Below are 225,136 nucleotides of genomic sequence, written 5' to 3' on the forward strand. Positions count from 1 at the left end.
CTGCCGTTCGGCACCAAGCTGCGCGTCACTCATGGCGGCCAGAGCGTCATCGTCACTGTCAACGACCGTGGCCCATTCATCCGCGGCCGTGTGCTCGACCTTTCGACGGGCGCCGCCCGCGCCATCGGCCTGACCCGCGCCGGCGTCGGCCGCGTCACGGCCGAGGTGGTGTCGTAAGTCACCCATCTATCCGCGCGTCATTGCGAGCGCAGCGAAGCAATCCAGGGCTCCTTTGGGACTCTGGATTGCTTCGTCGCTTCGCTCCTCGCAATGACGGCGGTGATGGCGTGCCTTGTGCTACAAGAAGCTCTGCGGGTCGACGTCGACCTCGAGCTTGAGATTGCCCCTGGGCTTCTCCGCATGCGCCAGCCAGTGGCGCAGATAATCCGACAGATCGAAATTGCGCGCCGACTTGAGCAGCAGCCGGAAGCGGTAGCGGCCCTTGATGACGGCGAGCGGCGCCTCGGCCGGTCCGAGCAGCAGCACGCCCTCCTCTGAAGGCGCTGACGCCGCCAGCCGGCGCGCGAAGCCCTCCGCGGTCGGCCTGTCCCCTGCCGAAATGATCAGGCTCGCCAGCCGGCCGAACGGCGGGTAACCCGTGCGCTCGCGAACGTCGATTTCGCTGGTGTAGAAGGCCTCGCGGTCGCAGGCGATCAGCGCCTTCATGACGGGATGCTCGGGCTGGTGCGTCTGCAGATAGCCCCTCCCCCTGCCCTGCTCGCGGCCGGCACGGCCGATCACCTGGTTGAGGAGCTGCCAGGTGCGCTCGGCGGCGCGCGGATCGCCGTTGCCGAGACCGAGATCGGCGTCGACCACGCCGACCAGATTGAGCCGAGGGAAGTTGTGGCCCTTGGCCACGAGCTGGGTGCCGATGATGAGGTCGACGCGGCCTTCCGCGATCTCCGTGAGTTCGGCGCGCATGGTCTCGATCGAGGTGATCAGGTCGCTCGACAGCACCATGCTGCGCGCGTCGGGAAACAGCGCGGCCGCCTCCTCCTGCAGCCGCTCGACGCCCGGGCCGACCGCGACCAGCGATTCCTCGGCGGCGCAATGCGGACAGGCCGGCGGCCGGGCCATCGAGAACCCGCAATGGTGGCAGACCAAGCGCTGGCGAAAACGATGGTCGACCAGCCAAGCGTCGCAGATGGTGCAAGCAAAACGGTGGCCGCAGGCGCGGCACAGGGTCAGCGGCGCATAGCCGCGGCGATTGAGAAACAGCAGCGCCTGCTCGCCGCGCTCGATCGCGGTGCGGATCTCGCCCGCGAGCCGCGGCGAGATGTAGCGGCCGCGCGGCGGCGGCTCGCGCCTGAGATCGATCGCCTCGATGTGCGGCATGTGCTGGCCGCCGAAGCGCGACGGCAGCGCGACGCGCTGGTAGCGGCCCTTGCGCGCATTGACCTCGGTCTCGACCGAGGGCGTCGCTGACGCCAGCACCACCGGGAATTTGGCGATGTGGCCGCGCACCACCGCCATGTCGCGGGCGTGGTAGTGCGCGCCCTCGTCCTGCTTGTAGGCCTGGTCGTGCTCCTCATCGACGACGATCAGGCCGAGATCGGCGTAGGGCAGAAACAGCGCCGAGCGCGCGCCGACCACGACCGGCGCCTCGCCGGCGGCGATGGCCGCCCAGTTGCGCTGGCGCGTGCGCGGCGTCAGCTCGGAATGCCATTCCAGCGGGCGCACACCGAAACGGCGCGAGAAGCGGTCGAGGAACTGCCCGGTCAGCGCGATCTCCGGCATCAGGATCAGCGACTGCCGGCCGCGGCGGACGGTCTCGGCCACCGCCTCGAAATACACCTCGGTCTTGCCGGAGCCGGTGACGCCATCGAGCAGCGCGACCTGAAAGCCGGCATTGGCAGCCAGCGCCCGCATCGCCTCGACGCCGGCCAACTGTGCATCGAAGAACTCGGGCTGGGCGAAGGAGGGGTCCGGCGTCGGCGGCGGCAAGGCCCGCGGCATCGCCTCGACCGTCAGCGTCCCCTCGTCGACCAGGCCGTCGATCACGCTGCCGGAGACGCCGATCTCGCGGACGAGGTCGGACTTTCCGTGCAGCAGGCCATCCGACACCGCCTCGATCACCCGCCGCCGCGCTGGCGTCAGCCGCTTTGGCGGCTCGCCGACCAGCCGGACGCCGAGGCGAACGCGCTCCGGCCCGAGATGCTCGCCCATGCGAAGGCACATCCGCAGCACCATGCCGCGCGGCGACAGCGTGTAATTGGCGACCCAGTCGACCAGCGACCGCAGCTCCGGCTTGAGCGGCGGCACGTCGAGCTTCTCGCTGACGTCCTTCAGCCTGTTGTGCAGTCGCGGATCGGGATTGGCGTTCTCCGCCCACACCACCGCCAGCACCTCGCGCGGCCCCAGCGGCACGCCGACGACATCGCCGGGCTTCAGCGCCATGCCGCGCGGCACGCGGTAGGAATACGTGTGGTCGAGCGCGACCGGAACCAGCACGTCGACCACGCCGGCCGTGCTGACTGCACCTGGAAAGAGATCGGTCGGGCGGTCCATGAGGGCGGAGATAGCCTTGCTCGGGCTGAAGCGAAAGCCGCCCGGCAAAGTTAGCGAACGGTAAAGGACGAGGATGCGATATATATAGATGAACCGACGGGTTGAGACCGAGCTTCTCGCCGCGAGCGCCGCTGCGCTCCCTCGCCCCGCTCTTGCGGGGAGAGGGCTGGGATGAGGGGCAGACGCACGGGACGTGTTCGCCGTGAGACCTGTACCCCCTCACCCGGATTGCATCTGACGATGCAATCCGACCTCCCCCCCGCAGGCGGGGAGAGGCGCAGACCGCATTCGCGGCGGCCGACAAGCTCGCAGGACCTCGTCTCATCGCTGGGCACGCACGCATGGCAAAGCAGACGCGACCACCTGAAACGGATGCCGACGATGCGCCGGAGCTCTCCGACCTGATCGGCGCCGATGACGGCGTGGTGCGCGCGATGATGCAGTGGCTGGCGCATCTGCGCAGCGAGCGCCGGCTGTCCCCGAAGACGGTCGAGGCCTATGCCCGCGACCTGCGGCAATGCCTGCAATTCCTCTGCACCCATTGGGGTGAGCCGGTGACATTGGCGCGCTTTGCGGTGCTGGAAGCCGCCGACATCCGGGCCTTCATGGCGATGCGGCGCGCCGACGACATCGCCGGACGCTCCCTGATGCGGACGCTGGCAGGCTTGCGCTCGTTCGATCGTTTCCTGGAGCGCGAGGGCAAAGGCAAGGTCGGCGCCCTCTCGGGAATCCGCGCGCCAAAGATCGCCAAGAGCCTGCCGAAGCCGCTGCCGATGGACGCCGCCAAGCGCCTCGCCGATGCCGACGAGCGTGCCGGCGAGACCCGCGAGACCTGGGTGCTGGCGCGCGACGCCGCGGTCATGGCGCTGCTGTATGGCTCCGGCCTGCGCATCTCCGAGGCGCTCGGATTGAAACGCCGCGAGGTGCCGCGGCCGGGCGAAGGCGACGTGCTGGTCGTGACCGGCAAGGGCAACAAGACGCGCATGGTGCCGGTGCTGCAGAACGTGCTGCAGCTGATCGACGAGTACGCCAGGCTCTGCCCCTACCCGCTTCCGGGAGCTGGGCCGATGTTCGTCGGCGCCAAGGGCGGTCCGTTGAGCCCGCGCATCATTCAGCTCGCGATGGAGCGGCTGCGCGGCGCGCTCGGCCTGCCCGACAGCGCCACGCCGCACGCGCTGCGCCACTCCTTCGCCACGCACCTGCTGTCGCGCGGCGGCGATCTGCGCGCGATCCAGGAGCTGCTCGGCCACGCCTCGTTGTCGACCACGCAGATCTATACCGGCATCGATTCTGAACGGCTGCTGCAGGTCTACGCGTCGGCGCATCCGCGGCGCTGACACCGTTCCGTCACATCGTTTCCCTTGCGCGACCACCGTGGTTCCGGCAATCGTCTCCCTCGCTTGATCCGGAGGGGAACAGATGAGCGCACATGAGAGCATGGAGCATGCGGAGCACGCCGAGCATGCGTCCGGCGAGAACAAGAAGATCGCGCTGCTGATCGCCGTCATCGCGCTGTTCCTGGCGCTGTCGGAAACGCTCGGCAAGGGCGCGCAGACCGAATCGATCAGCAAGAACGTCGAGGCATCCAACCTCTGGGCCTTCTTCCAGGCCAAGACCGTGCGCCGCACCGTGGTGCAGACCGCGGCCGAGCAGGGCAAGCTGAACCTGCCGGCGCTGCCGGACGAGGCGGCCAAGGCGGCGTTGCAGAAGCAGATCGATGACTGGCAGAAGAATGCCGCGCGCTATCGTTCGGAGCCGGAGACCGGCGAAGGCAGCGAACAATTGGCCGAACGCGCCAAGCATGCCGAGCACGAGCGCGACGAGGCGACGGCGAAATATCACCACTACGAATTGGCGTCAGCCGCTTTCCAGATCGGCATCGTGCTGGCGTCGGCGACGATCATCACGGGAATGATCGTTCTGGCCTGGGCCTCCGGTGGGCTCGCGCTGATCGGGATCGCCATGACGCTGCTCGGCCTGTTTCAGCCGCATCTCTTGCATCTGCATTAGCCACGAAAGCCGTCATTCCGGGGCAAGGCCACAGGCCTTGAACCCGGAATCTCGAGCTTGGCTTGCGTTCATTCTCAACAATCTCGAGATTCCGGGCTCAATCGCCCGCGCGCTGACGCGCACTGACGACTGCCCCGGAATGACGACGGATGTGACGAAGCAAACCACGTGGCAGGATGACGTTCCAGATCAGCGCGCCTGCACGCTGCGGCGGAAGCGCAGGATCTGGCGAACCACGCGGGCCGACCAGCCGCGGGTATTGCCCCGAAGCAACTCGCCGACGACCTCACGGACACGCTGCTTGATCGGCTCGACGAGGGCCGAGGCTTTGCTGCGCAGCGTGAGCACGGCCTCATACAGCCAGGCGAACCAGCCCATCTGCAGCAGCTTGCTGCGCGTGACGTCGAAGATGAATGCGGTGACACCGACACCGACGATCTTGCCGGACACGATCGTGGCCAGCGCGAGCTTCCACTGATGGTGCATCAGCAGCCACATGCCAAGCAGCTTGAGCGGAAACAACAGCACGACCGGCACGACGAAGACGATCAAGGTCAGCGCCGGAGACAGCGTTTCGATCCGCGCGGCAAGCCAGTGCTTCAAGCTCCGCAGCGGAATCGCGGCGACCATGCGCGCCACGACCGGCTCCAGATGGTCCCACAGCCAAGCCTCGATCAGGAAGATGATCGCAAGCAGAACCCAGAACGGCTGAAGCAGGCGGCGCAGCATCGGACTCCATCTCCGCCGGGCCCCGAGGGTTGAGGCCGCTATGACGATAGGACCTCGCGCCTTGCCGTTCGGTTCAGCGTCATAAGCGGGGCGTTTTGTCGCACCCACCTAAGGCGCCTCCGGGCGTCCATCACATATGGATGGCCCGCTTACCCACCGCAAGCGCGGCTTCCTTGACGGCCTCCGAGCGCGTTGGATGCGCGTGGCAGGTGCGCGCAAGATCCTCGGCAGAGCCACCGAACTCCATCAATACGGCGGCCTCGTGAATTATTTCCCCGGCTTCGCGGCCGATGATATGGGCGCCAAGCACGCGATCGGTCTTCGCATCGGCGAGGATCTTCACGAAACCGTCAGTGGTCTGGTTGACCTTGGAACGGCCGTTCGCGGTAAACGGAAACTTGCCGACGGTATAGGCGACGCCGGCCTGCTTCAGCTCGTCCTCGGTCTTGCCGACGGAGGCCACTTCGGGCGTGGTATAGACCACGCCCGGAATGACGTCGTAGTTCACGTGGCCGGCCTGGCCCGCGAGAATCTCCGCGACAGCGACGCCCTCGTCTTCGGCCTTGTGCGCGAGCATCGGGCCCGCGACGACGTCGCCGATGGCGTAGACGCCGGGCACGCTGGTCGCGAAATGATGATCGATCTGGACGCGGCCGCGATTATCGATGATGACGCCCGCTTCCTGCAGACCGAGTCCCTCGGTGTAGGGCACGCGGCCGATCGCCACCAGCACGACATCGGCTTCGATCTTTTCAGCCGCTCCGCCCGCTGCGGGCTCGATGGTCGCCGACAGCGTCGCGCCCGACGTGTCGACGCCGGTGACCTTGGCGCCGAGCTTGAACGCAAAGCCCTGCTTCTCGAGGATGCGCTGAAATTGTTTTGCGATCTCGCCGTCCATGCCGGGCAGGATGCGGTCGAGGAATTCGACCACGGTGACCTTGGCGCCAAGCCGGCGCCACACCGAGCCAAGCTCGAGCCCGATCACGCCGGCGCCGACCACCAGCAGGCTCGACGGCACCTTGTCCAGCGACAGCGCGCCGGTCGAGGACACGATGCGCTTCTCGTCGATCTCGATGCCCTTGAGGCGCGCGATGTCCGAGCCGGTGGCGATGACGATGTTCTTGGTCTCGACGGTCTGCGCAGCACCGTCATTGCCGGTGACCTGCAGCTTGCCGGTGCCGAGGATCTTGCCCTTGCCGACGAGCACGTCGATCTTGTTCTTCTTCATCAGGAACTCGACGCCCTTGACGTTGCCGTCGATGCCCTGCTGCTTGAAGTTCATCATCGCCGGCAGATCGATCTCCGGCGCCGGCACCTTGATGCCCATCTTGGCGAAGGAGTGCCCGGCCTCCTCGAACAGCTCCGAGGCGTGCAGCAGCGCCTTCGACGGCATGCAGCCGACATTGAGACAGGTGCCGCCGAGGGTGGCGTTCTTCTCGACCACGGCCACCTTCATGCCGAGCTGCGCAGCGCGGATGGCGCAGACATAACCACCGGGGCCGGTGCCGATGACGACGAGATCGTAGTTAGCCATGATCGAATGTTCCGTAAGCTTTGTAGTCAGAGATGATGACGGTCGTCAGCGTCCGCCCGACACGTCGAGAATGGCCGAAGTGACATAGGAGGCCTCGTCCGACAGCAGCCAGACGATGGCATTGGCGATTTCCTCCGCGGTGCCGACGCGCTTCATCGGCACCATCGGCGCGAGGCGATGGGCGCGATCGGGCTCGCCGCCGGAGGCGTGAATGTCGGTATCGATCAGGCCGGGGCGAATGGCGGCGACGCGGATGCCCTCGCTCGCGACCTCGTGGGCCAGACCGATGGTGAAGGAATCGATCGCCCCCTTCGAGGCGGCGTAGTCGACATAGGTGTTCGGCGAGCCGAGCTTGGCGGCGACCGACGACAGGTTGATGATGACGCCACCCTGGCCGCCATGCCGCGTCGACATCCGCTTCACGGCCTCGCGGGCGCAGAGGATGCTGCCGGTGACGTTGACCGCCATCAGCCGCTCGATGCGCTCCGCGCTCATCTCGTCGACGCGCGAGGTCGGGCCGACGATGCCGGCATTGTTGATGAGCGCGCCGAGCGTGCCGAACTTGTCGGCGGCCTTGAACAGCGCGAGGATGTCGTGCTCGCGGCCGACGTCGCATTTGACGGCGATCGCCTTGCCGTTCTTGGCCTCGATCGCGGCGACCGTGCTCTGCGCTGCCGCCTCGTTCGAGGCGTAGCCGACCACGATCTTGAAGCCGCGCGCCGCGGCGGCAAGGGCAGTGGCGCGGCCGATGCCGCGGCTGCCGCCGGTGATCACTGCAACCCTGTCGGTCATGCTGGCCCCCGTTAGGTCTGAGGCGCGCTGCCAGGCGCGCCTCAATTCGTCAAGTCGTCGTTCGCCTCAGAGATCCAGCACCAGCCGCGCCGGATCTTCCAGGCTCTCCTTGACGCGCACCAGGAAGGTCACGGCTTCCTTGCCGTCAATGACACGATGGTCGTAGGACAGCGCCAGATACATCATCGGCCGGACCTCTATCTTGCCGCCGACCACCACCGGCCGTTCCTGGATCTTGTGCATGCCGAGAATGCCGGACTGCGGCGCGTTCAGGATCGGGGTCGACATCAGCGAGCCGTAGATGCCGCCATTGGTGATCGTGAAGGTGCCGCCCTGCATCTCGTCGATCTTGAGCTGACCGTCGCGGGCGCGGCGGCCGAAATCGGCGATGCCCTTCTCGATGTCGGCGATCGACTTGTGGTCGCAGTCGCGCACGACCGGCACGACCAGTCCCTTGTCGGTGCCGACGGCGACGCCGATGTGGTAGTAGTTCTTGTAGATGAGATCGCTGCCGTCGATCTCGGCGTTCACGGCCGGGATGTCCTTCAGCGCCTGCACGACGGCCTTGGTGAAGAAGCCCATGAAGCCGAGCTTCGAGCCGTGCTTCTTCTCGAACACATCCTTGTACTGGCTGCGCAGCGCCATGACGTTGGTCATGTCGACCTCGTTGAAGGTCGTCAGCATCGCTGCGGTGTTCTGCACGTCCTTGAGGCGGCGCGCGATGGTCTGGCGCAGCCGGGTCATCTTCACGCGCTCCTCGCGCGCGGCGTCATCCGCCGGCGACGGCGCACGCACTTGCACGGAAGCCGCCGGCTGATTGACCGGGGTCGGGGCGGAGGCGGCGCGCTCGATCGCCGCCAGCATGTCGCCCTTGGTGACGCGGCCATCCTTGCCAGAGCCCGGCACGGTGGTGGCATCGACGCCGCTCTCGGCGGAGAGCTTGCGCACCGACGGGGCCTGCGGCGTATCGGCGGGCAGCGCCTTGGCCGGCGCTGGAGCGGCAGCAGGGGCAGCCGCGGCGGGCTTCGCCGGAGCCGCGGCGGGAGCAGCAGCGGCCGACTTCGCAGCGGCCGCGCCATCGGTGATCTGGCCGAGCAGCGCGCCGACGGCGACGGTCTCGCCATCCTTGGCGATGATCTCACCCAAGGTGCCGGCCGACGGCGCGGGCACCTCGATCGTCACCTTGTCGGTCTCGAGCTCGACGAGGGGCTCGTCGACCGCCACGGCGTCGCCGGCCTTCTTGAACCAGCGGCCGATGGTGGCTTCGGTGACGGATTCACCCAGCGTCGGAACGCGAATTTCAGTCATGGTCTTTGTCCTCAATAACCCGTGCGGTCATAAAGCCGGTCCGCCATCGCCTTGCGGCGGGCAAGCGATGCGGGACGGACGATCAACGCGATGTACTTGCGCCCCGCAGGTTGCGGGGCGCGTCAAAAAGGCAGGTTCAGTTCAAGGCTTCGTCGAGCAGCGCCTTCAGCTGGGCGAGATGCTTCGACATCAGGCCCGTCGCGGTCGCTGCAGAGGCGGCACGGCCGGCATAGCGCGGACGCTTGCTCTTGCCGCCGGTCTGGTTCATCACCCATTCCAGATAGGGCTCGATGAAGTGCCAGGCGCCCATGTTGCGCGGCTCTTCCTGGCACCACACCACTTCGGCGTTCTTGAAGCGGCCGAGCTCGGCGACCAGCGCCTTGAGCGGCACCGGATAGAGCTGCTCGACGCGCATCAGGTAGACGTCGTTCAGCCCGCGCTTCTCGCGCTCGTCATAGAGGTCGTAATAGACCTTGCCCGAGCACAGCACGATGCGGCGGATCTGCTCGTCCGGCACCAGCCTGGTCTTGTCGTCCGCCTGCATCTGCGCGTCATCGTACAGGATGCGGTGGAACGTCGTACCCTTGGCGAGCTCCTCGAGCCGCGACACCGCGCGCTTGTGGCGCAGCAGCGATTTCGGCGTCATCACGATCAGCGGCTTGCGGATCTCGCGATGCAACTGTCGCCGCAGCACGTGGAAGTAGTTCGCCGGCGTAGTCGGATAGACCACCTGCATGTTGTCCTCGGCGCACATCTGCAGATAGCGCTCGAGGCGTGCCGACGAATGCTCGGGGCCCTGGCCCTCGTAGCCGTGCGGCAGCAGGCAGACCAAGCCGGACATGCGCAACCATTTACGCTCACCCGACGAGATGAACTGGTCGAACAACACCTGGGCGCCGTTGGCGAAGTCGCCGAACTGCGCCTCCCACAGGGTCAGCGCGGTCGGCTCGGCGAGCGAATAGCCGTATTCGAAGCCGAGCACGGCTTCTTCGGACAGCAGTGAGTTGATGACCTCGAAGTGGCCCTGCTCCGGCGCCAGATGGTTGAACGGCGTGTAGCGGCTCTCGTCCTCCTGGTCGATCAGCACCGAATGGCGCTGCGAGAAGGTGCCTCGCTCGCTGTCCTGACCGGAGAGACGAACCTTGTGGCCTTCGAGCAGCAGCGAACAGTACGCCAGCGCTTCGCCGGTCGCCCAGTCGAGCCCGATGCCGCTGTCGATCGCCTTGGCGCGGTTCTCGAGGAAGCGCTGGATCGTCCGGTGCACGCGGAAGCCGTCCGGCACCTTGGTGATCTTGCGGCCGATCTCCTTGAGGCGGTCGATCTCGACGCCGGTGACGCCGCGGCGCGCCTCCTCCTCCTGGTCGGCGGATTTGAAGCCTGCCCACTTGCCGTCGAGCCAGTCGGCCTTGTTCGGACGATAGGACGTACCGGCCTCGAACTCGGCGTCGAGACGGGCGCGCCAGTCGGCCTTGGCCTTCTCGACCTCGCCCTCGGTCATGACGCCTTCGGCGACCAGGCGCTTGGAGTAGATCTCCAGGGTCGACGCATGGGCGCCGATCTTCTTGTACATCACCGGCTGGGTGAAGGCCGGCTCGTCGCCTTCGTTGTGGCCATGCCTGCGGTAGCAGAACATGTCGATCACGACCGGCTTGTGGAATTTCTGCCGGAACTCGATCGCGACCTTGGCCGCGAACACCACGGCCTCGGGATCGTCGCCGTTCACGTGGAAGATCGGCGCGTCGATCATCTTGGCAACGTCGGACGGATACGGCGACGACCGCGAATAGCGCGGATAGGTCGTGAAGCCGATCTGGTTGTTGACGATGAAATGAATCGAGCCACCCGTCCGGTAGCCCTTCAGGTCTGATAGCGCGAAGCACTCCGCCACGACGCCCTGGCCGGCGAACGCCGCGTCGCCATGCATCAAGAGCGGCAGCACCGAGATGCGCATGTCCGGCGGATCGCCGTGCTGGTCCTGCTTGGCGCGGACCTTGCCGAGCACCACGGGATCGACGATCTCCAGATGCGACGGATTGGCAGTCAGCGACAGGTGGATGCGGTTGCCGTCGAACTCGCGGTCCGAGGAGGCGCCGAGGTGATACTTGACGTCGCCGGAGCCTTCGACCGCGTCAGGATTGGCCGAGCCGCCCTTGAACTCGTGGAACAGCGCGCGGTGCGGCTTTCCCATCACCTGGGTCAGCACGTTGAGGCGGCCGCGATGCGGCATGCCGAGCACGATCTCCTTCACGCCGAGATTGCCGCCGCGCTTGATGATCTGCTCCAGCGCCGGAATCAGCGACTCGCCGCCGTCGAGGCCGAAACGCTTGGTACCCGTGAACTTGACGTCGCAGAACTTCTCGAAGCCTTCGGCCTCGATCAGCTTGGTCAGGATCGCGCGACGGCCCTCGCGGGTGAACGAGATTTCCTTGTCCGGTCCCTCGATGCGCTCCTGGATCCAGGCCTTCTGCGCCGCGTTCGTGATGTGCATGAACTCGACGCCGAGCGTCTGGCAGTAGGTGCGCTCGCAGATCGCGACGATCTCACGCAAGGAGCCGTATTCGAGGCCGAGCACGTGATCGAGGAAGATCTTGCGGTCGTAGTCAGCCTCGGTGAAGCCGTAGGAGCGCGGATCGAGCTCTTCGCGGTTGCGCGGCGCCTCGATGCCGAGGGGATCGAGCTTGGCGTGGAAGTGGCCGCGCATGCGGTAGGCGCGGATCAGCATCAACGCGCGGACGGAGTCACGGGTGGCCTGATTGACGTCGGCCACCGACAGCTCGACGCCCTTTGTCTGGGCCTTGGCGGCGATCTTCTCGCCGACCTTCTTTTCGACCACGGCCCAGTTGCCGTCGAGTGCGGAGGTCAATTCGTCGCGGGGGGAGACCGGCCAGTTGCTGCGCGCCCAGGAGGGGCCCGACGCATTCTTCTGCACGTCGGCCGGCGCGTCCTTCAGGCTCTTGAAGAACTCCTGCCACTCCGGGTCGACCGAAGCGGGGTCCTTCTCATAGCGGGCGTAGATCTCATCGATGTAGGTGGCATTGGTGCCCTGCAGAAAAGATGACAGGGCGAAGGCGGCGTTCGCATCTTGGCGAGACATGGTGGCGTCCTGGTAATTTCGATGCGCCCAATCAAAACGGCGCAATGCCTGACCCGCGGGGGACGCGGATCAGGTTCGGGTTAGGACCGTTTACCTTATTTATTGTAAATATTCGCGCCGAAAAGCACTAAGGCCTGAATCAGGATTTCAACTTTTCGACAAGCGTCTTGCCGAGCCGCGCGGGCGACGGAGACACGGTAATACCAGCCGCTTCCATCGCGGCCGTCTTCGAGCCCGCATCGCCCTTGCCGCCCGAGATGATCGCGCCGGCATGGCCCATGCGACGGCCGGGAGGCGCGGTGACGCCGGCGATGAATCCCACCATCGGTTTCTTGCGGCCGCGCTTGGCTTCGTCCTTGATGAACTGCGCCGCATCCTCCTCGGCCGAGCCGCCGATCTCACCGATCATGATGATCGAGGTCGTCTTGGGGTCGGCCAGGAACATCTCGAGCATGTCGATGAACTCGGTGCCCTTGACCGGGTCGCCGCCGATGCCGACCGCCGTGGTCTGGCCGAGGCCTTCGGACGTGGTCTGGAACACCGCCTCATAGGTCAGCGTGCCCGAGCGCGACACGATGCCGACAGAGCCGGGCTTGAAGATGTTGGCCGGCATGATGCCGATCTTGCACTCGCCGGCGGTCATCACGCCCGGGCAGTTCGGCCCGATCAGGCGCGACTTGGATCCCACAAGCGAGCGCTTGACGCGGACCATGTCCAGCACCGGGATGCCCTCGGTGATGCAGACGATCAGCGGGACTTCGGCGTCAATGGCTTCGCAGATCGCGTCGGCCGCGCCCGGCGGCGGCACATAGATCACCGACGCGTCGGCGCCGGTGGCCTCGCGGGCCTCCTTGACGGTGTCGAAGACGGGCAGGCCGAGATGGGTCGAGCCGCCTTTGCCCGGCGAGGTGCCGCCGACCATCTTGGTGCCATAGGCGATCGCCGCCTCGGAGTGAAAGGTGCCGTTCTTGCCGGTGAAGCCCTGGCAGATGACCTTGGTGTTCTTGTCGATGAGAATGGACATCGTGCTTTCTCTAAAAGCGTTGCGGTGAGGACGAAGCGAGCGCCAGAACCGGCGCTCAGCCTCCCTTGACGGCCTTGACGATCTTCTGCGCGGCGTCGTCGAGATTGTCGGCGGGCAGCACGTTCAGACCGGACTCGCTGATGATCTTCTTGCCGAGATCGACATTGGTGCCTTCGAGGCGCACCACCAGCGGCACCTTCAGGCCGACTTCCTTCACCGCGGCCACGACGCCCTCGGCGATGACATCGCACTTCATGATGCCGCCGAAGATGTTGACCAGGATTCCCTTCACGTTCGGGTCGGCGGTGATGATCTTGAAGGCCGCCGCGACCTTCTCCTTGCTGGCGCCGCCGCCGACGTCGAGGAAGTTGGCGGGCTCCATGCCGTAGAGCTTGATGATGTCCATCGTCGCCATGGCGAGGCCCGCGCCGTTGACCATGCAGCCGATGGTGCCGTCGAGCGCGACGTAGTTGAGGTCGTACTTGGAGGCCTCGATCTCCTTGGCGTCCTCCTCGGTCTCGTCGCGCAGCGCGACGACTTCCGGGTGCTTGAACAGCGCATTGGAGTCGAACGAGACCTTGGCGTCCAGGACGCGCAGCTGGCCCTGCTTGGTGACGACCAGCGGGTTGATCTCGAGCATCGCCATGTCCTTGGCGACGAAGGCGTTGTAGAGCTGGGTGGTCAGCTTCTCGGCCTGCTTGGCGAGGTCGCCGGAGAGCTTCAGCGCCTTGGCGACGGCGCGGCCGTGATGGCCCATGACGCCGGTGGCCGGATCGACCGAGAAGGTGATGATCTTCTCAGGCGTGCTGTGGGCGACGTCCTCGATGTTGACGCCGCCTTCGGTCGACACCACGAAGGCGACCTTCGAGGTCTCGCGGTCGACCAGCAGCGACAGATAGAATTCCTTGTCGATGTCCGAGCCGTCCTCGATGTAGAGGCGGTTGACCTGCTTGCCGTCCGGACCGGTCTGCACCGTCACCAGCGTGGCGCCCAGCATCTGCTTGGCGAACTCGTTGACCTCCTGGATCGACTTGGCGAGGCGGACGCCGCCCTTGTCGCCGGCAGAGGCCTCCTTGAACTTGCCCTTGCCGCGACCGCCGGCGTGGATCTGGCTCTTCACGACCCAGACCGGGCCACCGAGCGTCTTCGCCGCCGCATCCGCGTCCTCCGGACGGAGAACCGGCACGCCCTTGGAAATCGGCACGCCGAACTCGTGCAGCAGTGCCTTGGCCTGATATTCGTGAATGTTCATAAGCGCTTGCTCCCCGAACCCGCGATGGGGTGACGACCAGAATTGTTGTTAGGATGTCTGGTATACCATATACCAAACATCCTGCAACTCGATGTGGGCGAGACTACGCCCCGTGAATGACCCCTGATCAGCGGCCGAGCAGGTCGGGCGCGATCTTCTTGCAGGCGTCGACCAGGCCCTGGACGGCGGCGACCGACTTGTCGAACGCCTCGCGGTCCTTCCCGGCCAGCTCGATCTCGACGATGCGCTCGACACCCTTGGAGCCGATCACGACGGGCACGCCGACATACATGTCCTTGACGCCGAACTCGCCGTTAAGATGCGCCGCGCAGGGCAGCACGCGCTTCTTGTCGCGCAGATAGCTCTCGGCCATCGCGATCGCCGACGCCGCCGGGGCGTAGTAGGCGGAGCCCGTCTTGAGCAGGTTGACGATCTCGGCGCCGCCATTGCGGGTGCGGTCGACGATCTCGTCGATGCGCGCCTGCGAGGTCCAGCCCATCTTGACGAGATCCGGCAGCGGAATGCCGGCGACGGTCGAGTACTTGGTCAGCGGCACCATGGTGTCGCCATGGCCGCCGAGCACGAAGGCAGTGACGTCCTCGACCGAGACGTTGAACTCATCAGCCAGGAAGTAGCGGAAGCGCGCGGAGTCGAGCACGCCGGCCATGCCGACGACCTTCTTCGCCGGAAGGTTCGAGGCCTTCTGCAGCGCCCAGACCATCGCGTCGAGCGGGTTGGTGATGCAGATGACGAACGCATCGGGGGCGTACTTCTTGATGCCGGCGCCGACCTGCTCCATCACCTTCAGGTTGATCGACAGCAGATCATCGCGGCTCATGCCCGGCTTGCGCGGCACGCCGGCGGTGACGATGCACACCTTGGCGTTGTCGAGCGCCTCGTAAGAGTTGGCGCCGGTGAAGTGCGCGTCGAAGCCATCGACCGGCGAGGACTGCGCGATGTCGAGCGCCTTGCCCTGCGGAACGCCTTCGGCAATGTCGAACATCACGACGTCGCCGAGCTCCTTGAGGCCGACGAGGTGAGCCAGCGTTCCGCCGATCTGACCGGAGCCAATCAAAGCAATCTTGTCGCGCGCCATGGCAAATTTTCCTTTGAACCCGAAGGGGTGAGGGAGGTTGAAAAGTCGAGTGGGTGGTTATCCCTTTCGCCCGGGCCGTTCAAGTCACGCTATGGCCAATTGGCGGGCGTGCCTTGATTTCGATCAGGACCGGGCGACGGCTGCTGATGATCCTTTCAGCATGATTGGCGTGGCCTTTTCGCGGCTGTGTGCCCGGCGGCAGGCGCTCGCCAAAACTCCGGTATTTGTCAGGTTTCGACCAACCCCGTGGAAGTCCCGGATGCCGCCGAGTCCTTCCGCCCGTGCGGCAGGGCCAGGTAGGAGTCCGAGCCCATCTCGATCAGGCGCGAGGTGGTCCGCTTGAACTCCATGGCCTCGATGCCCTCGGTCGCGACGTAGAGCGAAATCGGGTCGGCTTCGGCGGACGCGATCAGCTTCACGGCGTTGTCGTAGAGCGTATCGATCAGGGTGATGAACCGCTTGGCGGCATTGCGCTCGGCCAGATCCATGACCGGAACGTGATCGATCAGGATCGTATGATAGTCGTGCGCGAGCCGCAGATAGTCCGAGGCTGCCAGCGGCTTCTCGCAGAGATCGGTAAAACCGAAGCGGGCGACGCCGTTGGCGGAGCACGGGACATGCAGGATACGCCCCTTGATCGTCATGTCGCGCGGCTTGCACTTGGCATGCCCCGTGAGCCGCGCCCAGGCCTTGTCGAGCGCCGCTCGCGCGTCGACATCGGCCGGCACCAGCCACATCTTCACGCCGGCCAGCTTCTCCAGCCGGAAATCGGTGCGCGCATCCAGCCGCATCACGTCCATATGGTCGGCGATCTGCTTGATGAAGGGCAGGAACAGCGCGCGGTTGAGGCCGCCTTTGTAGAGGTCTTCGGGCGCGACGTTCGAGGTCGCCACCACCACGGTGCCGAGCTCGAACAGCCTGGCGAACAGACGTCCCAGGATCATCGCGTCGGCGATGTCGGTGACATGGAATTCGTCGAAGCAGAGCAGCCAGGCCTGATCGAAGATCGCCTGTGCCGTGAGCCCGATCACGTCGGCATCGGCGAGCTCGCCGCGCGCGATGTTCTGGCGGTAGCCGTAGATGCGCTCGTGCACCTCGGCCATGAATTCGTGAAAATGGGCGCGGCGCTTGTGCTCGACGGGACAGCTCTGGAAGAACAGGTCCATCAGCATGGTCTTGCCGCGCCCGACCTCGCCGTGGACATAGAGGCCGTTCGGCGGCTCGCTCTTGTCGGCAAAAAGGCGGCCGAACAAGCCTTGCTTGCGCGTCGGCTTGTAGGTCGAGAGGCGGCGCTCCAGCGCCGCCAGGGCGTCGGCGACCTCGGCCTGGGCGAGGTCGGCCTCGATCGCACCGGTATCGACCAAAGACTGATATTGCGCGCGGAACGCGTCTGACGGAGTGGACAGCATGAGCCCACTCTAGGTCACGAGACTTACGGAAAATGCAATCCGCAAATGGTGGAAGCCGCCATGCGTCGGAGCCGTGAGGTCGTGGTATATGGCACGCAAACGCCGCCGTGACCGTTAGTCCGGGGCTAACGACGTTAGTCTTCGCTCCCGGCCTCAGCGAGCGGCTGGCTTGAACGACCGCGCTCCAGACCTCACCCCGGGGAAAGGTCGTAGGCGTCCTCGACCACGTAGGGGCCACCGCCGGTCGAGGCGCGCGACGAGAACAGCACGAAGCGCTCGGCCGTGAACACGCGGCTCGGGAAATAGCCGCGGACGGAGAGATAGTCGGCGACGTCCTGGCTCGACGCATCGTGCAGCCGCGCCAGCGTGACGTGGGGCACGAATTTACGACCTTCCGGATCGAGCCCGATCCGCTGCATGAGCCGCTCGAGCTCGGCCTGCAGCTCGATCAGGGGGCGGCTCGGCGCGACGTTGGCAACGACGGCGCGCGGCTTGCGGCCGCCGAAGCTGGAGAGACCCTGCACCGTCACTTCGAACGGCTTGCGGTTCACCCGCCACAGCATCGAGGCGATCTCGTTGGCGGAGGCGCCGTCGATGTCACCTATGAAGCGCAACGTCACATGGTAATTTTCGGGATCGATCCAGCGGGCGCCGGGGAGGCCACCCCGCAAACCGGAAAGCGTGTGGCCAACCTCGGCCGGGATTTCCAGTCCAGTAAACAGACGCGGCATCGTTTCAGGACTCCCGATGCTGGAGGCTGATCTCGAAAATTGACGAGATCATGCCTTCGAGAAATGATCGACGACGAATCGCCAATGCATCATTCCTACCGAATTTATATGACTCCGCGACGGAAGGCGGGTTAACGCCGGTAAAAGCTGCGGAAAACCCGGCCCTTAAGGTTATCGCAAATGATCGACGCGGCGCTTCGTTCCGTCATTGCCCACGAAGTGGACGCAGGAATGCTTCCGCCGTAGGCAACATCCGGGACACGATGATGTCGACGCCGGCTGCGGTGGGGTGGATGCCGTCGGCCTGGTTCAGCTTGGGGTCGGCGGCGACACCGTCGAGAAAGAACGGATACAGCGGGACGCCGAATTCCTTGGCCAGATCGGGATAGATCGCGTTGAATTTCGCGGCATAGTCGCTGCCGTAGTTCGGCGGCGCCAGCATGCCGCACAGCATGACGGCGATGCCCCGTGCCTTCAGCCGGGTCACGATCTCGGTCAAGGCCTTGCGCGTCACCGCGGGATCGATGCCGCGCAGCGCATCGTTGGCGCCGAGCTCGACGATGACGGCCTCGGTCCCGTCAGGCACCGACCAGTCGAGCCGGTCGCGGCCTCCGGACGAAGTGTCCCCGGATACGCCGGCATTGGTGAGGTCGATCGGCAGGCCCTGGGCCTGCAACGCCTTCTGCAGCTTGGCTGGAAACGCATCCGAGGCGGACAGGCCAAGACCCGCGCTCAAGGAATCGCCGAGCACGACCAGCTTGATCGGCTTGACGTCGTCAGCGCCCGCAAACGCGGGCCCGACTGTCATCAAGGCGAGCATCAACACGAGTATGTGCACGAAGATATGTCCGCGCCTCTCGACCCGGCTTGCGGAGTTGCCATATGACCGAGCCATGGACAGTCTCATCGAAACCTCGCGTTTGGCCGGCCTTGCGCCGGACACCATTACCATCTCCAACGTCAACCTCTCGCTCGGCACCGGAGCGGCACGTGTTCATATCCTCAAGGACATCAGCCTGCGGGTGGGACAGGGCGAGACGATCGGCCTGATCGGCCCCTCGGGATCGGGGAAGTCCACGCTGCTGATGGTGATGGCGGGGTTGGAACGTCCTGACAGTGGTGAGGTGGTGGTCGGCGGCACCGCTTTCAATGCCCTGGACGAGGACGCCCTGGCCCGGTTCCGGGGTCGCCAGGTCGGCATCGTCTTCCAGTCCTTCCACCTGATCCCGACCATGACCGCGCTGGAGAATGTGGCAGTGCCGCTCGAGCTGGCCGGCCATGCCGGCGCCGCGGAGCGTGCCGCCCGCGAGCTCGAGCAGGTCGGGCTCGGCCACCGTCTGCATCACTATCCGACGCAGCTCTCCGGCGGTGAGCAGCAGCGCGTGGCATTGGCCCGCGCTCTCGCTCCCGACCCCGCAATTCTCGTGGCCGACGAGCCGACCGGCAATCTCGACGAGACCACCGGCCAGCAGATCGTCGACCTGCTGTTCACCAAGCATGCCGAGCGCGGCATGACGCTGGTGCTGGTGACCCATGACAGCGGCCTCGCGCATCGGTGCGACCGGGTGGTGCGGCTGCGCTCGGGACGGATCGAAGCCGAGAGCGACGCACACGAGCAAGCCGACGCATGAGCACGGTGTCCGAACCGATCGCGGGCGGCCGCATGGCCGCGTTGCCGGTGCGCTACGCGCTGCGCGAGCTGCGCGGCGGCTTGCGCGGCTTCTACGTCTTCATCGCCTGCATCGCGCTCGGCGTGCTCGCCATCGCCGGTGTCGGCTCGGTGGCGGCCAGCCTCAATGACGGGCTGGTCCGCGAGGGCCGGACCTTGCTCGGCGGCGACGTCGCTTTCTCGCTGTTTCAGCGCGAGGCCAAGCCCGAGGAGATCGCCTTCCTGCGGACGCGCGGCCAGGTCTCGCTGGCGGCAACCTTGCGGGCGATGGTGCGCGCCGGTGACGCCAAGCTGGCCTTGGTCGAGCTCAAGGCTGTCGACGGCGCCTATCCGCTGCTGGGCAAGGCCGAGCTGCAGCCCGACCTGCCGCTACCGGACATTCTCGCCGAACGCGACGGCGTGTTCGGCGCGGCGGCCGATCCGGCACTGCTGGCGCGGCTCGACCTCAAGGTCGGCGACACCGTCAGCATCGACACCGTCCGCTTCCAGATCCGCAGCGCGCTCCAGGCCGAGCCAGATAAATTGTCCGGCGGCATCGGCCTTGGGCCGCGTTTCCTGATCAGCGAGGCCGGCCTGCGCGCCACGTCGCTGCTGCAGCCGGGCAGCCTGGTGCGCTGGACCTACCGGGTCCGGCTGCCCGACAATGCCAAGGACGACCACGCCGCAGCGTCCTTCATCGCCGACACCCGCCTGACCTTGCCGTCGGCCGGGTGGGAGATCCGCAGCCGCAGCAATGCCTCGCCGCAGCTCGAGCGGACGATCGGCCGCTTCACCCAGTTCCTCACCCTGGTCGGTCTCGCCGCGCTGCTGGTCGGCGGCGTCGGCGTCGCCAACGCGGTCAAGAGCCATGTCGACCGCCGCACCGAGGTGATCGCGGCGTTCAAGGCCCTCGGCGCCACCAGCCGCGACGTGTTCGGCATCTACCTCGTGCAGGTGATGGTGCTCGCCACGATCGGTTCGATCATCGGCCTCTGCGCCGGCGCGACCCTGCCCTTTGCCATCGTCGGGCTGTTCGGCAACATCCTGCCGCTGCCGGTGATCCCGGCTATTCATTCCGACGAGCTGGCGCTGTCCTTCGTCTATGGCCTGCTCACCGCACTGGCGTTCGGTATGTGGCCGCTCGGGCGCGTACGCGACGTGCCGGTGGCGGCGTTGTTCCGCGAGGCGGTCATCGCCGAATGGCACCGGCCGCGCTGGAGCTATCTGGTGCTGATCGCGGGCACCGTCGCGCTGCTGATCGCGGTCGTGATCGGCTTGTCCTACGACAAGCGCATCGCCGCGGTGTTCGTCGTCGCCGCTGCGCTGGTGTTCGTGCTGTTGCGCGGCATTGCCGCCGCGGTGATGGCAATTGCGCGCGCCCTGCCGCGCAGCCGCTTCCCGATGCTGCGGCTGGCGGTCAGCAACATCTACCGCCCGGGCGCGCTGACACCGTCCGTGGTGCTGTCGCTCGGACTGGGTCTCGCGGTGCTGGTCACGATCACCCAGATCGACGGCAATCTGCGGCGCCAATTCCTGGCGCAACTGCCGGAGCAGGCGCCGTCGTTTTTCTTCATCGACGTCCCCTCCGGCGAGGCCGACCGCTTCCGCGGCTTCCTCAAGGACCTCGCCCCTCAATCCGCTGTCGAAGACGTGCCGATGCTGCGCGGGCGCATCGTCGCCGCCCGCGGCGTCCGCGCCGAGGACCTCAAGGCGACGACGGACACCGAATGGGTGCTGCAGAGCGATCGCGGCCTGACCTATACCGCCGAGATTCCCAAGGGCTCGAAGGTGGTCGAGGGCGAGTGGTGGAGCAAGACCTACAGCGGACCGCCGCTGGTCTCGATCGAGAAGCGCATCGCCGACGGCCTCGGCCTCAAGCTCGGTGACGACATCGTCGTCAACGTGCTCGGACGCGATATCACGGCGCGGATCGGCAACATGCGCACCATCGACTGGCAGGGGCTCGGCATCAACTTCGTGCTGGTGTTCTCCCCGAATGCCTTCAAGGGCGCGCCGCACACCCATGTCGCGACCCTGACCGAAGCGCGCTCCGATGCCGCCGAGGATGCCCGTGTCATCCGCAAGGTGGCCGACGCCTTCCCGATGGTGACCAGCGTGCGGGTCCGAGAGGTGATGGAGACCGTGGGCTCGGTGGTCTCCAACCTCGCGCTCGCCATCCGCGGCGCCAGCGCGGTGACCTTGATCTCGGCCATCCTGGTGCTCGGCGGCGCGCTGGCCGCCGGCCACCGCCACCGGGTCTACGACGCGGTCATCCTGAAGACCCTGGGCGCGACGCGGCTGCGGCTGCTCGGCGCCTACGCGCTCGAATATCTGATGATCGGGTTTGCCACCGCCGCGTTCGGCGTCATCGCCGGCTCGGTCTCCGCTTGGCTGATCGTGACCCGGCTGATGACCTTGAGCTTCGCCTGGCAGGCGGGCAGCGCCGCGCTGGTCGTCTTGGCGGCGCTGATCGTGACCGTCGGCCTCGGACTGGCCGGCACCCTGCTCGCGCTGAATCAGAAGCCGGCGACGGTTCTTCGGAATCTCTAGCGGCTTGATCGAGCGGCTTGCGCGCTCATGCCGCACGGTTAACGCGATCTATGGGGCTGGGACGCGTTCGGAGCGACATTCAGCCGCGCGTGGAAGCTTGCGGCGGATATGCTAGTTTCCCATCTAGGGAATGGGCTCAGAGACCTGCCAAAGATGGCGAATTTGCCGATGACGCAAATTTAATATCGATGGCAGCGGGTATGAGATAGGGTTTTTCGAGAACCGGCTGAAGGTCCTGCCAGGATCGGGCTGCCGGGCAACCAACGGGAATTCGACCATGTCGGACCTCAACCGCAACTATGCTTCACCCTTTGGCCGGGTGGCCGGGCGCGCCGATGCCGCGACCGTCGACGCCGGTCTGCGCGCCTACATGCTGCGCATCTACAATTACATGAGCATCGGCCTGGCCATTACCGGCCTCGCGGCGCTCGGCGTCTACATGGCGTCGGTGACCGGCGATCCGGCGGCCGGCGTGTTCAAGTTCGGCAACGCCTATCTGACGCAGTTCGGCTACGCGATGTTCGTGAGCCCGCTGAAGTGGCTGTTCATCCTGGCCCCTCTGGTCATGGTGTTCGCGATCTCGGCCGGCATCAACCGCCTCGCGCCGTCGACCGCGCAACTCCTGTTCTGGGTGTTTTCGGCCTTGATGGGCATCTCGCTGTCGTCGATCTTTCTGGTGTACACCCACACCTCGATCGTGCGGGTGTTCTTCATCACCGCGGCGACGTTCGGCGCGCTCAGCCTCTACGGCTACACGACCAAGCGTGACATGACGGGCATGGGCTCGTTCCTGTTCATGGGCCTGATCGGCATCGTGCTGGCGAGCCTGGTGAACCTGTTCCTGGCGAGCTCGATGCTGCAGTTCATCGTCTCGGTGATCGGCGTGTTCGTGTTCGCCGGCCTGACCGCCTGGGATACGCAGCGCCTGAAGAACGAGTACATCTACGGCTACGCCTCCGCGGGCGGCGACATCGCCGAGCGCGCAGCGATCACCGGCGCGCTGTCGCTGTACCTGAACTTCATCAACCTGTTCACGCTGCTGCTGCAGCTGCTCGGACAGCGCGACTGATCCAACCGCTCGAACGAGCGACCTTCGAAGCCCCGGCCTCACCGCCGGGGCTTTTCGTTTGCACAAACCCGATTGCGACCGGCGCAAAGCGGCAGCGACAGCCATGCCGCGAGGCCGGATTGATCGCCGCGTCCGCATGGGTATGCTTGCACCCCATGTCGAACATTGAAATCCGGCCCACCCAGGAGGCCGACCTCCCGGCCATCACCGCCATCTACGGCCAGGCCGTCCGCGAGGGCACGGCCACCTTCGAGCTCGACCCTCCGGATCTGGCGGAGATGACGCGCCGCTTCCGGGCGCTCCGCGACGGCGGCTTCCCCTATTTCGCCGCCCTGCTGGACGGAGAGGTGGTGGGCTATGCCTATGCCGGGCCCTACCGGCCCCGCCCTGCCTATCGCTTCACGGTGGAGAACTCGGTCTATCTCGCTCCCGCCAGCCAGCGTCGCGGCATCGGGATGCGACTGATGCGGCAGCTGATCGACGCCTGTGAGGAGGGAGGCTTTCGCCAGATGATCGCCGTCATCGGCGACTCCGCCAATGCCGGCTCGGTCGGGCTGCATACCGCCTGCGGCTTCCAGATGATCGGCACCCACCCGAGCGTCGGCCTGAAATTCGGCCGCTGGCTCGATACTGTGATGATGCAGCGCCCGCTCGGGGCCGGGAGCAGCGACGTCCCGGCGTAAGCGACGCCGGTCGAAATGTCGTGATCACCCGGCGGGTCGGATCAGACCAGCGCCGGCTTCGGCGCGATCGCCAGCAACACGCGCTCAAGCTCGTGGCCGCGGCGCAGGATCAGCCCGGTGGCCGAGATCACGCTGTACATGCCCTGCTTGCGTGCGAGACGCGGATCCTTCTCGATGCGGTAGATCGGCACCTCGGACGCCCGGCGAAACACGGAGAAGACGGCCCGGTCACGCAGGAAGTCGATCGAATAGTCGCGCCACTCACCGTCGGCGACCATGCGACCGTAGAGGTTCAGGATGCGGTTCAGCTCCAGGCGGTCGAACGTCACCCGGTTCGGCGCTGCGGCCGCACTGCGCGCCGCCGCGCGGTTCTCGCTGGGGTCGGCGTCCTCCGGCGTGAGGTTCATTGGCGTCCTCCTGTCATCTGTGTGACATGATCGCGCCATCCGGCAGAAGCCGCAAGGGGCCGTTTTCGTTGTTGAAGTTCGACCGAGCCTGCGAGGTCATCAGTTCCGCGAACACGCAAGCGTCACGGGATCGTTAGCGGAATCATAATCGCGCCGTCTTTCCGCCCACCGACCGCCCCCGACCTTCGGCATAAGATTCGTGTGCGTTGGCCCGGTCCTTTCGGTTCCGGATTCCTCAGCCCCCAGCCCCCCGGGGTCGTCAGGATCGGGTCTATTCACAAGTAAGGCAAAGGGCCAACGCAAGTTGGTCCTTTTGCTTTTCTGGCGTGAGCTGCCGGAAGATGTCGCGGCGCGCCGTCGCACGGACGTGACGCGCCTCACGCAGGTCAGCGAAAACGAAGATCGGAACGACGGAAGATCAGCGCTCGGGACCACGCGCCGTTGCTGAAGCCCGTCCGCCCAACGGCAACTCGGAAAAGGCGGCGCCGAGCATCGGCCCAGGGCGGTCGCGACTGCCGTCCTGCACATAGACGACGGTGCCATCGACGCCCTCGCGGGCGATCTTCTCCAGCGGCACGCTCCAGCTGACCGGCGACCCGGTCCAGTCACCCAGCTTCTGGAGACCGCGAACGACGTTGTAATAGGTCAGGTCGCGGCCGCTGTTCTCGCCGCGCCCGACCGAGATCGGGACCACCCGCGAGATCGAGCAGACCCAGACCTCGCCGTGCCGGCGCGGCGCATGCTCGCTGGCCGCGGCGACCGAGACGGAGAGCTCCTGGCCGTCGACCGACAGCCTCACCGGCACCGACATCACCGCGCCGCCCTGGACGGTTTCCTCGATCGCGCCTTCGATCGCCTCGCGGTCGCTGCCGATCACATGCACAGAGCCGTTGATCACCGCCTGCGGCGTATAGACCTCGCGGTCCCCGCGCGCACGAGAATAGGCCCGCTGCCGGGCCGTGAAGCGGGAGTCGGCCAGCGTGTCCTTCCAGCCGAGATAGTCCCAGTAGTCGATCGGCAGCGACAACGCGATGACCGAAGGATCTCTGGCGAGCTCGCCGAGGATCTTGTCAGCCGGCGGGCAGGACGAACAGCCTTGAGAGGTGAAGAGTTCGATCACCGCACGGGGATCGGATGCGGCTGGCCGGACGAAAGCGATGACCGCACAGACACTCAGCGCTGCGCGCGACCACCACGACATCTGTCCACTCATCGCCACTGTCCCGTCTGGACCACCGTCCGCTGCGCCCTGCGCATCACTGCATCCGCGATGCCGTCCTCGTAGTTAACAAACCGAAAATGCAAAGGAGGCGGCCTTTGTCATAGGCCGCCTCCTTCATCACCCGCTACTCACTTCAGAGTGAGCCAAACTGTCGCATCGCGCTTTGGTTAAGCGGCGAGCTTGCGCAGCACGTAGTGCAGGATGCCGCCGTTGCGGTAGTAGTCGAGCTCGTCGAGCGTATCGATCCGGCAGAGCAGCGGCACCTGCTGCGCCGCACCGTCGGCCGAGACGATCTCGGCGGTCAGGGTTTGGCGCGGCTTCAGGTCGCCCTGCAGGCCCTTGATGGTGACCTTCTCGTCGCCCTTGAGGCCGAGCGACGACCAGGACGTGCCGTCCTGGAAGGTGAGCGGCAGAACGCCCATACCGACCAAGTTGGAGCGATGGATGCGCTCGAAGCTCTGGCAGATCACGGCGCGGACGCCCAGCAGCCGGGTACCTTTGGCGGCCCAGTCGCGCGACGAACCGTTGCCGTATTCGGCGCCGGCGAACACCACCAGCGGCACGCCCTCTTCCTGATACTTCATCGCGGCGTCGTAGATCGACATCTGCTCGCCGTCTGGCCAGTGCTTGGTCAGGCCGCCCTCGGGAATGTTGCCGTCGGCACCCTTGAGCATGAAGTTCTTGATGCGGATGTTGGCGAAGGTGCCGCGCATCATGATCTCGTGATTGCCGCGGCGGGTGCCGTACTGGTTGAAGTCGGCCGGGCGGACCTGGTGCTCGCTGAGGAACTTGCCGGCGGGCGAGGTCAGCTTGATCGAACCGGCCGGCGAGATGTGGTCAGTGGTGATCTTGTCGCCGAACAGCGCCAGCACGCGGGCCTCGACGATGTCCTTGATCGGCTCCGGCTCCTTCTTCATGCCTTCGAAATACGGCGGGTTCTGCACGTAGGTCGACGACATGTTCCAGCGATAGGTCTCGCTCTCGACGGTCTTGATCTTGCGCCAGTTGGTGTCGCCCTTGAACACGTCGGCGTAGCGCTTCTTGAAGATCGACGCCTTGACGAACTTCTTGACGAAGTCATTGACCTCCTTCGTCGTCGGCCAGATGTCCTTCAGGTAGACCGGCTTCTTGTCCTTGCCGATGCCGATCGGCTCGACCGCAAGGTCCTTGGTCACGGTGCCGGCCAGCGCATAGGCGACGACCAGCGGCGGCGAGGCCAGGTAGTTGGCCTGCACGTCCGGCGAGACGCGGCCTTCGAAGTTGCGGTTGCCCGACAGCACGGCCGCCGCGACCACGCCATTGTCGTTGATCGACTTCGAGATCTCCTCCGGCAGCGGGCCGGAATTGCCGATGCAGGTGGTGCAGCCGAAGCCGACCAGATTGAAGCCGACCTTGTCGAGGTCCTTCTGCAGGCCCGAATTAGCAAGGTATTCGGCAACCACCTGGCTGCCCGGGGCGAGCGAGGTCTTCACCCACGGCTTGGCCTTGAGGCCCTTGGCGGCGGCGTTGCGGGCCAAGAGGCCGGCGCCGATCAGCACGCTCGGGTTCGAGGTGTTGGTGCAGGAGGTGATGGCGGCGATGACGACGTCGCCATGGCCGATATCGAAGTCCTTGCCCTCGACCGGGAAGCGCTGCTCGGCCGCATCGGGCTTCTTGTACTCGCCGGCCAGCGCGGTCGCGAAGCCTTCGGCGACTGCGGGGAGCGCGATGCGGCCCTCGGGACGCTTCGGACCGGCCATCGACGGCACGACGTCGGCGAGATCGAGGGTCAGCGTCTGCGTGAACACCGGGTCGGCCGACTTGGCGGTGCGGAACAGGCCCTGCGCCTTGGCATAGGCCTCGACCAGCGCGACGCGCGGCGCCTTGCGGCCGGAGGTCTTGAGATAATCGATCGTCGCGGTGTCGACCGGGAAGAAGCCGCAGGTCGCGCCGTATTCTGGAGCCATGTTGGCGATGGTCGACTTGTCGGCGACCGAGAGATGGTCGAGGCCGGGGCCGAAGAACTCGACGAACTTGCCGACCACGCCGAGCTTGCGCAGCATCTGGGTGACGGTCAGCACGAGGTCGGTCGCGGTGACGCCTTCCTTCAGCGCGCCGGTCAGCTTGAAGCCGACGACGTCGGGCAGCAGCATCGACAGCGGCTGACCGAGCATGCAGGCCTCGGCCTCGATGCCGCCGACGCCCCAGCCGAGCACGGCCAGACCGTTGACCATGGTGGTGTGCGAATCGGTGCCGACCAGCGAATCCGGATAGGCGACCTCGAAGGTGCCCTTGGTGCGGCCGATCGTCATCTTCTCCTTCTTGGTCCAGACCGTCTGCGCCAGATACTCGAGATTGACCTGGTGGCAGATGCCGGTGCCGGGCGGCACGACGGAGAAGTTCGAGAACGCCTTTTGGCCCCACTTCAGGAATTCGTAGCGCTCCTGGTTCTGCTTGTACTCCTCGGCGACGTTCTTGCCGAACGCCTTGTTGTCACCGAAGTAGTTCACGATCACCGAATGGTCGATGACGAGATCGACCGGCACCAGCGGGTTGATCTTCTCGGCATCGCCGCCGAGCGCCTGCATCGCGTTGCGCATAGCGGCGAGGTCGACGACGGCGGGGACGCCGGTGAAATCCTGCATCAAGACGCGCGCCGGGCGGAAGGCGATCTCGTGCTCCAGCGACTTCTTGCGCAGCCATTTCGACACCGCGACGATGTCGTCCTTGGTGACGGTGCGGCCATCCTCGTTGCGCAGCAGATTCTCGAGCAGCACCTTCATCGAGTACGGCAGCTTCGAGATGTCCTTGAGACCGTTCTTCTCGGCTGTGGGCAAGCTGTAATAGATGTAGCTCTTCGTTCCGACCTTGAGGGTCTTGCGACACTTGAAGCTGTCGAGCGAGGTCATGCGTGGAAATCCCAATTGATCTGCATACCCGGAGGGGGTATTTAAGAACCGTCAGCGCGAGGCGCCGGATGGCTTGCAGCGGATGATTGTGTGCTGCATCAAGGTCGGGCTTATAGAAGCTTTCTAACTGCGCCGCCACAGAGACAAGCAAGTCCCGACGTGGCATCACCCACAAATTCTCACGCGCTAGCCATCAATTTCGTAAGGGCGCTCACGACAGGCCATGCAGGCGACTTCAACACTGTCTCCGAAGCTGTTCGGCCGCGACGTCAGATGCGTGCGCGGCGGCCGCGAGGTGTTCGCAGGACTGGCCTTCGAAGCAGTCGCGGGCGAGGCGCTGGCAGTGACCGGACACAATGGTGCGGGCAAGACATCGCTGCTGCGGCTGATTGCCGGCCTGCTGCTCCCGGCGGGCGGCTCCATCGCCATCGAGGGCGGTGAGAGCGAGCTGACGGTGCCCGAGCAGGCGCATTATCTCGGCCACCGCGACGCGCTGAAGCCGTCGCTCAGCGTGCGCGAAAACCTGACCTTCTGGGCCGACTTTCTCGGCGGCGGCGTCACGCGGCCGATCTCCGACTGCCTCGCGGCCGTCGGCATCGCCCACGCCATTGACCTGCCCGCCGCCTATCTGTCCGCCGGCCAGCGCCGCCGTCTGTCGCTGGCCCGCCTGCTCGCGGTGCCCCGCCTGCTGTGGCTGCTCGACGAGCCGACCGCCGCGCTCGACGTCGCCGGACAGGCGATGTTCGCCGGGCTGATGCGGGAGCATCTCGCCGGGGGCGGACTGATCATGGCGGCGACCCACGGTCCGCTCGGCATCGACACGCGCGAGCTGCGGATTGGAACGATCGGATGATGCCCCCCTTCTTCACGACGCCCGCCGGCCCCTCCATTCCCTCCCCCCTTGTGGGGGAGGGTCAGGGAGGGGGGTGCCATACGACGTGGCCTATCGAACTGAGCGCAACCCCATCGCTCCACCCATCCTATCGATGCGCGCCCCCCTCCCCCTTGCGGGCAGGGGTCGGGGGTAGGAGTCCCCACCGGCGGTCTCGCCCGGAGCCACCCCCCTCCCCAGCCCTCCCCCACAAGGGGGGAGGGAACGAAGTTTGCCAGCGGTCGGAGCACGGCTCACTCCCGCGCAATGCGCCATCAGCCCAGGCCCTCCCCGCATGACCGCGCTCGGTGCCCTCATCCGCCGCGACATCAAGATCGCGCTGCGCATCGGCGGCGGCGCGTTGATCGGCGTGCTGTTCTTTCTGACCGTCGTGGTGCTGATGCCGTTCGCGGTGGGGCCCGACCTGGCGCTGCTGACCCGGCTCGGCCCCGCCATCCTCTGGCTCGGTGCCCTGCTCTCCAGCCTGCTCACCCTGGACCGGCTGTTCACCGCCGACCACGAGGACGGCTCGCTCGACCTGGTCGTGATGAGCCGGACACCGCTGGAGCTGGCCTGCGCCGCCAAGGCGCTGGCGCACTGGCTCGCCGCCGGCCTGCCGCTGGTGATCGCGACGCCCGTGCTCGGCCTGCTGCTCAACCTCGACGCCACGGCGACCGGCGCCGTCGCGCTGACGTTATTGGCGGGCACGCCTGCCCTGACCTTCATCGGCATGATCGGTGCCGCGCTGGCGGTGACCATGCACCGCGGCGGGCTGCTGCTGGCCGTCTTGGTGCTGCCACTTTCGATCCCGGTGCTGATCTTCGGCGTCGCGGCGTCGCAGGCGGCCATCGTCGGCCCGCTGCCGTTCGGGGCGCCGTTCTCGATCCTGTGCGCATTGTCGCTGGTGAGTTTCGTGATCGGCCCGTTCGCCGCTGCGACAAGCTTGCGGAACGGGCTGGATTGACCCACCGCCCGCCGGGGTTTGACCATGATCAACTCTTACCTAGCGACGCCGTGCTGATTGCCTGCAACCGCGTCCGCCGTTAACAAGGGTCTCATGTCGCTGATCGACCTCGCCAATCCCACTCGGTTCCTTGCGCTGGCGGCGCGGCTGCTGCCGTGGCTGGCGCTGGTCACGGCCGCGCTGCTGGCTGCCGGCCTGTACCTCTCCGCAGTGGCGCCCGACGACTATCAGCAGGGCGCGACCGTCAAGATCATGTTCATCCACGTGCCCAATGCCTGGCTGTCGATGTTCGTTTGGAGTATCATGAGCATCGCCTCGCTCGGCACCCTGGTGTGGCGGCATCCGCTCGCTGACGTCGCCGCCAAGGCCGCCGCCCCGATCGGCGCCAGCTTCACGTTCCTCGCGCTCCTCACCGGCTCGCTGTGGGGCCGGCCGATGTGGGGCACCTATTGGGAGTGGGATGCGCGGCTGACCTCGGTGCTGATCCTGTTCTTGATGTATCTCGGCCTGATGGCGCTGTGGCGCGCGGTCGAGGATCCCACGCGCGCGGCACGCGCCGCCGCGGTGCTGACGCTGGTTGGCGCGATCAACCTGCCGATCATCAAGTTCTCAGTCGACTGGTGGAACACGCTGCATCAACCGGCGTCGGTGATGCGGATGGGCGGTCCGGCGCTCGACAAGGCCTTCCTGATCCCGCTGCTGGTGATGGCCGTCGGCTTCACCTTCCTGTTCGTGACGCTGCACGTCGCCGCGATGCGCAACGAGATCCTGCGCCGGCGTGTCCGCAGCCTGCAGATGATGCAGGCCCGCACCTACACAACGACCGCACCAGCCGACGATGCGGCAGGCCGGATCGCGGGAGCGGCTTGACATGGACCTTGGCCCCTATACCTCCTTCATCGCCACCTCCTATCTTGCGGCGGCGCTGGTCGTGATGCTGCTGATCGGCTGGATCGCCATCGACTACCGCACCCAGAAGGCGCGCCTGCGCGCGCTCGAGGACAGCGGCATCAGCCGCCGTTCCGGCCGCGCCGCGACGGACATCCAATGACCGAACCGACAGAGCCGGCGCCGCGGCGCCGCTCATTCCTCATGCTGCTGCCGCTGGCGGTGTTCCTCGGGCTGGCGGCGCTGTTCTGGTCGCGCCTCGGCAACGGCGATCCGTCGCAGATTCCCTCCGCGCTGATCGGCCGCCCTGCGCCGGCCACACCGCTGCCGGCGCTGCCAGAGCTGGCGAAGGACGGCACGCCGGTGCCCGGCCTCGACCCGGCTGCGCTCAAGGGCAAGGTCAGCATCGTCAACGTCTGGGCATCGTGGTGCGTGCCTTGCCACGACGAGGCGCCGCTGCTGGTCGAACTCGGCCGCGACAAGCGCTTCCAGATCATCGGCATCAACTACAAGGACGGCGCCGACAACGCCCGCCGCTTCCTCGGCCGCTACGGCAACCCTTACGACGTCGTCGGCGTCGACGGCAACGGCCGCGCCGGCATCGAATGGGGCGTCTACGGCGTGCCCGAGACCTTTGTCGTCGGCCGCGAAGGCACCATCGTCTACAAGCTGGTCGGCCCGATCACGGCGCAGAACATCGACGCCGTGCTGAAGCCGGAAATCGAGAAGGCGCTGAAGGCAGGGAGTTAGTTCGCGGTCGGCAAGTCGTTAGTTTCTCGTCGTTGCAAGTGGACGTGACTGCCGAGCTCGCGCAACGACCCACGGTGTCGTCCCGGCCTTGAGCCGGGACCCATACTCCGCGGCCGTCGTGGTGGGCAAGATGTTAACGACGCGCCTGCCCCAAACTCAAGCCTGTGGTTCTGGGTCCCGGCTCAAGGCCGGGACGACAGCAGAGTTTGCCGCAACTACCCCTTGCTCACATCCCCTTCCGCGGCGTCGCTGGCTTCCAACGAGGCCGGGTCGAGGTGGTAGCGCTTGATCAGCGGCATCTGGGCGATGGCGAAGATCATGGTCAGCGGCACGACACCGAACGCCTTGAAGCCGACCCAGAAATCGGTGCTCTGCGTGCGCCAGACGATCTCGTTCAGCACCGCCATCGCGGCGAAGAACAGCGCCCAGCGAAACGTCAGGATGCGCCAGCCCGCGGGCGTCAGATTGAACATCTGATCGAACATGATCGCGATGAAGGAGCGATTGAACAAGAGCCCGCCACCGAGCACGGCCGCGAACAGCCCGTAGATGATGGTCGGCTTGACCTTGATGAAGGTCTCGTCGTGCAGCACCAGGGTCAGCGTGCCGAACACGATGACGACGACGGCGGTCACCAGCGCCATCAGCGGGACGTGCCGCGTCACCACGTAGGACGCGATCAGCGCCGCAATGATCGCGACCATGAACGCGCCGGTCGCCGCGAACAGGTTGAACTTGGCATTGACCACGAAGAAGATGATCAGCGGACCGAGCTCGGTCGCGAGCTTGAACAGCGGGTGCGGCTGGGTCTTGTCCATTCCATATCCTGTTGGCTGCAGCCACGGCAGCGGTTGATCCGGTCGTCTCGATCTGGCGGTGGGCCGGAGCCCGGGCGTGGCGACGTCAATCCTCGATGCCGGCGATCGCCCGCGCAAAATCTCTCGCGGCGAACGGTGAGAGATCCTCGACCCCCTCGCCGACGCCGATGAAGTGCACCGGCAGCTTGAACTTCTCCGACAGCGCCACGAGGATGCCGCCGCGCGCCGTGCCGTCGAGCTTGGTCATCACGAGGCCGGTGACGCCTGCCGTACGATGAAACGCCTCGACCTGCGACAGCGCATTTTGTCCCACCGTCGCGTCGAGCACGAGCAGCACCGCATGCGGCGCCGAGGTGTCGACCTTGCGAATGACACGCACCACCTTCTCGAGCTCGTTCATCAGCTCGGCCTTGTTCTGCAGCCGGCCGGCGGTGTCGATCAGCAGGATGTCGCGGCCCTGCTCCTTGGCCGCGGTGATGGCGTTGAACGCCAGGCTCGCGGAATCAGAGCCTTGCGCGCCGGCGACGACCGGCGCCCTGGTGCGCTCGCCCCACACCTTGAGCTGCTCGATCGCGGCGGCGCGGAAGGTATCGCCCGCGGCCAGCATCACCTGCTTGCCTTCGGAGGCAAATTTCTGCGCCAGCTTGCCGATCGTGGTCGTCTTGCCGGAGCCGTTGACGCCGACGACGAGAATGACGAACGGCTTGTGGCCAGCGTCGATCGTGAGCGGCTTCGCCACCGGCGACAGCACCTTCTCGACCTCGGTCGCGACCACCGCCTTGACCTCGTCGGCACTGATCGCCTTGTCGTAGCGGCCGTGGCCTACGGCTTCCGCGATCCGCGCCGCCACCTGGGTGCCGAGATCGGCGCGCAGCAGCACGTCCTCGATGTCGTCGAGCATCGCGCGGTCGAGCTTGCGCTTGGTGACGAGATCGGCGACGGCGGTGCCGAGCGCGCCGGAGGTGCGCTTCAGGCCGGCCGACAGACGCCGCCACCACGACAGCTTGGGTGTTTCGGAGGTGGTATCGTTCATGGCGTGGTGTTAGCCCTTTCCATTCGCAAACGAAAGCTCACACCCGCGTTACGGTTTCCATGGACATTAACCAACCCACCGACGAGGAGATGCTCGCCCGCGTGCTCCACCGCGACGGGCTGATGCTGGTGATCGACAAGCCGGCCGGCATTCCCGTGCACAAGGGGCCGAAGGGCGGGCCGAACCTCGAAGCCTCGTTCGACGCGCTGCGCTTCGGCCTGCCGCGCCCGCCGGTGCTCGCGCATCGGCTCGACAAGGAAACCTCCGGATGTCTGGTGCTCGGCCGTCATCGCAAGGCAACGGCGTCGCTCGGGCTTTTGTTCAAGCATGGCAAGATTTCGAAAACCTATTGGGCTGTCGTCGAAGGCGGGCCCGACGCTGACGAGGGCGTGATCGAGCTCCCGCTCGGCAAGCTCAACGCCGAACGCGGCTGGTGGCAGAAACCGGACCCGCAGGGCCAGCCGGCAGTGACGAAATGGCGGGTGTTGGGGAGGTCGTATTCTCTCACTCCCCCACCTCAGATCTCGATCTCGACTTGCGACACCGACTCCCCTCCCCCTCGCGGGGAGGGGTCGGGGGCGGGGGTCCCCACGGGCAGTGTCGCCCGGAGCCACCCCCCTCCCCAACCCTCCCCCACAAGGGGGGAGGGAGCGCAGGGTGCCGGGGGAGAGAGCGAACCTCAATCCACCAAGACACCCAAGCTCACTTGGCTCGCCATGGAACCGGTCACCGGCCGCACGCATCAACTGCGCGTGCACTCCGCCGCATCCGGCTGGCCGATCGTCGGCGACAACATCTACGGCAACGGGCCGCGCTTCGGCGAGCCGCGGCTGCATCTGCATGCGCGGGAGATTTCGATCCCGCTGTCGAAGAACAAGCCCCCGGTGCAGGTCGTCGCACCAGCGCCGCTGCACATGCATGCGCGGCTGCGGCTGTGCGGGTGGAACGGGGAGTGAGCCCGTCTCTCTCCACTCGTCATGGCCGGGCTTGTCCCGGCCATCCACGTCTCAGTTGCCCAAGGCGGCGTGGATGTCCGGGCCTTCGCCGCCCCGAAGCGGCTACGGCCGCGCAGGCGGGTCAAGCCCGGGCATGACGGAGTCCTGGACTAACAGCCTCGCGCCATCATGCCCGACGATCATCAACCGCTGCACCGTCCCCGGCACAGCGCCGCGGACGGCCGCCGGCAGATAGTGCTCCGTCCGCCCCAGCGTCTCGCTCTCGATCAGCACCTCGCGCTCGCTGCCGATCTCGGCATCCAGACGCCGCAGCAACGCCGCCTCTCCCGCGGCCCGCAGCCTCTTGGCGCGATCGCGGATGACGGCGCCATCCACCTGCGGCATGCGCGCCGCCGGCGTGCCCGGGCGCAGCGAATACGGAAACACGTGCAGAAACGTCAGGCCGCATTCCTCGACCAGGTCGATCGAGCGCGAGAACATCTCCTCGGTCTCGGTCGGAAATCCCGTAATCAGATCGGCGCCGAGCGAGATATCCGGACGCAGCCGCCGCACTTGGTCACAGAACGCGATCGCGTCGGCGCGCGAATGTCGCCGCTTCATGCGCTTCAGGAGCAGATCGTCGCCGGCCTGCAGCGACAGATGCAGATGCGGCATCAGCCTGGCATCATCCGCGAGCGCATCGAGCAGGTCGGCATCGGCCTCGATCGAATCGATCGAGGAGATGCGTAGACGCTGCAGCTCCGGAACGTGGCGCAAGATCTGCTTGACCAATCTGCCGAGCTTCGGCGTCGCCGGCAGATCCGCGCCGTAGCTCGTCAGGTCGACGCCGGTGAGCACGATCTCGGCATGGCCGCGCTCGACAAGCGTCCGCACCTGATCCACCACGGCGCCCATCGGCACCGAGCGCGAATTGCCGCGGCCGAACGGGATGATGCAGAAGGTGCAGCGATGGTCGCAGCCGTTCTGCACCTGGACGAACACCCGCGGCAGGCCGCGCTGGAAGCCGTCGACCAGATGCGGCGCCATCTCCGTCACCGCCATGATGTCGGAGACAGCGACCTTCTCGAAAGCCTCGATGCCGAATCGTGGCGAGGCCAGCGCCTGCGCCGTCGCGCGCCACGCATCGGGCCGCAGCTTGTCGTCATTGCCGATGACGCGGTCGACCTCGGGCATGGCAGCGAACATGCCAGCCTGCGTCTGCGCCGCACAGCCGGTCACGACGATGCGCGCCGCGGGGCGCTCGCGCTTCAGCTTGCGGATGGATTGTCGCGCCTGCGCCACGGCTTCGTTGGTGACGGCGCAGCTGTTGACGACGATGGTGTCGTCGGCGCCGGCCGCTTCGGCATGCTTCGCGATCAGCTCGGATTCGAACGCGTTGAGCCGGCAGCCGAAGGTGACGACATCGACGCTCATGCGACGCTGGCGAACAGCTCTGGCTCGAACCGCCCCTCATATTCGAAGGTCGCGCTCCCGGTCATCAGCACGTGATCGTCGCGCTCGCGCCACTCGATCGTCAGCTCGCCGCCGGGCAGCGTCATCTGCACGATCCGGTTGGCGCGCTTCAGACGGGCCGCCGCGACCGCGGTCGCGCACGCCGCCGAGCCGCAGGCCCTGGTCAGCCCGGCGCCGCGCTCCCAGGTCCGCATCGTGATGTGGTCGCGGTCGACGATGTGGGCCAGCGTGATGTTGGCACGCTCGGGGAAGATCGGGTGGTTTTCCAGCAGCGGCCCGAAGCGCTCCAGATCATAGGCGTTGATGTCCTCGACCCAGAACACCGCGTGCGGGTTGCCCATGTTGACGACCGACGGCGAATGCAGGATCGGGGCGTCGATCGGGCCGATCTGCAGCTCGATGTAGCGGGTGTCGCGGAATTCCTCGGCGAGAGGAATCTCCTGCCAGCCGAACTTCGGCACGCCCATGTCGACGGTGTAGAGGTCGGGCGCCGGGCCCTGCCAGCAGTTCAGCAGTCCGGCGCGGGTCTCGAACGTCGCGCTGGTCTGGCCGGTCTTGCCGAACACCTGGCGCACCACGCAGCGCATGCCGTTGCCGCAGGCGCCGGACTCCGAGCCGTCATTGTTGTAGATGCGGATGAACGCTTCGGTGCCGTCGAGCCGCGGCGGCTGCAGCACCATCAGCTGGTCGTAGGGCACGCGGGATGCCACCGCCCGCGCCTCGTCCGGCGTGACGACATGCTTCACGTCGCGAAGATCGACCACGACGATCTCGTTGCCGATCCCGTTCATCTTGACGAAGCTGTGGTTGGCCAGCGCGCTCATGAAAATATCCAAATTGTGTCCGCCTTATATGGCGAATGGCGCGGCATTGACCAGCCTGCAGAGCGACATGACGCATCTGTCATGGGACGCCGCGCCGCCGAGCATGTTAGGACCGGTTCATTCGCCGGCACGAACCGGGCAAAGCAGCACGGCCACTGGAGAATAGTCGAATGAATCTCAGCACTTTCCGCCTTGTTCTGGCCGTGAGCTCGGTCGCGCTCCTGCTCGGCGGCACGCCCGCCCGGGCCCAGGCGCCGTCGGCCTCGCCGGCTCCGGCGGCATCGGCCACGCCTGCGCCAGCCCCGAGCGTGCTACCGGCTCCCTCGGCACCGGCCTCTCCTGCACCTGCCGCGTCGGCCAGTCCCGCGCCCGCGACCAGCCCAACGCCGGCCGCCAGCGCGAGCCCCGCGCCGTCGTCATCTCCGACCGCGGCCCAGTCCCCCGCCACGCCGCCGCCGGCCGCGGCGCCGGCCCAGGCGGGCGACGCCTTCGGTGACGAGATCAAGCTCGAGGCGAAGAAGGTTGTCCTCGTCAAGGGCACCGCCAATTGGGACAACGCATTCGATACGCTGATCGACTCCTTCAAGTCGCTGTCGGCCACGCTGGACAAGCAGGGCATCAAGCCCGCCGGCAACGGCATGATCGTCTACACCTCGACCGACGACACCGGCTTCACCTTCCTGGCCGAGATGCCGATCGAGCAGGAGCCGAAGACGCTCGGCAAGGGCATGAGCATCGGCCAGTCGCCCGAGGGCAAAGCGCTGAAGTTCGTCCATCGCGGCTCCTACGACAACATGGACAACACCTACGAGGCGATCACCAACCACCTTGATGAGCGCCGGCTGGAGGCCAAGGACACCTTCATCGAGGAGTATTTGACCGACCCCTTGAAGACGGCCGAGGACAAGCTCGTCATCAACGTCTACGTGCCGCTGAAGTGAGCACCATGATGATCAGATCGATGTTTGTTGCCGCACTGGCGGCCGCTACGACACTGCCGGCGCTGGCGGACGACATCGCGCGCCAGGACACCCCGGCAATCACCGTCAGCGGCGAGGCCAGCGTGACGGCGCCGCCGGATCTGGCGCAGATCGACGCCGGGGTGGCGTCGGATGCGAAGACGGCGCGCGAGGCCGCCGAGGCCAACAATGCCGCGATGGCCAAGGTGCTCCAGGCGCTGAAGAGCGCGGGGATCGCCGACAAGGACTATCAGACGTCGCGGCTGTCGATTCAGCCGCAATATGCGCAGAACCGGCCGGGCCAGCCGGCCGTGACCGGCTATCGCGCCTCGAACCGCGTCACCATCAAGGTGCACGATGTCGCCAAGGTCGCCAGCGTCATCGACACGCTGGTCGGCGCCGGCGCCAACGACGTCGGCAACATCTATTTCAGCGTCGCCGAGCCGTCCAAGCTGCTCGACCAGGCGCGCGAGAAAGCCGTCGCCGACGCGCGCCGCAAGGCCGAGATCTACGCCAAGGCCGCTGGCGTGACGCTCGGCCAGCCGCTCAACATCGCCGAGGACGGCGCTCCGGCGCCGGTGTTCCGCGCCAAGACCTTCGCCGCGCCGATGGCCGCGACGCCGACACCGGTGGCACAGGGCGAGGAGACGCTGTCGATCACGGTCAACGTGACCTGGGCGATCAAGCCGGCGCAGTAGGTATAAGTCTGTCTCATACTGTGAGACGCGACGCGGCCACTACAAACTCAGTGTCGTCCCGGCCTTGAGCCGGGAGCCATACGCCGCGGCGGATGTTATCGCGCGAGATGGAGCTGCCGGCCTTCGCAAAACTTGATTCGGTGGTTATGGGTCCCGGCTCAAGGCCGGGACGACACCATTGTTGTTGCGGCAGCGGACTAAATCTCCACCACTTGCCCCGGCTTCAACACGCCAAAACGCTCGCGTGGGATGCCGGCCTGGTCGAGCGCCGTGTGCAGCGCGTGCACCGGCGCATCGATCGCCTCATCGGTCAGCTGGAACGTGCCGTGGTGATGCGCCAGCGCGGCCTCCGCGCCGCAATCCTGCAGCGCCTGCACGGCATCCTCCGGGTTCATGTGCTGGTCGCGCATGAACCAGCGCGGCTCGTAGGCGCCGATCGGCAGGATCGCCAGCCTGATCGGCGCGTGCTGCTCCGCAACGCGGCGGAAATGCTTGCCCGTGCCGTAACCGGAATCGCAGACGATGTAGAGCCGGCCGCGCGGCGTCTCCAGCACGAAGCTTGCCCACAATGCCTTGTTGCGGTCGAACAGGCCGCGCGCCGTCCAGTGCCGCGTCGGCACCAGCGTCACCGCGACCTCCTCGTTCAAGGTCACGCGATCGTGCCAGTCATAGGCCTCGGCGCGGATCTTGGAGTCGGCGTCGATCATCGTGAGGTCGTTGCCGAGCGGTGTGACCACCCGCGGCGAAAATCGCGCGGTCAGCTTCGACAAGGTCCGGATATCGAGATGGTCGTAGTGCCCGTGCGAGACCAGCACGACATCGATGTGCGGCAACGCCTCGAAGGCGATGCCGGGATCATTGTGGCGTCGCGGGCCGGCGAAGGACAACGGCGAGACCCGCTCCGACCAGACAGGATCGACCAGGATGTTGAGCCCGCCCGTCTGGACCAGCCAGCTGGCATGGCCGATGAAGGACAGCCGCACCGCCTCGCCGTCGATCCGGTGCGGCGGCGCGTCGGCATGCGGGCTCGGCGCCCAGGCCGGCCAGCGGGAACGCTTGCCGTTGCGGTCGAACTGCCAACGCAGCACCTGGGAGAGGGATTTGGGCGGAACGCCGTCGGGATCGTAGAAGCGCTTGCCGTCGAAATGGTCGGTGACGGGGCCGGAATAGGTCCTGGAACGGCGCAACAAGGTCGTCCTCGCGAAGGCAAAGCTGAACTGGCTGAAGAGGTAAGCGGCCGCACAGGGTCCGGCAACGGGACGGCGCGAAGCAAGTTTCCTTGACTTTTGCGGCTGCGGAGGGTTTAACCCGGCCGAATTTCGGAAAGTTTCGTCTTTTCGAGCCACCGCCCGGCCCTGGAGGCCGGAGGTCACCGCCCGACAGCGCTGTGCGCCCTCGGGCGCAAACGTGTTTGGACTGACGGTTTCGGCCGATCTGCCGAGGCCTATATGGTCGTCATAGGCCGCAGCACGCGGCGATGACGGGCGGCAATGAAGCGAGCGCCCGGCAAGGGCAAAGGATACGGCATTGTTCGACAATCTGTCGGAAAGGCTTGGCGGCATTCTCGATCGGCTGACGGGGCGTGGTTCGCTCTCGGAAGCCGATGTCGACGCCGCGATGCGCGAGGTCCGCCGGGCGCTGCTCGAGGCCGACGTCGCACTGGAGGTTGTCCGCAGCTTCACCGAGCGCGTGCGCGAGCAGGCGATCGGCGCCACCGTGGTCAAGTCGGTCACCCCCGGCCAGATGGTCGTGAAGATCGTCCATGACGAGTTGGTCAAGACGCTCGGCGACGACGGCCAGACCATCGACCTCAATGCCGTGCCGCCGGTGCCGATCATGATGGTCGGCCTGCAGGGCTCGGGCAAGACCACCACCACTGCCAAGCTCGCCCGGCGCATGGTTCAGCGCGACAAGCGCAAGGTGCTGATGGCCTCGCTCGACGTCTACCGTCCGGCCGCCATGGAGCAGCTCGCGGTGCTCGGCCGCGACTTGGACATTCCGACCCTGCCGATCGTCGCCGGCCAGATGCCGCCGCAGATCGCGCGCCGCGCCATCGAGGCCGCCAAGCTCGGCGGCTATGACGTGGTGCTGCTCGACACCGCCGGCCGCACCACTCTCGACGAGGACATGATGAAGGAGGCCGCCGAGATCAAGGCGGTCGCCAACCCGCACGAGATCCTGCTGGTCGCGGATTCGCTGACCGGCCAGGACGCCGTCAATCTCGCCCGCTCGTTCGACCAGCGCGTCGGCCTCACCGGCATCGCGCTGACACGTATCGACGGCGACGGCCGCGGCGGCGCCGCGCTGTCGATGCGCGCTGTCACCGGCAAGCCGATCAAGCTGCTCGGCACCGGCGAAAAGACCGACGCGCTGGAGGACTTCTATCCCTCGCGTATCGCCGGCCGCATCCTCGGCATGGGCGACATCGTCTCGCTGGTCGAGAAAGCCGCGGCGAACATCGACGCCGAGAAGGCCGCGCGCGCCGCCGAGAAGATGCGCAAGGGTCAGTTCGACCTCAACGACATGCGCGAGCAGCTCTTGCAGATGTCGCAGATGGGCGGCATCAGCGGGCTCATGGGCATGATGCCCGGCATCTCCAAGATGAAGAACCAGATCGCGGCCGCCGGGATCGACGACAAGATCCTCAAGCGGCAGGTCGCGATCATCGATTCGATGACCCGCGAGGAACGCAAGCATCCCGACCTGCTGAAGGCGAGCCGCAAGAAGCGCATCGCCGCGGGCTCCGGCCAGAGCGTCGAGCACGTCAACAAGCTCTTGAAGATGCACCGGAACATGGCCGACGTGATGAAGGCTATGGGCTCCGGCAAGCGCGGCCCGCTCGCCGGCATCGCCCAGGCGATGGGTTTTGGCGGCGGTGGCGGCATGCCCTCGCCGGAGCAGCTCAAGGCGATGGCCGAGAAGATGCCGGGCGGCATGCCCGGCGGCCTGCCGAATTTGCCGAAGGATCTTCCCGCTGGCCTGCGCGGCGGCTTGCCCAATCTTCCGGGCCTCACCGGTCTCAGCGGCAAGCCGACCCTGCCGGGTCTCGGCCTGCCTCCGGGGAAGAAGAAATGACCTCACTCCCGTCATTGCGAGGAGCGAAGCGACGAAGCAATCCAGAGTCGCGCACGCCGCTCTGGATTGCTTCGCTTCGCTCGCAATGACGACCCATCCAACTTCGTATCAAGACATCGACACCTAAGGAGAACTTTCATGTCCGTCGTCATTCGTCTCGCCCGTGCCGGCACCAAGAAGCGCCCGGTCTATCACGTTGTCGTCGCCGACTCGCGCTTCCCGCGTGACGGCCGTTTCATCGAGCGCCTCGGCTACTTCAATCCGCTGATGCCGAAGGACAACGAGGCGCGCCTCAAGCTCGACATGGAGAAGGTGAAGGGCTGGCTCGCCAAGGGCGCGCAGCCGTCCGACCGCGTCGCCCGCTTCCTCGATGCAGCCGGCGTCAAGAAGCGCGAAGCCCGCCAGAACCCGATCAAGGCCGTGCCGCGCAAGGAGCGCAAGGCGCAGGCCGAAGCCGCCGCCAAGGGCTAAGGTCCCTTGACGAGCGAGGCCTCATGCTTCGAGACGCACGGCTTGCGCCGTGCTCCCTTGCATGAGGAACTCGCGCCTCGTCCTGAGGAGCGCGCCCTTGCGCCCGTCTCGAAGGACGAGGCCTTCTGATGTCCAAGCTCATCTGCGTCGCCAGGATCGGCGCCGCGCACGGCGTGCGCGGCGAGGTCCGGCTGTGGACCTTCACCGAGGATCCGCTGGCCGTGCTGCATTACGGTCCGCTCACGACCAAGGACGGCAGCCGATCGTTCGAGGTCGCGAAGGCGCGCGAGGCCAAGGATCATCTGGTCGCCGCGATCAAGGGCGTCGCGGACCGCAATGCGGCCGAACGGCTCAACGGGCTCGAACTCTATGTGCCGCGCGAGCGCCTGCCCGAGACCGATGACGACGAATACTACCACGCCGACCTGATCGGCTTGGCCGCCGAGACCACCTCAGGCGCCCCGCTCGGCCGCGTGCTCGCCATCCATAATTTCGGCGCCGGCGACATCATCGAGATCGCTCCGCCCTCCGGGAGCACGCTGATGCTGCCGTTCACCAATGCGGTGGTGCCGACGGTGGACCTCGCCGGTGGGCGGGTGATCATCGAATTGCCAGGTGAGATTGAGGGCGAGGACAAAGACTCGTCCGATGATTCGGCCTCACAAGAGAGCGACGCTGCCGCCTCAAACTCGGCCCGTCGTCCCCGCGAAAGCGGGGACCCATAGCCACCGCAGCTGATTGGCTTGCGCGGGACTGGCCGCTTGCCGGGTTTCGAAAATCACGCGGTATGTGTCCCGGATCGGCGCCGCGCGCGCTGGTGCGCGTCACGGCTTGTCCGGGACGACAGCGGTGTGTGGAGCCGCACCAGCATACATCGCCGATGCAGGGGCTCGATCTCATCGCGCTGGTGCCGTAACAGAACGCCATGACCGCTTCGCCTCCGCCCTCTGCCCCGCTCTGGCAGGCCACCGTGCTGACGCTGTTTCCCGAGATGTTTCCCGGGCCGCTCGGCGTGAGCCTGGCCGGCCGAGCCTTGGCTGGCGGCATTTGGACGCTGGAGGCGCGCGACATCCGGGCCTCGGCGACCGACAAGCACCGGAGTGTCGATGATACGCCGGCTGGAGGCGGCCCGGGAATGGTGCTGCGCGCGGACGTGCTGGCCGCCGCGATCGATGCCGCCGCCGTTGCACCCGAACGGCCGAAGCTGCTGATGAGCCCGCGCGGTCGGCCCTTGACCCAGGCCTTCGTCCGCGAGCTTGCCGACGGTCCCGGCCCGCTGATCGTTTGCGGCCGTTTCGAAGGCATCGACCAGCGCGTCATCGACGCGCGCGAGCTGATCGAGGTCTCGATCGGAGATTATGTGCTGTCGGGCGGCGAGATCGCCGCGCTGGTGCTGATCGACGCCTGCGTGCGACTGCTGCCCGGTGTGATGGGCAAGCTCGAATCCGGCACTGACGAGAGCTTCTCCGACGGCCTACTGGAGTACCCGCAATACACGCGCCCGCAGCTGTTCGAGGGCCGTCCCATTCCGGATGTGCTCACCTCGGGCGATCACACCAAGGTCGCGGCGTGGCGGCGCGCGCAGGCCGAGGCGCTCACGCAAGCGCGGCGGCCGGATCTGTGGGCCGAATGGCAGGTGCGCCAGACCCTGGAACAAAGCAGGACCGGCCAAAAAGCGCCAAAAAGCACGACAGATGGGTGACAAGCCTCGCGCTTTGGCTTATAGGAGCGCCCAATTCCGCAAGTGACGGCAGGAACAAGCGCAGCCCCCGCGTGACCCGGCTGGGCGCGCCGCCGATGGAGATTTACCCGTGAACCTGATTCAGCAGCTCGAAAAAGAGCAGTTCGACAAGCTGTCCGCCAACAAGACCATTCCGGAGTTCGGCCCGGGCGACACCGTGATCGTCAACGTGAAGGTGGTCGAAGGCGAGCGCACCCGCGTGCAGGCCTATGAAGGCGTCTGCATCGGCCGGTCCGGCGGCGGCATCAACGAGAGCTTCACCGTCCGCAAGATCTCCTACGGCGAGGGCGTGGAGCGTGTGTTCCCGATCCTCTCCCCGATGATCGACTCGATCAAGGTCGTGCGCCGCGGCAAGGTGCGTCGCGCCAAGCTGTATTACCTGCGCCAGCTGCGCGGCAAGTCGGCCCGCATCGTCGAGAAGCAGGACCGCCAGCAGGCCGCGGTGAACGAGTAATCGTTGCTTCGATTGGATTGACGAAAAGCGCGGGCTGGTCCCGCGCTTTTTTGTTTTGGGCACCGTCATTGCGAGGAGCGGAGCGACGAAGCAATCCAGAGTCCTCGCTCAGCCCTGGATTGCTTCGCTTCGCTCGCAATGACGGCGGGCGCAAACGCATCTCGCACTCCCTTGCCCGCGTGCTATATATCGCCCTGAAATGGTTCTAGATCGCACCAGCATGGCCTGCCGCCGCGTCGTCATCGACGATCATAGCCGGCTGCCCGGGCGGTTCTTCGGAAGGTTCGCGACGTCTGCGACGTCCGAGCTTAGGCGCGCGCTGTAAGCCGCAGCGCCTCTTCCTGATTGTTCGCGCGTGCCCGTCACGCGTCGTGTCTCAAACCTTAAATTCCCGGGAGCATTCGCTCATGTCGAAGCCGACCACCCTGTACGACAAGATCTGGAACGACCATCTGGTGCACGAAGCCGAGGACGGTACCTGCCTGCTCTACATCGACCGCCACCTGGTGCACGAGGTGACGTCGCCGCAAGCGTTCGAAGGCCTGCGCGCCACCGGGCGCAAGGTGCATGCGCCGGAGAAGACGCTGGCCGTGGTTGATCACAACGTGCCGACCACCGACCGTTCCAAGCCGAATCCGGATCCGGAGAGCATCGAGCAGATCAAGGCGCTGGCCGAGAACGCCAAGGAATTCGGCATCGAATATTACAACGAATTCGACCGCCGCCAGGGCATCGTCCACGTCATCGGCCCCGAGCAGGGTTTTACGCTGCCCGGCACCACGATCGTCTGCGGTGACAGCCACACCTCGACGCATGGCGCGTTCGGCGCGCTGGCGCACGGCATCGGCACCTCCGAGGTCGAGCACGTGCTGGCGACACAGACGCTGATCCAGAAGAAGGCGAAGAACATGCGCGTCACGGTCGACGGCGTGCTGCCGGACGGCGTGACGGGCAAGGACATCATCCTCGCCATCATCGGCGAGATCGGCACCGCGGGAGGTACCGGCTACGTGCTGGAATACGCTGGCGAGGCGATCCGCGCGCTGTCGATGGAAGGCCGCATGACCGTCTGCAACATGTCGATCGAGGGCGGCGCGCGCGCCGGTCTGGTCGCGCCCGACCAGAAGGCGTTCGACTTCCTGCGCGGCCGTCCCAAGGCGCCGCAGGGCGCCGCCTGGGACGCAGCGATGCGCTACTGGGAGACCCTGCGCTCCGACGACGGCGCGCATTTCGACCACGAGCTCCGGCTCGACGCCGCCAAGCTGCCGCCGATCGTGACCTGGGGCACCTCGCCCGAGGACGTGATCTCGGTGACCGGCGTGGTGCCCGATCCGGACAAGATCGCAGACGAGGCCAAGCGCATCTCCAAGCATCGCGCGCTGAAGTACATGGGCCTGACCGCGGGCACGAAGATCACCGACATCAAGCTCGACCGCGTTTTCATCGGCTCCTGCACCAACGGCCGCATCGAGGATCTCCGCGCCGCAGCCAAGATCGCCGAAGGCAAGACCGTCAGCGGCCACGTCAACGCGATGGTCGTCCCGGGCTCGGGCATCGTCAAGGAGCAGGCCGAGGCCGAGGGCCTCGACAAGATCTTCATCAAGGCCGGCTTCGAATGGCGCGAGCCGGGCTGCTCGATGTGCCTTGCCATGAACCCGGACAAGCTGGCGCCGGAAGAGCGCTGCGCCTCGACCTCGAACCGCAACTTCGAAGGCCGCCAGGGCTTCAAGGGCCGCACCCACCTGGTGTCACCCGCGATGGCCGCGGCGGCTGCGATCGCCGGACACTTCGTCGACGTGCGCGACTGGCGCTGATCAAGCCGCCCGGTCATCGCTTTCTGCGTTGCTCGACTTCAAAAGGCGACGTTCGTGTCAACGAACGTCGCCTTTGTTATGCCTGCCGACGCCTTCAACTTTGCGCCGGAAACGTCGGGATGTCCGGCCATTTATTTCGAACTGATCATCGACCTGCTGCAGTGCGAGCGGTTTACTGACTGCACTCTTCAAGGTTGCAATTCGAAGACAGGTCTCTTATGATTTGATCGGTTAGGCGCCGTCGAGCGGGAGAATCGTATGATTCATCCATTCAATGTCGATCCTCAAAATCCTTACGACGGCCCTGACTTCGACGAGTTCTGCATCGCAGAGAAGAGCTATTTGAGCGCGCGACGGGATCGCAGCGATTGCATCACCTGCGCGCTTTCCAAGCTCTGCCAGGCTGGCTTTGAACATCAAGTCGACCTTGCTGCACAAGGCAAGGACCCCAGCCTTACCAAGGATTGCCAACTCACGGCCGAAGACCTGACCGCCGAACGTCTTTTCGATGGGCTTACGGATGAACAAGTCGACTTCGTAAAAATTCATATCCCCGGACTTGCGAAGGAGCACGACAATGTCTGATCCCGCATCAATGCAACTTGAGGCCAAGAAGCAGCTTGCGAGCAAAGCCGAAGCCGTTGCGAAACATCAGTTGGAAGCCAAGCGCCAACTCAGCGAGAAGGCAGCGCTCGCGAGCAGGACTCAATTGGAAGCCAAGAAGCAGCTGATGGAGAAAGCCGATCTGACCAGCCGGATGCAACTGGCCTCGAAGAAAGCAAAGTCCTGACATTCGCAGTGATCGTGAGGTCGGTTGCTCCTGACGATGCGCTCCGGCGCACGACGTGATGATCGGTACGAATCTTCAGTGAAGTCTTGGCAGTTCGGCAATACTTTCTTAGGACCGCGGGCGCAAAATCCTACCACCGGACGCGCCGCGTCTGCAGAGGAACGTGCCGAGGAGCCTGACATGGCCGACAAGCCGGAATACGTCGACCTCATCCGCGATGCGACGCGCCAGCGCCGCAAGACACCGCCCGCCAAGATCATCGCCCAGCCGGAGGCTCCGAAGGAGGAGCGGCGGTTGTCGAACTGGCCGCCCGGCCGCTTTGCCAAATGGCGCATCGAGACGCTGGTGCCGTGGAAGCTGAGCGTGAAGAACTGGCAGTTCAAGGACTGGCTCTGATTGTCGCGCCTCACTCCATCCCCCTGAAATGAGAGAAGGGCGCCGTTGGGCGCCCTTCCTGTTTTGACGAACTTCAAGCACGATCAGTAGTAGCGCCAATGGTGGCGGTGCCGATGATGCCATCGGTGATGATGGCGCCAATGATGACCCCGCCAATGCCGGTAGTGGCAGATGCGGCGTGGCCCGTAATGGGTCCAGACGACGCGGCAGCGACGGTAGGGATAGTAGTAGCCCGTCGTATAAATCGGCGTGTAGTAGCTGCGGTAGCCGTAGAAATGACGGCGGTGATGGTGGAAGTACGGCCGGTAGGCGTAGTGCGGACGATAATGATAGCCACCGCCATGGAACACCGGCCGCGGACCGAATCCGCCATGGAATGCCGGGCCACCACCGTGGAAGGCCGGACGCGGGCCACCACCGCCGAAGGCATGTCCTCCCCCATGAAACGCGGGACTGCCGCCGCCACCCCTGAACATGGCGCCGCCGCCATGGAACGCCGGGCCACCGCCTCCGCCGTGGAACGCCGGACCGCCGTGGAAGCCGCCACCGCCCCCACCGTGGAATCCACCACCGCCGGGATGCCCGCCGCCACCGCCACCGGGGCCTCGGACCTGAACGGCCAACACGTCCGAAGGTGTCTGCGTGGCGGAGCCGGCACCGGGACTCACCGGCGACATCGCAAGCGCAGGCCGTCCGGACGCGCCCGCCAAGACAAACAGTGTGGCCGCCGCAAGACTGAGGCGACGAGCAAGACCAGCACGCTGGTCCTTCATCCTCATCATGGTCCCTTCTCCCTGAATGCTGTGCAACGATGGACCCATGCAGCGCCGATGCTGGTCGTCCGATCGGTGGATTCGCGCACCCCCATCATGAACGTAGAGATAGCGACGTGAATGCGGCATGAATGATGCACGTTGCACGCGCATCTGCGGCGTGGCGTCGCGGCGAAGGAAATGCACGGGAGCCTCTACGTCGTCCTGCAACTCAGGATCACGGATGACGGCACAACGGCTCACGTGCTGCTCGTGCGGGGACTTCGCAACTAACCACACGCAGGAAACGCAACGCGCCTTGCGGACACGGCCTCAATCGTAGAACGGCGTGAACAGAACCAAGGGTCCCGGCGGATAGGCTGGCGTGTAGTCCGTGGGACGGTCGAGATAATGCGGCACCTCTGCCGTCGCCACCACGGGCTTCGATCGGCGACCCTGCCGGCGCGGGCCAGCATCCGTGACGGTCTGACGCGCCTGCGTAACGGCGGGAGCTGCGGCGACAGGAGAGGTGGCGGCGGAACTTGCGAGCAGCATCGCCACCGTGACAATGCCGATCCCGAACCAGGTTCTGTCGACTGATGGTTTCACGGCGAATCTCGTTGCCAGCCCCATCAACATGCAGGCCCGCAAAGCGGGCCTGCATGATTTCGGTCATTGTCTCGATCGGACGGAAAGCGCGACTTACCAGCGGCCGTGATGGCGATGTCCGTAGTGATGCGGCCGCCAGTGATGACGCGGATGGTAGTAATGCCGAGGATAATAGTGGCGCCGGGGATGCCAATGCCGGCGGCCGTGCCAATGCGCCTGAGTGGTCTCCTGCGCCGTGCCCTGCTGCACCGCGGTCGCGGCGCCCGGATTGATCAGCGACAGCGCCTGCGCGCGTTCGGCGGGGGCAGCCATCACGAGAACGGCGCCAACCGCCGCGATGCCCAACAGTTTCATCACAGTCATGAACTTCTCCCTCGATCGCCTGACATCACGTCCGGCTCCGTACATTCCGCCTTGTCAGTTGCCTGAATGGCGGCCGCAGCAGCGCGACGCAGATCAGTCTCGAACGAGCGACGTGAATGGGACATGAAGACCTGCGCAGGAGCAGAATGCCGAATGTCGCGCGTGGTTCCGCCGCAGTGCGCGACATATCGGCACTGTGTCCGGACGGTAACATCAGGGCAACGTCGCGATCGATCGCGACCAGATCATGTGCGCGCCTGCCGAGCCGATCAGTGCGGGGGACCCAGGAGTCAGCCGCGTCGCCAGATGCAACTCATATGCGGGACGATCACGGTGCCGCTCGGCCGATGCTCCGGAACATAGGTGGCATCGCATACCCGAACTGCGTTCGGCCCCGGATTGAAGCGCGGCACCACGTCGGGCTGCCAATGACCCTCGTAGCGCGGATAGATCTGGATTCGTCGTTGCCGGCGCTGCGCGGAGAGATCGGTGCTCACCTCACTCTGCACGGCGCCGCGCGCGCCGACGGCCTGCTCCGCTTGCGCTGCTGCCGAGATCGAGACCACGACCGCCGCAGCCAGCGCCGCTCCGGCCAGCACCATCGACATCTGCCTCATCTGTCCCCCAACCCCCAGTTCGCGCGTCACGGTCGCCGGTTTCATCCCCTGCGTCAACCAGCTCCGCCACACATGTCATAGAACCAAGATGCAAGATGATCAAAGCCGGGCTAGAAGGCGGCAATGTGGACAGATCTGAAAGCCCCCTCGCTCGCCGACATGGAAGTCATGGCGCACGAGATGTTCGAGCGTCTGCCCGAGCATTTTCGCAGGATGTGCGAGGGCGTCGTCATCCGGGTCGACGACTTTCCGACCGAGGAGGTGCTCGACGAGATGCAGGCCGAAAGCGAGTTCGACCTGCTCGGCCTGTTTCAGGGCACGGGACTGCCGTTTCGCAGCAATGACGACCTGCCGCGCCTGCCCAACATGATCTGGCTCTATCGCCGACCGATCCTCGACTACTGGGCCGAGCACGACGAGAGCCTCGGCCACATCGTCCGCCATGTCCTGATCCACGAGATCGGCCATCATTTCGGAATGTCCGACGACGACATGGAGGCGATCGAGGCGTCCGTCGACTGACGATCCCGCCGATAGCACCGGGATTTTGACTTTATCCGTCCTGCCGTTCGGGCTAAACAGCGGCCTGCCCGTATTATCGAAGGTGCCCCGATGGACAAGTTCACCACGCTGGAAGGCGTCGCCGCGCCGCTGAAGATCATCAATGTCGACACCGACATGATCATCCCCAAGCAGTACCTGAAGACCATCAAGCGCACCGGCCTCGGCAAGGGCCTGTTCTCGGAGCAGCGCTACAAGGACGACGGCAGCGAGAACCCGGATTTCGTGCTCAACCAGCCGGCGTACCGCAACGCCAAGATCCTGGTCGCCGGCGACAATTTCGGCTGCGGCTCGAGCCGTGAGCACGCCCCCTGGGCGCTGCTCGATTTCGGCATCCGCTGCGTGATCTCGACCTCGTTCGGCGACATCTTCTACAACAACTGCTTCAAGAACGGCATTCTGCCGATCCGCGTGTCGCAGGCCGATCTCGACAAGCTGTTCGACGACGCCGAGCGTGGTGCCAACGCGACCCTGACGGTCGACCTCGCCAAGCAGGAGATCCGCGGCCCCGACGGCGGCACCGTCAAGTTCGACATCGACCCGTTCCGCAAGCACTGCCTGCTCAACGGCCTCGACGACATCGGGCTGACGCTGGAGAAGAAGGCCTCGATCGACAGCTACGAGGCCAAGCTGGCCGAGCGCGCCTGGGCCTGAGCCCCGCTGAGGGATGGTGAGTTCACGGGCCCCGGACCTCGTCCGGGGCCTTGTTTCGAGAGCAGCCCAGCAGGTCCGCCGTTGACGCGTGTAGTGCCCGAGGTCGTGACCTTCTGGCGGGGGCCGCTCGACCGGCTGCGCCAGACCTGCCTGCGGTCGCAGCTCGCGGCCGGCCACAAGGTCACGGTCTACAGCTTCGATCCGCTGCCCGGCCTGCCCGACGGGGTCGGCAATGCCGAGGCCGAGGCGATCCTTCCTTACGCATTCTCCGAACGTCTCAGGCCGCCGCAGCCTGACGGCAGCTGGCGCGATTGGACCACCTTGCAGTTCAGCGACTTCTTCCGGATGCGGCTGATGGCACAACGCGCCGGCCTCTGGCTCGATGCCGACGTGCTGCTGCTCAGGCCGGTCGAGATTGATCCGGCTCTGCCCTACTTCGCCTGGGAGCGGCCGCGGCAGCTCGGCAATTCCGTGCTCTACCTGCCGCCGGAGGATCCGATCGTCGCCGAATTCACCGCGCTGATGGCGCAGGACGAGCTGACGCCGAACTGGCTATCGCTGCGTCACCGCCTCACCTATGCGCTGCGCCGCCTGCGCGGCGGCTCCGACCGCCTGTCGGACATCCGCGTCGCCATCTTCGGCCCGGCCGCGCTGACGGCGCTCGGCCGCCGCCATGGCTCGCTACGCCATGCGCTGCCGAAGCGCAGCTTCTACGCGGTGCATGCCGAGCCGAAGGCGTTCTTCGATCCGTCCGACTTCTCCGGGTTGATCGCTGATCCCCAGATCATCGGCCTGCACATCTCGCCGAAGGGTCGCGGCGGCGAGGCGCCGATCCCCGGCAGCCTCTATGCGTGGGCAGCCGAGCGATTTGCCCCGCGCTGACCGTCGCCGCGCAGCTTTGCGGCCGGCGCAGGGCCGATTTGCTGCTTGATCTACCGCAACGTCCACGCGGCAACCCAGTGATTGATTGCGGTCAATCATCGGAGACGTGTCATGACCGTAGACGCCAAGCCCTATCCGCGGGTTCAGTTCCTGATCGATACGTTCGCGCAATGGCTCCGGCACCGGCGTGAGCTGAGCGAGCTCCGGCAGCTCGACCGCGACGATTTCGAGCGCATCGCGATGGACCTGCAGGTCACGCCGGCCGATCTCGACGAGCTGGTCCGCCAAGGCGAGCACGCCGCCGACGAGCTGCCGCAGATGCTGAAGGCGCTCGGCATCGACGAGGCCGCGCTGGGGCGCGCCGAGCCGCTGGTGCTGCGCGACATGGAGCGCGTCTGCGCCATGTGCAAGGACAAGCCGCGCTGCCATCGCGATCTCGCCGCCGGCACGAGCGCCGAGCACTACGAGGAGTACTGCCTCAACGCCCCGACCATCGACCGTCTGGGCGCCGCCGCGGTCAAGCACTGATCGCCACCTCCCTCCCGCCCAGCGGAGCTACGCGATGAGCCTGCCGAATCTGCACCGCAACACCTGGCTCCATGTCGGCGCCGCGATCCTGCTCGCGCTCGGCGCGATGCTGCTGATCCGGCTGCACAATGCCGGCGGCGTAACGCCGGCCGCCGACAGCGTGCAGGCGGGGCGCAAGCTGGCGGAGGCCTGGTGCAGCACCTGCCACGCCATCGACGCCAGCGGAGCGAGAGCCCAGACCACGACCGCCCCCGATTTCGTGGCGGTCGCCAACATGCCGTCGACGACCGAGCTGTCGCTCAAGGTGTTCCTGCAGAGCAGCCATCCGACGATGCCGAACGTCATCCTGACGGCCGAGCAGCGCGGCGACCTCGTCAACTACATCCTCAGTCTCCGCCGCATCTGACGCCTCACTTCGCCACTGCCGCGATCGCATCGGCGATCGCGATCGTGCGTCGCGCCATCTCGGCATGCAGCCGCTCGACCATACGGCCGTCGATCTGGATGGCGCCGCGCGAGGCATTCTCCGGCAGCGCGAACGCGGCAATGATCTTGCGTGCCGCAGCGACCTCGTCGGCCGGCGGGGTGAAGATCGCGTTGCACGCATCGATCTGGCCGGGATGGATCAGCGTCTTGCCATCGAAGCCGAGATCGCGGGCCTGGATGCATTCCTGCGCGAAGCCGTCGGTGTTGGCGAAATCGCTGTAAGGCCCGTCCAGAATCTCCAGCCCATGGGCGCGCGTCGCCAGGATGCAGTGGCTGATCATCGGCAGCATCGTGGAGCGGCCCGGCAGCATGCGGATGCGGGTCTCGCGCGAGATGTCGTTGGGCCCGAACACGAAGCCAGCGAGCCGCGAGCCGTCCTCGTGCACGGTGGCCGCGAGCAGATCGGCATCGAGCACGGCACGCGCCGTCTCGATCATCGCCCATACCTTCAGCGCCGGATCAGCCCCGACCTCGGCCAGACGATCCGTGACCAGGCGGAGGTCCTGGACGGTCGACACCTTGGGAACCAGGATGCCGTCGGTCGCCGCCTGTCCGGCCATGGCGACGTCGTCGCTCCACCACGCCGTATCCAGGCTGTTGATCCGGATCAGCAGTTCCCGCTTGCCGTAGCCGTCGGCCGCCACCGCTTTGGCGATCTGGTCGCGGGCGGCGGCCTTGGCGTCCGGCGCCACCGAATCCTCGAGATCGAGGATCAGCCCGTCGGCCGGCAGGTTCCGCCCCTTCTCCAGCGCGCGCGCATTGGAGCCGGGCATGAACAAAAGACTGCGGCGCGGGCGGATCATTTCGGCGTTTCCCTTGGTTTATCGGCGCGGCCCGCGATACCATTTCGGGAGCCGGCCCGAAAGGCTTGTTCCCGGAAGCCGCATGTGTTTAGGCAGGGTCCATGATCTCGTTTCCGCAACGCCTGCTCGAAGGCTACCGCGCCTTCACCACCCAACGCCTGCCGACCGAACAGAGCCGTTACCTCGAGCTCTCGGAGCGCGGCCAGTCGCCCGAAGTGATGGTGATCGGCTGCTGCGACTCGCGCGTCTCGCCCGAAGTGATCTTCGACGTCGGCCCCGGCGAATTGTTCGTGCTGCGCAACATCGCCAACCTGGTGCCGATCTATCAGCCGGACGCCAACGCGCACGGCGTGTCGGCGGCGCTGGAATATGCCGTCACCGTGCTGCAGGTGAAGCACATCGTCATCCTCGGCCATGCCCAGTGCGGCGGCATCCGCGCCTTCGTCGACAAGGCCGCGCCGCTGTCGCCGGGCGACTTCATCGGCCGCTGGATGTCGATGTTCATCAAGCCCGGCGAGGTCGTCGAGCAGCGCACGCATGAGAGTTTCCAGGACTTCGTCACCCGGATCGAGAAGGCCGCGGTGTTCCGCAGCCTCGAGAACCTGATGACCTTCCCGTTCGTGCGCAGCCGCGTCGAGGCGGGAGACCTTCAGCTCCATGGCGCCTATTTCGGCGTCGCCGAGGGATCGCTGTTCGTGCTGGACAGGGCGACCAAGGAATTCAAGAGCGCGCGCGCTGGCCAATAGCGAAGGGGGAACAGCGAGTAGCTCACCTGCCCTATTCGCCATTCGCGCCTCGCTATTCGCCGCCCATCAATGGTCGCCCGACCAGCGGTCCGACAGCGCCAGCATCAGGGTCGACACCACGAAGGTCATGTGCACGCCGACCAGCCAGGCGAGCTTGGTCGAGTCGTAGCCGGCGTCGAGATTCATGAACGCCTTCAAGAGCTGGATCGCCGAGATCGCGACGATCGAGGCGAGCAGCTTCTGCTTCAGGCCGGCGAAGTCGACCTTGGTCATCCATTCCGGCCAGTCGGGATGGCCGCCGGGATCGATGCGCGAGACGAAGTTCTCATAGCCGGAGAACACCACGATCAGCACCAGATTGCCGGTCAGGCAGACGTCGATCAAGCTGAGCACGCCGAGGATGATGTCGCTCTCCTTGGCGGACGGCAGATGAACGATATTCTCCCACAGCAGCAGCACGAACTTGAACAGCAGCACGACGAGGCTGACGACGAGGCCGACATAGAACGGCGCCATCAGCCAGCGGCTCTTGAACAGGAAGCCTTCGAGCCCGCGCTCGAGCGGACCCGGCGCGTGCTTGGCAGGCACGGGCGCTTGCGCCGCTGACTCGGTCTTGCTGCTCTCAGCCAATTTCGACCCCACCCCGAATCCGCTCGGTCATCCCACCAGGTCTCGCCCGCGAACGACCCTTCTGATTAGTGACTCCGTCATGCCCGGGCTTGTCCCACGGCTGTCCGGTTCAGACAGACTGGACATGGTGCATGGCGTGGATTCTTCTGCGGTCTTGAGCATCGCCAAATGTTCGAGACACACCAGGAAGGTCCCGCCATGCCGCATCAGAATACAGTATTCCGAGACATTCTGAAGTTGGTCCCCTGGCATCGCTTCGAGGCGCTTGTGGACGAGCATGGCACGGACGCGCGGATTCGACGGCTTTCCACCAAAGACCAATTTGTGGCGCTGCTGTACGGCCAGCTTTCGGGGGCTTCCAGTCTGCGTGAGATTGTCACCGGGCTGTCGAGCCACACCGCGCGGCTTTATCACCTGGGTGGGGGCCCTGTCCGCCGCTCGACTTTCGCGGACGCCAATATGAATCGGCCTGCGGAGATGTTTGCCGCCCTGTTGGCCATCATGATGAAGCAGGCCCATCGCCGGTTACGCCGCAAGCTTGCCGAGACGACGTATTTGATTGATTCGACCAGCGTACGGCTGACAGAAGCCAGCGCTGGCTGGGCACGGTTCTCTACCGGTGTCTGCGGTGCCAAGGTGCATGTGATCTATGATGCCGACGCCGACCGGCCGATTTATGCGGCAATCAGCGGAGCCAACGTCAACGACAATACTGCAGCGCATCAGATGCCCATCGAGCCGGGAGCAACCTACGTCTTCGATCTCGGCTATTATGAATATGCTTGGTGGGCTCAACTGGACGCCGCCGGTTGTCGAATCGTGACCCGGTTCAAATCCAATACGCCGCTGCGGGTCGTGGAGGAGTTGCCTGTCATCGCGGATGGCAACATCCTCTCCGACCGCATCGGCTTCCTTCCACAACGCCAAGCCTACAGCCGCCGCAATCCAATGCAGACTGCGGTGCGCGAAGTGCGCGTCACCTTGGAAACGGGAAAGATCCTGCGCATCCTGTCGAACGACCTCGATGCCAGCGCTCAAGAGATCGCCGACCTCTATCGTCGCCGCTGGGCCATCGAGTTGTTCTTTCGTTGGGTCAAGCAGACCCTCAAGATCACCAGGTTCCTCGGGACTTCTGAGAACGCCGTTCGTATCCAGATCGCCGTTGCCCTGATCGCCTTCCTCTTGCTTCGCCTCGCGCAAGACCTTCAGAAGGCAATCCAAAGCCCCTTGGTCTTTGCCAGATTGGTCCGCACCAACCTCATGCATCGCCGCCCCATCGATCAATTGCTCACGGGGCCACCCCAACTTGCCAAAAACCCACAACAGTTGAGCCTCGCAATATGCGGAAGCTGAACCGGACAGCCGTGGGTCAAGCCCGGCCATCCACGCCGTGCGGCGCCCTCGGAAAAACGTGGATGCCCGGGACAAGCCCACGGCTGTCCGGTTCAGGCAGGCTGGACAAGGCGCATGGCGTGGATTCTTCTGCGGTCTTGAGCATCGCCAAATGTTCGAGACACACCAGGAAGGTCCCGCCATGCCGCATCAGAATACAGTATTCCGAGACATTCTGAAGTTGGTCCCCTGGCATCGCTTCGAGGCGCTTGTGGACGAGCATGGCACGGACGCGCGGATTCGACGGCTTTCCACCAAAGACCAATTTGTGGCGCTGCTGTACGGCCAGCTTTCGGGGGCTTCCAGTCTGCGTGAGATTGTCACCGGGCTGTCGAGCCACACCGCGCGGCTTTATCACCTGGGTGGGGGCCCTGTCCGCCGCTCGACTTTCGCGGACGCCAATATGAATCGGCCTGCGGAGATGTTTGCCGCCCTGTTGGCCATCATGATGAAGCAGGCCCATCGCCGGTTACGCCGCAAGCTTGCCGAGACGACGTATTTGATTGATTCGACCAGCGTACGGCTGACAGAAGCCAGCGCTGGCTGGGCACGGTTCTCTACCGGTGTCTGCGGTGCCAAGGTGCATGTGATCTATGATGCCGACGCCGACCGGCCGATTTATGCGGCAATCAGCGGAGCCAACGTCAACGACAATACTGCAGCGCATCAGATGCCCATCGAGCCGGGAGCAACCTACGTCTTCGATCTCGGCTATTATGAATATGCTTGGTGGGCTCAACTGGACGCCGCCGGTTGTCGAATCGTGACCCGGTTCAAATCCAATACGCCGCTGCGGGTCGTGGAGGAGTTGCCTGTCATCGCGGATGGCAACATCCTCTCCGACCGCATCGGCTTCCTTCCACAACGCCAAGCCTACAGCCGCCGCAATCCAATGCAGACTGCGGTGCGCGAAGTGCGCGTCACCTTGGAAACGGGAAAGATCCTGCGCATCCTGTCGAACGACCTCGATGCCAGCGCTCAAGAGATCGCCGACCTCTATCGTCGCCGCTGGGCCATCGAGTTGTTCTTTCGTTGGGTCAAGCAGACCCTCAAGATCACCAGGTTCCTCGGGACTTCTGAGAACGCCGTTCGTATCCAGATCGCCGTTGCCCTGATCGCCTTCCTCTTGCTTCGCCTCGCGCAAGACCTTCAGAAGGCAATCCAAAGCCCCTTGGTCTTTGCCAGATTGGTCCGCACCAACCTCATGCATCGCCGCCCCATCGATCAATTGCTCACGGGGCCACCCCAACTTGCCAAAAACCCACAACAGTTGAGCCTCGCAATATGCGGAAGCTGAACCGGACAGCCGTGGGCTTGTCCCGGGCATCCACGTGGTCCTCAACATGCCGAACGACGTGGATGGCCGGGACAAGCCCGGCCATGACGACTTAGAGACAGACGATCCGACGGCCATGACGCTTACCGGGGCGACGGCGCACCGTGCGTCTATTAGGCCGCCTTCTTCTTGGCGGTGATCAGCTTGCGGTTGATCAGCACTTCCGCGATCTGGATCGCGTTCAGCGCCGCGCCCTTGCGCAGATTGTCGGACACGCACCAGAAGGAGAGGCCGTTCTCGACCGTGCCGTCCTCGCGGATGCGGCTGATATAGGTCGCGTCCTCGCCGGCCGCCTCATAAGGCGTCACGTAGCCGCCCGGCTCGTGCTTGTCGATCACGAGACAGCCCGGCGCGTTGCGCAGGATGTTGCGGGCCTCGTCGGCGCTGATCGGATTCTCGAACTCGACGTTGACGGCTTCGGAGTGGCCGACGAACACCGGCACGCGCACGCAGGTCGCGGTCAGCTTGATCTTCGGATCGAGGATCTTCTTGGTCTCCGCCATCATCTTCCACTCTTCCTTGGTAAAGCCGTCTTCCATGAAGACGTCGATCTGCGGAATGACGTTGAAGGCGATGCGCTTGGGGAACTTGTTGTTGACCAGCTCATCATTGGTGTAGACGGCCTTGGTCTGCGAGAACAATTCGTCCATCGCATCCTTGCCGGCGCCGGACACCGACTGATAGGTCGACACCACGACGCGCGTGATCTTCGCCTTGTCATGCAGCGGCTTCAGCGCGACCACGAGCTGGGCGGTCGAGCAGTTCGGATTGGCGATGATGTTCTTCTTGTTGAAGCCGGCGGCGGCGTCGGCATTCACCTCCGGCACGATCAGCGGCACGTCGGGATCCATGCGCCAGGCCGACGAGTTGTCGATGACGACCGCGCCGGCGGCGCCGATCTTGGGCGACCACTCCTTCGACACCGAGCCACCGGCCGACATCAGGCAGATGTCGACATCGGCAAAATCGTAGTGCTCGAGCGCTTTGACCTTCAGCGTGCGGTCGCCATAGGACACCTCGACGCCGACGCTGCGGCGTGAGGCCAGCGCCACGACCTCGTCGGCGGGGAATTGGCGCTCGTCGAGAATATTGAGCATTTCCCGTCCGACATTGCCGGTCGCGCCGACCACTGCGACTTTGTAACCCATCGTTCACTCTCCGAAGAAATAAGGCCGGCCGCGTATGTCAGCGGAAACCGAAGCGGCAGCGCTTCTATGCGAGAAACGTCCCTGACACAACGTTACCACGACGTCTCGCATTCGATGCAGTCCAATTCGGCCAGAACAGCCGCAGCGCCCCGATCCGGGTCCGTCCTGCAAGGGCTCAAGAGCTTCGCGGACGAGGTCTGCGGCACGTTTGCGCGCCTGTTCGCCTATGTGGGGGCTCTGGCGCTGATCGCCATGCTCGGCGTGGCCGGCTGGAACCATCTCGACCGCGGCGATGACACGCCCGGCCGCGCCGGCTGGACCTTGGCCGACGCCGCAGTGCCGGCGTTCTCGCTCCGCCTCACCGACCAGCCCGACAGGACCGCCACCTATACCGTGCTCACCCACCCCGAAGGCGGCCGCAAGGACGTGCTGCGCTGGGGCGAGCCCGCCGATCGGCCGACTGCCGAGCTCGAGGTCTACCGGTTCGGATCGGAGCGCGATGCCAGGCGTGATCCGCGGGCCGATCTCGCGGTCCGGATGGGGCGCAGCACCGCCTCCGAACTCGAGACCGCGGGCGTGATCGACAGCCGGTTCGGCCCAGTCGGCCTGGTGCGCCGGGCCGGGGCGCCCGAGGGCGCCGGGGCCTGCCTCGGCTTTCTCAAGACCATCGCCGAGCCGAGCTTGCGGATCTCCGGCTGGTCGTGCCAGGGCGTGACGATGCCGGCGCGCCGCGCCATGGTCGGCTGCATGCTCAACCGGCTGACCCTGCTGGCGCCCGACCGGCACCGGGCCCTGAGCCAGCTGTTCACGGGGTCCGATCAGCGGCGCGGCGGCTGCGACGAACCCGCCGTCGCCACCGGCAGCCCCGATTGGGTGACGTCGACCGCCAATCCGAGGCTGCGCGGCGCGCTGTGAATGTCCGCCTGCGTCCGGATGTTGCTGGGCGTGACCGCGCCCCATTCGGGCGTCCGCATCGGCAGCCAAGTGACGGATTTTGATGCAACTTTCCCGCCACAGCGGGAATTTATCTTAAGTGCGGCCGCGGGAATGACCTTGTGATGCCACAGCCGACCCAGATATTGTGCGGGCCAAATCATGCGCATGGCGAGCGCCCGCCCCTTTTGGCGCGAGGAAGAGGACGTGATGATCGAATTTTCTGCTGCGACCCGGGTCAAGGCCTTGGCGGTGATCGCCGCGACCGGCCTTGCCGTCACGTCTCTTGCCGTCGCCTCGGCCGATGCCGCCCCCGCCAAGCGCCGCGTCACGACCACCTATAGCAGCGGCAATCCGAACTACTCCTACCAGTCCGGCCCGCGCACCCGCATCTACATCACCCGCCGCTCCTTCCTCGACGGCGGCACCGAGGTGCTTCCGGGCGACCGCAAGTTCTCCGACTATGCGTTCCCGCCGGCCGTCGGCTATCCCTCCTTCGCGCGCGAGAACCTGAACCGGCCGATCGACCGCCAGCCGCTGATGGCGCCGTCCGATCTCGGCGGCTACCCGACCCGGATTCCGATCCCCTACTGAGGACGGCCGCGTCATCTGATCACCGAGGCCGGGCTCTGCCCGGCCTTTTGCTTTTGAGCACGCCTACATCGCTCTCTCCTCTCGTCATTGCGAGGAGCGCAGCGACGGAGCAATCCAGACTGCCCCAGCGGGGGGATTCTGGATTGCTTCGCTGCGGTCGCAATGACGGTGACATGATGCTCTGTTCTCGCGGCGCTGGTGCGTCCGAGTGATGCGATGAATTCCGCCCTCATTGGAAGCGAGGGCGCAGGGAAGGCCGAGCCTCGGCTGAGGCCCGTGGCCCCCGTGCGGAAAGAATGCACGGGGCAGGAACCACAGGTACAGCCGGACCGACCCGGCCTTCCCTGCGCGATGGTTTTCACGCTTACTCTGCGCTCTCCCCGGTGTCCGGCCTGTTAGCCACCGTCGTCGTCGGGATCATCGCCCTTCCGACTTGGCGCCAGCATCGGGGCGCCAGGACCACGCAGCTTCACGTCCGCAAGAGCCTCGTTCGTCCGCATGCCCAAGGACATGCTGCGGGCCCTCGCGGCCACCGCATCCCCGCCTCACGCCTCGTGACGATCGCGAAACGCCCCTCGCTGGCGAGACGGGGTAGGGATGAGAAACCATGGATTCTGGAAAAACGAAAGAAGAATTTTCGGTGCGGTCAGGGCGGCAGAACCCATCGGATTGATTGCGCTGGCGAAATGAGTCTTTCGACGCAGCCGAATCCGGGCTGAAAAATGTGCGCTCAAGCGTGAGAGGCCACGTCGATCGCGCGAACGACAAACTGATTTGCCCGACGAGCAGGCGGGCTACGCCGGGGTGCGACGGCGATTCGAGCCCGCGCTGATGAGTTGATCGAGCTATATCAGCAACGACGGTGCCCTCCCCTCCCCGCGAGGGGGAGGGGAGCAGACTGTCAGCGTGGCGAGAGCCCGGCTGAAATGAGCACTCGCTCCAACTATGCCGCGAGCTTCTCCAGCTCCTTGATGATCGCCTCGCCCATCTGCGTAGTCGAAGCGGGCGTCGAGCCCTCGGCCTTGATGTCGGCGGTGCGCAGACCCGAGGCCAGCACGGCGGCGATGGCGGCGTCGAGCTTGTCGGCGAGCGCGCCCATGTCGAAGGAGTAGCGCAGCGCCATGCCGAACGAGGTCAGCATCGCGATCGGGTTGGCGAGACCCTTGCCGGCGATATCCGGCGCCGAGCCGTGCACCGGCTCGTACAGCGCGCGGCGCTTGTGGGTCTTGGCGTCGACCTCGCCGAGCGAGGCGGACGGCAGCATGCCGAGCGATCCGGTCAGCATCGCCGCGATGTCCGACAGCATGTCGCCGAACAGATTGTCGGTAACGATGACGTCGAACATCTTCGGGTATTTCACCAGGTTCATGCCGCCGGAATCGGCGAGCTGGTGCTCGAGCGTGACGTCCTTGTACTCGCGATTGTGGACCGCGGTGACGACCTCGTTCCAGAGCACGCCCGACTTCATGACGTTGCGCTTCTCCATCGACGTCACCTTGTTCTTGCGCTTGCGCGCGAGGTCGAAGGCGACGCGGGCGATGCGCTCGATCTCATAGGTGTCGTAGACCTGGGTATCGATCGCGCGCTTCTGACCGTTGCCGAGATCGGTGATGGTCTTTGGCTCGCCGAAATACACGCCGCCGGTGAGCTCGCGCACGATCATGATGTCGAGGCCCTCGACGATCTCGCGCTTCAGGCTGGAGGCATCGGCGAGCGCCGGATAGCACACGGCGGGACGCAGATTGGCGAACAGGCCGAGATCCTTGCGCAGGCGGAGCAGGCCCGCCTCGGGACGCACCTCGTAGGGAACGCCATCCCATTTCGGACCGCCGACGGCGCCGAAGATGATGGCGTCGGCCGCCTTGGCCTTGTCCATGTCGGCTTCCGAGATCGAGGCGCCATGAGCGTCATAGGCGGCGCCGCCGACCAGGCCGTCCTCGGTCTCGAACGAGGCCAGTCCCTTGGCGTTGAGCCAGCCGATCAGGCGCTTCACCTCGGCCATCACTTCGGGGCCGATGCCGTCGCCGGGCAGCAAAAGGAGCTTCTGGGTCGCCATGGTCGTTGTCCTCACGGGGCTTGTCATGCCGGGGCATTGCGCGGGCATCCATCCTTGGGATGGCTGGATTGCCGGTCTGCCTCGAGCGGATCGAAAGCAGGCGCCCGGCAATGACGGGATCTCTCAAAACGGCGGAGTGCTAAAGCCCTCCTGCGCCGTTGGCAAGCCACCATTGCCGGCGCACCACTTCTGTCGCGGCGAGGCGGGCGGTAATGTGCGCGAAAATCGCGGCCGAATAGCATGAATTGCCGGCCGATCGCCGCGCCGGAGCATGTCTTGCCAGCCTCCCCATCCGACCCGACACCGGCCCACCCGGCGTTGACCAACCTCACGCTGTCGCTGGGTCCGATCATCGGTCTCGGCATCGGCCGCTTCGCCTACGCGCTGGTGCTGCCGGACATGCGGGACAGCCTGCATTGGTCATACTCGGCGGCCGGCTTCATGAACACGGTCAACGCCGCCGGCTATCTCATCGGCGCGCTGATCGCCGCGCAGCTGGCCCGGCGCTACGGCGGCCTGGCCGCAGTGCGCGGCGGAACGCTGGCGGCGCTGGCCTCGCTCGTGGTGTGCGCCATGACCGGTGACTTCATCGCGCTCAGCCTGGCGCGGCTCGTGACCGGCATCGGCGCCGGCGTCGCGCTGGTGGCCGGCGGCGCGCTGGCGGCGCGGGTCGCCCTGGCGCGGCCGGCGCAGGCGAGCTTCGTGCTGAGCCTGTTCTATGCCGGGCCGCCGCTCGGCATCGTCATCTCCGGCCTGATCGCCCCCTTCGTGCTGCAGGCCTTCGGGCCCGGCTCATGGTGGATCGTATGGGCCGTGCTCGCCGCGGTCGGCGCGGTGCTGATCGGGCCGCTGCTCGCGATGCGGCTCCCGGCGAACGCCGCCACGGCGGAGACCCGCACCGACCGCGTCTCGCTGCGGCCGATGGCGATCTATCTGTTCGGCTACTTCCTCTACGGCGCCGGCTATATCGCCTATCTCACCTTCATGATCGCGTATGTGCGCGATCTCGGCGGCGGCGCCGCGGCGCAATCAGGCTTCTGGTGTCTCATTGGCCTCGCCGGCTTCACCACGCCCTGGGTGTGGCGGCGCGTGCTGGCGCTCGACCGCGGCGGCTGGCCCACCGCCCTCATCCTCACCATCAACGCGATCGGCGCCGCCCTGCCCTCGCTCAGCCATTCGCCTGTCATGCTGACGCTGTCGGCCGCTGTGTTCGGCATCGCCTTTTCGACCGTGACCACGGCCACCACCGCCTTCGTGCGCTTCAACCTGCCGCAGAGCGCCTGGCCGGGCGCGATCGCCGCGCTGACCATCTCGTTCGGCGTCGGCCAGACGCTCGGACCCTTCGCCGTCGGCGCGATCACCGATGCGATGGGAAGCCTGACCTACGCGTTGAACGTTTCAGCCGCGCTGCTGCTGCTGGGCGCGGTGATGGCGGCGATGCAAGGCAAGCTGAAGCGCTCCGACCGCACCTAGCTCACGGTGTCGTCCCGGCGAACGCCGGGACCCATACCGCGGAAGCTATCGAGGGATGCGGCTGCCAGTTGCCTGCCTCATAACCCCCTGTGGTTATGGGTCCCGGCGTTCGCCGGGACGACAGCGAAGTGTGTCGCGCGCAGCTCGGCCTCAAGCGGACCGACGCTCAGCTCCCGCTGAACGAATTGTACCCCTGATCCTCCCAATAGCCACCCTTGTAGTCGTTGGTGACCTCCATCGCGACGACGTATTTCGGGTTCTTGAAGCCGAGCTTGGTGGGGACGCGGATCTTCATCGGGTAGCCGTAGGCGCGCGGCAGGATCTGGTCGGCGTATTTGAAGGTCATCTGGGTCTGCGGATGCAGCGCGGTGCGCATGTCCAAGGGCGAATTGTAGCCGTCCTTGTCAGCGCAGTTGAACCAGACATATTTCGCGCTGATATCCGCGCCGATCAGCTTGAGGAAGTCGCGCAAGGGCGTGCCGGTCCAGGAGCCGATCGCGCTCCAGCCCTCGACGCAGATGTGGCGGGTGATCTGCGTCACCTGCGGCAGCGCATGCAGCTCGTCCAGCGTCCACGACTTCTTGTTGTCGACGAGGCCGCGCACCTCGAGCTTCCAGTCAGCGGCATCGATCTCCGGCGCCTCGTCGAGCGTGTAGTAGGCATTGAACGGGAACGGCTTGGTGATCGCGCTTTCCGGAAAGGTCGGCGCCAGCGCGTCCGGATTGAACATCCAGGCCTGCACGGCGTCGTTGAACTTCGACACCTTCTTGAGCAGCTCCTCCGCCGTGTCGCCGTCGACGACGTCGCAGCCGGTGAGCAGGGTCAGCGCGCCCAGGCTGGCGCCGCCGGTGAGGAAGCGGCGCCGGGTGAGGTCGGGCATCACCTTCAACGAGTCCTTGATCAGGAGCCGCTTGTCGACGCCGGGAATGAGGAACGGACGCTTGGCCATGATACTCTCTCCTCTCAGCGACCGATGATCATCGCGCGCAGGCACTTCGGCACCAGCAGCGCGAGCAGGATGTGGATCACCAGGAAGGCGCAGATCAGCGCCATGCAGACGAAATGGACGTAGCGCGCGGCCGGATAGTCGCCGAACAGGCTGACCAGCCAGTGCAGCTGGACCGGCTTCCACATCGACAGGCCGGTGAGCACGACGACGATGCCGATCCCGATGATGCCGAGATAGAGCAGCTTCTGCACCGCGTTGTAGACGGTGAGGTCGTCATGGGCGAGCTTGAAGGTCAGCGCGGCCTTGAGGTCGGCGATGACGGACGCCGGCGAGACCGGCAGCAGCTTGCGGCGGAACCGGCCGGTGGCGAGACCGGTGACGAGATAAGCGAGCCCGTTCAGCATCAGCAGCCACATCGCCGCGAAGTGCCACAGCAGCGCGCCGCCGAGCCAGCCGCCGAGCGTGAAGCTGCGGTCGAAGCGGAAGTCGAACAGCGGCGAGGCGTTGTAGATCTGCCAGCCCGACATGATCATCATGATCATCGCGACGGCGTTGATCCAATGCATGACGCGCACCCAGGCCGGCTGAATGACCTTGGTCGCGACTCCAGTTGCAGGTCCCCCGGTCGCCGCGAGGGTCGAGGGGGCGCCGGTGGTGGCGCTCGTCATGGCGGTCGGCTCCGTCGCTTGCATTCGTCACGGTCATTATACGCCGGCTCGGCGGGCCCCGTTACGCTCCGGCGCCGATCAAATCGATACGTGAAAACTATGGCGTTCACAAAAAAGCGAGCCGGGGGTGGGCCCGGCTCGCTCCTGGTCACATCCGCGAGGAGGAGGAAGAAACGGATGTGTCCGGTGTCGCGCCGGGCCTCACGACGCCGGCATCAGCACGGTGTCGACCACGTGGATGACGCCGTTCGACTGGTTGACGTTGGGGATCGTGACCATCGAGGTGCCGCCCTTGGCGTCGACGATCATGACGTTCTTGCCCTCGCGCTTGACGGTGAGCTGCTCGCCCTCGACCGTCTTCAGCATCTGGCCGTCCTTCAGGTCGGACGCCTCGAGCTTGCCGGGCACGACGTGATAGGTGAGGATCTTGGTCAGCGTCGCCTTGTTCTCCGGCTTGACGAGGCTGTCGACGGTGCCGGCCGGCAGCTTGCCGAACGCGGTGTTGGTCGGCGCGAACACCGTGAACGGTCCCTTGCCTTCCAGCGTCTGCACGAGGCCCGCGGCCTTCACCGCGGCGACCAGCGTCGTATGATCCTTCGAGTTGACCGCGTTCTGGATGATGTTCTTCGACGGGTACATCGCCGCACCTCCGACCATCACGGTCTTCTCCTCGGCGTGCGCGGGCGCGACGACGATCGAGGTCAGCGACAGCGCGCTGAAGGCGGCGGCAGCGAGGAAGGCAATGCGCTTGGACATGGGTAGCTCCCTAATGAAGACGGCGGCAGAGCCGCACGATGAGTTCGACTGCGACATCGATGCGTTGGAGAGCGCTGTTGCTCTCGCGTCGTGTCGGGCCGAGCTACGCCGCGTTCGGAAGCGAGTTTCGGCGCATAATTTAACGTGATCCGTGAAACCTGCGGCGATCGAGATCGTCTCGCCGACTCATTGAACGAGAACTGCGCCGCAATGTCGCAGCCTGCTGCGAACTGATCAGCTCTCTGTCGGTCATTGGCCGAGGCCGATGACCGATCACCGTCGCCATTAACTACAATGCGAGCCGAGCCCGGCCGAACCTGCCGAAAATATTGCGAGTAAGACTTTCTTAAGGTTGATTGGTCGGCACGGCGCCGGCTGCGGGAAGGGGACGTCCCGCACTGTCCGGCGCGATCGGCGGGGGTTTCCTACAGTGAACAGAACGATCTGGATTGCGGGGTTCTGCCTCGTGATAATCTGCTGCTTGCTTGCAACGAAGATGGTGCTCGCCGCGGCGACGCCCGGCGACATGAGCGACACGACCTCGTCGCTGATCCGCGAGCCCATTCCGGGCGTTGATACGCTGAGCGAGACGGATCGCAGCTTCGCGACACAGCCGATCGAGTACAACGAGGACGTCTATCTGCCACTGGTCTCGCGGGCCGTGCGGGCGGAAGGGCGTAGCGCGTCGCCGGCGCGCCGGGCGAAGGCGTCCGGCAAAGCCGCTGTGCTGCGGCCGGTCAAGCGCAATCCGCAGCCCGTGAAGACGTCGGCGGCGTCGTGCAAGCAGCTCGACCCGATCGCGCGCTTCCTCGCCTCGGCGAAGATCGGGCCGCGGTGCTAGGCTTGATCGTTTGAGGCGTCAGGCCGAGACCGCCGTCACCACTTGCGCCAGCAATTGCTCGCGCCGCGTCTGCGAGCGCTGGCCCTTCATGGTGGCGGCGAAGCGTTCGAGAATGCCGTCCTCGAACGCCGTGACGATGGTGTCGTGCACGTAGCTCTTGCGGCAGATCGCCGGCGTGTTGGTGAGCTCGTCGGCGGCGGCGCGGATCGCTTCCAGGATCTGCTTCTTGCGGCCGCGCGCGCTCGCCGCCGGCGTGATCCGCGACAACGTCTCGAGCGCGACGGCCGAGGCCATCAGCGTGCGGAAATCCTTCAGCGAGATCTTGATGCCGGCGATCTCGCGCAGGAAGGCGTTGACCTGTGTGGTCGAGACCGCGCGCACCACGCCCTGGGCGTCGCGGTATTGGAACATGCGGCGGCCTGGCACGCCGCGCAAAATGCCGACGGCCCGCACCAGCTTGGCGGCGTCGCATTCCTTGCGCACGGCCTTGCCGCCCTTGGCCTTGAAGGTCAGCACCAGGGAGTCATCCTCGAGCGTGACGTTCGACTTCAGCAGTGTGGTGGCGCCGCGCGTGCCGTTCAGCCGCGCATAGGATTCGTTGCCGGGACGGATCGCGGTGCGCGCGATCAGCTCGATCACGGCCGCCAGCGCGAACTCGCGCGTCGGCTCGTCGCCGGCGAGATGTTTCGACACCGCGCGGCGGATGCGCGGCAGCGCGCCGACCAGCTTGGCGAGACGATGCGCCTTGGTGTGCTCGCGCACCTTCTCCCAGTCGGCGTGATAGCGGTATTGCAGCCGGCCGGCGGCGTCGACGCCCACCGCCTGCAGATGCAGGTTCGGATCGGGGGCGTAGCGCACCTCGCGATAGGCCGGCGGCACCGCCATCGCATGCAGGCGGCGAATGGTGCCGGCGTGGCGGATCGGGGTGCCGTTGGCGCGGATGAAGGTATAGCTCTTGCCCCGCCTGATGCGGCGGATGGTCAGCGCGGTCTGGTCGCCGAGCTTCAGCCCGATGCGCTTGGCGAGTTCCTCGACCGAGGTCTTGGCGTTGCCTTGCGCGTCGGCGGTCTTGGCGTGGGCCAGATCCTTCAAGCTCAGCTTGCGGCGTGGCGGCTTGGGCGGCCACTGGCCCAGCGCTTTCGCGAGCGCGACCTCGGGATCGGCCGGGCCGACCCGTGGGCTCTCGAAATTCTGCTGGTCCATCATTGCTTTAGACGCCCTGCCGTCGTTTTCATCCGCTCAATGCCCCGGAGTCCGGTTTGGTTCCGGCCGGGTTATCCACAGCTTCAAGGCGATTTAGGGCGTGACGGGCCGGATAGCGAGTCCCTAATTTTGGGCAAAGCGGTTTCAAAATACCGGTGCCCGCCCCGATTCCGGGTAACCTTGATGCGGCAGACTGTAGCGACCTCCGAGGCGCGGCCGGCGCACGCAACCTCCGCGCACAATTCTTTGATCCTGCGCAGACCACCTCCCCGCCGAAGGTCCTACTTGTCTTGCCTTGTCGCCGCCGGTTACGCGGACGCATAGTGGGAACAACGATGGCCTGCGCGGGATCGACGGCAGGCCGCATGTGGAGGGTGTGAAATGTCCGAGAAGATCTACGACGTTCCGGCCGAGTGGGCGAAACGCGCCTTTGTCGACGACGCGAAGTACCAGGAGATGTACGCGCGCTCGATCAAGGACCCCAACGGCTTCTGGGCCGAGCAGGCCAGGCGCGTCGATTGGGTCAAGGCGCCGACGAAGATCGAGAACGTCTCCTACGCACCCGGCAACATCTCGATCAAATGGTTCGAGGACGGCGTCCTCAACGCCGCCTATAACTGCATCGACCGCCATCTCGCCACCCGCGGCGACCAGACCGCGATCATCTGGGAAGGCGACGACCCCTCGCAGTCGAAGCACATCACCTATCGTGAGTTGCACGACGAGGTGTGCCGGATGGCCAACATCCTGCGCAACCGCAACGTCAAGAAGGGCGACCGCGTCACCATCTATCTGCCGATGATCCCGGAGGCCGCCTATGCGATGCTGGCCTGCGCCCGCATCGGCGCCATCCATTCGGTGGTGTTCGCCGGGTTCTCGCCGGACTCGCTCGCCCAGCGCATCAAGGACTGCGATTCCAAGATCATCATCACCGCCGACGAGGGCCTGCGCGGCGGCCGCAAGGTGCCGCTCAAGGCCAATGTCGACGCGGCGCTGAACAAGGTCGACAATGTCGACTGGGTCGTCGTGGTCAAGCGCACCGGCGGCAAGATCGAGATGAACCCGAGCCGCGACCTCTGGTATCACGAGGCCGCGGAGATGGTGACGACCGAATGCCCGTGCGAGCCGATGCATGCGGAGGATCCGCTGTTCATCCTCTACACTTCGGGCTCGACCGGCCAGCCCAAGGGCGTGCTGCACACCACCGGCGGCTATCTCGTCTACGCCGCGATGACGCACCAATACGTGTTCGACTATCACGAGGGCGACGTCTACTGGTGCACCGCCGACGTCGGCTGGGTCACCGGCCACAGCTACATCCTCTATGGACCGCTGGCCAACGGCGCCATCTCGCTGATGTTCGAAGGCGTGCCGAACTATCCGGACAATTCGCGGTTCTGGAACGTCATCGACAAGCACAAGGTCAACATCTTCTACACCGCGCCGACCGCGATCCGCGCGCTGATGCAGGGTGGCGACGGGCCGGTGAAGAAGACCTCGCGCGCGTCTCTGCGCCTGCTCGGCTCGGTCGGCGAGCCGATCAATCCGGAAGCCTGGGAGTGGTATCACCGCGTCGTCGGCGACGACCGCTGCCCGATCGTCGACACCTGGTGGCAGACCGAGACCGGCGGCATCCTGATCACGCCGCTGCCGGGCGCGACCAAGCTCAAGCCAGGCTCGGCGACGCGGCCGTTCTTCGGCGTCGTGCCCGAGATCGTCGATGCCGATGGCAAGACGCTGGAAGGCGCGACCGAGGGCAATCTCTGCCTCACCCGCTCCTGGCCGGGCCAGATGCGCACCGTGTACGGCGATCACGCCCGGTTCGAGATGACCTACTTCTCGACCTACAAGGGCAAGTACTTCACCGGCGACGGCTGCCGCCGCGACGCCGATGGCTATTACTGGATCACCGGCCGCGTCGATGACGTCATCAACGTCTCCGGCCACCGCATGGGCACCGCCGAGGTGGAGAGCGCGCTGGTCGCGCACGCCAAGGTCTCGGAAGCGGCCGTGGTCGGCTATCCGCACGACATCAAGGGCCAGGGCATCTACGCCTATGTCACCCTGATGGCCGGCGAGCAGCCGAGCGAGGAGCTGCGCAAGGAGCTCGTCGCCTGGGTGCGCAAGGAGATCGGCCCGATCGCCTCGCCCGACCAGATCCAGTTCGCCCCCGGCCTGCCCAAGACCCGCTCCGGCAAGATCATGCGCCGCATCCTGCGCAAGATCGCCGAGGACGAGCCGGGCGCGCTCGGCGACACCTCGACCCTTGCCGATCCCGGCGTGGTCGATGATCTCGTCCAGCACCGGCAGAACCGCAAGGAGAAGCAGGCCTAGCGCATGTCCGCTGGACCTCTCAGGAGACGGTTGGAGAACGCGGCCCGGCTGGGCTGCGTTCTCCTCGCTTTGGCGGGCGGGATCGGTCCTTCGACGGCGCAGCTCATGCCGCAGTCGCCGGAGCTGAAGAGTTCGGTCGCGTTCTTCTACCGGGATCCGCGCATCGAGGGCCTGGCCCACGTGTTCGCGACCCTGAAGTCGGAAGGGCGGGATTGGACCGCCTACCCGCCGGTGACCGGGCTGTTGGCGCGGTCCTTCGCGCTGCATCCCGACTGGATCGATCGGCTGGCGCCGCCCGAGGGAGACGGCAAGGCGGCTTCGGCCTTCCTGGCCGCGGTCCGGCTCTCGGGACATGCCGCTGAGGCTGGCAGGTTTCGCGGCCGTTTCGGCGCCAGCGCCCTCGACGCCACGCTGGAGGATCAGTTCGGCAGCGCTCCCGCCCGGCTCGAGGACATCACGATCAGGACCCCGACCGACCTGGACCTGCTGTGGGGCGCCTCGTTCGCTGAAGGCGACGGCCGCTATGTGCGCATGATCCTCGACTTCTTCGCCTCCATCACCAATCAGTCCGAGCTCATCGCGCTCGACACCGCCCGTCTCACGGTGGCCATGGTCGGCGGTCCGAAGGACATCTACGACACGCTGGAGCAGCGCTACGACGCGGCCCAGCGCGGCCGGATGGTGGTTGCGGCCGCAGCCCTGTGGGCCATCGGATCGAACGTGCGCCAGCACGACTACGTCCGCCAGGCGACGTCCGACTACATCCACGATCATCCGCGCACATTCGCCGTCCGGGCGCTGTCGGCGATCACCCGCCTCAAATAGATTGCACGTGCCCGGCCGGGTTCGCTCCGCTGGCCCCGCCGGCGAATCCGTGTTGCGGGCCGGATTCCGGCCGAGTGTTGTTTTCAGGTCATTTACTTGCAGAGGAAGTTTTCATTTCCTCCAGCCATCCGAGTGCTCCCGCAAGAGCGGAGGTCGCAGCGATGGGGCGAAGAGGAATGGCGAGGCCGATTGGAGCGATCGGGCCGGCCGTGAAGGCGGCGATGATGGCCGCGTCGGTGGTCGGAGCCATGGTCACGACGGCCGACTCTGCGTCCGCCCGTCCCGAGCTGGTCAGCATCGCCGGCGACTATTCGCCCGGCACGATCGTGGTGAAGACCGGCGAGCGCAAGCTCTACCTCGTGCTCGATGGCAGCCACGCCATGCGCTACACGGTCGGCGTCGGCAAGGCCGGCCGGCAATGGGCCGGCACCACCAAGATCGACGGCAAGTACAGGAATCCGGCCTGGGCGCCGCCGGCCGACGTCAAGCGCGACAAGCCCAACATCCCCGACGTGATCCCCGGCGGCTCGCCGCAGAATCCGATGGGCGTCGCCGCCATGACGCTCGCGGGCGGCGAATATGCCATCCACGGCACCAATGTGCCGAACTCGGTCGGCGGCTACGTCTCCTACGGCTGCATCCGCATGCTGAACAGCGATATCACCGACCTCTACGAGCGCGTGTCGATCGGCACCACGGTGGTCGTGACCCGCTGAAGCCGAAGCGGCCGAACTGATTCTCCGTCCCCCGCGCCATCACCATGCCTGACGGCGCGCGCCCGGCGGATGTATCAGAAGTCCGAGATGATTCCCTTTTTCTCCCAGTCGCCGTAGCGGGTCGGCTCCGGTCCCTTCGGACCCTGCAGCTCCCTCGGCATCGGCGTCGCCTGCTCGGCCGCGAGACGACGCCGCTCCTCCGCCTCGGCCAGCGCACGCTGCGCGGCCGGAGTGAGCAGCTTGCGCGGATTGTCGTTGCTGGCGACCACCGACAATGCGGGCTTGCGCTCGTTGTTGGGTTCGTTGCTCATCGTACCATTCCACCGTTGCACCGGATCCTTCCCGACATCATCAGATCGTGTGAGCACGCCGGGGAAAACAGGTCTAAAAAAAGCGGAGCCGATTCTTACATTTGGCATATTCCGGTGACAGAGGACCCGCAAGCTGATGGCATGCACCCGATGGTCGCGGAACTGCCTTTCTTCTTTCGCGAGTAATTCCCAGGCATGCCTCCGCCGCGTTTTGCGACCCCTTCCGAAGTCCCAGGCCTGGCGGCACGACGCATCGCCGCCGACGTGGTCGACGGCGTGCTGCACAAGCATCGCACCCTCGACGATCAGCTCGACGGAACCGGCGCGCATCCCGGACTGAAGCATCTCGCCGACCGCGACCGCGCGCTGATGCGCCGGCTGGTCGCCACGACCTTGCGGCGGCTCGGAACGCTCGGCCACGTGCTGTCGCGGCTGCTGGATCGTGGCGTGCCGACCGACGCGCCGCGGGCGCAAAGCGCGCTGCTGATCGGCGCCGCCCAGATCCTCTGGATGGACGTTCCCGACCACGCCGCCGTCGACCTCTCCGTCCGCCTGGTGCAGGCCGACCGTCGCGCCGCGAAATATGCCGGACTCGTCAACGCGGTGCTGCGGCGCTGCGCCCGCGAGGGCGCGAGCCTGCTCGACGATGCCACCGGTCAGCCGCTTGATATCGCGCCCTGGCTGCTCAAGCGCTGGATCGATCATTACGGCGAAGCGACCGCCAGGGACATCGCCGCGGCGCTCGGCCAGGAGCCGTCGCTCGACCTCACGGTGAAGTCGGACCCCGGGCAATGGGCGTCGCGGCTGCACGGCGAGGTGCTGCCGACCGGCACCGTGCGCACCGTGCTGCATGGCTCGGTGACGGTGCTGCCGGGCTTCGCCGAGGGACAATGGTGGGTGCAGGACGCCGCTGCCGCCCTTCCCGCGCGCCTGCTCGGCGACGTCAGCGGCAAGACCATCGCCGATCTCTGCGCGGCGCCGGGCGGCAAGACCGCCCAGCTCGCCCATGCCGGCGCCCGCGTCACCGCGGTCGACCGGTCGCCGGCCCGGATGAACCGGCTGAAGGACAACATGGCCCGGCTGCAGCTCGCGGCCGAGACGGTGGTGGCCGACGCCGCCGAATGGCAGCCGGCCGAGAGCGGCGGCTTCGACGGCCTGCTGCTCGATGCGCCCTGCACCTCGACCGGCACGATCCGGCGCCATCCCGACGTCGGCTGGTTGCGCAGCGAGGCCGACGTCACCGCATTGTCGGGCCTGCAGACGCGGCTGCTGACCAGGGCGGCCAGCCTGCTCAAGCCGGGCGGAACCCTGGTCTACTGCACCTGCTCGCTGGAGCCCGAGGAGGGCGAGCAGGTGGTCGAGCGCGTGCTCGCCGAAACCACCGAGCTGCGCCGCATCCCCGTCACCCCCGGCGAGGTGGCGGGACTGGCCGAGCTGGTCACGCCGGCCGGCGACCTGCGCACCCTGCCCTGTCATTTGCCGCACCAGGACCCCCGGCTTGGCGGTCTCGACGGTTTTTATGCGGCGAGACTGGAGCGGCGGCCGTGAGCGTGTCATCGTGTGCGCTCTGCGCCGGCCCTGCGTCGGCCGCGCTTTGAGGGCGTCGGCGTTGCGTTAGTCCGTTTATATCCTGATTTTGCACCAGATTCTGGTCCCGCGATGGTGCTGCACCGGGGCCAAAAATGGTGTATCGGCGGCAGTTGCGATCTATGAAGGATGCGCAACCGAATCCCCCTCTGAATCCAAGGCTTGGCGTGTCCGCCGCTCAACGCAGACGCATATCGACGCTGGTGATGGGCCGCTTTGCGCGCAGCCTGATGTCCAACGTCAGCGGTGTATCGGTATCCGTGTCCGGGCTGTGGCCAGGACGCGCGGACCGGCTCATCATTGCGCCGCATGACCTGCGCACGTCGGACGCGACGCGGGCGGCCGAGATCTATGCCGGACGCTTCGTCTTCGCCGGCAAGATCGTGACCTGCCACGGCCGTTCGATCTTCGACCTGGAGCCGCCGTCCGAGGACTGGGAGGTGGCCCTGCTCGGCTTCGGCTGGCTGCGACATCTGCGCGCAGCCGATACCGCGCTGACCCGCGCCAACGCCCGCGCTTTGGTCGACGACTGGATCACCAACCAGATCGGCCGCCATCCCTTGAGCCGGCGCGCCGACGTGCTGGCGCGGCGGGTGATCTCGCTGTTGTCGCAGGCCCCGCTGGTGCTGGCCGATTCCGACGGCAAGTTCTACCGCCGCTACCTGCGCGGGCTGACCCGCGAGATCCGCTATCTGCGCTATTCGACCATCGACATTCCCGATGGCGCGCCGCGGCTGCAGGTGCTGATTGCGCTGTGCTACGCGGCGCTGTGCCTCGCCAACCAGGCCAAGCACATCCGCAGCGCGACCCGGAAACTCTCGGACGAATTGCAGCGGCAGATCCTGCCCGATGGCGGCCACGTCTCGCGCAATCCGGGCGCGCTGATCGAGCTCTTGATCGACCTGCTGCCGCTGCGGCAGACGTTTGCGGCCCGCAACATCGCGCCGCCGCCGGCGCTGCTCAATGCCATCGACCGCATGATGCCGATGCTGCGCTTCTTCCGGCACGGCGACGGCAACATGGCGCTGTTCAACGGCATGGGCGGCACCCCGTCCGACCTGCTGGCGACCCTGCTCGCCTATGACGACACCCACGGCACGCCGATGGCGAGCATGCCGCATTCCGGCTTCCAGCGGCTCGACGCCGGACCGATGACGGTCATCGTCGACACCGGTCCGCCGCCGCCACCGCATCTGAGCCATGAGGCCCATGCCGGCTGCCTCGCCTTCGAGATGTCCTCCGGACCGTGCCGCATCGTGATCAATTGCGGCATGCCGTCGACCGGTCGCGACAATTGGCGTGCCTTCGCGCGCAGCACGGTGGCGCATTCGACGCTGACCTATCACAACACCTCGTCCTGCACTTTCGTCGAGATGTCGGCGATGAAGCGCCTGCTGCACGGCGCGCCGATCGTGTCGGGCCCGACGCGGGTGGAGAACTTCCGCGAGATCGTGCCCGACGGCACCGTGCTGTCGACCTCGCATAACGGTTACGCGGCCAAATTCGGCCTGATCCATCGCCGCGTGCTGGTGGCCGCCGAGGACGGTTCGCGGCTCGACGGCGAGGACACCGTGACGCCGGCGCAGGGCGCGCGGCTGCGTGGCGGCGGCTCGGACTACGCGTTGCGCTTCCATCTGCATCCCGCGGTCAAGGCAAGCCGGCTCAGCGACGGCCGCGGCGCCATGCTGGTACTGCCCAATCGCGAGGTCTGGACGTTCGAGACGTTCGACGACCGCGTCGATCTCGAGGACAGCGTGTTTCTCGCCGGCAATGACGGTCCGCGCCGCACCACCCAACTGGTGATCCGGCAGGACGCGCAGCAGGTCCCGTCGATCCGCTGGAGCTTCGTCCGCTCGTCGGCGTCGCCGACCGAAACCAACGGGCGCCGCAACGCGCGGAGAGAGCCGGAACTGCCGCTGTGAGCGGTACAGCGCCAAGGAATGAGCCGACGAATCGTGCTGCGAGATGCACGCTATATCTGCACGGACAGTAGGCTCCCTCTCCCCTTACTTACGGGGAGAGGGTCGGGTGAGGGGCAGACGCACGGGAAGTGCACGTGGCGAGACCTGTACCCCTTCACCCGGATTGCATCTGGCGATGCAATCCGACCTCTCCCCGCAAGCGGGGCGAGGTAAGGGCACCGCCTGCGACGCGCGTTCGAGCCAACATGAGCGCTCAATCGATCCCGAGCACACACACCTCCCCGTTGTCGCCATCGGCAAAAGCTGATATGAGGCCGGCTCTCGCGCGACTGGCGACTTTGGATGGAGCACCATCGGGGAGCGCGGGATCGACCGCCGTGCGCCTGGGCAAATTGAACTCCTGCAACAGGACTCTTTGCCATGACAAACCAGCTTCGTCGCGTTCGCCGTGCTCTGCTCTCCGTTTCCGACAAGACCCGCCTCGCCGACTTCGCGCTGGCGCTCGCTGCGCGCGGCGTCGAACTGATCTCCACCGGCGGCACCGCCAAGGCCATTGCCGAGGCCGGCCTGAAGGTGAAGGACGTCTCCGACCTCACCGGCTTTCCCGAGATGATGGACGGTCGCGTCAAGACGCTGCATCCCAAGGTGCATGGCGGCCTGCTCGCCATCCGCGGCAATGACGAGCACACCGAGGCGATGAAGGCGCACAACATCGCGCCGATCGATCTCCTCGTCGTCAATCTCTATCCGTTCGAGGCCACCGCCGAGCGCGGCGCGTCGTTCAGCGACTGCATCGAGAACATCGATATCGGCGGCCCGGCGATGATCCGCGCGGCCTCGAAGAACCACGAGGATGTCGCGGTCGTCGTCGACGTCAACGACTACGAGGCCGTGCTCGAGGACCTCGCGCGCCACGAGGGCTCGACCACCTTGCTGCTGCGCCGCCGGCTTGCCGCCAAGGCCTATGCGCGCACCGCCGCCTATGATGCTGCGATCTCCAACTGGTTCGCCGCCACCATCCAGAACGACGCGCCCGACTACCGGGCCTTCGGCGGCAAGCTGATCCAGTCGCTGCGCTATGGCGAGAACCCGCACCAGCATGCGGCGTTCTACGCGCTGCCCGGCCGCCGTCCCGGCGTCGCCACCGCGCGCCAACTGCAGGGTAAGGAGCTGTCCTACAACAACATCAACGACACCGATGCGGCCTATGAGTGCATCGCCGAGTTCGACCCGGCGCGCACCGCGGCCTGCGTCATCGTCAAGCACGCCAATCCCTGCGGCGTCGCCGAAGGCCCCGATCTCGTCACCGCCTATCAGAAGGCGCTGGCCTGCGACTCGACCTCGGCGTTCGGCGGCATCATCGCGATGAACCGCAAGCTCGACGCCGCCACCGCGCGCGCCATCACCGGCATCTTCACCGAGGTGATCATCGCGCCCGACGCCACCGACGAGGCGATCTCGATCATCGCAGCGCGCAAGAACCTGCGGCTGCTGCTCGCCGGCGCCCTGCCCGATCCGCGCGAAGCCGGCCTCACCGCCAAGACCGTGGCCGGCGGCCTGCTGGTGCAGAGCCGCGACAATGCCGTCGTCGATGACATGGAGCTGAAGGTGGTGACCAAGCGCGCCCCCACCGACGCCGAGCTGCGCGACCTGCGCTTCGCCTTCCGCGTCGCCAAGCATGTCAAGTCGAACACGATCGTCTACGCCAAGGATTCGGCGACCGTCGGCATCGGCGCCGGACAGATGAGCCGGGTGGATTCGGCGCGCATCGCCGCACGCAAGGCGCTGGATGCGGCCAGCGCGCTCAAGCTCGCCGAGCCGCTGACCAAGGGCTCGGTGGTCGCCTCCGACGCGTTCTTCCCGTTCGCCGACGGCATGCTGGCCTGCATCGAGGCCGGTGCCACCGCCGTGATCCAGCCGGGCGGATCGGTGCGCGACGACGAGGTCATCAAGGCCGCCGACGAGCACGGCATCGCCATGGTGCTCACCGGCGTCCGGCACTTCCGGCACTGAGCGCCTTCACCGTCGTTCCGGGGCGCGCGCAGCGCGACCCCGGAATCCGGAGCCGAGGCGCGAGATTCCGGGTTCGTTGCTGCGCGACGCCCCGGAATGCCCCCGGAGAGAGTTCAGGCAGCCCGCTCCGCAGGACGATCTGAACTCACGCGCGCCAGCAACAGCAATCCGGTCGCGAAGAACAGCACCAGCACCGCCATGCCGGCCTTCTGACTCGCAGTGACCGCGGTGATGGTGCCGATCAGCAATGGCCCGATGAACGACGTCACCTTGCCGGTGAGCGCGAACATGCCGAAATACTGCGCGACGCGCTCCTTCGGCACCATGCGGATCAGCAGCGAGCGCGAGGCCGCCTGCAGCGGCGCGCCGCAGGCGCCGATGACGCAGCCGAGCAGGAGGTAGGCGCGCTCCGGCAGCGAGGCGAACAGCGGGCCGCCCGGCACGGCCGGCGTCACCGGAATGAACAGAACCGAATCACGGCTCACCATGAGAATCGCGACGATCGCGAGCAGCAGCAGCGTCATGCTGCCGGCGATCACACGCTTCGGCCCGAGAAAATCATCCAGCTTGCCGCCGAGCCAGCCACCGAACGTGCCGGCGGCGGCGAGGATGATGCCAAAGGTGCCGATCTGGATCGTGTTCCAGCCGAATGTGCCGGCGGCATAGATGCCGCCGAAAGCGAACAGCGACACCAGCCCATCGGTGTAGATCATGTTGGCGAGGAGAAAGAGTGCAACGTCACGCTGCTGCGGCAGGCTGCGCAGCGTCTGCTTCAGTTGACCGAGCCCCTCGCGCACGGCCGCGCCCAGCCGGTGCCGTGCCGGAAAGTCCGGTGTGAACAGGAACATCGGCAGCACGAACACGATGAACCAGAGCCCCGTGAGCGGACCGGAGATGCGGTCGCCTTCATGGCTCACGGGATCGAGCCCGAACAGCGGCTTGAATCCAAACAGCGTGCGGCCGCTGTCGGGATTGGCGGCGAGAAAGCCGAGCACGATGATGAGCGAGAGGATGCCGCCGACATAACCGGTGGCCCATCCGGTGCCGGATAGCCGGCCGATGCGTTCCGGCGGCACCAGGGTCGGCATCATCGCGTTGTTGAACACGGTGGCGAACTCGACGCCGATGGTGGCGATCACATAGGCCGCGAGCAGCGGCGGGATCAGCTCGGGCGCGCCGGGGCGCCCGATCCACATCAGCGAGGCGCCGATCACGAGCAGCGCGCCGAACGCCGCGATCCACGGCTTGCGGCGCCCGGTGGCATCGGCGATGGCGCCGAACACCGGTGACAGCAGCGCGATGACGATGCCGGCCGCGGCGGTCGCAAAGCCCCACAGCGCCTGGCCGCTCGCCGCGTCCGGCGCGACATGCGCCGCGAAATAGGGCGCGAAGACGAAGGTCGTGATCAGCGTGAAATAGGGCTGCGCCGCCCAATCGAACAAGATCCAGCTGACGACGGCCGCGCGCCCGGGATAGATTCGGCCGTCGGCAGTGCCAGAGGTCTCGATCGTGATGACGGCCATTCGAAAATCCTCTGCAATCCCAGCGTCGCGTCTCGCGACGATCACGGCGTTGCGTTTTACGCCGGCGACCCGGCCCTATAACATCTGACGATCCCAGGCGGATGTCAGCAACGGCAGAATTGCGATGACCACGTTCACGATTGATCGACGACGGCTCCTTGCGGGTTTCATGCTGTTGCTGGCCGGCTGCCTGCCCGCGCGGGCGCTGGATTCGCAAACCTTCGATATCCCGCAGCCACCCGGTATCACCGCGCCGGCGCAGCCGCCCGCCCATGGCATGGTGGTGGCACAGGAGAGGATCGCAGCCGAAGTCGGCCAGCGCATTCTCGCGCTCGGCGGCAACGCGGTCGATGCCGCCGTTGCCACCGGCTTTGCGATGGCCGTCACCTATCCGGTTGCCGGCAACATCGGCGGCGGCGGCTTCATGGTCATCCACATCGCCAAGTCCAACGAGGATATCGCGATCGACTATCGCGAGACCGGTCCCGCCGCGATCACGCGCGACATCTTCCTCGGCGCCGACGGCAAGCCCGACAACGCCAAGTCGCGCGATTCGGCGCTGTCGATCGGCGTCCCCGGATCGGTGGCGGGTCTCGCGTTGGCGCTGGAGAAATACGGCTCGGGCAAATTCACGCTGGCGCAGGTGCTGCAGCCGGCGATCGTGCTGGCACGCGACGGCATCCCCGTCGCCGACGACGTCGCCGTGACGCTGCCGATGATGGCGCCGCGGCTGGCGAAATGGAAATCATCGGCCGCGATCTTCATGCGGCCCGATGGCACCGTGCTGAAGGATGGAGACCGGCTGATCCAGCGCGATCTGGCGGCGACGCTCACCGCCATCGCCGAGCAGGGACCGCGCGGATTTTATGAAGGGCCGGTCGCCAACCAGCTCGCCAAGGCGATCCAGGATGCCGGCGGCATCATGACGGCGGACGATCTCAAATCCTACCAGCCGGTGCTGCGCACGCCGGTGCGCGGCACCTATCGCGGCTATGACATCGTGTCGATGCCGCTGCCGTCGTCGGGCGGCACCGTGCTGGTCGAGATGCTCAACATCCTCGAGGGCTTTCCGCTCGCTGAGCTGAAGCAGGGCTCGCCCGAGTCGCTGCATCTGCTGATCGAGGCGATGAAGCGCGCCTATGCCGACCGCGCGCGCTATCTCGGCGATCCCGCCTTCGTCGACGCGCCGGTGCGCGCGATGCTGTCGAAGGACTATGCCGCGCGCCAGCGCGCCGGCATCGATCCCGCGCACGCCACCAGCGCAGGCGACGTTCTCAACACCAAGCCGCTGCGCGAGGGCAGCAACACCACGCATTTTTCGGTGGTCGACAATGACGGAAATGCCGTCAGCAACACCTACACGCTGAACTTCCCCTATGGCGTCGGCCTCGTCGCCGACGGCACCGGCGTGCTGCTCAACAACGAGCTCGACGATTTCACCGCCGCGCCAGGCGCCGCCAATGCCTTCGGCCTGGTCGGCTTCGAGGCCAACCTGCCGGGCCCCGGCAAGCGGCCGCTGTCGTCGATGTCGCCGACCATCGTGCTGAAGGACGGCAAGCCCGTGCTCGTCACCGGCTCGCCGGGCGGCAGCCGCATCATCTCGACCGTGCTTCAGGTGATCGTCAACGTCCTCGACTATCGGATGGACGTCCGCCAGGCCGTCGCCGCGCCTCGCCTGCATCACCAATGGATGCCCGACGAGGTTAGAATCGAGAAAGGCTTCGCCGATGACGTGCTCGCCGGTCTGCGCGCCCGCGGCCACAAGATCGAGGAGCCGATGGGACGGACCTCGGCCAACTCCATCCTGGTGACGCCGGATGGATTCGTCGGCGCGCCCGATCCGCGCAGCAAGGGCGCCACCGCGGCCGGGCGCTGAGGCGCCCGGTTCCTGGCCGATAGGAGGAGATCGTGGCCCGGATGACGATTTGCCGCCGCCCGGCGGGGCCCTGCACCAGCTTCCCTCCGTTGGCGTGGTGACCGAGGCGCGTTAGAAGCATACCAGGGCGCAGCGAGGCTCGCCCGCGAGACGGCGTCGGACGTTCTGGTGCATTTGCGAAGATTCGTGGTCGGTCTGTTGGTGTTTGCGGCCCTGCTGGTGGCGGGGTGGCTCACCTATCGGCCTGACCGGGCGCTGCGCGTCGCGACCACCGTGGTCGCCGAGATGATCTGCGCCAAGACCTACGTCTCCGGCCTCGATCCGCAGACGGTGTTTGCGGAGACCATGGAACGGCCCGGTCTGCGCCGGTTGCGGGCCGTGATGCGCTACCGGGTGGAGCCCGACATGCGCATGGTGGAGGTGTCGCTGCTCGGCCTGCACGCCACCCGGGCCTCGTATCACGACGGTCTCGGTTGCGTGACGCTTCAGGGTCAGAAGCCGCCTTACGTGCCCCACACCGACGTCGCTGCGCTGCGCGCCGCCGCGCCTGCTCCCGCCTTGCCCGACTTCGCCGAAGACGCTGCGGTGGAGCCCAGCGATCCCGCGCTGAAGGCGGCGCTCGATCACGCCTTCGAGGAGCCGGCCAGCCCGCCATTCCGCCGCACCAAGGCGATCGTCGTCGTCAAGGACGGTCGCCTGATCGCGGAACGCTATGCGCCGAACATCGGCGTCGATACCCCGCTCATGGGCTTCTCGATGACCAAGACGGTCACCAATGCACTGCTGGGCATCCTCATCCGGCAGGGCAGACTGAGCCCGTCGAACCCGGCGCCGGTCCCGGAATGGCGCGAGCCAAGGGATCCGCGCCACGACATCACCATCGAACAGTTGATGCGCATGACGTCAGGCCTGGCGCTGGACGAAACCAATTCCGGCTTCGATCCGTCGAGCCAGATGGACATCCACCGCGACATGGCGGCGTTCGCGGTGCATGCGCCGCTGATCGCGCCGCCCGGCCAGCGCTGGGCCTATTCGAGCGCGAGCACCCAGATCCTGGCGCGCATCATCCGCGACGCCGCCGGCGGTCCCGAGCAGGCGATCGAATTCGCGTGGCGCGAGCTGTTCCATCCGCTCGGCATGCGCAGCGCGACGCTGCAGTTCGACGGCACCGGCACGCTGCAAGGTTACGGCAACATGCTGGCGAGCGCGCGGGACTGGGCGAAGCTGGGGCTGCTCTATCTCGGCGACGGCGTCGCCGGGGACAAGCGCATCCTGCCCGAGGGCTGGGTGGCGATGTCGGCGACCGCGACGCTGGACACCGACTATGGCGCGGGATTGTGGACCAACCGCAGCCAGCACGTTCACGCGCTGGGACGGGCGCGCGCCGGCGTTCCGGCGGATGCGTTCTTCGCCTTTGGCCTGCTCGGCCAGCGGCTCGTGATCATGCCGAGCCAGCGCATGGTGGTGGCCCGGCTCGGTGATTCCATCGACCCGGACGGCGACATCAAGGGCGTCGCGCGGCTGGTGCGCGAGGTGATCGCGGCGACGGAAGCCACCGCCGCGCAATCGAAATAGAGCCGGGGCTCAGCGGCCGACCTCGTAGGGCCCGCCCTTCTCCAGCGCGATCTTGTAGGCCGGCCGTGCCTCGATGCGGGCGAGGAAATCCATCGCCCGCGGATGGCCCTGCTCCAGTCCGCCGCGCGATGCCGCCGCCTGCAGCGGGAAGCTCATCTGGATGTCGGCCGCGGTGAACGAATCGCCCGCAAACCACTCGCTCTTCTGCAGCTCGCTTTCCCAGAACGCCATGTGCTGCTTCAATTGCGGATTGACCAGCGTGCTCAACGCCTGGTTCGACACCTTGCGCACGATCGGACGCAGCAGCGCCGGCGCGCGCTTCGGCATGATGTTGAACAGCAGCTTCAGCAGCAGCAGCGGCATCGCCGAGCCCTCTGCATAGTGCAGCCAGTACGAATAGCGCAGCCGCTCCGGCGTCTTCGACGGCGGGATCAGGCGGCCATCGCCATAGGTCTCGACGAGATATTCGACGATCGCGCCGGACTCCGCGACCGTGTTGCCGTTGTCGGTAATCACGGGCGACTTGCCGAGCGGATGAATGGCGCGCAGCTCCTTGGGCGCGCGCATGTCCGGCTGGCGCTCGTAGCGAATGATCTCGTAGGGGACGCCGAGCTCCTCGAGCAGCCAGAGCACGCGTTGCGAGCGGGAATTGTTGAGGTGGTGAACGGTGAGCATGGGGTTCCCAGGGACGGATCGAGTGGCGGGCGCCGTTCCGTAGCAGGACGGCACGGGTTCGGCGAGGCGTCCTCGGCACTGGAGGAGGGCCACAATAATTATCCGGGTAATATTGACTTTAATTTCGCCCGGGTCTTATTAAGCGCATCAACGGGACCAAGCCATGGACACTTTCACCGCATTTGCCGGCCAGACCCGGATCGCCGCCGGGCCCCTGCCCAAGGTGGCGCTGGTGCTGAAACACGCCGCGCCGAACATCGAGCCGATCGTGATCTTCAACGACCGCACCGGGCAGCCGATCGACATCGATCTGCGCGGCAGCGACCGGGATATCCTGGCCCGCCTGCCGGTCGACGCCGGCGTGGTCGCAGACCAGCCGCCGACCGGGCCGCGCGGCCGCGGCCGGCCAAAGCTCGGGGTCGTGGCCCGCGAGGTCACGTTGCTGCCGCAGCACTGGGAATGGCTCAATGCGCAGCCGGGCGGCGCCTCGGTCGCCCTGCGCAAGCTGGTCCACGAAGCCCGCCGCGCCAACGGCGACAGCGACCGCGCCCGCGAGGCGCGCGACGCGGCCTATCATTTCATGTCGGGGATCGGCAGCAACCTGCCACAGTTCGAGGAGGCGTCCCGCGCGCTGTTCGCCGGCGATCTCGCCCGCTTCGCCGGCTTGATCGCGGACTGGCCGGCCGACATCCGCGACCATGCAGTGGCGCTCGCGCATCGCCACAGGGCCGAGTGAGATCGGCTGATTTCGACAGTCAACGAGAGCGGCCGCTCGCGGCGGCTCTCGCTTCCATTCCTCGCAACACGGCCGTGCCTCGAACGAAGGGCGGTCGACGGAGAACCACGCCGTGTCGCCGCCAACCGCCTCGCTGCGCAAGCCGTTCCTGATGTTCGTCGTCCCGATGATGCTGAGCAATATCCTGCAATCGCTGTTCGGCACCATCAACAATGTCTATCTCGGCCAGATGATCGGCGTCGATGCGCTCGCCGCGGTCTCGGTGTTCTTCCCGGCGATGTTCTTCTTCGTCTCCTTCGTCATGGGCCTCGGCTCGGGCGCCGGCGTCCTGATCGGACAGGCCTGGGGCGCCGGCGAGCCGGCCAAGGTGAAGCAGATCGCCGGCACGACGCTGAGCATCGCGCTGCTGCTCGGCGGCCTGATCGCGGTGCTGGGTGGCGTCTTCAGCCGCGAACTGCTCACCGCCCTCGCCACGCCCGCCAACATCCTGGATGCGGCCGCGGGCTATGCCCGCATCATGATGATCACAATGCCGCTGACCTTCGCCTACATCCTGCTGTCGTCACAGATGCGCGGCGTCGGCGACACCGTGACGCCGCTGGCCTCGCTCGCTGCATCGACCACGCTCGGCCTGGTGCTGACGCCGGTGTTCATCCGCGGCTGGCTCGGCGCGCCCGTTCTCGGCGTCGCCAGTGCGGCCTGGGCCTCGGCAATCTCGACGCTGACGACGCTGGCCTGGCTCCATCTCCATCTGCGCCGGCGCAAGCACCCGCTGGCGATCGACGCGGCACTCCTGCGGGGCATGCTGCCGGACGCGAAACTGCTGCGGGCGGTGCTGCGGCTGGGCATCCCCGCCGCGATCGGCATGATCGTGATGTCCTTGGCAGAGATGGTGCTGATCGGCCTCGTCAACGGCTTCGGCTCGGACGCGACGGCGGCCTATGGCGCGGTCAACCAGGTGCTCGGCTATGTGCAGTTTCCGGCGCTGTCCATCGCGATCTCGGTCTCGATCTTCGGCGCCCAGGCGATCGGCCGCGGCCAGGCCGGGCAGATCGGCGACATCGTGCGGACCGGCATCGAGATGAATGTCGTGCTGACCGGCGGCCTCGTCGCGATCGGCTATCTGTTCTCACGGGTGCTGATGGGCTTCTTCATCACCGACCCAGCCGTCATCGAGGTGGCGCAGCATTCGCTGCACATCGTGCTGTGGAGCTCGGTGCTGTTCGGCATATCCATCACGTTCTCGTCGGCGATGCGCGCGTCCGGAACGGTGTGGATGCCGCTGGCGATCTCGGCGTTTGCGATCGCCGCGATCGAGGTGCCGGCTGCCACCTGGCTCAGCCGCAGCATCGGACTCGACGGCGTCTGGCTCGCCTATCCCATTACATTCGCCGCGATGATGCTGCTGCAGATGAGCTATTATCTCGTGGTCTGGCGCAAGCGGACGGTGCACAGGATGATCTGATGCACTCCGATGCCTCCCGGCCGCTGGAATATGATGACCGTCATAAAACCCTGGACGGGGCTGCTGCGCTGGACCACAATGTGAAAAACCGAGGAGACCGCCCATGAGCCGTCCAGCGCCAGAATTCATGTTCGACTTCGGCAGTCCCAACGCCTATCTGAGCCACGAGGCGATCCCGGCGATCGTGCAGCGGATCGGCGTCCAGTTCTACTATGTCCCGGTGCTGCTCGGCGGCATCTTCAAGGCGACCAACAACAAGTCGCCCGCCGAGTCGCTCGCCGGCGTCAGGAACAAGCGTGAGTTCCACGAGGTCGAGACGCAGCGTTTCCTCAAGCGCTACCACGTGCAGCCCTGGGTCTGGAATCCATACTTCCCGGTGAATACGCTGAACCTGATGCGCGCGGCCATCGCCGCCCAGCTCGAAGGCGTGTTCGAGGCCTATGTCGACGCGGCGTTCCACCACATGTGGCGCGAGCCGAAGAAGATGGACGATCCCGAGATCGCGATCGCTGCGATCACATCCTCCGGGCTCGACGGGGCCAAGCTGTTCGCGCGCGCCCAGGAGCCCGAGGTCAAGGCGAAGCTCGTGGAGAACACGCAAGCCGCCGTCGAGCGCGGCGCATTCGGTTCGCCCACCTTCTTCGTCGGCAACGAGATGTTCTTCGGCAAGGAGCAGTTGCGCGACGTCGAGGAATATATCCTGGGCAAGTGATCGCCATCATCGCGAGCCGACGGGTCCGCGCGAAGCACGGCCCGACGGGCTCGCCATAGGCGAGACCCGGGGCTACTCGCAATGACGCTGAAGTGAGATCGGGAGACAAAGCATGCAACAGCGCAACGCCACCGTCGCGGTCGTCGGGGCCGGCGACTACATCGGCGCCGAGATCGTCAAGAAGTTCGCGTCGGAAGGCTTCACGGTGTTCGCCGGCCGCCGCAATGGCGACAAGCTCGCGCCGCTGGTCGCGGAGGTCGAGGCCGCCGGCGGGTGGATCGTGGCGCGCTCGCTCGATGCCCGCAAGGAGGACGAGACCACCGCCTTCCTCAATGACGCCGACAGGCATGCGCCGCTCGAGGTCGTGATCTTCAACGTCGGCGCCAACGTGAACTTCCCGATCCTCGAGACGACGGACCGGGTGTTCCGCAAGGTCTGGGAGATGGCGTGCTGGGCCGGCTTCGTCACCGGGCGCGAGGCCGCCCGGCTGATGCTGCCCCGCGGCGACGGCAAGATCTTCTTCACCGGCGCGACCGCGTCGCTGCGCGGCGGCTCCGGCTATGCCGCCTTCGCTTCGGCCAAGTTCGGACTGCGCGCCGTGGCGCAGGCAATGGCGCGCGAACTGATGCCGCAGAACATCCATGTCGCCCATCTCATCATCGATTCCGGCGTCGATACCGCCTGGGTCCGCGAGCGCCGCGCCCAGCTCTGGGGTCAGGAGGCGCTGGACAATCCGGACCTGCTGATGCCGCCGGCGTCGGTCGCCGGTGCCTATTGGCAGCTCTACCAGCAGCCGAAGAGCGCCTGGACCTTCGAAATGGAGATCCGGCCGTTCGGCGAGAAATGGTAGAGGCGAATGGCGAATAGGGAGTAGCGAATAGGAATGGAGCCTATTCCCATTCGCTGCTCGCCATTCGTCACTCGCTTCTGCATGATGCGGCCCGCTCACAGAGGGATCCACCCATGCGTATTCTCGTCGTCGGCGCCGGTGCCATCGGCGGCTATTTCGGCGGCCGGCTGCTGCAGTCCGGTGCCGATGTCACCTTCCTGGTCCGCCCGCGCCGCGCGGCTGAGCTCGCCAGTGCCGGCCTCGTGATCCGCAGTCCGACCGGTGACGTCACCTTGCCCAATCCGAAGACGGTGCAGGCGGACGGTTTGAAGCAGCACTTCGACGTCGTACTGCTGAGCTGCAAGGCGTTTGATCTCGACGACGCGATCGACTCGTTTGCACCCGCGGTGGGACCTGACACCGCGATCATTCCGATGCTGAACGGCATGAGGCACCTCGACGTGCTCGACGCCAGGTTCGGTCGCGCGCGCGTGCTCGGCGGGCTCTGCGCCATCGCCGCGACCTTGAACGAGAGCCGCGAGGTGGTGCAGCTGCAGCCGATGCAGTCGCTGAGCTTCGGCGAACGCGACGGCGGATCATCAGAGCGCGTCCGCGCGATCTTCGAGATTTTCCAGCGCGGCAATTTCAATGCGTCGGCCAGCGAGAACATCATGCAGGACATGTGGGAGAAGTGGGTTTTCCTGTCCTCGCTCGCGGCGTCGACCACCTTGATGCGCGGGCCGGTCGGCGTGATCCTGACCGCGCCGGGCGGCAAGGATTTCCTGCTCGGCATGCTCGATGAATGCAGCGCCACCGCTGCGGCTGCAGGCTACCCTCCGGCCGGCGCCTTCTTCCAGCGCGTTTCCGGCATGCTCACGGCGGAGGGTTCCCCCATGACCGCCTCGATGTTCCGCGATCTGCGCGCCGGCCTGCCGGTCGAGGCCGATCACGTCATCGGCGATCTCGTCGCCCGCGCCGATGCCGCCAAGGTCCCGGTGCCGCGGCTGCGGATTTCATATACTCAGCTGAAGGTGTACGAGGCGCAGCGGGGCAAGTAGTCCCTGACGTTGCGTGGCCTCAAGGGCGGACGCGTAAGTCAGCTCCGGCGCCACCACACACTCCGCCGTCGTCCCGGCCTTGAGCCGGGACCCATACGCCGCGGCCGTGGTGAGGCAGGCGACTGCCAGCGAACTTCCTCGATAGACTCAGCGGTATGGGTCCCGGATCGGCACCCACCGACGCTTCGCGTCGGCGGGCTTGTCCGGGACGACGGCTATGGGTGGCGCGAGGCCTCCAGTCGATCACCCGTCACTGCACATGCGCGAGATAATGCGCGAGCGCCGTGATCTCCTCCGCGCTCAGCGGATAGGCCACATCCGTCATGGCGGCCTGGCTGCCGCCGACACGTTGTCCGCTCTTGTAGTCGTGCAGCGCCTTGACGAGATATTCCTCGCGCTGGCCGGCGAGCCGCGCCACGCCCTTGGTGCCGGCATAGCTGTCGAGATGGCATGAGGCACAGCGGCGACCGGCGGCGGCTTCGGCGCCCTTCTTCGACAGCTCCGGATTATCGTCGGGCGGTGACTTCGCCGGCTGCAGCGAAGCGAAATAGGCGCCGAGGTTGCGGATGTCCTCGTTGTTCAGCTGATCGATGATCGGCTTCATCGCCTCGTTCTTGCGGGTGCCGGCCCGGAAGAACACCAGCTGCCACTGGATGAACTGGTCCTGCTGGCCGGCCAGCGAAGGAATGTTCTCGGTCTGGGAGATGCCGTTCTCGCCATGGCAGCCGACGCAGAGCTCGGCCTTTGCCTTGCCGGCTTCGACATCAGCCGCCTGCGCGGAGGGGCTCATCAACACCAGCGCCAGCACGCATGCCGCAGCGGCAACTCCATGACGCATGTCAAATCCTCCGAATGCCCGGCTTCGCCTGCGCGGCCGGGATCGCCACGCTCAGATCAACGCGCAGCCCCGAAAATAGTTGGGGCTGCGGCCGCCATAAGGCAGCGCGCAGCCCCGCTTTCACGACGAGATCACTTCTTCTCGTAGCTGATGCGATAGATCGCGCCGGCCCAGTCGTCCGCCACCAGGATCGAACCGTCCTTGGCGAGGATGATGTCGTCGGGACGGCCGAGGTAGCCCTGGTCGCCCTCGATGAAGCCGGAAGCGAACACCTCTTGCTTGGCGTCCTTGCCGTCGGGACCGACGATGACGCGCATGATCCGGGCGCCCTGGTACTTGTGCCGGTTCCAGGAGCCGTGCTCGGCGATCAGGATGTTGTTCTTGTACTCCGCCGGGAACTGGTCGCCGGTATAGAACTTCATGCCCAGGGGCGCGACGTGAGCCCCGAGGTTCAGCACCGGAGGCGTGAACTCCGAGCATTTGTGGCCCATCGCGAACTTCGGATCCGGCAGGTCGCCCTGGTGGCAATAGGGATAGCCGAAATGCTCGCCGAGCTTCGAGATCATGTTGAGTTTGTCGCTCGGCAGATCGTCGCTGACCCAGTCGCGCGCATTCTCCGTGAACCAGTATTTGCCGGTGCGCGGATCGACGTCGCCGCCGACGCTGTTGCGCACGCCGAGCGCATAGATCTCGGCATTGCCGGTGCGCGGATCGACGCGGCGGATCTGCGACACCGACGTCGGCGGAATGCCGATGTTGAAGGGCGGTCCGAAGGGAATATAGAACCAGCCGTCCTTGTCGACCGCGATGTATTTCCAGCCATGCGCCGCATAGGACGGCATGTCGTCATAGACGACCTTGCCCTGGCCGAGATTGTCGAGATTGGCCTCGGCATTCTCATATTTGATCAGCTTGTCGACGGCGATGACGTACAGATTGCCGTCCTGGAAGGCGAGGCCGGTCGGCATGTTCAGGCCCTTGAGGACCGTCTTGACCTCGCGCTTGCCGCCCTTGTCGCTGATCGCATAGACGTTGCCGAGCCCGAACGAGCCGACGAACAGCGTGCCCTTGTCGCCCCAGGCCATCTGCCGCGCGGCAAGCACGCCCGAGGCCCAGACTTCCATCTTGAAGCCGTCGGGCAGCTTCACCTGCTTGACGATCTTGGCGAGCTCGGCATCGGAGGCGCCGGTCGGCGGGCCCGATGGCGGCGCCAACCCCTTCTGCGCCTCGGTCTCGTCGCCGAGGAACCAGTCGTCCGGCGGATGCGTCCAGAATTCCTTGGTGCCCGATTCGTACTTTTTGAGCGGCTTACCCGCGTCGGATTTCTGCTGCGCGCCGGCAATGCTGGTGCCGGCGAGAAGACCGATTGTTGCAAGCGCAAGAATGCTTCGGTGGAAAGCCGATGTCATCGCTTCACTCCCATGAGGCAGCTCGTCTGGCTGCGTCTACTTTTCGGAACGTATCTGAGGACGTCCTTTGGCCGGCCACGTCGAGTGGTCCTGCGCGAAAATGGTAGCACATCCTGAGCGGGTGAGAAGCGGATTGCGGCGAAGTTTGCGCGGCACTCACGAGCCGCCTCTGCACTCAAAGCATGCCAAATGCGCGCTTGATGTGCGCGCTCTTGCAACCCGTCGATCGCTTTTGCGCTGACGGCAAGAACGGCCATGCGCTGTATTCATACGCACTGATCGCAGGCGCGACTGGCGGGCGCATCGCCAGTCGCTACTCTGCGGCAGCACGAGCGGGCGCGGGCCGTGCGAGAACCTCCAAGACTCGTGCCGAACAAAACTCGTGCCAAACAGGATGCCCGATGTCGCGACAGTCCGAACTTCAGACGCCGAAGGCCGGTGCAGGTGTTCTCGAGCTGCTGCGCCGGTTCGCCGCCGACCCGGCCGCGGCGGCGGGCTATGGTGAAGAATGTCTGACGAGGACACGGGCGATCGAGCCGCAGTTGAAGGCGTTCGAATATCTGCCGCGCGACGTCACGGCGAAGGCCGGACCGCTGGGCGGAATTCCCGTCGCCATCAAGGACATCATCGCCACCTCGGACATGCCGACCACCAACGGCTCGCAGATCTATCGCGATCACGTCCCGGAGGCGGACGCCTGGGTGGTCGAGCGGCTGCGCAATCTCGGCGCGACGATCTTCGGCAAGACGGTCTCGACCGAGTTCGCGTGGCGTCATCCAGGCCCGACCGTCAACCCATGGAACCCCGAGCACACGCCGGGCGGCTCATCGTCCGGATCAGCCGCGGCGGTTGCGGCGGGCCTGGTGCCGCTGGCGCTGGGCACGCAGACGCTCGGCTCGGTGATCCGGCCGGCGGCGTTCAACGGCGTCGTCGGCTTCAAGCCGAGCTTCGGCGCGATTCCCCGCGTCGGCGTGCATCCGCTCAGCCCGTCGCTCGACCATGTCGGCTTTTTCGCCCGCCGCGTCGACGACGTCGCCTTCGCCCTCTCGCTGCTGGCCGGCAGCAGCGCCGACGATCGCCACGGCCGGCCGCTGCCGGGCTTCACGGTGGATGTTGCGCAGGGCGTCGCGCCGCTCTCCAGGCCGCGGCTCGCGGTGGTACGCTTCGCCAAATGGGAGCGCGCGGAGGCGGACCAGAAGGCGGTGTTCGAGTCGGTCGTCGACACGTTGCGCAGCGCCGGCGCGGCGATCACCGAGATCGAACTGAGAGAGCTCGATACGGCAAACGGGAAGGCGGTCACCACCATCATGCTCAGCGAGGCGACCACGATCTTCTCCGACCTGATCGCGCGCTATCCGGATCGCGTCAGCGCAGTCATGAAGGACCATGTCGAGAGCGGCCGCAGCAAGACCGCCATGGAATATCTCGCCGCCAAGGCCGCCCAGGCCCACCGGCAGAGGGCGCTCGCAACCGAGCTCGACGGGTTCGATGCGGTGCTCACCTTGCCGGCCTTCGGGGAAGCGCCGCGCGGCCTCGATTGGACCGGCGATGCCGAATATTGCGCGCCCTGGACCTTCGTCGGAGCGCCAGCCGTCTCCCTGCCGGCGGGGTTCGGCAATCACGGCCTGCCGCTGGGCGTGCAGATCGCCGGCCCCTATCGCAACGACCTCCACGTGCTCCGCGTCGCGAAATGGGCCGAGGCGGTGCTGACGTTCGACCCCGGCGTGCCGCTGCTGGCGCGCAAATAGCGCTCACAAGCGCGAGCCAGGATGCCGCCGCGCCGCAAGGTTCACCTGCGACAAGCCCAGTGGCGGGTTTGCGACCGGCGCTGTAGAACGATCATATGACAGTCACAGACATCGCGAGCAGGACCTATAATCACGGTTGGCGCCTCGATCCGATCGTGCGCAGCCTGCTCGACACTGATTTTTACAAGCTGTTGATGCTGCAGATGATTCGGGAGTTCTACCCGAATCAGCAGGTGACCTTCTCGGTGATCAACCGGACGAAGCGCGTGCGGCTCGGCGACGTCATCGACGAAGGCGAATTGCGCGCCCAGCTCGATCACGCCAGGACCATCCGCTTCTCCAAGAAGGAACTGATCTGGCTGGCCGGCAACACCTTCTACGGCAAGACCCACATGTTCTCGCCGGACTTCATCGCCTGGCTCGCCAATTTCCGCCTGCCCGAATACGAGCTGCACAAGTCCGAGGGCCAGTACGAGCTGCATTTCCATGGGCCATGGACGCACACCACGATGTGGGAGATCCCGGCGCTCGCCATCGTCAACGAGCTGCGCTCGCGCCAAGCGATGAAGGGCCAGGGCCGGTTCGCGCTCGACGTACTGTTCGCTCGCGCCAAGGCCAAGCTGTGGGCCAAGGTGGAGCGGCTGCGCAAGCTGGACGGCCTGCGGCTGTCGGATTTCGGCACCCGCCGCCGTCACGGCTTCCTGTGGCAGCGCTGGTGCGTCGAGGCCGTGAAGGAAGGTCTCGGCTCGTCGTTCACCGGCACTTCCAACGTGCTGCTGGCGATGGACAATGATCTCGAAGCCATCGGCACCAACGCGCATGAGCTGCCGATGGTCGCGGCGGCGCTTGCCAAGGACGATGACGAGCTTCGCTTCGCGCCCTATCGCATTCTCGACCAGTGGCGGCAGACCTATGCCGGCAACCTCCTGATCGCGCTGCCCGACGCATTCGGCACCAAGGCCTTCCTGCGCGACGCACCCGATTGGGTCGCCGACTGGACCGGCTTCCGGCCCGACAGCGCGCCGCCGATCCAGGCCGGCGAGGAGATCATCGCCTGGTGGAAATCGAAGGGACGCGATCCCAAGCAGAAGCTCCTGGTGTTCTCCGACGCGATGGACGTCGAATCCATCGAGCAGATCCATCATCGCTTCTCCGACCAGGTGCGGCTGTCGTTCGGCTGGGGCACCAACCTGACCAACGATTTCGTCGGCTGCTCGCCGGACGGCTCGGTCGACCTCGATCCGATCTCGCTGGTCTGCAAGGTGACGTCGGCGGACGGCCATCCCGCCGTGAAGCTGTCCGACAACCCGGAGAAGGCGACCGGCGACCCCACCGAGATCGCGCGTTACCTGCGGGTGTTCGGCGACGCCGGGCGGGTGCGCACGCCGGTGGTCGTCTAGGCGGCCAACACCCGGCGGCAATTTTCTCTTTTCTGCCACGATTCTTGTTCCGGTTTTGTTCGACTTGCGGTATTACCACCGCGAGCGTTCGGATCGGATGGCAGGAGATCGTTGGCATGCGTCGGGTGATCGGCCGAGTTGGGCAGCTGCTGTCTGCAATCATCCTTTGGGTCGGCGCGATCCTGATCACCACGGGGCCGGCTGCCGCTGACAAGCGGGTGGCGTTGGTGATCGGCAACTCCATCCACGAGCGCGCGCCGCTGCTGGACGAGCCGGCGGCGGACGCCCGGCTGATCGCCGACAGCCTGTCGCGGCTGGGCTTCACCCTGAGCGGTGGTGCTGCGCAGATCGACCTCGACCGACGCGGCTTCGATCGCGCGCTGGCCGAGTTCAAGGGCCGGATCGCCGACGCCGACGTCGCGCTGGTCTATTACGCCGGCTACGGACTCAACCTGGGCGGCGCCGATTATCTCGTCCCGGTCGACGCGGCGCCGGCGACGCCCGCGGACCTGACCACCGAGCTGCGCGACCTGACTGGCATTCTGCGCGAGCTGAGCGGATCGAGCTCCCGGCAAAACGTGATCATTCTCGACGCCTTCCGCTCCAATCCGTTCGCCGGGCGCGGCATCGCCGGTCTTGCCGCCGGCCTCGTCCCGGTCGACGTTTCCGCACAGACCGTGATCTCCTTTGCCGCACAGGCCGGGACGGCGGGACAGCGCGGTCCGGACGGTCACGGCGTGTTCGCCGCCGCCCTTGCAGAAGCGCTCCAGCAGCCTGGCCAACGCCTGATCGAGACCTTCAACCAGACCAACGCGGCGGTGGAGCGCGCCACCGGCGGAGCGCAGCGCCCGCTCGTGATGTTCACGTCGATCGACGGCAGCGCCCAACTGAGCGCCGCTGCGGCGAAGCCGGCGCAGCCCGCTGGCCTGGGCGCCGGACATAGCAGCGCTCCCCTGCCCAGCCCGACCGCATCCTCCGACGCGCCGGACGCGCGGACGCCCGGACTCGCGGTGCTGTATGACGAGGATCTCTCCAACCCCAACGGCAAGCGGTATTCCGGCTCGGTGACCTGGCGGACCGAGACGGTCAAGAATGCACAATCAGGGCAGCCCACGCCGGTGATCCGTGGCGAGATCGACATTCCCGAGCGCAAGCTGAAGGTCAGCCTGCAGCTGCGCCGCAACGACGATCCCAGCCTGCCGGCCAGCCATGTCGCCGAGCTCACCTTCAGGCCCGCCGCCGATTTCGTCGGTGGCGGCGTCAGCAACGTGCCGGGAATGCTGATGAAGACGGATGAGAAGTCGCGCGGGACGCCGCTCGCCGGGCTCTCCGTCAAGATCACCGAAGGCTCGTTCCTGGTCGGCTTGTCCAACGTCGAGGCCGATCGCGCACGCAATGAGGAGCTTCTCGCGCGGCGCGAATGGTTCGACATCCCGGTCGTCTATGCGAACCAGCGCCGGGGCATCCTCGCAATCGGCAAAGGTCCAAGTGGGGATCGGATATTTGCCGACGCACTCGCGGCCTGGGAGAAATCCCCGGCGACGAAACGATGAGGCATAAAGCGAGAGAGCAACGGAGCGGAAGTTTTGGAGCGGGCGAAGGGGTTCGAACCCTCGACCCCGACCTTGGCAAGGTCGTGCTCTACCACTGAGCTACACCCGCATCCGTGACGCCTTGGCGGCGTGGCCGCCAGCGACGGGCAGACCTATGCCAAATGCTGCGGACGAATGCAACAGGTCTACGACAGGTTTCGTACGCCGGCGGCGTTCAAATTTTAGCGGTCGGGACCGGCCGAACCGGGCCAAAACCTGCCCATCACCGGACCGCGAAGGGCGCTGATTGAAATTTCCGGCTGGACCGCCACTTAAAGTGAAAGAAAACGTGTATTGAGGCGCGGCGGCGGCCGGTTCCCGGTCGCCGTCCATCGGAATTTTTTCGGACGAGGGACCCCGTGACCATTGTTGAACAGGGCGGCGGAGCGGCGCCGCAGGTGCCGGATCTGATCAAGGACACCACGACGCAGAGCTTCGTGAAGGACGTCATCGAGGAATCGAAGCGGCAGCCGGTCCTCATCGACTTCTGGGCGCCGTGGTGCGGACCGTGCAAGCAGCTGACGCCCATCCTGGAAAAGGCCGTCAAGGCCGCCAAGGGCAAGGTCAAGCTGGTCAAGATGAACATCGACGAGCATCCGGCCATCCCGGGCCAGATGGGCATCCAGTCGATTCCGGCCGTGATCGCGTTCGTCGGCGGACGGCCGGCCGATGGCTTCATGGGTGCCGTGCCCGAGAGCCAGGTCGCCGCCTTCATCGAAAAGATCACCAAGGGCGTTCCCGGCGCCGGCGAGCCCGACATCGCCGAGATCCTCAAGGAAGCCGAAGCCGTGCTGGCCGAGGGCGATGCGGCCGGCGCGGCCGAGATCTATGCCGAGGTGCTCGCGGTCGACGCCGCCAACATCCCGGCGATCGCCGGGCTTGCAAAGTGCCAGGTCGAGCTCGGCGCGATCGACGAGGCCAAGCAGACGCTGGCGATGGTCCCGGACTCCAAGCGCAGCGATTCGGCGGTCTCCGCCGTGCAGGCCGCGATCGATCTGGCCGAGCAGGCCCAGTCGCTCGGGCCGGTCGGCGAGCTCGAACAGAAGGTCGCCGCCAATCCGCTCGACCACCAGGCGCGTTTCGACCTGGCGACCGCGCTGAACGCCGCGGGCAAGCGGAAGGAAGCCACCGACCAGTTGCTCGAGATCGTGAAGCGTGACCGCAAATGGAACGAGGACGGCGCGCGCAAGCAGCTCGTGCAGTTCTTCGAAGCCTGGGGCGGCGCCGACGAGGCCACCATCGAGGGCCGCAAGCGGCTGTCGACGATCCTGTTTTCGTAACCCGGCTGGGCGGGACGCGCGCTCGTTCCAGCGGACACGAGGTATCGCATGCCGATCAATGCCGAATATCGCGGTCCCGCCGAGCTGCCGGAGATCGTTCCGGTGTTTCCGTTGGCGGGAGCCTTGCTGCTGCCGCGCGGCCAAATGCCGCTCAACATCTTCGAGCCGCGTTATCTCGCGATGGTCGACGATGCGCTTCGCGACGGCCATCGGCTCATCGGCATGATCCAGCCCGACGTCACCCATTCCTCCAGCGAGGAGCGCCCGGTGCTGTTCAAGGTCGGCTGCGTCGGCCGGATCACGCAGCTCGCCGAGTCCGGCGATGGCCGCTACATCCTCGAGCTCACCGGCGTGTCCCGCTTCAAGGTGGTCGAGGAAATGACGGTGCTGACGCCCTATCGGCAGTGCAAGGTCGATTATTTCCCGTTCGTCGATGATTTCACGGCGCGCAAGGGTGAGGACGCGGTCGACCGCGAGGCGCTGCTCGCGGTGCTCACCGACTTCCTCAAGGCCAACAATCTGAAGGTCGACTGGGCCGGCATCGAAGCGGCGCCGAACGAGGCGCTCGTGAACGCGCTGGCGATGATGTCGCCCTACGGACCGGCGGAGAAGCAGGCGATGCTCGAGGCGCCGGACCTGAAGACCCGCGCCGAAATCCTCATCGCCGTGACCGAGATGGATCTCGCCAAGAAGCGGACCTCGGGCGATCCGCCGCTGCAATGATCATTCGGCGGGAGCCGCACGCGGCGCTGGCGGAGCCGCCGTCAGACGCATCAGCGCGATGGTGGCGACGATCACCCCGATGTAGACTGCGAGCTGCATCGCGGTAGGCTGATCAGTATAGCCGATCAGAGCCTTGAGCGTCCGCCCGGCGACGCCACGCTCGGGCAGAACCGCGCTCGAATCCCACACCACCTGGTCGAATGACGTCAGCCAGTTGGCGCGGGCGAGAAAGAACACCGCCTGCGCGGCCATTCCCGCCGACAACAGGGTGATCAGCACGGTGGTGGTCTTGAACAGCGCGCGCGGCGGGATGCGCATCAGACCGAGATAGGTCGCGAGACAGACGGCGACGCCGAGCAGCAGGCCAAGAACGCCGCCACCGAGCAGCGCCCGCCCGCCGCCGTCGCCGGAGGCCGCCACGCCATACAGAAACAGCGCGACCTCACTGCCCTCGCGCAACACGGCGATGGCGATCACGGTCGCCAGCGCGACCAGCGGCTTGGCGCCTTCGGCCACCGCCTGGCCCATCGTCCGCAACTCGTTGCTCATCTCGCGGCCGTGCCGGGCCATCCAGACATTGTGCCAGGTCAGCATGATCACGGCAGCCGACAGGATCCCCGCATTGAACAATTCCTGTCCCATGCCTTCAAAGAGCTGAGTCAGCGTTCCCGCGAACGCCGCGACGATGCATGCGCCGACCAGGCCGGCAAACAGCCCCGCGCCGATCCAGCGCAGGCGATGCGGGACCGCGCTGGTGACGGCAAGCACGATGCCGACGATCAGGCCGGCTTCGAACACTTCGCGGAAGACGATGATCAGGGCGGCGAGCATGGGATCTGGACCTATTGGACGTTGACGAAGCCGCGGGCCTTTTCGTTGAAGTCGTTATAGAACTCGTAGCGCCCGGACTTCATCGCGCGGACGTTGAGAACCGCCTCGCTGTTGGCCGCGATCACCTTCTCGACCTTCAGGGTCTCGCTCTCGAACTCGATCGCCTTGCCCTCCATGTTCCTGACGCGGATGGTCAGCGGCGCGTCCGCAGGAACGGTCGGCTCCTTGGGCTCGAATTGACCATTGGCATAGGTGAGGCAGATCTCGTTCGATCCCCCGGCGTGCGCCTGCGCTGCCATCACGAGCATGCCGACGCTTCCACCTACGACGACCAACTTCCGCACCACGTCGACCAACATCGATCCGTCCCCTCTCCTATCCAGACAAGCAAATCGGAGAACGGTTGCGCGCCCCGGATCGATGTCGACACCGGGCACCCGTTCGCGACGACGAACAACTAAGCGGCTCGTCGCCGTGTCTGCAAAGAGACTCCTTCTAAGTTGGAACCATTCTTGGCGAATGTGTCGCGGCAGTGGCCTCGCGGTGAACGGAGTGCGGCCGAACGGCAGTTGAGGCGACGCGGCGGTGACGGAGCGTCACGGTGCCTTCCTCTGGCCGGGTACGTGGCGGCGCTGCGGTCGACCGGAATTCCCCGCATCAGTAGCCGGCGATGGCGAGACCGACCACGCCGGCGAGCATGACCCAGCCGAAATGCCGCCCGCGCGTCGCCAGCGCATTGGCGCCTGCAGCGAAAGCGAACACGACGATGACCGTGGCCACCGTCCAATGCCGCGCCGGCTCCGACGCCATTTGCGGGGCGACGGCGAGCAGCACGCCACAGCCGATCCACGCCACCGTGCCAGTCTGCCAGACCAGCCGCAGCAGGGTTCGCAGCCGCTCCGGCGAGATGGCGGCACGCGCGAAGACCATCGTCTCGCCGAGCACGCCATGGATCACGGCGACGGTGATCGCCAGCAGCCCCGCGCATACCAGCAGCACATCACGCATGGCACACCCTCCATACAGTTCTGTATGGAGGATGCACGACGTCCTGGCGGCCGTCAATACAGTTGTGTATGGTCGTCTCATGGAGACGACATGACCGATCAGCTCTCGGCCGACGATTGGCTGGACCAGGGATTGAAGGTGCTGGCCAGCCAAGGCTTCACCGCGCTGAAGGCGGAACCGCTGGCGAAAGCCCTGGGCGTGTCACGCGGCAGCTTCTACTGGCATTTCGCCGACGTGGCTGCGTTTCACGCCGCCCTCCTCAAGAGGTGGCGGGAGATTGCGGCCGAGCAGATCATCACCGGGGTGGAGGCGAGCGCCGGCGACCAGCCGGCGATTGCCGTGCTCCTCCGGCGCACATTCACGGTCAAGCTCGTCCTGGAGCGCGCCGTGCGCAACTGGGCCGGATCCGACCCCGCCGCGCGCCAGGCGGTGCAGGCCATCGACAGGCGCCGGCTGGGCTATGTCGAGAGCCTGCTTGCAGCCGAGGGACTGACGCCGGCGATCGCACACGCACGCGCCCAGGTGCTGTACTGGGCTTTTCTCGGCCATGCGCTGTCGGATCGGCCGTTGCCGGCCCAGCAACTGGACACGGTCATCGACGAACTGATCCGGATCGCCCTGCACAGGCCTTGATGGACGACAAGCAGGCGCGCGATATGCTACAGAGGCGCCCGCCGGAGACCCTTGCCATGAACGCCCCGCTCGAACGCCCCGCCAATTCCGTCGATCCCAAGCTGCTCGAGATCCTGGTCTGTCCGATGACCAAGGGCCCGCTGGAATACGACGCGGCGAAGCAGGAGCTGGTCTCCCGGTCGGCGAAGCTCGCCTACCCGATCCGCGACGGCATCCCGATCATGCTGCCCGAGGAAGCGCGGAAGATCGACTGACCGATGCGGTCCGTCGTGATCCGCTGCGCGCTCGCTTTGGCGCTGATGGCCCTCGCTTCGGCGGTCTCGGCCGAGGAGAGCGCCGTCCGCATTGGCCCACTCGACGCCGTCTTGACGACGCCAGCGGGTGTCGCGCGCCCGCCGGTGGCGCTGTTGATCGCCGGCTCGGGGTCGACGGACCGGGACGGCAACGGGCCGCAGCTCAAGCCGGCGACCTTGAAGAAGCTCGCCGAGCAGCTCGCCCTCCAGGGCATTGCCAGCCTGCGCTACGACAAGCGCGGCGCGCGCGGCTGGAAGGCGGAATTCGGCAAGCCTGAGGACTTCCGCTTCAAGGACTATGTCGACGACGCCGCTTCGCTGGTCGACTTCCTGCGCGGCAAGTTCGCCCGCATCGTTCTCGTCGGCCACAGCGAGGGCGGCCTGGTCGCCATCCTCACCGCCCGCCGCACCCCGGTCGACCGCCTCGTGCTGCTCACGACGTCGGCGCGGCGGCAGGGCGATCTGCTCAAGGCGCAGCTCGAGAAGAAGCTGCCGGCGGCGACGATGGAGCCGGTCGCCAAGGCGATCGACGCCATCATGGCCGGGCAGGTCGTGGACCCGCCACCGCCCGAGCTGCCGGTCGCGCCGAGCATGCAGCCCAGCATCGGCTCCGCCTTCGCAGAGGACCCGATCGATCCGCTGAAGCAGCTCACGATCCCGATCCTGATCGTCGGCGGCGCCCGCGATCACCAGATCGCACGCCTCGACATGGTCGCGCTCGCCGCCGCCGCACCGGCCGCCAAGTCGCTGTGGCTGCCGGAGATGAACCACGTCCTGGTCGACGTCGCCAACGAGGACGAGAACCTCGCCTCCTACAACGACACGGAGCGTCCGCTCGACCCCGACATGGTCGAAGCCGTCGCCGGTTTCATCACGGCCGCAGGCCCGCGCTAGCTCTTTGTTTGAGCATGATCTTTTCGGAAAACCGGTCCCCACTTTTCCGGATCATGCTTTATAACGCTTCCCCCTTCAACAGCCGCGGCATCTCCCCGGTGAGGCCCGCGGCCTGCTTGATGAACAGCTCCTTCAGCGGCGGCGCGCGATCGACGATCCCAAGGCCGATGTCGCGCACGGCGCGCAGCAAGGTCGACTTGTTCGAGAACAGGAAGTTCAGCGAGTTGGTGGCGACGCCCATCGCCATCGTGTCGAAGCGGCGCCAGCGCTGGTAGCGCTCGAGGACATCGACCTGCCCCGGATCGATCCCCATGCGCGCAGCATCGACCACGACCTCGGCCAGCGCGGCGACGTCCTTCAGCCCCATGTTGAGGCCCTGCCCCGCGATCGGATGGATCACATGGGCGGCGTCGCCGACCAGCGCCAGCCGCGGCGCGATGAAGGAGCGGGCAACGAAATAGGACAGCGGAAACGCCCGGGGCTGGTCGAGCACCTTGAGCTCGCCGAGATGCAGGCCGGCGCGCTTCTCCAGCTCGGCGTGGAATTCGTCCGCGCCCAGCTCCACGAGGCGCTTCGCTTCCTTGCGCCGCTCGGTCCACACCAGCGAGGAGCGCTTGCCGGTCAGCGGCAGGATCGCGAATGGGCCGGGCGGCAGGAAATGCTCTTCGGCGCGGCCGCCATGGTCGCGCTCATGACCGATGGTGACGACGATGCCGGACTGATCATAGTCCCAGCCATGGGTTTGGATGCCCGCACGCTCGCGCAGCTTCGAACGCGCGCCGTCGGCGGCCACCAGCAGGCTGGCTTCGCAGCGGCTGCCATCGCCCAGGGTCACTGCAACGCTATCGCCGCGCGTCTCAAAACCGGTCACCGGCATCGCCTTGAGCTCGACGCCCGCCGCCTCCGCATGCTTGACCAGCGCGTCGATCAGGTGCCGGTTCTCGACCATGTGCGCGAACGGCTCGCCAGCCTCGACCTGGCCCGCAAAGGTCAGGAACGACGGCCGCGTCGCATCCTCGAGCTTGGAATCGGTGATGACCATGTCGAGGATCGGCTGCGCCTGCGGCGCCACGTCCGCCCAGACGCCGATCGCGTCGAACAGCTTGCGGCAGGCCGCGACGATGGCGCTGGCGCGTGGATCGCGGCTTGGCCGGTTGGCGAGCGCCGGATCGGCCACGATGACGGGCACCTCGGGGCCGAGCCCCTGCCGGAGCGCCAGCGCAAGCGCCAGGCCGGCAAAGGCGCCGCCACAAATGACAATGCTTCGCTGTGTCGTCATGGCACCCTGCTCACGGTTACTCTTGCGGGGCGATTATAGCTGGGCGAAACAGGGGCGTGAACCAAGGGCTGCCACCCCAGGCCGTCATTTCCGGATGCCTGATCCCGCCCGAACGGGGCCGGAGCGGACGGCCGAGCCAGCGAAAGCAACACGCCATGTCCAAGGGACTGATCGACCTGATCTCGATCCTCGATCTCGAGCCGATCGAGGTGAACCTGTTCCGCGGCAACAGCCCGAAGACCAGCTGGCAGCGCGTGTTCGGCGGCCAGGTGATCGGCCAGGCGATGATGGCGGCGTGCCGCACCGTCGAGGGCCGGCTGCCGCATTCGCTGCACTGCTATTTCATCCTGCCGGGCGACCCGCAGGTGCCGATCATCTACCAGGTGGAGCGCCTCCGCGACGGCAAGAGCTACGCGACGCGCCGCGTCACCGCGATCCAGCACGGCAACGCTATCTTCTCCATCATGGTCTCGTTCCACAGCGACGAGGAGAGCGCGTTCAACCATCAGGACAGGATGCCGGACGTGCCGCCGCCGGAGAAGCTGACGGCCGAGGAGATCTCCAAGCAGCCGATGTTCCAGGAGGTCTTCCAGCGGATGCCGGACTTCATCCGCCGCTATTACGAATCCGATCGTCCGATCGAATTGCGCCCGGTCGAGCTCAGCCGCTATTTCGGCCAGAAGATCGACGACGGGCGCATCCATGTCTGGATCAGGACGGCCGCGAAGCTGCCCGATGATCCGGCGCTGCACATGTGCGCGCTGGCCTATGCGTCGGACTTCTCGCTGCTTGACGCCGTGATGGCGCGCTATGGCCGCACCTTGTTCGACAAGCGCATGATGCCGGCCTCGCTGGATCACGCGATGTGGTTTCACCGCCCGTTCCGCGCCGACGAATGGCTGCTCTATGCGCAGGATTCGCCGAGCGCGCAGGGCGGCCGCGGGCTCACCCGCGGCTCGATCTTCAAGCCCGACGGCACGCTGGTCGCCTCCGTCGCGCAGGAGGGATCGATCCGCGAGCGCCGGGCCTAGCCGCATCACATCGGCTGCGCGGTGCGCGGCACGACCGCGAATTGCGACACGTACCAGGCGCTGTACCAGCGCAGCAGCCACGGGATCGGAATGATCACCGAGCTGCCGAGCACGAACGCGAAGGTGCGCCACAGCACCTGCAGGCCCGAGCCGGTGAACACGACCTCGCGCCGCGTCCCCTGGATGTTGCGGCACACCCAGCGCATCCAGGCGGTCAGCACCCAGGCCCAGCCGATGACGGTGATGCCCGACACGATCATCAGCAGGTACCAGCCGGCATAGACGACGGGGCTGCCTTCGAAATGGATCGGCAACCGCTCGCCATTCGAGGCGAGGTTGCTCAGCAGCCAGCGCAGCACCATCCAGCCCAGGAACGCCGGGGCAACCAGCGAGATGAGGTTGAGGATCGGCCGGTCGCTGAGGCTGACATAGGCCAGCACGCCCATCGCGACGAAGACGTACCAGATGTCGAGCGGCTGACCGGTGAAGGTGAGGTTCGGCCGGCCGGGCACCCTCATCCGCTCGATCACGTAGCGGTAGAGATAGACAGCGGTCCAGGGCGTGATGACGATCAGGAACTGGCCGACGACATACAGCAGCGTCCAGCCGAGATAGGACCAGGTGTCGAGCTTGACCGAGAGCGCGCCGCCCGACGCGGCGGTGCCGGCGTCGAACGCGGGCGGCGTGGCCGGCGACATGCTCGGCACGCCCGACATCAGGCCGGGAATGCGCCCGGCCTTCTCCCAGCCGGCCATGCCGTCGCTCCACAGCAGCGTCTCGGCGGTCACGACGCCCCGGGCGATCAGGTCGCGCAGTTCGTCTTCCGAAATGGGACCCTGTTGCTGGCCTTGCGCCGCGTAATACCAGGAACGATTCGACATGGGATGTCCTTGAATAGAGGATGGCAGGAACACGTCTTCAGTCTGTCGGGCGATGTCGCGTTCCGTTCAGTGATATCCGTCACTCCTTGAGGTTTTCGCTTAACGCTGCGCTGATTTTGTGCCATTTGCCTAGGAACAGGCCAAAACGGCCGTCCCAAGCCTGCCTCCGAAACAGGCTGCTTCGCTCCGAGGAAACCAAGGCCCGCCCATGAAGCTCGTCGTCGCGATCATCAAACCCTTCAAGCTCGACGAGGTGCGCCAGGCCCTCACCGCGATCGGCGTCCACGGCATGACCGTGACCGAGGTCAAGGGCTACGGCCGCCAGAAGGGCCACACGGAGATCTACCGGGGCGCCGAATACATCGTGAACTTCCTGCCCAAGCTGCGCATCGAGATCGCGGTCAACTCCGAGATGGCCGACAAGGCGGTCGAGGTGATCACCACGCATGCGCGCACCGGCCAGATCGGCGACGGCAAGATCTTCGTGACGCCGATCGATCATGCCCGCCGCATCCGCACCGGCGAGACCGACACCGACGCTCTGTAAACCGTTCAAGCAGCCGCGACGGCTGCACGCCCGCCGCAACGGCGCGGCGGAGCGAACATTCTCAACCTGATCCGACATGCCGGGGGGACTGTCATGGGGACCTGCGCGTCTCGTTGCCTGCGCGCGCCTGCTGCTTTGGCTGCGGCGGCCGCGATCATCTTCGTTACACCCGCACGGGCGGCAGCGCCGTCCACGATCGATCCGGCCGACACCGCCTGGATGATCGTCGCCACCGCGCTGGTGCTGATGATGACCATTCCCGGTCTGGCGCTGTTCTACTCGGGCATGGTGCGCAAGAAGAACGTGCTGGCGACCATGGCGCAGAGCCTCGCGGCGGTGATGCTGATCTCGATCCTGTGGGTCGCGTTCGGCTATTCGCTGGCGTTCGTCGGCGACGGCACCTGGATCGGCTCGCTCGACCGCGCGTTCCTCGCCGGCATGGGCATGGACAGCGTCCATCCTGGCGCCAAGACCATCCCCGAGTCGCTGTTCATGCTGTACCAGATGACGTTTGCGATCATCACGGTGGCGCTGGTGGCGGGCTCGGTCGCCGACCGCATGCGATTCTCGGCCTATCTGCTGTTCAGCATCGCCTGGTTCATCTTCGTCTATGTCCCGCTGGCGCATTGGATCTGGGGCGGCGGCTTCCTTGCGCAGGCCGGCGTGGTCGATTTCGCCGGCGGCCTCGTCGTGCATCTCTCCGCCGGCACTGCCGGGCTGGTCGCCGCGCTGGTGATGGGACGGCGCCAGGGCTATGGCAGCGAGAACCTCTCGCCGTTCGACCTGTCGCTCGCGGTGGTCGGCACCGGCCTGCTCTGGGTCGGCTGGTTCGGCTTCAATGGCGGCTCGGCGCTTGGGGCCAATGCACATGCGGTGATGGCGATCCTGACCACGCATCTCGCCGCCTGCGCCGGCGCCGTCACCTGGGGCGCGCTGGAATGGTCGACCCGGCGCAAGCCCTCGGTACTCGGCATGATCTCCGGCGCGGTCGCCGGCCTCGGCACCATCACGCCAGCGTCCGGCTTCGTCGCGCCGTGGCACGGCCTGGTGATCGGCGCGCTCGCCGGTATCATCTGCTACTGGGCCTGCACCTCGCTGAAGCACCGCTTCAACTATGACGATTCGCTCGACGTGTTCGGCGTCCACGGCATCGGCGGCCTGACCGGGACCCTGCTGGCCGGCGTGTTCGCGACGGCCGCGATCGGCGGCACCACCGGGCTGATCGAGGGCAACCCAAAGCAGCTTGCGGCCCAGCTCTACGGCGTCGCCGTCACACTGGTGTGGTCGGGCGGCGTGACCTGGGGTCTCCTGAAGCTGGTCAGCGCCTTCGTGCCGCTGCGGGTGTCGCGCGAGCACGAGCTGGAAGGGCTCGACATCTCCCAGCATGGCGAGGCGCTGCAATAGCTGCAGCAAACGGCGCCAATTGACCTGTTCGGCGTCGCGGGATTCTGCCCGCGCCGTGGGCAGCATTGTGTCTTGAGCCTGACATGCGCAACTTTTGCGCATGCCTGCCCATTCCTTGAGCGCGGCGGAATGGCGCAGCCCCTGATGCCCCCCCTGAGGGCTGAAAAGGTCAGGATTCACCGCTCGTTAGCCCTGACCAGCCGTCTGGCACGGCATTTGATTCTATCGCCCCCGGCTGTGCCCGCGTCGTGAAGATTTTCTCCGCGTGGTGAACCTCAGTCGACAGGAAGCGCTCGGTAATGTCCGTACCGGGCCCAAGCGGGGATTGGACCCATGAAAATTGTTATGGCGATCATTAAGCCATTCAAGCTCGAAGAAGTCCGGGACGCCCTGACCGCCATCGGCGTTCATGGTCTCACGGTGACGGAAGTGAAGGGGTACGGCCGTCAGAAAGGTCATACGGAAATCTACCGCGGCGCTGAATATGCGGTGAGCTTCCTGCCCAAGATCAAGATCGAGGTCGCGATCCCCTCCGACCAGGTCGACAAGACCATCGATGCCATCTCCTCGGCCGCCAAGACCGGCCAGATCGGCGACGGCAAGATCTTCGTCATCAGCCTCGACCACGCCGTGCGCATCCGCACCGGCGAAGCGGACGCTGCGGCCCTTTGATTTCGCGCTCAAACCAGAACACTTACGGAGTAGAATAAAATGACGTTCAAACGTCCAACCAGCGCGGGATGGATCACGCTCGCCATCGCCGGGCTCTGCGTCGCAGGCCTCGCCGACGTGGCGTTCGCCGAGGACGCGCCGGCCGCCGCTGCCGCAGCCGCCCCCGTTCCCAACAAGGGCGACGTCGCCTGGATGCTCGTGTCCAGCGCCCTCGTGCTGATGATGTCCATCCCCGGCCTCGCGCTGTTCTATGGCGGTCTCGTCCGCACCAAGAACATGGCCTCGGTCCTCACCCAGGTGTTCGCGATCGTCGCCATGGTCGGCGTGATCTGGACGCTCTACGGCTACTCGATGGCCTTCACCGACGGCGGCAGCATGACCTCGTGGGTCGGCGGCTTCTCCAAGGCCTTCCTGCACGGCGTCGACGCCAACTCGACCGTTCCGACCTTCTCGAACGGCGTGGTGATCCCGGAGCTGGCCTACTTCGTGTTCCAGATGACCTTCGCGATGATCACCCCGGCCCTGATCGTCGGCGCCTTCGCCGAACGCATCAAGTTCTCGGCGGTGATGCTGTTCATCCTGCTCTGGGTGACCTTCATCTACTTCCCGATCGCGCACTGGGTCTGGTACATCGCGGCTCCCGATGACGTGGCCGCCGCTGCCAAGGCTCTCGCCGCCGCCGGCGACGCCGCTGCCAAGACCGCCGCCCAGGCCAAGCTCGACGAAGTCACCGGCGCGGTCGGCTGGCTCGCCGGCGCTGGCGCTCTCGACTTCGCGGGCGGCACCGTCGTTCACATCAATGCCGGCATCGCCGGTCTGGTGGGCGCGGTTCTGATCGGCAAGCGCACCGGCTACGGCAAGGAGCTGATGGCTCCGCACTCGCTGACCATGACCATGATCGGCGCCGCGCTGCTGTGGGTCGGCTGGTTCGGCTTCAATGCCGGCTCCAACCTGGAGTCGAACGGCGTCACCGCGCTGGCCTTCGTCAACACCATGGTTGCCACCGCTGGTGCGGCGCTGTCCTGGCTGCTGTGCGAATGGGCCGTCAAGGGCAAGCCCTCGCTGCTCGGCATCTGCTCGGGTGCGGTCGCCGGCCTCGTCGCCGTCACGCCGGCCTCCGGCTTCGCCGGCCCGATCGGCGCGCTGGTGCTCGGCCTGATCGTCTCCCCGATCTGCCTGTTCTTCGTCTCCACCGTGAAGAACGCGCTGGGTTATGACGACGCCCTCGACGTGTTCGGCGTGCACTGCATCGGCGGCATCGTCGGCGCTCTCGCCACCGGCATCCTGGTCAACCCGGCGCTGGGCGGCGTCGGCATCACCGACTACACCAACATCACCGGCAACAACGCCGGCACCTACGACTTCGCCACGCAGATGCTGGCGCAGATCAAGGCTGTCGTCGCCACGCTGGTGTGGTCGGGTGTCGGCTCGGCGATCCTCTACAAGGTCGTCGACGTGATCATCGGCCTGCGCCCGACCGTCGAGCAGGAGCGCGAGGGTCTGGACATCACCGACCACGGCGAGCGCGCCTACAACTACTGAGTTCTCCCGGGACTTGGTCGTAAGCGACCAGGTCCGCAACTTCGGTTCGGGCAAATACCCGGCAATGCCCTGACCGTTGAGGGGCTCCAGCGCAAGCTGGGGCCCCTTTCTTTTTTGGCCTTTCGACTGGGCTTGTCTTTTGTCCGAGATGGGCAGCTGCAGCGCTGCGGACAGGTCGTAGAGGCCGATCGCGTGCCACACCGCCGGTGTCGTCCCCGCGAACGCGGACCCATACCGCGTGATCTTTGTAAGGGGCAGGCGGCAGGTACCACAGGTCTGGCCGAACACACCCGGCCCTCCCTGCGCAACGATTTTAACGTCTGCTTCGCGTTCTCCCTGGTGCGCCGGGCTGTCTGGCCACCATCACGAGCGCGACACGCCAGGGCATCGCCACCCGCTTGATATCAGCGTCGGGCTATCAGGACCGCGCGACTTGACCGTGCGTGCATCGATCGTTCGTCCGCGCAACTAAGTCACGCTGCGTTGACACACGCCCGTCGCATCCCACTGCCAACGATCCGTAACGGTCGCGAAACGACCCTCATGCGGCAGCAGGGACGCGCGGAAATGTTATTTGCCCGACGTTGCAAGGGGAAATGCTGCGGCAAACTAAAACGACGGGCAGTTTGCCCATGGCAGGCTTGCGGTCACGTCCATCCCGCTCGGCTTTACGGTGAGCCCGGCCATCCCCGTCCTTGTTTGCTTAAAAGGAAGACGTGGATGCCCGGGACAAGCCCGGGCATGACGGAGTAGTTAGTTCGCGATCACCGCGCCCTGATGACGGGCGTGACGCCGAATAGCACGTCCGCCGTTGCTCTGGCCGATGGGCGCTGCGAGCAATGCAAGCCGATGGACGGCTCATGCACCTTCGAACTTGAACGACACGTTGAGCTTGGCCCGATAGGCTTCCACTTTCCCCTTCGCGTCGAGCTGCATGTCCAGCTTGACGACTTCCGCGACGCGGAGGTCTCGGAGTGTTTTCGCCGCCTGTTCGACCGCATTCGCGGCCGCCTTTTCCCAGGATTCACCGCTGGTACCGATCAGCTCGATGACTTTGTAGACGCTGTCAGACATGTCGTTCTCCTGTTCGGTATGAAGCAGGAAGCAGGAGCTTCCTGCCACAACCGAGCGTAGCATCACGACATCAACACGGGAAGCGCTCGGCAGAGTATTGATCCCGATGTTCACCCAGCCTTTCAGGGCAGGATTTCCTATTCTCAGATGCGATCGCGGCCCTCTACGCCGGGAACTTCTCGACTGACGACCTGAGGGCCATGGGCAGGCGCTCGGCGAAGAGATCGCAACCAGATGGTCGACGAGCCGCGCAAGAAAGGTCTGGATCTCTGAGCTGCGCCAGAGCCGGGCGCTGCTGAGCCGGCATCTTACGCCGTTCGATCGGTTATACTCCGCCCAACTTGCAGATGTGCTTCCATTCCTCCGGCGTCACCGGCTGCACCGACAGGCGCGACTGCTTGACCAGGGCCATCTCACTGAGCGTCTTGTCGGTCTTGATCGCGGCGAGCGTCACCGGGGTCTTGAACGCCTTGTGCGCCTTGATGTCGACGCAGACGAATTTGCCGGTCTTGTCGGTCGGGTCGGGATAGGCTTCCTTGATGATCTCGGCGATGCCGACGATCTCCTTCCCCTCGTTGGAATGATAGTAGAAGGCGAGGTCGCCCTTCTTCATCGCCACCAGGTTCTGCCGCGCCGTGTAGTTGCGCACGCCGGTCCAGGCCTCCCCCTTCGCGCCCTTCTCCACCTGCTGGTCCCACGACCATACCGAGGGCTCGGATTTCACCAGCCAGTAGTTCATGATGCAGTTCTCTTTCCATTCATCGTGGCCGGGCAAAAGTGCGAAGCACGTCTGTCAAAGGCCCCGGCCATCCACGTCTCACCGCCAGCTCTATTATCTTAGACGTGGATGCCCGCGACAAGCGCGGGCATGACGGCGGAGGTGGCTGCGCGACCGGTAGCGCCGCGCCTACACCGCTCACTCCTCCGCCTTGAACGGGCGCAGCATCAGCGCCTCGATCGCAGCGTCGATCGTGACGCTGCCGGCGAGAATGGCGGCCACGGCCAGCGCGACCGGCATCTCGACGCCGCGCGAGGTGGCGAGCTCGACCAGCACGGGCGCGGTGTATTGTCCCTCGGCGAGCTTGCCCGCCGGCAGCGGCTCGCCGCGGCCGAGCGCGAGGCCGGCGGCGAAGTTGCGCGACTGCGGGCCGGCGCAGGTGAGGATGAGGTCGCCGAGGCCGGACAGGCCGGTCAAGGTCTCGCTGCGCGCGCCATAGGCGCGGCCGAGCCGGACCAGCTCGGCGAAACCGCGCGTGGTCAGCGCCGCCAGGGCCGAGGCGCCGAGCTGCCGTCCGGCGACGATGCCGGCGGCGATCGCCAGCACGTTCTTGGCGGCGCCGCCGATCTCGACGCCGCGCACGTCGGTCGCGTGATAGGGCCGGAAGGTCGGCGAGCCCAGTGCCTGCACCAGCGCCGCCGCAAGCGGCTCGTCGCGGGCGGCGAGCGTCACCGCCGTGGGCAGGCCGCGCGCGACATCGTCGGCGAAGCTCGGGCCGGACAGGATGGCGGGGATCGCATTCGGCGCCGCCTCGGCGATGACCTCGGTCATGAATTTGTGGGTGCCGTGCTCGATGCCCTTGGCGCAGGCGATGAGCGGTGTGCCAGGCCGAAGCAGCGGCGCGAGGTGCATGACCGCGCCGCGCAGGTGCTGCGCGGGAACGACGATGAGAACGGCGTCGGCGCGGGCGGCCCGGGCGAGATCGGCGGTGACGGAGATGCTGTCGGCGAGCGGAATGCCGGGCAGGCGCGGATTCTCGCGCGCGCTGGCTATGCGCGCGGCGTGGTCGGCATCGCGGGCGTACAGCGTGACGTCACGGCCGGCGCGTGCCGCGACGGCGGCGAGCGCGGTGCCCCACGCCCCGGCGCCGATGATGCTGATGGTTTGGAAACTGATCATGCGCGGCAACCGTCGCTGCGCTCCCTCTCCCCTTGTGGGGGAGGGCTGGGGAGGGGGGTGCCACGGGCGAGAGCGTTCGTGGGGCTACGCCCACCCCCGACCCCTCCCCGCCTAGCGAAGCTCCGCTTCGCGCGGGGGTAGGGGGGCGCACCGAGTTTGCCGCGCCAGCTTGCGCTATGGCGTACAAGAGAACGAGCCAATGGATGGCGCGTGCTCGGCGCAGCCAGCAACTCTGCCACGGTCAAAACCCCGCGCGCGTATTCGCGAACTTGCCCGGCACGCTGGCATTGGCATCCAGCAGCCAGCGGGCGCGCGGGGCGGCGTCCATGCCGTCGACCATGCCGAGCGCGAGCCGCTCCAGTCCGGCCCAGGCAATCATCGCACCGTTGTCGGTACACAGCGCCGGCGGCGGCATGATCAGGCGGGTGCCGCCGGCTTGCGCGACATCGTCGAGCGCGCCACGGATCGCCTGGTTGGCGGCGACGCCGCCGGCGGCGACCAGCGCGGTTGGCGCACCGAAGCGCTGCTTGAACAGATCGAGGCCGACGCGCAGACGGTCGGCGGTCGACTCCAGCACCGCCGCCTGGAAGCTGGCGCAGAGGTCGGCGACATCCTGGTCGGCGATGCTCTCCAGGCGGCCGATCTCGTTGCGCACCGCGGTCTTCAATCCCGACAGCGAGAAATTCGCATCGCTGCGGCCTAGCATCGGACGCGGAAACGCGAAGCGCTTGGCGTCGCCGTTGCGCGCGGCCTGCTCGACTTCAGGTCCGCCGGGATAGGGCAGGCCCAGCATCTTGGCGACCTTGTCGAACGCCTCGCCCATGGCGTCGTCGACGGTGGTGCCGAGCCTGATGTAGTCGCCGACGCCGGCGACCGCGACGATCTGGGTGTGGCCGCCGGAGGCCAGGAAGAGGCAATAGGGGAAGTCGATTGCATCGGTGAGGCGCGGCGTCAGCGCATGCGCCTCGAGATGGTTGACCGCGATCAGCGGGGTATCGTGGACGAGAGCAATCGCCTTGGCGGTGGTGAGGCCGACGATGACGCCGCCGATCAGTCCTGGGCCGGCCGCCGCGGCGACGCCACCGAGCGCGGCATAGTCGATGCCGGCTTCGCGCATCGCTGCGTCGATGAGATGGTCGAGCATGTCGACATGGGCGCGCGCCGCGATCTCGGGAACCACGCCGCCATAGATGGCGTGCTCGTCGGTCTGCGAGCGCACGACGTTGGACAGGATCTGCCCCTTGCCGTCCGAATCACGCGCCACCACGGCGGCGGCGGTCTCGTCGCAGGTGGTTTCGATGCCCAGCACGAGCGTTTGCGATTCGTTACCCAATCTCAACCCTTTTGGTCATTATGAGTGCGCAGAACCGCCTAACACCACGAGGTCGCCAGGTGCAATCACCCGTCCGTTGCAGCCCGGCCGATCCGTATTCGACGGGAGCATAGCACATGGCCGTGCTGGTGACCCGTCCCGCCCCCGACAATGAACGCACCGCCGCGGCTTTGCGCGCGCGCGGCTTCGACGTGCTGCTGGCGCCGATGCTGCGCTTCGAGCCGGTCGCGCTGCCGCCTGACGCCGGCCGCGACGCCGCCGGACTGATCGTGACGTCATCGAACGCGCTGCGCGCGGCCGCGCCGCAGCTCGGAGCGTCCGCCTTGCTGCGCCTGCCGCTGTTCGCGGTCGGCGACCAGACCGCGGCGGCCGCACGCGACGCCGGCTTCACGCAGGTGATCTCGGCCGCGGGCGATGCGACGGCGTTGCGCGACCTGATCGCCAATGGCGGCGTCGTCGACGCCGGGGCCACCCTGCTCTATCTTGCGGGCGCCGACATCTCGCGCGATCTCGCCTCCGAGCTCGCCGCGCGCGGCTACGACGTGGTCACGCAGACCGTCTACCGGATGGCACAGGTGACCAGCCTGCCACGCGAGGTCTGCGACGCGTTCGCGGCAAACGCGATTCGTGCGGTGCTGCATTATTCGCGGCGGAGCGCGGCGGCGTTCGTGGCGGCGATCCGGGCCGACGGCGTCGAAATCTCGGCGCTGGCGGTGCCGCATGCCTGCCTGTCGGCCAATGTCGCCGAGGTTCTTCGAGAGGCTGGCGCGACCCAGGTCACAATCGCGGCGCATCCGGATGAAAACGACATGCTGGAGGGCCTGACCCGTGCGCTACGGTCGTGAATGGCGTAAGAGGGCCTGCTCAATCTTGCCTCAGCCAGGGAACTTCCACCATGGTCGATGAACCCGACACCGCTGCACCGGCCTCCGACACCGGGCGGCCGAAACGGCCACCGCCGACCATCGACCTGGAGCCGACCTCGCGCGAGGAGCGCCCGTCGGCCAGCGAGAGCGCGGCCGAGCGGCCGACTGCCTCGCCATGGTCCGCGCCGGCCGAAGCCTTGGCCGAGGGGTCGTCGGGCGCGGCGAGCCAGTCGCATCCGCATGCCGCCGGTGACGCCGAACCGGAATCTGCTGCCAGCGAGACGCCCGAGGAGACCGTCGCCGCGGCCGAGCCGCCGCGCGCCGACCTTCCTCCGCCCCCGCCACCCCGCCCGGTCTCACCCTGGATCATCGCGCCATTCTCCGGCGCGGCCGCGGCCGCGCTGGTGATCGGCGTCGGCTGGATGCTGGGCTGGCCGCAGGTCGTACCGCCGTCGGCCGTCTCACCGCAGGCGTCCGCCGTCGACGCGCTCGCCACCCGCGTCGCCGGGCTGGAGCAGCGGATCGGCAAGCCGGATGGCGCCGTGACCGGGCGGCTCGATGCCGCCGACAAGGCGATTGCAGCGCTGCGCAACGATATCGCCGGCCTGCGCGCGCAGGCTGACAAGACGGTGGCCGCGCTCAACGACGTCAGGGCGCAGCCGCGCGACGGCGCCGCGCCGGCGCCCGCACCCGAGCCGGTCGATCTCTCCGGCCTGACCGCCCGCATCGATGCGCTGGAGCAGGCGAGCAGGAGCCAGAGCGCGGCGCTGGCGCAGGAGAGCCGCAAGATCACCGAGGCCGCGGCTGCCAAGCCCACCGACGACGCGCCGCTGCGCCGTGTGGTCGCCGCGACCCTGCTCGACGTCGCCGTGCGTCACGGCGATCCCTACGGGCCGGCGCTGTCGACGGCGAAGTCGCTGGCGCCCGATCCGGCCGCGCTGAAGCCGCTGGAGGTCTTCGCCACCACCGGCGTGCCGAGCCCCGCGGCGCTCAGCCGCGAGCTGCTCACCATCGTGCCGAAGCTCTCGCCGCCGGCACCGGAGAGCACCACGGGAACCTCGATCCTCAGCAAGCTCTCGGCCGGCGCCTCGAGCCTGGTCAAGGTCGAGCGCACCGACGGCGCCGGCACCGATCGCGGCGCGGTGGTGGCGCGGATCACCGCGGCGGCGCTGCGCAACGACTTCGCCGAGGCGCGCCGCGAGCTGAAGGGTCTCTCGCCGGAGGATCGCGCTCCCGCCAATGACTGGCTCGCACGTGCCGACGCCCGCGACGCCGCGCTGTCGACCGCCCGCAAATTCGCCGACGACGCGATGACCGCGCTCGCCAAACCCGCGCAATAGGACGCCCAAGGACGCACATGTTCCGGATCGTCATTTTCCTCATCCTGGTCGGGCTCGCCGCGGCGGGCTCGGCCTGGGTCGCCGAGCAGACCGGCGACGTCGTCTTGAACTGGGGTCCGTGGCGGATCGCCATGACCTTGCCGGTGTTCGTGCTCGCGCTCGGCCTGACCATCGCCGCCTGCGTGCTGGTCTGGAACCTGATCAGCGCGCTGCTGCGGGCGCCCGGCCGCATCCGCAAGGCGCATCGCGCCCGCCGGCATCAGCGCGGCCGGCACGCCATCACCCACGGCCTGCTCGCGATCGGCCATGGCGATTCGACCGCGGCGCGCCAGCACGCCGACACCGCCAGGCGGCTGGCCGGCGACGATCCGCTGACGCTTCTCCTGCACGCCCAGGCGGCTCAGCTCGAAGGCGACCGCGACGGCGCCCGGCGCGCCTTCCGCGCCATGGCCGAGCGTCACGACACCAGGCTGCTCGGCCTGCGCGGCCTGTTCATCGAGGCGCAGCGCGCCGATGACGCCTACGCCGCCGTCATGATCGCCGACGAGGCGCTCAAGCTGGCGCCCAACGCCACCTGGGCCTCGCATGCCGTGCTCGGCTTCCGTTGCGCCGAGGCCGACTGGGACGGTGCGCTGGCGATCCTCGACAGCAACTACACCGCCGGGATGATCGACAAGCCGACCTACCGCCGCCAGCGCGGCGTGCTGCTGACGGCGCGTGCGCTGGCGCTGGAGACCGCGGATCGCGACCTGTCGCGCACGAGCGCGATGGAGGCGGTGAAGCTGGCGCCGACCCTGGTGCCGGCTGCGGTGCTGGCGGCGAAGTTCGAGAGCGAGGCGCATCAGGTGCGGCGCGCGATGAAGATCATCGAGGCGGCCTGGGCCGCCGGCCCGCATCCGGAGCTCGCCGACGCCTACGCCCATGTGCGGCTCGGCGATTCCGCAACCCAGCGGCTGGCGCGGGTGGAGAACCTCGCCGCGCGCACGCCCGGCCATGTCGAGGGCGCGCTGGCGGTGGCGCGCGCGGCGATCGACGCCGCCGAGTTCGGCCGCGCCCGCGCGGCGCTGGCGCCGTTCACCGACGACCCGACGCAGCGCGTGGCGATGCTGATGGCGGAGCTGGAGCGCACCGAGCATGGCGACGCCGGCAAGGCGCGGGAATGGGCGCTGCGCGCGGTGCGCGCCCGCCACGACCCGGCCTGGACCGCGGACGGCTATGTCAGCGACCGCTGGCAGCCGATCTCGCCGGTCACCGGCCGGCTCGACGCCTTCCAGTGGCAGACGCCGGTCGCGAGCCTGCCCTCGGAACGCAGCAGCGTGATCGAGAGCTCGGCCTTCGCCGAGGCCGTGCTGGCCCCGCCGGTCCGTACGGCCGTCGCCGAAGCCGTGATCGCGCCGCCAAGCGAACCCGCGAGCGAGCCTGTGGTGATCACGCCGGCCGTGCAGGACAACGAGCCGCCGCGGCCGGCGGCGGCCGCCGAGCCCGAGCAGGCCGAACAACCGGTCGAGGAGGCTTTGGACAAGCCTGTCGACAAGCCGGTGGATATCCCTGTGGACACGGCTGAGGACGGCAAGCTGATCGAAGCCACCGCGGTCGCGGCCGAGCCGGCGCCGCCGTTGCAGGCCGCGGGACCCGCCGAGACCGAAGCCGAGCCGGAAACAGAGGCCGAGCCGGACGCGGTGGCCGCCAAGCCGGCCGAGACCGCGGCGGCCGCACCGACGCCGCTGTTCCGCACCCGCAACGATCTCGCCCGGCCGGCGGAGACGCCGATCCAGGCGATCGTCCCGATCATGCGGCCGCCGGACGATCCCGGCGTCGACGACGACGACCAGCCCCGCGACGAGTTCGCCGAGCAGATCGCACCCAAGGCGCAGGCCGGCGGCTGGCGCGGGTTCTGGTCGCGGTTCGGCGGCTGAGGGCCCAGGCCCTCCCGCTGTTCCCGGCCACACCGGTTCGATTCCAGGCCGCGGCGGCGCGCGTTGTCCTTGCCAACGGGCCGTCCGCCCGATATCAGGAGCGCGTTCGCGTCGTCCGTCCCCGTGCCGGGCGCTCGCCGCTATGGTTCGCCGCAATAGCTCAGCTGGTAGAGCACGTCATTCGTAATGACGGGGTCGGGGGTTCGAGTCCCTCTTGCGGCACCACCCCCCTTCCGCAGCCGTCCTCCCTCGTTCGTTTCTCGCCGACAAGGTACTGAAAACAAAACATTTTCGGTCATTCGTGGCCGTCACGGTTTGTTCTCGTTCGTTGACAGCCGATGAAATTGTTGGCCTCCTTGTTGGCCTTTCGGGCGATGTAGCTTTGAAAAGGCCAACAGTTGGTGCGTGGCATGGCGAGTGGAAAACTTACGGACGCTGCCGTTAGGAACGCCAAGGCTAGTGGGCGGCTAGTGAAGCTCTCGGACGGGGGCGGCCTGCAACTGTGGCTTACGCCAAGCGGTGGCAAACTCTGGAATTTCGCGTATCGGTTCGGCAGCAAGCAGAAGAAACTCGCCCTTGGCGAATACGGCAAGGCCCCGGCCGGTGTGCCACTGGAAGCTGCCAGAAGGCTAAGGGACGAAGCTGCGGGCCTCTTGCGGGACGGCATCGATCCCGCCATCCGGAAGCGCCAGGTGAAGGCGGCGCGCGCCGAGGCTCAGGCCAACACGTTCAGTGTTCTGGCCGATGAGCTGCTTGCCAAGAAGAAGCGGGAGGGCGTTGCGACTGCGACCGCTGGCAAGCTGGAATGGCTGCTCGGCCTGGCCAAGGCCGATCTGGGACCGCTGCCGATCGGCGACGTCTCCGCTGGTGAAGTCTTGCGGGTGCTGCAACCACTGGAAGCGGCCGGCAAGCTCGAAACGGCAAAGCGCCTGCGGGCGGTCATTGGTGCCGTATTTCGATATGCTGTCACGACCGCCCGTGCCAATGCGGACCCGACCCAAGCGCTGCGCGGCGCAATCGCAGCTCCAAGACCGAAGCACCGGGCGGCGATTATCGAGCCTGTCGCGTTCGGCGGCTTGCTGCGGGCGATTGACGGCTTTCAGGGCCAGCCAACGACGAAGGCCGCGCTGCAACTGATCGCCCTGCTAGCGCCGCGGCCGGGCGAGCTGCGCCACGCGACATGGGCTGAATTTGATCTGGACGCTGCCGTGTGGAACATCCCCGCCGAGCGGACGAAGATGCGCAGACCTCACCGCGTCCCGCTTCCAGCGCAGGCTACCGCCATTTTGCGGGACCTGCATCCGATCACAGGGCGAGGCGTGGCCGGGCTTGTCTTCCCGGGCCTGCGTTCGGTGACGCGGCCGATCAGCGAAAACACGCTGTGTGCGGCGCTGCGCCGTCTCGGCTATTCGAACGACGAGATGGTCGCTCACGGTTTCCGCTCGACCTTTTCGACCCTGGCCAACGAAAGCGGAAAGTGGAGCATCAACGCCATCGAGGCTGCGCTGGCGCATGTTGAGCCGAATGCTGTGCGCCGGGCCTACGTCCGCGGCGACTATTGGGATGAGCGTGTGAAACTGATGACGTGGTGGGCCGACTATCTCGATGCGCTGCGCCAGGGTGCGCGCATATTGCAATTCAAGGAAGCGTCAGCGTGAGCAGCGGTGGGCCTAGTGCGTTAAGATCGTGTGCGCGGATAGGAAGGCTATCCGATTATCCGGTCAGCACCTCCGGGTACGCATCGGTTGGGGTACGACACGAGTGAGCTTATGGCCGCCCTTTTGGTGAAGAACGGGACGCCGGCATTTCACCAAGAACGGATCAGAAAACGCGGAGTTGGCTGCGTGGAGAAGCCCCTCTGTCAGCGCAGGACAAGCCTGTTGCTATCAGCACAGAACTAGGACCGATTGACGGTCCAATCAGCAACGGGCCGAAGACGCGCCTCTCTAAGGAATAGGACAAGCTGCCGCCACGGCGGACGCGCGCGTAGTTGATCATGCGTTTCGAGGACAACGACGATTGACGTTCATCTTCTTGTCACCGGACTTCACCGAGCGCGCCCCTCGGTCGCCACGAGACAGGATCTGCGATCCACCGGTTGATTTCGGATTCATGCCAACCGCTGCCATTGGTGCTGATCTTGATCTGAACCGGGAATGTGCCCTCGGCGATCTTGCGGTAGATCGTGGACCGCGACAGCCCGGTCCTCGCGAGAACGGTTTTCAAACGGATGATGCGGTCCGCTTCGCGCATGGCCGGGCTGCCTCCTGCTGGCTGGTTCTGACGGCTGCTGAGAGAAGAGAGGCCACCGCCTGGCGGGCGTGCAATTGGGTTTTCGACTTGTCGGGGCGTGGCGCCCAAGCGGCGGCAGATAGGCCTAGTCAGCGTTCGAGGCCTCGGTCTTTTCCAAGGCCGATACCGTGGGCAAGGGCTAGCTCCTGGCCGAGCCGGCGGCCGGATTCGAACGCGATGCCGAGGTCGTTCTTGCGGCCGGCGAGGATGGATTCCAATTGCGGATCGCGTTCGAGGCTTTTGGCCATGTCGCCCATTGCCGAGCGCGCAGCCTTGTAGCCGGACATGTCGCCAGCTTGGTATAGGCGCTGACTGGTGTGGCCAAGCTTGTGCCAGCGCTCCACAAAGCGATCGGCGCGCCGGCTTGGATCGGTGCGAAGTTCGGTCTCGATCTGGAGCGCACGGATGGCGGGGCTGACCTGACCGGCCGCCGCCTTACGGGCGAGCTCCGGGTTGTTTCGGTAGGCGGCTTCGGCGTCATGCGAGCCATAAGGCCGCACCGCCTCGAAGGCATGGCGGGCCGTCTGTAGTTCTTTCACCTGCTCCGGACTTGCCTGCCTGCCTATCTCCCGCTCCGCGAAGATCGCATCCACGGCGCGGGCATGGCGCACGAGCGCCCGGGTCCGGACGCGACGTGCTTCCGCCTCGGGATCTTGCGCCACGTTCCTTGCCGGCACTTCGGGTTCACGCCGGTCGGTTGCCGTACCACTCCTTTCCCTTTCCGGCGACCCGGGCTCGGGCCGTTGTCCGCCATATCGGTCGGACACCTCCCCAGGAACGCGAAGGCCGTCGAACATGTCGCGCAGCTTCTCCGGCATGACCTTGCGTACGATCTCGGCCACGCGCTCGCGAAACGTGATCCCACGCCGCTCGGCGTAGCCCCGGATCGGATCGGCACGGTCGTAGTCGGAAGCCATGTCCTTGGCGCGATCGCGCGACAGGGTGCGGACCAGCCGAACCTCATTGGCAAAGTCGTCACGGCCATAGTGCAGGTCGACGCTGTCGCGATGCCGCGACAGCGCGACATAGCTGCTGTGGGCGTCCATGCCGGGCGTCGCCAGCACATGGACGCGGTCCACCGTCATGCCCTGCGCCTTGTGGATCGTCGCCGCATAGCCATGGTCGAGCCGATTGTAATCTTTGAGGTCGAAGCGCACGGATCGGCCATCGTCGGTCTGCACGGTCATGGATTTTGCGCTGACCTGCTCGATGGTTCCGAGCGTGCCGTTCTTGACGCCGAGCCCGCGCTCGTTCTGCAGGAACATGACCCGATCGCCGCCCGCAAAGTCTCTCGTGCCGCGCTCGACCGTCACCTCCACCTCGTCGCCGAGATTGCCCGCTGCCCGCATCCGCTCGCGCGCCGCCTCGTTCAGCGCATGGACCTCTTCGTTGGTATGGGTGAGGATGATTCGGCTCCGATTCGGCGAGGCCAGCCGGTCGCGGTCCCAACGCTCGATCAGATCCCCGCGAGCCTGCTCGCGGGTCTGGGCCTCGTGCACCAAGCCATGGGCGCGGTAAGCTCCGAGCGCATGATCCACCTTGCCGGTCGCTAGATCGCGCGTGGCACCGCGCTGCCAGTCCTCCCGCTGACGGCGCACTTCGCCGATCTCGGCGCCGCCGTGACGTTCATAAATCGACCGGAAGGCCGCTCCCGCTTCGATCGCCTGCAGCTGTTGCGGATCGCCGACGAGCACCACCTTGGCTCCAGCCTCGGCGGCATGGGACAGCACGCGCTCGAGCTGCCGCGTGCCGACCATCCCCGCCTCGTCGATGACAAGCACATTGCTCGATTTGAGCAGATCACGGCTCTGTCCCCAGCCGTGCTCCAGGCTGGCAATCGTGCGCGAAGCAATGCCCGATCCGCTTTGAAGGTTTTCCGCGGCAATGCCGGACAGCGCCACGCCCCGGACCTCGAAGCCAGCCGCTTCCCACGCCTCCCGTGCCACCCCCAGCATCGCGCTCTTTCCCGTCCCGGCATGGCCGACCACGACGCTGAGATCGCGTCCACCCGTGACGTGCGCCAAGGCGTCAACCTGCTCGGATGACAGCACCAGGCCGCGCGCTTCCGCACGCGCCAAAGCCGCCCTGCGCTCCGCATCTCGCACCTCGAGGCGCTCCCCTCCCGCCAACAATTCAGCGGCACGGTGCAGGCGCTGTTCCGTCTCGATCATTCCGCGGGTTGTGAACCGATCCTCGCCGCGGGCGTCCTTACCGAGTTCGATCAGATCGGGCGTTCCCTGTATCGCGCCCATGACCGCATTGAACTGGTCGAGCCCGTCACTGTGACGGTGCGCGAATTTTGCCAGGTCGCGGCGCGTGAAGGTCGATTGCTGCTGGGTGATCGCGTCCAGTCCAAGGGAGGGATCAGCGATGATCCGCGCGCCATTGTTGCGCGCGATCTCGCGGTGCATCTCGGCCCGGTCGGCCTCAGACTCGTCGCCCGCAATGCCTCGGATCTCAATCCGTTTGGCGGGCTCGCCGATCTGGCTTTGCGGCTCCAGCGCAATGCCCTGGACTTCCAGGCTGCGATGGTCGATCCGCGCGTCGATGTCGAGCTCGGCCAGCCGCTCGTTGACAAGCTCGGCCCAGCGTCTGCGCCAGCGCTCGACCATCTCCGTACGGTTCCAGTCCCGTACCTTATTGCCAAAGCCGCTCTCGTCGACCGAGCGCATGGTCACCATGACATGGGCATGAGGTTTCGGCAGTCCGTCCTCCGCCCTGTCCCAATGCACATTGAGATCGGCAATCATACCGAGACCCACGAACTCGCTCCGAACGAAATCGCGGGCTAGCTCGATGCTCTGCGCCTCACTCATCTCGCGCGGAAGCGCAAACTCCACCTCGCGGGCCAGCTGGGCATCTTTCCGGATTTCGTGCGCTTCGACGTCATTCCAAAGCCGCTCGCGGTCGCTCCATGCTGCCGGCACGTTCTCCGGCAGCATGACCTCGGAATGAACGACGCCGCGCTTGGCGGAGAAATCCTGATCGCGGCCGAGCCGCTCGTCACGCAGCCGCGAGCCGGAGCGGTAGGCCGCCGATGCTACCGCGCTGCTCCCGGCCTTTCGGCCAATGACCTTGACGTGAAGATGATAGATCGCCATCGCGACCAGATCACTGGCACAGCGAAGCGCACGTCGGAACGACGTATAAGCGCGCCCTCCTCGAAAAAATCTCGGGAGGGACTACCCCGTCTCAGCTCGTCCTGATGACCTTACAGCATTCTGCGGTGTGCTCGCCTATTATTTCTCCATCGAGCTCATGGAGACGATGATGCGCAAGCCACGAGACTTTGATACGGATCTGAAGGCACTCGAAGACAAAGCGCGCGGGCTGAAAACTCGAAAGGTGCGCCAGCTCGGCGAATTGGTCATCGCGACCAGAGCTGACACACTGACGGCTGAAGAACTGGCAGGCGCGCTGATCGTGCTGGCCGAGACGAAAGAGGCCGGAAAGAGGGAGGCATGGGCCAAGCGCGGGGCCGCGTTCTTTCAAAGTCGGTCGCGGCGAAATGCACCAGCAGCTGACCGCAACACGAACGGCGCTCCTGCGCAATCGGGCGGCGCGCAACCGGCATCAGGCCGCAAAAGCGCGACATGACATGCGCGCGTGGCAGGTCGAACGCCGCAAGCGCACGCGGCATCTCATCGAGCTGGGCGGCCTCGTGGTCAAGGCCGGTATCGTGGATCTGACTGGTGACGACCGTTCCACGATCTTGGGCGCGCTGCTTTGGATGGCTGACAGGCTTAAAAGCGGTGAGGGCGAACGGGCACGTGAGCTTTGGGCCGCGAAGGGAAAACAAGCGTTCGAAATGGACCCTGCAATGGACCCCCCACAGTTCGTAGAATGCGCAACAATCGCACGTTGGCCGATTGACGCTTTCGTAGCCCTCTAGATGAATTGCTCGATCCTAGTATCAACTGCAGAGTTCGTTCGCCGCTTTACTGCAGCTCCTTTGCGACAGGAGTTGAGAGCAAGGCAAACACAATTGCACCAAGCACAAGCGTGATCGCGCCGACGAGAAGAAACGCGGGCGGATACAGGTCGCTTCCGCCCGAATTCAGGACGGCTCCTATCAGTGCGATGCCGAAAGCAAAGCCTACCTGACGCATTGTGACACACATGGCGGCAGCAGTCGCCGCTCGATCGGCTGGAACGGAGGAAACCGAGAAGGCCGTGATCTGAGCGTTGAACAGTGCGCACCCCGCTCCGCCCAGGAGCAGCATCGCGCCCACGGCCCACGTCGCTACCGGGCTGGATAGATCCGTAGAAATGGCTCCCAAGAACAGTGCCGCGACTCCAACCACAGTCAGTCCTCCGCCGAAGTAGAACCGTGCCGGCATGGACTGCGACAAGCGCGCGCCCAGGCTAGGCAGCAGGAGCATTGGTATGGTGAGCGCGGTTAACACCAATCCGGAGCGACTTGCATCGAGCCCCATCGGCCCGCGCATCATCTGCGGCAGATGGACGAGCAAGGACCAGTAACCGATCGAACTTGCAATAGCGGTGATACATAGGGCAAGGAACGGAGCCGACGCAAACAGTCCGAAATCAAAGGCCGGCCGCGGGTGCCTGCGCTCTGCGACCCAGAACGCACAAGAAGCGAGCACGGTTGTAGCCAGTGCTATCCCACGAAATCCGCCTGATGAGAGGAGCGCGTACGCTGAGGAACCGACGACTAGCGCTAGCAGGTTCGGTCCGAGCCAATCCATTGGCGGTTGAGAGCCAATACGTTCCGATTCCGCCAGGGGCAAGGCGAAGACCACGAGCGCCATACAGAGCGGAAGATTGATCAAAAAGATCCACGGCCAGCCAGCATATGAGGCAATGATTGCTCCGAGCGGTGGTCCGACGACCATTGAGCCACCGATGACCGTACCCCAGATGCCGAAGGCCCAGGCGCGTCGCTTACCCGGATAAGCGGCCGCGAGTAGCGCCGCAGCCGCCGATGTGATCGCAGCGCCTGCGACGCCTTGCAGCACGCGCCACGCCAGCAGGCTCTCGAACGTGGTCGACGCCGCAGACAGTGCCGAGGAGAGAGCAAACAAGACGCCGCCGCCAATGAACACTCTTCGCCGGCCATGTCGGTCTGCAAACGGACCGGCAACCGGAAGCGCGAAGATGAGAGCGAGGCTGTAGATGTCGATGATCCAGGCCTGGTCTTGCACCGGGACCCCTACGCTGCTGGCAATGTCCGGTAGCGCAGCGGCTAGACCCGTGAGATCGACCTGGAACAGGAATCCGCCGACACTCACCGCGAGAAGCGCAAACCGCGGTAATCGTGAAGAAGGACCGTTATCTGGGATTGTCGGATCGTCAGCCAGCGCAATTTCGAGATGTTCTGCCATCGCCTTAGGCTGGCGGAAGAACGGCTTGGCAGCGAATGAAGCATTCTCAAAATCTCATGAAACTGTATCATGTGGTTCTCATTGATCACTTCTTGCTCCGATGGTCCGTCGCCTTCCGCCTTTTGCTCCATTGGTCGCGTTCGACGCCGTCGCGCGCCACCGCTCATTCACTCGCGCGGCTGAAGAACTTGGCGTGACCCAGAGCGCGGTCAGTCATCGAATTCGGCAGCTCGAGACATTTTACGGGACGACTCTGCTGCGCAGACTCAATCCCGGGGTCGAGCTGAGCGCCGAAGGAAGTCTGCTGCGAGCCGAAGTTGCGATGTTGCTCGACACCATGGCCGGACTGGAGCCTCGTCTGCGCCGCCGCGCCAGCCGCCGAACCGTCAGATTGGGTTCAGGCCCGGCGTTCGCCGCGTGGTGGCTCGTCAGGCGACTTCCATCGTTTCAGTCGGAGCATCCCGACATCGATGTCGAGTTCGAGCCAATCCAAGCGGAGCAGGAGGCGGCGAATTCAGTCGATCTTCGTATCGTCTGGACGTCGCTTGCCGAAGCACGGCCCAGTTCGACCCAAGCGCCATTGTTTCAGGAGCGCGTGGTTCCGGTGTGCGCGCCTCGTGTGCTGCCTGAAGGCAAGCCGCTGGCGAATCCGGCCGGTCTGATTGAGCTTCCGCTGATCCGGAAGGGGAGCGATCCGGCCGGTGAGTGGAGTTGGGAATTCTGGTTCAAGACACTTGGCGTGAACCAGGCTGTCTCGCGCGGGCCGGTTCTGCGTGATATCGGGCTTTGCCTCACCTCTGCCGTAGAAGGCGGCGGGGTCGCGCTTGGCCGCTCGCTTCTGATCGCTGACGCAGTCGCCGATGGCCGCCTCGTACCGGCGTTGTTGGCGACGCCTCACGTGTCCTCGAGCAAAGTCCACGTGGCACGTTGGCGTCCAGAACTCACTGGTGATCGAGCTATCCGGACTTTGGTCAATTGGCTTTCTCGAGAAACATCGGTTACGGCAACTGCCCCTCGGCTCGGACAAGATGCGCAGAACGCAGACCTATGAATTGCTCCGCAACTACGGTGCACCCAATCGAAATGGCGCACCACGGCCGATGAAGATGGGCACTACTGCTTCGCTATACCCCTATGATGCAGCGGCCGCCAAAGCGATCCGGCCGGATAACCAGCGACGGACTACGATCTTGCGCTACGCCTCATGGGCGGCTGTCTTCCCGATTCCGCTGGTGGTCCGGTTACACCTCGATAGCGGCCATTTCGATCAATCGCAGGATCGACGTGATGGGCCAATTCCGGATGAGGCGCGTCGTCGCGTTGGCTCGAAGCCACAATTCTGCCGTCAATCATTTCGTGTATGGCGTGCTTCAAACAACTTCGTGCGACGTCCATCTCTCCGACCATCTCCGGAATCCCAAAACGAGGCCATCGTCATGCGATTCTTGGCAATGTTTACCGTCGCCATGCTGCTCTGTGTGGCTGCAGCAAGTGCCGAGCCGGGTGTCGATTGGGATATCCTCGATCCCCGCGAAGCGGCACGGGTGGCACCCATTCAGGATGCGGTCCAGGATTACGCTCGGAAATACAGGCCGACAGCGATTGTGGTTGTGCAAGACGACCGCTTGGTTGCGACGTCGGGGGACATTGCGCGCAAGGTCAATGTTCACTCTGTTCGAAAGAGCTTGCTGAGTGCTCTTTTCGGGATCGCCATCGAGCGCGGCCAAATAGATATTGGGAAAACGCTCGAGCAACTGGGCGTAGATGATAATGCGCCATCTCTGACGCCAGACGAGAAACAGGCAACTGTCCACCAACTGCTCATGGCTCGGTCTGGAATCTATCATCCGGCTGCTTACGAGACGCGGGAGCAGAAAGTCGCGCGGCCGCCGCGTGGCGCTCACCCGCCCGGGACGTTCTGGTATTACAACAACTGGGACTTCAATGCGCTTGGCGCAATCTACACGAAGGCGACGGGCTCGAATGTCTTTGAGAGCTTCGCTAAGTTGATCGCCGGTCCTATTGGGATGCAGGATTTCACTCCCTATAGTGGAATGTCCATTGGAGATAGCTCCTCTCTTTACCGCGCCTACGTATTTAGCATGAGCGCACGCGATCTTGCGCGTTTCGGCTTGCTGTTTCTCAACCAAGGTCGATGGAACGGAACAACTGTGATTTCGACGCGGTGGGTTGCTGAATCCACGAAAGCTTATTCGGAAACAGATCGAAAAGGCCGGGAGTACGGCTACTTGTGGTGGGTTCTCGACGAAGGGGTATATGGGAGAGACGCAATTCTAGCCTCCGGTTACGGGGGACAATTGATAGCTGTCGTGCCAGAGAAGCGTCTGGTCGTCGCTCAGGTGGTCGAATTGGACCAAGGCCGGACGGGGATTCATACGACAGATTTCCTGGATCTCGTCCGAGACGTCATGCTCCACTGATTGATGCGATGCGACCCAACCGTCCGCTCAGGGTCAAAAGCTGCCTTCTGATCGTCTGACGGCTCGCTTCCGGTTAAACCGCGAAAGCGGACATTCTCAATGCCGCTCTGGATCGTCCGTAGGGGGCAGAACCGGAAGTGAACGCGACAAATGGGCTAACGCGAAGGGCTATTTGTCGCCATCAATACGGTGAGCAATGTAGAGATGCGTTTCATAATCGATGTCGAGGCCGCCTCCTTGATCGTCGATTGCCTTTGCAATTTCATCGAGCAGGTCTTCACGCGTCTCTGCCGCGAGTAACCGAACGTCCGACCGCGTGCTCAGAAACTCGGTGTAGCTGGACGCCGTGTGCTGCCATTTCCACAGATAGCACCTGTGTTCAACGGGCCCGAACAACTGCGACTGGTCAAACCAGTCCTTAAGCGGCCCGTTCGGTAGGTACCAAGCTTCGGGCGGCGCCCCCCACGAGCCCGTGTGACGTAGCCAAATTTGCTTAAACCGTTCCAGTAAATGTGAGGATAGTCCGACAGGCACGTGCCCGAAGACGGCTAGTGTTCCGTTAGTCGAAAGCAGTTGGGCGGCTTTTACGAACCGCACTTCCGGGGATACCCAGTGCCACGCCTGTGCCGCAAAGATTAGAGCGAACACCGAACTTCCAACTGGCCACGCCTCGAAAGTAGCCTCGGCTAGTTTCACGTTGGCAAAACTCGCCAAAGTCTCGCGCGCGTAGCGGATCATTTCCGATCCGGGATCAATGGCGACGATCTGCAAACCCCGCTTCGCAAAGCTTTTTGTTGCTTGACCCGTTCCACAGCCAATTTCAAGAACGGCATCGGTTGGCTCTAGGTTTGCAAATGACATGACATCGTCAATCAGAGCCTCAGGGTAATCGGGTCGTGAGGCCCTGTATACGTTCGCGACTTGATCGAATGTGAAACGCTGCTCCATCGTTTGCCCCCTTTTGGCGGTTAGGGAACATAACCTGAGCGGCGTCTGCCCGTCCAACAGCCCACTTCCACTTCGGGTCAAAAAGCCGGCGGTCGGTGCCCGGCCCCCTTATTCCGGTCGAGGCCCGGAAGCCGACATCACCGGCGGGACCGAAGGTCCGGGACGGGCCAGCAGCGGAAGTAAACGCGACAAAAGCGAAGGGCTACTTGTCGCCGTCACCTCTTTGGCAGCGCGTCGATAGCCGCTGCAAACGAATCAGCAGATTGCAGAAGCCTGATGGCCCGTGCCGCCGGTGCCTTATCGGAGTCATATTGATAGCGACTCCTGATCGCGCCGATCAGCGTTTTCTTAAACTCGGACAGCGGCAGCCTCGCTTCATTGGCCAGCACCGGAATCGCAAAAATCGAACGCAGCAACCATGGTCCGATGGCTCTGATGCCGCCGAACGGGCGAACACGAATAAAGTCTAGAACATCGAACGACCGGCCGTCGGCGTCTACTAAGTGCCATTCGCCAGCGCGGGCGCGTTGGGCCGTCTCCTCGAACATCGAGCGGGGATGTGCACAGAGTTCGAGTGGCGTCGCAGCCAGATAGATGTAGTCCTCTCGCCAACAAAGCACGGGATACGAGATGTCGGGCAGATCGGCCGTCGTTTGACTCATTGGTCGCCGCAAAGTGCCAAATTGCTTGTATTCCAGGAGGCCACGATGCCTCGGTACTCTCCCTCAACGGGTTAGCATACGTTGACTGAAGCTTTGCAACCCCAAAATGACAGCGGTGCGAACGAAGGTCCGGTTTAGGTCAAAGCCGGTCCTTTTGCCCCTGGACGGCTTGCTTCCGGTCGGCCTCCGGGAGCAGACGTCACCGTCCCGACTGAAAAGGTCCGCGAGGGGCCAACAAGCGACGTCGCCGTAAGAGTGTTTTCCAGCAGTACAAAGAAGCGCGACAACAGGCGTTCCGCTCTCTAATGCTTTGGGCGGCCAACTTGCTGGCGGAGACTCTTCAGCTGTTCTTCCAACAATGCTTCCGCAACAGCCCGAGCTTTCGGATCATTATCAATTAGGTTGAGATGGAGCTCCGCTCTCTGAGCGACACGTTCCCATACATGGCTCACGCGATCGAAAGGTGGGTCGATCCGTCTCAGCATCATCTCAGATTGGCAATCATCCAGGTCTTGCGACTTGAATTCACCTGAACCGTTCGCCCAAAGGTTCATCGTCAGCACCCAGAAGTTCACCAAATCGGTGTCGGGTAACAGCTGGAACCGTCTTCCTCGAGCAGTATAATTTTGGACCTTTTGGAGGCGCTCATGCTTCAGCAGAGCTTCCAACTCATCCCGCCGGTCAATCACTAAGCATTCCTCAATGCATTAAGTCGGTATCAATATGCCTGATCTGTTAACCAGTTACCGTATCTGCGTCAAAATGTCTACCCAAGATTGCGCCGTTTTGCCGCACTCTTGATATTGACGTGCAAAATACGTCAGGGGGCATGCGGTCGGTCTAGGCGGGCGGACTGTCCGTTGCGGGCCAAAAAACGGAAAGTCTCATGCCGAGCAATTCTCTTCGGCACAATCTCAAATAACCGACGTGGCAAAGCCCTGACGGCCTTGCTCTGCCGTGCCATGGACTGTCCTCAGAAATGGGGTGGCGCTATGGCCGGTGTACCCCAGATAACAGGCGACTTGCCGCGGGGCCGTAAGTTGGCAGCCATGCGCCAAGAAAGGCGATCTGCCCAACCAGGATCTCATGAGCTAGGTCGCCCTGCTTGGTGGAGAAGATCACGATGAGCTGGGAAGCGGTTAAGGTGGTCACAATGTTCTGGCCACCGGCGGGTAGCTGGAGCACTGGTGGAACAACTCTTGATTTGGTCCAATGATCATGTCTCCGCATTGATAGTGATCATCTAAGAGATGTTCATGAGTGTGACTTCATCGTTATACTTTCTGCGCGTGTCGGGCGCATTGAGCAGGATTGCCGTCTTGCTTTGTCTGAGCGGCGCGTTTTTGCACGATGCCGTGGCCAAAGATCTGACGGCGAACAGCGTTCAAGGTTGTTGGACGTTGAACGTTGACGACAGACCAACGGGCGCGCGGGGCAGAAAGTGGCTGGTCAAGATCTGCTTGCTTGAAGGCGGAGAGCTTTCAGGCTTCGTCCTGGAGCCCACTGGAGAAGCGGAGTCCATCGATGGTGTCTGGAAAATGACAGATCGTGGTATCGAACTGGATGAAGAGCCGTGCACCATCGCATTGGAAGGCGATGGCCGGAAAATGATCCTGTCGTCCTGCCGTTATTCTGGCCGCTGGGACCTCTCATGCCGCAATCCCATCGACCCGTTCAAGTGCCTCAACGAATAGGCCCGGATAGCTGCAGCTTCCAATATCGCGAATGTTTTCGATCAGGCCGTAGTGGCGAGGTCGGCTCAGGGTCAAAGACTGAAATTCTCATGCCGAGCAAATCTCTTCTGCACAACCTCGAATAACCGACATGGCATGGCCCTGACGGCTCTCTCTGCCGTGCCATGGGTTGTCCTTCCGAAACGGGTTGGCGCCACGGTCGGTGTATCCCAGATAACTGCCGACTTGCCGCAGTGCCGCAAGTCGGCAGCCATGGGTCATCAGCGGACCTTCTCGGTATTGCTTGGCTCTGATAGAGTTATCGGATTTTGGGGGCTCCAAATGTTGATCCAAAACTATGGCCTACTATGGAGAAGGGATGATGTCTTCTGGGGCAAGCCGAAAGTTGCAGGTCACTTGAAGGGTTATCCTGCACGTTCAGCATTCCACGTTGTTGATTTCAGGGAACAGCAAGGTGTCTATTGTCTCTACGACGACAATTTCAAATTGGTCTACGTCTGCCAAGCCGGAGCTAATGATAACCAAAGGCTATTTCTCCGCTTAAGACAGCATAAGGTCGATGCACTCGCGGATAGATGGACGCGCTTTTCTTGGTACGGAATGCGTTGGGTTACGAACACGCACAGGCTTGCAAAAGAAGTTTTGCGTACGCAGACAAAACCGGCCGATATTCTGAACCATGTCGAGGCGATCTTGATCAGTGCCGCTGAGCCACCCCACAACAGGCAAGGTGGGCGCTTCGGCGATGAAGTTGTGCAATACCTTCAGTATCGTGATGAAGAGCAAGTTGGCCCGGACCAATTCCACATGATCCGTGAGATTTGGAAGATGCACGTCAAAGATGCTAGTTAGAGTTCGGAGCTTCTTCTGCTAAGGGTCACAAGCAGCCTATCGGTCCTCGGATGCAGATTTCCGGCCCTACCCCGAGAAGGGGCATCATCGGCGCCATCGGGAAGGTCCGGAACGGGCCACAAGCCGACCTGGGCTTTCAAAGGGAGCCGTGCAATCATCCAGATGATCCGGGCATCAGAGGGGAACGAAGGCATGAGGATAGTGGCCCGCTTGGCGGCTTATTTTGCCGCGAGCGCAACGTCATCAGCAGTCTTCACCGTTTGGATGGCCTGTCGCGACTCCCGCGATCCGGCAGGAAAAGGGCTGAACCTCATTGAAGTTGGGAGCGAGACCTTGCAGGTTTGGCCCTATGTCTTTGCGTTGGCGCTTTTGCTGATGTTCTTGCCTTGGTGCTTGATCACGGGGATGTCGCGATGGCTGCCTTTTGGAGGACCAGTCTACAGCGCCAGCGGTTCGGCTCTCGCAACGATCCTCGCTTGGGGTTGCTTGGGAGGCCTATTCCCCGCGCGCGGTCATCCAAGCTTCACGGAAGGCTTCGCGCTGGCCCTAGAGGCAAACGGACTCCCAGTTCTGATTTCTGGCGCGATCGGAGGCTTGATCTATTGGCTGGTCCGCGAACGCGCCGAACACCTCAAGAATACGATGCGATCCGTCGAGCATATTGGGGCTGATGCAAAGGTCCATTGAGTACTATCAGTCCGCATCTGACCGGGATGTCTGCTCAGGGTCGATTCCGTTGAAAAAGTCGGCAGTTGCGACGCAGAGAGATCGATGATTCAGTCTGTCTAATTGGCAGGACTGAAGGTCATGATGGGGAATCGGCAAGTCGAACAGGCTGCGTTGTTCTATGAGTTCTCCCTAGAAAAGCACGTTCCAGCCGACCACCTCCTGCGGTCGATCGATAGGTTCGTCGACCTCGAGGACCTGCGACGGGAGTTGGCACCGTTCTACAGCAACATCGGGCGGCCCTCGATCGATCCGGAGCTGATGATCAGGATGCTCCTGATCGGCTACTGCTTCGGCATCCGATCGGAACGGCGCCTCTGTGACGAAGTCCACCTCAATCTGGCATACCGCTGGTTTTGCCGGCTGGGTCTGGACGGAGCTGTCCCCGATCACTCGACGTTCTCGAAGAACAGGCACGGCCGCTTCCGTGAGAGCGATCTCTTCCGCCGCGTGTTCGAGACCGTCTTGCGGCGCTGTATCCGGGAGCGCCTGGTTGGCGGTGAAGGGTTCGCGGTCGACGCGAGCCTGATCAAGGCGGATGCCAATCGGCAGAAGGGAATCGAAGGCGATAAGGGGCTTCCGCCGGAGGCCACGGGCCGAGCGATCGACGAGTACCTTGCTGCTCTTGATGATGCCGCGTTCGGTGCCGCGACGGAGGTCACGCCCAAGTTTGTATCGCCCTCCGATCCGGCGGCGCGCTGGACGGGAGCGCATGGCGGCCAAGCCTTCTTCGCCTACTCGACGAACTATCTGGTCGACGTCGAGAACGCGATCATCGTCGATGTCGAGGCGACCACGGCGATCCGCCAGGCAGAAGTGTTGGCCGCCAAGCGCATGATCGAGCGTTCACTCGAAAGGTTCGATCTTTATCCAAGCCGGCTTCTCGGCGACAGCGCCTATGGCTCCGCTGAGATGCTCGGGTGGTTGGTCTACGAGCACGGGATCGAGCCGCACGTGACCGTCTTCGACAAGTCGGCCCGCACTGACGGGACCTTCTCGCGTGAGGCCTTCACTTACGACCATGCTGGGGACGTCTATCGCTGCCCCGGTGGCAAAACCCTCACCACCACAGGAACGCTGGTGAACGACGACAAGACGATCCTCTACCGCGCGAGCAAGCACGACTGTCAAGCATGCTCTCTGAAAAGCAGGTGTAGCCCGAACACCCCGGCCCGGAAAGTGCCACGCTCGATCTATGAGGGCGCTCGCGACATGGCACGCGAGATCGCAAGCTCATGGGAGGGCCGCACTTCACGGCGGCTCCGCAAGAAGATCGAGATGCTGTTCGCGCATCTCAAGCGCATTCTCAAGCTCGATCGGCTACGACTAAGAGGGCCGAACGGCGCGCGTGACGAGTTCACCCTTGCTGCAGCCGCTCAGAATCTTCGTAAAATGGCCAAGCTGATCCCGATGCCCGCGTGACTCCCCCACCAAGCCAACGCGTCCTCGGAACAGCTGGCGTTCACGATGAAACTACCGCCGACTTTTTCAACGGAATCGGTCAAAAGCCACCTTCCGGTCGGCCAGTAACTTACGTCCGGTTGTATCCAGCAGTAGGCGTTCCAGGCGCCGGCCCGAAGGTCCCAGATGGGACAACATCAGACGTCGGGCGGGTTCGTATTAACGGATCAAGCCTTCGCCCGCCGGATCGAAGTCGGTGGACGCTTGTATACCTCAGCAAACACACTGTTGAAACGCCGTAGGCTGCAGAACCCTGATCTAAGTGCGACCTCGGTCATCGGAAGCTTCGTCTCGTCCAAAAGACGCTTTGCTCGTTGAACACGCCCCGTTCGCGCGACTTGGGCGGGACTTGCGCCGACATATTTTTTGAATAGGCGTGATAGATGCCGCGGTCCGATGCCGAGACGTTCTGCGAGTGTTTGGATGTTCGCATCGTCTAGTGCACCACTGCTAATCAGACGTAGGGCGCGCTCAACTGTCGTCCGTGAGCCCTTCCAGGCTGGAGAGAACGGTGCCGTTTCGGGGCGGCATCTGAGGCATGGTCGAAATCCCTCCTGCTCAGCTGCAGCTGCCGAAAGATAAAACGTCACGTTTTCGGCCTTGGCAGGGCGCACCGGGCACACCGGCCTGCAATAGATCCTCGTGGTTCGGACGCCTGAGAAGAACAGGCCGTCATAGCTCTTGTCGCGACTCACTCGGGCACGTTCGCATACAACGGGATCAAGCCTCCCGATGTCCGTTAAAGCCGACGACGGAGTCCGATTCCGGCGAGCCACAACACGCTCCAATTGCTACGACGCCATCAACCTATCAGCATGAGTGAGCGAGACAATGGGTGACGAGCAGCATTTCGTTGGTTGGTCGGTGGCATGGGCTGCCTTTACCTTGGCGGTGCTCGCTTGGGGCATCGGCTTCTATGGTCCTTCGGTCTTTCTTCCGACTCTGCACTCCTCGCGCGGATGGTCCATCTCGGAAATCTCAGCTGCCATTACCTTTCATTTCGTGCTGAGTGCGCTCCTGGTCGCGTATTTGCCCGACATTCATCGCAGAATTGGGATTGCCGGGACGACACTGGGCGGTGCTCTTCTGATGGCCATCGGGTTGATCGGATGGTCCAGATCGTGGGAGCCGTGGCAACTCTTCTTAGCGGCCATTCCGAGTGCGGGAGGTTGGGCCGCTACAAGTGGTGCTGCCCTAAACGCCATTGTCGCCAGATGGTTCGAGCGCGATCGCCCGAAGGCGATGAGTCTGGCGTTCAATGGCGCAAGTGTCGGGGGGGGGTCTGTTCGTGCCTTTGTGGCTCTTCTTGATCGATTGGCTCGGCTTTCAAACCGCGGCGCTGGCCGTGTCCATTGTTGCCCTCGGCGTTATGGGTTGGATTTCTATTCGATATTTCAGGCTGTCCCCCACCAGCCTTGGTCTCTCTCCCGATGGCAACGGAGTGCCTACGGTTGTCGCGAAACCGACAACGAGACTATCTCATTCTAGCATTATTCGTATGCCGGGATTCCTCACGCTTTCGGCGGCGTTTGCGCTTGGCTTGTTTGCGCAGATCGGCCTTCTGTCACACTTGGTCTCCCGCCTCACTCCCGATGTTGGTGCGACAACTGCGGGCCTGCTTCTCAGTCTAGCGACGGCATGTGCAGTAATCGGACGGACTCTGACGGGATGGTGGATCGGAGATCACGACCGGCGGATCGCCGCAGCCATTAACTTCGCGGTTCAGACCGTAGGAGTTCTGCTGCTCATCTTCGGCAACGGATGGATCGTACTGACATTTGGCTGCGTCATCTTCGGATTTGGCATCGGGAATCTTACGACTTTGCCGCCATTGATCGCGCAGAAGGAGTTCGATCGTAAGGATGTGGTGGCGGTGGTTGCGCTGATCGTTGCCATCAATCAGGCAGTATTTGCGTTCGCGCCAGCCATTGTTGGTGCTCTCCGCGATGCGACTTCGGGTTATGGAACGGCGTTCGGGATTGTCGCTTGCATCCAGCTTTTGGCTGCGATGGTTGTGCTCCTTGGGCGTAAGGCCGTGGTCCCGCCGGCGAGGTCAGCTTAGGGTCATTCGCGTCGGCATTGCCTTGTCCGCCTCCTGGTCCGCTATCGACAATACCCAACCTTACCGACCGAGTAGGTGTGGATCTCGAACGATTAGGACTGCCGTCCGTAATCGGCCTGACCGTCCGTCAGCTGACGCGACAGCGGCGGCCATGCAGAATGAGCGCTCTCGACCACACAGGAGGCGCGCAATGGAGTTCTTCTGCGGGCTGGATGTCGGCATGGATCGAACCACGATTTGCGTGGTCGACGACAAGGGCGAAGTGCTGCTGGAGGTCGCGGTGATGACCGACCCGAATGCGGTCAGGGGAGCACTGGCGGCATATCTCGGCCGCTTAAGGCGGGTCGGCCACGAGGCCGGGGCGCTGCTGCCGTGGCTGCATCCCGAGTTGCTCAAGCTTCGCCTGCCGGCGATCTGCCTGGAGACCCAGCATGTGCGGGCGGCGCTGAAGGCGCAGCGCAACAAGAGCCCGCGCTGGCGCAGAGCAGGCTGAGGGTGCGCTGGATCGGGCTGGGCCGAGCATCACACCCCAGGCAATCAAAACCTCGCCAGCCATGCCCGCAAACGCATGAGGACTGACTCGAAGAGCTACCGGCGCGACTACCTCCGCGCGCTCGCCCAATGCGTGGAAGTGGACGCGAAAGAGCTTCGCATCATGGGATCGAAAGCGCGCTCCTGCGCACGCTGGTCGGTGCCTCGGGCGCAAAGACGGCTCAGTTTGGTACCGAAGTGGCGCACGCGACACGATTCGCACGTCTGGCCTTCGCCTTCGGAGCGCACCCGGCATCGGTGTTCAATCCGCCACACGCACGCGCAGCGACAAATCTGCGCGGCGGTCGGGATCGTTCGGCCGTGGCCGCGGAAAATGTTGGCCTTTTCGTTGGCTTTCGTTGAAATCGCACAAAAATACATAAGCTAAGTCAGTGGGATGCGCCTATAGCGAGGCGCCCTCTTGCGGCACCACGCTTCGCCCTTCGGGCTTCGCGTGGCGCAGCCAGGCCGTAGCCCGTAGGGCGAAGCGTGCCCGGCGTAGCCCCTTGGCGAAGCCGGGCGTTTGAGCCCCCCGGTGCTCCGGCTAAGCCCCGCGTTATGATCCGATCAACCCTGTCAAACAGCCTGCCGCTCGTCGCAGCCTTGCTCGCGCCCATGCCACCGCAGCCTCGCGGCCGGTTCGGCCCGAGTTCTGCTGCAATCTGGCGTCCTCTTGAATGAGAGGGCGCGGGGAAGGCCGGGTGCTGGTCGCACCCGCGGTCCGCGTGCAGCAAAAAAGCACGCGGCAGAACCACAGGTACGGCCGAACATCCGGCCTTCCCCGCGCGATGGCTTTACGGCTTATACGCGATCTCCCCGGGGACCGGCTGTCTTGCCCCCGTCGCCCGCAGCGCTCGTCATGAACGCCGCGACCTTGACGCCAGCATCGGGGCGCCAGGACCACGCGACTTCGCCGTCCGCACCTCGTCAGTCGTCGCGCAAAAGCGCCTGACAAAGCCGCGGCCACCGCATCCCCGCCTCACGTGCCGTGACGATCGCGATACGCCCCTCTCGGCGAAGCAGGATGGCGGAATAAAATCACTGATTTGGGGGTGGCGTCAAGAGTTTTTCGGGTATTCGGAATCGATCGCTTGCGCTCTCACCATACGGGCGGGCGAGTAGGTCGCCATATAATTCATGGCCTAGGCGACTTTCTTCACGAGCACGTCGAGCGGTCTCTACTTGACCTTCGCCAGTTAGAAGTACGCGAAGAAAAGTGCAGCATCACCGTAACTCCCAGATCGTCAACTCTCTTAGAACCACCTGTAAGCGGCGACAAGGAAGATCACGAGAAAGCACGCGGCGAATATCCCGAGCACCCCTTCGGCGCTGACGTCGATCTTCCAAAACCTGATTTGAAATTTAGGTGGGTAACTCATGGCATAGCTCTCCATTTAAAATTACGAGAGCTACGGAAGCGCAAAGAATCTGTCTGCTATTTGCGGCTCGAGAGCAAGCGCAAAATGGCGCTCCTTATCCCACTGTTTTCGCGACTATATTTGCACTTTTTTCAAGTCGTTGATGGAGCTGCGGAGAGGAGGAACAAAAACGCACCATACACGCAGCATGACGGTCATCCTTCTTAAGCGCCGGTTAGAGGGTGTGCCGTTGATCCTTTTGCCTGAGATGCAGGTCTTCCCCGTCATGCGGATTTCTCCAACTAAGCTGTCCCTCTGCTCGCAGGGCTCGCCCACCTTGCATCCGTTCTAACAGCGCTTCGACCGACGCTGTGGCTATGCCTGCCTTTTGCGGCTGGAGGATCTCCCGCCGCTGGCGGCTTACTGCGTGCGCATGTGATCGATCTCGAGCGGATGAAGTCGGTGGTCGGCATCTGGTCAAAACCGATAGAATCCCAAGACGGCCAGCACGATCACCATGGCGGCAGCGATCGCCATGGCGCCTTTGGCACTCAGGCTCAAACCCAAGAATTTAACGTGTAGTTCGGGATGGTCAGACATGGCGCAGTTCTCCATTGAGGAAAGCAACTCATGTCTTCGGGGGGCAAGAGATGTGTGAGGGACTCGCGATCGGTGTGCAAGAGGCTTCTTGAATAATATTTCGCCATTCAGAATTCGAATTTGTACTCAATGGCTTAGGTGGGGGAAAGACGATTTCCTTAAGTAGTAAAAAAGGGACTGGCTCCGTGAATTCCCTGATCTTGAAATTCTATACGAAGCACCCATAGGGCGCCTCGCGCTGGTACCAAATAAGTTTGTTGCCAGGTTACCTGCCCTTCGTCGTATCGCCCGGCAATTTTCCGCCGATGACGCGCATCGAGCGCGGAAGGTCTGCGTAACTTCGTAACCTTGTGCGTGCCGCGCACGCAGCTTGTAGACCAGCCACCCGTTCGGAATGCTCAAAGGTCATTGTGAAGGATGGGGGTCCCTCTTGCGGCATGATCCCCGACCTTCCTCCCTTTTCCGCCGCCGCCTCCCGGTTAACAATTGCTTAACCCAAATCGCGCCATCGTCCGGCGCGAGCGGCGGGATGAATGCCCGCACTGGCGGCTGGCGGCGATCCGGACGAGCGCGTCCGTCGCGTTCGAATCCCGCAGGTGCCGGTTGCGCTCGGGCGTACGCCAGCGGCAGGGCCGGTGGCGATCAGTATCCAGCGGTCATGGTGGGACGTCTCTCGCGAGGGCACGGCGCCTGTGCGCGTGACGATTCGACCGGCACTGGCGATGCACCGGCTGCCGGCTACGGCGCCGGACCAACGGCCGACGACGCAACGCGAGACAAAGGCGAACCCGCGACATGAGCACCACTGCCCTCGACAGCCACACGCAGTTTCAATCGATCGTCGGCCAGATCCGGACGCTCGCCTACAAATATATCGAGGACAAGGATTTCGTCAGCGCGCAGCTCGCGTTCCAGAAGCTGCTCGAGCTCGACCCCAAGGACATCAACGCGCGCTTCATCTATGCGCAGCTGATCGACGACGGCTCGCACAAGAAGCGCGCCGAGGCGCGCGACATGATGCTGGCGATCCTCGACGAGAACCCCGAGATCTTCGAGCAGGCCACCGAAGGCAATCTGCACCTGATCCGCAGCGCCGCCGTGCGCTGCAGCCATGTCGGCCCGTTCACGCGCTCGATGGAGCTGTTCCGCAAGCTCGCGGCAGCCTCCAACGAGGCCGCCGACTATTTCTCGCTCAGCGAGATCCTGACCCAGAACAACGAGTTCGAGGAGGCGGTGGCGGCGCTCGAGAAGGCCATCAAGCTCAACCCCGCCTACGACAACCCGCTCAACCGCGAGACGCTGGATCTGGCGCGCACGAACGCCAAGAAGGGCAAGGTCAAGGACGCCAAGGCAGGCCGCGCCAAGGTCGGCCGCTATCCGGAGACCAAGGACTTCCTCGGCGATCTGCAGACGCTGATCACCAGCCACATCGCCGTGAACCTCGCCGCCGCGCCAAAGTTTCTCGACAAGAGCACGCGCTTCTTCACCATGGGCTCGTGCTTCGCGCGCAACCTCTCCAAGAGCCTCAACGACAGCGGCTACAACAGCCACCACATGGAGATCTCGGAGTACATCAACACGACCTTCGCCAACCGCGTGTTCGTCGACTGGCTGCGCGGCGCCAAGATCGATCCGGAGATCCGCGAGCGCATCGTCGAGCTGCTGCCGCCGGGATCGAGCCCGGAGAATACGCTGGCGGTCATCAAGCAGGCCGACGTGTTCATCCTCACGCTCGGCGTCGCCGCGGCCTTCTTCGACCGCGAGACCGGCGCCTTCGTGCTGCCGCGGCCGACCGCGCTGAACTCGCGGGCGCTGGCGGAGAAGTACAAGTTCCGCACCGCCAGCGTGCAGGAGAACGTCGACAACGTCCTCTATCTGATCGAGTTCATCCGCAGCATCCGGCCGGGCATCAAGGTGATCGTCACCGTGTCGCCGGTGCCGCTCCTGACCTCGTTCGAATATGAATCGGTGGTGCAGGCCGACTGTCTGTCGAAGAGCACGATGCGGCTGGTCGCGCACGAGGTCGTCAACAATGCGAACCTCGAGGACATCTGGTACTGGCCGTCGTTCGAGGTATTCCGCTGGGCCGGCTCGAACGCGTCGAGCTTCTTCGCTGCCGACGACGGCGCCGCCTGGCACGTCTCGGAGGACAAGGTGTCCGCGACGGTGCGTGCCTTCGTGCAGACCTTCTCGCCGGCCTGAGCGCTGGTCGGGACGGCGATCGAAGGCGGCTGCCTCAGGGCAGTCGCTTCTTCCACAGGCGGATGATCAGGATGCCGGCCTGGGCGTAGCCCGGGGGCGAGCTTTCCGTGCCGAACGGCGTCTTCGAATACAGCGAGCTGGAGACCAGGAAGCCGCCGACATACGGCTCCGGCAAGCCCGACAGCGCCAGGAAGCAGCGGTGGGTGAGCAGGCCGTCCTCCGGCAGATTGCCGCGCACCAGCCGGCAGTCGCCGATGCCGGTGAATGCGATGCCGTTGAGCTGGCCTTCGGTGTAGGTGCCGAGCAGGGTCGGATCCATCGCCTGACCGATACAGACCCGCATCTCGCCAATGCTCTTGTCGCCGGTCTCGGTCATGCGGCCGTCAGCGGGCCGGACCCCGACGGAGCGGATCGAGAGCTGATCCTCCAGCGCCGGCGCGAAGCCGGTCTTGGTCGGCGCGCAGAAATCCGACGGCACGACACGGCCCTGGCGCACACTGCGCGCGATGTAGATCTCCTCGACATTGTCGCCGGACTGCGCCGGGCCCTGCCCGCTGGCGGTCAGCGGCGTCACGGCCGCCAAGAACACTGCAACGATCACCCGGCGCATGCGCGCATCCTTCCTCCGAATCGATCGCTCTCCCTATCGGATTCGGCGAATCTTCTGAACAGCACCAACGAACAGTACACATGCATACGATCATACCTCAAGACGGAGATCTCACCGGCACCATGGACCACCTCCTCGTGACGGTAATTTGGTAGCAGACGCCGAATCTGCCCGACCGCCGCGGTGCTCACCGCCCAAGCGCTGCAGCCGGTGGACTTCCGGAGGGCTCGTCCCGAGCTCCCTCGTCCTGAACGGACATCGCCGCGGCGCTGGAAAAGGTTTCGAGAAAGATGGTGCGCCGATCCGCACTGCCGTGTGCCGGCATACGGCTCCATTCGCGCGCGCAATGCCGAGTGTGACGGCGGTCACATCGAGCCGCCGCGCTGGCGGCTAAACTTCCCGCAGCCAACAAAGGGGAGCTTACTCGATGCGCAAGATGATCCTGATCGGAGCCATGGTGCTCGCCTCCGCCACGGTCGCGCGGGCCGAGGGGACACGCAGCCTGTCGCTGTCGTCGAACGACGCCGCCGCGCGGGCGCCGCGGCCGACCTACGTCCAGCAGGCCGGCGAGGTCACCGTCACCCCGGCGCCCGTTCCGGCCGTCGCGGCCCAGACCCAGCCCATCGACCCGCCCGCTGCGCCACCGGTCGCGCCAGCGGCTCCGGCCGCCGCACCGTCGCCGCTGCAGCCCGCCGCCACTGCGGCGCCGGCACCGCAGCCGGGCTCGGTGCAGCGATCATCGCGGCGGTCGAAATCGGCGCGCTCCGACCGGACGCGCCGCAAGGGCTGGACCGAAGCCCGCATCGTCCGCGAGCTGCATCGCCACGGCATCTATTGGTGAGCGGCCGGCAACAGAGGACAAACGAAAAAGGCCGGGCGAACGCCCGGCCTTTCGCGCGCAGAGGTCATGCAGCGATCACTGCGAGATGGTCTGGATCACGCTCGAGATCGGCCGCGCATTGGTCATCGTGGTCGGCAGCTTCGGATCCTGGCCGATCATCGCGTCATATTCCGGCAACGTGTCGAGCGTGCCCTTCGGCTTCATCGCGACCACCTTGTAGCCGCCGGCCTTGAGCCGCCGCAGCAGGGTCGGCAGCGCCAGCGCCGTGTTCTTCTGGAAGTCGTGCATCAGGATGATGCCCTTGCCCTTCTTGTCGAGCCCGGCCATCACGGTGTTGACGACCTGGTCGGCGTCCTTGGAGCGGAAGTCGAAGCTGTCGACGTCGCAGGAGAACATCGCGATGTTGCGGCTGCCGAGATAGGCCACCGCCGACGGCCGGTGCTGCAACTGCGGGAAGCGGAAGAACGGCGCCGGGTTGGTGCCGAGCGCAAATTTCACCGCGCTGAAGCCCTTCTCCAGCTCCTCCTTCGCCATCTCGTCGGTCATCTTCTTGCCGTTCAGGTTGGCGTGCGACCAGGTGTGCACGCCGACCACGTGACCGGCGGCCAGCACCTGGCGCAGGATCTCCGGATGATAGGTCGCATGCTTGCCGATCGAGAAGAAGATGCCGGTGGTGCATTCGTCGGCCAGCGCCTTCAGCACCGCCGGCGTGTTGACCGGCCACGGGCCGTCATCGAAGGTCAGCACCACCTCGCGGTCGGCGAGGAAGTCGAACTGCTTGAAGTGGTCGAGGCCGAAGCCGGGGCCACCTGACGTGTCGACCATGACGGTGCGGGAGATGCCGAGCGCGTCCGGATTGGCGCAGGTCGATCTGGGCTGCACCGGCGCCGGCACGCTCGCGGCCGTGCGCGTGGGAATGGTGCCGGTGGTCTCGACATCATCCTTCGCGCTGGCCTTGGCGGCAACGCGCGCCGGAGGCGGCGCCGGCTCGGACGGCTTCGCCGCTGCGCTCTGCGCGGCGGCCTTGGCGGCGCTGGGCTTCGATACGTAGTACCAGACACCGGTGATCGCCAACGCCGCGACGACGGTGGCCAGCAGCAAGCCTAACGCATGACGCATGGTTACTCTTCCCGAAAACGCGAGACACTCGATGGCGGACGCAACGCTGTCCGCCTGCTTCGATTAGCTTCCATTAGTGCCAACGAATCCTTAACGCGGTGCCAACACGGGCAGGATCAGCCAAGATTTCCAGGATGATGCCGGCGCGAGACCGGCAGTTGACCGGAGCGACATGTCGCCGCGGCCATCGGCCTGCCGAACCTGCCGGGCAGGGTTGAGCCGCCGGATCTGGCGTGACCGGCATCACGGTTGCTCGAGCGGGATCGGACCATGATGGGCGCATTGAAACGCGGCCCGCGACATGCGGCGCCAATGGGAGCCAGCCATGACGAATTCGACCAACCTGCTGCGCAAGGCCGTCCTGACGGTCGTCAGCCTTGCCGCCGTCTCGACCTTGTCCTCGACCGCGAGCTTCGCCTTCAGCGCCGAGGCGCAGCAGATGTGCACCGGCGACGCCTTCCGGCTGTGCAGCAGCGAGATCCCCAACATCCCGGCGATCACCGCCTGCATGATCAAGAACCGCTCGTCGCTGAGCTCCGGCTGCCGCGTCGTGCTCGACCGCGAGCTGTCCAGGCGCAACGGCAAGGTCGCCGAGGCGGCCGACGCCAATTGAGAACGCTTCCGGCTCCCGCCTGCGCGCCCCGGCTGCGACCGGGGCGCTTGCGAGGCCCGGTTGTGAGCACTAAAAGCGCCGCCAAACCTTCAATGCCGGGAGCGAGGCGCCAGTCATGAACAAACTCACACTGATCATCCCCCTGGTGCTGATCGCGTCGACCGCCTCGGCCCAGCAGCAGCCCGGTCAGGACGCGTGCGCGCGCGACGTGTCACGGCATTGCCGCGCCGTGATGAACAACGGCGACCAGGCGGTGCTGGCCTGTCTCAAGGAACACCGCGCCAAGCTGTCCAAGGCCTGCGACAAGGTGCTGACCGAGCACGGGCAGTAAGCGCCCAACTAAGGCCCGCTGCGGGCACCCGTCGCAACGGCGGGCGCCTGCTCGGCGGTGCGATCGATATCCTCCTTGGCGCGGACCGAGCCGAACGGACGCTCGAGCATCCGGCGGATGCGCACCGGGTCGGCCCCGATGTGGAAATCGATCGCGCGCTTGTGCAGCTCGCGCTCGGCGCGGGTCGAGCGGTTGCGCTGGCGCAGATAGTCGATCCAGGTCGGACAGTGATAGCGCTCGGTCCAGAGCTCGGGATCGGCGATGTCGCGCGCGATCGACCAGCCATAGGCGCCGTTGCGCTGGCGGCTGAGCTGGACGTCCTGCATCAGGTCGTGGAAGGCGCGGGCATTGTCCTCGGCGACGCGGTACTCGATCTCGACCACCAGCGGCCCCGAGCGCGGCGTCAGCTCGAGCTGCACCTCCGGATCGGCCAGGGTCTCGCCATCCTCGTTGCGGGCGCCGATCGGCGGCATCCGCAGCCACAGGCCGAGCAGCGGCGACACCATCATCAGCGCTCCCGACGCCAGCAGCGCGACCTCGACGCCGGCGGCGTCGGTGAGACGTCCCCAGCCCCAACTGCCGATCGCGATGCCGCCGGAGATCGCCGCCTGGAATGCCGCGAGCGCGCGGCCCGCGACCCAGCGTGGCGCCGACAACTGCACGCCGATGTTGAACAGCGCCACCGCGAGCATCCACACCGCGCCGGCGATGACGAGCGCCGCCGCCGTCAGCACCGGCGCGGTGCTGAGCGCGACGGCCGCGGTGGCCGCGCCCAAGGTGAGCGCGCAGGTGCGGATCGCGGCCTCGCCCGACAGCCGCTTCCTGATCTCGCCGATGTTGAGCGCGCCGACCACCGCGCCCATGCCGAAGGCGCCGAGCATGATGCCGTAGGTCTGCGCGCCGCTATGCAGCAGGTCGCGCGCGACCAGCGGCATCAGCGCCGAGATCGAGCCGCCGATGATGCCGGTGACCAGCGTGCGGATCAGCACGATCCGGATCGACGGCGAATGGACGATGTAGCGGACGCCGGAGACGATGGCGCGGTTGAGCGGCTCGCGCGGCAGCCGGCTCGGCTCCACCACGCGCCGCCACAGGAACAGCGCCGCGAGCAGCGGCAGATACAGCAGCGCATTGGCCGCGAACGCCGCGACCGCGCCGGCGGCCGCGACCACGACGCCGCCGATCGCAGGTCCGAAGCTGCGCGCGATGTTGTAGCTGATGCCGTTCAGCGCGACCGCGGCCGGCAGCGTCTCCGGCGGCACCTGTTCGCTGACCGAGGATTGCCAGGCCGGCCCCATCAGCGCCATGCCGCTGCCGATGACGAAGCACAGCGCCAGCAGGCGCTCGGGCGTCACCAGCCCGTACCATGCCAGCACCGTCAGGGTGGTGGCGCCGCCGAGCGCGACCGCGAGCGCGACCAGCGCGACGATGCGCCGGTCGTACATGTCGGCGATCGCGCCGGCGGGCATCGAGATGAACATCACCGGCAGCATCAAGGCGGTCTGCACCAGCGCCACCTTGTCGGCCGACGACGTCATCTGCGTCATCGCCCAGGCGGCGCCGACCGCCTGGATCAGCAGGCCCAGGTTCGACAGCAGGCTCGCCAGCCAGATGCGGCGGAACACCGCGTGCCGGAGCGGCGCGGCGATGCTCTCGGCCGCGAACAGCTCACGTTTCTGCGGCGCATTCATGCGGGTCCGTCCACGTCGCCAGGTCGCCTCCGATAAGATCGCATCGAACTATCGCTTGATTCCGGCCGGACCTATGTGATGCCTGCGAATGTCTGCCGCTGTCCAGTGCCCAGAGCGCTCGCATCAGGGACCGCGGCCAACGAACACGACATGAACAAGACCAAAGGGAGACCGCCGATGAATCTGACGCGCCGCACCATTTTGAAGAGCATGGGAACCTTGCCCCTGCTCACGAGCGGCCTGACCTTACCAGCGCGCGCGCAAACGGCGGCAGCCGCGGCCGGCGAGATGCCGCCTGTGCTGTTCGTCCACGGCAATGGCGATCACGCGGCGCTATGGATGACCACGCTGTGGCGGATGGAATCCGACGGCGTGCCGCGCACGCGCCTCGCTGCGCTGGACTTCACCGACCCGCTGGCGCGCAACGACGATTCCGTGGCGCAGCCGAACCGCTCGTCGACCGAGGACCAGCGCCGCGAGCTCTCCGAACAGATCAAGGCGCTCAAGGAGCGCACGGGGGCGGCGCGGATCGCGCTGGTCGGCAGCTCGCGCGGCGGCAACGCGATCCGCAATGTGGTGAAGAACGGCGGCGGCGCCGATGTCAGTCATGCCGTGCTGTGCGGCACGCCCAATCATGGCGTGTTCGACTGGGAGGATAGCCCCGGCAGCGAATTCAACGGCCGCGGCCCGTTCCTGCGCGGATTGAATGCCGGCGACAGCGAGGTGACGGAGGGCACCGCCTTCCTGACGCTGCGCAGCGATGGCCTCGACAAATATGCCCAGGCTGACGGCCGCCTCGTCGGCAAGCCCGGTGTCCCCACCGGCATCACGGCCGAGGGGCCGGCGCTGAAAGGCGCGACCAATCTGGTGATCGGCGCGCTCGACCATCGCGAGGTGGCGTTCCATCCGCGCGCGTTCCGGGAGATCTATAAGTTCATCGCCGGCCGAGAGCCGACGCAGATCGCGATCCAGCCGGAGCCGCAGGTGCGGATCAGCGGCCTGGTGACGGCAACGCCGGGCGGCGCGCCGACCAATCGCCCGGTGGCGGGCGCAAGCGTGGAGGTCTATCGCGTCTCGAGCGAGACCGGCGCACGCAATGGCGAGCCGGTGTATCGCGGCCAGACCGGCGCCGACGGACGCTGGGGTCCCGCGGAGGTCGATCCGACGTCCTATCTCGAGATCGTGCTGACGTCGCCGGGCGCGCCGATCACGCATTTCTACCGCTCGCCATTCCCGCGTTCGTCCGACGTCGTGCATCTGCGCGCGGCGCGGCCGCTCGGCAAGGCCGATGCCGGCGCTGGAGCGATCCTCATCATGATCAGGCCGCGCGGCTATTTCGGCCTGCCCCGCGACATCGTGCTGCTCGACGGCAAGGAACCTGCCGACATACAGAAGGGAATACCGACCGATGCCGCAACGACATTGCGGCTGCCGGCGGGCGACGTCGGACGCAGCGTCACTGGACTGTTCAACGAGGAACGCATCGCCGCCCGTCTTTGGCCAGCATCTGAGAGCAGGATTGCAATGATCGAGCTGACTAATTAGTTGCCGGAGTATGATGGTACATCACAGCCTCGAAGAGCGCGGAATCGCGCTCTCCCTCTCGCATTGCGAGCGAGATGACAGCGTTACCTCTGGCAGAAGACCGTCCTTGCTCGGCGGCCCGGCGCGGCCTGCAGCCGGGGACTCGGTTGGTCGCAATGCAGCCGATCGATGGTTCCAGGCTCGTGACAGCGTCGAGAGGCCGTGAATGAGTACCGCCGACGTCCATTATCTGCCGCAGGCACGATTGCCGCTGATACCGCCAACACCGCCGCGGGCGCCGGACAGCATGGGCGCGCTGCGCCGCGTGCTGATGATGGGCGACAACGCGATCGCGACCTGGAGCCAGCGCGCCTATGAGGACGACATCATTCGCGGCCGCTTCTTCGGCAGCTCCAGCTACATTCTCAATACGCCCGATACGATCAAGCATGTCCTGGTCGACAATTGGGAGAACTACGGCCGCACCGTCGGCGCCATCCGCGTGCTGCGTCCGGTGCTCGGCGAGGGGCTGCTGATCGCCGAAGGCAAGGCGTGGAAGCACCAGCGCCGGACGCTCGCGCCGGCTTTCACGCCACGCGCCGTTTCCGGCCTCATCCCGCACATGGTCGCGGTGAGCGACGAGACCGTCACCAGGCTGAGGCAGCAGTGCGGGCAGCCGCTCGACCTGCGCGAGATCATGCAGCGCATGACGCTCGACATCGCCGGCCGCACGATGTTCTCGTTCGAGATGGGCCGCCACGGCGCCACCCTGCGCGATTTCGTCTACGAATATGGCGCGCGGCTGGCCAGCCCGCATCTGCTCGACATCGTGCTGCCGCTGTCCTGGCCGACACCGCGCGATGTCGCGCGCCGGCGGTTCCGCAAGCGCTGGACCGCCTTCGTCGCCATGCTGATGGCGGAGCGCCGCGCCGCCGGCAAGCTGGAGGACGCACCGCCGCGCGACCTGTTCGACCTGATGGGCGCGGCACGCGATCCCGAGACCGGCGCGGCGTTCACCGACGCACAACTCGCCGACGAGGTCGCGACCATGATCCTCGCCGGCCATGAGACCACGGCAACGGCACTGTTCTGGGCGCTGTATCTGATCGCGCTGGATCCAGCCAATCAGGACAGGCTGGCGCAGGAGGCGCGCGCCGCGACCGATCTCAGCGACCCCGATCAACTGCCGTTCACGCGCGCCGTGCTGGACGAGACATTGCGGCTCTATCCGCCCGCGTTCCTGATCGCGCGCGCCGCCGGCGGCCCGGACCGGATCGCCGCGTTCCCCGTGAAGCGCGGCGACGTCGTGCTGATCTCGCCGTGGCTGCTGCACCGGCACGAGAAGCTGTGGGATGCCCCCAACGCCTTCAAGCCCGAGCGATTCGTGCCGGGCGCGCCGCCGCCGGAGCGCTTCGCCTATCTGCCGTTCGGGGCCGGCGCGCGGGTCTGCATCGGGGCGCATTTCGCGCTCGTCGAAGCCGTGCTGGCGCTGGCGCGGCTGGTCGGCGCCTTCAGGATCGAGCTCGTCGACCGCGCGCCGGTGCTGCCGGTGGGCGTGGTGACGACGCAGCCGGACCGGTCGCCCCTGTTCAAGATCACGCCCAGGATGGAGGTCTGACCGCCACGCGGCAGCCACGCTCGGCACTTGCTTGCGGGTTTGCCAAGTCCCATCTTAGCCGGGCATGAGCGACATCCAGGCCCAGCTTTCGGTTCTGAAGCAGACCGCCCATCCGGCCGTCGCCGACGCGATCATACGGCTGATCGAGTCGGGCGAAGATCACGAGCTCAACCGCATCAACGCCCTCGAGTTCTCCGCGCGCGCAGGTCTCGACGAGGAGCAGGTCATCTCCGGCTTCCTCCATGCGGCACGGATCGGCTTGTTCGATCTCACCTGGAACGTCCTGTGTCCCGGCTGCAGCGGCGTGCTCGATGCGCACGCCACGCTGAAATCCCTCCGCCATGACGATTACCATTGCGGATTATGCGCGTGCGGCTACGAGCCCTCCGTCGACGAGCAGGTCGAGGTTGCCTTCACCGTGACCTCCAAGGTCAGGCGCATCGCAGCCCACGATCCCAACACGCTGACGCTCTGGGAGTATTATAAGCAGATCTTCTGGAGCTCCGGCATCGACCTGGATCGGGAGTCCTTTGCTTCGCTGAGCGAGCAAGTGACCCTCGATGCCCTCGAGCTGCCGGCCGGCGAGAAGGCGGTGCTATCGCTGCAGCTCCCGTCGGATTTCATCATCATCTTCGAGCCGGTGACGCATTCTGCGCATTTCATCGACGTTCAGGGCGAGCCGACCAGGGAGCGCCAGCAACTCGGGCTGCTGTTCAACAAGACGCATCCTCCGACCGGTTCGGTCACCTTGCGTCCAGGCCCGCTGCGGCTGGCGCTCGACAATCAGGCCGGCGTACGGACGCTGCCGACGGTGTTCATCGCCGGCGATGCGCTCCACCATCTCCTCGGCAAGCGCCGGCCGTTCCTGACCGCCAAGCGCATCCTGTCCAACCAGACCTTCCGCGACGTGTTCAAGGCCGACAATCTCAACATCGACCAGCGGCTGAAGATCACCTCACTGACATTCCTGTTCACCGACCTCAAGAGCTCGACCGCGCTGTACGAACGCGTCGGCGACCTCGCGGCGTTCGACCTGGTGCGCGCCCATTTCCGCGCGCTGCTGGAGATCATCAACGCCGAGAAGGGCGCGGTGGTGAAGACGATCGGCGACGCCGTGATGGCGACCTTCATCAAGCCCGAGCATGCGCTCGCCGCGGGCCTGCGCATGCGCGCGGCGATGCAGCGGCTGAACGCCGAGCGGGGCACTGAGGATCTCGTGGTCAAGATCGGCATCCATGAGGGGCCATGCCTCGCGGTGATGCTGAACGACCGCCAGGACTATTTCGGCCAGACCGTCAACATCGCCGCCCGCGTGCAGAGCCTGTCGACCGCGCAGGAGATCCACCTCACCGCGCCGGTGATCGAGAGCCCGGGCGTCGCCGACATCCTGCGCAGCGCAAAGATCGCGCCGATCCAGAAGCACGCGGCGCTGCGCGGCATCGCCGACCGGATGATGGTGTACGAAATCCCCTGAGGCCTTACCGAAATGTCATGCGCTGCGCAGGCCGCGGCGGATTGCCGGCGGCGCGTGGCATTTGCATATAATGAGCAGTCGCCGACCGGCTTGCGGCCGCCAAGGGATCCAACAGCGAAGGACGCCATGCTCGAAGGACTGCGCCAATTCATCGCCGACGTGGTTTCGCCGCACGAGACCCCGGCCTTCGACGACAACGGCTATCAGCTGGCTGCAACCGCGCTGCTGATCCACGTCATCTCGCTGGATGGCGAGCCGAGCGAGATCGAGCGGCGCAAGCTGCACGGCCTGATCGAGCTGCGCTTCGGGCTCGACCACGGCTCCGCCGACCGGCTGATCGCCCAGGCCATGCTGGCCGAGGGCGAAGCGGTCGATCTCTATCGCTTCACCAGCGTGATCATGCGCGAGGTCGATGAAGCCGGCCGCCTGCGCATCGTCGAGATGATGTGGGAGCTGGTGTTCGCCGACGGCAAGGTGACCGAGTTCGAGGACAATGTGGTCTGGCGCGCCTCGGAGCTGCTCGGCATCTCCACGCATGACCGCATCGACATCAAGCACCGGGTCGCGGCGCGCAAGTCCGGCGCTCCCGCGTGAACCGCTCTGTCTCGGCCGGAACCGGCGTGATCCGGAGATGAACAAACTTTAATTTTGTTCCGGACCTCGCCCCTGCATGTAAACCTATGTGAATCCGAAACTATTACTGCAATCTGGTGCAGGACTGCCGATCGCGGCGTCTTGCATGTTCCCGTCCGCCTATGCTCTCGTCCGCCGCTATTGGATGATGTGTGGATTGTGATCGAAGAGCAGGATTGTGGGTGAACGTGTCACGCTGGTAACGGGTGCGTCGGCCGGGATCGGCAGCGAATTGGCGCGCGTGTTTGCGGCGAACGGGCACCGGCTCGCATTGACGGCCCGGCGCGAAGACCGGCTCGCCGCGCTGGCGCAGGAGATCGCGGCCAAAGGCGGCCCGGCGCCGCTGGTGATCCCTTGTGATCTCACCTCCGCCGACGCCGGGGCGACCATCGAGGCCGCGCTGGCCGCCGCCGGCGTGGAGCTGGAATATCTGGTCAACAATGCCGGCTTCGGCCTGTTCGGCAAGGCGGTGCAGCTCGACCGCGCCGAGCAGCTGGACATGATCTCGGTGAATGTCCGCGCCCTGACCGAGCTGTCGCTGCGCTTTTCCGAGCAGTTGATCCGCAACAAGGGCGGCATTCTCAATCTGGGCTCGGTGGCCGGGTTCCTGCCGGGGCCCGGCATGGCGGTCTATTACGCCTCCAAGGCCTATGTGATCTCGTTCACCGAGGCGCTGCGCAAGGAGATGGCACCGCATGGCGTCCGGGTCACCGTGCTGTGCCCCGGTCCGGTGCCGTCGGAATTCCAGGACCGCGCCGGGTTCAAACCGGGCGTGGATTCGGTGATCCTCAACGTCTCGCCCAAGGCGGTGGCAGAGGCCGGCTACCGCGGCCTGATGGCCGACAAGCGCGTGGTGCTGCCCGGGCTCGGCATCAAGATCGTGCCGTTCCTGCTGCGCTGGTTCCCGCGGGGCTTCATCCTCGATGCGGTCGGGCGGCTGCAATTGAAGCGGAGCTGATCGCGCTGGCCCGGCCCTTGCTTTGCAATGTGCGCTCGCTCACGCGCCGTTAACCTTTGCTTAGCTATGATCGCCAGGTGATGCTCAGGCAAGACCCTTCGTTCCATCCGAACGGGCCCCAGGCGGACGTTCGGCAGCTCCATCCGAAGCCGGCCATGGCGGCTGCGCCGCATCGGCCGGTCCTCATCATCCTGCACCAGGAAACCTCGAGCCCCGGCCGGGTCGGCAATGCGCTGCGCGCCCGCGGCTATCCGCTCGACATCCGCCGGCCGCGGTTCGGCGATCCGCTGCCGGAGACGCTCGATGGGCATTCGGGTGCCGTTATTTTCGGCGGTCCGATGAGCGCGAACGATCCGGATGATTTCGTCCGCCGCGAGATCGACTGGATCGAGGTGCCGCTGCGGGAGCAGCGTCCGTTTCTCGGGATCTGCCTGGGCGCGCAGATGCTGGCGATCCAGCTCGGCGCCGAGGTGGCGCCGCATCCGCAGGGGCGCGCCGAGATCGGCTATTATCCGATTCGCCCGACCCGGGCCGGACGCAAGCTGTGTCCGCATTGGCCCGACCATGTCTATCATTGGCACCGCGAAGGCTTCGACCTGCCCGACGGCGCCGAGCTGCTCGCCGAGGGCGGCGATTTTCCGGTCCAGGCCTATCAATACCAGAACGCCACCGGGCTGCAGTTCCACCCCGACGTGACCTACGCGATGATGTGCCGCTGGACCACCCGCGGCCATGCCCGGCTGGACACGCCCGGCGCCCGCCTGCGCCACCATCATTTCGAGGGCCGTGCCGTGCATGACGCCGCCGAGCGGGCCTGGCTGGCGCATTTTCTGGATGGCTGGCTGGCACGCGAGCCGGTGGCGGCGATGGCGGAGGCTGCGGAGTAGGACCGGTGATTTGAGCGGATTGGCTTGGGCGATGCTGAAACAGCCCGGCTTCGCCCTTCAGGCTACTTGCGCGGCTGCGGACGACGGCCCGCCGCCGCCCTTCGGGCTATGGCGCGGCAACCTTCGCTATCGAATTGTCGAAATCGGCTTGCCGAGCCGAAGCTCGCGAAGCGAGCGAAGGTTGGTGGAGCCAGGCGGGATCGAACCGCCGACCTCGTCATTGCGAACGACGCGCTCTCCCAGCTGAGCTATGGCCCCGTAACACGACCGCTTCGATGTTGGGAAAAGGCGGCCGGCAGATCGGGCGCCATTTACAGTGGGTGCCGAGGTCAAGTCAAGAACGGTCACATCGCCCGTTAGCCTTGACGGGCAGCTTCCCTTGTTTGCGCCGGGGGGAACCGATATCTAGCGGTCGTCACAGGTCGAATTCGCGACCTCGCCCCCGAGTGGACCCGCATGCGTGCCGTTCTCGACATCGTTCTGATCGTTCTCGACCTCTATGTCTGGCTGCTGATCGCCTCGGCGATTCTGTCGTGGCTGATCGCGTTCAACGTCGTCAACACGCGCAATCAGTTCGTCTCCGCCGTGGCCGAGTTCCTGTACCGAATCACCGAGCCGGTGCTGGCGCCGATCCGCCGCATGCTGCCCAATCTCGGCGGCCTCGACATCTCGCCGATCATCCTGATCCTCATCATCATGCTGATCCAGCGCGTGATCACCTACTACATATATCCATTCGTGTTCTGATCGGCCTGGCCGCCCGCCATGGAGCCCTGGCGCGCCGCCGCTGACGGTCTCACCGTCGCGCTGCGCGTCACGCCGCGCGGCGGCCGCGACGCGATTGACGGCGTCGAAACGCTGTCCGACGGCCGCAGCGTGCTCAAGGTCCGCGTCCGGGCCATCGCCGATGGCGGCGAGGCGAATCGCGCGGTGACCGAGCTGCTCGCCAAGGCGATCGGCGTCACCAAGGCCTCAGTGCGAATCACCTCGGGCACCACCTCGCGGCTGAAGCAGGTTGCCATCGATGGCGATCCCGCCAAGCTCGATCAGGCCTTGCGCGACCTCATTGCAGCCCATAAGCCGACCGGGAAATCCTAGAGCGGGCCGCGCTCGTGCGACCAGCGGCGAACGACGAGGCAGAGAGCAGACATGACGGCGCGCATCATCGATGGAAAAGTGATTGCGGCGGATCTGCGCGCGCAAGTCGCCCGTGAGGTCGAGCGGGTCAAGCGCGAACATGGCCTGACGCCAGGGCTGGCCGTGGTGCTGGTCGGCAACGACCCGGCGTCCGAGGTCTATGTCCGCAGCAAGCACACCCAGACCCAGGCGGCCGGCATGGCCTCGTTCGAGCACAGGCTGCCGGCCGACGTGTCGCAGGACGCGCTGCTGGCCTTGATCGGCAAGCTCAACCGCGATCCCGCCGTGCACGGCATCCTGGTGCAGCTGCCGCTGCCGAAGGGGCTGGAGACCGAGGTCGTGATCAATGCGATCGATCCGGCCAAGGACGTCGACGGGCTGCATCCGCACAATGCCGGCCGCCTCGCCGGCGGGCAGCCGGCGCTGGCGCCATGCACGCCGCTCGGCTGCATCATCCTCAGCAAGACCATTCACGCCTCGCTGGAGGGCCTGAACGCGATCGTGATCGGCCGCTCCAACCTGGTCGGCCGTCCGCTGGTGCAGTTGCTGCTCAACGAGAACGCCACGGTGACCATCGCGCATTCCCGTTCGCGCGACCTGCCGGCGCTGACCGCGCGCGCCGATCTGGTCTACGCCGCCGTCGGCCGCCCGGAGATGGTGAAGCGCGACTGGATCAAGCCGGGCGCGACCGTGATCGACGTCGGCATCAACCGCATCCCGACGGCCGAGGGCAAGACGCGGCTGGTCGGCGATGTCGCCTATGCAGAGGTGTCGGAGGTCGCCGGCGCGATCACGCCGGTGCCGGGCGGCGTCGGCCAGATGACCGTGGCCTGCCTGCTGGTGAACACGCTGCGCGCCGCCTGCGCCATTGCCGGGCTGCCGAAGCCGGCGGTCTGAGCTCACCGTCATTCCGGGGCGATGCGCAGCATCGAGCTGAGGTGCGCAGTTGCGCACCTGAGAATCTCGAGATTCCGGGTTCAGCCGCTGCGCGGCTGCCCCGGGATGACGTCAATCGTTTTACTTCTTCGCCGCCTTGGCGCGCGCGATGCCCTCGGCGATCAGCTGGTGGGCGTCGTCGGCATTGCCCCAGCGCAGCACCTTCACCCATTTGCCGGGCTCGAGATCCTTGTAGTGCTCGTAGAAGTGCTGGATCTGCTGCAGCGTGATGTCCGGCAGGTCGCTGTAGGTGCGGATCTTGTCGTAACGCTGGGTCAGCTTCGAGGACGGCACCGCGATGATCTTCTCGTCGCCGCCGGCCTCGTCCTCCATCAGCAGCACGCCGACCGGACGCACGCTCATCACCGCGCCCGGCACGATCGCGCGGGTGTTGGCGACCAGCACGTCGCAGGGATCGCCGTCATTGGACAGCGTGTGCGGGATGAAGCCGTAATTGCCGGGATAGCGCATCGCCGTATAGAGGAAGCGGTCGACGAACAGCGTGCCGGCTTCCTTGTCGAGCTCGTACTTGATCGGCTCGCCGCCGACCGGCACTTCGATGACGACGTTGACCTCGCGCGGCGGATCTTTCCCGATCGGGATGGCGTCGATGCGCATGGATGCTCCGTAGAACTTGAACGTTTCAGGGTCGGACGCCCGAGGAATGAGCGCTGGCATTCGCAGTCGCAAAAAAAACGCGGCTGCGCAACAGCTACCTCAAGCCAACACTTTCAGTTCAATTCACCGGCGCGTTAACGCTTAACGCGCCCAGAGCACAGCCGGTCCAGGCTCAGTTGGTCCAGGCAAAGGCAACCTTGTCGAGCGACTTCGGCCCGAAGCGCTCCGACGACCGCGCGACCATCCGGCCGCCCAAGGCGCGGTAGAACTCGGTGGCGGGATCGTTGTCGGACAACGCCCACACCACCATACTCTTCAGGCCGCTCTGCGCGAGGTCGCGCTTGGCGGACTGAAAGAGCCGGCGACCGAACCCCAGCCCCTGAAATTCCGGTCGCAGATAAAGCTCGTAGACTTCACCGTCGAAGTGCAGGCTGCGGGCGCGATTGCGGCCGTAATTCGCATAGCCTGCGACCTTGTCGTTGAACACCAGCACGCTGACGCGGCTGCCTTTGCGGATCGCGCTGTCCCACCATTGGGGGCCGCGCCGGTTGATCAGCTTCTCCAGCTCAGCGCCAGGGATGATCCCCTGGTAGGCGGAACGCCAAGCTTCATCATGGGCTGACGCCACCGCAGCCGCATCTGCAGCCTTGGCCGGACGGACTTCGATCAGGGTTGTGCTCATGACGGGATCAAAGCAAGTCGGCGGTCCGCCTTCAAGGTGCCACGTTAAAGATCGGTTAACCTGTGGACTTTCGGCATCACCGTGGCGGAAAGCTGTGCCGAAAAGGGACAATTTCGCAACATTGTCGAGAGTCGGCGGTGCTCTGTCACCGCGCGTTCATACGTCGGACGAGAAATCGCATCCAACGGGCCGCGGCCTCGGCTAGTGTGGCGCGGGCTCAACATCTTCCCGTCCGGCTGAATGGTGCTGCTTCGCTGCGTCTCATGGTTGCTCGCGCTGGTCGTCCTGTCAGTCGCAGCCGGCGCAACGGCACAGCCGTTCGGTCCCGCGTCGCCCGAAGCCGAGCCGGCGCGCCGGCAGCAATGGCTCATTCCGTCGACCGCGACCGAAATTCCCGCGCATGCGATCCTCTATCGGCCTGCTGGCGATGGACCGTTTCCGCTGGCCGTGATCGCGCATGCCTCGACGCAGAATCCGTTGCGGCGGGCGGAGCTGCCGCAGCCCGCCTACGCGGCGCTGGCGCGTCTCCTGGTCGGGCGGGGCTATGCCGTGCTGGTCCCGGAGCGGCTCGGGCACGGCCGCACCGGCGGTCCCTATGTCGAAGACCAGGGCGGCTGCGCCGACGCGGACTACGAGAAGGCAGGACGCGCGACGGCGGCGCAGATTTCGCGCGCGCTCGCCTACATGCGCGAGCAGCCGTTCGCGGCGAAGGGCGGCGCCGTCGTCATCGGCCATTCGGCCGGCGGCTGGGGCGCGCTGGCACTCGCCGATCAGCCGCCGCAGATCGTCTCGGCCATCATCGTGTTCGCACCCGGCCGTGGCGGCCATGCCGACGATGTGCCGGGCCGCGTCTGTGCAGAGGCGCGCCTGCTCGATACGGCCCGCGCGTTCGGACGCAGCGCGCGTGCGCCGGTCACGTGGCTGGTCGCGACCAATGACAGCTACTTTCCACCACCGCTTTCGCGTCGGCTCGCGGAGGCCTTCAATTCGGCCGGAGGCCGGGCGGGCTTCAACCTGTTGCCATCTTCCGGCGAGGAGGGGCATTGGATGATCGAGCACGACGACGGCGTGGCACTGGCGGCGAATTTGTTGTCGAAGGCGCTGACAACGGCTCGTCGGTCGGCGCCTCCGGTGCCGCCGAACTAGCAGGACACGATGACGCTGTATTTCCTGATCAAGTATCTGCACGTGCTCGGCGCCATCGTCATTCTCGGCACCGGCACGGGGATCGCATTCTTCATGCTGATGGCGCATCTCAGCGGCGAGGCCGCGTTCATCGCGCGCACCGCCGGCGTCGTGGTGATCGCCGACATGCTGTTCACGCTGTCGGCCGTGCTGCTGCAGCCGATCACCGGCGGCACGCTGATGTGGCTGTCGTCGACGGCCGTCACCGACGGCTGGCTGCTCACCTCGCTCGCGCTCTACGCCGTTGCCGGCCTGTTCTGGGTGCCGGTGATCTTCATGCAGATCGAGCTGCGCGACCTGGCGCGCCTCGCGGACATCGGCGCCGAGAAGCTGCCGCCGCGCTATTTCATCGTCTTCCGCCGCTGGTTCCTGTGTGGCATCCCCGGTTTCGGCGCGGTCATGGCCATCCTGTGGCTGATGATCGCAAAGCCGTTCTGAGGACAGGCGCATGATCCGTTCGGTCAACTCCCGCATCCTCGTGCTCGGCGCCTCCGGCCTGATCGGACGCTTCATCACCGACGATCTGCGCCAGCGTGGCTGTACGACGGTCGGTGTCGCGCGCGCGTTCTCGCCCTCGCAACGCGCGTCGCCGTTCGACATCCAGCTGCCGATCATGGCGCTCGATGCGCCGGCCTTGGCGAGCCTGATCCGCGCTCACGAGATCGACGTCGTCGTCAATTGCCTCGGCGTGCTGCAGGATGGTCCGGGGAGCGATACCGCTGCCGTGCATCGCGACTTCGTCGCGCGCCTGCTCGCGGCGATCACGGCCTGCGGCCGTCGCGTGCGCTTCATCCACATCTCGATCCCCGGCATGGCCGACGAGGATCACACCGCCTTCGCCACCACCAAGCGCGAGGCGGAGCGGCTGATCGCATCCTCAGGCGTTGCCCATGCCATCCTGCGCCCGGGTTTCGTGATCGCGCCGTCAGCCTATGGCGGCAGCGCGATGGTCCGCGCGCTGGCCGCGCTCCCCGTCGACCTGCCGGCGAAGGATGCGGCGACGCCGTTCCAGCCGGTGGCGGTGGCGGACATCGCCACGACCATCGCCTGGCTCGCGATGCAGCCGACCGATGACGAGGCGACGCGCGCGGTGAGCTGGGACCTGATGCAGCCGGAGGCGGTGACGCTCGGCGACGTCATCGGCGCGTTTCGGCGCTGTTTCGGCACGATGGATTGGCCACGCGTTGCCGTGCCTGCGACCCTGATCAATCTCGGCGCTTTCGCCGGTGACCTCTGCAGCCGGCTCGGCTGGATGCCGCCGATGCGCACCACCGCGATCGCCGAGCTTCGCCGCGGGGTGCAAGGCGATCCCGCACCGTGGATCGCGGCAACCGGCATCACACCCGCGACGCTGGACCGCGCCGTCGGCGCGCATGGCGCCACCATTCAGGACAAATGGTTCGCGCGGCTCTTCCTGATCAAGGCGCTGATCATCGCGAGCCTCGTGCTGTTCTGGGTCGCATCGGGGTCGATTGCGCTGTTCATCTCGTTTCCCGCGACCACGGCGATCCTAACCACGCGCGGCTGGCCCGACTGGTTCGCCGTTCCGTTCGCGGCGATCACCAGCATGATGGACATCTCGGTCGGCGTGTTGATCGCGTTCCGCAAAACGGCGACTTTCGGCCTCGCTACCGGCATCTTCGTCTCGCTCGGCTACATGGTGGGCTGCGCGGTGCTGACGCCTGATCTCTGGCTCGAACCGCTCGGCGCATTGGTGAAGACGGGACCGGCGATCGTGCTGATGCTGGTCGCGCTGCTCATGATGGACAATCGCTGATGACCAACTGGCCCGACGACGACGTGATTCTCTACGACGGCGTCTGTGTGTTCTGCTCCCGCTGGGTGCAGTTCGTGATCGCGCGCGACACCGCCAAGCGCTTCCGCTTCACGCCGATCCAGTCGCCTTACGGCACCCGGCTGGCGCAGGCCTTCGGCATCGATCCCCGGGATCCCGACACCAACGCCGTCGTGCATGGCGGCACGGCGCATTTGAAATCCGATGCTGCGCTGACCGTCTTGTCGAACCTGCCGGGCTGGAGCTGGACGCGCGCGCTGCTCGCCATTCCGAAGCCGCTGCGCGATGCGCTCTACAGCGTGGTCGCGCGCAACCGCTACCACATCTTCGGTAAATACGAATCCTGCTTCGTGCCGGATGCCGAGCTGCGCAATCGGGTGCTGGAGTCGTGATCGGGTCGGCGGAGAGATGCGGCAGCGAGCCAATTAATCGATTGAAACGAATGATACATACAATATAATCTGTTGGATCGATTGATAACAGCATGAAATTCTTCTCCCCAGACCTGGTTTGGGAGAGATTTCCATGACTGCCCCTTCGCATGATCTGATCGCCGATGCGCCCATTGCCGTTCATCATCGACCTTCGCACGCGCCGGCGGCATCGGCGCTGCTGCCCGGGCTCGCGCTGTCAGCCGCGCTCGCGGCCGGCGCCTTCGGGCTGCGGCTGCTGCCGGGCCTCGGCCTGTTCAGCCCGATGATCCTGGCGATCGTGGCAGGGATGGCGCTGCACAACGTGGTCGGCACCCCGGCGCGCGCCAAGCCCGGCGTCGCCTTCTCGATGCGCCGCGTCCTGCGGCTGGCGATCATCCTGCTCGGCCTGCAGCTGACGGCGGCCCAGATCGTCGAGGTCGGCGCGCGTGGTCTCGCCGTGATCGCGCTGAGCCTCACCGGCACCTTCCTGTTCACGGTGTGGATGGGACGGCTGCTCGGCGTCAACCGCAAGCTGGCGGAGCTGATCGCCGCGGGGACCTCGATCTGCGGCGCGTCCGCCGTGATCGCGACCAACACGGTCACGCGCGCCCATGACGAGGACGTCGCCTATGCGGTGGCCTGCGTCACGGTGTTCGGCTCGATCGCGATGTTCATCTATCCGCTGCTTCCGGCGCTGCTGCATCTCGACGCGCACGCCTTCGGCCTGTGGAGTGGCGCCTCCATTCACGAGATCGCCCAGGTGGTCGCGGCCGCGTTTCAGCAGGGCCAGCAGGCCGGCGAGTTCGGCACCATCGCCAAGCTGGCCCGCGTGATGCTGCTGGCGCCGGTCGTGCTCACGCTCGGCCTGCTGGCAACGCGGCGTGTGCGCCATGGCGGCGAGACCCGGGGCAATGCGCAGCCGCCACTGCCCTGGTTCGTGTTCGGCTTCATCGCGCTGGTCGGCCTCAACAGCGTGATCAGCATTCCCGCCGAGATGAAGACGGTGATCGTGACGACGACCACATTCCTGCTGTCGATGGCGCTGGCCGCGATGGGACTGGAAACCGATTTCGCCAAGCTCAAGGCAAAGGGCCTGCGGCCGCTGGCGCTGGGCCTGCTCGCCTTCCTGTTCATCGCAGGCTTCAGCCTGGCCCTGGTGAAGCTGACCACGTAGGACGCATGTGACGCTCGAACAGCTCAGGATTTTCGTTGCGGTCGCGAACCGCGAGCACGTCACCCAGGCGGCCCGCGACCTCAATCTGACCCAGTCGGCGACATCGGCGGCCGTGGCCGCGCTCGAAGCCCGCTACGAGACCAAGCTGTTCGATCGTGTCGGACGCCGCATCGTGCTCACGGCGACCGGGAAGGCGTTTCTCGTCGAAGCAAAGGCGGTGCTGGCGCGCGCGGCCGCAGCCGAGACCGTGCTGAACGATCTCGCCGGCCTGAAGCGGGGGCAGCTGGCGCTGGCCGCGAGCCAGACCATCGCCGGCTATTGGCTGCCGGCCTTCATTCACCGTTTCAAGACGGCGCATCCCGCCATCAAGCTGCAACTGTCGATCGGCAATACGGAGCAGGTGGCGGACCGGGTGCGCGAAGGCTCCGCCGATCTCGGCTTCGTCGAGGGCGACGTCGACGATCCCGCGCTCGCGGCCCAGCCGGTCGCCGAGGACGAGATGGTGCTGGTCGGGCCGATCGATCATCCGTTGTGCCGCGGCGCGTCTGTCACAACCAGAGACCTGAAGACGGCACGCTGGGTGCTGCGCGAGCAGGGCTCCGGCACGCGCGCCGTGCTCGAATCAGCGCTCGGCGGGTTCGGGATCGCGCCAGCCGAGCTCGACGTGGCGTTCGATCTGCCGTCCAACGAAGCCGTGCGCGGCGCCGTCGAGGCCGGCGCCGGCGTCACGGTGCTGTCGCGCCTCGTCGTGATGCGCGCGGTCAAGGCGGGCCTGCTTGCTGTCGCCAATATCGAACTGCCCAAGCGCCGCTTCTACAGCCTGCGCCACAAGGAGCACCATCAGACCCAGGCTGCGCGGGAGTTCCTGCGAATCGCAGGGGAGACCGCGGCTGTCGACACTCATCGGTGACGGCTGAACCGCGAAAATCACAGAGAGAATCGAATCTGGATCAACGAATTCCGTCATCGCGAGCGCAGCGAAGCGATCCAGAACTGCGACCACCTGCGTGACCCTGGATTGCTTCGCTGCTGTTTAGCCCGGAGACATAGCTTACACCTGTTCGGGGACATGGTTGACACTTTTGGGGTCACGCAAATCGATCGCTGCGATCTGATGAGCGGCAAAGAAAACTCCGAATTTTCCGTCTTGGCTGAGTGGACGAATAGCGAGTCGCTCACCGCGAAAGGCTTGAGGGACTTTCCAGAGCCGTCCCTCGAAACTGACATAGGCCTTCGTGCTCGACACGGAACGGACGATCTCCCCCTCGTCGTAGTCCACCGTCGGAAGGCGATCCGGCATGGTGCGTTGGCTGGGCCGATAGCGGCTTGCCGGCACATTGAAGTCGAGAGCCTCATGGGGGCGGTCGAGATTGTAGACGGCTCGCCATTCGTCGAGTGCCCGCTGGACATCGGGAAGGTCCCTGTAACGCTTGAAGGCAAAGACCTCGGCCTTCAGGCTGCGGTGGAAGCGTTCGTTCTTGCCGCGGCTCTGGGGATGATAGGGCCGGCTATGGATCGTTCGAACGCCGAGCTTCAGCAGCCAGACCGTCAACGCGGTCCAGGGGTCTTCGAGAGTAAAGCCCCAGGGGCCACCGTTGTCGACGAACATCGCATCCGGCAGTCCATAGCGGCGGAACGTCGTCTCCAAATGTCCTTTGACCGTAGAGCCGCGCTCATTGTCGCAGGCCGCCAGGCACAAGGAAAAGCGCGAGTGATCGTCCAGCGCGGTGAGCGGATGACAAGACACACCGTTCTCCAGCGCACTGTGTCCCTTGAAGTCCATCTGCCACAGCTGATTGGGCGCATCCTTCTCGAACCGCGTGTAGGGCTGCCCGGGCGTGCCGCCAGGCTCCGTCACCCGATCGTAGCGGCGCAGGATGTTATGCACGGTGGAGATCGCCGGGACAGCTTGCCCATCGCGATCGAGACGATGCGCGAGCTTGCGCGCGCCCCAGGCCGGGTGAGCATCGCGCAACGCGACAATCTGCTGCTCAGTCGCAGCTGCGGTGCGCTCCGGACTTCGATGCGGCCGCCGCGACCGGTCCGCCAGCGTCGTATCGCCGGCGTCAGACCGCTCGATCCATTTGTAGCCGGTCTGGGGGCTGATGCCGAACCGCCGACACAGCTGCCGCCGGTTGGCTCCCTCCTGCTTGGCAAGCATCACAAACTCTCGTCGCTGGTCCATGACAGACACCTCTCGCCACGGCATCGCTCGCCCCTTTGCTTGACGAATCGAGCCAATTTTGAGGTGTCAACCATGTCTCCGAACACCTGTCAGCCATGTCCCCGGGCTGAACACTGCGCTCGCAATGACGAAGGAAGGACTAGGGCTTACGTAACGATGCCAACGCTTCCCGCGCCGCCCGCTCGCCCGAGTCTCGCGCGCCATGGGCGGTGGAGAAGAAGTCCGATGGCGTCGCTTCCCCAGCGAAGAACAGGCGGTCATCGACCGGCGCGGCGAGCACCGCGCGCTTGTCGGCATGGCCCGGCAGCGCATGCGAATAGGCGCCGCGCGCGAACGGGTCGGCACCCCAGCGCGACTCGGCGAGCGGCTTGAGACTTTTGCGGATGTCGCCGCCGAGCAGCGCGACGACGTCATCGATCGCCTGGGCCGCGAGCGCGCCCTCGCCGGCCGCTTCGATGTCGCGGGCGAAGCTGCCGCCGTAGAAGCCTTCGATGCAAGGCTGGCCGAACGGGCGCAGCTGGAAGCTGCCGACCCGCGCGGTGCTGCTGCGGCCGCGCATCCCGGAATCTTTTGGCAGGTGCTCCCAGCCGTCGAGCGCCAGCGTCACCTTGTTGTCGAGGCCGAGCGGCAGACCGGCGGCGGCTTCGACCTTGGCCGGCAATCCGGGCGTAAAGCGGATCGCCTCGTCCGCGATGAGACTGGTCGGCACGGTGACGATCACCTTGTCGGCGGTCAGCGTGCCCTGGGATGTCGCCAGACGGATCCGCTTGTCGCTGTGATCGATCCGCGTGACGTTGCAGTTCAGCGCGATTGGCAGGCCGGCACCATAGGCGGCAACCAGCGCGCCATAGCCGCGGCGGATCCGCCAGTTCAGCTCGGTGTCCTCATAGGCCTCGAAGTCGAGCAGTGACATCTGCTCGAGCTCGCAGCCGTTGAGATAGGTGCAGATCGCATCGATCATGCCGTTCCAGCGATTGCCGGGCTCGAGGCAGATGCTCGCAGGCGCATCGCGGCCGCTCTTGGCAGCATCTGCCGTGCGGGTGAAGAACGCTTCCAGCGCGCGAACAAACTCCTCGCGCTCCGCGCGGGGGAAGGCCGCCTCATAGGCCTGGTCGCGCCACGGCGGGCGCGACTTGTCGATGGCGAAGGAAAGCTGCTCGGCGATCGCGACGAAGGAATTGCGGTCGGCCGAATGCAGCCAGCCGCAGCCGAGATCGAACGTCACCTCGGGCGACGCCGTGATGGTGTGAGCGCGGCCGCCGATGCGGTTGCGCGCCTCCAGCACGATGAAGGAGACGCCCGCGTTCTTCAGCGCGTGTGCGGCGCCGAGGCCGGCCGCGCCGGCCCCGATGATGGCGATGTCGGTGGAGGGTGGAAGACTGCTCATGAACAGGGCGAATAGCGAATAGGGAGTGGCGAATAGGGACGCGGATGCTGCGGCAACATCGGAATACCCTACTCGCTATTCGCTACTCGCCATTCGCAAATCTTACGCCACCGCTTCCTTCTGCTTCTCGGCGCGCTTGCGCTCGTTCGGATCGAGGTGCTTCTTGCGCAGGCGGATCGACTTCGGCGTGATCTCCACCAGCTCGTCGTCCTCGATATAGGCAAGCGCCTTTTCCAGGGTCATCCGGATCGGCGGGGTCAGGCGGACGGCCTCGTCCTTCGAGGTGGTGCGGATGTTGGTGAGCTGCTTGCCCTTGAGGACGTTGATCTCGAGATCGTTGTCGCGGGTGTGCTCGCCGACGATCATGCCCTTGTAGACCTTCCAGCCCGGCTCGATCATCATCGGGCCGCGGTCCTCCAGCTTGAACATGGCGTAGGCCACGGCCTCGCCCTGATCGTTGGAGATCAGCACGCCGTTGCGGCGACCCTGGATCGCGCCCTTGTACGGCAGGTAGTTGTGGAACAGGCGGTTCATGATCGCCGTGCCCTTGGTGTCGGTCATCAGTTCGCCCTGATAGCCGATCAGGCCGCGGGTCGGCGCGTAGAACACCAGCCGCAGACGGTTGCCGCCGGACGGCCGCATCTCGATCAGCTCGGCCTTGCGCTCGCTCATCTTCTGCACGACGACGCCGGAATGCTCCTCGTCGACGTCGATCACGACTTCCTCGATGGGCTCCAGGGTCTGGCCGGTGGCCGGGTCCTTCTCGAACACGACGCGCGGACGGGACACGGAGAGCTCGAAGCCTTCGCGGCGCATGGTCTCGATCAGGATCGCGAGTTGCAATTCGCCGCGGCCGGACACTTCCATCGCGTCCTTGTCCTGCGATTCCACCACACGCAGCGCGACATTGCCCTCGGCCTCGCGCAGCAGGCGGTCGCGGATCAGGCGGCTGGTGACCTTGTCGCCTTCGGTGCCGGCGAGCGGCGAATTGTTGACGATGAACGACATCGACACGGTCGGCGGATCGATCGGCTGCGCCTGCAGCGGGCTCTCGACGACCGGATCGCAGAACGTATCGGCCACGGTGCCCTTGGTGAGGCCCGCGATGGCGACGATGTCGCCGGCTTCGGCGAAGTCCACCGGCTGGCGCTCGAGACCCCTGAACGCCAGGATCTTGGTGATGCGGCCGGTCTCGATCAGCTTGCCTTCACGCGACAGCACCTTGACCGCCTGGTTCGGCTTCACGGTTCCGGAGGCGATGCGGCCGGTGATGATGCGGCCGAGATAAGGGTTGGCCTCGAGAATGGTGCCGAGCAGCCGGAACGGGCCCTCTTCGACCACCGGCGGCGCCACATGCTTGATGACGAGATCGAACAGCGGCTGCATGCCGTCCTCGTGCGAGGCATCGGGCGAGGTGCCCATCCAGCCGTTCTTGCCCGACCCGTACAGGATCGGAAAATCGAGCTGCTCATCGGTGGCATCGAGGGCGGCGAACAGGTCGAACACCTCGTTGACGACTTCGGTGATGCGCGCGTCGGGCCGGTCGACCTTGTTGATGGCGACGATCGGCTTCAGGCCGAGCTTGAGCGCCTTGCCGACCACGAACTTGGTCTGCGGCATCGGGCCTTCGGCGGCATCGACCAGCACGATCACGCCGTCGACCATCGACAGGATGCGCTCGACCTCGCCGCCGAAATCGGCGTGGCCGGGGGTGTCGACGATGTTGATCTGGGTATCCTTCCACTGCACCGAGGTGCACTTGGCCAGAATGGTGATGCCGCGCTCGCGTTCCAGATCGTTCGAATCCATCGCGCGCTCAACCTGACGCTGGTTTTCGCGATAGGTACCGGATTGCTGCAGCAGCTTGTCGACCAGGGTCGTCTTGCCGTGGTCAACGTGGGCGATGATAGCGATGTTACGGAGGTTCATGGTCGGTGTCTTCTAAGCTTTCTCAAGAGCCCGTGCTCTGTCCCCGGCGGGGCGCGCGCTTTATGATAGTCGAATCAAGCTGTTAGCTTTGCGACGCGCGCTCGCGAAACTCGTTCGGCGGCAGGGGCCGGCAGCCCCAAATAGGAAGCCCGGCCAATCGACCGGGCAGACCTCGCGCGTTGCGGCGCAATATAGGCAGAAAATGCCAAAAAACAATGACTGCTTTCAGGAGCGAGGAGCAGTTTCCGGGCGGCTGGCTATTGCCTCCGCCGCCACGCGCCTCCGGCCGCGCGGAAGAAAACGCTGACGGCCGACGCGGCCGCTGCGCCCATGCGCGTAAAGTCAATGGCGCCTGCGGGCTCAGCCCGCCTCGGCCTGCTCGGTCGGATAGACACCGCGCAGGACCTCCTCGAAATGGGTCTTCACGGCCTCGTTGCACAGGCAGGAACGGCGCTTCAGCGCGTCGAAGTCCCGCACCATGAAGGCGCCGCGGCGGGTTTCGAGAATGCCCTCGGCCCTGAAGGTCTGGACAACCCGGCTGACGTAGCTGCGGCCGACGCCCAGCAGGGTGGCCAGCTGCTCATGCGTCAGCGGCACGATCGGCTCGCCATCGGTGCGGTCCATCGCGGCCACGATCCACTTCGCCGTGCGCTGCTCGATCGAATGGATCGCGTTGCAGGCGGTCGACTGGAACATCTGCGCCAGCATGCAATCGGCGTAGCGCGCGAACACGTTGCGCAGCGTCTTGGATTGCAGCTTGGCGGCCGCCAGGCGGGACAACGGCAGCCGGGCGAACGGGCCGCCGAACTTGACGACGATCCGCGTATAGGCGGGCAGGAAGCCCTCGCTGACGATCCCGCCGACGGCGCCCTCGCGGCCGACCAGGATGGTCTCGACGTCGCGACCGTCCTCATTGGGAACGAGATAGGACGTCAGCGCCGGCCCGCAGGGAAAATGCACGATCTGCACGTCGTCGCCCGGACTGTAGAGCAGCTCGTTCGGCGTTGCCGTGTCCTCGACCAGATTCGGCGAGATCAGCGCGTAGTCGGCCGGACTGAGCCGCCGCAGCAGGTTGTTGTAGGGCCGTTCCCGGCTCAGCGTGGTCACACCCTGGCTCAGCATCGTCATCCCCCGTGCGCAACGCATGTGCGTGATCCGTGCTCCTTGTGTTCACAAGTGCACCGACAGAGGAACTCTGATATGCTGCCTTGGTTCCAGGAACCCGCCAGCGCGCTCGAGAGGAGGCGCCGGCCGCGGGGTCCGTCCCTCCTCCTGGAACCCGCAGATCCCATGACCAGCTCGCAATCAGGCGTGCCCGAGTTCTATCAGCATGTGCTGGTCGTCGAAGACGACCCCATCATTGCGCTCGGATTGGAAGACACGATCACCGACCTCGGCGTTCCCGACATCAGGATCGCAGCCGACGTCGCCACCGCGCTCGCCATGATCGCCGAGCGTGTCCCGCAATTCGCACTCCTCGATGTCGGCCTGGTCCGCGAGAAGAGCTTTGCGATTGCCGAGCGGCTGGCGGCGCTCGGCATTCCCTTCGCATTCTCGACCGGTTATGGCGCCGACCGCGTGCCGGCCGCATTCGCCGACCGGCCGCGGCTGCCGAAGCCGTGCCCGACCGAGGCGCTGGAGGCCGTGCTGCGGCGACGCGATTAGTTGCCGTCGCAGCACGCGATCGTATTGCCGCCGAGCAACAAGACCTCAGCCGAGCTTCGGATCGAGCGTGGTCGACCACAGCGCGACGTCGGCGCGATCCCGCAGGGTCACGGTCATCTGGCCCGTTGCGCCTTCGATCTTGACGTGGCCGAAGAACTGCATCCCGGCCGATGGCGGCAGGTTCTGCTTGTCGAGGCCGGGCGCCTTGATGAAGCGCACCTCGGGGCCGAAGGTATTGTCGAGCTCGTTCGGACCGAACGTGCCGGCATGCAGCGGACCGGAGACGAACTCCCAGAACGGCTCGAAGTCCTGAAACTGCGCCTTGTTCGGATCGTAATAATGGGCGGCCGCGTAGTGCACGTCCGCCGTCAGCCATACCGTGTTCTGGATCGGCGCCGTCTTGATGAAGCGCAGGATCTCGGCGATCTCGAGCTCGCGGCCGCGCGCCGGGCCGTCACCCTGGGCGATGGCTTCCGAGCCCTTCTTGTTGGCCGCGTCGTCATAGACGATGATGCTGAGCGGCATGTCGGAGGCGATCACCTTCCAGGTCGCGCGCGAATTGAGCAGCGCCTGCTTCAGCCAGCGCATCTGCTCCGGCCCGATGAAGTAGGACGCCGGACCATATTTGTCCTCGAGATTGGGACCGTTGGCGCCGCGGTAGCTGCGCTCGTCGAGCACGAACACGTCGAGATGCGGGCCATAGTTGATGGTGCGATAGACGCGGCCCGGCTCGATGATGCTCTCGCGCATCGGATACATCTCGTGGAAGGCGCGCGCGGCGCGGGCCGCGAGCAGCTGGATGTTGCGCTCCTTGTAGCTCGCCGGCAGCTCCTTGGAGGCCGACCAATTGTTGGTGACCTCATGATCGTCCCACTGCACGAAGATCGGCACCTCGGCATTGAAGGCGCGAACGTTCTCGTCGAGGAAATTGTACTTGTGGGCGGCCCGGAATTCATCGAGCGTCTCGGCGACCTTGGCCTTCTCTTCCACGGTGAGGTTCTTCCACACCTTGTTGTCCGGCAGCTTCACCTCGGACTTGATCGGACCGTCGGCATAGACGGTATCGCCGGAATGCAGGAAGAAGTCCGGGCGGTGCTTCTTCATCGTCGCAAAGGTGAACATACCGCCATCATCGGGGTTGATGCCCCAGCCCTGCCCCGCCACGTCCCCGCCCCAGACGAACGAGACGTCGCGCTTGTTGCCGGGCGCGGTGAGGAAGCGGCCGGCCACAGCCTCGCTTTCGACCGCGGTATGCGACAGGTCGCGGAACTTGACGCGGTAGAAGATGTCCTGGCCGCTCGGCAGGCCATCGATCAGCATCTTGGCCGTGAAGTCGCTTTCCGGAAGCGCCGCGATCGGTGGCAGCGCCCGCGCGTCCTTGAACGATTCGGTGGTCGCCACCTCGACCAGCATCTGCGACGGCCGGTCGGCGCGCGCCCAGACCACGCCGCCATCCATGCCGACGTCGCCGGACTGCACGCCATGCGTGATCTGCGGCCGGTCGGCGGCGCGGCTCAGATAGGGCATCGCCAGCGTCGTGACGCCGGCTGCGGCGGCCGTCGACAGGAAGCGGCGGCGGGACAGGGCTGTGTGCGGTCGAGGAATGCGAAGCGTCATGCGGATCTCCTGGTCGGATCGCGCGCGGGAGCAGGCGCGAGTCACGGCCCGGCAGACCTAGGAAAGATTGATGACGCTGGAATTACAATCGCGCCCCGGCCGCCGCGTGACACGGCCGCAGCGCAAGCGTGGTCCGACCTCAGGTGCCGGCGGCACGCAACTGCGCGCCGGTTCGCTGCAGATTGGCGGGCATGCTCATCAGGATGAGCTTGCGATCGGCCACCGCGTTGTGGAACTGCTCGAGCGCGATGTTGAACGCGGTCAACGCAGCGTGCTCGATCGCACCGTCCTCGAAGAAGGTCAGCGTGTTGCGCAGGATCTCGTCGGCCTCGCTCTGCAGCAGGTCGAGCTCCTCCGTCGAATCGCTCCTGCGCGCGATGGTGATCATTTCGAGCAGGCGATCGCGCAGCGAGCTGTTGATGGTGCGTTCGTCGCGCTTGAGATAGCCGGCGAACCAGGCGCCGGCCGAGCCCATCGCCGACAGCGCCATCAGGCTCCACCAGATGTAGTCGCTGTAGCGGTCGAGGAAGGTCTTCTCCTCGCCGTCGACGAACGCCGCCGCGCCGGGATGAGCGGGGATCGCCGCGTCCTTGTCGGTGTCCGGCGTCTCGATCTTGGCGGCAAGCGGAAATTCCGACAGCAATTGCTGGCGCACCGAGAACAGCTGATGCGTAAACGTCGAGACCGTCGATTCGGCGAGGCCCTTGCGTGCCACGATGTGGTGATTGAAGCTGATCGTCTTCACTTCATCTTCGGGGCGATCGGGCGCCCCGCCGAACGCGCCGGCCGGAATCTCGGTAGCCTCGTATTCAGGATGGTTCTGTGCGATGGCGGCGGCGGAATCGATGGCCAGGAAGGTCGGAGGCCCGCCTTCCTTGGTGGCGGCGGCGATCGCATCCGTCGTGATCTTGCTGTTGATGGGACCGGCCGCCAGATAGACATCCGCCCTCTGGCTTCGGACCGCTTCGGCGGCCTCGGTTATCGGGAACTGGACGATCTCGACCTTGCTGGCGTCGACGCCATACTGGCGCAGGATGACCTTCAGCAGGTTCGCGTTCGCCGGCGTCCGGCCGATGATGCCGACCTTGTGGCCCGCGAGCTGCGAGATCTTCGTGATCTTGGCGCCGCCTTTGCGGTTCTTGCCCTTGCCGGACGAGGGCACCCAGAGGACGACGACGTTCTTGCGCAGCGTCGCCACCGCCTGTGCGTTCTTTGGGACCTCCAGGTCACCCCGCACGATGGCAAGATCCACCTTGGTGGCGGCCAGCGCCTGCGCGCTCTCGGCGGCGCCCTCGGTCGGAACCGGCCGCAGCCTGACGGAGGCGTGCGACTGGGAAAAGGCCTGGGTCAGGGCCTGGACGACCTTCAGGTCGTCGCTGTTGGGCGGACCGACCGCGATCTTGAGCACCACGGGACGCATCGCAAAATAGTAGGCACCCGTCAAAGCGCCGACGACCGCGAGGATCCCGGCGATGACGATGAACACGGCAGGGCGCATCCGTGAGCGCTGCGCTGGCGTGGTCTGAGTATCGACCAGATCCCGTCCTCCGGTGGTCCCAGGCCCGGGCGATGCCACAGGCGGCTTCGTCTGGCCACGTCGTCCTTCGATAGAGCTGAACTGTAGCAAATTTCTTGTCCGCCCGGGGTGACATCTGCGTCATGGTTACCACCGCACCAGCCACCGGGGGATCGGGACAGGTCCGAGCCCCTCCGGCAACGGCCTGTGACAAGGCTCTGATCGGGCGGACCCCGGCGCGATCCGGCTGGAGGTAGACCCCGCAATCGCCCGGATGTTGCCACGTGTCCGGTCGATTGCACCACGAGAGGAGATCGAGATGCCGCAACGATTGTCGGCGGAGGCACGCGCCACTGCCTTGCGGGAGCTTCCCGGCTGGTCCGAGGCGGTGGGCCGTGAGGCCATCGCCCGCACGTTCACATTCACAGACTTCAACGAAGCCTTCGGCTTCATGACCCGCGTCGCCCTGGTCGCCGAAAAGGCTGACCATCATCCCGAGTGGCGCAACGTCTACCGCACCGTCGAGGTGGTCCTCACGACCCATGACGCCGGCGGCGTGACCCTGCGCGACATCGAGCTCGCCAAGGCGATGAACGCGATCGCCGCGACGATGCGCGGCTGAGGCCTTGGCGACGACGGTACGCGCCTTGCGGCCGGCGTCGCCATCACCACATCCGAGGGCGAGGACCGCGCCCCCGGCGCCGTCTGGAACCGGAGATCGGACATCATGTCGGATGCGACCGACTACAGCGTTGGCTTCGAGCCCGCGGAGCGGCTGGCCCGGGATCGCGAGACCCTTCGCCGTCGTTTCTGGATCAAGTTCAAGAAGGTTGTCGCGCGGTTGCCATTCGCCGAGGAGCTGCTTGCGGCGTATTACTGCGCCTTCGACAAGGAGACACCCCGGCACGTACAGGTCGCCCTGCTCGGCGCCATCGCCTACTTCGTCGTGCCGTTCGACTTCATGCCTGACGTGCTGCCCATCCTCGGCTTCACCGACGACGCGGCGGTGCTCGCCACCGCCATCCGCATGGTCGCCTCGAACATCACGCCCGACCATCATGCCGCCGCCCGCGCCGTACTCGCGCGGCTGGCGGCAGACAAGAACGCTGACGTCGCGAAGGACGGCGAGACGATCGGCTGACGACGGCTCCGGCCGGGCAAGCCGGGCGCCCGCAGTCAGCGCCTCGGAAGGGCGCAAAAGCAAAAAGCCCCGCATCCGCGGGGCTTTTCTCTTGATGGGACGTCGTCGAACGCTCCGAGCTCAGCGCTGGCCGCGCGCCTGGGCGCGGGCGCTGCCGGTCTTCTCGGCCTCCCAGGCCTGGTACTGCTTGAACAGCGCCTCGCGGTCGGCCTGGCTGGGCATCGCCCTGCCGGCGCTGCTCTGCTTCAGGAAGTCGTCGAAGCGGTCGCGTTGCGCGCCTTCCATGGCATGGCTCTCCAGCCATTTGCTGGCGGACGGCAGCCGCTGCCAGCCGGCGAGCGGGGCCGACAGCGAAACCTCCTTCCACTTCGGATGGAACGGCGGATTCTGGAATGCCGGGAATTTGGTGAAGAAGGCGTCGACGAAGGTTGCGAGCTTGCGATAGCGGTCGGTGTTCGGCGCCCAATTGTAGGCGGCGAGCACGGCCGGCACCGCGATCGTGTCGACCTTCTCGCCCTCGGCGATCAGGTTCGGGTAGTCCTTCGCCGTCAGGGTCGCGGGCAGATAGTCGGTCTGCAGCGGTCGATCGTAATCGACGTTGACGAGATGGAAGCGGCCGTCGTTCACGAAGGTCGAGACCGACTTGTAGGGCTTGCCGCCGACCACGATGACGGCATCGAGCTCGCCGCGCTTCAGCTTCTCCATCGCGATGCGCTGCTCGATGTAGGCGAAGTTGGCGCGCAGGCCAAGCCGCTCGAACACCGTCAGCGCCGTGACGAAGGTGCCGCCATTCGGCAGGTCGACGCTGACGCGGCGGCCCTCGAGGTCACGCAGGTTGCGCACCGCGCGCGGCGCGATCACCTGCATCTCTTCATTGTAGAGCTTGGTGACGTAGGTGAACTGCCGCTTGATGTCCTTGGCGAAACCCTTGCGCTCGAGATAGTCGAGCGTATCGGCGCGGACGATGCCGAGATCGACGCCCTGCAGGAACAGAATGTCGGCCACGCTCTGCACCGAGCCGCGGCCGACGATCGGCAGGACGCGCAGATTGTTGCCGTCGTCGAGCAGCGAGGCCAGGTCGGCGCCGAACTGCACATAGGTGCCGCCGATCGTGCCGGTGATGAGCGTCACCGTGTTGGCGTTCAGCGCCTGCTTGGTCTGCACCGAGCCGAACTGGAAGATCGCCTTGAGGCTGTCGCTCACCTTGGCCGGGTCGAACTCGCCTTCCTCGGCGTGGGCAGCAAAACCGCACGCTATCATCATTGCGGCTAGGGCCGCTCCAACAAGACGTCGCATCTGTCCCCCTTGATGTAAGGCTGGCACATGGTTGCGAGCCGGACGCGGGCAGCGCCAAGTCTCGGCTGGCGTCGCCCCTGAACGGACCCGAAAATCATGCGTGAAACAAAAAAATGAAACGGGGCGGCATCGCTGCCGTCACGAGCGTTCAGTTCTGCAGCTGATCGAGCCTGCGCTGCGCCTCTGACGAGCCGAGTTGGGCGGCGCGGCGGTACCAGTTGCGAGCCGCAGCCGGATCGGCATTGATATTGCGGATGTCCTTCGTTCCCAGCACGTGGGGATCGTAGGTCTGCGCCAGCATCAGCGCCGCGGCCGGTTCTTGCGCCTCGGCGGCGCGCTCCAGCAGCAGTCGCGCCGGCGGGATGTCACCCGCGGCCAGCAGACTCTTGGCGCGTTTCATGATGCCAGCGAGTTCGTCGGGATCGAGCCGGCGGACCTGCGCGGGCGGCGGAGCGGCGGTCACGGCGCCGAGGCCGGGTGCGACGATTGCCGATCCCGCGCCAGGCGAATTGATCGAGGACGGCTCCATCGCGCTCGGGGCCGGCGCGGCCGGTGCCGTGGCGAAGCTCGGCGGCGCTGCAACCGGCGCAGGCTGCGTCACGCTGCGATTCTGCAGCGCTGTCTGGTAGGCGTTGGCGATGTCGTCACGCGTCGGGGCGACGGCTGCCGTCTGCACCGGCGCCGCAGCGGCAGCCGGCGGCTCGGGCGGCAGTCGCGCCGGCTCGTTCAGCTGCATGTCGCGCGCGGTGAGCTGCGTGTTGGTGGCCTGCGGCGGGGCCGTCGGATCCGGCGTGGCGCCGATGATGGAAGCCTTGGCACTGGCGATCAGGTCGCGCGTCGCATCCGAGGTGACAAGCGCGAAGAGCACCGCGACGCCGGCCGCAGCCACCACGGCGAGAAGGATCCGGGACGAGATCGAGACGCGGCGGGTCCGCGCCGGCCACTGGTCCTCGAAATGCGTGCTGTCGATCTGATTGCCGCTCTCATACTCAGAGAGGAACATCGGCATCGATTCGTCGTTTGGATAGTTGTCCTGGGTCGACCGGCCGAAACGATAGTTCGGTGGGCGCTCCTGAGGGAGTTCGTCGGGGAAAGGCCTGAAGTCAGGCTCCGAAGGAGTTCTGTTGTTGAAACGTCCGCGCGTCGTCCGCTCAGCCATGGCCTTCATCCCCATCTCAACTTCACGCAACATACTTTTGGTCCCAAGCCCGTCAGAAGCTCGAGACACGTCACGATTGCCAGAGGCACCCCACTGCCGACAACTAATTGACTAATTGAATCCGACTAAAAGTGGACGAGAGCCGGCATGATTCTGGAAATATTTTGATCTGATTGTGGCGACGCACGTGCGACATCGCACGGCACCAAATCCAGAAACGTCGAGATAACAACGGCAAAGCCTTACAATTAACCATGCCATAATGTGGCGAGGTTGCGTTAACCAAGAAACGCTCGTTTTCGGATTTTCTGCTTCCGGTTGCGAATCCGTGACGCCGGCGCGGCAGCCCGCCGAACAAATTTGCGACCGCCGCGCATCGCGCGGATGTCACAGCGACCTCGGGCCGGCTCGGCTCGAGCCTTGCGCCCGCAGAACAGACAGGGCTCTGCCCGGTTTGGTTGCGCGGATCAGGGCGAGGCGAGGCTACCCCGGGGGAATACAGCAACCCCGGGGGCCTTCATCGCGCGACGTCCTCAGGGGTGCAGGATCACCTTGCCCATCGCCTGGCGGCCGGCCAGCACCTTCAAGGCATCGGCGGTCTGCGCCAGCGGGAAGGTGCGGTCGACATGCGACGACAGCTTGCCCTCCGCGGTCCACTGCACCAGCTTTTCGAGGTTCGCGCGGTTCTTGGCGGGGTTGAGTCGGGTCCAGGCGCCCCAGAACACGCCGCGGATATCACAGCCCTTCAGCAGCGCGAGGTTCAGCGGCATCTTCGGGATGTCGCCGGCGGCGAAGCCGATCACCAGGAACCGGCCCTCCCAAGCGATGGAGCGCAGCGCAGCCTCGGCGTAGGTGCCACCGACGGGATCGAAGATGATGTCGGCGCCCTTGCCGTCGGTGAGCCGCCGCAGCCCCTCCTTGAGATCCTCCTTGGCGTAGTTCAACGTCAGCGTCGCGCCGTGCTGCCTGGCGAATTCGAGCTTCTCGTCCGAAGAGGCACAGGCGATGACCTTCAGCCCCATCAGCTTGCCCAGCTCGCAAGCGGCAAGGCCGGTGCCGCCGGCGGCACCAAGCACGGCCAGCGTCTCGCCCGGCTTCGGACTGGCACGATCCTCCAGCGCATGCAGCGCGGTGCCGTAGATGATGATGATGCCGGCGGCGCGATCGAAATCGAGATTGTCCGGAATCTTGACGATCGACGCGGCCGGCAGCGCGATCTTTTCGCGCGCGCCGTTGTGGCCGCAGGAGGCGACGACACGGTCGCCGACCTTCAGGTCGGTGACGCCATCGCCAACGCTCTCGATGACACCTGCGACCTCTGCGCCCGGCGAGAACGGGAACGGTGGCTTGATCTGGTACTTACCCTGGATCATCAGGATGTCGAAGAAGTTCAGCGCCGCCGCCTTGATCGCAATCACGGCCTCGCCGGGACCGGCCACCGGATCTGGCACCTCGGTGAGGACGAGATCGTCGGGCTGACAGAATTGCGAGCAGAGAATGGCTTTCATGGGCGCTCCTTGGTCGTTGCCGCCGGATCGAGGTCCGGCTTTGGGAACGTCATGCCGGATTTGCCGCCGCGCCACAATCATCATCGGGCCGCGGCATGGGCGCGGCGCCGGCCCGAGGACGCGAAGCGCCGGACAATCCGGCTCTGCGGCCTTTGCAAGCGGTGCATTTAGCCGCTATCCATCGCGACCACGGTCAGCGATTCCGGGCCATTTTCCAGTCACAATATTGGTGGAACGAAGTCGCGGGGGAACTCAACGTATCATGTTGTTCGGGCGATTGTTGACAACGCTGGTCGGCGGCGTGCTGCTGTTCGGAGCTCCGAGCCTCGTCGTGGCACAGAGCGCCGCGCCAAAGGCCGCAGCTCCGCATCCGAAGGCCGCACCGAAATCGGAATCGAAGCCGGCCGTTCCCAGCATCGGCGGCGCGGAACCGACGCTGATCGGACAGTTCGGCGGCTGGGGCGCCTACACCGCGATGCCCGGCGGCAAGAAGGTCTGCTTCGCGCTGGCCAAGCCGACAACCTCCAAGACCAATCCGCCCAACCGTCCGCGCGATCCCGCCTATGCCTTCGTGTCGACCCGGCCCTCCGAGAAGGTCTTCAACGAGGTTTCGATCATGATCGGCTATGCGCTGAAGCCCGGATCCGACGCCGCGGTGGAGGTCGGCGGTGCCTCCTATGCCATGTATACCCAGGGTGACGGGCTCTGGATCAAGAACGCCGCCGAGGAAGAGCGGCTGGTCGAGGCCATGCGCAAGGCGCCCGAGGCGGTGGTCAAGGGCGTTTCGGCCAAGGGCACGGAGACCACCGACGTGTTCTCGCTGAAGGGGCTCGCCCAGGCGCTCGACCGCATCGCGCAGGATTGCCGCCGGTAGACGGCGGCCGCCGGTACCGCTCGTCAGGCGGGTCGCATTTGCCGGCCGGATCGTTATATAACCCCGCTGAACGCCTTCGGCCGCCGCGGCCGGGCAGCACTTTGGGCCCCTCGACATGGCAACGACTGCCGGGCTGCGCGACTCCTCTGCGCCCCTCGAAAAGACTCCGCTCGAAACCTACGTCCCGCCGGCGAAGCCCTCGCTGATCGGCCTGTCGCGTGCGGAGCTGGCCGCGAGACTGGGCGAGGTCGGAGTACCCGAGCGCCAGCAGAAGATGCGGGTGCAGCAGTTGTGGCACTGGATCTATTTCCGCGGCGCCAGCTCGTTCGACGAGATGACGTCGGTGTCGAAGGACACACGCACCGCGCTGGCCGAGCATTTCACGGTCGACCGCCCCGAGGTCGTGGCCGAGCAGATCTCCAACGACGGCACCCGCAAATGGCTGCTGCGGCTGCCGAGCGGCGACAATCTGCAGAAGGCCCACGAGGTCGAGTGCGTCTACATCCCCGAGACCGATCGCGGCACCTTGTGCGTCTCGTCGCAGGTCGGCTGCACGCTGAACTGTTCGTTCTGCCACACCGGCACGCAGCGGCTGGTGCGCAATCTCACCGCGGGCGAGATCGTGGGCCAGGTCATGGTGGCGCGCGACCGGTTGAACGACTGGGCCGACCGCGAGACCCCGCTCGGCAACCGGCTCATCACCAACATCGTCATGATGGGGATGGGCGAGCCGCTGTACAATTTCGACGCGGTGCGCGACGCGCTGCTGATCGTCTCGGACAACGAGGGCATCGGCATCTCCCGCCGCCGCATCACGCTGTCGACCTCGGGCGTGGTGCCGAACATCAAGCGCGCCGGCGAGGAGATCGGCGTCATGCTGGCGATCTCGCTGCACGCGGTGCGCGACGAGCTGCGCAACGAGCTGGTGCCGCTCAACAGGAAGTACCCGATCGCCGAGCTGCTGCAGGCCTGCCGCGACTATCCCGGCGCCTCCAACGCACGCCGCATCACCTTCGAATATGTGATGCTCAAGGGCGTCAACGACTCGCTCGACGACGCCCGGCTGCTGGTCAAGCTGCTCAAGGGCATTCCGGCCAAGATCAATCTGATCCCGTTCAATCCGTGGCCGGGCTCGGCCTATGAATGCTCGGACTGGGAGCAGATCGAGAAGTTCTCGGAATACGTCTTCAACGCCGGCTATTCCTCGCCGGTCCGCACCCCGCGCGGCCGCGACATCCTCGCCGCCTGCGGCCAGTTGAAGTCGGAGACGGAGAAGCTGTCCGCACGGGAGCGTCAGGCGCTGCGTGCGATGGCGATGACGGATTGATTGTCCAATCGCTGACAACTCTGAGCAACCTCGTCATGCCCGGGCTTGACCCGGGCATCCATCTGCCACGATGACCATCTCGACTAGGAGATGGATGGCCGGGTCAAGCCCGGCCATGGCGAGTGGAGAAAGCAGGGCCTTGATTGTCTAACATGGATTTCACGTCATGGCGCTGATCGGCCGTCTCGTCGTGATCGCGTTCGCCTTTCTCGCCGCGTGCTTCCTGGCCGGGCTGATCGTCGTGACCGCGATCCTGTTCCCGGAGTTCTCCGATCTCGGCAACGGCCCGATCGACCAGGGCGCGTTCGAGGTCATCATCGGCTTCGGCTTCATCTTCGTGTCGGGGTTCGCGCTGATCCCGGCGCTGCTGATCGCGCTCATCACCGAGGCGTTCTCGATCCGCAGCGTGCTCGCCTATGCGATCGGCGGCGGCGTGGTCGGCGCCGCCTGCTATCTCGGCCTGGTCCCGTTCGATCCCGAGACCTTCCGGTTCGAGGGCATAGTGCGCCGCCATCTCGAGATCCTGACCGGCGCCGGCATCGTCGGAGGGCTGGCCTATTGGCTGATCGCCGGTCGCAACGCCGGCCGCTGGCGCGAGCCGTCGCCGCCTCTCCCGCCCCCCCCTCCGCTTCCGTCGGGGTCGCCGCGGTGAGCGCGCGGCCTTTCCATCGCGACCCGCTTTCGCTAAACCGCGCGCCATGAACCGCACTGGACTCTTCATCGCATTGTCGCTCGCGCTCGTCATCGGCGTGCTGTTCGGCGTCTATCCCGAGCTCGACCTCAAGCTCGCCGCGCTGTTCTACGATTCCCACACGCGCAGCTTCCCCGTGAAGCTCGACGGCTATGCCGCGTTCGCGCGCGATGCCGCGATGTGGGTTGCCTGGGGCATCGCGCTGCCGTCCATCGTTGCGCTGGTGGTGAAGCTCACCCGTCCCGACCGGCCGCTGCTGGTGAAGGGCCGCACCATGGCGTTCCTGCTGCTGACCTTGTCGCTGTCGGCCGGCGTGCTCACCAACTTCACCTTCAAATCCTATTGGGGCCGGCCGCGCCCGGTCGTCGTGACCGAGTTCGGCGGCGACATGCAGTTCGTGCCGTGGTGGGATCCGCGCGGCGGCTGCGGCCGCAACTGCTCGTTCTTCTCCGGCGAGGGCGCGACCGCGTTCTGGACCCTGGCGCCGGCCGCGCTGACGCCGCCCGCCATCCGGCCCGTCGCCTACGGCGCCGCCGTCCTGTTCGGCATCGCCACCTCGGTGCTGCGGATGGCGTTCGGCGGACATTTCTTCACCGATATCGCCGCGGCCGGCCTCGTCACTTTCATCGTGATCTGGCTGCTGCACGGCTACATCTACCGCTGGCCGTCCACCCGGCTCACCGACGCCGGCATCGACGCCGCCCTGACCCGCTTCGCCTGGCCGGGCTTCCGGCTGATGCGCCGGCTGTTCGGCCGCCGCCAGCCCGGCACCAGCCCCGCGGCCTGAGCGCGGCGTGAAGGCGATTAATCGCGTGCCGAGCGGGGCGAAATCTGCTATCCGCGCCCGAATTTCTGAGCGGCATAGCCCTAAACACTGGTTGGACTCCCCATGACCACGATCCTGAAAAGCCTGCCCAAGGGCGAGAAAGTCGGCATCGCCTTTTCCGGCGGCCTCGACACCAGCGCCGCGCTGCTCTGGATGAAGCAGAAGGGCGCGCGCTGCTTCGCCTACACCGCCAATCTCGGCCAGCCCGACGAGTCCGACTATGACGAGATCCCGCGCAAGGCGCTGAGCTTCGGCGCCGAGAAGGCGCGCTTGGTCGATTGCCGCACCCAGCTGGTGCATGAGGGCATCGCCGCGATCCAGTCCGGCGCCTTCCACATCTCGACCGGCGGCATCACCTATTTCAACACCACCCCGCTCGGCCGCGCCGTCACCGGCACCATGCTGGTCGCCGCGATGAAGGAGGACGGCGTCAACATCTGGGGCGACGGGTCGACCTACAAGGGCAACGACATCGAGCGGTTCTATCGCTACGGCCTGCTGACCAATCCAAACCTCAAGATCTACAAGCCCTGGCTCGACCAGCAGTTCATCGACGAGCTCGGCGGCCGCGCCGAGATGTCGGCGTTCCTGACCGCCAACGGCTTCAATTACAAGATGAGCGCCGAGAAGGCGTACTCGACCGACAGCAACCTGCTCGGCGCCACCCACGAGGCCAAAGATCTCGAGAGCCTCGACAGCGGCATCCGCATCGTCAACCCGATCATGGGCGTGCCGTTCTGGCGCGAGGACTGTGTGGTCAAGCCGGAAACCGTCGTCGTCCGCTTTGAGGAGGGCCAGCCGGTCGCGCTGAACGGCCAGACTTTCGGCGACGCCGTGGCGCTGTTCCTGGAGGCGAACGCGGTCGGCGGTCGCCATGGTCTCGGGATGAGCGACCAGATCGAGAACCGCATCATCGAGGCCAAGAGCCGCGGCATCTACGAGGCGCCGGGCATGGCGCTGCTGCACATCGCCTATGAGCGGCTCGTCACCGGCATCCACAACGAGGATACGATCGAACAGTACCGCATCAGCGGCATGCGCCTGGGACGCCTGCTCTACCAGGGCCGGTGGTTCGATTCGCAGGCTTTGATGCTGCGCGAGACGGCGCAGCGCTGGGTGGCGCGCGCCGTCACCGGCGAGGTGACGCTGGAGCTGCGCCGCGGCAACGACTACTCGATCCTCAACACCGAGAGCCCCAACCTGACCTACCAGCCGGAGCGGCTGAGCATGGAGAAGGTCGAGGACGCCGCCTTCACGCCGGCCGACCGCATCGGCCAGCTGACGATGCGCAATCTCGACATCACCGACACCCGCTCCAAGCTGAAGCTCTATTCGGACACCGGGCTGCTGTCGGGTTCGGACGGCGCGGAGATCTTCCAGCTCGGCCACGACAAGGGCTGAGCGAGGCCTGCTGGGCTCGCGCGACAATCACCGGTGCCGTCCCTGCGAACGCATGGACCCACTGGCTGGCGTGGTGAGGGCTGGGTGTCGCTCCAGCCGTCGCAAAACTACACCCTGGGAGTATGTGGTCCCCGCGTTCGCGGGAAGACATCGAGTTGGCCGCGACAGATTGCCTCCAACGAAAAATGGCCGGGATTGCTCCCGGCCATTTGCATTCGTCGTTGGGATCAGCTCATCGCGGCGGCGCCACGCCCGGAGGCGGCGGAGGCAGTGCGGCCTGACCGCCGTTGAGCAGCGGCGTGATGCGGCGGACCGTGACGCGCCGGTTGATGCGGCTCGGTCCCTGCGTCTGCTCCTTCAGGTACTGCGCGCCGTAACCCTGCGACGTCAGGTTCTCGGCGGGCACGCCGAACTGCTGCGTCAGCAAGGTGGCGGCCGATTCGGCGCGGCGATCCGACAGCGACAGATTGTCGGTATCGTTACCGACCGCGTCGGTGTGGCCTTCTATCAAGAAGACCTCGCGCGGGTTGCGCTGGATCGCCTGGTTGAGACCGTCGGCGATGACCTGCAGCTTCGCCACCTGGTCGGGACTGATCTCCCATGATCCCGTTTCGAAGGTGATGGTGTTGAGATCGATCGACGGCATCAGCTGGCGCACCGATGGCGAGTAGCGCACCTCGTCCAGCGAATAGCGGCGCTGGACGCGCTCGACAGGCGGCGCGATCAGCGTGTCGTAGATGACATCCGGCGGCGCCTCTTCGGCGTCGACGATGTAGCGGTTGTAGGGGATGCGGATCTCCGGCGGCGGCAACTCGACATAGAAGCCGCCGACCGCAGCCGGATCGCGATAGGTGTTGTCGATGATGATGATCTCGCGGCCGCCGATGTCGCGGCGGATGCGCCGCAACAGCCGGCCGTCGGGCGCGGTGACCGTCACGATCTGGCTGCCGTCGGGACGGATCACGACGGTGCGGGTCTCGCCACGCTCCTGCTGGACGCGGATGTCCCGCGCGCCGTAGCGGAAGCGCTCGAGCTCATCGTGGCGCACGAACTCTTGTCCGCTCGGGTCGCGGACAATGACGCGGCCGGGCTCGTAGATCACCGTGCGACCACCCTCCTGAACCTCGCGGCGCTGGCCGCGGAAGTCTTCCAGCCGCTGCGGCCCGGGCATCGGAGCGCCCGGTGCGATCGGCGTGAGCTGCTGGGGCGTCGGCGGGGGCGGCGCCGGAAGTGGCGCGGCGACCTGCGGCGGCGGCCGATTGGACATGGCCGGGGGACCGGCAGGCGGCACGGCGCCCGGCCCGGCCTGCGGCGCGCCGGCGGGTCCCGGTCCGGGTCCAGCAGCACCGGGACCTGCCGCCGGGGGCGCCGCCCCCGGGGCACCCGGGGGCGTTCCCGGACGTCCGCCGGGCGGGCTGCCGGCGACGGGCGGCGTGCCTTGCTGTGACGGCGTCTGGCCGGCCGGAGGCGCGGGTGGCGCCGGCGGAGTTCCCGGAGCAGGCGCGACGGTGCCGGCGGGCGGGATCGGAGCCCCGCGCGGCGGGGGTCCGCCTTGCGGGGAACCGGGCGGCGGGCCGCCAGCGCCCGGACGGCCTCCTGGTCCACCGGACGGTGGAGTAGGCGCGGCCGAGGGTTGCGGCGACGGGCCCGCGGCGGGTGGCGGCGAATGGGGCGGTGTTGCGCCAGCCGGAGGCGGCGGGGTTCCTGGCCGCTGATTCGGCGCAGCACTCGGCGGCGGGGGCGGAGCTACCACGGGCGGCGCAGGCGGCGTTGGCCGCGATGGTGCCGCCGCGGGCGGCGGCGGAGCGGGCGGAGTTGCTGGACGCGGAGGCTCGCGCACCACGGGCGGCGGGGCCGGCGGATGCGCCGGAGGCGCTGCGACCGGGGGCGGCGGCGGTGTCGGACGCGGGGGAGCCGCCGGCGGCGGGGGCGCGGGGCGCGGTGGCTCCGCACGGGGTGGCGGCGGGGGAGGTGGCGGCGCGGGACGCGGTGCCGCAGCCGGGGGAGGCGGTGGGGGAGCAGGACGCGGCGGAGCCGCCGCGGGCGGCGGCGCAGGCGGTGCCTGATGGGGCGGTGCAGCGGCCGGCGGCGGGCCAGCCGGCCGCTGAGGCGGGCCTGGCGGTTGACCATGCGGCGGCTGCTTGGGCCGACCGTCCGGGCCGACCTCGCCGCCGGGGCCGCCTGGACCTTGCGCCATGATCATCGGCGCGCTCTGCGCGTGGGAGCCGGAGCTCATCAGTTGCATCGCCGACAGCGCAGTCGTCGCCAGCAGCAGGACGCGAAGTTTGCTCATGTGTCTTGTTTTCCCGGAACGATCTTTTTCAAGCACGGAGAGATCAACGAGTATGGGTTAGGCCGGATTGTGGCGCAGTTCAAATCCGCAGGCGGATTTATTTCGACGCGAAGCCACCACCGCAGGGCCGCCATTCAGGTTTCATTCAGCCTTGATTTTCAAGGGCTTGGCGTAACCGCAGAGATGCGGACCGGCTCGCGGCCAAGCCCTTGGCAGGCGATCATCATGACCGTCCAATCGCGGTCAATCCGTGGCCGGATTCGGTGTGGTGGGACCGAGCGGCCCTCGGCCGGGGATTTCGTCCGGCGTCGGCCCTGGCAGCTCGCGCGGCGGCGCCGGCGCATCAGGCTCGTACACCGGCGGCGGAATGTCGGGCTGCGGATTGCCGACCGGGTCTTCCTGCGGCGGTTCAACCGGATGGCCCGGCGTCGCCGGCGGAATCTCTGGCGGTTCGATCGGCATCACATCGCGACCTTGCGGTTGTCGCCGAGGTCGGGACGCGTGCCGGTCACCGCGGCCGCCGCCATCTTGACGTAGCTCACGACCGTGCCGGGCGAATCCCAGAACTCGGCGTCATCAGGCGTGATCTTCAACAGGCGGATGTTCGGATCCTCGGCGCTGTCCCACCAAGCCTTGGCCGGCGTCGAGAAGAGCTCCCGGATCTTGCCGCGATCGTTGGAGACGGCTGCCGTGCCCGTCAGCGAGACGTATTTCTGGGCTCCGGCGTCCGCAAACGACAGATTGATCTGCGGCGACCGCGCGATCTCCTCGTCCTTGTGACGCCGCGCGTCGGTGAGGAAATAGATCATGTTCTCGTCGCGCGCGAGATAGGCGCTCATCGGCCGTGCTCGCAGCCTGTCACCGTCGCGGGTGACCAGCATCGCAAATCCGATCTTCTTCATCAGGTCCCAAACGCGATCCTGATCGCGCGCGTCGTCATTGCTCATGGCCGGCTCCCTTGATGTCAGGGCCGACAACGCAGCGTGGGGCGCCGCGTTCCGGACGTAGCAGGGAAAGCGGACGGATGCGCGGTTCAGCCGCGCAGCAGCAGCGTGTTGCTGCGGGTGCGGCCGCTCTCGCGGTAACCGCGGCCGAGCATGTCGGCGAGGCAGTCGTTCTGCCATTCGTCGCGCGACAGATGTTCGATGACCACCGCCCGCGGCCACAAGGCGGCAGGCGCGTCACGGAAGAAGCAGGTCAGCACGCGGTCCTCGAAACCTTCCACGTCGATCTTCAGCGCGTCGACCTTGGTCGCTCCGGCCTGTTCGAGGATGGTCTGCAGCCGCAACGATGGGACCTTGAATGCCTCCGCTCCGGCCTCGCCGATCACGATATGGCTGGCGCCGAGATTGTCACCGTCCGTCTCGATCATCACCTCGCCGTCGCTGTCGCCTGCGGCCGCTGCCACCAGCCTGACCTGCGACAGCGCGGACGCAGCACGGTTGAAGCTCAGCCGCGCATGCGTGACCGGATGCGGCTCCACCGCGATCACGAGGCCGTCGGGCCCGACGTGACGGGCCAGCGGCAAGGCGAACGTTCCGACATTGGCGCCGATATCCACCACCACGCCGCCCTGCGGAACGTGGCTGCGCAGGAAATCCAGCTCCTCGCGATTGTAGTCGGGATTGAACAGCGCCCCGCGCTCGGTCGCACTGAGCTGATGGTAGAAGCGGAAACTGGCGCCCTGATAGCCGACGTCAACGGGGCCCGCCCCGAGCACATTGACGACGCGCGTCAACATCGGCCGGAACACGCCGCGCTTGAGCCCGGAGCCGTGCGCCAGCCGGATCACCAGCGCCTGGGCGGCGTTGGGAGCGAAGGCACCAAAGGGAGGCGGAGAAGGATCGTTGTCGGGCGTCAAGGTCGCGTCCTGGGCTGAAGGCGACGTGTGATAGCCGGTTTCGCTGCGATCTCCAATGCAGGCGGCGTGTCCGCATTGTGTCGTCACCGGGACAGCGCTGCGGCAGGGGCGCGAGGCGCTCAGGCTGCCTTGCGCTGGCGCAGGAAACGTCCGATGAGGCGACGCTTCCCCTTGCGCGGAATGAGGTCGATGTCGCTGACGAGCTTGGCGCCGCCCTTGCGCCGCTCGAGCACGATCTTGCGGCTGTGGAAGGCCTCCAGCTCCACCCGGTGCGCCACGCTCACGATGGTCGCCTTCGGCAGCTCGCTCGTCACCATCTCCATCATCTTGTCCTGGCTCTTCTCGTCGAGCGCGGACGTCGCCTCATCGAGCACGACGATGTCGGGACTGTGCAGCAGCAGGCGCGCGAAGGCGAGGCGCTGCTTCTCGCCGCCGGAGAGCGTCTGGTCCCACGGCGCCTCCTCCTCGATCTTGTCCTTGAGATGATCGAGCCCGACCTTGTGCAGGGCTTCGCCGACCTGAGCCACGCTCCAGTCCTCGGCGGCGCCGGGATAGGCGACGGCCCGGCGCAGGCTGCCCGAGGGCACGTAGGGGCGCTGCGGCAGCATGAACAGCCGCCGGTCGGGATGGAAGTTGATGCTGCCGCCGCCCCACGGCCACAGGCCGGCAATGGCGCGCACCAGCGTGCTCTTGCCGGTGCCGGATTCGCCGGCGACCAGGAGGCGCTCGCCGGGATCGACGACGACCTCGGTTTCGCCGACCACGGCGGTGCCGTCGTCGAGCGTCACCTGCAGATCATTCAGACTGAGCATCGCTTCGCCGGCGGTCTCGCCGCGCTTGATGCGGCCAATGCCGTCGCCCCGCTCTGCACGCTCCAGCGCGTCGAGCGACATCATCAGCGAGGCGATGCGGCGGGCACAGGCGTTCCAATCCGCGAGACGCGGATAATTGTCGACCAGCCAGCCGAACGCAGTCTGCACGATCGTGAACGCGCTCGCGGCCTGCATCACCTGCCCGAGCGTCATGCTGCCGTCGAGAAATTTCGGCGCGCACAACAGCAGCGGCACGACCGGAGCGATGAGGCTGGAGCCCTGCGACACCAGCGTGGTGCGCATGTGCTGGCCGGCGAGCCGCGCCCATTGCTGCAGCACGTTGCCGAACGTCCGGTCGATGCCGGCGCGCTCTTCGGTCTCGCCGCCGAGCAGGGCGATGCTCTCGCCGTTTTCGCGGACGCGGGTCAGAGTATAGCGGAAATCGGCCTCGGCCTGGTTCTTGTCCTCGGACACCTGCACGAAGCGGCGGCCGATCGTCATGATCGAGCCCGAGGCGATGGCGGCGTACACGATCGCAGCAATGACCAGAAAACCGGGAATGGTGATCTCGGTCGCGCCGAGATGCAACGTCAGCGCGCCGCCGATGGTCCAGAGCACGACGATGAACGTCGCGGCCGACAGCAGCGCAGAGGTCACGCCGGCGATGAAGTCGACCGGCGAATCGGTTGCGACGCGCAGGTCCTCGGCGATCCGGTATTCCGGGTTCTTGTGGTCGCCGCTGACGAGATTGAGCTGATAGTAGCGCCCGCTGGTCAGCCAGCGGGTGATGACGCTGTTGGTCAGCCACGCGCGCCAACGCCGCTGGATCGCCATCCGCGCATAGACCTGGGCGACGCCGAGGATGACGCTGCCGATCGCGAGCGGGAAGAAGATCGCGGTGAGATGAAAGACGGTCGCCGAATCGCGTTTCTCGATCGCGTCGAAGATCGACCGATTCCAGACGTTGATGCCATACTGAAATCCGACAGTCGCAACGATCAGGACCAGCAGCCCGATCGTGAACGCCCACGCCAGACGGTCGCCGCTCCGGCCCCAATAACCGCGGGCGCTGATCCAGAACCGGGTCAGCAGATAGCGCTTGCGCAGTTGCTCGGCCTCTTCGGGCGACAGCTCCGGATCAGGCTCCACCAATTCGGGCGGCGGCGGCTCGACCTCAGCGCCATTCTCGGCCGCGATCTCGATGATCGGCGCCTTCTCGGGCGCATGTGCCGCTGGCCGCGCGATGTCCTGAACCTGTCCCATGGCGCGATAACAGCAACGCAACCAGAAGGTTCCCGTCCGGGTTCCCGCGCAATGCGTGCCGGTCTCACGGCACCTGCGTGTTCGGCGCCATGGGTGGGGCGCGATACAGCGGCACCGGAACGACCTTGTGCAGCACGCGCGACAATTCCTCGATCGAATAGGGCTTGCGCAACAGCTCGAAGCCATGCGTGCCCTGCTGCACCAGCACATGGCTGTAACCGCTCGCGAGCACGACCGGCACGTTGAGCTCGAGCCGCCTGATTTCCTCGGCAAGTTCCAGCCCGGTCATGCCGGGCATCACGACATCGGTGAAGACGACGTCGAATCGGCTGGTGCCGCCGATCAGCTCCTCCAGCGCGTCCCGGGCGTTGTCGACCAGCGTGGTCCGATAGCCGAGCTCGGCCAGCGCTTCGGTCGCCGACCTGCCGACGTCGATGTTGTCCTCGACCACCAGCACCGACATGCCTCGACCGCCGATCGGCTCGGCATGGCTGCCGTCCTCGCCGCGCTGTACCTGGGCTGGAGCGACGCGCGGCAGATAGAGCGTGAACGTCGCGCCGCGGCCCTTCTCGCTCGTGACCCCGATTTCGCCGCCGGACTGCTTGGCGAAGCCGAACACCTGCGAGAGGCCGAGGCCGGTGCCCTGGCCGATGGTCTTGGTCGTGAAGAACGGCTCGAAGATGCGTCCGAAATGCTCCGACGGGATGCCGACGCCGGTGTCCTGGACGTTGATGGCGACATAGCCCAGCGGCGGACGGTCATGCGGCGCCGCCGGAGTCGGCAGCGCCGCTGCGGGGGCGACGGTGATGCTGAGACGTCCCTGGCCGGCCATTGCGTCGCGGGCATTGACGGCCAGGTTGATCAGCGCCGTCTCGAACTGGCCAGCGTCGGAATTGACGTAGCACGGCTCGTCGGGAACAGAGATCACGACCTCGACGCGTGACCCGACCAGGGTCTTGGTCATGTCGCGCAGGGCGACGACGCTGCGGCCGATGTCGAAGACCTCGGGCTTCAGCGTCTGGCGCCGGGCGAACGCGAGGAGCTGCGCCGTGAGCTTCGATGCGCGCGCCACCGTATCCGAGATCGCGTCGATATAGCGCTGCCGCCGTTCGTCAGCCAGATCCGGCCGGCGCAACAGGTCGGCCGAGGCCCGGATCACGGTCAGCAGATTGTTGAAGTCGTGCGCGACGCCGCCGGTCAGTTGTCCCAGCGCCTCCATGCGCTGGCCGTGCTTGAGCGCATCCTCGGCCTCGAGGCGGCGGGCGGCCTCGACATGCAGGCGCTCGGTCCGCCGCTGGGCAAGGGTCAGGAAGACGACGAGCAGCGCGGTGGCCGGGATGCCGAAGATGAGGTGCCGGCCGATCGTGCCGAGCCAGCGGTTGCGGATGGTCGACGTCGCCAGCCCCGCCGAGACGTAGACCGGATAGCCGCCGAGCCGCTGATACCCGACGAGACGCTCGACGCCATCGACCGGCGATATCTCGGTGACGAGCTGCTCCGCATCTGCGGCCCCGGCGGGAATGTCGCTGGGCCCTGCAGCCGCGCCTCTCCCGCCGCCCGGGAAGCGCGCCAGGATGAGACCATCGAAGCGGCGCAGCGCGAAGTAGCTGCCGGGCGCCCGGCCGATCCGGGCGTAGAAGTGCTCGAAATAATCCGGCAGCACCGAGGCCTGGATGATACCGGTGAAGCTGCCGTCGTCGCTCTGGCGGCGGCGGCTGATGCTGAAGAACGGCGCGCCCTGATAGGGCGGCCGCGGCGTCAACCGCGCGCCGATGAAGGTGCCGATGCTGTCCTTGACGTGGGCGCTGAAGTAGTCGCGGTCGAGGAACGTCATGTCCGGCGCCGGATAGATCATGCTGTTGACCAGCGGCCGGCCATTGGCGTCGAACACCCAGGCGGACTTCATTTGCGGCAGCGCGTCCGACAATTGTCGCAACCGGGCGTGCAGCGCCTGCTCGCGCGCCTTGATGTCGGCATCCGACAGGTCGCGGACGACCTCGTCGATCTCCGAGAGGCTGCGCTCGATGGTCTCGAACACCTTCAGCGCGTGCTCGTGGACGATTTCGAGCGAGCGGCTGATCTCGCGATCGGCCTCCTCATATGTCGTGCCGTGGGAGACGTAGGCCGCGATCACGAACAGAGCGACAGGAAGCGCAAGTGACGCGACCATCATCCAGCGCAGCATCGTCAGCGATTTGCGTTGTGCGGTCTGCACGGTCGCTCCGGCCTCAAAGGGCCACAAGCTTAACGCAATCGACGGCGGCTACAAACTCGCTGCGCCCGGAACTTGTGCCGGTTCCGGGCGCATGATCGGTAAAGCTGTCCGCCCGGCTAGATCTGCCGCTCGACCAGCTTGAACTTGAGTTCCGCGATCGCCTCGGCGGGGTTCAGCCCCTTCGGGCAGGCCTTGGCGCAGTTCATGATGGTGTGGCAGCGGTACAGCCGGAACGGGTCCTCGAGATTGTCGAGCCGCTCGCCGGTGGCTTCGTCGCGGCTGTCCTTGACCCAGCGCGTCGCCTGCAGCAGCGCGGCGGGTCCGAGATAACGCTCGCTGTTCCACCAGTAGCTCGGGCACGAGGTCGAGCAGCAGGCGCACAGGATGCACTCGTAAAGGCCGTCGAGCTTCTCGCGATCCTCGTGGCTCTGCCGCCATTCCTTCTGCGGCGTCGGCGAGGTCGTCTTCAGCCAGGGCTCGATCGAGGCGTATTGCGCGTAGAAATTGGTGAGGTCGGGCACCAGGTCCTTCACGACGGGCTGATGCGGCAGCGGATTGATCTTGACCGCGCCGTCCTTCACGTCGTGCATCGAGCGGGTGCAGGCCAGGGTGTTCTGGCCGTCGATGTTCATCGCGCAGGAGCCGCACACACCCTCGCGGCAGGAGCGGCGGAAGGTCAGCGACGGATCGATGTGGTTCTTGATCCAGATGAGGCCGTCGAGCACCATCGGGCCGCAATCGTTGACGTCGACGTAGTAGGTGTCGACGCTCGGATTCTTGCCGTCGTCCGGATTCCAGCGATAGACCTTGAACTCGCGAACCTCGGTGGCACCGGCCGGCTTCGGCCAGGTCTTGCCGCCGGTGATCTGAGAATTCTTTGGAAGTGCGAACTCAGCCATTTCGGAAGGCCTTCTTGGGTTTGACGGTCGGGCTCAGGTCACACGCGATCAGTACACGCGCGCCTTCGGCGGAATGTACTGCACGTCGTTGGTCATGGTGTAGTTGTGCACCGGGCGGTAATCGATCGTCGTCTTGCCGTCCTTGCTGTCGATCCACGCCAGCGTGTGCTTCATCCAGTTCGTGTCGTCGCGATCCGGAAAATCCTCGCGCGCATGGGCGCCGCGGCTCTCGGTGCGATTGACGGCCGAGTCCATCGTCACGACCGCCTGCGCGATCAGATTGTCGAACTCGAGCGTCTCGATCAGGTCGGAATTCCACACCAGCGAGCGGTCAGACACGGCGATGTCGCCGATGCCGCCATACACCTTGTGGATCAGGTTATGGCCTTCCTGCAGCACCTCGCCGGTGCGGAACACGGCGCAGTTGGTCTGCATCACGTTCTGCATGCTCTCGCGCAGCTTCGCGGTCGGCGTGCCGCCGGAGGCATGGCGATAATGGTCGAGCCGGCCGAGCGCCTTGTCGGCGGAGTCCTTCGGCAGGTCCGGCTGCTTGCCGTTCGGCGTCAGCTTCTCCGCCAGTCGCAGCGCCGCCGCGCGGCCGAACACCACGAGGTCGATCAGGGAGTTCGAGCCGAGCCGGTTGGCGCCGTGCACGGAGACGCAGGCGGCCTCTCCCACCGCCATCAGGCCGGGGACGATCGCGTTGTCGTCGCCGTCCTTCTTGGTCAGCACCTCGGCGTGATAGTTGGTCGGGATGCCGCCCATGTTGTAGTGCACCGTCGGCACGATCGGGATCGGCTCGCGGGTGACGTCGACATTGGCGAAGATCTTGGCCGATTCAGAGATGCCGGGCAGACGCTCGGCCAGCACCTTCGGATCGAGATGGTCGAGATGCAGGAAGATGTGGTCCTTCTTCCGGCCGACGCCGCGGCCTTCGCGGATCTCGATGGTCATCGCGCGGGAGACGACGTCGCGCGAGGCGAGGTCCTTGGCGGATGGCGCGTAGCGCTCCATGAAGCGTTCGCCCTCGGCGTTGACGAGATAGCCGCCTTCGCCGCGCGCGCCTTCGGTGACCAGACAGCCGGAGCCGTAGATGCCGGTCGGGTGGAACTGCACGAACTCCATGTCCTGCAGCGGCAGGCCGGCGCGCAGCGCCATGCCGCCACCGTCACCGGTGCAGGTGTGCGCCGAGGTGCAGGAGGCAAAGGCGCGTCCATAGCCGCCCGTCGCCAGGATCGTGGTCTGTGCGCGGAAGCGGTGCAGCGTGCCGTCGTCGAGCTTCAGCGCGATGACGCCACGGCAGACGCCCTGGTCGTCCATGATCAGGTCGATGGCGAAGAACTCGATGAAGAACTCCGCGGCGTGCCGCAGCGACTGGCCGTACATCGTGTGGAGCATCGCGTGGCCGGTGCGGTCGGCGGCGGCGCAGGTGCGCTGCGCCTGGCCCTTGCCGTAGTCCAGGGTCATGCCGCCGAACGGCCGCTGGTAGATCTTGCCGTCCTCGGTGCGCGAGAACGGCACGCCCCAATGCTCGAGCTCATAGACGGCCTCGGGCGCGTTGCGCACCATGTATTCGATCGCGTCCTGGTCGCCGAGCCAATCCGACCCCTTGACGGTGTCGTACATGTGCCAGCGCCAGTCGTCCTGGTGCATGTTGCCGAGCGAGGCCGAGATGCCGCCCTGCGCCGCCACGGTGTGCGAGCGGGTCGGAAACACCTTGGTGATGCAGGCGGTGCGCAGGCCCGCCTCGCTGCAGCCGACGACGGCGCGCAGGCCCGCGCCACCGGCACCGACCACGACGACGTCGTAGGTGTGGTCCTCGATCGGATAGGCTTTTCCGTTCGTCGCGGGCGCGCCGTTCGCGCTGCCATTTGCTCCGCCGGCCATGGGCTAGACTCCAGTGGACAGTTTGATGAGGGCGTAGATCGAGGCGAGCGCCACGGTCACCGCGAAGAAGTTGTTGGCCATGATCGCAACGAGCTTGAGCGGCTCGCTGTGGACGTAGTCCTCGATCACGACCTGCATGCCGATCTTCATGTGCCAGCAGCTCGCGATCACGAACAGCAGCATGATCACGGCGATCGGAATCGAGCCCAGGATCTGGACCGCGCCGGCCTGGTTGCGGCCGAGCAGCATGATCACGACCACGACGACCGGCACGATCAGCAGGGTCATGGCGACGGCGGTGATGCGCTGGCGCCAGAAGTCGCCGGTGCCGGAATGCGCTGCGCCGAGGTTGCGGACGCGGCCGAGCGGGGTCCGCATCGATTTCGCGCGTGCGTTGCTCATCGGCCGCCTCCCACCGCGTAAGCCACGATCCACACCAGGACGGTCAAGGTGATGCCGCCGATCAGGGCACCCCAGGTCAGCGCCTCGCGCTCATTGGGCTTGAAGCCGTAGCCGAGGTCCCAGACGAAGTGGCGGATGCCGGACAGCAGGTGGTGCAGCAGCGCCCAGGTGTAGCCGAACACGATCAGGCGGCCGAGGAAGCTGCCCATGAAGCCCTGGACGTAGGAGTAGGCGCTGGGACCAGACGCGGCGGCGATCAACCACCAGGCCAGCAGCAGCGTCCCGAAATATAGTGCAACCCCGGTGGCGCGATGGACGATCGAGAGGATCATCGTCAACGTCCAGCGGTAGGTTTGCAGATGCGGCGAAAGCGGTCGTTCGATCCTGGCTGTCATTGGTTGCTTTGATGATTTCTTGTGGGCCGTGAACGCGGGGGGCTTGCGGCCGTGTGGATCGGCAAGGCGGCCTTTATTTACGGAGAAGGAACAGGCGTTGCAACGAACAAATCGCTCAAAATAGAACGCAGATTCAGTACTAGGCGGCCCGAAGGAAAAGGATCAATCGCCGCCGTGGTATACCAGAAACCGGTCGCGACTGGATGCAGCGAACCACTATTCATTGCTACCTCCTCTCCCCGGCCGTTGCCAACGTGGCGGAACAGCTGAATAGCGCCGATCGCCGAGCACTGATTCACCGCTTAACGATGGTCCTGAGCGAGCGGTTTCGCGACAACAGCCAGCGCCATCTGATGATTCTGCAAACCTGCCCGGAGCGATACGCGGAGCAACAACCTGTCTCGGCGCCGGCCCGCGCGGCAGCAAAAGCGCCTCGATCTCCCGCGTTCCTCGCCGCGCACATGGCCCTCCGCCGGTCGATTTTGCCGCATGTCGCCACCCGGCGAAGCAGCCTAGTCTCGACGAGGTGCAACAGACGCGGTGCAGGGAGCCTCGATGCCGCTGCCGACGGTGCGACCGACAGCCACTGAACGCCCGGCGGAACTGCCGGCGCGCAAGGTGTCGTCGCACGAGCCCGTCGAGGAGCCCCTGACCTGCGTGCTCGGCTTCGCCGCCGCCGGCCTGTTCGCCGCCTGTCTCGCGCTGGCCATCCAGCATGAGATTGCCTCGCTCGCCGTGCTCGAATTCGTGCTGATCTGCGCCGCGCCGCCGCTGGCCGCGCTCGCCGGCCTCGCGATCGGACGACGGCGCTAGGCCGCCGTCACTTCGTATAAATGTCCTTGTACTGATCACGCAGCACGTTCTTCTGCACCTTGCTCATCGCGTTGCGCGGCAGCTCGTCGACCACGAATACGCGCTTGGGCATCTTGAATTTCGCCAGTCGGCCGTCGAGACCCTCGAGCACCCCCGCCTCGGTGACGTCGGCGCCGGGATGGCGGACCACGACGGCAGTGACACCTTCGCCGAAATCAGGATGCGGCACGCCGATGACGGCGGACTCGACCACGCCGGGCATGGCGTCGATCTCGCTCTCGATCTCCTTCGGATAGACGTTGAAGCCGCCGGAGATCACGAGATCCTTGCCGCGCCCGACGATGTGGACGTAGCCCTGTTTGTCGATCTTGCCGAGATCGCCGGTGATGAAGAAACCGTCGTCGCGGAATTCCGACTTGGTCTTCTCCGGCATGCGCCAATAGCCCTTGAACACGTTCGGGCCCTTCACCTCGATCATGCCGATCTCGTCGCGCGCCAGCTCCTTCGCGGTCTCCGGATCGGTGACGCGCACCGAGACTCCGGGCAGCGGGAAGCCGACCGCGCCGGGCACGCGCTCGCCCTCATACGGGTTCGACGTGTTCATGTTGGTCTCGGTCATGCCGTAGCGCTCGAGCACGGCATGGCCGGTGCGCGCGAACCATTCGCGGTGCGTGTCGGCGAGCAGCGGCGCCGAGCCGGAGACGAAGAGACGCATGTGACTGGTCGTCTCCTTCGACAGCCGCGGGTTCTGCAACAGCCGCGTGTAGAAGGTCGGAACGCCCATCAGCACGGTGGCGCGCGCCATCAGATTGATGATCAGGTCGGGATCGAGCTTGGGCAGGAAGATCATCGAGGCCCGCGCGAACAGCGTCACGTTGCTGGCCACGAACAGGCCGTGGGTGTGATAGATCGGCAGCGCGTGGATCAGCACGTCGTCCTTGGTGAAGCGCCAGTAGTCGATCAGGGTCAGCGAGTTCGAGGCGAGATTGTCGTGAGACAGCATCGCGCCCTTCGAGCGGCCGGTCGTGCCCGACGTATAGAGGATCGCCGCCAGATCATCGGCACCGCGCGGCACGGTGGTGAACGCGGTCTCCGCCTTGTCGGCGGCCTCGGTCAGCGAGCCCCTGCCGGAGGCATCCAGTGTCTCCACCTTGGCGCCGACCTTGGCCGCGAGCGCACCGATGCCCTCGGCCTTGGCAGGATCGCAGACCACCACGGTCGGCTCGGCATCGCCGATGAAATAGTCGAGCTCGTTGAGCGTGTAGGCGGTGTTGAGCGGCAGATAGACGCCGCCGGCGCGGACCGTGGCGAGATAGAGCACCAGGCCGGACACCGACTTCTCGGTCTGCGCCGCCACGCGATCTCCGGGCTTGACGCCACGGGCCACCAGCACGTTCGCCATCTGGCCCGCACGCGCGATCAGATCGCCGTAGGTGATGCGCTGGCCGTCATGGGTCTCGATCGCGAGACGGCTGGGATCGTCGAGACCGTCGAACAGGCGGGAGAACAGGTTGGCGTTGGCGGCTTGGTTCATGCGACATTCCCCTGGAGCGGTGGCCCGCCGGCAGTGCCAGCCTGCGGAACATGATGCTCGACGAAGACGAAAAGGGCTGGGACGGCGGATGGCACCGGCGATGTCGCCAGGGTTGCCGTCTCTGATCGAGGCTGCCTTAGCAAAAACGCCCTTTCAAAGGCAACGGGAGACGCCAAGATATGACCAAAGGGAAACGGATCGCGTGGATCACGGGCGGCGGCACGGGGATCGGCGAGGCCGGCGCGCTGGCGCTGGCGTCCGATGGCTGGACGGTCGTGGTGTCGGGCCGTCGCAAGGCGGCGCTCGACTCCGTGGTGGCGCGAGTCGCGGCGAGCGGCGGCACAGCCGAGGCTGTCGTGCTCGACGTCGCCAAGGCGGCGGACGTGCAGGCCGCCGCCGATGCCATCCTGATGCGGCACGGCCGCATCGATCTCCTTGTGAACTCCGCCGGCGTCAACGTGCCGAGGCGGCGCTGGGACGACATGACGCTCGACGGCTGGAACCAGCTGGTCGAGATCAATCTCAACGGCGTGCTGTATTGCATGAAGGCGGTGCTGCCGGCGATGCGCGCGCAAGCGGACGGCACCATCATCAACGTCTCGTCCTGGGCCGGGCGCCACGTCTCGAAGATGCCGGGGCCGGCCTACACCTCGACCAAGCACGCGGTGCTCGCGCTGACGCACTCCTTCAACATGGAAGAATGTGTGAATGGCTTGCGCGCATGCTGCCTGATGCCGGGCGAAGTCGCGACGCCGATCCTGGAGCAGCGCCCGGTGGTGCCGAGCGCGGAGGAGCAGGCGCGGATGCTGCAGCCGGAGGATCTCGGCCGCACCATTGCTTTCGTCGCGAACATGCCGCCGCGCGTGTGCATCAACGAGATCCTGATCAGCCCGACTTGGAATCGTGGGTTCATCCAGACGCCGGGCAACAGGGATTGAGGGGGCTTGCATATCAAACATGCCGAACGTTCCCTACAACGACAGAGGACCTCGGGCCTGGTCTCACGGGATAACCACTGTCGGGCGGGCCTATCACGCGCGACCCCACCGGTGTCGTCCCCGCGAACGCGGGGACCCATACCGCGTGATGTCTGAAACAGGCAGGCGGCCAGTATCGAGCACGACAATTTAGCCCTGTGGTTATGGGTCCCGGATCTGCGCGCTTCGCGCTTGTCCGGGACGACAGTGGAGGTTGGCGCATCGAGCGCCGCCTCCGAAAAGCAGATTGAAATCGTGCGGTCTCATCCTCGCGACACGGTGCGCCCGAGCTGTGCTGAAACTCATCGCCCTCAAACAAACAGAGGGCGCAGGGAAGGCCGGGCGCTGGCCGCGCCCGTGGCCCGCCTGCGAAAGAAAATGCAGGCGGCAGGTACCACAGGTCTGGCCGAACACACCCGGCCCTCCCTGCGCAACGGTTTTAACGGCTGCTTCGCGTTCTCCCTGGTGCGCCGGCTTGCTGGCCACCATCACGAGCGCGACACGCCAGGGCATCGCCACCCGCTTGATATCAGCGTCGGGATATCAGGACCGCGCGACTTGACCGTGCGTGCATCGCCGTTCGTCCGCGCAGACTGATCCACGCTGCAGCAACACACGCCCATCGCATCCCACTGCCAACGTCTCGTGACGGTCGCGACACGCCCCTCATGCGGCAGCAGGGACGCGCGGAAATGTGCAGGTGATTTGCCCGACGGCACAAGGCCGAATATCGCGACAAACTAACACGACGGGCAGTTTGCGCATGGGAGGAATGCGGGCGACGTCACGCGATCTCGCATGAGACCGACAGCCACATCGTCCGCTTCTACGGCCGAGACCTCGGCCTCATCGACCGCGACCGCCGTTTCCTGCGCTTTGCTCCGCCGCGTGCGCGGCTCCGCGTCGCGCAGGAAACGGCGGAGACAAAACAGCAGTGATCGAATACTGTCAGGAGTCAGCCCGGTCCAAAATGTCAGGGATCAACCCGGTCGGTCAGGGCGATGAATCCAGTGGCGCGCGTCGTACGATCAGCAAAACGGCTGGCCCGTCGCTATCAAGACATGGGCATCGACTCTCATCGGCAGCGGAATTCGTGGACCCCCCACCCCCGACCCCTCCCCGCAAGGGGGAGGGGTGCGCACCGCGGTTGGAATTGGCGGGCGAGGTTCAAACGCTCAAGGATCGATCAGGCAATCTGCACCCGCCCTCAGAACGACGTGCCGCCGCCGAACCGGAATTCCTGGGTGACGTCGTATTTGCCCTTGGACAGCGGCACCGCGTAGTCGAAGCGGAGCGGGCCGAACGGGGAGGCCCAGATCAGGCCGACGCCGACGGAGGAGCGCACGACCTTGCTGTCGTCATACAGCATGCCGCATTTGCAGGCGGCCGAATTGACCTCGCCGGTGGCGGCCCAGGAGGTCGGGCCCTGATAGCCCCACAGCGAGCCGGCGTCGGCATAGACGGCGCCCTTGAGGCCGACTTCCTTGGGCAGGAACCAGAACGGCATCTGCAGCTCGGCGGAGGCGCCCCAATATTTGGTGCCGCCCAGCGAATCGCCGGTGGCGCCGAGGCTGCGATAGGTGATGTCGCGCGGCCCGATGCCGTTGGACGCGAAGCCGCGCACCAGCGTCGGGCCCATCTGGTAGTGGTCGAGCATGCGCAGGTCCTTGTCGCCGATCTTGTTCAGCATGCCGCCCTGCAGATGGATGACGCTGACGATATCGGCGACCAGCGGGGTGTAATATTTCGCGTCCACCGCCGACTTCAGATAGCTGACATTGCCGCCGACGCCGGCGAAATCCTGCCGCCAGTCGATCAGCAGGCCGTCGGTCGGGTTCTTGGTGTTGTCGAGCGTGTTGTAGGTAAGAGTGTAGCCGAGCGCCGAGGTCAGCGCGGCGCCGTCATTCAGCTCCTTGCGCACCGCCAGGCTGGATTCGCCGTCGCCGTAGCAGCCATAGCCATAGACGCCGGAGCTGGTCGCGTTGGTCGGATCGACGCCGCCGAGCACGCTCTGGATATAGGCCGGGGTCGGATTGAAGGCGAGCAGGCCGTTGGCGTTGTTGTTGTTGCAGTTCGCCAGATAGGACGGCAGCGTGATCTCCTGCCGGTACAGCGAGTAGCGCAGCTGCAGCGACAGGTCCTCGCGCAGCTGGAAGCCGAGCCGCGGGCTGAAGCCGATCGTGCGCGTGCCGTAGCTCGTATAGCTGTTGGCGAGCTGCTGACGATAGGAGACGTCCAGCCCGAGCGCCACGCGGTAGTCCAGCAGATAGGGCTCGACAAAGGACAGCGACACGCCGCGGGTATATTGTCCGTAGGTGACCGCCGCCTTGGCGTACAGGCCGCGGCCGAGGAAATTGCGCTCGGAGATCGAGACCTCGGCCAGGGCGCCGTCGGTGGTGGAATAGCCGCCCGAGATCGAGAAATCGCCGGTCGACTTTTCCTCCAGATTGACCACGAGGATGACGCGGTCGCTCGACGAGCCCGGCTCTGCGGTGATCTTCACGTCCTTGAAGAAATCCAGGTTCTTCAGCCGGCGCTCGGCGCGATCGACCAGCGCGCGGTTGTAGGCGTCGCCCTCGGACAGATCGAACTCGCGCCGGATCACGTAGTCGCGGGTGCGGGTGTTGCCGCGGATGGTGATGCGCTCGATATAGGTGCGCGGGCCCTCGTCGACCTGGAACACGATCGCGACCGTATGCGCTTCCAGATTGCGGTCGCCGCGCGGACGCACGACGGCAAAGGCAAAGCCGCGACGCGAGGCCTCGATCTGCATCTCCTCGACCGACTTCTCGAGCTGCTCGACGTTGTAGAGCGCGCCGACATTGACGCGCGAATAGCCGCGCAGCGTGTTGGCGTCGAGCGCCGCGACGCTCGACTGGAACTGCACCGAGCTGACGCGGTATTGCTGGCCCTCCTCGATCTGGAACGTGACCAGGAACCCCTTCTGGTCCGGGTCATATTCGCTGAGCGCCGCGACGACCTGAACGTCCGCATAGCCGTTCTTCAGATAGAAGCGGCGGATCAGGTCGCGATCGGCCTCGACGCGATCGGGGTCGTAGACGTCGTTGTTGCCGAGGAAGCTGAGCCAGTTCGTCTGGTGGGTCTTGATCACGTCGCGCAGGCGCGCGGCGGAATAGGCGTTGTTGCCGACGAAGCTGATCGATTTCACACCGGTCTTGACGCCCTCTTCGATCGTGAAGACGAGGTCGACGCGGTTGTTGGGCTGCTCGATGATCTCGGGCGTGACGCGGACGTCGTAGCGGCCGGAGCGGCGGTAGATCTCGGCGATCCGCTGCGCGTCCGACTGAACCATCGGACGGGACAGCGTGCCACGCGGCTTCGACTGCACTTCCGCCGTGAGCTGCTCGTCCTTGACCTTCTTGTTGCCCTCGAAGGCGACGCGGCCGATCACGGGATTCTCGACCACGCGCACGATCAGCCGGCCGCCCTGCCGGTCGATCTTCACGTCGGCGAACAGGCCGGTCTGGACCAGGGCCTTGAGGCCGTCGTCGACCTGGCCGGCATCGAGCGTGCCGGCGGGACCCGGCTTAAAGTAGGAGCGGATGGTGTCGGATTCGACGCGCCTGTTACCCTCGACGGTGATCGCGCTGGCGACGGCGGGTGCCGCCGCGGCCATGCGGGGCAGCGAGGAAACGGGCATGGCCAGCAGCATCAGGGCAAGCACGCCCAGCAGTCTCAGACGCATCATCGACGCTCTTTCGAAAGTCAGAGTCCTCGGCGCGCAGACGTTCGTCGGCACGCCACCGGAATCGCTGATGCCCGTCAAAGATGGTCGCGATGCGCCGATCTCGTTTCGTGAAATGTCTGATGATGCTGGATGTGACTGAGTGTTTCCGGTCAGACAAGATTCTCGGGCCAACCGAGCGGCAGAGGGCATGAGCAGATAATAAGTGCGTCGCCCGCGCTGCGACCGGAAAGCCACGGCTGAGACGGACATCTCCGTTAAGCAATCGGCCCGGCCGCGCCGCATTCGGTGGCTTCCGAAATCAAATTCTACAAATCTTCGGAAATTGGCAATACGAGGGAAAAACGAGGGTGCTAATTGATCGTCATCCGAACTAAGCCCCCAAGTAGTTCGGCCAAGGCCCGGTGCGCGTAGATTCCCATTGATATTCCGGCGCACCGGGCCGCCCCTTTTTCCCTCGCGCGCGAGCCGATGGCCCGTAGGATGGGCAGAGGCGCGGTAGTGCCGCGGCTCCATCCGAGGTCGCGGCAGCGCCATGCCCACGGTCTGAGCGTGAATGCGCGGCGCGGCGGTGTGCAGGCCGCCGCCTTCGGCGGTCGCCTTGCCCTCCTACGGTTCCCGCCGCCCCACCCGAATCACCACAATGTCCGCCGCTGTTGCGAAATTGCCTCTGGATCGGGGCAGGAAAACCGATCAAAACGGGCGGCAGCGCCGATGGTTAATCGCGTCTTAACCTCGCCCCACCTATGGTGACCGCTAAAGGCACCGGTTCATGGGCGATCGGCGGCTTCCACTGGTTTGGCGCGCGTTTTACGTATGGCAATGACCGCTTCATCCCCCGCGCCCGCTGGCGCCAGCCATTCGGAGAGCGAACGCTCGCCGTTTGCGCGGCTGAACGAGCTGCTCGCCCCCTACAAGCCGGGCAAGCCGATGATCACGCTCGCCGTCGGTGAGCCGCAGCATCCGGTGCCGGGCTTCGTCGGGCCGGTGCTGGCCCAGCACATCGCCGAGTTCGGCCGCTACCCCGCGGCCAAGGGCATCGAGCCGTTCCGCAAGGCGGCCGCCGGCTGGCTGTCGCGCCGATTCGCGCTGCCGCGCGCTGTTGATCCCGAGCACGAGATCCTGGTCCTCAACGGCAGCCGCGAGGGCCTGTTCTTCGCCGCCCATGCCGCGCTCCGCCACGTCGGCCCGCGCCGCGGCAAGCCCGCGATCCTGATGCCGAACCCGTTCTATCCGGTGTATGGCGTCGGCGCGCGCACCGCCGGCTGCGACTCCATCTATCTGCCGACGACGCGCGAGAACGGCTTTCTGCCGGACCTCGATGCGATCGACGAGGCGACGCTGTCGCGCACGATCGCGTTCTACCTTGCGACGCCGGCCAACCCGCAGGGCTCGGTGGCATCAGCGGACTATATGCGCAAGCTGGTCCGGCTCGCCAACGCCTACGGCTTCCTGATCTTCAGCGACGAATGCTATTCGGAGATCTACACGAAGGCGGCGCCCGGCAGCATGCTGGAGCATGCCGGGCCCGACTACACCAATGTGGTCGCGTTCCAGTCACTGTCGAAGCGCTCCAACGTGCCGGGCATGCGGATCGGCTTCGCCGCCGGCGACCGCCGATTCCTCGCGGGCTTTCACGAGCTGCGCAACGTCGCGGCGCCGCAGGTGCCGGTGCCGCTGCAGCACGTGGCGGTCGCCGCCTATGCCGACGAGGCCCATGTCGAGGACAACCGGCGGCTGTACCGCGCCAAGTTCGACCTCGCCGACCAGATCATCGGCAACCGCTATGGCTACAGGCGGCCCGATGGCGGCTTCTGCGTCTGGCTCGACGTCACTGAGCGCGGCGGCGACGAGGAGGTGACGCTGCGGCTGTATCGCGACGCCGGCGTGCGCGTGGTGCCCGGCAGCTACCTGGCGCGGCCGCAGGCCGACGGCTTCAATCCGGGCCTCGGCTACATCAGGCTGGCGCTGGTGGCCGATGCCGAATCCACCGGTGAGGCGTTGCACCGGCTGGTCGAGGTCCTGGGATAATCGCGGGGCTGATGCAGATGCCGGCGATCGAACGAGTCATTCCCCTGGTCAACCACCTGCCGACGTCGCTGCGCGACGCGCTGGTGCGGCGGCTGCGCGAGCTCGCGGGCCTCTGCCTGATCGCGCTGTGCGGCGTGGCCGCGGCGGCGCTGATGACGTGGTCGGTGCAGGACCCCAGCCTGAGCCACGCCACCTCGCGCGCGATCCGCAACATCGTCGGCTATCCCGGCGCGATCAGCGCCGATCTCCTGATGCAGATCCTTGGTCTCGGCTCGATCATGGCGATCCTGCCGCTTTCGATCCGCGGCTGGCGGATGATGACGCACCGGCCGTTCGACCGCGAGGCGCTGCGCTTCGGCGCCTGGATTCTCGGCGCCGTCATCGCCGCCGGCTTTGCCAGCTGCTGGCCGCGCTCGCATGCCTGGCCGCTGCCGACCGGTCTCGGCGGTGTCGTCGGCGATGCCCTGGTGCGCGCACCGGCCGTGGTGTTCGGACCGCCCGGCGTGATCTATCGGCTGGTGCTCGGCGCCCTTCTTCTGGTGGCGATGATCGGCTGCCTGCTGGTGGCCGGCGGCATGGGCGCGAAGGAAGCCGACCCGAGCCTGCTCGCCGACGAGGACGACGACACGCCGCTGGCCGACCCGGAGGACGATGACGACCGCAAGGCGATCCGGCTCGGCTGGGTGTTCCACGCCATCATGAGCGCCAAGGCGCAGGTCGTCTGGTTCCTCAGCACGGCCTACCGCGCGCTGGTGTCGTCAGGTCCGCAGCCGCGCGCCGCCGCCGCAGGCCGGCAGGAGCCGAGCCTCGGCCGCGGCCAGGGCAAGCCGACGCTCGCGCCCGAGATGGACGAGGACGGCGGCGACGAGGAAGAGGCCGAGGAGGGCGAGGACGAAGAAGAGGAGGAGGAGCCCGCTCCGAAGTCGCGCAAGAAGCCGGCGCCGAAGACTCCTGCGAAAAAGTCCAACGACAAATACGATCTGCCCTCGGTCTCGATGCTGGCGGCGCCGAAATCCTCCGACCGCCAGCCGCTGTCGAAGAGCGAGCTGGAGGCCAATTCGCGCGCGCTGGAAGGCGTGCTGCAGGATTTCGGGGTGCGCGGCGAGATCGTCAAGGCGCATCCCGGCCCGGTCGTCACGCTGTACGAGCTGGAGCCCGCGCCCGGCATCAAGTCGTCGCGCGTGATCGGCCTGGCCGACGACATCGCCCGCTCGATGAGCGCGCTGTCGGCGCGCGTCGCCGTCGTGCCCGGCCGCAACGCCATCGGCATCGAGCTGCCCAACGTGCATCGCGAGAAGGTGTACCTGCGCGAGCTGCTGGTGGCCAAGGAGGCGACCGAGAGCGTCGCAAAGCTGCCGCTGTGCCTCGGCAAGAACATCGGCGGCGAATCCATCATCATCGATCTCGCCCGCACCCCGCACATGCTGATCGCCGGCACCACCGGCTCGGGCAAGTCGGTCGCGATCAACACCATGATCCTGAGCCTGGTGTATCGGCTGCGCCCCGATCAGTGCCGCCTCATCATGGTCGACCCGAAGATGCTCGAGCTTTCCGTCTATGACGGCATCCCGCATCTCCTCACGCCCGTCGTGACCGACCCGAAGAAGGCCGTGGTCGCGCTGAAATGGGCCGTGCGCGAGATGGAGGAGCGCTACAAGAAGATGGCCAAGCTCGGCGTGCGCAACATCGACGGCTACAACGCCCGTCTCGGCGAAGCGCGCGCCAAGGGCGAGGAGCTGACCCGCACCGTCCATACCGGCTTCGACAAGGAGAGCGGCAAGGCGATCTACGAGGAAGAGAAGCTCGACCTCGATCCCCTGCCCTACATCGTCATCATCGTCGACGAGATGGCCGACCTGATGATGGTCGCCGGCAAGGACATCGAGGGCACGGTGCAGCGCCTCGCCCAGATGGCGCGCGCCGCCGGCCTGCACGTCATCCTGGCGACGCAGCGTCCGTCGGTCGACGTCATCACCGGCACCATCAAGGCCAACTTCCCGACCCGCATCTCCTTCCAGGTGACGTCGAAGATCGACAGCCGCACCATCCTGGGCGAGATGGGCGCCGAGCAGCTGCTCGGCCAGGGCGACATGCTCTACATGGCCGGCGGCGGCCGCATCAGCCGCGTGCACGGCCCGTTCTGCTCCGACGAGGAGGTCGAGAAGGTCGTCAAGCATCTCAAGGCCCAGGGCTCGCCGGAATATCTCGAGGCGGTCACCGCCGAGGAGCCGAGCGAGGAGGATGGCGCCGTGTTCGACGCCACCGGCATGGGCGGCGGTGGCGGCGGCGACGACCTGTTCTCGCAGGCGGTCGCCGTGGTCAAGCGCGACCGCAAGGCCTCCACCAGCTACATTCAACGCCGATTGCAGATCGGCTATAACAAGGCCGCTTCGCTGATGGAGCGGATGGAACAGGAAGGCATCGTCGGCCAGGCCAACCACGCCGGCAAGCGCGAGATCCTGGTGCCCGAGGAGGAAGGCGGGTTCTGACGGCCCGATGGCCGCAGAAACGCCGCTTCGGTGCCCGATCTTCACGCGATTACGATCACGCTGCCCGGCCGAACCGGGATAGAACGCGTAAAACCTCAGGACGTCGTTTTGAAAAGCTCCTTGTTGAACAGCACGTTTTCGTATCACGCAGCTTGGCGCGGGCGCCGGATCGGCGCCTGGCTGGTCGCCTGCGCCGTGACGACATGCTCCATCGCCGGAGCGTCCGGTCACGCCGCCGCGCAAGGCACGCCGGCTCCGAAATCAGGCCCGAAGAGCGGCTCCCAGCTCAGCGCCTCCGACCAGCAGCGGGCCGGCCAGAGCCCCTCGACCACGCAGACGGCCCCGCCCAATCCGGTCATTCCCGATCCCCGGCGCAACGTGCCGGCCAGCATCTTCACCTCGTTCGACGCCAACCAGAAGGCGCAGGCGGCCAAGGTCAGCGCCTATCTGTCGTCGCTGCAGACGCTGGTCGGGAATTTCGTTCAGGTCGGCCCGGACGGCAGCAAGACCAAGGGTGATTTCTACATCCAGAAGCCCGGCAAGGTCCGCTTCGAATATGACCCGCCGACCCCGATCGACATCATCGCCGACGGCTCCTCGCTGGTGGTGCGCGACCGCAAGCTCGCCACCCAGGACGTCTATCCGCTGTCGCAGACGCCGCTGCGCTATCTCTTGTCCGACCGCATCGACCTGTTGAAGGACACCAACGTGATCGCGGTCGCCGCCGACGACCTCTACGTCACGATCACGATCGAGGAGAAGCAGGCCCTGATCGGCACCAGCCGGCTGATGCTGATGCTCGGCGCCAAGGACGGTCAGCTCAAGCAGTGGACCGTGACCGATCCGCAGGGCTACGACACCACGATTGCCGTCTACAATCTCGATACGACCAAGAAGCTCGACCCGGCGATGTTCAAGATCGACTTCACGGCCTACCCGTCGACCCCGCCGGGCTGACGCCGCTTCCCGCGCTCGCTCAGCGCGATTCGAGCCCGCGCACCTTCCACTGCGCTTCGGACAGCGCAAGCTTCTCGAAGCGCTTGCGCGCCTCTTCGAGGTCATCGGCTGGAAGCGCGTCGCAGCCGGGCCGGTCGCGCAGGATCATCGACGTCGTCGCCCAGCTCAGCCGTGCCGCCTTGCAGGCCAGCAGCAGATCCGTGAGGCGATCCTCCTCCAGCAGCGTCTCGATCGTCTCGATGGTGACGACGCAGAGCAGCGCCAGCGCCGCGATCACGGCAGGGAAATCGCCGGTGGCACAGAAGCGGTTGACGGCGGAGTCGCCGAGCTTGCCGGTGCGGCTGAGGGCGGCGACCTCAGCCTTGACCTGCTGATAGTCCCAGATCGCGCGCATCGCCGCACCGGGCGAGCGGGTCGGCGTCGCCTGAAGGGTCGCGCGGGTCGCCGGCGGTGCGGCCTTGATGAAGCGGGCGCGGGCGCCCTCGCTGGCCGCGGCGACGAAGGCGCGCGACAGCTTGGCCGGCAGGTCGGTGCGCAGCGCGAGCTTCTCGGCGAGATCCTCGTCGCGCTCGGCGATCTTGAACAGGCTGCGATAGCCGTCCTCGGACAGCTTTGACGTGAGGTTCTGCGCCAGCGCCATGCGCACCGCCGGAAAGCCGCGCGCGATCAGCTGCGTCGTGAGGGCGTCGCCGATGCCCCTGCGGCTGGCGATCGCGGCCAGATGCGCCGGGCTGCCGGTGCGGATGAATTCGGCGAGGTCGCGCTCGGTCAGCACCGCCGCCTTGGCCAGCATCGGCCCGGCGACGCGCAATTCGGGGTGAACGGCGAGCATCCGCGCCGTCGCGTAAGGCGCGCGCTCCACGCCGGCGAGCGCCATGCTCAGCTCGGCCAGCAGCTCGGTCGCGACCTGCGGCATCAGCCTGGCGAACATCTGATCGTAGAGATCGAGCTGCTCGGCGGACGCCGGCCGAGGGCCGGCCAGGAACAGGCTGGTGGTCCGGCGCAACATGTCGGTGGCGAGCTCGGACACCGTCCGCGCATCACCGGCGGGCGTCTTGGCGGTCGGAGCTGCCGCGGGCGCTGGAGGCATCACACGTCCCTCGTTGGGCGCCTCTCGGCCGTGACGGAGGCGCGGGTCGATCGTCGATTGCGGAAGAATGCGACGGCCGGACTAAAGGCGCGTTAAGCCAAGCAGACCGACCTGGGTCGCGATGCGACCGTCGTTAACGGATTGCGCGCGTCCGGCGCACCGGCTTGTTCCTGTATTGTTCTTGCGAACTGGACCCGCTTCCGCTAGCCTTCTCGCGGGAGGGGGCATCATGGTCCAGCGCGTTTCCACCGTTGCCTTCGAGGGAATCGAGGCCCGCGCGGTCGACGTGCAGGTCCAGGTCGCGCCCGGACTGCCGGCGTTCGCGATCGTCGGACTGCCGGACAAGGCGGTGTCGGAGGCGCGCGAGCGGGTGCGCTCGGCGCTGATCGCCTCCGGCCTGGCGCTGCCGGCGCGGCGGATCACCGTCAACCTGGCGCCGGCCGACGTGCCCAAGGAAGGCAGCCATTACGACCTGCCGATCGCGCTCGGCCTGATGGCCGCGATCGGCGCCATCCCGCCCGATGCGCTCAGCGGCTTCACCGTGCTTGGCGAGCTCGGCCTCGACGGCTCGATCGCGCCCGTGGCGGGCGTGCTGCCGGCCGCGATCGGCGCCAATGGACGCGAGGAAGGCCTGATCTGCCCGGCCGCCTGCGGCGCCGAGGCGGCGTGGGCGAGCCCCGATTTGCAGATCATCGCGGCGAGCTCGCTGATCCAGATCGCCAACCATTTCAAGGGCACGCAGGTGCTGTCGCGGCCGCAGCCGAAGATCCAGGAGGCGCCCGCGAGCCTGCTCGACCTGCGCGACATCAAGGGCCAGGAGAGCGGCAAGCGCGCGCTCGAGATCGCCGCCGCCGGCGGGCATCACCTGCTGATGATCGGCTCGCCCGGCGCCGGCAAGTCGATGCTGGCGGCGCGGCTGCCGTCGATCCTGCCGCCGCTGTCGCCGGCCGAGCTCCTGGAAGTGTCGATGATCGCCTCAGTCGCCGGCGAGATCGAGGGCGGCGCGCTGACCAACCGGCGGCCGTTCCGCAGCCCGCATCATTCCGCCAGCATGGCGGCGCTGACCGGCGGCGGCCTGCGCGCCCGGCCCGGCGAGATCTCGCTGGCGCATCAGGGCGTGCTGTTCCTCGACGAGCTGCCGGAGTTCGATCCGCGCGTGCTCGACTCGCTGCGCCAACCCTTGGAGAATGGCGAGGTCTCGATCTCGCGCGCCAACCACCGCGTCACCTACCCGGCCCGCTTCATGCTGGTCGCGGCGATGAATCCCTGCCGCTGCGGCAACGCCTTCGAGCCCGGCTATGCCTGCAAGCGCGGCCGCATCGACCGCTGCACCGCCGACTATCAGACCCGCATCTCCGGCCCGCTGATGGACCGCATCGACCTGCGTATCGAGGTGCCGGCGGTCACCGCCGCCGACCTGATCCTGCCGCCGTCCAAGGAAGGCTCGGCCGAGGTCGCTGCCCGCGTCGCCGCCGCGCGCGACCTGCAGCGCGAACGCTATGCCAAAGCGGGCCTGCCGCAGGTCAGGACCAATGCCGAAGCGCCCGCCGCCGTGCTCGACGAGATCGCCAAGCTCGACGCCCCCGGCCAGAAGCTGCTGCGCGAGGCCGCCGAGACGATGCGGCTGTCGGCGCGCGGCTATCACCGCGTGCTGCGCGTGGCGCGGACGCTCGCCGATCTCGATCACGCCGAGGCGATCGGCCGGCTGCATCTGGCCGAAGCGCTGTCGTATCGCGCGCTCGCGGAAGACAATCGGCACGCGGCGTAAGGGCGCCTCCCTCAACACTCTGGTAACGACTTCTCTTTACGCTCCGACAACCATAAGGCCCCGCGTTCTGTCCTCAGGCCCGTTGCGTCGGTGCGTATATGTTGCGTTTCAAGGTCATCGTTTCGGCCGTGCCGCTGATCGCGGCCGTGGTCTTCGCCAAGATCGAATTGGCGCCCTCCCCCCAGCCCTGCATTGCCGTCGGCGCCGACTCCGTCGCGCTCGGCTCGGCGCCGTTCCACGCCGATCTGCATGTCGATTTCACCGATGATCCGGCGCTGGCGACGGTGCGCGTGGCGCTGGCCGACAGTCCGGAGGCGGCTGATGTCGTCGTGGTCGACGATGCGCCCGCCACGGAGGATCGCGGCTGTGGCATGACTTCCGCGACCCAGCTCGTCGCGATCGCTGCCGACCCGCGTCCCGGCACGTCCCTGATCTATCTCGCCCGCGATGATGCCGATGGCCGCGCCGACTATCGCATCTACGTCCGCTCCAGCCACACGACGGCCGGGGACGCTGCCGCACTGATCGTCGCGGCCCGCAATCATTCCTCATCGCCGGCCAATCCGGTTCTGTGACTCGGGCTAACGCCCGGTTCACCATCTCTGCACCGCCGGCTGGCGTGGGCATGACCTTTCAAAGTCTCAGCAATACCGACGCCGCATGGTGCGGGTCGGCGAGGACATTGGGATCGGAAGCTGGGGGTGATCGAGATGGGACCGATTTTTCACGTCAGGCTGCGCCTGCGCCGGTTCATACGCCGTCACCGCACCATCTTCGCGATCCTGCGCTCGCTGATGATCTTCTCCGCCGGCTTCGGCGGCGCCTACGGCTTCATCAAGGCCAGCGTCTCCCCGAACTCCGGCTACAATCCGCACGCCTTCGCGATCGGCGCCAGCTTCCTGTTCGCGCTCGCCTGCGTCGGCCTGGCCACGCTCAGCATGCGGCTGCGCTTCGTCGCCAGGAAGATGCACAAGATCGCGCTCCACAACGAGGTGCTGGCCGACCGGAACTGGGAGCTGCAGGAAGCCGAGCAGCGCGCCCGCAATCTGTTCGAGCAGCAGGGCGATCTCATCGTCATGCGCGCCCGCGACGGCAGCATCGTCTTCGTCAACGACGCCTATTGCCGGATGGCGGGTCTCGACCGCGACAATCTGCTCGGCAGCGCGTTCACCTTCCAGCTGATCGAGCAGGGCGACAGCGCGCTGGAGCCGAACGGCACCCGCGTCCACGACCAGCGCATCGAGAGCGCGATCGGACCGCGCTGGATCGCGTGGCGCGAGGCGCTCGTGCGGTCCGACGCCGGCCAGCCCGCCCTGCTGCAATGTGTCGGCCGCGACGTCACCGACCGCACCGAAACCGAGCGCGCGCTGGCGGAGGCGCGCGACCAGGCCAACGCCGCGAACCGCGCCAAGTCACGCTTCCTGGCGATGGCCAGCCACGAGATCCGCACGCCGCTGAACGGCATCCTCGGCATGAGCGGCCTGTTGCTCGACACGCAGCTCACGCCGGAGCAGACGACCTACGCCAAGGCGGTCCGCACCTCGGGTGAAGCGCTGATGTCGCTGATCGACGAGCTGCTCGACTATTCGAAGATCGAGGCCGGCAAGCTGGCGCTCGAGGCGCAGCCGTTCTCGCTGGCAGCGCTGATCGAGGAGATCACCGAGCTGCTGGCGCCGCGCGCGCAGGCCAAGCAGCTGGAGATCGCGGCCTATCTCGACGAGCGCCTGCCGACCTGGGTGACGGGCGACGCCGCGCGGCTGCGCCAAGTGCTGCTCAACCTCGCCGGCAACGCCATCAAGTTCACCGCGACGGGCGGCGTTGCCCTGATCGCCGAGCCCGGCATCTGGCCGAACGAGATCAGCTTCCAGGTGCGCGACACCGGCATCGGCATCGCAGCCGACGCGCAGGACCGCATCTTCCGCGAATTCGAGCAGGCCGACGACAGCGTGGCGCGCAGCTTCGGCGGCACCGGGCTCGGCCTTGCGATCTCTGACCGGATCGTCAAGCGCATGGGCGGGCGCATTTCGCTGCAAAGCCAGCTCGGCGCCGGCTCGACCTTCGAGGTGGCGGTGCCGCTGCCGCCGGCGCTGGAGCGCGGCGAGCAGAACAGCTTCCGCGGCCCCGACCTCGCCGGACAGTCGATCATGCTGGTCGCGCCGGCCGGGCTGCAGGCCGAGCTGATCGAACGGCGCCTGCAGAACTGGGGCGCGCAGACCTGCCTGGTCGCGGAGGCCGAGGTGGCGGAGGCCCTGCTGCCCGAACGCGCCTGGCATGCCGTGCTGGTCGACGATGCCATCGGCAGCGATGAATCGCTGCGTCTGGGCCGGGTCGCGCACCACCATACGACACGGCTGATCGTGCTGGTGACGCCGGCGAGCCGCCACGAGCTGGCACCGGCGGCGCCATTCCACGGCTATCTCGTCAAGCCGCTGCGCGCCGCTTCGCTCGCCGCGCGCGTGAGCTTCGACACCGACGGCACGGTCCTCGCCGACGATCCAGTCCCGACGATCGCGCCGCCGATCGCGGCTCAGGCCGGCGCGGGCCTGTCGATCCTCGTCGCCGAGGACAACGACATCAACGCGCTGCTGATGCGCTCGCTGCTGACCAAGCTCGGCCATCACGCCGACATCGCCGTGCATGGCGAAGCGGCGCTCGACTCCTGGCTCGCGGCGCGCTCGGCCGGCGCGCCGTACGATCTGATCCTGATGGATGTGCAGATGCCGAAGCTCGACGGCATCGCTGCCGCCAGGCGCATCCGCGCCATCGAGGCCAGCGAGCCCGGCGGGCGCACCCCGATCCTGGCGCTGACGGCCAACGCGCTGGTCGAGGACCGCTACGCCTGCTTCGAGGCGGGCATGGATGGGTTCCTGGTCAAGCCGATCGATCGCGACAAGCTCGACGAGGCGCTGGCGAATCTGGCGGCGGCGCGACAGGTGCCAGCGTAAGGAATTAGTTGGGGCGGATCAGCCCGGCGCCGCGCCCGCCGGCCCCGTTTACAACCGCCTCAGCGCCACCGTCTCGATCTCGTGATCCGCGCCCTTCTTCAGGATCAAGGTCGCGCGCGGCCGTGTCGGGAGGATGTTGTCCTCGAGATTGGCCAGGTTGGTGCGCTCCCAGATCGCGATCGCGGTGGCGATGGCCTCCTCGTCCGACAGCAGCGCGTAGCGGTTGAAGTAGGACCTGGGATCATGGAACGCCGTGTCGCGCAGCGAGAGGAAGCGCTTGACGTACCATTTGCGCAGGATCGCCTCGTCGGCATCGATATAGACCGAGAAGTCGAAGAAGTCGGAGACGACCGGCACGGCCTTGCCGTCGCGCGGCAGCGGACCGGTCTGCAGCACGTTGACGCCTTCGACGATGAGGATGTCCGGCTGGTCGATCTCGGTCCACTGATTGGGGACGATGTCGTAGCTCAGATGGGAATACACCGGCGCGCGCACCGGATGGCGGCCGGCCTTGATGTCGGACAGAAAGCCGAGCAGCCGCGGCAGGTCATAGCTTTCCGGAAAACCCTTCTTCTGCATCAGGCCCTGCCGCTCCAGCACCGCGTTCGGATACAGGAAGCCGTCGGTGGTGATGAGATCGACCTTGGGCCGCGGCGACCAGCGGGTCAGCAACGCCTGCAGCACGCGCGCAGTGGTCGACTTGCCGACCGCCACCGAGCCGGCGACGCCGATGATGTAGGGCATCTTGCGGTCGCGGATGCCGAGGAACTGACGCTGCGCGTAGTACAGCCGCTGCGCCGCGTCGACATACATCGACAGCAGTCGCGACAGCGGGAGGTAGATGTCCTCGACCTCCTGAAGGTCGAGACGATCGTGCATCGACCGCAGCTTGGAGAACTCGCCGGGCTCCAAGGTCATCGGCGTGTCGTTGCGCAACTCGGCCCATTGTTCGCGGGTGAAGACGCGGTACGGATTATATTGTTGTTCGGTGGTGCGCATATCCATGACGCTGCCCTTCGTTTCCCCGCCGTCGCGCCCTACTCCGTCTTGCGCGACGCCTTTTCTTCCAGTCCCGATTGACCGGTGCGCTTGCCGAGCGCCGCCTCGACCTCCTCGAGCCGGACGTCACGCGACTTCAACAACACCAACAGATGAAACAGCAGATCGGCGCTTTCGGAGATCAGATGCTCGCGGTCGGTGCCAACAGCGGCAATGACGGTCTCGACCGCCTCCTCGCCCATCTTCTTGGCGCATTGCGGCGGCCCCTTGTCGAGCAGCTTGCGCGTATAGGACGCCTGGCCGCCCGCCGCGGCGCGCGCGTCGATGATGGCAGCGAGATCGTGAAGCGTGAAGCGGGACATCGGCCGGTACTCGGAACGCCTGCCCGACCACGGCGGCCGGACCAGCGTTCATCTAACATTTTTGCGACGCAATGTCGTCAGGGATCGAGCCGCATCGGCAGGCCATGGCGCTCCATGTGCTCCTTGGCCTGCCGGATGGTAAATTCCCCGAAATGGAAGATCGACGCCGCCAGCACCGCGGTCGCGCGGCCCTCGCGGATGCCGTCGACCAGATGATCGAGGTTGCCGACACCGCCGGAGGCGATCACCGGCACCGGGACGCTGTCGGCGACCGCCCGGGTCAGCGGCAGGTCGAAGCCCTGGCGGGTGCCGTCGCGGTCCATCGAGGTCAGCAGGATCTCCCCTGCCCCCAGCGATACCACCTCCTGGGCATATTCCAGCGCATCGATGCCGGTCGATTTGCGGCCGCCATGGGTGAAGATCTCCCAGCGGCTTCCGCCGCCAGGCCGCGACACGGACTTGGCGTCGATCGCGACCACGATGCACTGCTCGCCGAACTTCTCGGCCGCCTCCTTGACGAATTCGCGCCTGCTCACCGCGGCCGAATTGATCGAGACCTTGTCGGCGCCGGAACGCAGCAGGGTCTTGATGTCGTCGATGGTGCGCACGCCACCGCCGACCGTGACCGGCATGAAGCAGGCCTCCGCCGTGCGCCGGACGACGTCCAGCATGATGCCGCGGTTCTCATGGGTGGCGGTGATGTCGAGGAAGCAGAGCTCGTCGGCGCCTGCGGCGTCATAGGCGATCGCCGCCTCCACCGGATCGCCGGCGTCGCGCAGGTTGACGAAGTTGACGCCCTTGACGACCCGTCCGTCCTTGACGTCGAGGCAGGGAATGACACGGACCTTGAACATCCTGTTTTCTCCTACGCACGCGCCGCGCGGATCAGCGCCAGTGCTTCCGCGGGATCGAGGCGGCCGTCATAGAGCGCGCGGCCAGCGATGGCGCCTTCGAGCTTTTTCGCCCGTGGTGTCAGCATCGCCTTGACGTCCTCGATCGAGGCCAGGCCGCCGGAGGCAATCACGGGGATCGAGATGGCATCACCGAGCGCGATCGTGGCCTCGAGATTGAGGCCCTTGAGCAGGCCGTCGCGCGCGATGTCGGTGAAGATGATCGCGGCGACGCCGGCGTCCTCGAAACGCCTGGCGATGTCGAGCGCCGTGACCTCGGAGGTCTCGGCCCAGCCCTCGACGGCGACCTTGCCGTCGCGGGCATCGAGTCCGACGGCGACGCGGCCGGGGAAGGCCTTGGCTGCGGTCTTCACCAGCTCGGGATCGCGCACCGCCGCGGTGCCGATGATGACACGGGTGATGCCCTTGGTCAGCCAGGCCTCGACCGTCGCGAGATCGCGGATGCCGCCGCCGAGCTGCACCGGCATCTTGACAACTTTCAACATCGCCTCGACCGCATGCGCATTCATCGGCTTGCCGGCGAAGGCACCGTCGAGATCGACGACGTGGAGATAGTCGAAGCCCTGGTCGGCGAAGCTCTTGGCCTGCGCGGCGGGGTCGAGGTTGAACACGGTGGCGCGCGCCATGTCGCCCTGCTCCAGGCGCACGCACTGGCCGTTCTTCAGATCGATGGCAGGAAACAAAATCATCTGAGCTGTCTTTCAGGCAAGCGCCCTGCCCGCCTCCTGGACGGACAGGCGCGCTGCGCTCACGGCTTCCACTTCAGGAAGTTGGAAATGAGGGCGAGACCGAAACGCTGGCTCTTCTCGGGATGGAATTGCGTGCCGATCGCGGTGTCCTTGCCGACGATCGCGGTGACCGGACCGCCGTAGTCCGCGCGCGCCAGCACGTCGTTCTCGTTGACGGCATTCAAGTGATAGGAGTGCACGAAGTAGGCGTGCAGGCCCTTCGGCCCGAGCGGCAGCCGCTCCAGCACCGGATGCTCTTGCAGCACATCGAGCGTGTTCCATCCCATATGCGGGATCTTCAGGCTCTCGTCGCGAGGCGTGATCTTCTCGACGTCGCCGGAGACCCAGTCGAAGCCGTCGGTGGTGACATGCTCCTTGCCGCGCGTCGCCATCAGCTGCATGCCGACGCAGATGCCGAAGAACGGCCGCGCCTTGTGGCGCACGGCCTCGGTCATCGCCTCCAGCATGCCGTCGACGGAGTCGAGTCCGCGGCGGCAGTCGGCGAAGGCGCCGACGCCGGGCAGCACGATGCGGTCGGCGCGATACACCGTGTCCGGATCGCGCGTCACCACGACCTTCTGCGGATCCTCCATGCCGCGCGCGGCGCGCTCGAACGCCTTGGCGGCGGAATGCAGATTGCCGGAGCCGTAATCGATGATCGCGACACTCATCGTCCACCTCCGGGTTCTGGGAACAAGCCAATGATGCTGGCATGCGGCAGCGGCGGCGGGTGCTGCCCATTGCCATTGTCACGCGAGGGCGGCGGTGCGCCGCGATCGACGGTGTAGTTGCTGTAGCCGAGATCGCTGCGCCGGGCGGCCCAGCGCTCGAAGAAGCGGCGCTCGGCGGCATCGAGATCGTCGGCCACGACGACGTCGAGCTGGCGCCAATTGCCGCGCGAATAGCTCCAGCGCTTCAGGCTCGAGGCTTCGAGCCCGAGCAGGATCGCAAGCAACAGATCGATTCCGGCAATCGCGGCGCCGCTGACGCCGACGCGTACCAGGACGACGTCGAGCGCGATCATCAGCAGGGCCCAGACCAGCATCGCAAGCCAGAGGCGATGCCAGGCCAGCCAGACGGCGCCGAGCACGGCGGCCCAGAAATGGAAGCCGTCACGGATGAAGACGAAGCGATCGGTCGAGCGCAGATCGGCTCCGGCGGCGAGGGGAGCGTGAACCGTATAAACGGGCATGTCGAAATTCCCTTGGGAGGAGGGAGGTCAGCCGCCGAGCTGACCCTTGGTGGATGGCACTTCGCCCTTGTTGCGCGGGTCGATCGCGAGCGCGGTTCGCAGCGCCCTGGCCAGACCCTTGAAGCAGGATTCGGCGATATGATGGGCGTTCTCGCCGTACAGCGTCTCGACATGCAGCGTGATGCCGGCGTTCATGGCAAAGGCGTTGAACCACTCGCGCACCAGCTCGGTGTCGAACTCGCCGATCTTGTCGCGCGCGAAGGTCGTGCGGAACACCAGCATCGGCCGGCCCGACACGTCGATCACGACGCGCGTCAGCGTCTCGTCCATCGGCATGTGGATCGAGGCGTAGCGGGTGATGCCGGCCATGTCGCCGAGCGCCTGACGCACGGCCTGGCCGAGGGCGATGCCGACATCCTCGGTGGTGTGGTGGAAATCGATATGCAGGTCGCCGACCGCCTTGACGGTCATGTCGATGCGGGAATGCCGGGCAAGCAGATCCAGCATGTGATCGAAGAAGCCGATCCCGGTCGCGATATCAACCACGCCGGTGCCGTCGAGGTTCACGGACACCTCGATCTCGGTCTCTTTGGTCTTGCGCCTGATGGTCGCGCTACGCATGGGGTCAGCTTTCCCTTGAAAACGCGGCCCTTTTATCAGGCGGATGACACCTTAGCTACTGCGGGATGACGCCCCGGACGCCTGATCTCGGGCCATGGTGAGCGGATTTCAAGGCCTGGCAGGGCAGGGCAGGGACCCGGTAATTGTATCCCGACGCCTCAGCCCCTAAATCAGGGCATCAACCAGGGATCCCCCATGCACGCATCTTCGAACGAGCCCACCGTCTGGCACGGCACCACGATCCTGACCGTCCGCAAGGGGGGCAGGGTGGTGATTGGCGGCGACGGCCAAGTCTCGATCGGCCAGACCGTGATCAAGTCCAACGCCCGCAAGGTGCGCAAGCTCGGCAAGGGCGACGTCATCGGCGGCTTCGCCGGCGCCACGGCCGACGCGTTCACCCTGTTCGAGCGGCTGGAGAGCAAGCTGGAGCAATATCCGGGGCAGCTGACCCGGGCCGCGGTCGAGCTCGCCAAGGACTGGCGCACCGACCGCTACCTGCGGCGGCTGGAGGCGATGATGATCGTGGCCGACAAGGAGGTCTCGCTGGTGCTGACCGGGACGGGCGACGTCCTGGAACCGGAGGCCGGCGTGATGGCGATCGGCTCCGGCGGCAACTATGCGCTGGCGGCCGCGCGGGCGCTGATCGACACCGACAAGGACGCCGAGAGCATCGTGCGCCGCTCACTCGACATCGCCGCCGACATCTGCGTCTACACCAACCGCAACATCACCATCGAAGCGCTGTCGGCCGAGTAGACGATGACCGCGGACGAGATCGGCGCCCCGTCCCGGCCTTGGTCCGGACCCTGGCTCATCCTGGCGCTCGGTCTGCTGGTGCTGCAGGCCGCACTGTTGTTCGCGATGGGCCGGCTGCCGATCTGCGCCTGCGGCACCGTGAAGCTGTGGCACGGCGTGGTGCAGAGCTCGGAGAACTCCCAGCATCTCACCGACTGGTACACGTTCTCCCATGTCATTCACGGCTTCCTGTTCTATGCGCTGACCGCGCTGGTTCTGCCGTTTCTGCCGTGGCAGGGGCGGCTGATCATCGCGATGCTGATCGAGGGCGCCTGGGAGCTGGTCGAGAACTCCAGCTTCATCATCGAGCGCTATCGCGCCGCCACGATCTCGCTGGACTATTTCGGCGACAGCATCGTGAACTCCGTCGGCGACACCTTGGCGATGATGACCGGCTTCCTGCTGGCGCGGGTGCTGCCGGTCTGGCTGACCGTCGTGATCGCAATCGCGTTCGAGATCGGGGTCGGCCTGCACATCCGTGACAACCTGACCCTCAACATCCTGATGCTGATCCATCCAACCGAGGCGATCCGGCAGTGGCAGGCCGGGCCGCCGCTCCTGTGACGGCGGAAATCCGGCTTGCCCTCATCCCCGTCCGACCCTAGCTAGAGCCCATGACCGACTTTTCCCCCCGCGAAATCGTCTCCGAACTCGACCGCTACATCGTCGGCCAGGCCGACGCCAAGCGCGCCGTCTCCATCGCCCTGCGCAACCGCTGGCGCCGGCTGCAGCTCGATGCCGGCCTGCGCGAGGAGGTGCTGCCGAAGAACATCCTGATGATCGGCCCGACCGGCGTCGGCAAGACCGAGATCGCGCGGCGGCTGGCCAAGCTCGCGGGCGCGCCGTTCCTCAAGGTCGAGGCGACCAAGTTCACCGAGGTCGGCTATGTCGGCCGCGACGTCGAGCAGATCATCCGCGACCTCGTCGAGGTCGCGATCGTCCAGGTGCGCGAGCGCAAGCGCAAGGATGTCGCCGCCCGCGCCCAGCTCGCCGCCGAGGAGCGCGTGCTGGATGCGCTGGTCGGCGCCAATGCGAGTGCTGCGACGCGTGACTCGTTCCGCCGCAAGCTGCGCGCCGGCGAGCTGAACGACAAGGAAATCGAAATCGAGACGCAGTCCTCGGGCGGCGGCATGCCGATGTTCGAAATCCCCGGCATGCCGGGCGCGCAGATGGGTGCGATCTCGATCGGCGACATCTTCGGCAAGCTCGGCGGCCGCACCAAGACGCGGCGCGTGACGGTCGAGGCCTCGCACGACATCCTGATCGCGGAGGAATCCGACAAGCTGCTCGACAGCGACCAGCTGGTGCAGGAGGCGATCGGCGTGGTCGAGAACAACGGCATCGTGTTCCTCGACGAGATCGACAAGATTTGTGTGCGCGAGAACCGCGCCGGCGGCGACGTCTCGCGCGAGGGCGTGCAGCGCGACCTGCTGCCGCTGATCGAGGGCACGACGGTCTCGACCAAGCATGGCGCGGTCAAGACCGATCACGTCCTGTTCATTGCCTCGGGCGCGTTCCACATCGCCAAGCCCTCGGACCTCTTGCCGGAGCTGCAGGGACGATTGCCGATCCGGGTCGAGCTGCAGGCGCTGACGCGCGACGACATGCGCCGCATCCTGACCGAGCCGGAGGCATCGCTGATCAAGCAATATGTCGCGCTGATGCAGACCGAGGGCGTGACGCTCGACATCACCGACGATGCGATCGACGCGCTCGCCGACATCGCGGTTGCGGTGAATTCCACGGTCGAGAACATCGGCGCGCGCCGGCTGCAGACGGTGATGGAACGCGTGCTGGACGAGATCTCCTTCAACGCCTCCGACCGCGGCGGCGAGACGATGCGTGTCGACGCCGCCTATGTGCAGCAGCACATCGGCGACCTCGCCAAGAACACGGATCTCAGCCGGTTCATTTTGTAAGAGGCGTCGCCCTTCAGCCTCTGCGCTCTTTCGCACAGGCGTAGCGTCACCCTCCGCTGTCGTCCCCGCGAAGGCGGGGACCCATAACCACCGAAGCTGATTGTCACTCAAGATGGCGGCTCCAGCCCTGCCTCATCACGTACAGCGGTGGTTACGGGTCCCGGCTCAAGGCCGGGACGACAGCGGTGGGTGTGGCGGCGAGCTTGCCTCCATCTCTCACCGCTCGGACATCGCATGACGGCCGCCTACAGCCGGCACTGGCGCACGATGCTCGCCGTCAACGCCGCGGTCATGCTCGGCGTGTTCCTGCACAAGCTCACGCTGCCGCCCTACATTCCCTACATCCACCTGCTTGTCGACTATCACCACGGCTTCATCAAGCGCGCGCTGATCGGGGCCATCGTCGGGTTGTTCACGACGAAGGTGCCGGTGTGGCTGGTGTTCGCGTTGGCAGGCCTCGTCTGGCTGATCACGTTCGGATTGTTCGTCCAGCTATTCCGCCGAACATTCGGATTGAACAGCGCACAGCTCCCGCTGTTCGTCTTCACCGCTGGCTCGCCGTTCGTGTTCAAGAACTTCCTGTTCACGCTCGGGCACTTCGACGTCTATGGCTGTCTTGGTGCCATCATCCTGATGCTGGTGCCGGCGGGCTCGCTCGGCTACGTCCTGCTCGCTGCGCTGACCTCGGCGGTGCTGGTGCTGATCCATCACATCCATCTGCTGATGTACGTGCCCACCATCGCCGCCATCGTCGTGCTGCGCTACTACTTGCCGCGCAGGACGACGCGCCTCGACATGGCCGTCGGCGGAGCCGCACTGATCGGACTCGGCGCGCTGTTCCTGACGGCGCAGTTCCTCGGCACGATGCCGCTGCCGGAAGCGGACTTCACAGCATATCTGCGGACCCGCATGGCCGATCCGACACGCACCGAGCTCTTGCAGTTCGCTTACGTGTGGTACCAGCCACTGACGAAGGAGGTGCAGGACACCTGGGCAAGACTGCCGTCGAACCTGCTCGGCTTGCCCGTCTATGCGCTGCTGCTCTGGCTTCACGCGCCGCTCTGGCGCACTTTCAGGGACCTGATTGGCGCGCTGGAAGAGCAGCGCCATCGCCAGATCGTCATCGCCGCGCTGGTTGTCATCACTCTCGCTTACCTCGTGATGTTCGCGATGGTGTTCGACTATTCGCGCTGGATCTCGAGCTGGGTGGTCTGCATGGTGCTGATGCTGCACGCGGTGAAGACGCTGCCCACCACAAAGCCTGTGGCCCTCATCGACGCCGGCGACCGCACGACCACGATCCTGGGCTGGATCGTCACCGCCATCCCGCGCGTCGGCATCATCCGGCCGTTCTGACGCTCAGCCCCGGGCGCGCCTGATCCGGACATAGAGCGCGCCGGCACCGCCATGTCCCACATGAGCCTCCTCGAAGCCGACAATCAGCGAGCGGAATTCCGGCAGGCTCAGCCAATGCGGCACCTGGCGCCGGAGCACGCCGCGTTCGGGATCCGCACCGATCGTACCCTTGCCGGTGATGACGAGCACGAAGGTGAGCCCGTCATGCTGGGCGCGATGCAGGAAATGATGCAGCGCCTGGTGCGCCCGGCTCTGGGTCATGCCGTGCAGATCGAGCCGCGCATCGATCTCGCCGCGGCCGCGTGACAGTTTCGAGCGCTCCTTGCGGCCGAGCGAGACCAGCGGCGGGATGGCCGGCCGGGCCGGCTTCGGCACGACCACCGGCGCGACCGGCCGCGGCGTCATCATCGGCTTGTCCGGCTGCGGCTCGGCCGTCACCATCGGCGGATGCGGCCGCACCGGACGCGGTGTCTTGCGCAGCGGCTTGACCTGGCGCGCCACCGTCTCCCACAGCGTACGCTCGTCCTCGGAGAGGCCACGCTTGCGACGGCCGCGGGGCGGCTCGGGATCTTCAGACATGGAGACGGCTTGTCATCGGCGGTTGCGGTGGCGCCTGCCATAACGCAATCGGCGGATATTGCGATCACTTTCGATACGGGGGCGAGCCTCGGGCAGGGGCACGGGCTGTGGTGCCACGACGTTCTGCGCCACCGTGGTCGCCGGGCTTGCGCTCGCGGCGGGAGCAGAGGCTTTCGCATCGTTGACCGGAGAGGCGGCGGCTTTGTTGGCCTGGTTGGCCTGCCCCTGATCCTTCCCTTGATCCTTGACCTGATCCTTGGCTGCCTCCTTCGGCAGCACCTGCGGAAACAGTTTTGCGATCTTCTCCGACGGCCGTGCATCCGGCAGCGGCATCTTGCGGCCACGCGCAACCGGATCGAGGCTCTTCGGCACCAGCATCACGAACTGGATGCTGTGCTTGAGACGGCCGGAGACCTTGCCGGCGTCCTGGCCGGCGCCGAAATAGAGATCGGCGCGCGCAGGTCCGACGATCGCCGAGCCCGTATCCTGCGCGATCATCAGCCGGTGGAACGCCGTCTTCGACTTCTCGGATTCGATCGGCAGCTCGCCGGTGATGAAGAACGGCGTGCCATAGACGTGCAGCGACTTGTCGACCGCGATCGAGCGGCCCGGGGTCAGCGGAATGCCCTGCGCGCCGACCGCCTCGTCCTTCTCCGACAGCTGCACCTCGCGGAAGAAGATGTAGGAGCGGTTCATCCGCCGCAGCTCGTTGGCACCTTCCGGATTCTGCTCCATCCAGTCGCGGATGCGCTGCATCGACATCTGCTCGCGTGGAATGATGCCGCGCTCGATCAGGATGCGGCCGACCGGTGTGTAGGGAAGGCCATTATAGGCATCGTAGTTGATGCGAATGGTCGAGCCGTCGTCGAGACTGATGCGCGCCGATCCCTGGATCTGGGCAAACAGCAGGTCGGTCTGGTTCCTGAGCCATGCGATCTCCAGGCCGCGCCCCTCGATGGCACCGTCCTCGATCTCGGCGCGGTCGTAGTAGGGGACCAGCTTGCGCCGTCCGATCTTGCGATAGACGGGGCCCTTGTTGGGCAGACTCGTCGCATCCTGCTTGAAACCACGGACAAACAAATTGGAGGGCCGGCGATAGACTGGAACGTTGTAGACCTCATTCTGGGTCCGCGAGCCCTCGATGACGGGTTCGTAGTAGCCGGTGACGAAACCGTCGGCATCGCCGAGCTTGGAGATCCTCAGCGGCTCGAAGTGCCGTTCGAAAAAAGCCCTTGCCGCAGCATTGTCGGCGAGATCGGTGGCCCGAGCATCGCGACAGGGGTCGCGCAGGGAATCACCCAGCGCCTTACCATCCACCCTGCCATCCGGCGCTGCATCCGTCTTCGCGGCGATCGGCTTGCAGCTGGCGCGGAACGTCCGATAGGCCGCGAGCTGATCGTCGTCGTTCCAGCCGGGCACGTCGGTCCAATCCATCGGCAGGTACTGGCTGTTGCTGATCTCGAGCGGCCAGTCGAGCTGCGGGTAGGGCAGGTGGCGCATCGGCGGCGTCGCCGCCCGATGGCGCGCGCGAACCGCCTCGGCTGCATAGGGGGCGAGCGCCACGGCAGCGACGCTCAGGGCGAGCACCGGCGTCCAGTAGGTCAGGCGGCGGGCGGTAAAACCCCGCTTCCAAATTTCGCGAACCATGCTTGCACCATCAAAGTACCACTCAACGCGAAATTCAGAGAAAACGGGATGCTGAAAAGATCCGTGTCAAAAATCGAGGATGCGCCTCTTCACCCGCCTCACGCAGCCGGTCGACAACGGGAGCAGGCGATCTCCCAATGTAACGCCAGCGGCGGCAGCCTATTCCATCAATGGCTGCCGGTTCCGACCAGCTTCCAGTTCGGATCGCGCGAGCCGGTGTCGCGGGCGAAAGTCCAGATGTCGGTGATGTCGGCGACCTTGTCCGGATTGCCGTCGACGATGTTGCCGCCCTTGTCGCGTGTCACCGAGATCATCTGCGAGACGAAGCGCACCGTGACCTGCGCGGTGCGGTCGCGCAGCTCGGCGCCGACCAGTTCGGCGGTATCGATGGAGACGAAGCGGGTTTCGGTCTTCTGCTCCTGCTTCTCACGCTCCTTGATGACGGCGTCGAAACTCTCATAGACCTCGGACGACAACAGGTCGCGCAACGCGCGGCGATCGCCATTGGCAAACGCCAGCACGATCATCTCGTAGGCGCTGCGCGCGCCGGTCAGGAAATGGCGCGGATCGAACGAGGAGTCGTCGGCGACGATCGCATCGAGGCCACGGGCGAGCGGCGTGCCCGGCTCGGCCAGACCACGCCAGCGATCACCCGGCGCCGGCATCTCGCCGCCGGGGACCGCAGCCGAGGGGTCGATGGGCTTGTTGGGAACCGGCATGACGTGGTTGTCCTGCGCGCCCTGGACCGCGTTTCGGGCGGCATGATCGAACGGCGTCCGCTCGCTCCCGGTGCGCTGCCCGAGCACGGCGCGCAGGCGGATGAAGATGAAGACCGCCAGCGCCAGGAAGATGATGGTATAAATGTCCACGTCGTGTTCGCTTTCTGACTTGTCGAGCCGAACGCGGAGCCCGGCCACCGGGCACCCGTTCTACAGGATCCAGGTTAAGACCCGTGAATCCCTGGTCGACCCGGATGTAGTCATCGAATTGGGCCCGGCCAATGGCGCATTGTGGCGCGCCGATCCTAACCCTTTTCCCCCTCAAGGGGAAATCCGATCGGCCCCGGATTGGAACAGGGGAGGCCCGTCTCCGGTTCCCTCCGACGGCCGATGCGACAAATAGAGGCATACTGGCCGGATCGAGCGGTTGCTTCGGCCCTTGACGGCGTCGGTGGCTCGTCCTTGTGGAACAAGCCGGCCCTATGGTAGCCACGCGCCGCAACGACCCGCCCTTTTTGCCTGGAGAACACTGCGATGACCAACGGTAACGGCGCCACTCCCGACGCGGCTCCTCCTCCTCAACTGAACGTGCTGGCGCAATACATCAAGGATCTCTCGTTCGAGAATCCGAACGCTCCGCAGTCCCTGGCGCCGCAGGGCCAGCCGCCGCAGATCAACATCCAGATCAATGTCGGCGCCAATGCGCTGAATGACACCGAGTACGAGGTGACGCTGACAATCGAGGGCAAGGCCGAGAGCGGCAGCCAGGTGATGTTCAGCTTCGAGCTGGTCTATGGCGGCGTGTTCCGGCTGGTCAACATCCCGCGCGAGAACCTGTCGCCGATGCTGCTGATCGAATGCCCGCGCCTGCTGTTCCCGTTCGCCCGCGAGATCGTCGCCAACTCGGTGCGCGACGGCGGCTTCCCGCCCCTGATGCTGGACCCGGTCGATTTCGTCGGCCTGTACCGCCAGAACATGGAGCGTCAGGCCGCGGCCCAGGGCGGCCAGGTGCTGTCGAGCTGATCGTTTCGCTCTTTAAAAATTTGATGTTTGCAGGGCGTGATCCGCCGCCGATCGGGCGGATCACGTGCCGGCGAGAAACTCCATCCAGATCGGCTTGTCGCCGAGGGTAGCGATGAAGGCGCGATGTGCCTCTCGCTCCGCCTCCGTGACCCGCGGCGACAGCGGCTGCTCTCGCTGACGGCGCGGCGTCTCGCCGGCGGACCCGATGCGGATCTCCTGGCTGTCCTGGGTCAGGATCAGCTGCGACTGCCGCGCCCCGACCAGATCGACATAAACCTCCGCCAGCAGCTCGGCGTCGAGCAACGCGCCGTGCTTGGTCCGGCGTGAGTTGTCGATCGCATAGCGCGAGCAGAGGTCGTCGAGGCGGTTCGACACGCCAGGATGCTTGCGACGTGCGAGCAGCAGCGTATCGACCAGACGATCCCTGGGAATGGCCGCGCGCTTGACCCGGTCGAGCTCGGCATTGATGAAGCCGATATCGAACGAGGCGTTGTGGATCACCAGCGGGGCATCGCCGATGAACTCCAGGAACTCCTCGACGACCTCGTGAAACAGCGGCTTGTCGGCCAGGAACTCGCTCGACAGGCCGTGAACCGCGAACGCTTCCGCCGGCATGTCGCGTTCGGGATTGATGTAGCGATGGTAGACTTGGCCGGTGGGCATGCGGTTGATGATTTCGACACAGCCGATCTCGACGAGGCGGTCGCCGCGCAGGGCGTCGAGGCCGGTGGTTTCGGTGTCGAGAACGATCTCACGCATCTGATTTGATCCGTCTGACTTGATCCGTGGAAATTCCGCGCGGCCGGATTTGCGAATCAGCCCCGGCGCTGCGGCATTCTAACGACCTCCGCCAGGATGTCGCGGATGCGTGCCCGCACCGGATCGAGCCCGTGCGAGGTATCCACGACGAAATCGGCGCGCTTGCGCTTCTCGGCATCCGGCATCTGCCGTGCGAGCAGCGCATCGAGCGCTTCGTCCGTCATCGTGCCGCGCGCCAGGATGCGCTGACGCTGGATCTCGGGCGAGGTCGACACCACCACCACGGCATCGACGCGCTTGTCGCCGCCGGTCTCGAACAGCAAGGGGACATCAACAACGGCAACGGGCACGCCGGACTGCTCGGCGTCGTCGAGAAATTTCTGGTGGTAGTAGCGCAGCATCGGATGCACGATCGCCTCGAGCCGGCGGATCGCAGCGGGATCGCCGACGACCTTCGCCGACAGCCTGGCCCGATCCACCTTGCCGTCCACCGTGGTCCCGGGAAATTCGGCTTCGATCGCCGGCGCGGCTTCGGCTTCATAGACCTTATGAACGGTCGCGTCGGCGTCGTAGACCGGGACGCCGGCTTCGGCGAACAGCTTCGCGGTCGTCGACTTGCCCATGCCCATCGAGCCGGTCAGACCCAGCACTCTCATCCGCGGTCACTCCCCTTACGCGTGGCTGCGGTCGGCATCAGATCCTGAGCAGCTTCGCTTCGCGAAAATAGGCGAGCAGCGGCAACAGCGGCAGGCCGAGGATGGTGAAGTGATCGCCGTCG

209 protein-coding genes, 3 tRNA genes, 3 pseudogenes and 1 riboswitch (2 of these 216 running past the window's edge) are annotated in these 225,136 nt (G+C 65.9%); of the genes and pseudogenes, 119 read left to right on the forward strand and 96 right to left on the reverse strand.

Annotation, left to right across the window (positions count from 1 at the left end; all coding sequences use genetic code 11):
* On the forward strand, positions 1-177 hold the 3' portion of the coding sequence (locus QW845_RS05960) for a septal ring lytic transglycosylase RlpA family protein (RefSeq protein ID WP_315800693.1). It extends 369 nt beyond the left edge of the window; the window shows 177 of its 546 coding nt (coding positions 370-546); its start codon lies beyond the left edge, outside the window; the stop codon is at positions 175-177.
* Positions 178-297: 120 nt separating this feature from the next.
* On the opposite strand, the gene QW845_RS05965 is transcribed toward QW845_RS05960, so the two are convergent.
* Positions 298-2,508 (reverse strand): primosomal protein N', encoded by a 2,211-nt coding sequence (locus QW845_RS05965; protein WP_315800694.1) that lies wholly within the window; start codon positions 2,506-2,508, stop codon positions 298-300.
* Positions 2,509-2,942: 434 nt separating this feature from the next.
* Between QW845_RS05965 and QW845_RS05970 the strand changes: the two genes are divergently transcribed.
* The gene (locus tag QW845_RS05970; RefSeq protein WP_409997875.1) at positions 2,943-3,845 is read left to right on the forward strand and encodes a tyrosine recombinase XerC; all 903 of its coding nucleotides are present in this window, start codon (positions 2,943-2,945) and stop codon (positions 3,843-3,845) included.
* An 82-nt stretch (positions 3,846-3,927) separates the two neighbouring features.
* On the forward strand, positions 3,928-4,518 hold the full coding sequence (locus QW845_RS05975) for a DUF4337 domain-containing protein (protein WP_315800696.1): 591 nt from the start codon (positions 3,928-3,930) through the stop codon (positions 4,516-4,518).
* 189 nt (positions 4,519-4,707) lie between these two features.
* Here the strand turns inward: QW845_RS05975 and QW845_RS05980 are convergent, their stop codons facing one another.
* The 11 genes from QW845_RS05980 to QW845_RS06030 all read right to left on the reverse strand — a co-directional run bounded on the left by QW845_RS05980 (position 4,708) and on the right by QW845_RS06030 (position 18,325).
* A complete protein-coding gene (locus QW845_RS05980; protein ID WP_315800697.1) occupies positions 4,708-5,247 on the reverse strand; it encodes a hypothetical protein in 540 nt (179 codons plus the stop codon).
* A gap of 130 nt (positions 5,248-5,377) precedes the next feature.
* Positions 5,378-6,781: a dihydrolipoyl dehydrogenase gene (gene lpdA / locus QW845_RS05985; RefSeq protein ID WP_315800698.1), complete on the reverse strand. Its 1,404-nt coding sequence runs from the start codon at positions 6,779-6,781 to the stop codon at positions 5,378-5,380.
* 45 nt (positions 6,782-6,826) lie between these two features.
* Positions 6,827-7,573 (reverse strand): SDR family oxidoreductase, encoded by a 747-nt coding sequence (locus tag QW845_RS05990; RefSeq protein WP_315800699.1) that lies wholly within the window; start codon positions 7,571-7,573, stop codon positions 6,827-6,829.
* Between the two features lie 66 nt (positions 7,574-7,639).
* Positions 7,640-8,881, reverse strand: coding sequence for a 2-oxoglutarate dehydrogenase complex dihydrolipoyllysine-residue succinyltransferase (gene odhB / locus QW845_RS05995; RefSeq protein WP_315800700.1), 1,242 nt, complete (start codon positions 8,879-8,881; stop codon positions 7,640-7,642).
* Between the two features lie 136 nt (positions 8,882-9,017).
* A complete protein-coding gene (locus tag QW845_RS06000; RefSeq protein ID WP_315800701.1) occupies positions 9,018-11,975 on the reverse strand; it encodes a 2-oxoglutarate dehydrogenase E1 component in 2,958 nt (985 codons plus the stop codon).
* Positions 11,976-12,114: 139 nt separating this feature from the next.
* Positions 12,115-12,999, reverse strand: a complete 885-nt coding sequence (sucD, locus tag QW845_RS06005; RefSeq protein ID WP_172112915.1) for a succinate--CoA ligase subunit alpha — start codon at positions 12,997-12,999, stop codon at positions 12,115-12,117.
* 55 nt (positions 13,000-13,054) lie between these two features.
* Positions 13,055-14,251, reverse strand: coding sequence for an ADP-forming succinate--CoA ligase subunit beta (gene sucC / locus QW845_RS06010; protein ID WP_315800702.1), 1,197 nt, complete (start codon positions 14,249-14,251; stop codon positions 13,055-13,057).
* A gap of 127 nt (positions 14,252-14,378) precedes the next feature.
* A complete protein-coding gene (gene mdh, locus QW845_RS06015; RefSeq protein WP_315800703.1) occupies positions 14,379-15,347 on the reverse strand; it encodes a malate dehydrogenase in 969 nt (322 codons plus the stop codon).
* 227 nt (positions 15,348-15,574) lie between these two features.
* Entirely contained in the window at positions 15,575-16,756 is a 1,182-nt protein-coding gene (gene zapE / locus QW845_RS06020; RefSeq protein ID WP_315800704.1) for a cell division protein ZapE, read from the reverse strand.
* 191 nt (positions 16,757-16,947) lie between these two features.
* Positions 16,948-17,487, reverse strand: coding sequence for an RNA 2',3'-cyclic phosphodiesterase (gene thpR, locus QW845_RS06025; protein WP_315800705.1), 540 nt, complete (start codon positions 17,485-17,487; stop codon positions 16,948-16,950).
* 205 nt (positions 17,488-17,692) lie between these two features.
* The gene (locus tag QW845_RS06030; RefSeq protein ID WP_315800706.1) at positions 17,693-18,325 is read right to left on the reverse strand and encodes an arylesterase; all 633 of its coding nucleotides are present in this window, start codon (positions 18,323-18,325) and stop codon (positions 17,693-17,695) included.
* Positions 18,326-18,380: 55 nt separating this feature from the next.
* Between QW845_RS06030 and QW845_RS06035 the strand changes: the two genes are divergently transcribed.
* The 4 genes from QW845_RS06035 (at position 18,381) to QW845_RS06050 (ending at position 23,437) form a co-directional block, all read left to right on the forward strand.
* The gene (locus QW845_RS06035) at positions 18,381-19,118 is read left to right on the forward strand and encodes an ABC transporter ATP-binding protein (protein ID WP_315800707.1); all 738 of its coding nucleotides are present in this window, start codon (positions 18,381-18,383) and stop codon (positions 19,116-19,118) included.
* The gene (locus QW845_RS06040) at positions 19,115-21,685 is read left to right on the forward strand and encodes an ABC transporter permease (protein ID WP_315800708.1); all 2,571 of its coding nucleotides are present in this window, start codon (positions 19,115-19,117) and stop codon (positions 21,683-21,685) included. The genes QW845_RS06035 and QW845_RS06040 overlap by 4 nt, the downstream gene beginning before the upstream one ends.
* A 277-nt stretch (positions 21,686-21,962) precedes the next feature.
* A complete protein-coding gene (locus tag QW845_RS06045) occupies positions 21,963-22,754 on the forward strand; it encodes a Bax inhibitor-1/YccA family protein (RefSeq protein WP_315800709.1) in 792 nt (263 codons plus the stop codon).
* Between the two features lie 155 nt (positions 22,755-22,909).
* On the forward strand, positions 22,910-23,437 hold the full coding sequence (locus QW845_RS06050; protein ID WP_315800710.1) for a GNAT family N-acetyltransferase: 528 nt from the start codon (positions 22,910-22,912) through the stop codon (positions 23,435-23,437).
* A 41-nt stretch (positions 23,438-23,478) separates the two neighbouring features.
* On the opposite strand, the gene QW845_RS06055 is transcribed toward QW845_RS06050, so the two are convergent.
* The 3 genes from QW845_RS06055 to acnA all read right to left on the reverse strand — a co-directional run bounded on the left by QW845_RS06055 (position 23,479) and on the right by acnA (position 27,954).
* Positions 23,479-23,844, reverse strand: coding sequence for a DUF2794 domain-containing protein (locus QW845_RS06055; RefSeq protein WP_315800711.1), 366 nt, complete (start codon positions 23,842-23,844; stop codon positions 23,479-23,481).
* A gap of 418 nt (positions 23,845-24,262) precedes the next feature.
* Positions 24,263-25,045 (reverse strand): DUF1223 domain-containing protein, encoded by a 783-nt coding sequence (locus QW845_RS06060; RefSeq protein ID WP_315800925.1) that lies wholly within the window; start codon positions 25,043-25,045, stop codon positions 24,263-24,265.
* A gap of 188 nt (positions 25,046-25,233) precedes the next feature.
* A complete protein-coding gene (gene acnA / locus QW845_RS06065; RefSeq protein ID WP_315800712.1) occupies positions 25,234-27,954 on the reverse strand; it encodes an aconitate hydratase AcnA in 2,721 nt (906 codons plus the stop codon).
* A 223-nt stretch (positions 27,955-28,177) separates the two neighbouring features.
* Between acnA and ccmA the strand changes: the two genes are divergently transcribed.
* From ccmA to QW845_RS06090, 5 genes are all read left to right on the forward strand, one after another.
* Positions 28,178-28,807, forward strand: a complete 630-nt coding sequence (gene ccmA / locus QW845_RS06070; protein ID WP_315800713.1) for a heme ABC exporter ATP-binding protein CcmA — start codon at positions 28,178-28,180, stop codon at positions 28,805-28,807.
* A 313-nt stretch (positions 28,808-29,120) separates the two neighbouring features.
* Positions 29,121-29,789, forward strand: a complete 669-nt coding sequence (ccmB, locus tag QW845_RS06075; RefSeq protein WP_315715915.1) for a heme exporter protein CcmB — start codon at positions 29,121-29,123, stop codon at positions 29,787-29,789.
* Between the two features lie 93 nt (positions 29,790-29,882).
* The gene (locus tag QW845_RS06080; protein ID WP_315800714.1) at positions 29,883-30,659 is read left to right on the forward strand and encodes a heme ABC transporter permease; all 777 of its coding nucleotides are present in this window, start codon (positions 29,883-29,885) and stop codon (positions 30,657-30,659) included.
* 1 nt (position 30,660) lies between these two features.
* Positions 30,661-30,840 (forward strand): heme exporter protein CcmD, encoded by a 180-nt coding sequence (ccmD, locus tag QW845_RS06085; protein WP_315715913.1) that lies wholly within the window; start codon positions 30,661-30,663, stop codon positions 30,838-30,840.
* Positions 30,837-31,427 (forward strand): DsbE family thiol:disulfide interchange protein, encoded by a 591-nt coding sequence (locus QW845_RS06090; protein ID WP_315800715.1) that lies wholly within the window; start codon positions 30,837-30,839, stop codon positions 31,425-31,427. The genes ccmD and QW845_RS06090 overlap by 4 nt, the downstream gene beginning before the upstream one ends.
* A 215-nt stretch (positions 31,428-31,642) precedes the next feature.
* On the opposite strand, the gene QW845_RS06095 is transcribed toward QW845_RS06090, so the two are convergent.
* Positions 31,643-32,245, reverse strand: coding sequence for a septation protein A (locus QW845_RS06095; RefSeq protein ID WP_315800716.1), 603 nt, complete (start codon positions 32,243-32,245; stop codon positions 31,643-31,645).
* A gap of 85 nt (positions 32,246-32,330) precedes the next feature.
* Positions 32,331-33,278 (reverse strand): signal recognition particle-docking protein FtsY, encoded by a 948-nt coding sequence (ftsY, locus tag QW845_RS06100; protein WP_315800717.1) that lies wholly within the window; start codon positions 33,276-33,278, stop codon positions 32,331-32,333.
* 59 nt (positions 33,279-33,337) lie between these two features.
* On the opposite strand from ftsY, the gene QW845_RS06105 reads away from it, so the two are divergent.
* The gene (locus QW845_RS06105) at positions 33,338-34,234 is read left to right on the forward strand and encodes an RNA pseudouridine synthase (protein ID WP_315800718.1); all 897 of its coding nucleotides are present in this window, start codon (positions 33,338-33,340) and stop codon (positions 34,232-34,234) included.
* 102 nt (positions 34,235-34,336) lie between these two features.
* On the opposite strand, the gene mtaB is transcribed toward QW845_RS06105, so the two are convergent.
* Together mtaB and dapF are read right to left on the reverse strand one after the other, a co-directional pair.
* Positions 34,337-35,647 (reverse strand): tRNA (N(6)-L-threonylcarbamoyladenosine(37)-C(2))-methylthiotransferase MtaB, encoded by a 1,311-nt coding sequence (gene mtaB / locus QW845_RS06110; protein WP_315800719.1) that lies wholly within the window; start codon positions 35,645-35,647, stop codon positions 34,337-34,339.
* Positions 35,644-36,510, reverse strand: coding sequence for a diaminopimelate epimerase (gene dapF, locus QW845_RS06115; protein ID WP_315800720.1), 867 nt, complete (start codon positions 36,508-36,510; stop codon positions 35,644-35,646). The genes mtaB and dapF overlap by 4 nt, the downstream gene beginning before the upstream one ends.
* A gap of 170 nt (positions 36,511-36,680) precedes the next feature.
* Between dapF and QW845_RS06120 the strand changes: the two genes are divergently transcribed.
* Together QW845_RS06120 and QW845_RS06125 are read left to right on the forward strand one after the other, a co-directional pair.
* Complete coding sequence (locus QW845_RS06120; protein WP_315800721.1) at positions 36,681-37,451, forward strand: GyrI-like domain-containing protein; 771 nt, start codon at positions 36,681-36,683, stop codon at positions 37,449-37,451.
* A gap of 5 nt (positions 37,452-37,456) precedes the next feature.
* On the forward strand, positions 37,457-38,167 hold the full coding sequence (locus QW845_RS06125; RefSeq protein WP_315800722.1) for an SIMPL domain-containing protein: 711 nt from the start codon (positions 37,457-37,459) through the stop codon (positions 38,165-38,167).
* 197 nt (positions 38,168-38,364) lie between these two features.
* Here QW845_RS06125 and QW845_RS06130 read toward each other — a convergent pair whose 3' ends face one another.
* Entirely contained in the window at positions 38,365-39,357 is a 993-nt protein-coding gene (locus tag QW845_RS06130) for an MBL fold metallo-hydrolase (protein WP_315800723.1), read from the reverse strand.
* Positions 39,358-39,694: 337 nt separating this feature from the next.
* Here QW845_RS06130 and ffh point away from each other — a divergent pair, with 337 nt between their 5' ends.
* The 9 genes from ffh to QW845_RS06175 all read left to right on the forward strand — a co-directional run bounded on the left by ffh (position 39,695) and on the right by QW845_RS06175 (position 46,908).
* Positions 39,695-41,242, forward strand: a complete 1,548-nt coding sequence (gene ffh, locus QW845_RS06135) for a signal recognition particle protein (RefSeq protein WP_315800724.1) — start codon at positions 39,695-39,697, stop codon at positions 41,240-41,242.
* A 138-nt stretch (positions 41,243-41,380) separates the two neighbouring features.
* Positions 41,381-41,713, forward strand: a complete 333-nt coding sequence (rpsP, locus tag QW845_RS06140) for a 30S ribosomal protein S16 (protein ID WP_008964221.1) — start codon at positions 41,381-41,383, stop codon at positions 41,711-41,713.
* Between the two features lie 128 nt (positions 41,714-41,841).
* Positions 41,842-42,438 carry a ribosome maturation factor RimM gene (gene rimM / locus QW845_RS06145; RefSeq protein WP_315800725.1) on the forward strand — a complete coding sequence of 199 codons (597 nt, stop codon included), beginning with the start codon at positions 41,842-41,844 and terminating at the stop codon, positions 42,436-42,438.
* Positions 42,439-42,638: 200 nt separating this feature from the next.
* Positions 42,639-43,415: a tRNA (guanosine(37)-N1)-methyltransferase TrmD gene (gene trmD / locus QW845_RS06150; protein WP_315800726.1), complete on the forward strand. Its 777-nt coding sequence runs from the start codon at positions 42,639-42,641 to the stop codon at positions 43,413-43,415.
* A 109-nt stretch (positions 43,416-43,524) separates the two neighbouring features.
* Positions 43,525-43,908 carry a 50S ribosomal protein L19 gene (rplS, locus tag QW845_RS06155; protein ID WP_315800727.1) on the forward strand — a complete coding sequence of 128 codons (384 nt, stop codon included), beginning with the start codon at positions 43,525-43,527 and terminating at the stop codon, positions 43,906-43,908.
* Positions 43,909-44,315: 407 nt separating this feature from the next.
* Complete coding sequence (gene leuC, locus QW845_RS06160) at positions 44,316-45,722, forward strand: 3-isopropylmalate dehydratase large subunit (RefSeq protein WP_315800728.1); 1,407 nt, start codon at positions 44,316-44,318, stop codon at positions 45,720-45,722.
* A 258-nt stretch (positions 45,723-45,980) separates the two neighbouring features.
* Entirely contained in the window at positions 45,981-46,307 is a 327-nt protein-coding gene (locus QW845_RS06165; protein WP_315800729.1) for a hypothetical protein, read from the forward strand.
* On the forward strand, positions 46,300-46,512 hold the full coding sequence (locus tag QW845_RS06170; protein WP_315800730.1) for a hypothetical protein: 213 nt from the start codon (positions 46,300-46,302) through the stop codon (positions 46,510-46,512). The genes QW845_RS06165 and QW845_RS06170 overlap by 8 nt, the downstream gene beginning before the upstream one ends.
* A 180-nt stretch (positions 46,513-46,692) precedes the next feature.
* Positions 46,693-46,908, forward strand: a complete 216-nt coding sequence (locus QW845_RS06175) for a hypothetical protein (protein WP_315800731.1) — start codon at positions 46,693-46,695, stop codon at positions 46,906-46,908.
* Between the two features lie 83 nt (positions 46,909-46,991).
* Here QW845_RS06175 and QW845_RS06180 read toward each other — a convergent pair whose 3' ends face one another.
* The 4 genes from QW845_RS06180 to QW845_RS06195 form a co-directional block, all read right to left on the reverse strand.
* Positions 46,992-47,690 carry a hypothetical protein gene (locus QW845_RS06180; RefSeq protein ID WP_315800732.1) on the reverse strand — a complete coding sequence of 233 codons (699 nt, stop codon included), beginning with the start codon at positions 47,688-47,690 and terminating at the stop codon, positions 46,992-46,994.
* 303 nt (positions 47,691-47,993) lie between these two features.
* Entirely contained in the window at positions 47,994-48,269 is a 276-nt protein-coding gene (locus QW845_RS06185) for a hypothetical protein (protein ID WP_315800733.1), read from the reverse strand.
* A gap of 93 nt (positions 48,270-48,362) precedes the next feature.
* Positions 48,363-48,632 (reverse strand): hypothetical protein, encoded by a 270-nt coding sequence (locus QW845_RS06190; protein ID WP_315800734.1) that lies wholly within the window; start codon positions 48,630-48,632, stop codon positions 48,363-48,365.
* A gap of 290 nt (positions 48,633-48,922) precedes the next feature.
* Positions 48,923-49,231, reverse strand: coding sequence for a hypothetical protein (locus QW845_RS06195; RefSeq protein ID WP_409997876.1), 309 nt, complete (start codon positions 49,229-49,231; stop codon positions 48,923-48,925).
* A 141-nt stretch (positions 49,232-49,372) separates the two neighbouring features.
* On the opposite strand from QW845_RS06195, the gene QW845_RS06200 reads away from it, so the two are divergent.
* From QW845_RS06200 to QW845_RS06220, 5 genes are all read left to right on the forward strand, one after another.
* A complete protein-coding gene (locus tag QW845_RS06200) occupies positions 49,373-49,771 on the forward strand; it encodes a metallopeptidase family protein (RefSeq protein ID WP_315800736.1) in 399 nt (132 codons plus the stop codon).
* Between the two features lie 90 nt (positions 49,772-49,861).
* Positions 49,862-50,464 (forward strand): 3-isopropylmalate dehydratase small subunit, encoded by a 603-nt coding sequence (leuD, locus tag QW845_RS06205; protein ID WP_315800737.1) that lies wholly within the window; start codon positions 49,862-49,864, stop codon positions 50,462-50,464.
* Positions 50,465-50,545: 81 nt separating this feature from the next.
* Positions 50,546-51,346 (forward strand): hypothetical protein, encoded by an 801-nt coding sequence (locus tag QW845_RS06210; protein ID WP_315800738.1) that lies wholly within the window; start codon positions 50,546-50,548, stop codon positions 51,344-51,346.
* Between the two features lie 111 nt (positions 51,347-51,457).
* On the forward strand, positions 51,458-51,874 hold the full coding sequence (locus QW845_RS06215) for a DUF6455 family protein (protein WP_315800739.1): 417 nt from the start codon (positions 51,458-51,460) through the stop codon (positions 51,872-51,874).
* Positions 51,875-51,908: 34 nt separating this feature from the next.
* Complete coding sequence (locus tag QW845_RS06220; protein WP_315800740.1) at positions 51,909-52,280, forward strand: cytochrome c; 372 nt, start codon at positions 51,909-51,911, stop codon at positions 52,278-52,280.
* 4 nt (positions 52,281-52,284) lie between these two features.
* On the opposite strand, the gene QW845_RS06225 is transcribed toward QW845_RS06220, so the two are convergent.
* The gene (locus QW845_RS06225; protein WP_315800741.1) at positions 52,285-53,163 is read right to left on the reverse strand and encodes a CoA ester lyase; all 879 of its coding nucleotides are present in this window, start codon (positions 53,161-53,163) and stop codon (positions 52,285-52,287) included.
* A 101-nt stretch (positions 53,164-53,264) separates the two neighbouring features.
* Here QW845_RS06225 and QW845_RS06230 point away from each other — a divergent pair, with 101 nt between their 5' ends.
* Complete coding sequence (locus tag QW845_RS06230) at positions 53,265-53,909, forward strand: carbonic anhydrase (RefSeq protein WP_315800742.1); 645 nt, start codon at positions 53,265-53,267, stop codon at positions 53,907-53,909.
* A gap of 66 nt (positions 53,910-53,975) precedes the next feature.
* On the opposite strand, the gene QW845_RS06235 is transcribed toward QW845_RS06230, so the two are convergent.
* Positions 53,976-54,497, reverse strand: a complete 522-nt coding sequence (locus QW845_RS06235) for a TIGR00645 family protein (RefSeq protein ID WP_315800743.1) — start codon at positions 54,495-54,497, stop codon at positions 53,976-53,978.
* A gap of 240 nt (positions 54,498-54,737) precedes the next feature.
* On the opposite strand from QW845_RS06235, the gene QW845_RS06240 reads away from it, so the two are divergent.
* Both QW845_RS06240 and QW845_RS06245 read left to right on the forward strand, forming a co-directional pair.
* Positions 54,738-55,892: an IS4 family transposase gene (locus QW845_RS06240; RefSeq protein ID WP_315800429.1), complete on the forward strand. Its 1,155-nt coding sequence runs from the start codon at positions 54,738-54,740 to the stop codon at positions 55,890-55,892.
* Positions 55,893-56,073: 181 nt separating this feature from the next.
* A complete protein-coding gene (locus QW845_RS06245; protein WP_315800429.1) occupies positions 56,074-57,228 on the forward strand; it encodes an IS4 family transposase in 1,155 nt (384 codons plus the stop codon).
* Between the two features lie 152 nt (positions 57,229-57,380).
* Here the strand turns inward: QW845_RS06245 and QW845_RS06250 are convergent, their stop codons facing one another.
* Complete coding sequence (locus QW845_RS06250) at positions 57,381-58,415, reverse strand: aspartate-semialdehyde dehydrogenase (RefSeq protein WP_315800744.1); 1,035 nt, start codon at positions 58,413-58,415, stop codon at positions 57,381-57,383.
* 114 nt (positions 58,416-58,529) lie between these two features.
* Here QW845_RS06250 and QW845_RS06255 point away from each other — a divergent pair, with 114 nt between their 5' ends.
* Positions 58,530-59,330, forward strand: a complete 801-nt coding sequence (locus QW845_RS06255; RefSeq protein WP_315800745.1) for a hypothetical protein — start codon at positions 58,530-58,532, stop codon at positions 59,328-59,330.
* A gap of 228 nt (positions 59,331-59,558) precedes the next feature.
* Entirely contained in the window at positions 59,559-59,942 is a 384-nt protein-coding gene (locus tag QW845_RS06260; protein ID WP_315800746.1) for a hypothetical protein, read from the forward strand.
* A 943-nt stretch (positions 59,943-60,885) separates the two neighbouring features.
* Here the strand turns inward: QW845_RS06260 and leuB are convergent.
* Positions 60,886-61,998, reverse strand: a complete 1,113-nt coding sequence (leuB, locus tag QW845_RS06265; RefSeq protein ID WP_315800747.1) for a 3-isopropylmalate dehydrogenase — start codon at positions 61,996-61,998, stop codon at positions 60,886-60,888.
* Positions 61,999-62,274: 276 nt separating this feature from the next.
* On the opposite strand from leuB, the gene QW845_RS06270 reads away from it, so the two are divergent.
* The gene (locus tag QW845_RS06270; protein WP_315800748.1) at positions 62,275-63,471 is read left to right on the forward strand and encodes a YbfB/YjiJ family MFS transporter; all 1,197 of its coding nucleotides are present in this window, start codon (positions 62,275-62,277) and stop codon (positions 63,469-63,471) included.
* Between the two features lie 166 nt (positions 63,472-63,637).
* On the opposite strand, the gene QW845_RS06275 is transcribed toward QW845_RS06270, so the two are convergent.
* The 3 genes from QW845_RS06275 to QW845_RS06285 all read right to left on the reverse strand — a co-directional run bounded on the left by QW845_RS06275 (position 63,638) and on the right by QW845_RS06285 (position 65,844).
* Positions 63,638-64,420, reverse strand: a complete 783-nt coding sequence (locus QW845_RS06275; protein WP_315800749.1) for a molybdopterin-dependent oxidoreductase — start codon at positions 64,418-64,420, stop codon at positions 63,638-63,640.
* 14 nt (positions 64,421-64,434) lie between these two features.
* Positions 64,435-65,088 carry a cytochrome b/b6 domain-containing protein gene (locus QW845_RS06280; RefSeq protein WP_315800750.1) on the reverse strand — a complete coding sequence of 218 codons (654 nt, stop codon included), beginning with the start codon at positions 65,086-65,088 and terminating at the stop codon, positions 64,435-64,437.
* Positions 65,089-65,289: 201 nt separating this feature from the next.
* A complete protein-coding gene (locus tag QW845_RS06285) occupies positions 65,290-65,844 on the reverse strand; it encodes a fasciclin domain-containing protein (protein ID WP_315800751.1) in 555 nt (184 codons plus the stop codon).
* Between the two features lie 481 nt (positions 65,845-66,325).
* Between QW845_RS06285 and QW845_RS06290 the strand changes: the two genes are divergently transcribed.
* Positions 66,326-66,685 carry a hypothetical protein gene (locus QW845_RS06290; protein ID WP_315800752.1) on the forward strand — a complete coding sequence of 120 codons (360 nt, stop codon included), beginning with the start codon at positions 66,326-66,328 and terminating at the stop codon, positions 66,683-66,685.
* An 18-nt stretch (positions 66,686-66,703) separates the two neighbouring features.
* On the opposite strand, the gene QW845_RS06295 is transcribed toward QW845_RS06290, so the two are convergent.
* Complete coding sequence (locus QW845_RS06295; RefSeq protein ID WP_315800753.1) at positions 66,704-67,891, reverse strand: DNA topoisomerase IB; 1,188 nt, start codon at positions 67,889-67,891, stop codon at positions 66,704-66,706.
* A gap of 378 nt (positions 67,892-68,269) precedes the next feature.
* Between QW845_RS06295 and acs the strand changes: the two genes are divergently transcribed.
* From acs to QW845_RS06310, 3 genes are all read left to right on the forward strand, one after another.
* A complete protein-coding gene (gene acs / locus QW845_RS06300) occupies positions 68,270-70,222 on the forward strand; it encodes an acetate--CoA ligase (RefSeq protein ID WP_315800754.1) in 1,953 nt (650 codons plus the stop codon).
* Positions 70,223-70,327: 105 nt separating this feature from the next.
* Entirely contained in the window at positions 70,328-71,047 is a 720-nt protein-coding gene (locus tag QW845_RS06305) for a hypothetical protein (RefSeq protein WP_315800755.1), read from the forward strand.
* A gap of 221 nt (positions 71,048-71,268) precedes the next feature.
* A complete protein-coding gene (locus tag QW845_RS06310; protein WP_315800926.1) occupies positions 71,269-71,763 on the forward strand; it encodes a L,D-transpeptidase in 495 nt (164 codons plus the stop codon).
* Positions 71,764-71,837: 74 nt separating this feature from the next.
* Here the strand turns inward: QW845_RS06310 and QW845_RS06315 are convergent, their stop codons facing one another.
* Positions 71,838-72,074, reverse strand: coding sequence for a DUF1674 domain-containing protein (locus QW845_RS06315; RefSeq protein WP_315800756.1), 237 nt, complete (start codon positions 72,072-72,074; stop codon positions 71,838-71,840).
* 195 nt (positions 72,075-72,269) lie between these two features.
* Between QW845_RS06315 and QW845_RS06320 the strand changes: the two genes are divergently transcribed.
* From QW845_RS06320 to purH, 3 genes are all read left to right on the forward strand, one after another.
* On the forward strand, positions 72,270-73,622 hold the full coding sequence (locus QW845_RS06320) for an RsmB/NOP family class I SAM-dependent RNA methyltransferase (RefSeq protein ID WP_315800757.1): 1,353 nt from the start codon (positions 72,270-72,272) through the stop codon (positions 73,620-73,622).
* 245 nt (positions 73,623-73,867) lie between these two features.
* Entirely contained in the window at positions 73,868-75,583 is a 1,716-nt protein-coding gene (locus QW845_RS06325) for a heparinase II/III family protein (RefSeq protein ID WP_315800758.1), read from the forward strand.
* Between the two features lie 315 nt (positions 75,584-75,898).
* Positions 75,899-75,979, forward strand: a riboswitch (ZMP/ZTP riboswitch).
* A gap of 24 nt (positions 75,980-76,003) precedes the next feature.
* Positions 76,004-77,596, forward strand: coding sequence for a bifunctional phosphoribosylaminoimidazolecarboxamide formyltransferase/IMP cyclohydrolase (purH, locus tag QW845_RS06330; RefSeq protein WP_315800759.1), 1,593 nt, complete (start codon positions 76,004-76,006; stop codon positions 77,594-77,596).
* 113 nt (positions 77,597-77,709) lie between these two features.
* Here the strand turns inward: purH and QW845_RS06335 are convergent, their stop codons facing one another.
* Positions 77,710-79,119, reverse strand: coding sequence for an MFS transporter (locus QW845_RS06335; protein ID WP_315800760.1), 1,410 nt, complete (start codon positions 79,117-79,119; stop codon positions 77,710-77,712).
* 169 nt (positions 79,120-79,288) lie between these two features.
* Here QW845_RS06335 and ggt point away from each other — a divergent pair, with 169 nt between their 5' ends.
* Positions 79,289-80,995 (forward strand): gamma-glutamyltransferase, encoded by a 1,707-nt coding sequence (gene ggt, locus QW845_RS06340; RefSeq protein ID WP_315800761.1) that lies wholly within the window; start codon positions 79,289-79,291, stop codon positions 80,993-80,995.
* 168 nt (positions 80,996-81,163) lie between these two features.
* Positions 81,164-82,570, forward strand: coding sequence for a serine hydrolase (locus QW845_RS06345; RefSeq protein ID WP_315800762.1), 1,407 nt, complete (start codon positions 81,164-81,166; stop codon positions 82,568-82,570).
* Positions 82,571-82,579: 9 nt separating this feature from the next.
* Here the strand turns inward: QW845_RS06345 and QW845_RS06350 are convergent, their stop codons facing one another.
* Positions 82,580-83,245 (reverse strand): glutathione S-transferase, encoded by a 666-nt coding sequence (locus QW845_RS06350; protein WP_315800763.1) that lies wholly within the window; start codon positions 83,243-83,245, stop codon positions 82,580-82,582.
* 163 nt (positions 83,246-83,408) lie between these two features.
* Between QW845_RS06350 and QW845_RS06355 the strand changes: the two genes are divergently transcribed.
* From QW845_RS06355 to panE, 5 genes are all read left to right on the forward strand, one after another.
* The gene (locus QW845_RS06355; RefSeq protein WP_315800764.1) at positions 83,409-83,981 is read left to right on the forward strand and encodes a DUF2239 family protein; all 573 of its coding nucleotides are present in this window, start codon (positions 83,409-83,411) and stop codon (positions 83,979-83,981) included.
* Between the two features lie 151 nt (positions 83,982-84,132).
* Positions 84,133-85,446: an MATE family efflux transporter gene (locus QW845_RS06360; protein ID WP_315800927.1), complete on the forward strand. Its 1,314-nt coding sequence runs from the start codon at positions 84,133-84,135 to the stop codon at positions 85,444-85,446.
* Positions 85,447-85,549: 103 nt separating this feature from the next.
* Entirely contained in the window at positions 85,550-86,158 is a 609-nt protein-coding gene (locus tag QW845_RS06365) for a 2-hydroxychromene-2-carboxylate isomerase (protein ID WP_315800765.1), read from the forward strand.
* A 112-nt stretch (positions 86,159-86,270) separates the two neighbouring features.
* Positions 86,271-87,008: an SDR family oxidoreductase gene (locus tag QW845_RS06370; RefSeq protein ID WP_315800766.1), complete on the forward strand. Its 738-nt coding sequence runs from the start codon at positions 86,271-86,273 to the stop codon at positions 87,006-87,008.
* Positions 87,009-87,121: 113 nt separating this feature from the next.
* Positions 87,122-88,045 (forward strand): 2-dehydropantoate 2-reductase, encoded by a 924-nt coding sequence (panE, locus tag QW845_RS06375; RefSeq protein ID WP_315800767.1) that lies wholly within the window; start codon positions 87,122-87,124, stop codon positions 88,043-88,045.
* Between the two features lie 250 nt (positions 88,046-88,295).
* Here the strand turns inward: panE and QW845_RS06380 are convergent, their stop codons facing one another.
* Both QW845_RS06380 and QW845_RS06385 read right to left on the reverse strand, forming a co-directional pair.
* A complete protein-coding gene (locus QW845_RS06380; protein WP_315800768.1) occupies positions 88,296-88,883 on the reverse strand; it encodes a c-type cytochrome in 588 nt (195 codons plus the stop codon).
* Positions 88,884-89,014: 131 nt separating this feature from the next.
* Entirely contained in the window at positions 89,015-90,292 is a 1,278-nt protein-coding gene (locus QW845_RS06385; protein WP_315800769.1) for a PQQ-dependent sugar dehydrogenase, read from the reverse strand.
* Positions 90,293-90,693: 401 nt separating this feature from the next.
* Between QW845_RS06385 and QW845_RS06390 the strand changes: the two genes are divergently transcribed.
* The 3 genes from QW845_RS06390 (at position 90,694) to QW845_RS06400 (ending at position 94,993) form a co-directional block, all read left to right on the forward strand.
* Positions 90,694-92,040 (forward strand): amidase, encoded by a 1,347-nt coding sequence (locus QW845_RS06390; RefSeq protein ID WP_315800770.1) that lies wholly within the window; start codon positions 90,694-90,696, stop codon positions 92,038-92,040.
* Positions 92,041-92,135: 95 nt separating this feature from the next.
* A complete protein-coding gene (gene pncB / locus QW845_RS06395; protein WP_315800771.1) occupies positions 92,136-93,440 on the forward strand; it encodes a nicotinate phosphoribosyltransferase in 1,305 nt (434 codons plus the stop codon).
* A gap of 116 nt (positions 93,441-93,556) precedes the next feature.
* Entirely contained in the window at positions 93,557-94,993 is a 1,437-nt protein-coding gene (locus QW845_RS06400) for a caspase domain-containing protein (protein WP_315800772.1), read from the forward strand.
* Positions 94,994-95,027: 34 nt separating this feature from the next.
* Here the strand turns inward: QW845_RS06400 and QW845_RS06405 are convergent.
* Positions 95,028-95,102, reverse strand: a tRNA-Gly gene (locus QW845_RS06405).
* 289 nt (positions 95,103-95,391) lie between these two features.
* Here QW845_RS06405 and trxA point away from each other — a divergent pair.
* Together trxA and QW845_RS06415 are read left to right on the forward strand one after the other, a co-directional pair.
* Positions 95,392-96,312, forward strand: a complete 921-nt coding sequence (gene trxA / locus QW845_RS06410; RefSeq protein WP_315800773.1) for a thioredoxin — start codon at positions 95,392-95,394, stop codon at positions 96,310-96,312.
* A 48-nt stretch (positions 96,313-96,360) separates the two neighbouring features.
* Positions 96,361-97,035, forward strand: a complete 675-nt coding sequence (locus tag QW845_RS06415; RefSeq protein ID WP_315715855.1) for an LON peptidase substrate-binding domain-containing protein — start codon at positions 96,361-96,363, stop codon at positions 97,033-97,035.
* Here the strand turns inward: QW845_RS06415 and QW845_RS06420 are convergent, their stop codons facing one another.
* The 3 genes from QW845_RS06420 to QW845_RS06430 all read right to left on the reverse strand — a co-directional run bounded on the left by QW845_RS06420 (position 97,036) and on the right by QW845_RS06430 (position 98,874).
* Positions 97,036-97,866 carry an FTR1 family protein gene (locus QW845_RS06420; RefSeq protein WP_315800774.1) on the reverse strand — a complete coding sequence of 277 codons (831 nt, stop codon included), beginning with the start codon at positions 97,864-97,866 and terminating at the stop codon, positions 97,036-97,038.
* Between the two features lie 11 nt (positions 97,867-97,877).
* On the reverse strand, positions 97,878-98,174 hold the full coding sequence (locus QW845_RS06425) for a cupredoxin domain-containing protein (RefSeq protein ID WP_315800775.1): 297 nt from the start codon (positions 98,172-98,174) through the stop codon (positions 97,878-97,880).
* Between the two features lie 349 nt (positions 98,175-98,523).
* Positions 98,524-98,874 carry a hypothetical protein gene (locus tag QW845_RS06430; RefSeq protein WP_315800776.1) on the reverse strand — a complete coding sequence of 117 codons (351 nt, stop codon included), beginning with the start codon at positions 98,872-98,874 and terminating at the stop codon, positions 98,524-98,526.
* Between the two features lie 90 nt (positions 98,875-98,964).
* On the opposite strand from QW845_RS06430, the gene QW845_RS06435 reads away from it, so the two are divergent.
* The 3 genes from QW845_RS06435 to QW845_RS06445 are packed head-to-tail and all read left to right on the forward strand — an operon-like array spanning position 98,965 to position 100,694.
* Entirely contained in the window at positions 98,965-99,507 is a 543-nt protein-coding gene (locus QW845_RS06435; protein WP_315800777.1) for a TetR/AcrR family transcriptional regulator, read from the forward strand.
* A gap of 56 nt (positions 99,508-99,563) precedes the next feature.
* Positions 99,564-99,761, forward strand: coding sequence for a Trm112 family protein (locus tag QW845_RS06440; RefSeq protein ID WP_006613415.1), 198 nt, complete (start codon positions 99,564-99,566; stop codon positions 99,759-99,761).
* Between the two features lie 3 nt (positions 99,762-99,764).
* Complete coding sequence (locus tag QW845_RS06445) at positions 99,765-100,694, forward strand: alpha/beta hydrolase (protein WP_315800778.1); 930 nt, start codon at positions 99,765-99,767, stop codon at positions 100,692-100,694.
* Between the two features lie 58 nt (positions 100,695-100,752).
* Here QW845_RS06445 and QW845_RS06450 read toward each other — a convergent pair.
* Positions 100,753-101,976, reverse strand: a pseudogene (locus tag QW845_RS06450) (ubiquinone biosynthesis hydroxylase); the annotation flags it as partial.
* 152 nt (positions 101,977-102,128) lie between these two features.
* Here QW845_RS06450 and tesB point away from each other — a divergent pair.
* The gene (tesB, locus tag QW845_RS06455; protein WP_315800779.1) at positions 102,129-103,004 is read left to right on the forward strand and encodes an acyl-CoA thioesterase II; all 876 of its coding nucleotides are present in this window, start codon (positions 102,129-102,131) and stop codon (positions 103,002-103,004) included.
* 5 nt (positions 103,005-103,009) lie between these two features.
* Here the strand turns inward: tesB and QW845_RS06460 are convergent, their stop codons facing one another.
* A complete protein-coding gene (locus QW845_RS06460) occupies positions 103,010-103,885 on the reverse strand; it encodes a DUF4339 domain-containing protein (RefSeq protein WP_315800780.1) in 876 nt (291 codons plus the stop codon).
* A gap of 208 nt (positions 103,886-104,093) precedes the next feature.
* On the opposite strand from QW845_RS06460, the gene QW845_RS06465 reads away from it, so the two are divergent.
* From QW845_RS06465 to QW845_RS06480, 4 genes are all read left to right on the forward strand, one after another.
* Positions 104,094-104,432, forward strand: a complete 339-nt coding sequence (locus tag QW845_RS06465; RefSeq protein WP_315800781.1) for a P-II family nitrogen regulator — start codon at positions 104,094-104,096, stop codon at positions 104,430-104,432.
* A gap of 93 nt (positions 104,433-104,525) precedes the next feature.
* Positions 104,526-105,836 carry an ammonium transporter gene (locus QW845_RS06470; RefSeq protein WP_315800782.1) on the forward strand — a complete coding sequence of 437 codons (1,311 nt, stop codon included), beginning with the start codon at positions 104,526-104,528 and terminating at the stop codon, positions 105,834-105,836.
* A gap of 333 nt (positions 105,837-106,169) precedes the next feature.
* Complete coding sequence (locus tag QW845_RS06475; RefSeq protein ID WP_006611147.1) at positions 106,170-106,508, forward strand: P-II family nitrogen regulator; 339 nt, start codon at positions 106,170-106,172, stop codon at positions 106,506-106,508.
* Positions 106,509-106,547: 39 nt separating this feature from the next.
* Positions 106,548-108,050, forward strand: a complete 1,503-nt coding sequence (locus QW845_RS06480) for an ammonium transporter (RefSeq protein ID WP_315800783.1) — start codon at positions 106,548-106,550, stop codon at positions 108,048-108,050.
* Positions 108,051-108,908: 858 nt separating this feature from the next.
* Here QW845_RS06480 and QW845_RS06485 read toward each other — a convergent pair.
* The 4 genes from QW845_RS06485 to tsaD form a co-directional block, all read right to left on the reverse strand.
* Positions 108,909-109,124, reverse strand: a complete 216-nt coding sequence (locus QW845_RS06485) for a dodecin family protein (RefSeq protein WP_315800784.1) — start codon at positions 109,122-109,124, stop codon at positions 108,909-108,911.
* 325 nt (positions 109,125-109,449) lie between these two features.
* Positions 109,450-109,863: an EVE domain-containing protein gene (locus tag QW845_RS06490; protein ID WP_315800785.1), complete on the reverse strand. Its 414-nt coding sequence runs from the start codon at positions 109,861-109,863 to the stop codon at positions 109,450-109,452.
* Between the two features lie 177 nt (positions 109,864-110,040).
* A complete protein-coding gene (locus tag QW845_RS06495) occupies positions 110,041-111,021 on the reverse strand; it encodes an NAD(P)H-dependent glycerol-3-phosphate dehydrogenase (protein ID WP_315800786.1) in 981 nt (326 codons plus the stop codon).
* Between the two features lie 241 nt (positions 111,022-111,262).
* On the reverse strand, positions 111,263-112,330 hold the full coding sequence (gene tsaD, locus QW845_RS06500) for a tRNA (adenosine(37)-N6)-threonylcarbamoyltransferase complex transferase subunit TsaD (RefSeq protein ID WP_315800787.1): 1,068 nt from the start codon (positions 112,328-112,330) through the stop codon (positions 111,263-111,265).
* A 140-nt stretch (positions 112,331-112,470) separates the two neighbouring features.
* Between tsaD and QW845_RS06505 the strand changes: the two genes are divergently transcribed.
* The 5 genes from QW845_RS06505 (at position 112,471) to QW845_RS06525 (ending at position 118,134) form a co-directional block, all read left to right on the forward strand.
* The gene (locus QW845_RS06505) at positions 112,471-113,199 is read left to right on the forward strand and encodes a uroporphyrinogen-III synthase (RefSeq protein ID WP_315800788.1); all 729 of its coding nucleotides are present in this window, start codon (positions 112,471-112,473) and stop codon (positions 113,197-113,199) included.
* Positions 113,200-113,249: 50 nt separating this feature from the next.
* Positions 113,250-114,560 carry a hypothetical protein gene (locus tag QW845_RS06510; protein ID WP_315800789.1) on the forward strand — a complete coding sequence of 437 codons (1,311 nt, stop codon included), beginning with the start codon at positions 113,250-113,252 and terminating at the stop codon, positions 114,558-114,560.
* 17 nt (positions 114,561-114,577) lie between these two features.
* Positions 114,578-116,476: a heme biosynthesis protein HemY gene (locus tag QW845_RS06515; RefSeq protein WP_315800790.1), complete on the forward strand. Its 1,899-nt coding sequence runs from the start codon at positions 114,578-114,580 to the stop codon at positions 116,474-116,476.
* 149 nt (positions 116,477-116,625) lie between these two features.
* Positions 116,626-116,701, forward strand: a tRNA-Thr gene (locus QW845_RS06520).
* A 185-nt stretch (positions 116,702-116,886) separates the two neighbouring features.
* On the forward strand, positions 116,887-118,134 hold the full coding sequence (locus QW845_RS06525; protein ID WP_315800791.1) for a tyrosine-type recombinase/integrase: 1,248 nt from the start codon (positions 116,887-116,889) through the stop codon (positions 118,132-118,134).
* Positions 118,135-118,513: 379 nt separating this feature from the next.
* Here the strand turns inward: QW845_RS06525 and QW845_RS06530 are convergent, their stop codons facing one another.
* Both QW845_RS06530 and traA read right to left on the reverse strand, forming a co-directional pair.
* Positions 118,514-118,729 carry an AlpA family transcriptional regulator gene (locus QW845_RS06530; protein ID WP_315715837.1) on the reverse strand — a complete coding sequence of 72 codons (216 nt, stop codon included), beginning with the start codon at positions 118,727-118,729 and terminating at the stop codon, positions 118,514-118,516.
* Positions 118,730-118,857: 128 nt separating this feature from the next.
* Positions 118,858-121,869, reverse strand: coding sequence for a Ti-type conjugative transfer relaxase TraA (gene traA / locus QW845_RS06535; RefSeq protein WP_315800792.1), 3,012 nt, complete (start codon positions 121,867-121,869; stop codon positions 118,858-118,860).
* Positions 121,870-122,038: 169 nt separating this feature from the next.
* Here traA and QW845_RS06540 point away from each other — a divergent pair, with 169 nt between their 5' ends.
* Positions 122,039-122,365: a conjugal transfer protein TraD gene (locus QW845_RS06540; protein WP_315800928.1), complete on the forward strand. Its 327-nt coding sequence runs from the start codon at positions 122,039-122,041 to the stop codon at positions 122,363-122,365.
* A 1-nt stretch (position 122,366) separates the two neighbouring features.
* Complete coding sequence (locus QW845_RS06545) at positions 122,367-122,660, forward strand: conjugal transfer protein TraD (RefSeq protein ID WP_315800793.1); 294 nt, start codon at positions 122,367-122,369, stop codon at positions 122,658-122,660.
* A gap of 46 nt (positions 122,661-122,706) precedes the next feature.
* Here the strand turns inward: QW845_RS06545 and QW845_RS06550 are convergent, their stop codons facing one another.
* Entirely contained in the window at positions 122,707-124,113 is a 1,407-nt protein-coding gene (locus QW845_RS06550) for an MFS transporter (protein ID WP_315800794.1), read from the reverse strand.
* A gap of 100 nt (positions 124,114-124,213) precedes the next feature.
* Between QW845_RS06550 and QW845_RS06555 the strand changes: the two genes are divergently transcribed.
* The gene (locus QW845_RS06555) at positions 124,214-125,164 is read left to right on the forward strand and encodes a LysR substrate-binding domain-containing protein (protein WP_315800795.1); all 951 of its coding nucleotides are present in this window, start codon (positions 124,214-124,216) and stop codon (positions 125,162-125,164) included.
* Positions 125,061-126,554: a serine hydrolase gene (locus QW845_RS06560; RefSeq protein ID WP_315800796.1), complete on the forward strand. Its 1,494-nt coding sequence runs from the start codon at positions 125,061-125,063 to the stop codon at positions 126,552-126,554. Before QW845_RS06555 ends, QW845_RS06560 begins: the two co-directional genes overlap by 104 nt.
* Before the next feature lie 168 nt (positions 126,555-126,722).
* On the opposite strand, the gene QW845_RS06565 is transcribed toward QW845_RS06560, so the two are convergent.
* The 3 genes from QW845_RS06565 to QW845_RS06575 all read right to left on the reverse strand — a co-directional run bounded on the left by QW845_RS06565 (position 126,723) and on the right by QW845_RS06575 (position 128,853).
* Positions 126,723-127,502, reverse strand: coding sequence for a class I SAM-dependent methyltransferase (locus QW845_RS06565; protein WP_315800797.1), 780 nt, complete (start codon positions 127,500-127,502; stop codon positions 126,723-126,725).
* A 215-nt stretch (positions 127,503-127,717) separates the two neighbouring features.
* Positions 127,718-128,164 carry a hypothetical protein gene (locus tag QW845_RS06570; protein ID WP_315800798.1) on the reverse strand — a complete coding sequence of 149 codons (447 nt, stop codon included), beginning with the start codon at positions 128,162-128,164 and terminating at the stop codon, positions 127,718-127,720.
* A 302-nt stretch (positions 128,165-128,466) separates the two neighbouring features.
* Complete coding sequence (locus QW845_RS06575; RefSeq protein ID WP_315800799.1) at positions 128,467-128,853, reverse strand: hypothetical protein; 387 nt, start codon at positions 128,851-128,853, stop codon at positions 128,467-128,469.
* Between the two features lie 567 nt (positions 128,854-129,420).
* On the opposite strand from QW845_RS06575, the gene QW845_RS06580 reads away from it, so the two are divergent.
* From QW845_RS06580 to QW845_RS06595, 4 genes are all read left to right on the forward strand, one after another.
* The gene (locus QW845_RS06580; RefSeq protein WP_315800800.1) at positions 129,421-129,858 is read left to right on the forward strand and encodes a hypothetical protein; all 438 of its coding nucleotides are present in this window, start codon (positions 129,421-129,423) and stop codon (positions 129,856-129,858) included.
* 135 nt (positions 129,859-129,993) lie between these two features.
* Complete coding sequence (locus tag QW845_RS06585) at positions 129,994-130,710, forward strand: hypothetical protein (RefSeq protein WP_315800801.1); 717 nt, start codon at positions 129,994-129,996, stop codon at positions 130,708-130,710.
* Between the two features lie 210 nt (positions 130,711-130,920).
* Entirely contained in the window at positions 130,921-131,397 is a 477-nt protein-coding gene (locus tag QW845_RS06590; protein ID WP_315800802.1) for a hypothetical protein, read from the forward strand.
* A gap of 120 nt (positions 131,398-131,517) precedes the next feature.
* Entirely contained in the window at positions 131,518-132,858 is a 1,341-nt protein-coding gene (locus QW845_RS06595) for an IS1182 family transposase (protein ID WP_315800803.1), read from the forward strand.
* A gap of 206 nt (positions 132,859-133,064) precedes the next feature.
* Here QW845_RS06595 and QW845_RS06600 read toward each other — a convergent pair whose 3' ends face one another.
* On the reverse strand, positions 133,065-133,673 hold the full coding sequence (locus tag QW845_RS06600; protein WP_315800804.1) for a bifunctional transcriptional activator/DNA repair enzyme AdaA: 609 nt from the start codon (positions 133,671-133,673) through the stop codon (positions 133,065-133,067).
* A 55-nt stretch (positions 133,674-133,728) separates the two neighbouring features.
* Here QW845_RS06600 and QW845_RS34115 point away from each other — a divergent pair.
* The 3 genes and pseudogenes from QW845_RS34115 to QW845_RS06610 all read left to right on the forward strand — a co-directional run.
* Positions 133,729-134,172: pseudogene (locus QW845_RS34115) on the forward strand (MFS transporter); the annotation flags it as partial.
* Positions 134,173-134,203: 31 nt separating this feature from the next.
* Entirely contained in the window at positions 134,204-134,959 is a 756-nt protein-coding gene (locus tag QW845_RS06605; RefSeq protein WP_315800805.1) for an MFS transporter, read from the forward strand.
* A 190-nt stretch (positions 134,960-135,149) separates the two neighbouring features.
* Positions 135,150-135,434, forward strand: a pseudogene (locus QW845_RS06610) (IS110 family transposase); the annotation flags it as partial.
* Between the two features lie 1,891 nt (positions 135,435-137,325).
* Here QW845_RS06610 and QW845_RS06615 read toward each other — a convergent pair.
* Positions 137,326-137,448, reverse strand: coding sequence for a hypothetical protein (locus QW845_RS06615; RefSeq protein ID WP_315800806.1), 123 nt, complete (start codon positions 137,446-137,448; stop codon positions 137,326-137,328).
* Positions 137,449-138,243: 795 nt separating this feature from the next.
* Here QW845_RS06615 and QW845_RS06620 point away from each other — a divergent pair.
* Positions 138,244-139,650, forward strand: a complete 1,407-nt coding sequence (locus tag QW845_RS06620; RefSeq protein WP_315800807.1) for a GSCFA domain-containing protein — start codon at positions 138,244-138,246, stop codon at positions 139,648-139,650.
* Between the two features lie 34 nt (positions 139,651-139,684).
* On the opposite strand, the gene QW845_RS06625 is transcribed toward QW845_RS06620, so the two are convergent.
* A complete protein-coding gene (locus tag QW845_RS06625; protein WP_315800808.1) occupies positions 139,685-140,260 on the reverse strand; it encodes a hypothetical protein in 576 nt (191 codons plus the stop codon).
* Positions 140,261-140,687: 427 nt separating this feature from the next.
* On the opposite strand from QW845_RS06625, the gene QW845_RS06630 reads away from it, so the two are divergent.
* Positions 140,688-141,101 (forward strand): hypothetical protein, encoded by a 414-nt coding sequence (locus QW845_RS06630; RefSeq protein WP_315800809.1) that lies wholly within the window; start codon positions 140,688-140,690, stop codon positions 141,099-141,101.
* Between the two features lie 75 nt (positions 141,102-141,176).
* Here QW845_RS06630 and QW845_RS06635 read toward each other — a convergent pair whose 3' ends face one another.
* Entirely contained in the window at positions 141,177-142,220 is a 1,044-nt protein-coding gene (locus tag QW845_RS06635; RefSeq protein ID WP_315800810.1) for a polysaccharide deacetylase family protein, read from the reverse strand.
* A gap of 325 nt (positions 142,221-142,545) precedes the next feature.
* Between QW845_RS06635 and QW845_RS06640 the strand changes: the two genes are divergently transcribed.
* Both QW845_RS06640 and QW845_RS06645 read left to right on the forward strand, forming a co-directional pair.
* On the forward strand, positions 142,546-142,833 hold the full coding sequence (locus QW845_RS06640) for a hypothetical protein (RefSeq protein ID WP_315800811.1): 288 nt from the start codon (positions 142,546-142,548) through the stop codon (positions 142,831-142,833).
* Between the two features lie 115 nt (positions 142,834-142,948).
* Entirely contained in the window at positions 142,949-143,164 is a 216-nt protein-coding gene (locus tag QW845_RS06645; RefSeq protein WP_315800812.1) for a cysteine rich repeat-containing protein, read from the forward strand.
* Positions 143,165-143,172: 8 nt separating this feature from the next.
* On the opposite strand, the gene QW845_RS06650 is transcribed toward QW845_RS06645, so the two are convergent.
* Complete coding sequence (locus QW845_RS06650; RefSeq protein WP_315800813.1) at positions 143,173-144,855, reverse strand: MFS transporter; 1,683 nt, start codon at positions 144,853-144,855, stop codon at positions 143,173-143,175.
* Positions 144,856-145,032: 177 nt separating this feature from the next.
* Here QW845_RS06650 and QW845_RS06655 point away from each other — a divergent pair, with 177 nt between their 5' ends.
* From QW845_RS06655 to QW845_RS06680, 6 genes are all read left to right on the forward strand, one after another.
* Positions 145,033-146,400: a hydrolase gene (locus tag QW845_RS06655; protein WP_315800814.1), complete on the forward strand. Its 1,368-nt coding sequence runs from the start codon at positions 145,033-145,035 to the stop codon at positions 146,398-146,400.
* A gap of 205 nt (positions 146,401-146,605) precedes the next feature.
* The gene (locus QW845_RS06660; RefSeq protein WP_315800815.1) at positions 146,606-147,997 is read left to right on the forward strand and encodes a cytochrome P450; all 1,392 of its coding nucleotides are present in this window, start codon (positions 146,606-146,608) and stop codon (positions 147,995-147,997) included.
* Between the two features lie 64 nt (positions 147,998-148,061).
* Positions 148,062-149,471 carry an adenylate/guanylate cyclase domain-containing protein gene (locus QW845_RS06665; protein WP_315800816.1) on the forward strand — a complete coding sequence of 470 codons (1,410 nt, stop codon included), beginning with the start codon at positions 148,062-148,064 and terminating at the stop codon, positions 149,469-149,471.
* Positions 149,472-149,597: 126 nt separating this feature from the next.
* Positions 149,598-150,065: a TerB family tellurite resistance protein gene (locus tag QW845_RS06670; protein WP_315800817.1), complete on the forward strand. Its 468-nt coding sequence runs from the start codon at positions 149,598-149,600 to the stop codon at positions 150,063-150,065.
* 217 nt (positions 150,066-150,282) lie between these two features.
* Positions 150,283-151,062, forward strand: a complete 780-nt coding sequence (locus QW845_RS06675; RefSeq protein ID WP_315800818.1) for an SDR family oxidoreductase — start codon at positions 150,283-150,285, stop codon at positions 151,060-151,062.
* Positions 151,063-151,142: 80 nt separating this feature from the next.
* Positions 151,143-151,949, forward strand: a complete 807-nt coding sequence (locus tag QW845_RS06680; protein ID WP_315800819.1) for a glutamine amidotransferase — start codon at positions 151,143-151,145, stop codon at positions 151,947-151,949.
* Positions 151,950-152,131: 182 nt separating this feature from the next.
* Here the strand turns inward: QW845_RS06680 and QW845_RS06685 are convergent.
* Positions 152,132-152,207: transfer RNA gene (locus QW845_RS06685), tRNA-Ala, on the reverse strand.
* A gap of 198 nt (positions 152,208-152,405) precedes the next feature.
* Here QW845_RS06685 and QW845_RS06690 point away from each other — a divergent pair.
* Genes QW845_RS06690 through folD form a run of 3 tightly spaced genes read left to right on the forward strand, consistent with a single transcriptional unit; the run spans position 152,406 to position 153,983 of the window.
* A complete protein-coding gene (locus QW845_RS06690) occupies positions 152,406-152,696 on the forward strand; it encodes a YggT family protein (RefSeq protein ID WP_315716734.1) in 291 nt (96 codons plus the stop codon).
* 18 nt (positions 152,697-152,714) lie between these two features.
* The gene (locus tag QW845_RS06695) at positions 152,715-153,047 is read left to right on the forward strand and encodes a DUF167 domain-containing protein (RefSeq protein WP_315800820.1); all 333 of its coding nucleotides are present in this window, start codon (positions 152,715-152,717) and stop codon (positions 153,045-153,047) included.
* Between the two features lie 51 nt (positions 153,048-153,098).
* On the forward strand, positions 153,099-153,983 hold the full coding sequence (folD, locus tag QW845_RS06700) for a bifunctional methylenetetrahydrofolate dehydrogenase/methenyltetrahydrofolate cyclohydrolase FolD (protein WP_315800821.1): 885 nt from the start codon (positions 153,099-153,101) through the stop codon (positions 153,981-153,983).
* 120 nt (positions 153,984-154,103) lie between these two features.
* Here the strand turns inward: folD and ppa are convergent, their stop codons facing one another.
* Positions 154,104-154,640, reverse strand: a complete 537-nt coding sequence (gene ppa / locus QW845_RS06705; RefSeq protein ID WP_315800822.1) for an inorganic diphosphatase — start codon at positions 154,638-154,640, stop codon at positions 154,104-154,106.
* A gap of 172 nt (positions 154,641-154,812) precedes the next feature.
* Complete coding sequence (locus tag QW845_RS06710; protein WP_006611902.1) at positions 154,813-155,322, reverse strand: GNAT family N-acetyltransferase; 510 nt, start codon at positions 155,320-155,322, stop codon at positions 154,813-154,815.
* Positions 155,323-155,562: 240 nt separating this feature from the next.
* Here QW845_RS06710 and QW845_RS06715 point away from each other — a divergent pair, with 240 nt between their 5' ends.
* The 6 genes from QW845_RS06715 to QW845_RS06740 all read left to right on the forward strand — a co-directional run bounded on the left by QW845_RS06715 (position 155,563) and on the right by QW845_RS06740 (position 160,799).
* Positions 155,563-156,468 carry an alpha/beta hydrolase family protein gene (locus QW845_RS06715; protein ID WP_315800823.1) on the forward strand — a complete coding sequence of 302 codons (906 nt, stop codon included), beginning with the start codon at positions 155,563-155,565 and terminating at the stop codon, positions 156,466-156,468.
* A 9-nt stretch (positions 156,469-156,477) separates the two neighbouring features.
* The gene (locus QW845_RS06720) at positions 156,478-156,945 is read left to right on the forward strand and encodes a DUF2269 domain-containing protein (RefSeq protein ID WP_315800824.1); all 468 of its coding nucleotides are present in this window, start codon (positions 156,478-156,480) and stop codon (positions 156,943-156,945) included.
* A gap of 10 nt (positions 156,946-156,955) precedes the next feature.
* Positions 156,956-158,284, forward strand: coding sequence for an SDR family oxidoreductase (locus QW845_RS06725; protein WP_315800825.1), 1,329 nt, complete (start codon positions 156,956-156,958; stop codon positions 158,282-158,284).
* On the forward strand, positions 158,284-158,694 hold the full coding sequence (locus QW845_RS06730; RefSeq protein ID WP_315800826.1) for a thiol-disulfide oxidoreductase DCC family protein: 411 nt from the start codon (positions 158,284-158,286) through the stop codon (positions 158,692-158,694). The genes QW845_RS06725 and QW845_RS06730 overlap by 1 nt, the downstream gene beginning before the upstream one ends.
* 220 nt (positions 158,695-158,914) lie before the next feature.
* Entirely contained in the window at positions 158,915-159,889 is a 975-nt protein-coding gene (locus QW845_RS06735; protein ID WP_315800929.1) for a YeiH family protein, read from the forward strand.
* Positions 159,890-159,896: 7 nt separating this feature from the next.
* Positions 159,897-160,799, forward strand: a complete 903-nt coding sequence (locus tag QW845_RS06740) for a LysR family transcriptional regulator (protein WP_315800827.1) — start codon at positions 159,897-159,899, stop codon at positions 160,797-160,799.
* A gap of 141 nt (positions 160,800-160,940) precedes the next feature.
* On the opposite strand, the gene QW845_RS06745 is transcribed toward QW845_RS06740, so the two are convergent.
* The 4 genes from QW845_RS06745 to QW845_RS06760 form a co-directional block, all read right to left on the reverse strand.
* Positions 160,941-162,098 carry an IS481 family transposase gene (locus QW845_RS06745; protein WP_315800828.1) on the reverse strand — a complete coding sequence of 386 codons (1,158 nt, stop codon included), beginning with the start codon at positions 162,096-162,098 and terminating at the stop codon, positions 160,941-160,943.
* A 115-nt stretch (positions 162,099-162,213) separates the two neighbouring features.
* Positions 162,214-163,461 carry an NAD(P)/FAD-dependent oxidoreductase gene (locus tag QW845_RS06750; protein WP_315800829.1) on the reverse strand — a complete coding sequence of 416 codons (1,248 nt, stop codon included), beginning with the start codon at positions 163,459-163,461 and terminating at the stop codon, positions 162,214-162,216.
* A gap of 102 nt (positions 163,462-163,563) precedes the next feature.
* Positions 163,564-165,390 (reverse strand): translational GTPase TypA, encoded by a 1,827-nt coding sequence (gene typA, locus QW845_RS06755; protein ID WP_315800830.1) that lies wholly within the window; start codon positions 165,388-165,390, stop codon positions 163,564-163,566.
* Positions 165,391-165,750: 360 nt separating this feature from the next.
* Complete coding sequence (locus tag QW845_RS06760) at positions 165,751-166,512, reverse strand: Crp/Fnr family transcriptional regulator (RefSeq protein WP_315800831.1); 762 nt, start codon at positions 166,510-166,512, stop codon at positions 165,751-165,753.
* Positions 166,513-166,680: 168 nt separating this feature from the next.
* Here QW845_RS06760 and QW845_RS06765 point away from each other — a divergent pair, with 168 nt between their 5' ends.
* Entirely contained in the window at positions 166,681-167,055 is a 375-nt protein-coding gene (locus QW845_RS06765; RefSeq protein WP_315800832.1) for a response regulator, read from the forward strand.
* 45 nt (positions 167,056-167,100) lie between these two features.
* Here QW845_RS06765 and QW845_RS06770 read toward each other — a convergent pair whose 3' ends face one another.
* Together QW845_RS06770 and QW845_RS06775 are read right to left on the reverse strand one after the other, a co-directional pair.
* Positions 167,101-168,672 carry an alkaline phosphatase D family protein gene (locus QW845_RS06770; RefSeq protein ID WP_315800833.1) on the reverse strand — a complete coding sequence of 524 codons (1,572 nt, stop codon included), beginning with the start codon at positions 168,670-168,672 and terminating at the stop codon, positions 167,101-167,103.
* A 139-nt stretch (positions 168,673-168,811) separates the two neighbouring features.
* On the reverse strand, positions 168,812-170,158 hold the full coding sequence (locus tag QW845_RS06775; RefSeq protein ID WP_315800834.1) for a TAXI family TRAP transporter solute-binding subunit: 1,347 nt from the start codon (positions 170,156-170,158) through the stop codon (positions 168,812-168,814).
* Between the two features lie 349 nt (positions 170,159-170,507).
* On the opposite strand from QW845_RS06775, the gene QW845_RS06780 reads away from it, so the two are divergent.
* Together QW845_RS06780 and QW845_RS06785 are read left to right on the forward strand one after the other, a co-directional pair.
* Positions 170,508-170,810, forward strand: a complete 303-nt coding sequence (locus QW845_RS06780) for a 4a-hydroxytetrahydrobiopterin dehydratase (protein WP_315800835.1) — start codon at positions 170,508-170,510, stop codon at positions 170,808-170,810.
* 105 nt (positions 170,811-170,915) lie between these two features.
* Positions 170,916-171,329, forward strand: coding sequence for a YkvA family protein (locus QW845_RS06785; protein WP_315800836.1), 414 nt, complete (start codon positions 170,916-170,918; stop codon positions 171,327-171,329).
* A gap of 120 nt (positions 171,330-171,449) precedes the next feature.
* Here the strand turns inward: QW845_RS06785 and QW845_RS06790 are convergent, their stop codons facing one another.
* From QW845_RS06790 to QW845_RS06800, 3 genes are all read right to left on the reverse strand, one after another.
* Positions 171,450-172,625: a TAXI family TRAP transporter solute-binding subunit gene (locus QW845_RS06790; protein WP_315800837.1), complete on the reverse strand. Its 1,176-nt coding sequence runs from the start codon at positions 172,623-172,625 to the stop codon at positions 171,450-171,452.
* A gap of 148 nt (positions 172,626-172,773) precedes the next feature.
* Positions 172,774-173,784: a hypothetical protein gene (locus QW845_RS06795; protein WP_315800838.1), complete on the reverse strand. Its 1,011-nt coding sequence runs from the start codon at positions 173,782-173,784 to the stop codon at positions 172,774-172,776.
* A gap of 533 nt (positions 173,785-174,317) precedes the next feature.
* Positions 174,318-175,292 carry an NADPH:quinone oxidoreductase family protein gene (locus QW845_RS06800; RefSeq protein WP_315800839.1) on the reverse strand — a complete coding sequence of 325 codons (975 nt, stop codon included), beginning with the start codon at positions 175,290-175,292 and terminating at the stop codon, positions 174,318-174,320.
* A 262-nt stretch (positions 175,293-175,554) separates the two neighbouring features.
* Here QW845_RS06800 and QW845_RS06805 point away from each other — a divergent pair, with 262 nt between their 5' ends.
* From QW845_RS06805 to argG, 5 genes are all read left to right on the forward strand, one after another.
* Positions 175,555-176,166: an invasion associated locus B family protein gene (locus tag QW845_RS06805; protein WP_315800840.1), complete on the forward strand. Its 612-nt coding sequence runs from the start codon at positions 175,555-175,557 to the stop codon at positions 176,164-176,166.
* Positions 176,167-176,281: 115 nt separating this feature from the next.
* Entirely contained in the window at positions 176,282-177,493 is a 1,212-nt protein-coding gene (gene rlmN / locus QW845_RS06810; protein ID WP_315800841.1) for a 23S rRNA (adenine(2503)-C(2))-methyltransferase RlmN, read from the forward strand.
* A 166-nt stretch (positions 177,494-177,659) separates the two neighbouring features.
* Entirely contained in the window at positions 177,660-178,145 is a 486-nt protein-coding gene (locus tag QW845_RS06815; RefSeq protein WP_315800842.1) for a hypothetical protein, read from the forward strand.
* 46 nt (positions 178,146-178,191) lie between these two features.
* Complete coding sequence (locus tag QW845_RS06820; RefSeq protein WP_315800843.1) at positions 178,192-178,971, forward strand: phosphatase PAP2 family protein; 780 nt, start codon at positions 178,192-178,194, stop codon at positions 178,969-178,971.
* Positions 178,972-179,073: 102 nt separating this feature from the next.
* Positions 179,074-180,411 (forward strand): argininosuccinate synthase, encoded by a 1,338-nt coding sequence (argG, locus tag QW845_RS06825; protein WP_315800844.1) that lies wholly within the window; start codon positions 179,074-179,076, stop codon positions 180,409-180,411.
* 232 nt (positions 180,412-180,643) lie between these two features.
* Here the strand turns inward: argG and QW845_RS06830 are convergent, their stop codons facing one another.
* The 10 genes from QW845_RS06830 to sdhC all read right to left on the reverse strand — a co-directional run bounded on the left by QW845_RS06830 (position 180,644) and on the right by sdhC (position 192,438).
* Complete coding sequence (locus QW845_RS06830) at positions 180,644-182,704, reverse strand: OmpA family protein (RefSeq protein WP_315800845.1); 2,061 nt, start codon at positions 182,702-182,704, stop codon at positions 180,644-180,646.
* Positions 182,705-182,947: 243 nt separating this feature from the next.
* Positions 182,948-183,166 carry a hypothetical protein gene (locus QW845_RS06835; protein WP_315800846.1) on the reverse strand — a complete coding sequence of 73 codons (219 nt, stop codon included), beginning with the start codon at positions 183,164-183,166 and terminating at the stop codon, positions 182,948-182,950.
* Entirely contained in the window at positions 183,166-183,651 is a 486-nt protein-coding gene (locus tag QW845_RS06840; protein ID WP_315800847.1) for a pyridoxamine 5'-phosphate oxidase family protein, read from the reverse strand. The genes QW845_RS06835 and QW845_RS06840 overlap by 1 nt, the downstream gene beginning before the upstream one ends.
* Positions 183,652-183,737: 86 nt before the next feature.
* Positions 183,738-184,565 (reverse strand): FkbM family methyltransferase, encoded by an 828-nt coding sequence (locus QW845_RS06845; RefSeq protein ID WP_315800848.1) that lies wholly within the window; start codon positions 184,563-184,565, stop codon positions 183,738-183,740.
* Between the two features lie 119 nt (positions 184,566-184,684).
* The gene (locus QW845_RS06850; RefSeq protein WP_315800849.1) at positions 184,685-186,640 is read right to left on the reverse strand and encodes an ABC transporter ATP-binding protein/permease; all 1,956 of its coding nucleotides are present in this window, start codon (positions 186,638-186,640) and stop codon (positions 184,685-184,687) included.
* Positions 186,641-186,704: 64 nt separating this feature from the next.
* A complete protein-coding gene (locus tag QW845_RS06855) occupies positions 186,705-188,855 on the reverse strand; it encodes an ATP-binding protein (RefSeq protein ID WP_315800850.1) in 2,151 nt (716 codons plus the stop codon).
* Positions 188,856-188,971: 116 nt separating this feature from the next.
* Positions 188,972-189,754: a succinate dehydrogenase iron-sulfur subunit gene (locus QW845_RS06860; RefSeq protein WP_315800851.1), complete on the reverse strand. Its 783-nt coding sequence runs from the start codon at positions 189,752-189,754 to the stop codon at positions 188,972-188,974.
* Between the two features lie 48 nt (positions 189,755-189,802).
* A complete protein-coding gene (gene sdhA / locus QW845_RS06865; protein ID WP_315800852.1) occupies positions 189,803-191,641 on the reverse strand; it encodes a succinate dehydrogenase flavoprotein subunit in 1,839 nt (612 codons plus the stop codon).
* A gap of 3 nt (positions 191,642-191,644) precedes the next feature.
* Entirely contained in the window at positions 191,645-192,019 is a 375-nt protein-coding gene (sdhD, locus tag QW845_RS06870; protein WP_315800930.1) for a succinate dehydrogenase, hydrophobic membrane anchor protein, read from the reverse strand.
* A gap of 20 nt (positions 192,020-192,039) precedes the next feature.
* Positions 192,040-192,438: a succinate dehydrogenase, cytochrome b556 subunit gene (gene sdhC / locus QW845_RS06875; protein ID WP_315800853.1), complete on the reverse strand. Its 399-nt coding sequence runs from the start codon at positions 192,436-192,438 to the stop codon at positions 192,040-192,042.
* A 555-nt stretch (positions 192,439-192,993) separates the two neighbouring features.
* Here sdhC and QW845_RS06880 point away from each other — a divergent pair.
* Entirely contained in the window at positions 192,994-193,251 is a 258-nt protein-coding gene (locus QW845_RS06880) for a hypothetical protein (RefSeq protein WP_315800854.1), read from the forward strand.
* A 7-nt stretch (positions 193,252-193,258) separates the two neighbouring features.
* Here the strand turns inward: QW845_RS06880 and QW845_RS06885 are convergent, their stop codons facing one another.
* Positions 193,259-194,785, reverse strand: a complete 1,527-nt coding sequence (locus tag QW845_RS06885; protein ID WP_315800855.1) for a malonyl-CoA synthase — start codon at positions 194,783-194,785, stop codon at positions 193,259-193,261.
* Positions 194,786-194,964: 179 nt separating this feature from the next.
* On the opposite strand from QW845_RS06885, the gene QW845_RS06890 reads away from it, so the two are divergent.
* Positions 194,965-195,723, forward strand: a complete 759-nt coding sequence (locus QW845_RS06890; protein ID WP_315800856.1) for an SDR family oxidoreductase — start codon at positions 194,965-194,967, stop codon at positions 195,721-195,723.
* Between the two features lie 1,246 nt (positions 195,724-196,969).
* Here the strand turns inward: QW845_RS06890 and bamA are convergent.
* On the reverse strand, positions 196,970-199,471 hold the full coding sequence (gene bamA / locus QW845_RS06895; protein WP_315800857.1) for an outer membrane protein assembly factor BamA: 2,502 nt from the start codon (positions 199,469-199,471) through the stop codon (positions 196,970-196,972).
* Here bamA and QW845_RS06900 point away from each other — a divergent pair.
* The 4 genes from QW845_RS06900 to QW845_RS06915 all read left to right on the forward strand — a co-directional run bounded on the left by QW845_RS06900 (position 199,422) and on the right by QW845_RS06915 (position 204,945).
* Positions 199,422-199,610: a hypothetical protein gene (locus tag QW845_RS06900; RefSeq protein ID WP_315800934.1), complete on the forward strand. Its 189-nt coding sequence runs from the start codon at positions 199,422-199,424 to the stop codon at positions 199,608-199,610. The genes bamA and QW845_RS06900 overlap by 50 nt on opposite strands.
* A gap of 674 nt (positions 199,611-200,284) precedes the next feature.
* Positions 200,285-201,499 (forward strand): aminotransferase class I/II-fold pyridoxal phosphate-dependent enzyme, encoded by a 1,215-nt coding sequence (locus QW845_RS06905; RefSeq protein ID WP_315800858.1) that lies wholly within the window; start codon positions 200,285-200,287, stop codon positions 201,497-201,499.
* Between the two features lie 11 nt (positions 201,500-201,510).
* Positions 201,511-203,988, forward strand: coding sequence for a DNA translocase FtsK (locus tag QW845_RS06910; RefSeq protein WP_315800859.1), 2,478 nt, complete (start codon positions 201,511-201,513; stop codon positions 203,986-203,988).
* Positions 203,989-204,156: 168 nt separating this feature from the next.
* Positions 204,157-204,945, forward strand: a complete 789-nt coding sequence (locus QW845_RS06915; protein WP_409997877.1) for an outer membrane lipoprotein carrier protein LolA — start codon at positions 204,157-204,159, stop codon at positions 204,943-204,945.
* 19 nt (positions 204,946-204,964) lie between these two features.
* On the opposite strand, the gene QW845_RS06920 is transcribed toward QW845_RS06915, so the two are convergent.
* Entirely contained in the window at positions 204,965-206,035 is a 1,071-nt protein-coding gene (locus QW845_RS06920) for a DUF2336 domain-containing protein (protein WP_315800860.1), read from the reverse strand.
* A gap of 229 nt (positions 206,036-206,264) precedes the next feature.
* Here QW845_RS06920 and QW845_RS06925 point away from each other — a divergent pair, with 229 nt between their 5' ends.
* The 3 genes from QW845_RS06925 (at position 206,265) to QW845_RS06935 (ending at position 210,748) form a co-directional block, all read left to right on the forward strand.
* Positions 206,265-207,803, forward strand: a complete 1,539-nt coding sequence (locus tag QW845_RS06925) for a YifB family Mg chelatase-like AAA ATPase (protein WP_315800861.1) — start codon at positions 206,265-206,267, stop codon at positions 207,801-207,803.
* 98 nt (positions 207,804-207,901) lie between these two features.
* Entirely contained in the window at positions 207,902-208,378 is a 477-nt protein-coding gene (locus QW845_RS06930; RefSeq protein WP_315800862.1) for a hypothetical protein, read from the forward strand.
* A gap of 135 nt (positions 208,379-208,513) precedes the next feature.
* Positions 208,514-210,748, forward strand: coding sequence for a PAS domain-containing hybrid sensor histidine kinase/response regulator (locus QW845_RS06935; protein ID WP_315800863.1), 2,235 nt, complete (start codon positions 208,514-208,516; stop codon positions 210,746-210,748).
* 48 nt (positions 210,749-210,796) lie between these two features.
* Here the strand turns inward: QW845_RS06935 and coaA are convergent, their stop codons facing one another.
* The 7 genes from coaA to hisB form a co-directional block, all read right to left on the reverse strand.
* The gene (coaA, locus tag QW845_RS06940) at positions 210,797-211,753 is read right to left on the reverse strand and encodes a type I pantothenate kinase (protein WP_315800864.1); all 957 of its coding nucleotides are present in this window, start codon (positions 211,751-211,753) and stop codon (positions 210,797-210,799) included.
* Positions 211,754-211,785: 32 nt separating this feature from the next.
* Entirely contained in the window at positions 211,786-212,109 is a 324-nt protein-coding gene (locus tag QW845_RS06945; protein WP_315800865.1) for a phosphoribosyl-ATP diphosphatase, read from the reverse strand.
* Positions 212,110-212,186: 77 nt separating this feature from the next.
* Positions 212,187-212,963: an imidazole glycerol phosphate synthase subunit HisF gene (gene hisF / locus QW845_RS06950; RefSeq protein ID WP_315800866.1), complete on the reverse strand. Its 777-nt coding sequence runs from the start codon at positions 212,961-212,963 to the stop codon at positions 212,187-212,189.
* 11 nt (positions 212,964-212,974) lie between these two features.
* Entirely contained in the window at positions 212,975-213,709 is a 735-nt protein-coding gene (gene hisA, locus QW845_RS06955; protein ID WP_315800867.1) for a 1-(5-phosphoribosyl)-5-[(5-phosphoribosylamino)methylideneamino]imidazole-4-carboxamide isomerase, read from the reverse strand.
* Positions 213,710-213,768: 59 nt separating this feature from the next.
* Positions 213,769-214,419: an imidazole glycerol phosphate synthase subunit HisH gene (gene hisH / locus QW845_RS06960; protein ID WP_315800868.1), complete on the reverse strand. Its 651-nt coding sequence runs from the start codon at positions 214,417-214,419 to the stop codon at positions 213,769-213,771.
* Positions 214,416-214,940 carry a DUF2628 domain-containing protein gene (locus QW845_RS06965; RefSeq protein WP_315800869.1) on the reverse strand — a complete coding sequence of 175 codons (525 nt, stop codon included), beginning with the start codon at positions 214,938-214,940 and terminating at the stop codon, positions 214,416-214,418. Before QW845_RS06965 ends, hisH begins: the two co-directional genes overlap by 4 nt.
* A 27-nt stretch (positions 214,941-214,967) precedes the next feature.
* Positions 214,968-215,561 (reverse strand): imidazoleglycerol-phosphate dehydratase HisB, encoded by a 594-nt coding sequence (gene hisB, locus QW845_RS06970; protein ID WP_315800870.1) that lies wholly within the window; start codon positions 215,559-215,561, stop codon positions 214,968-214,970.
* 195 nt (positions 215,562-215,756) lie between these two features.
* On the opposite strand from hisB, the gene hslV reads away from it, so the two are divergent.
* From hslV to QW845_RS06990, 4 genes are all read left to right on the forward strand, one after another.
* Positions 215,757-216,317, forward strand: a complete 561-nt coding sequence (hslV, locus tag QW845_RS06975; RefSeq protein ID WP_315750519.1) for an ATP-dependent protease subunit HslV — start codon at positions 215,757-215,759, stop codon at positions 216,315-216,317.
* A 3-nt stretch (positions 216,318-216,320) separates the two neighbouring features.
* Entirely contained in the window at positions 216,321-216,920 is a 600-nt protein-coding gene (locus QW845_RS06980) for a DUF2585 domain-containing protein (protein WP_315800871.1), read from the forward strand.
* A 50-nt stretch (positions 216,921-216,970) separates the two neighbouring features.
* A complete protein-coding gene (gene hslU / locus QW845_RS06985) occupies positions 216,971-218,275 on the forward strand; it encodes an ATP-dependent protease ATPase subunit HslU (RefSeq protein ID WP_315800872.1) in 1,305 nt (434 codons plus the stop codon).
* A gap of 234 nt (positions 218,276-218,509) precedes the next feature.
* Positions 218,510-219,631 carry a hypothetical protein gene (locus tag QW845_RS06990; protein ID WP_315800873.1) on the forward strand — a complete coding sequence of 374 codons (1,122 nt, stop codon included), beginning with the start codon at positions 218,510-218,512 and terminating at the stop codon, positions 219,629-219,631.
* Between the two features lie 3 nt (positions 219,632-219,634).
* Here the strand turns inward: QW845_RS06990 and QW845_RS06995 are convergent, their stop codons facing one another.
* The 3 genes from QW845_RS06995 to QW845_RS07005 all read right to left on the reverse strand — a co-directional run bounded on the left by QW845_RS06995 (position 219,635) and on the right by QW845_RS07005 (position 222,726).
* Positions 219,635-220,210: a Smr/MutS family protein gene (locus QW845_RS06995; RefSeq protein WP_315800874.1), complete on the reverse strand. Its 576-nt coding sequence runs from the start codon at positions 220,208-220,210 to the stop codon at positions 219,635-219,637.
* Positions 220,211-220,222: 12 nt separating this feature from the next.
* Positions 220,223-221,857: a murein transglycosylase A gene (locus QW845_RS07000; RefSeq protein ID WP_315800875.1), complete on the reverse strand. Its 1,635-nt coding sequence runs from the start codon at positions 221,855-221,857 to the stop codon at positions 220,223-220,225.
* Positions 221,858-222,024: 167 nt separating this feature from the next.
* Positions 222,025-222,726, reverse strand: a complete 702-nt coding sequence (locus QW845_RS07005; RefSeq protein ID WP_315800876.1) for a Tim44/TimA family putative adaptor protein — start codon at positions 222,724-222,726, stop codon at positions 222,025-222,027.
* Positions 222,727-223,110: 384 nt separating this feature from the next.
* Here QW845_RS07005 and secB point away from each other — a divergent pair, with 384 nt between their 5' ends.
* On the forward strand, positions 223,111-223,599 hold the full coding sequence (gene secB, locus QW845_RS07010) for a protein-export chaperone SecB (protein ID WP_315800877.1): 489 nt from the start codon (positions 223,111-223,113) through the stop codon (positions 223,597-223,599).
* A 60-nt stretch (positions 223,600-223,659) separates the two neighbouring features.
* Here secB and dnaQ read toward each other — a convergent pair whose 3' ends face one another.
* The 3 genes in view from dnaQ to QW845_RS07025 are tightly spaced (at most 56 nt apart) and all read right to left on the reverse strand, a layout consistent with a single transcriptional unit that may run on beyond the window.
* Complete coding sequence (gene dnaQ, locus QW845_RS07015) at positions 223,660-224,358, reverse strand: DNA polymerase III subunit epsilon (RefSeq protein ID WP_315800878.1); 699 nt, start codon at positions 224,356-224,358, stop codon at positions 223,660-223,662.
* Positions 224,359-224,414: 56 nt separating this feature from the next.
* Complete coding sequence (gene coaE / locus QW845_RS07020) at positions 224,415-225,014, reverse strand: dephospho-CoA kinase (RefSeq protein WP_315800879.1); 600 nt, start codon at positions 225,012-225,014, stop codon at positions 224,415-224,417.
* A 37-nt stretch (positions 225,015-225,051) separates the two neighbouring features.
* Positions 225,052-225,136 carry the final stretch of a Maf family protein gene (locus tag QW845_RS07025; RefSeq protein WP_315800880.1) on the reverse strand. It continues 524 nt past the right edge of the window, so the window shows 85 of its 609 coding nt (coding positions 525-609); its start codon lies beyond the right edge, outside the window; it ends in the stop codon at positions 225,052-225,054.

This window comes from Bradyrhizobium sp. SZCCHNS3002, assembly GCF_032377435.1.
Classification (GTDB): Bacteria; Pseudomonadota; Alphaproteobacteria; order Rhizobiales; family Xanthobacteraceae; genus Bradyrhizobium.

What these genes read in the sequence shown, in the direction of transcription:
- QW845_RS05965 (WP_315800694.1), bottom strand. Translation starts at nt 2,508, where the DNA reads ATGGACCGCCCGACCGATCTCTTTCCAGGTGCAGTCAGCACGGCCGGC.
- QW845_RS05970 (WP_409997875.1), top strand. Translation starts at nt 2,943, where the DNA reads ATGATGCAGTGGCTGGCGCATCTGCGCAGCGAGCGCCGGCTGTCCCCG.
- QW845_RS05975 (WP_315800696.1), top strand. Translation starts at nt 3,928, where the DNA reads ATGAGCGCACATGAGAGCATGGAGCATGCGGAGCACGCCGAGCATGCG.
- QW845_RS05980 (WP_315800697.1), bottom strand. Translation starts at nt 5,247, where the DNA reads ATGCTGCGCCGCCTGCTTCAGCCGTTCTGGGTTCTGCTTGCGATCATC.
- lpdA (WP_315800698.1), bottom strand. Translation starts at nt 6,781, where the DNA reads ATGGCTAACTACGATCTCGTCGTCATCGGCACCGGCCCCGGTGGTTAT.
- QW845_RS05990 (WP_315800699.1), bottom strand. Translation starts at nt 7,573, where the DNA reads ATGACCGACAGGGTTGCAGTGATCACCGGCGGCAGCCGCGGCATCGGC.
- odhB (WP_315800700.1), bottom strand. Translation starts at nt 8,881, where the DNA reads ATGACTGAAATTCGCGTTCCGACGCTGGGTGAATCCGTCACCGAAGCC.
- QW845_RS06000 (WP_315800701.1), bottom strand. Translation starts at nt 11,975, where the DNA reads ATGTCTCGCCAAGATGCGAACGCCGCCTTCGCCCTGTCATCTTTTCTG.
- sucD (WP_172112915.1), bottom strand. Translation starts at nt 12,999, where the DNA reads ATGTCCATTCTCATCGACAAGAACACCAAGGTCATCTGCCAGGGCTTC.
- sucC (WP_315800702.1), bottom strand. Translation starts at nt 14,251, where the DNA reads ATGAACATTCACGAATATCAGGCCAAGGCACTGCTGCACGAGTTCGGC.
- mdh (WP_315800703.1), bottom strand. Translation starts at nt 15,347, where the DNA reads ATGGCGCGCGACAAGATTGCTTTGATTGGCTCCGGTCAGATCGGCGGA.
- zapE (WP_315800704.1), bottom strand. Translation starts at nt 16,756, where the DNA reads ATGCTGTCCACTCCGTCAGACGCGTTCCGCGCGCAATATCAGTCTTTG.
- thpR (WP_315800705.1), bottom strand. Translation starts at nt 17,487, where the DNA reads ATGCCGCGTCTGTTTACTGGACTGGAAATCCCGGCCGAGGTTGGCCAC.
- QW845_RS06035 (WP_315800707.1), top strand. Translation starts at nt 18,381, where the DNA reads ATGGACAGTCTCATCGAAACCTCGCGTTTGGCCGGCCTTGCGCCGGAC.
- QW845_RS06040 (WP_315800708.1), top strand. Translation starts at nt 19,115, where the DNA reads ATGAGCACGGTGTCCGAACCGATCGCGGGCGGCCGCATGGCCGCGTTG.
- QW845_RS06045 (WP_315800709.1), top strand. Translation starts at nt 21,963, where the DNA reads ATGTCGGACCTCAACCGCAACTATGCTTCACCCTTTGGCCGGGTGGCC.
- QW845_RS06050 (WP_315800710.1), top strand. Translation starts at nt 22,910, where the DNA reads ATGTCGAACATTGAAATCCGGCCCACCCAGGAGGCCGACCTCCCGGCC.
- QW845_RS06055 (WP_315800711.1), bottom strand. Translation starts at nt 23,844, where the DNA reads ATGAACCTCACGCCGGAGGACGCCGACCCCAGCGAGAACCGCGCGGCG.
- QW845_RS06060 (WP_315800925.1), bottom strand. Translation starts at nt 25,045, where the DNA reads ATGTCGTGGTGGTCGCGCGCAGCGCTGAGTGTCTGTGCGGTCATCGCT.
- acnA (WP_315800712.1), bottom strand. Translation starts at nt 27,954, where the DNA reads ATGACCTCGCTCGACAGCTTCAAGTGTCGCAAGACCCTCAAGGTCGGA.
- ccmA (WP_315800713.1), top strand. Translation starts at nt 28,178, where the DNA reads ATGCAGGCGACTTCAACACTGTCTCCGAAGCTGTTCGGCCGCGACGTC.
- ccmB (WP_315715915.1), top strand. Translation starts at nt 29,121, where the DNA reads ATGACCGCGCTCGGTGCCCTCATCCGCCGCGACATCAAGATCGCGCTG.
- QW845_RS06080 (WP_315800714.1), top strand. Translation starts at nt 29,883, where the DNA reads ATGTCGCTGATCGACCTCGCCAATCCCACTCGGTTCCTTGCGCTGGCG.
- ccmD (WP_315715913.1), top strand. Translation starts at nt 30,661, where the DNA reads ATGGACCTTGGCCCCTATACCTCCTTCATCGCCACCTCCTATCTTGCG.
- QW845_RS06090 (WP_315800715.1), top strand. Translation starts at nt 30,837, where the DNA reads ATGACCGAACCGACAGAGCCGGCGCCGCGGCGCCGCTCATTCCTCATG.
- QW845_RS06095 (WP_315800716.1), bottom strand. Translation starts at nt 32,245, where the DNA reads ATGGACAAGACCCAGCCGCACCCGCTGTTCAAGCTCGCGACCGAGCTC.
- ftsY (WP_315800717.1), bottom strand. Translation starts at nt 33,278, where the DNA reads ATGAACGATACCACCTCCGAAACACCCAAGCTGTCGTGGTGGCGGCGT.
- QW845_RS06105 (WP_315800718.1), top strand. Translation starts at nt 33,338, where the DNA reads ATGGACATTAACCAACCCACCGACGAGGAGATGCTCGCCCGCGTGCTC.
- mtaB (WP_315800719.1), bottom strand. Translation starts at nt 35,647, where the DNA reads ATGAGCGTCGATGTCGTCACCTTCGGCTGCCGGCTCAACGCGTTCGAA.
- dapF (WP_315800720.1), bottom strand. Translation starts at nt 36,510, where the DNA reads ATGAGCGCGCTGGCCAACCACAGCTTCGTCAAGATGAACGGGATCGGC.
- QW845_RS06120 (WP_315800721.1), top strand. Translation starts at nt 36,681, where the DNA reads ATGAATCTCAGCACTTTCCGCCTTGTTCTGGCCGTGAGCTCGGTCGCG.
- QW845_RS06125 (WP_315800722.1), top strand. Translation starts at nt 37,457, where the DNA reads ATGATGATCAGATCGATGTTTGTTGCCGCACTGGCGGCCGCTACGACA.
- rpsP (WP_008964221.1), top strand. Translation starts at nt 41,381, where the DNA reads ATGTCCGTCGTCATTCGTCTCGCCCGTGCCGGCACCAAGAAGCGCCCG.
- rimM (WP_315800725.1), top strand. Translation starts at nt 41,842, where the DNA reads ATGTCCAAGCTCATCTGCGTCGCCAGGATCGGCGCCGCGCACGGCGTG.
- trmD (WP_315800726.1), top strand. Translation starts at nt 42,639, where the DNA reads ATGACCGCTTCGCCTCCGCCCTCTGCCCCGCTCTGGCAGGCCACCGTG.
- leuC (WP_315800728.1), top strand. Translation starts at nt 44,316, where the DNA reads ATGTCGAAGCCGACCACCCTGTACGACAAGATCTGGAACGACCATCTG.
- QW845_RS06165 (WP_315800729.1), top strand. Translation starts at nt 45,981, where the DNA reads ATGATTCATCCATTCAATGTCGATCCTCAAAATCCTTACGACGGCCCT.
- QW845_RS06170 (WP_315800730.1), top strand. Translation starts at nt 46,300, where the DNA reads ATGTCTGATCCCGCATCAATGCAACTTGAGGCCAAGAAGCAGCTTGCG.
- QW845_RS06175 (WP_315800731.1), top strand. Translation starts at nt 46,693, where the DNA reads ATGGCCGACAAGCCGGAATACGTCGACCTCATCCGCGATGCGACGCGC.
- QW845_RS06180 (WP_315800732.1), bottom strand. Translation starts at nt 47,690, where the DNA reads ATGATGAGGATGAAGGACCAGCGTGCTGGTCTTGCTCGTCGCCTCAGT.
- QW845_RS06190 (WP_315800734.1), bottom strand. Translation starts at nt 48,632, where the DNA reads ATGACTGTGATGAAACTGTTGGGCATCGCGGCGGTTGGCGCCGTTCTC.
- QW845_RS06200 (WP_315800736.1), top strand. Translation starts at nt 49,373, where the DNA reads ATGTGGACAGATCTGAAAGCCCCCTCGCTCGCCGACATGGAAGTCATG.
- leuD (WP_315800737.1), top strand. Translation starts at nt 49,862, where the DNA reads ATGGACAAGTTCACCACGCTGGAAGGCGTCGCCGCGCCGCTGAAGATC.
- QW845_RS06215 (WP_315800739.1), top strand. Translation starts at nt 51,458, where the DNA reads ATGACCGTAGACGCCAAGCCCTATCCGCGGGTTCAGTTCCTGATCGAT.
- QW845_RS06220 (WP_315800740.1), top strand. Translation starts at nt 51,909, where the DNA reads ATGAGCCTGCCGAATCTGCACCGCAACACCTGGCTCCATGTCGGCGCC.
- QW845_RS06225 (WP_315800741.1), bottom strand. Translation starts at nt 53,163, where the DNA reads ATGATCCGCCCGCGCCGCAGTCTTTTGTTCATGCCCGGCTCCAATGCG.
- QW845_RS06230 (WP_315800742.1), top strand. Translation starts at nt 53,265, where the DNA reads ATGATCTCGTTTCCGCAACGCCTGCTCGAAGGCTACCGCGCCTTCACC.
- QW845_RS06240 (WP_315800429.1), top strand. Translation starts at nt 54,738, where the DNA reads ATGCCGCATCAGAATACAGTATTCCGAGACATTCTGAAGTTGGTCCCC.
- QW845_RS06245 (WP_315800429.1), top strand. Translation starts at nt 56,074, where the DNA reads ATGCCGCATCAGAATACAGTATTCCGAGACATTCTGAAGTTGGTCCCC.
- QW845_RS06250 (WP_315800744.1), bottom strand. Translation starts at nt 58,415, where the DNA reads ATGGGTTACAAAGTCGCAGTGGTCGGCGCGACCGGCAATGTCGGACGG.
- QW845_RS06255 (WP_315800745.1), top strand. Translation starts at nt 58,530, where the DNA reads ATGCAGTCCAATTCGGCCAGAACAGCCGCAGCGCCCCGATCCGGGTCC.
- QW845_RS06260 (WP_315800746.1), top strand. Translation starts at nt 59,559, where the DNA reads ATGATCGAATTTTCTGCTGCGACCCGGGTCAAGGCCTTGGCGGTGATC.
- leuB (WP_315800747.1), bottom strand. Translation starts at nt 61,998, where the DNA reads ATGGCGACCCAGAAGCTCCTTTTGCTGCCCGGCGACGGCATCGGCCCC.
- QW845_RS06275 (WP_315800749.1), bottom strand. Translation starts at nt 64,420, where the DNA reads ATGGCCAAGCGTCCGTTCCTCATTCCCGGCGTCGACAAGCGGCTCCTG.
- QW845_RS06280 (WP_315800750.1), bottom strand. Translation starts at nt 65,088, where the DNA reads ATGACGAGCGCCACCACCGGCGCCCCCTCGACCCTCGCGGCGACCGGG.
- QW845_RS06285 (WP_315800751.1), bottom strand. Translation starts at nt 65,844, where the DNA reads ATGTCCAAGCGCATTGCCTTCCTCGCTGCCGCCGCCTTCAGCGCGCTG.
- QW845_RS06295 (WP_315800753.1), bottom strand. Translation starts at nt 67,891, where the DNA reads ATGATGGACCAGCAGAATTTCGAGAGCCCACGGGTCGGCCCGGCCGAT.
- acs (WP_315800754.1), top strand. Translation starts at nt 68,270, where the DNA reads ATGTCCGAGAAGATCTACGACGTTCCGGCCGAGTGGGCGAAACGCGCC.
- QW845_RS06305 (WP_315800755.1), top strand. Translation starts at nt 70,328, where the DNA reads ATGCCGCAGTCGCCGGAGCTGAAGAGTTCGGTCGCGTTCTTCTACCGG.
- QW845_RS06310 (WP_315800926.1), top strand. Translation starts at nt 71,269, where the DNA reads ATGATGGCCGCGTCGGTGGTCGGAGCCATGGTCACGACGGCCGACTCT.
- QW845_RS06315 (WP_315800756.1), bottom strand. Translation starts at nt 72,074, where the DNA reads ATGAGCAACGAACCCAACAACGAGCGCAAGCCCGCATTGTCGGTGGTC.
- QW845_RS06320 (WP_315800757.1), top strand. Translation starts at nt 72,270, where the DNA reads ATGCCTCCGCCGCGTTTTGCGACCCCTTCCGAAGTCCCAGGCCTGGCG.
- QW845_RS06325 (WP_315800758.1), top strand. Translation starts at nt 73,868, where the DNA reads ATGGGCCGCTTTGCGCGCAGCCTGATGTCCAACGTCAGCGGTGTATCG.
- purH (WP_315800759.1), top strand. Translation starts at nt 76,004, where the DNA reads ATGACAAACCAGCTTCGTCGCGTTCGCCGTGCTCTGCTCTCCGTTTCC.
- QW845_RS06335 (WP_315800760.1), bottom strand. Translation starts at nt 79,119, where the DNA reads ATGGCCGTCATCACGATCGAGACCTCTGGCACTGCCGACGGCCGAATC.
- ggt (WP_315800761.1), top strand. Translation starts at nt 79,289, where the DNA reads ATGCTGTTGCTGGCCGGCTGCCTGCCCGCGCGGGCGCTGGATTCGCAA.
- QW845_RS06350 (WP_315800763.1), bottom strand. Translation starts at nt 83,245, where the DNA reads ATGCTCACCGTTCACCACCTCAACAATTCCCGCTCGCAACGCGTGCTC.
- QW845_RS06355 (WP_315800764.1), top strand. Translation starts at nt 83,409, where the DNA reads ATGGACACTTTCACCGCATTTGCCGGCCAGACCCGGATCGCCGCCGGG.
- QW845_RS06360 (WP_315800927.1), top strand. Translation starts at nt 84,133, where the DNA reads ATGTTCGTCGTCCCGATGATGCTGAGCAATATCCTGCAATCGCTGTTC.
- QW845_RS06365 (WP_315800765.1), top strand. Translation starts at nt 85,550, where the DNA reads ATGAGCCGTCCAGCGCCAGAATTCATGTTCGACTTCGGCAGTCCCAAC.
- QW845_RS06370 (WP_315800766.1), top strand. Translation starts at nt 86,271, where the DNA reads ATGCAACAGCGCAACGCCACCGTCGCGGTCGTCGGGGCCGGCGACTAC.
- panE (WP_315800767.1), top strand. Translation starts at nt 87,122, where the DNA reads ATGCGTATTCTCGTCGTCGGCGCCGGTGCCATCGGCGGCTATTTCGGC.
- QW845_RS06380 (WP_315800768.1), bottom strand. Translation starts at nt 88,883, where the DNA reads ATGCGTCATGGAGTTGCCGCTGCGGCATGCGTGCTGGCGCTGGTGTTG.
- QW845_RS06385 (WP_315800769.1), bottom strand. Translation starts at nt 90,292, where the DNA reads ATGACATCGGCTTTCCACCGAAGCATTCTTGCGCTTGCAACAATCGGT.
- QW845_RS06390 (WP_315800770.1), top strand. Translation starts at nt 90,694, where the DNA reads ATGTCGCGACAGTCCGAACTTCAGACGCCGAAGGCCGGTGCAGGTGTT.
- pncB (WP_315800771.1), top strand. Translation starts at nt 92,136, where the DNA reads ATGACAGTCACAGACATCGCGAGCAGGACCTATAATCACGGTTGGCGC.
- QW845_RS06400 (WP_315800772.1), top strand. Translation starts at nt 93,557, where the DNA reads ATGCGTCGGGTGATCGGCCGAGTTGGGCAGCTGCTGTCTGCAATCATC.
- QW845_RS06415 (WP_315715855.1), top strand. Translation starts at nt 96,361, where the DNA reads ATGCCGATCAATGCCGAATATCGCGGTCCCGCCGAGCTGCCGGAGATC.
- QW845_RS06420 (WP_315800774.1), bottom strand. Translation starts at nt 97,866, where the DNA reads ATGCTCGCCGCCCTGATCATCGTCTTCCGCGAAGTGTTCGAAGCCGGC.
- QW845_RS06425 (WP_315800775.1), bottom strand. Translation starts at nt 98,174, where the DNA reads ATGCTCGTGATGGCAGCGCAGGCGCACGCCGGGGGATCGAACGAGATC.
- QW845_RS06430 (WP_315800776.1), bottom strand. Translation starts at nt 98,874, where the DNA reads ATGCGTGATGTGCTGCTGGTATGCGCGGGGCTGCTGGCGATCACCGTC.
- QW845_RS06435 (WP_315800777.1), top strand. Translation starts at nt 98,965, where the DNA reads ATGACCGATCAGCTCTCGGCCGACGATTGGCTGGACCAGGGATTGAAG.
- QW845_RS06440 (WP_006613415.1), top strand. Translation starts at nt 99,564, where the DNA reads ATGAACGCCCCGCTCGAACGCCCCGCCAATTCCGTCGATCCCAAGCTG.
- QW845_RS06445 (WP_315800778.1), top strand. Translation starts at nt 99,765, where the DNA reads ATGCGGTCCGTCGTGATCCGCTGCGCGCTCGCTTTGGCGCTGATGGCC.
- tesB (WP_315800779.1), top strand. Translation starts at nt 102,129, where the DNA reads ATGTCCAAGGGACTGATCGACCTGATCTCGATCCTCGATCTCGAGCCG.
- QW845_RS06460 (WP_315800780.1), bottom strand. Translation starts at nt 103,885, where the DNA reads ATGTCGAATCGTTCCTGGTATTACGCGGCGCAAGGCCAGCAACAGGGT.
- QW845_RS06465 (WP_315800781.1), top strand. Translation starts at nt 104,094, where the DNA reads ATGAAGCTCGTCGTCGCGATCATCAAACCCTTCAAGCTCGACGAGGTG.
- QW845_RS06470 (WP_315800782.1), top strand. Translation starts at nt 104,526, where the DNA reads ATGGGGACCTGCGCGTCTCGTTGCCTGCGCGCGCCTGCTGCTTTGGCT.
- QW845_RS06475 (WP_006611147.1), top strand. Translation starts at nt 106,170, where the DNA reads ATGAAAATTGTTATGGCGATCATTAAGCCATTCAAGCTCGAAGAAGTC.
- QW845_RS06480 (WP_315800783.1), top strand. Translation starts at nt 106,548, where the DNA reads ATGACGTTCAAACGTCCAACCAGCGCGGGATGGATCACGCTCGCCATC.
- QW845_RS06485 (WP_315800784.1), bottom strand. Translation starts at nt 109,124, where the DNA reads ATGTCTGACAGCGTCTACAAAGTCATCGAGCTGATCGGTACCAGCGGT.
- QW845_RS06490 (WP_315800785.1), bottom strand. Translation starts at nt 109,863, where the DNA reads ATGAACTACTGGCTGGTGAAATCCGAGCCCTCGGTATGGTCGTGGGAC.
- QW845_RS06495 (WP_315800786.1), bottom strand. Translation starts at nt 111,021, where the DNA reads ATGATCAGTTTCCAAACCATCAGCATCATCGGCGCCGGGGCGTGGGGC.
- QW845_RS06505 (WP_315800788.1), top strand. Translation starts at nt 112,471, where the DNA reads ATGGCCGTGCTGGTGACCCGTCCCGCCCCCGACAATGAACGCACCGCC.
- QW845_RS06510 (WP_315800789.1), top strand. Translation starts at nt 113,250, where the DNA reads ATGGTCGATGAACCCGACACCGCTGCACCGGCCTCCGACACCGGGCGG.
- QW845_RS06515 (WP_315800790.1), top strand. Translation starts at nt 114,578, where the DNA reads ATGTTCCGGATCGTCATTTTCCTCATCCTGGTCGGGCTCGCCGCGGCG.
- QW845_RS06525 (WP_315800791.1), top strand. Translation starts at nt 116,887, where the DNA reads ATGGCGAGTGGAAAACTTACGGACGCTGCCGTTAGGAACGCCAAGGCT.
- QW845_RS06530 (WP_315715837.1), bottom strand. Translation starts at nt 118,729, where the DNA reads ATGCGCGAAGCGGACCGCATCATCCGTTTGAAAACCGTTCTCGCGAGG.
- traA (WP_315800792.1), bottom strand. Translation starts at nt 121,869, where the DNA reads ATGGCGATCTATCATCTTCACGTCAAGGTCATTGGCCGAAAGGCCGGG.
- QW845_RS06540 (WP_315800928.1), top strand. Translation starts at nt 122,039, where the DNA reads ATGCGCAAGCCACGAGACTTTGATACGGATCTGAAGGCACTCGAAGAC.
- QW845_RS06545 (WP_315800793.1), top strand. Translation starts at nt 122,367, where the DNA reads ATGCGCGCGTGGCAGGTCGAACGCCGCAAGCGCACGCGGCATCTCATC.
- QW845_RS06550 (WP_315800794.1), bottom strand. Translation starts at nt 124,113, where the DNA reads ATGGCAGAACATCTCGAAATTGCGCTGGCTGACGATCCGACAATCCCA.
- QW845_RS06555 (WP_315800795.1), top strand. Translation starts at nt 124,214, where the DNA reads ATGGTCCGTCGCCTTCCGCCTTTTGCTCCATTGGTCGCGTTCGACGCC.
- QW845_RS06565 (WP_315800797.1), bottom strand. Translation starts at nt 127,502, where the DNA reads ATGGAGCAGCGTTTCACATTCGATCAAGTCGCGAACGTATACAGGGCC.
- QW845_RS06570 (WP_315800798.1), bottom strand. Translation starts at nt 128,164, where the DNA reads ATGAGTCAAACGACGGCCGATCTGCCCGACATCTCGTATCCCGTGCTT.
- QW845_RS06580 (WP_315800800.1), top strand. Translation starts at nt 129,421, where the DNA reads ATGAGTGTGACTTCATCGTTATACTTTCTGCGCGTGTCGGGCGCATTG.
- QW845_RS06585 (WP_315800801.1), top strand. Translation starts at nt 129,994, where the DNA reads ATGGCCCTGACGGCTCTCTCTGCCGTGCCATGGGTTGTCCTTCCGAAA.
- QW845_RS06595 (WP_315800803.1), top strand. Translation starts at nt 131,518, where the DNA reads ATGATGGGGAATCGGCAAGTCGAACAGGCTGCGTTGTTCTATGAGTTC.
- QW845_RS06615 (WP_315800806.1), bottom strand. Translation starts at nt 137,448, where the DNA reads ATGTCTGACCATCCCGAACTACACGTTAAATTCTTGGGTTTGAGCCTG.
- QW845_RS06620 (WP_315800807.1), top strand. Translation starts at nt 138,244, where the DNA reads ATGAGCACCACTGCCCTCGACAGCCACACGCAGTTTCAATCGATCGTC.
- QW845_RS06625 (WP_315800808.1), bottom strand. Translation starts at nt 140,260, where the DNA reads ATGCGCCGGGTGATCGTTGCAGTGTTCTTGGCGGCCGTGACGCCGCTG.
- QW845_RS06630 (WP_315800809.1), top strand. Translation starts at nt 140,688, where the DNA reads ATGCGCAAGATGATCCTGATCGGAGCCATGGTGCTCGCCTCCGCCACG.
- QW845_RS06635 (WP_315800810.1), bottom strand. Translation starts at nt 142,220, where the DNA reads ATGCGTCATGCGTTAGGCTTGCTGCTGGCCACCGTCGTCGCGGCGTTG.
- QW845_RS06640 (WP_315800811.1), top strand. Translation starts at nt 142,546, where the DNA reads ATGACGAATTCGACCAACCTGCTGCGCAAGGCCGTCCTGACGGTCGTC.
- QW845_RS06645 (WP_315800812.1), top strand. Translation starts at nt 142,949, where the DNA reads ATGAACAAACTCACACTGATCATCCCCCTGGTGCTGATCGCGTCGACC.
- QW845_RS06650 (WP_315800813.1), bottom strand. Translation starts at nt 144,855, where the DNA reads ATGAATGCGCCGCAGAAACGTGAGCTGTTCGCGGCCGAGAGCATCGCC.
- QW845_RS06655 (WP_315800814.1), top strand. Translation starts at nt 145,033, where the DNA reads ATGAATCTGACGCGCCGCACCATTTTGAAGAGCATGGGAACCTTGCCC.
- QW845_RS06660 (WP_315800815.1), top strand. Translation starts at nt 146,606, where the DNA reads ATGAGTACCGCCGACGTCCATTATCTGCCGCAGGCACGATTGCCGCTG.
- QW845_RS06665 (WP_315800816.1), top strand. Translation starts at nt 148,062, where the DNA reads ATGAGCGACATCCAGGCCCAGCTTTCGGTTCTGAAGCAGACCGCCCAT.
- QW845_RS06670 (WP_315800817.1), top strand. Translation starts at nt 149,598, where the DNA reads ATGCTCGAAGGACTGCGCCAATTCATCGCCGACGTGGTTTCGCCGCAC.
- QW845_RS06680 (WP_315800819.1), top strand. Translation starts at nt 151,143, where the DNA reads ATGCTCAGGCAAGACCCTTCGTTCCATCCGAACGGGCCCCAGGCGGAC.
- QW845_RS06690 (WP_315716734.1), top strand. Translation starts at nt 152,406, where the DNA reads ATGCGTGCCGTTCTCGACATCGTTCTGATCGTTCTCGACCTCTATGTC.
- QW845_RS06695 (WP_315800820.1), top strand. Translation starts at nt 152,715, where the DNA reads ATGGAGCCCTGGCGCGCCGCCGCTGACGGTCTCACCGTCGCGCTGCGC.
- folD (WP_315800821.1), top strand. Translation starts at nt 153,099, where the DNA reads ATGACGGCGCGCATCATCGATGGAAAAGTGATTGCGGCGGATCTGCGC.
- ppa (WP_315800822.1), bottom strand. Translation starts at nt 154,640, where the DNA reads ATGCGCATCGACGCCATCCCGATCGGGAAAGATCCGCCGCGCGAGGTC.
- QW845_RS06710 (WP_006611902.1), bottom strand. Translation starts at nt 155,322, where the DNA reads ATGAGCACAACCCTGATCGAAGTCCGTCCGGCCAAGGCTGCAGATGCG.
- QW845_RS06715 (WP_315800823.1), top strand. Translation starts at nt 155,563, where the DNA reads ATGGTGCTGCTTCGCTGCGTCTCATGGTTGCTCGCGCTGGTCGTCCTG.
- QW845_RS06720 (WP_315800824.1), top strand. Translation starts at nt 156,478, where the DNA reads ATGACGCTGTATTTCCTGATCAAGTATCTGCACGTGCTCGGCGCCATC.
- QW845_RS06725 (WP_315800825.1), top strand. Translation starts at nt 156,956, where the DNA reads ATGATCCGTTCGGTCAACTCCCGCATCCTCGTGCTCGGCGCCTCCGGC.
- QW845_RS06730 (WP_315800826.1), top strand. Translation starts at nt 158,284, where the DNA reads ATGACCAACTGGCCCGACGACGACGTGATTCTCTACGACGGCGTCTGT.
- QW845_RS06745 (WP_315800828.1), bottom strand. Translation starts at nt 162,098, where the DNA reads ATGCCGTGGCGAGAGGTGTCTGTCATGGACCAGCGACGAGAGTTTGTG.
- QW845_RS06750 (WP_315800829.1), bottom strand. Translation starts at nt 163,461, where the DNA reads ATGAGCAGTCTTCCACCCTCCACCGACATCGCCATCATCGGGGCCGGC.
- typA (WP_315800830.1), bottom strand. Translation starts at nt 165,390, where the DNA reads ATGAACCTCCGTAACATCGCTATCATCGCCCACGTTGACCACGGCAAG.
- QW845_RS06760 (WP_315800831.1), bottom strand. Translation starts at nt 166,512, where the DNA reads ATGCTGAGCCAGGGTGTGACCACGCTGAGCCGGGAACGGCCCTACAAC.
- QW845_RS06765 (WP_315800832.1), top strand. Translation starts at nt 166,681, where the DNA reads ATGACCAGCTCGCAATCAGGCGTGCCCGAGTTCTATCAGCATGTGCTG.
- QW845_RS06770 (WP_315800833.1), bottom strand. Translation starts at nt 168,672, where the DNA reads ATGACGCTTCGCATTCCTCGACCGCACACAGCCCTGTCCCGCCGCCGC.
- QW845_RS06780 (WP_315800835.1), top strand. Translation starts at nt 170,508, where the DNA reads ATGCCGCAACGATTGTCGGCGGAGGCACGCGCCACTGCCTTGCGGGAG.
- QW845_RS06785 (WP_315800836.1), top strand. Translation starts at nt 170,916, where the DNA reads ATGTCGGATGCGACCGACTACAGCGTTGGCTTCGAGCCCGCGGAGCGG.
- QW845_RS06790 (WP_315800837.1), bottom strand. Translation starts at nt 172,625, where the DNA reads ATGCGACGTCTTGTTGGAGCGGCCCTAGCCGCAATGATGATAGCGTGC.
- QW845_RS06795 (WP_315800838.1), bottom strand. Translation starts at nt 173,784, where the DNA reads ATGGCTGAGCGGACGACGCGCGGACGTTTCAACAACAGAACTCCTTCG.
- QW845_RS06800 (WP_315800839.1), bottom strand. Translation starts at nt 175,292, where the DNA reads ATGAAAGCCATTCTCTGCTCGCAATTCTGTCAGCCCGACGATCTCGTC.
- QW845_RS06805 (WP_315800840.1), top strand. Translation starts at nt 175,555, where the DNA reads ATGTTGTTCGGGCGATTGTTGACAACGCTGGTCGGCGGCGTGCTGCTG.
- rlmN (WP_315800841.1), top strand. Translation starts at nt 176,282, where the DNA reads ATGGCAACGACTGCCGGGCTGCGCGACTCCTCTGCGCCCCTCGAAAAG.
- QW845_RS06815 (WP_315800842.1), top strand. Translation starts at nt 177,660, where the DNA reads ATGGCGCTGATCGGCCGTCTCGTCGTGATCGCGTTCGCCTTTCTCGCC.
- QW845_RS06820 (WP_315800843.1), top strand. Translation starts at nt 178,192, where the DNA reads ATGAACCGCACTGGACTCTTCATCGCATTGTCGCTCGCGCTCGTCATC.
- argG (WP_315800844.1), top strand. Translation starts at nt 179,074, where the DNA reads ATGACCACGATCCTGAAAAGCCTGCCCAAGGGCGAGAAAGTCGGCATC.
- QW845_RS06830 (WP_315800845.1), bottom strand. Translation starts at nt 182,704, where the DNA reads ATGAGCAAACTTCGCGTCCTGCTGCTGGCGACGACTGCGCTGTCGGCG.
- QW845_RS06835 (WP_315800846.1), bottom strand. Translation starts at nt 183,166, where the DNA reads ATGCCGATCGAACCGCCAGAGATTCCGCCGGCGACGCCGGGCCATCCG.
- QW845_RS06840 (WP_315800847.1), bottom strand. Translation starts at nt 183,651, where the DNA reads ATGAGCAATGACGACGCGCGCGATCAGGATCGCGTTTGGGACCTGATG.
- QW845_RS06850 (WP_315800849.1), bottom strand. Translation starts at nt 186,640, where the DNA reads ATGGGACAGGTTCAGGACATCGCGCGGCCAGCGGCACATGCGCCCGAG.
- QW845_RS06860 (WP_315800851.1), bottom strand. Translation starts at nt 189,754, where the DNA reads ATGGCTGAGTTCGCACTTCCAAAGAATTCTCAGATCACCGGCGGCAAG.
- sdhA (WP_315800852.1), bottom strand. Translation starts at nt 191,641, where the DNA reads ATGGCCGGCGGAGCAAATGGCAGCGCGAACGGCGCGCCCGCGACGAAC.
- sdhD (WP_315800930.1), bottom strand. Translation starts at nt 192,019, where the DNA reads ATGCGGACCCCGCTCGGCCGCGTCCGCAACCTCGGCGCAGCGCATTCC.
- sdhC (WP_315800853.1), bottom strand. Translation starts at nt 192,438, where the DNA reads ATGACAGCCAGGATCGAACGACCGCTTTCGCCGCATCTGCAAACCTAC.
- QW845_RS06880 (WP_315800854.1), top strand. Translation starts at nt 192,994, where the DNA reads ATGCCGCTGCCGACGGTGCGACCGACAGCCACTGAACGCCCGGCGGAA.
- QW845_RS06885 (WP_315800855.1), bottom strand. Translation starts at nt 194,785, where the DNA reads ATGAACCAAGCCGCCAACGCCAACCTGTTCTCCCGCCTGTTCGACGGT.
- QW845_RS06890 (WP_315800856.1), top strand. Translation starts at nt 194,965, where the DNA reads ATGACCAAAGGGAAACGGATCGCGTGGATCACGGGCGGCGGCACGGGG.
- QW845_RS06900 (WP_315800934.1), top strand. Translation starts at nt 199,422, where the DNA reads ATGGCCAGCAGCATCAGGGCAAGCACGCCCAGCAGTCTCAGACGCATC.
- bamA (WP_315800857.1), bottom strand. Translation starts at nt 199,471, where the DNA reads ATGATGCGTCTGAGACTGCTGGGCGTGCTTGCCCTGATGCTGCTGGCC.
- QW845_RS06905 (WP_315800858.1), top strand. Translation starts at nt 200,285, where the DNA reads ATGGCAATGACCGCTTCATCCCCCGCGCCCGCTGGCGCCAGCCATTCG.
- QW845_RS06910 (WP_315800859.1), top strand. Translation starts at nt 201,511, where the DNA reads ATGCAGATGCCGGCGATCGAACGAGTCATTCCCCTGGTCAACCACCTG.
- QW845_RS06920 (WP_315800860.1), bottom strand. Translation starts at nt 206,035, where the DNA reads ATGCCTCCAGCGCCCGCGGCAGCTCCGACCGCCAAGACGCCCGCCGGT.
- QW845_RS06925 (WP_315800861.1), top strand. Translation starts at nt 206,265, where the DNA reads ATGGTCCAGCGCGTTTCCACCGTTGCCTTCGAGGGAATCGAGGCCCGC.
- QW845_RS06930 (WP_315800862.1), top strand. Translation starts at nt 207,902, where the DNA reads ATGTTGCGTTTCAAGGTCATCGTTTCGGCCGTGCCGCTGATCGCGGCC.
- QW845_RS06935 (WP_315800863.1), top strand. Translation starts at nt 208,514, where the DNA reads ATGGGACCGATTTTTCACGTCAGGCTGCGCCTGCGCCGGTTCATACGC.
- coaA (WP_315800864.1), bottom strand. Translation starts at nt 211,753, where the DNA reads ATGGATATGCGCACCACCGAACAACAATATAATCCGTACCGCGTCTTC.
- QW845_RS06945 (WP_315800865.1), bottom strand. Translation starts at nt 212,109, where the DNA reads ATGTCCCGCTTCACGCTTCACGATCTCGCTGCCATCATCGACGCGCGC.
- hisF (WP_315800866.1), bottom strand. Translation starts at nt 212,963, where the DNA reads ATGTTCAAGGTCCGTGTCATTCCCTGCCTCGACGTCAAGGACGGACGG.
- hisA (WP_315800867.1), bottom strand. Translation starts at nt 213,709, where the DNA reads ATGATTTTGTTTCCTGCCATCGATCTGAAGAACGGCCAGTGCGTGCGC.
- hisH (WP_315800868.1), bottom strand. Translation starts at nt 214,419, where the DNA reads ATGAGTGTCGCGATCATCGATTACGGCTCCGGCAATCTGCATTCCGCC.
- QW845_RS06965 (WP_315800869.1), bottom strand. Translation starts at nt 214,940, where the DNA reads ATGCCCGTTTATACGGTTCACGCTCCCCTCGCCGCCGGAGCCGATCTG.
- hisB (WP_315800870.1), bottom strand. Translation starts at nt 215,561, where the DNA reads ATGCGTAGCGCGACCATCAGGCGCAAGACCAAAGAGACCGAGATCGAG.
- hslV (WP_315750519.1), top strand. Translation starts at nt 215,757, where the DNA reads ATGCACGCATCTTCGAACGAGCCCACCGTCTGGCACGGCACCACGATC.
- QW845_RS06980 (WP_315800871.1), top strand. Translation starts at nt 216,321, where the DNA reads ATGACCGCGGACGAGATCGGCGCCCCGTCCCGGCCTTGGTCCGGACCC.
- hslU (WP_315800872.1), top strand. Translation starts at nt 216,971, where the DNA reads ATGACCGACTTTTCCCCCCGCGAAATCGTCTCCGAACTCGACCGCTAC.
- QW845_RS06990 (WP_315800873.1), top strand. Translation starts at nt 218,510, where the DNA reads ATGACGGCCGCCTACAGCCGGCACTGGCGCACGATGCTCGCCGTCAAC.
- QW845_RS06995 (WP_315800874.1), bottom strand. Translation starts at nt 220,210, where the DNA reads ATGTCTGAAGATCCCGAGCCGCCCCGCGGCCGTCGCAAGCGTGGCCTC.
- QW845_RS07000 (WP_315800875.1), bottom strand. Translation starts at nt 221,857, where the DNA reads ATGGTTCGCGAAATTTGGAAGCGGGGTTTTACCGCCCGCCGCCTGACC.
- secB (WP_315800877.1), top strand. Translation starts at nt 223,111, where the DNA reads ATGACCAACGGTAACGGCGCCACTCCCGACGCGGCTCCTCCTCCTCAA.
- dnaQ (WP_315800878.1), bottom strand. Translation starts at nt 224,358, where the DNA reads ATGCGTGAGATCGTTCTCGACACCGAAACCACCGGCCTCGACGCCCTG.
- coaE (WP_315800879.1), bottom strand. Translation starts at nt 225,014, where the DNA reads ATGAGAGTGCTGGGTCTGACCGGCTCGATGGGCATGGGCAAGTCGACG.